At 68.0% G+C, this 226,922-nt stretch carries 205 protein-coding genes, 1 pseudogene and 1 riboswitch (2 of these 207 only partly in view); of the genes and pseudogenes, 84 read left to right on the top strand and 122 right to left on the bottom strand.

The window, feature by feature from the left end; genetic code table 11:
- The 4 genes from CY658_RS10195 to CY658_RS10180 all read left to right on the top strand — a co-directional run.
- Window positions 1-531, top strand: partial view of an alpha/beta hydrolase fold domain-containing protein gene (locus CY658_RS10195; protein WP_219589580.1) — the 3' portion only. The gene continues 459 nt to the left of window position 1, outside the view; the window shows 531 of its 990 coding nt (coding positions 460-990); its start codon lies off the left edge, out of view; its stop codon occupies window positions 529-531.
- 10 nt (window positions 532-541) lie between these two features.
- Window positions 542-1,180 (top strand): FMN-binding negative transcriptional regulator, encoded by a 639-nt coding sequence (locus tag CY658_RS10190; protein ID WP_101489985.1) that lies wholly within the window; start codon window positions 542-544, stop codon window positions 1,178-1,180.
- A 23-nt stretch (window positions 1,181-1,203) separates the two neighbouring features.
- On the top strand, window positions 1,204-2,925 hold the full coding sequence (locus tag CY658_RS10185) for a hypothetical protein (protein ID WP_257884810.1): 1,722 nt from the start codon (window positions 1,204-1,206) through the stop codon (window positions 2,923-2,925).
- 441 nt (window positions 2,926-3,366) lie between these two features.
- Complete coding sequence (locus tag CY658_RS10180) at window positions 3,367-4,572, top strand: NHL domain-containing protein (RefSeq protein ID WP_180838909.1); 1,206 nt, start codon at window positions 3,367-3,369, stop codon at window positions 4,570-4,572.
- Between the two features lie 208 nt (window positions 4,573-4,780).
- On the opposite strand, the gene ilvB is transcribed toward CY658_RS10180, so the two are convergent.
- On the bottom strand, window positions 4,781-6,574 hold the full coding sequence (ilvB, locus tag CY658_RS10175) for a biosynthetic-type acetolactate synthase large subunit (protein ID WP_101489982.1): 1,794 nt from the start codon (window positions 6,572-6,574) through the stop codon (window positions 4,781-4,783).
- A 65-nt stretch (window positions 6,575-6,639) separates the two neighbouring features.
- Between ilvB and CY658_RS10170 the strand changes: the two genes are divergently transcribed.
- From CY658_RS10170 to CY658_RS10125, 9 genes are all read left to right on the top strand, one after another.
- On the top strand, window positions 6,640-7,134 hold the full coding sequence (locus tag CY658_RS10170) for an Lrp/AsnC family transcriptional regulator (RefSeq protein ID WP_180838908.1): 495 nt from the start codon (window positions 6,640-6,642) through the stop codon (window positions 7,132-7,134).
- A 761-nt stretch (window positions 7,135-7,895) separates the two neighbouring features.
- Window positions 7,896-8,963, top strand: coding sequence for a PDDEXK nuclease domain-containing protein (locus tag CY658_RS10160; protein ID WP_101489980.1), 1,068 nt, complete (start codon window positions 7,896-7,898; stop codon window positions 8,961-8,963).
- The gene (locus CY658_RS10155; RefSeq protein WP_257884809.1) at window positions 8,960-9,487 is read left to right on the top strand and encodes an AAA family ATPase; all 528 of its coding nucleotides are present in this window, start codon (window positions 8,960-8,962) and stop codon (window positions 9,485-9,487) included. The genes CY658_RS10160 and CY658_RS10155 overlap by 4 nt, the downstream gene beginning before the upstream one ends.
- A gap of 4 nt (window positions 9,488-9,491) precedes the next feature.
- Window positions 9,492-9,815 (top strand): hypothetical protein, encoded by a 324-nt coding sequence (locus tag CY658_RS10150; protein WP_101489979.1) that lies wholly within the window; start codon window positions 9,492-9,494, stop codon window positions 9,813-9,815.
- A 22-nt stretch (window positions 9,816-9,837) separates the two neighbouring features.
- Window positions 9,838-10,371, top strand: a complete 534-nt coding sequence (locus CY658_RS10145) for a GNAT family N-acetyltransferase (protein WP_101489978.1) — start codon at window positions 9,838-9,840, stop codon at window positions 10,369-10,371.
- Window positions 10,372-10,437: 66 nt separating this feature from the next.
- Window positions 10,438-10,686: a DUF1272 domain-containing protein gene (locus CY658_RS10140; protein WP_101489977.1), complete on the top strand. Its 249-nt coding sequence runs from the start codon at window positions 10,438-10,440 to the stop codon at window positions 10,684-10,686.
- Window positions 10,687-10,817: 131 nt separating this feature from the next.
- Window positions 10,818-11,135, top strand: a complete 318-nt coding sequence (locus CY658_RS10135) for a hypothetical protein (RefSeq protein ID WP_101489976.1) — start codon at window positions 10,818-10,820, stop codon at window positions 11,133-11,135.
- 83 nt (window positions 11,136-11,218) lie between these two features.
- Complete coding sequence (locus CY658_RS10130) at window positions 11,219-11,812, top strand: hypothetical protein (RefSeq protein ID WP_257884808.1); 594 nt, start codon at window positions 11,219-11,221, stop codon at window positions 11,810-11,812.
- A gap of 265 nt (window positions 11,813-12,077) precedes the next feature.
- Window positions 12,078-12,830, top strand: a complete 753-nt coding sequence (locus tag CY658_RS10125) for a class I SAM-dependent methyltransferase (RefSeq protein ID WP_101489974.1) — start codon at window positions 12,078-12,080, stop codon at window positions 12,828-12,830.
- Between the two features lie 125 nt (window positions 12,831-12,955).
- Here CY658_RS10125 and CY658_RS10120 read toward each other — a convergent pair whose 3' ends face one another.
- Together CY658_RS10120 and CY658_RS10115 are read right to left on the bottom strand one after the other, a co-directional pair.
- Window positions 12,956-13,762 carry a hypothetical protein gene (locus CY658_RS10120; RefSeq protein ID WP_257884807.1) on the bottom strand — a complete coding sequence of 269 codons (807 nt, stop codon included), beginning with the start codon at window positions 13,760-13,762 and terminating at the stop codon, window positions 12,956-12,958.
- Between the two features lie 61 nt (window positions 13,763-13,823).
- Complete coding sequence (locus tag CY658_RS10115; protein WP_101489973.1) at window positions 13,824-14,345, bottom strand: DMT family transporter; 522 nt, start codon at window positions 14,343-14,345, stop codon at window positions 13,824-13,826.
- Between the two features lie 98 nt (window positions 14,346-14,443).
- Here CY658_RS10115 and CY658_RS10110 point away from each other — a divergent pair, with 98 nt between their 5' ends.
- The 9 genes from CY658_RS10110 (at window position 14,444) to CY658_RS10070 (ending at window position 23,872) form a co-directional block, all read left to right on the top strand.
- Entirely contained in the window at window positions 14,444-15,361 is a 918-nt protein-coding gene (locus CY658_RS10110; RefSeq protein ID WP_101489972.1) for a LysR family transcriptional regulator, read from the top strand.
- Window positions 15,362-15,531: 170 nt separating this feature from the next.
- Window positions 15,532-15,948, top strand: a complete 417-nt coding sequence (locus CY658_RS10105; RefSeq protein WP_101489971.1) for a VOC family protein — start codon at window positions 15,532-15,534, stop codon at window positions 15,946-15,948.
- A gap of 150 nt (window positions 15,949-16,098) precedes the next feature.
- On the top strand, window positions 16,099-16,308 hold the full coding sequence (locus tag CY658_RS10100) for a DUF4287 domain-containing protein (RefSeq protein WP_101489970.1): 210 nt from the start codon (window positions 16,099-16,101) through the stop codon (window positions 16,306-16,308).
- A 21-nt stretch (window positions 16,309-16,329) separates the two neighbouring features.
- Window positions 16,330-16,890 carry a hypothetical protein gene (locus CY658_RS10095; RefSeq protein ID WP_101489969.1) on the top strand — a complete coding sequence of 187 codons (561 nt, stop codon included), beginning with the start codon at window positions 16,330-16,332 and terminating at the stop codon, window positions 16,888-16,890.
- 44 nt (window positions 16,891-16,934) lie between these two features.
- Window positions 16,935-17,306 carry a VOC family protein gene (locus tag CY658_RS10090; RefSeq protein ID WP_101489968.1) on the top strand — a complete coding sequence of 124 codons (372 nt, stop codon included), beginning with the start codon at window positions 16,935-16,937 and terminating at the stop codon, window positions 17,304-17,306.
- Between the two features lie 73 nt (window positions 17,307-17,379).
- Window positions 17,380-17,904, top strand: coding sequence for a sigma-70 family RNA polymerase sigma factor (locus CY658_RS10085; RefSeq protein ID WP_101489967.1), 525 nt, complete (start codon window positions 17,380-17,382; stop codon window positions 17,902-17,904).
- 2 nt (window positions 17,905-17,906) lie between these two features.
- Complete coding sequence (locus CY658_RS10080; RefSeq protein ID WP_257884806.1) at window positions 17,907-18,896, top strand: FecR domain-containing protein; 990 nt, start codon at window positions 17,907-17,909, stop codon at window positions 18,894-18,896.
- Between the two features lie 160 nt (window positions 18,897-19,056).
- Window positions 19,057-21,564, top strand: a complete 2,508-nt coding sequence (locus CY658_RS10075) for a TonB-dependent siderophore receptor (RefSeq protein ID WP_219589578.1) — start codon at window positions 19,057-19,059, stop codon at window positions 21,562-21,564.
- A 112-nt stretch (window positions 21,565-21,676) separates the two neighbouring features.
- Complete coding sequence (locus CY658_RS10070) at window positions 21,677-23,872, top strand: hypothetical protein (protein ID WP_143713644.1); 2,196 nt, start codon at window positions 21,677-21,679, stop codon at window positions 23,870-23,872.
- A 72-nt stretch (window positions 23,873-23,944) separates the two neighbouring features.
- On the opposite strand, the gene CY658_RS10065 is transcribed toward CY658_RS10070, so the two are convergent.
- A complete protein-coding gene (locus tag CY658_RS10065; protein ID WP_101489965.1) occupies window positions 23,945-25,480 on the bottom strand; it encodes an ankyrin repeat domain-containing protein in 1,536 nt (511 codons plus the stop codon).
- A 263-nt stretch (window positions 25,481-25,743) separates the two neighbouring features.
- Between CY658_RS10065 and CY658_RS10060 the strand changes: the two genes are divergently transcribed.
- Together CY658_RS10060 and CY658_RS10055 are read left to right on the top strand one after the other, a co-directional pair.
- Window positions 25,744-26,445, top strand: a complete 702-nt coding sequence (locus CY658_RS10060) for a phytanoyl-CoA dioxygenase family protein (RefSeq protein ID WP_101489964.1) — start codon at window positions 25,744-25,746, stop codon at window positions 26,443-26,445.
- Between the two features lie 143 nt (window positions 26,446-26,588).
- Window positions 26,589-26,975: a VOC family protein gene (locus tag CY658_RS10055; protein WP_101489963.1), complete on the top strand. Its 387-nt coding sequence runs from the start codon at window positions 26,589-26,591 to the stop codon at window positions 26,973-26,975.
- 18 nt (window positions 26,976-26,993) lie between these two features.
- On the opposite strand, the gene CY658_RS10050 is transcribed toward CY658_RS10055, so the two are convergent.
- On the bottom strand, window positions 26,994-27,710 hold the full coding sequence (locus tag CY658_RS10050; protein WP_101489962.1) for a winged helix-turn-helix transcriptional regulator: 717 nt from the start codon (window positions 27,708-27,710) through the stop codon (window positions 26,994-26,996).
- Window positions 27,711-27,834: 124 nt separating this feature from the next.
- On the opposite strand from CY658_RS10050, the gene CY658_RS10045 reads away from it, so the two are divergent.
- Window positions 27,835-29,235, top strand: a complete 1,401-nt coding sequence (locus tag CY658_RS10045; RefSeq protein WP_257884805.1) for an FAD-binding oxidoreductase — start codon at window positions 27,835-27,837, stop codon at window positions 29,233-29,235.
- 63 nt (window positions 29,236-29,298) lie between these two features.
- On the opposite strand, the gene CY658_RS10040 is transcribed toward CY658_RS10045, so the two are convergent.
- Together CY658_RS10040 and CY658_RS10035 are read right to left on the bottom strand one after the other, a co-directional pair.
- The gene (locus CY658_RS10040; RefSeq protein ID WP_101489960.1) at window positions 29,299-29,610 is read right to left on the bottom strand and encodes a hypothetical protein; all 312 of its coding nucleotides are present in this window, start codon (window positions 29,608-29,610) and stop codon (window positions 29,299-29,301) included.
- Between the two features lie 123 nt (window positions 29,611-29,733).
- A complete protein-coding gene (locus CY658_RS10035; RefSeq protein ID WP_101489959.1) occupies window positions 29,734-30,627 on the bottom strand; it encodes a LysR family transcriptional regulator in 894 nt (297 codons plus the stop codon).
- An 88-nt stretch (window positions 30,628-30,715) separates the two neighbouring features.
- Here CY658_RS10035 and CY658_RS10030 point away from each other — a divergent pair, with 88 nt between their 5' ends.
- On the top strand, window positions 30,716-31,534 hold the full coding sequence (locus CY658_RS10030; RefSeq protein WP_101489958.1) for an NAD(P)H-dependent oxidoreductase: 819 nt from the start codon (window positions 30,716-30,718) through the stop codon (window positions 31,532-31,534).
- Between the two features lie 95 nt (window positions 31,535-31,629).
- Window positions 31,630-32,019 (top strand): DUF427 domain-containing protein, encoded by a 390-nt coding sequence (locus CY658_RS10025; protein ID WP_101489957.1) that lies wholly within the window; start codon window positions 31,630-31,632, stop codon window positions 32,017-32,019.
- Between the two features lie 119 nt (window positions 32,020-32,138).
- Here CY658_RS10025 and CY658_RS10020 read toward each other — a convergent pair whose 3' ends face one another.
- The 4 genes from CY658_RS10020 to CY658_RS10005 form a co-directional block, all read right to left on the bottom strand.
- Window positions 32,139-32,519, bottom strand: coding sequence for a helicase SNF2 (locus CY658_RS10020; protein ID WP_101490312.1), 381 nt, complete (start codon window positions 32,517-32,519; stop codon window positions 32,139-32,141).
- Window positions 32,520-32,772: 253 nt separating this feature from the next.
- Complete coding sequence (locus CY658_RS10015) at window positions 32,773-33,108, bottom strand: SMR family transporter (protein ID WP_101489956.1); 336 nt, start codon at window positions 33,106-33,108, stop codon at window positions 32,773-32,775.
- A gap of 62 nt (window positions 33,109-33,170) precedes the next feature.
- The gene (locus CY658_RS10010) at window positions 33,171-33,704 is read right to left on the bottom strand and encodes a cupin domain-containing protein (RefSeq protein ID WP_101489955.1); all 534 of its coding nucleotides are present in this window, start codon (window positions 33,702-33,704) and stop codon (window positions 33,171-33,173) included.
- Window positions 33,701-34,444, bottom strand: coding sequence for an NAD-dependent epimerase/dehydratase family protein (locus tag CY658_RS10005; RefSeq protein ID WP_101489954.1), 744 nt, complete (start codon window positions 34,442-34,444; stop codon window positions 33,701-33,703). Before CY658_RS10005 ends, CY658_RS10010 begins: the two co-directional genes overlap by 4 nt.
- A gap of 96 nt (window positions 34,445-34,540) precedes the next feature.
- Between CY658_RS10005 and pdxR the strand changes: the two genes are divergently transcribed.
- On the top strand, window positions 34,541-35,962 hold the full coding sequence (gene pdxR / locus CY658_RS10000; protein WP_101489953.1) for a MocR-like pyridoxine biosynthesis transcription factor PdxR: 1,422 nt from the start codon (window positions 34,541-34,543) through the stop codon (window positions 35,960-35,962).
- 3 nt (window positions 35,963-35,965) lie between these two features.
- On the opposite strand, the gene CY658_RS09995 is transcribed toward pdxR, so the two are convergent.
- Entirely contained in the window at window positions 35,966-36,778 is an 813-nt protein-coding gene (locus CY658_RS09995) for an ankyrin repeat domain-containing protein (protein WP_101489952.1), read from the bottom strand.
- A gap of 337 nt (window positions 36,779-37,115) precedes the next feature.
- On the opposite strand from CY658_RS09995, the gene CY658_RS09990 reads away from it, so the two are divergent.
- The 5 genes from CY658_RS09990 to CY658_RS09970 are packed head-to-tail and all read left to right on the top strand — an operon-like array spanning window position 37,116 to window position 41,444.
- Window positions 37,116-38,216 (top strand): N-acetyltransferase, encoded by a 1,101-nt coding sequence (locus tag CY658_RS09990; RefSeq protein ID WP_101489951.1) that lies wholly within the window; start codon window positions 37,116-37,118, stop codon window positions 38,214-38,216.
- Entirely contained in the window at window positions 38,213-39,064 is an 852-nt protein-coding gene (locus CY658_RS09985; RefSeq protein WP_101489950.1) for a PA4780 family RIO1-like protein kinase, read from the top strand. The genes CY658_RS09990 and CY658_RS09985 overlap by 4 nt, the downstream gene beginning before the upstream one ends.
- Window positions 39,065-39,086: 22 nt before the next feature.
- Window positions 39,087-40,016, top strand: a complete 930-nt coding sequence (locus tag CY658_RS09980; protein ID WP_101489949.1) for an ABC transporter substrate-binding protein — start codon at window positions 39,087-39,089, stop codon at window positions 40,014-40,016.
- A 10-nt stretch (window positions 40,017-40,026) separates the two neighbouring features.
- On the top strand, window positions 40,027-40,893 hold the full coding sequence (locus CY658_RS09975) for a GNAT family N-acetyltransferase (RefSeq protein ID WP_180838907.1): 867 nt from the start codon (window positions 40,027-40,029) through the stop codon (window positions 40,891-40,893).
- Entirely contained in the window at window positions 40,890-41,444 is a 555-nt protein-coding gene (locus CY658_RS09970) for an SET domain-containing protein (protein WP_101489947.1), read from the top strand. The genes CY658_RS09975 and CY658_RS09970 overlap by 4 nt, the downstream gene beginning before the upstream one ends.
- A 24-nt stretch (window positions 41,445-41,468) precedes the next feature.
- Here CY658_RS09970 and CY658_RS09965 read toward each other — a convergent pair whose 3' ends face one another.
- The 9 genes from CY658_RS09965 to CY658_RS09925 all read right to left on the bottom strand — a co-directional run bounded on the left by CY658_RS09965 (window position 41,469) and on the right by CY658_RS09925 (window position 53,768).
- Entirely contained in the window at window positions 41,469-41,777 is a 309-nt protein-coding gene (locus CY658_RS09965) for a DUF1090 family protein (RefSeq protein WP_257884804.1), read from the bottom strand.
- Window positions 41,778-41,899: 122 nt separating this feature from the next.
- Window positions 41,900-42,454, bottom strand: coding sequence for a vWA domain-containing protein (locus CY658_RS09960; protein WP_101489945.1), 555 nt, complete (start codon window positions 42,452-42,454; stop codon window positions 41,900-41,902).
- A gap of 83 nt (window positions 42,455-42,537) precedes the next feature.
- Window positions 42,538-43,596, bottom strand: a complete 1,059-nt coding sequence (locus CY658_RS09955) for an ATP-binding protein (RefSeq protein ID WP_101489944.1) — start codon at window positions 43,594-43,596, stop codon at window positions 42,538-42,540.
- Window positions 43,593-47,405, bottom strand: a complete 3,813-nt coding sequence (gene cobN, locus CY658_RS09950; RefSeq protein ID WP_101489943.1) for a cobaltochelatase subunit CobN — start codon at window positions 47,403-47,405, stop codon at window positions 43,593-43,595. Before cobN ends, CY658_RS09955 begins: the two co-directional genes overlap by 4 nt.
- 20 nt (window positions 47,406-47,425) lie before the next feature.
- Complete coding sequence (cobW, locus tag CY658_RS09945; protein ID WP_101489942.1) at window positions 47,426-48,490, bottom strand: cobalamin biosynthesis protein CobW; 1,065 nt, start codon at window positions 48,488-48,490, stop codon at window positions 47,426-47,428.
- A gap of 81 nt (window positions 48,491-48,571) precedes the next feature.
- Window positions 48,572-49,249 (bottom strand): energy-coupling factor ABC transporter permease, encoded by a 678-nt coding sequence (locus CY658_RS09940; protein ID WP_101489941.1) that lies wholly within the window; start codon window positions 49,247-49,249, stop codon window positions 48,572-48,574.
- Between the two features lie 73 nt (window positions 49,250-49,322).
- Window positions 49,323-50,861, bottom strand: coding sequence for a PepSY domain-containing protein (locus CY658_RS09935; protein ID WP_101489940.1), 1,539 nt, complete (start codon window positions 50,859-50,861; stop codon window positions 49,323-49,325).
- Between the two features lie 10 nt (window positions 50,862-50,871).
- Window positions 50,872-53,055, bottom strand: a complete 2,184-nt coding sequence (locus CY658_RS09930) for a TonB-dependent receptor (protein ID WP_101489939.1) — start codon at window positions 53,053-53,055, stop codon at window positions 50,872-50,874.
- Window positions 53,056-53,185: 130 nt separating this feature from the next.
- Window positions 53,186-53,465: riboswitch (cobalamin riboswitch) on the bottom strand.
- A gap of 81 nt (window positions 53,466-53,546) precedes the next feature.
- Complete coding sequence (locus CY658_RS09925) at window positions 53,547-53,768, bottom strand: hypothetical protein (protein ID WP_062480886.1); 222 nt, start codon at window positions 53,766-53,768, stop codon at window positions 53,547-53,549.
- A 158-nt stretch (window positions 53,769-53,926) separates the two neighbouring features.
- Between CY658_RS09925 and CY658_RS09920 the strand changes: the two genes are divergently transcribed.
- Entirely contained in the window at window positions 53,927-54,334 is a 408-nt protein-coding gene (locus CY658_RS09920) for a hypothetical protein (RefSeq protein WP_101489938.1), read from the top strand.
- A 16-nt stretch (window positions 54,335-54,350) separates the two neighbouring features.
- On the opposite strand, the gene ybaL is transcribed toward CY658_RS09920, so the two are convergent.
- Window positions 54,351-56,057: a YbaL family putative K(+) efflux transporter gene (gene ybaL / locus CY658_RS09915; protein WP_101489937.1), complete on the bottom strand. Its 1,707-nt coding sequence runs from the start codon at window positions 56,055-56,057 to the stop codon at window positions 54,351-54,353.
- A gap of 181 nt (window positions 56,058-56,238) precedes the next feature.
- Between ybaL and katG the strand changes: the two genes are divergently transcribed.
- The gene (gene katG, locus CY658_RS09910) at window positions 56,239-58,497 is read left to right on the top strand and encodes a catalase/peroxidase HPI (RefSeq protein ID WP_101489936.1); all 2,259 of its coding nucleotides are present in this window, start codon (window positions 56,239-56,241) and stop codon (window positions 58,495-58,497) included.
- A gap of 74 nt (window positions 58,498-58,571) precedes the next feature.
- Here the strand turns inward: katG and CY658_RS09905 are convergent, their stop codons facing one another.
- Both CY658_RS09905 and phbB read right to left on the bottom strand, forming a co-directional pair.
- Window positions 58,572-59,915, bottom strand: coding sequence for a dicarboxylate/amino acid:cation symporter (locus CY658_RS09905; protein WP_101489935.1), 1,344 nt, complete (start codon window positions 59,913-59,915; stop codon window positions 58,572-58,574).
- A 149-nt stretch (window positions 59,916-60,064) separates the two neighbouring features.
- A complete protein-coding gene (phbB, locus tag CY658_RS09900) occupies window positions 60,065-60,802 on the bottom strand; it encodes an acetoacetyl-CoA reductase (RefSeq protein WP_099790345.1) in 738 nt (245 codons plus the stop codon).
- Between the two features lie 217 nt (window positions 60,803-61,019).
- Between phbB and CY658_RS09895 the strand changes: the two genes are divergently transcribed.
- From CY658_RS09895 to CY658_RS09885, 3 genes are all read left to right on the top strand, one after another.
- A complete protein-coding gene (locus CY658_RS09895; protein WP_099790348.1) occupies window positions 61,020-61,667 on the top strand; it encodes a DJ-1/PfpI family protein in 648 nt (215 codons plus the stop codon).
- 68 nt (window positions 61,668-61,735) lie between these two features.
- Window positions 61,736-62,260: a CinA family protein gene (locus tag CY658_RS09890; protein ID WP_101489934.1), complete on the top strand. Its 525-nt coding sequence runs from the start codon at window positions 61,736-61,738 to the stop codon at window positions 62,258-62,260.
- Window positions 62,257-62,679 (top strand): GNAT family N-acetyltransferase, encoded by a 423-nt coding sequence (locus CY658_RS09885; RefSeq protein WP_101489933.1) that lies wholly within the window; start codon window positions 62,257-62,259, stop codon window positions 62,677-62,679. The genes CY658_RS09890 and CY658_RS09885 overlap by 4 nt, the downstream gene beginning before the upstream one ends.
- A 39-nt stretch (window positions 62,680-62,718) precedes the next feature.
- On the opposite strand, the gene CY658_RS09880 is transcribed toward CY658_RS09885, so the two are convergent.
- Genes CY658_RS09880 through CY658_RS09860 form a run of 5 tightly spaced genes read right to left on the bottom strand, consistent with a single transcriptional unit; the run spans window position 62,719 to window position 67,786 of the window.
- Window positions 62,719-63,729 (bottom strand): tripartite tricarboxylate transporter substrate binding protein BugD, encoded by a 1,011-nt coding sequence (locus CY658_RS09880; RefSeq protein WP_101489932.1) that lies wholly within the window; start codon window positions 63,727-63,729, stop codon window positions 62,719-62,721.
- 30 nt (window positions 63,730-63,759) lie between these two features.
- Window positions 63,760-64,650 (bottom strand): HpcH/HpaI aldolase/citrate lyase family protein, encoded by an 891-nt coding sequence (locus tag CY658_RS09875; RefSeq protein WP_101489931.1) that lies wholly within the window; start codon window positions 64,648-64,650, stop codon window positions 63,760-63,762.
- Window positions 64,647-65,828 carry a CaiB/BaiF CoA transferase family protein gene (locus CY658_RS09870; RefSeq protein ID WP_101489930.1) on the bottom strand — a complete coding sequence of 394 codons (1,182 nt, stop codon included), beginning with the start codon at window positions 65,826-65,828 and terminating at the stop codon, window positions 64,647-64,649. Before CY658_RS09870 ends, CY658_RS09875 begins: the two co-directional genes overlap by 4 nt.
- Before the next feature lie 21 nt (window positions 65,829-65,849).
- Complete coding sequence (locus CY658_RS09865; protein WP_101489929.1) at window positions 65,850-66,740, bottom strand: FAS1-like dehydratase domain-containing protein; 891 nt, start codon at window positions 66,738-66,740, stop codon at window positions 65,850-65,852.
- A gap of 35 nt (window positions 66,741-66,775) precedes the next feature.
- A complete protein-coding gene (locus tag CY658_RS09860; RefSeq protein ID WP_374221094.1) occupies window positions 66,776-67,786 on the bottom strand; it encodes a Bug family tripartite tricarboxylate transporter substrate binding protein in 1,011 nt (336 codons plus the stop codon).
- Window positions 67,787-67,878: 92 nt separating this feature from the next.
- Between CY658_RS09860 and CY658_RS09855 the strand changes: the two genes are divergently transcribed.
- Window positions 67,879-68,835, top strand: coding sequence for a LysR substrate-binding domain-containing protein (locus tag CY658_RS09855; protein WP_101489928.1), 957 nt, complete (start codon window positions 67,879-67,881; stop codon window positions 68,833-68,835).
- A gap of 485 nt (window positions 68,836-69,320) precedes the next feature.
- Window positions 69,321-69,506, top strand: a complete 186-nt coding sequence (locus CY658_RS09850; protein WP_101489927.1) for a hypothetical protein — start codon at window positions 69,321-69,323, stop codon at window positions 69,504-69,506.
- 107 nt (window positions 69,507-69,613) lie between these two features.
- On the opposite strand, the gene CY658_RS09845 is transcribed toward CY658_RS09850, so the two are convergent.
- Both CY658_RS09845 and phaC read right to left on the bottom strand, forming a co-directional pair.
- Entirely contained in the window at window positions 69,614-70,792 is a 1,179-nt protein-coding gene (locus tag CY658_RS09845) for an acetyl-CoA C-acetyltransferase (protein ID WP_099790359.1), read from the bottom strand.
- 61 nt (window positions 70,793-70,853) lie between these two features.
- Window positions 70,854-72,626 (bottom strand): class I poly(R)-hydroxyalkanoic acid synthase, encoded by a 1,773-nt coding sequence (gene phaC, locus CY658_RS09840; protein WP_101490310.1) that lies wholly within the window; start codon window positions 72,624-72,626, stop codon window positions 70,854-70,856.
- A 126-nt stretch (window positions 72,627-72,752) separates the two neighbouring features.
- Here phaC and CY658_RS09835 point away from each other — a divergent pair, with 126 nt between their 5' ends.
- Window positions 72,753-73,061 carry a hypothetical protein gene (locus CY658_RS09835; RefSeq protein ID WP_101489926.1) on the top strand — a complete coding sequence of 103 codons (309 nt, stop codon included), beginning with the start codon at window positions 72,753-72,755 and terminating at the stop codon, window positions 73,059-73,061.
- Here the strand turns inward: CY658_RS09835 and pgeF are convergent.
- The 3 genes from pgeF to CY658_RS09820 are packed head-to-tail and all read right to left on the bottom strand — an operon-like array spanning window position 72,993 to window position 75,350.
- Entirely contained in the window at window positions 72,993-73,748 is a 756-nt protein-coding gene (gene pgeF, locus CY658_RS09830) for a peptidoglycan editing factor PgeF (RefSeq protein WP_101489925.1), read from the bottom strand. The two genes, CY658_RS09835 and pgeF, sit on opposite strands and share 69 nt — an antisense overlap.
- 14 nt (window positions 73,749-73,762) lie before the next feature.
- Window positions 73,763-74,401 (bottom strand): maleylacetoacetate isomerase, encoded by a 639-nt coding sequence (gene maiA, locus CY658_RS09825; protein ID WP_101489924.1) that lies wholly within the window; start codon window positions 74,399-74,401, stop codon window positions 73,763-73,765.
- A gap of 34 nt (window positions 74,402-74,435) precedes the next feature.
- A complete protein-coding gene (locus tag CY658_RS09820) occupies window positions 74,436-75,350 on the bottom strand; it encodes a hypothetical protein (RefSeq protein WP_101489923.1) in 915 nt (304 codons plus the stop codon).
- Window positions 75,351-75,505: 155 nt separating this feature from the next.
- Here CY658_RS09820 and CY658_RS09815 point away from each other — a divergent pair, with 155 nt between their 5' ends.
- From CY658_RS09815 to CY658_RS09800, 4 genes are all read left to right on the top strand, one after another.
- Complete coding sequence (locus CY658_RS09815) at window positions 75,506-76,207, top strand: fumarylacetoacetate hydrolase family protein (protein ID WP_101489922.1); 702 nt, start codon at window positions 75,506-75,508, stop codon at window positions 76,205-76,207.
- Between the two features lie 20 nt (window positions 76,208-76,227).
- On the top strand, window positions 76,228-76,779 hold the full coding sequence (locus tag CY658_RS09810; protein WP_101489921.1) for an NUDIX hydrolase: 552 nt from the start codon (window positions 76,228-76,230) through the stop codon (window positions 76,777-76,779).
- An 11-nt stretch (window positions 76,780-76,790) separates the two neighbouring features.
- Entirely contained in the window at window positions 76,791-77,279 is a 489-nt protein-coding gene (locus CY658_RS09805) for a CreA family protein (protein WP_101490309.1), read from the top strand.
- Window positions 77,280-77,390: 111 nt separating this feature from the next.
- Window positions 77,391-77,900, top strand: a complete 510-nt coding sequence (locus CY658_RS09800) for a murein hydrolase activator EnvC family protein (RefSeq protein ID WP_101489920.1) — start codon at window positions 77,391-77,393, stop codon at window positions 77,898-77,900.
- Window positions 77,901-77,912: 12 nt separating this feature from the next.
- Here CY658_RS09800 and CY658_RS09795 read toward each other — a convergent pair whose 3' ends face one another.
- The 13 genes from CY658_RS09795 to CY658_RS09735 all read right to left on the bottom strand — a co-directional run bounded on the left by CY658_RS09795 (window position 77,913) and on the right by CY658_RS09735 (window position 112,537).
- On the bottom strand, window positions 77,913-79,538 hold the full coding sequence (locus CY658_RS09795; RefSeq protein ID WP_101489919.1) for a phospholipase D family protein: 1,626 nt from the start codon (window positions 79,536-79,538) through the stop codon (window positions 77,913-77,915).
- Window positions 79,539-79,685: 147 nt separating this feature from the next.
- Window positions 79,686-79,916, bottom strand: a complete 231-nt coding sequence (locus CY658_RS09790; RefSeq protein ID WP_101489918.1) for a hypothetical protein — start codon at window positions 79,914-79,916, stop codon at window positions 79,686-79,688.
- 64 nt (window positions 79,917-79,980) lie between these two features.
- On the bottom strand, window positions 79,981-80,538 hold the full coding sequence (locus tag CY658_RS09785) for a sigma-70 family RNA polymerase sigma factor (protein ID WP_101489917.1): 558 nt from the start codon (window positions 80,536-80,538) through the stop codon (window positions 79,981-79,983).
- Between the two features lie 13 nt (window positions 80,539-80,551).
- Complete coding sequence (locus CY658_RS09780) at window positions 80,552-93,187, bottom strand: filamentous haemagglutinin family protein (protein ID WP_101489916.1); 12,636 nt, start codon at window positions 93,185-93,187, stop codon at window positions 80,552-80,554.
- Between the two features lie 139 nt (window positions 93,188-93,326).
- Window positions 93,327-94,292 carry a FecR family protein gene (locus CY658_RS09775; RefSeq protein WP_101489915.1) on the bottom strand — a complete coding sequence of 322 codons (966 nt, stop codon included), beginning with the start codon at window positions 94,290-94,292 and terminating at the stop codon, window positions 93,327-93,329.
- A 73-nt stretch (window positions 94,293-94,365) separates the two neighbouring features.
- Entirely contained in the window at window positions 94,366-94,902 is a 537-nt protein-coding gene (locus CY658_RS09770) for an RNA polymerase sigma factor (RefSeq protein WP_101489914.1), read from the bottom strand.
- 9 nt (window positions 94,903-94,911) lie between these two features.
- On the bottom strand, window positions 94,912-95,571 hold the full coding sequence (locus CY658_RS09765; RefSeq protein ID WP_180838906.1) for a TonB C-terminal domain-containing protein: 660 nt from the start codon (window positions 95,569-95,571) through the stop codon (window positions 94,912-94,914).
- A 160-nt stretch (window positions 95,572-95,731) separates the two neighbouring features.
- The gene (locus tag CY658_RS09760; RefSeq protein ID WP_257884803.1) at window positions 95,732-97,066 is read right to left on the bottom strand and encodes a trypsin-like peptidase domain-containing protein; all 1,335 of its coding nucleotides are present in this window, start codon (window positions 97,064-97,066) and stop codon (window positions 95,732-95,734) included.
- 16 nt (window positions 97,067-97,082) lie between these two features.
- Window positions 97,083-97,547, bottom strand: coding sequence for a hypothetical protein (locus tag CY658_RS09755; protein WP_101489912.1), 465 nt, complete (start codon window positions 97,545-97,547; stop codon window positions 97,083-97,085).
- Between the two features lie 96 nt (window positions 97,548-97,643).
- Window positions 97,644-110,144, bottom strand: a complete 12,501-nt coding sequence (locus tag CY658_RS09750; protein ID WP_101489911.1) for a filamentous haemagglutinin family protein — start codon at window positions 110,142-110,144, stop codon at window positions 97,644-97,646.
- 140 nt (window positions 110,145-110,284) lie between these two features.
- Window positions 110,285-111,298, bottom strand: a complete 1,014-nt coding sequence (locus CY658_RS09745; protein WP_219589577.1) for a FecR family protein — start codon at window positions 111,296-111,298, stop codon at window positions 110,285-110,287.
- The gene (locus CY658_RS09740; RefSeq protein ID WP_099790409.1) at window positions 111,298-111,852 is read right to left on the bottom strand and encodes an RNA polymerase sigma factor; all 555 of its coding nucleotides are present in this window, start codon (window positions 111,850-111,852) and stop codon (window positions 111,298-111,300) included. Before CY658_RS09740 ends, CY658_RS09745 begins: the two co-directional genes overlap by 1 nt.
- Window positions 111,853-111,859: 7 nt before the next feature.
- Window positions 111,860-112,537 carry an STN domain-containing protein gene (locus CY658_RS09735; protein WP_101489909.1) on the bottom strand — a complete coding sequence of 226 codons (678 nt, stop codon included), beginning with the start codon at window positions 112,535-112,537 and terminating at the stop codon, window positions 111,860-111,862.
- Between the two features lie 192 nt (window positions 112,538-112,729).
- Here CY658_RS09735 and alkB point away from each other — a divergent pair, with 192 nt between their 5' ends.
- The 6 genes from alkB (at window position 112,730) to CY658_RS09705 (ending at window position 118,266) form a co-directional block, all read left to right on the top strand.
- A complete protein-coding gene (alkB, locus tag CY658_RS09730; RefSeq protein ID WP_101489908.1) occupies window positions 112,730-113,386 on the top strand; it encodes a DNA oxidative demethylase AlkB in 657 nt (218 codons plus the stop codon).
- 9 nt (window positions 113,387-113,395) lie between these two features.
- A complete protein-coding gene (locus CY658_RS09725) occupies window positions 113,396-115,219 on the top strand; it encodes an ABC transporter ATP-binding protein (RefSeq protein WP_101489907.1) in 1,824 nt (607 codons plus the stop codon).
- 165 nt (window positions 115,220-115,384) lie between these two features.
- On the top strand, window positions 115,385-117,079 hold the full coding sequence (locus tag CY658_RS09720; RefSeq protein WP_101489906.1) for an alpha/beta hydrolase: 1,695 nt from the start codon (window positions 115,385-115,387) through the stop codon (window positions 117,077-117,079).
- A 30-nt stretch (window positions 117,080-117,109) separates the two neighbouring features.
- A complete protein-coding gene (locus tag CY658_RS09715) occupies window positions 117,110-117,445 on the top strand; it encodes a YnfA family protein (RefSeq protein ID WP_180838905.1) in 336 nt (111 codons plus the stop codon).
- Between the two features lie 4 nt (window positions 117,446-117,449).
- Window positions 117,450-117,839 carry a YkvA family protein gene (locus CY658_RS09710; RefSeq protein ID WP_101489905.1) on the top strand — a complete coding sequence of 130 codons (390 nt, stop codon included), beginning with the start codon at window positions 117,450-117,452 and terminating at the stop codon, window positions 117,837-117,839.
- 31 nt (window positions 117,840-117,870) lie between these two features.
- The gene (locus CY658_RS09705) at window positions 117,871-118,266 is read left to right on the top strand and encodes a VOC family protein (protein WP_101489904.1); all 396 of its coding nucleotides are present in this window, start codon (window positions 117,871-117,873) and stop codon (window positions 118,264-118,266) included.
- Between the two features lie 3 nt (window positions 118,267-118,269).
- Here CY658_RS09705 and CY658_RS09700 read toward each other — a convergent pair whose 3' ends face one another.
- Genes CY658_RS09700 through CY658_RS09685 form a run of 4 tightly spaced genes read right to left on the bottom strand, consistent with a single transcriptional unit; the run spans window position 118,270 to window position 123,142 of the window.
- The gene (locus CY658_RS09700; RefSeq protein ID WP_257884802.1) at window positions 118,270-118,926 is read right to left on the bottom strand and encodes a DUF2894 domain-containing protein; all 657 of its coding nucleotides are present in this window, start codon (window positions 118,924-118,926) and stop codon (window positions 118,270-118,272) included.
- Window positions 118,919-119,581, bottom strand: a complete 663-nt coding sequence (locus tag CY658_RS09695; protein ID WP_180838904.1) for an OmpA family protein — start codon at window positions 119,579-119,581, stop codon at window positions 118,919-118,921. Before CY658_RS09695 ends, CY658_RS09700 begins: the two co-directional genes overlap by 8 nt.
- A gap of 1 nt (window position 119,582) precedes the next feature.
- Window positions 119,583-122,405: a DUF802 domain-containing protein gene (locus CY658_RS09690; RefSeq protein ID WP_101489903.1), complete on the bottom strand. Its 2,823-nt coding sequence runs from the start codon at window positions 122,403-122,405 to the stop codon at window positions 119,583-119,585.
- A gap of 32 nt (window positions 122,406-122,437) precedes the next feature.
- Entirely contained in the window at window positions 122,438-123,142 is a 705-nt protein-coding gene (locus CY658_RS09685; protein WP_101489902.1) for a DUF3348 domain-containing protein, read from the bottom strand.
- Window positions 123,143-123,771: 629 nt separating this feature from the next.
- On the opposite strand from CY658_RS09685, the gene CY658_RS09680 reads away from it, so the two are divergent.
- The 3 genes from CY658_RS09680 (at window position 123,772) to CY658_RS09670 (ending at window position 127,738) form a co-directional block, all read left to right on the top strand.
- A complete protein-coding gene (locus tag CY658_RS09680) occupies window positions 123,772-124,959 on the top strand; it encodes a calcium:proton antiporter (protein ID WP_101489901.1) in 1,188 nt (395 codons plus the stop codon).
- A gap of 368 nt (window positions 124,960-125,327) precedes the next feature.
- On the top strand, window positions 125,328-127,013 hold the full coding sequence (locus CY658_RS09675; protein WP_101489900.1) for a sensor histidine kinase: 1,686 nt from the start codon (window positions 125,328-125,330) through the stop codon (window positions 127,011-127,013).
- 29 nt (window positions 127,014-127,042) lie between these two features.
- A complete protein-coding gene (locus CY658_RS09670; protein ID WP_101489899.1) occupies window positions 127,043-127,738 on the top strand; it encodes a response regulator in 696 nt (231 codons plus the stop codon).
- Between the two features lie 42 nt (window positions 127,739-127,780).
- Here CY658_RS09670 and CY658_RS09665 read toward each other — a convergent pair whose 3' ends face one another.
- The 18 genes from CY658_RS09665 to CY658_RS09585 all read right to left on the bottom strand — a co-directional run bounded on the left by CY658_RS09665 (window position 127,781) and on the right by CY658_RS09585 (window position 143,333).
- The gene (locus tag CY658_RS09665) at window positions 127,781-128,698 is read right to left on the bottom strand and encodes a type II secretion system F family protein (protein WP_101489898.1); all 918 of its coding nucleotides are present in this window, start codon (window positions 128,696-128,698) and stop codon (window positions 127,781-127,783) included.
- 12 nt (window positions 128,699-128,710) lie between these two features.
- Window positions 128,711-129,700: a type II secretion system F family protein gene (locus CY658_RS09660; protein ID WP_101489897.1), complete on the bottom strand. Its 990-nt coding sequence runs from the start codon at window positions 129,698-129,700 to the stop codon at window positions 128,711-128,713.
- 9 nt (window positions 129,701-129,709) lie between these two features.
- A complete protein-coding gene (locus CY658_RS09655; protein WP_101489896.1) occupies window positions 129,710-131,080 on the bottom strand; it encodes a CpaF family protein in 1,371 nt (456 codons plus the stop codon).
- 43 nt (window positions 131,081-131,123) lie between these two features.
- Window positions 131,124-132,275 carry an AAA family ATPase gene (locus tag CY658_RS09650; protein ID WP_101489895.1) on the bottom strand — a complete coding sequence of 384 codons (1,152 nt, stop codon included), beginning with the start codon at window positions 132,273-132,275 and terminating at the stop codon, window positions 131,124-131,126.
- A 19-nt stretch (window positions 132,276-132,294) separates the two neighbouring features.
- Window positions 132,295-132,726, bottom strand: coding sequence for a TadE/TadG family type IV pilus assembly protein (locus tag CY658_RS09645; protein ID WP_101489894.1), 432 nt, complete (start codon window positions 132,724-132,726; stop codon window positions 132,295-132,297).
- Entirely contained in the window at window positions 132,723-133,181 is a 459-nt protein-coding gene (locus CY658_RS09640) for a TadE/TadG family type IV pilus assembly protein (RefSeq protein WP_101490304.1), read from the bottom strand. Before CY658_RS09640 ends, CY658_RS09645 begins: the two co-directional genes overlap by 4 nt.
- A gap of 5 nt (window positions 133,182-133,186) precedes the next feature.
- Window positions 133,187-134,416, bottom strand: a complete 1,230-nt coding sequence (locus CY658_RS09635; protein ID WP_257884801.1) for a Tad domain-containing protein — start codon at window positions 134,414-134,416, stop codon at window positions 133,187-133,189.
- A gap of 84 nt (window positions 134,417-134,500) precedes the next feature.
- On the bottom strand, window positions 134,501-134,824 hold the full coding sequence (locus CY658_RS33170; RefSeq protein ID WP_374221093.1) for a Flp family type IVb pilin: 324 nt from the start codon (window positions 134,822-134,824) through the stop codon (window positions 134,501-134,503).
- Entirely contained in the window at window positions 134,788-135,003 is a 216-nt protein-coding gene (locus CY658_RS09625) for a Flp family type IVb pilin (RefSeq protein ID WP_101489891.1), read from the bottom strand. The genes CY658_RS33170 and CY658_RS09625 overlap by 37 nt, the downstream gene beginning before the upstream one ends.
- Window positions 135,004-135,136: 133 nt before the next feature.
- The gene (locus tag CY658_RS09620; protein WP_101489890.1) at window positions 135,137-135,430 is read right to left on the bottom strand and encodes a hypothetical protein; all 294 of its coding nucleotides are present in this window, start codon (window positions 135,428-135,430) and stop codon (window positions 135,137-135,139) included.
- An 11-nt stretch (window positions 135,431-135,441) separates the two neighbouring features.
- Complete coding sequence (locus CY658_RS09615) at window positions 135,442-136,899, bottom strand: type II and III secretion system protein family protein (protein WP_101489889.1); 1,458 nt, start codon at window positions 136,897-136,899, stop codon at window positions 135,442-135,444.
- Between the two features lie 89 nt (window positions 136,900-136,988).
- Entirely contained in the window at window positions 136,989-137,828 is an 840-nt protein-coding gene (gene cpaB / locus CY658_RS09610) for a Flp pilus assembly protein CpaB (RefSeq protein ID WP_101489888.1), read from the bottom strand.
- Between the two features lie 33 nt (window positions 137,829-137,861).
- Window positions 137,862-138,446, bottom strand: coding sequence for an A24 family peptidase (locus CY658_RS09605; protein WP_101489887.1), 585 nt, complete (start codon window positions 138,444-138,446; stop codon window positions 137,862-137,864).
- A gap of 16 nt (window positions 138,447-138,462) precedes the next feature.
- Window positions 138,463-138,609 carry a hypothetical protein gene (locus CY658_RS32740; RefSeq protein ID WP_180838903.1) on the bottom strand — a complete coding sequence of 49 codons (147 nt, stop codon included), beginning with the start codon at window positions 138,607-138,609 and terminating at the stop codon, window positions 138,463-138,465.
- Window positions 138,610-138,819: 210 nt separating this feature from the next.
- Window positions 138,820-140,037, bottom strand: coding sequence for a CaiB/BaiF CoA transferase family protein (locus tag CY658_RS09600; protein ID WP_101489886.1), 1,218 nt, complete (start codon window positions 140,035-140,037; stop codon window positions 138,820-138,822).
- A complete protein-coding gene (locus CY658_RS09595) occupies window positions 140,037-140,996 on the bottom strand; it encodes a Bug family tripartite tricarboxylate transporter substrate binding protein (protein ID WP_257884800.1) in 960 nt (319 codons plus the stop codon). The genes CY658_RS09600 and CY658_RS09595 overlap by 1 nt, the downstream gene beginning before the upstream one ends.
- A 43-nt stretch (window positions 140,997-141,039) precedes the next feature.
- A complete protein-coding gene (locus CY658_RS09590; protein ID WP_101489884.1) occupies window positions 141,040-142,179 on the bottom strand; it encodes an acyl-CoA dehydrogenase family protein in 1,140 nt (379 codons plus the stop codon).
- Complete coding sequence (locus CY658_RS09585) at window positions 142,176-143,333, bottom strand: acyl-CoA dehydrogenase family protein (protein WP_101490303.1); 1,158 nt, start codon at window positions 143,331-143,333, stop codon at window positions 142,176-142,178. Before CY658_RS09585 ends, CY658_RS09590 begins: the two co-directional genes overlap by 4 nt.
- Before the next feature lie 76 nt (window positions 143,334-143,409).
- Here CY658_RS09585 and CY658_RS09580 point away from each other — a divergent pair, with 76 nt between their 5' ends.
- A complete protein-coding gene (locus CY658_RS09580; protein ID WP_101489883.1) occupies window positions 143,410-144,240 on the top strand; it encodes an IclR family transcriptional regulator in 831 nt (276 codons plus the stop codon).
- Window positions 144,241-144,591: 351 nt separating this feature from the next.
- Here the strand turns inward: CY658_RS09580 and CY658_RS09575 are convergent, their stop codons facing one another.
- From CY658_RS09575 to CY658_RS09555, 5 genes are all read right to left on the bottom strand, one after another.
- Window positions 144,592-145,806: a lipase family protein gene (locus tag CY658_RS09575; RefSeq protein ID WP_180838902.1), complete on the bottom strand. Its 1,215-nt coding sequence runs from the start codon at window positions 145,804-145,806 to the stop codon at window positions 144,592-144,594.
- A 113-nt stretch (window positions 145,807-145,919) separates the two neighbouring features.
- A complete protein-coding gene (locus tag CY658_RS09570; RefSeq protein WP_101489881.1) occupies window positions 145,920-147,071 on the bottom strand; it encodes an acyl-CoA dehydrogenase family protein in 1,152 nt (383 codons plus the stop codon).
- Window positions 147,072-147,082: 11 nt separating this feature from the next.
- Window positions 147,083-148,756 carry an AMP-binding protein gene (locus CY658_RS09565; RefSeq protein ID WP_101489880.1) on the bottom strand — a complete coding sequence of 558 codons (1,674 nt, stop codon included), beginning with the start codon at window positions 148,754-148,756 and terminating at the stop codon, window positions 147,083-147,085.
- A 144-nt stretch (window positions 148,757-148,900) separates the two neighbouring features.
- Complete coding sequence (locus CY658_RS09560; RefSeq protein ID WP_101489879.1) at window positions 148,901-149,923, bottom strand: AraC family transcriptional regulator; 1,023 nt, start codon at window positions 149,921-149,923, stop codon at window positions 148,901-148,903.
- A 16-nt stretch (window positions 149,924-149,939) separates the two neighbouring features.
- On the bottom strand, window positions 149,940-151,274 hold the full coding sequence (locus CY658_RS09555) for an ABC transporter substrate-binding protein (RefSeq protein ID WP_101489878.1): 1,335 nt from the start codon (window positions 151,272-151,274) through the stop codon (window positions 149,940-149,942).
- Window positions 151,275-151,439: 165 nt separating this feature from the next.
- Here CY658_RS09555 and CY658_RS09550 point away from each other — a divergent pair, with 165 nt between their 5' ends.
- The gene (locus CY658_RS09550) at window positions 151,440-152,144 is read left to right on the top strand and encodes a Crp/Fnr family transcriptional regulator (protein WP_101489877.1); all 705 of its coding nucleotides are present in this window, start codon (window positions 151,440-151,442) and stop codon (window positions 152,142-152,144) included.
- A gap of 181 nt (window positions 152,145-152,325) precedes the next feature.
- Here the strand turns inward: CY658_RS09550 and CY658_RS09545 are convergent, their stop codons facing one another.
- The 6 genes from CY658_RS09545 to CY658_RS09520 all read right to left on the bottom strand — a co-directional run bounded on the left by CY658_RS09545 (window position 152,326) and on the right by CY658_RS09520 (window position 158,352).
- The gene (locus CY658_RS09545; protein WP_101489876.1) at window positions 152,326-152,772 is read right to left on the bottom strand and encodes a MaoC family dehydratase; all 447 of its coding nucleotides are present in this window, start codon (window positions 152,770-152,772) and stop codon (window positions 152,326-152,328) included.
- On the bottom strand, window positions 152,765-154,417 hold the full coding sequence (locus CY658_RS09540; protein ID WP_101489875.1) for an AMP-binding protein: 1,653 nt from the start codon (window positions 154,415-154,417) through the stop codon (window positions 152,765-152,767). The genes CY658_RS09545 and CY658_RS09540 overlap by 8 nt, the downstream gene beginning before the upstream one ends.
- The gene (locus tag CY658_RS09535; protein ID WP_101489874.1) at window positions 154,414-155,154 is read right to left on the bottom strand and encodes a nitroreductase; all 741 of its coding nucleotides are present in this window, start codon (window positions 155,152-155,154) and stop codon (window positions 154,414-154,416) included. The genes CY658_RS09540 and CY658_RS09535 overlap by 4 nt, the downstream gene beginning before the upstream one ends.
- Before the next feature lie 13 nt (window positions 155,155-155,167).
- Entirely contained in the window at window positions 155,168-156,562 is a 1,395-nt protein-coding gene (locus tag CY658_RS09530; RefSeq protein ID WP_101489873.1) for an MFS transporter, read from the bottom strand.
- Window positions 156,563-156,720: 158 nt separating this feature from the next.
- Window positions 156,721-157,740 carry an AraC family transcriptional regulator gene (locus tag CY658_RS09525; protein ID WP_101489872.1) on the bottom strand — a complete coding sequence of 340 codons (1,020 nt, stop codon included), beginning with the start codon at window positions 157,738-157,740 and terminating at the stop codon, window positions 156,721-156,723.
- 6 nt (window positions 157,741-157,746) lie between these two features.
- Window positions 157,747-158,352, bottom strand: a complete 606-nt coding sequence (locus CY658_RS09520; protein WP_101489871.1) for a TetR/AcrR family transcriptional regulator — start codon at window positions 158,350-158,352, stop codon at window positions 157,747-157,749.
- A 131-nt stretch (window positions 158,353-158,483) separates the two neighbouring features.
- On the opposite strand from CY658_RS09520, the gene CY658_RS09515 reads away from it, so the two are divergent.
- From CY658_RS09515 to CY658_RS09500, 4 genes are all read left to right on the top strand, one after another.
- The gene (locus CY658_RS09515; protein WP_101489870.1) at window positions 158,484-159,272 is read left to right on the top strand and encodes an SDR family NAD(P)-dependent oxidoreductase; all 789 of its coding nucleotides are present in this window, start codon (window positions 158,484-158,486) and stop codon (window positions 159,270-159,272) included.
- Window positions 159,273-159,306: 34 nt separating this feature from the next.
- On the top strand, window positions 159,307-160,293 hold the full coding sequence (gene acuI, locus CY658_RS09510; RefSeq protein ID WP_101489869.1) for an acrylyl-CoA reductase (NADPH): 987 nt from the start codon (window positions 159,307-159,309) through the stop codon (window positions 160,291-160,293).
- Between the two features lie 11 nt (window positions 160,294-160,304).
- Window positions 160,305-161,135, top strand: coding sequence for an alpha/beta fold hydrolase (locus CY658_RS09505; RefSeq protein WP_101489868.1), 831 nt, complete (start codon window positions 160,305-160,307; stop codon window positions 161,133-161,135).
- A 108-nt stretch (window positions 161,136-161,243) separates the two neighbouring features.
- Window positions 161,244-162,245: an NADP-dependent oxidoreductase gene (locus tag CY658_RS09500; RefSeq protein WP_101489867.1), complete on the top strand. Its 1,002-nt coding sequence runs from the start codon at window positions 161,244-161,246 to the stop codon at window positions 162,243-162,245.
- Between the two features lie 46 nt (window positions 162,246-162,291).
- On the opposite strand, the gene CY658_RS09495 is transcribed toward CY658_RS09500, so the two are convergent.
- Window positions 162,292-163,191, bottom strand: a complete 900-nt coding sequence (locus CY658_RS09495; RefSeq protein WP_101489866.1) for a LysR family transcriptional regulator — start codon at window positions 163,189-163,191, stop codon at window positions 162,292-162,294.
- Between the two features lie 104 nt (window positions 163,192-163,295).
- Here CY658_RS09495 and CY658_RS09490 point away from each other — a divergent pair, with 104 nt between their 5' ends.
- The gene (locus CY658_RS09490; RefSeq protein ID WP_101489865.1) at window positions 163,296-164,462 is read left to right on the top strand and encodes a mandelate racemase/muconate lactonizing enzyme family protein; all 1,167 of its coding nucleotides are present in this window, start codon (window positions 163,296-163,298) and stop codon (window positions 164,460-164,462) included.
- A 27-nt stretch (window positions 164,463-164,489) separates the two neighbouring features.
- Window positions 164,490-165,479: a tripartite tricarboxylate transporter substrate-binding protein gene (locus CY658_RS09485; RefSeq protein ID WP_101489864.1), complete on the top strand. Its 990-nt coding sequence runs from the start codon at window positions 164,490-164,492 to the stop codon at window positions 165,477-165,479.
- 74 nt (window positions 165,480-165,553) lie between these two features.
- On the opposite strand, the gene CY658_RS09480 is transcribed toward CY658_RS09485, so the two are convergent.
- The gene (locus CY658_RS09480) at window positions 165,554-166,447 is read right to left on the bottom strand and encodes a LysR family transcriptional regulator (RefSeq protein WP_101489863.1); all 894 of its coding nucleotides are present in this window, start codon (window positions 166,445-166,447) and stop codon (window positions 165,554-165,556) included.
- 148 nt (window positions 166,448-166,595) lie between these two features.
- Here CY658_RS09480 and CY658_RS09475 point away from each other — a divergent pair, with 148 nt between their 5' ends.
- The 5 genes from CY658_RS09475 to CY658_RS09455 all read left to right on the top strand — a co-directional run bounded on the left by CY658_RS09475 (window position 166,596) and on the right by CY658_RS09455 (window position 172,913).
- The gene (locus CY658_RS09475) at window positions 166,596-167,666 is read left to right on the top strand and encodes an alkene reductase (RefSeq protein ID WP_101489862.1); all 1,071 of its coding nucleotides are present in this window, start codon (window positions 166,596-166,598) and stop codon (window positions 167,664-167,666) included.
- A gap of 45 nt (window positions 167,667-167,711) precedes the next feature.
- A complete protein-coding gene (locus CY658_RS09470) occupies window positions 167,712-168,647 on the top strand; it encodes an NADP-dependent oxidoreductase (protein WP_101489861.1) in 936 nt (311 codons plus the stop codon).
- A 166-nt stretch (window positions 168,648-168,813) separates the two neighbouring features.
- A complete protein-coding gene (locus CY658_RS09465) occupies window positions 168,814-169,314 on the top strand; it encodes a sigma-70 family RNA polymerase sigma factor (protein WP_101489860.1) in 501 nt (166 codons plus the stop codon).
- A complete protein-coding gene (locus tag CY658_RS09460) occupies window positions 169,311-170,294 on the top strand; it encodes a FecR domain-containing protein (RefSeq protein WP_101489859.1) in 984 nt (327 codons plus the stop codon). The genes CY658_RS09465 and CY658_RS09460 overlap by 4 nt, the downstream gene beginning before the upstream one ends.
- Before the next feature lie 99 nt (window positions 170,295-170,393).
- Window positions 170,394-172,913, top strand: coding sequence for a TonB-dependent siderophore receptor (locus CY658_RS09455; RefSeq protein ID WP_257884799.1), 2,520 nt, complete (start codon window positions 170,394-170,396; stop codon window positions 172,911-172,913).
- A 44-nt stretch (window positions 172,914-172,957) separates the two neighbouring features.
- Here CY658_RS09455 and CY658_RS09450 read toward each other — a convergent pair whose 3' ends face one another.
- The 8 genes from CY658_RS09450 to CY658_RS09415 all read right to left on the bottom strand — a co-directional run bounded on the left by CY658_RS09450 (window position 172,958) and on the right by CY658_RS09415 (window position 182,167).
- Window positions 172,958-173,833: a hypothetical protein gene (locus tag CY658_RS09450; RefSeq protein WP_143713640.1), complete on the bottom strand. Its 876-nt coding sequence runs from the start codon at window positions 173,831-173,833 to the stop codon at window positions 172,958-172,960.
- A gap of 706 nt (window positions 173,834-174,539) precedes the next feature.
- A complete protein-coding gene (locus CY658_RS09445; protein ID WP_101489856.1) occupies window positions 174,540-176,411 on the bottom strand; it encodes an ATP-binding response regulator in 1,872 nt (623 codons plus the stop codon).
- Window positions 176,412-176,466: 55 nt separating this feature from the next.
- Window positions 176,467-177,144: a response regulator transcription factor gene (locus tag CY658_RS09440; RefSeq protein ID WP_257884798.1), complete on the bottom strand. Its 678-nt coding sequence runs from the start codon at window positions 177,142-177,144 to the stop codon at window positions 176,467-176,469.
- Between the two features lie 65 nt (window positions 177,145-177,209).
- A complete protein-coding gene (locus tag CY658_RS09435) occupies window positions 177,210-178,196 on the bottom strand; it encodes a Bug family tripartite tricarboxylate transporter substrate binding protein (RefSeq protein ID WP_101489854.1) in 987 nt (328 codons plus the stop codon).
- Window positions 178,193-178,642 (bottom strand): GAF domain-containing protein, encoded by a 450-nt coding sequence (locus CY658_RS09430; RefSeq protein WP_101489853.1) that lies wholly within the window; start codon window positions 178,640-178,642, stop codon window positions 178,193-178,195. Before CY658_RS09430 ends, CY658_RS09435 begins: the two co-directional genes overlap by 4 nt.
- A gap of 5 nt (window positions 178,643-178,647) precedes the next feature.
- Entirely contained in the window at window positions 178,648-179,622 is a 975-nt protein-coding gene (locus CY658_RS09425) for a Bug family tripartite tricarboxylate transporter substrate binding protein (protein ID WP_101489852.1), read from the bottom strand.
- 43 nt (window positions 179,623-179,665) lie between these two features.
- On the bottom strand, window positions 179,666-180,856 hold the full coding sequence (locus tag CY658_RS09420; RefSeq protein WP_101489851.1) for a M24 family metallopeptidase: 1,191 nt from the start codon (window positions 180,854-180,856) through the stop codon (window positions 179,666-179,668).
- 66 nt (window positions 180,857-180,922) lie between these two features.
- Entirely contained in the window at window positions 180,923-182,167 is a 1,245-nt protein-coding gene (locus tag CY658_RS09415) for a metal-dependent hydrolase family protein (RefSeq protein ID WP_101489850.1), read from the bottom strand.
- Between the two features lie 132 nt (window positions 182,168-182,299).
- On the opposite strand from CY658_RS09415, the gene CY658_RS09410 reads away from it, so the two are divergent.
- Complete coding sequence (locus tag CY658_RS09410) at window positions 182,300-183,244, top strand: LysR family transcriptional regulator (protein WP_101489849.1); 945 nt, start codon at window positions 182,300-182,302, stop codon at window positions 183,242-183,244.
- 15 nt (window positions 183,245-183,259) lie between these two features.
- Here the strand turns inward: CY658_RS09410 and CY658_RS09405 are convergent, their stop codons facing one another.
- The 6 genes from CY658_RS09405 to CY658_RS09380 form a co-directional block, all read right to left on the bottom strand.
- A complete protein-coding gene (locus CY658_RS09405) occupies window positions 183,260-184,186 on the bottom strand; it encodes an NAD(P)-dependent oxidoreductase (protein WP_101489848.1) in 927 nt (308 codons plus the stop codon).
- Window positions 184,183-184,872, bottom strand: coding sequence for an RraA family protein (locus CY658_RS09400; RefSeq protein WP_101489847.1), 690 nt, complete (start codon window positions 184,870-184,872; stop codon window positions 184,183-184,185). Before CY658_RS09400 ends, CY658_RS09405 begins: the two co-directional genes overlap by 4 nt.
- Window positions 184,873-184,976: 104 nt before the next feature.
- A complete protein-coding gene (locus tag CY658_RS09395) occupies window positions 184,977-185,990 on the bottom strand; it encodes a Bug family tripartite tricarboxylate transporter substrate binding protein (RefSeq protein ID WP_101489846.1) in 1,014 nt (337 codons plus the stop codon).
- 131 nt (window positions 185,991-186,121) lie between these two features.
- Complete coding sequence (locus tag CY658_RS09390) at window positions 186,122-187,015, bottom strand: LysR family transcriptional regulator (protein ID WP_257884833.1); 894 nt, start codon at window positions 187,013-187,015, stop codon at window positions 186,122-186,124.
- Between the two features lie 61 nt (window positions 187,016-187,076).
- Window positions 187,077-187,433 (bottom strand): hypothetical protein, encoded by a 357-nt coding sequence (locus CY658_RS09385; protein WP_101489844.1) that lies wholly within the window; start codon window positions 187,431-187,433, stop codon window positions 187,077-187,079.
- A 91-nt stretch (window positions 187,434-187,524) separates the two neighbouring features.
- Window positions 187,525-191,133: an indolepyruvate ferredoxin oxidoreductase family protein gene (locus CY658_RS09380; protein ID WP_101489843.1), complete on the bottom strand. Its 3,609-nt coding sequence runs from the start codon at window positions 191,131-191,133 to the stop codon at window positions 187,525-187,527.
- 92 nt (window positions 191,134-191,225) lie between these two features.
- Here CY658_RS09380 and CY658_RS09375 point away from each other — a divergent pair, with 92 nt between their 5' ends.
- A complete protein-coding gene (locus CY658_RS09375) occupies window positions 191,226-191,747 on the top strand; it encodes an Lrp/AsnC family transcriptional regulator (RefSeq protein WP_101489842.1) in 522 nt (173 codons plus the stop codon).
- Window positions 191,748-191,767: 20 nt separating this feature from the next.
- Here the strand turns inward: CY658_RS09375 and CY658_RS09370 are convergent, their stop codons facing one another.
- Window positions 191,768-192,175 carry a GNAT family N-acetyltransferase gene (locus CY658_RS09370; protein WP_101489841.1) on the bottom strand — a complete coding sequence of 136 codons (408 nt, stop codon included), beginning with the start codon at window positions 192,173-192,175 and terminating at the stop codon, window positions 191,768-191,770.
- A 259-nt stretch (window positions 192,176-192,434) separates the two neighbouring features.
- Between CY658_RS09370 and CY658_RS09365 the strand changes: the two genes are divergently transcribed.
- Window positions 192,435-193,637, top strand: coding sequence for an MFS transporter (locus CY658_RS09365; protein WP_101489840.1), 1,203 nt, complete (start codon window positions 192,435-192,437; stop codon window positions 193,635-193,637).
- A gap of 49 nt (window positions 193,638-193,686) precedes the next feature.
- On the opposite strand, the gene CY658_RS09360 is transcribed toward CY658_RS09365, so the two are convergent.
- Both CY658_RS09360 and CY658_RS09355 read right to left on the bottom strand, forming a co-directional pair.
- Entirely contained in the window at window positions 193,687-194,223 is a 537-nt protein-coding gene (locus CY658_RS09360; protein WP_101489839.1) for a shikimate kinase, read from the bottom strand.
- A gap of 19 nt (window positions 194,224-194,242) precedes the next feature.
- Window positions 194,243-194,698, bottom strand: a complete 456-nt coding sequence (locus CY658_RS09355; RefSeq protein WP_101489838.1) for a GNAT family N-acetyltransferase — start codon at window positions 194,696-194,698, stop codon at window positions 194,243-194,245.
- Window positions 194,699-194,807: 109 nt separating this feature from the next.
- On the opposite strand from CY658_RS09355, the gene CY658_RS09350 reads away from it, so the two are divergent.
- The gene (locus CY658_RS09350) at window positions 194,808-195,497 is read left to right on the top strand and encodes a class I SAM-dependent methyltransferase (RefSeq protein ID WP_101489837.1); all 690 of its coding nucleotides are present in this window, start codon (window positions 194,808-194,810) and stop codon (window positions 195,495-195,497) included.
- Window positions 195,498-195,582: 85 nt separating this feature from the next.
- Here the strand turns inward: CY658_RS09350 and CY658_RS09345 are convergent, their stop codons facing one another.
- From CY658_RS09345 to CY658_RS09305, 9 genes are all read right to left on the bottom strand, one after another.
- Window positions 195,583-195,888, bottom strand: coding sequence for a hypothetical protein (locus CY658_RS09345; protein ID WP_101489836.1), 306 nt, complete (start codon window positions 195,886-195,888; stop codon window positions 195,583-195,585).
- The gene (locus CY658_RS09340) at window positions 195,888-196,430 is read right to left on the bottom strand and encodes a YbjN domain-containing protein (RefSeq protein ID WP_101489835.1); all 543 of its coding nucleotides are present in this window, start codon (window positions 196,428-196,430) and stop codon (window positions 195,888-195,890) included. Before CY658_RS09340 ends, CY658_RS09345 begins: the two co-directional genes overlap by 1 nt.
- 36 nt (window positions 196,431-196,466) lie before the next feature.
- Window positions 196,467-197,414 (bottom strand): peptidylprolyl isomerase, encoded by a 948-nt coding sequence (locus tag CY658_RS09335; RefSeq protein ID WP_101489834.1) that lies wholly within the window; start codon window positions 197,412-197,414, stop codon window positions 196,467-196,469.
- Window positions 197,411-198,136: a hypothetical protein gene (locus tag CY658_RS09330; RefSeq protein ID WP_101489833.1), complete on the bottom strand. Its 726-nt coding sequence runs from the start codon at window positions 198,134-198,136 to the stop codon at window positions 197,411-197,413. Before CY658_RS09330 ends, CY658_RS09335 begins: the two co-directional genes overlap by 4 nt.
- Before the next feature lie 19 nt (window positions 198,137-198,155).
- Complete coding sequence (locus tag CY658_RS09325) at window positions 198,156-199,952, bottom strand: putative porin (protein WP_101489832.1); 1,797 nt, start codon at window positions 199,950-199,952, stop codon at window positions 198,156-198,158.
- A 67-nt stretch (window positions 199,953-200,019) separates the two neighbouring features.
- Window positions 200,020-200,763, bottom strand: a complete 744-nt coding sequence (locus CY658_RS09320) for a hypothetical protein (protein WP_257884797.1) — start codon at window positions 200,761-200,763, stop codon at window positions 200,020-200,022.
- A 10-nt stretch (window positions 200,764-200,773) separates the two neighbouring features.
- Window positions 200,774-201,187, bottom strand: coding sequence for an ExbD/TolR family protein (locus CY658_RS09315; protein WP_062474100.1), 414 nt, complete (start codon window positions 201,185-201,187; stop codon window positions 200,774-200,776).
- 12 nt (window positions 201,188-201,199) lie between these two features.
- On the bottom strand, window positions 201,200-203,005 hold the full coding sequence (locus CY658_RS09310) for a DUF2341 domain-containing protein (protein ID WP_101489830.1): 1,806 nt from the start codon (window positions 203,003-203,005) through the stop codon (window positions 201,200-201,202).
- A gap of 63 nt (window positions 203,006-203,068) precedes the next feature.
- Window positions 203,069-204,721 (bottom strand): ShlB/FhaC/HecB family hemolysin secretion/activation protein, encoded by a 1,653-nt coding sequence (locus tag CY658_RS09305; protein ID WP_257884796.1) that lies wholly within the window; start codon window positions 204,719-204,721, stop codon window positions 203,069-203,071.
- A gap of 333 nt (window positions 204,722-205,054) precedes the next feature.
- On the opposite strand from CY658_RS09305, the gene CY658_RS09300 reads away from it, so the two are divergent.
- Entirely contained in the window at window positions 205,055-205,423 is a 369-nt protein-coding gene (locus CY658_RS09300; RefSeq protein WP_143713636.1) for a hypothetical protein, read from the top strand.
- Between the two features lie 242 nt (window positions 205,424-205,665).
- Here CY658_RS09300 and CY658_RS09295 read toward each other — a convergent pair whose 3' ends face one another.
- Window positions 205,666-205,923, bottom strand: coding sequence for a hypothetical protein (locus tag CY658_RS09295; protein ID WP_101489827.1), 258 nt, complete (start codon window positions 205,921-205,923; stop codon window positions 205,666-205,668).
- Between the two features lie 266 nt (window positions 205,924-206,189).
- Here CY658_RS09295 and CY658_RS09290 point away from each other — a divergent pair, with 266 nt between their 5' ends.
- On the top strand, window positions 206,190-206,510 hold the full coding sequence (locus CY658_RS09290; protein ID WP_101489826.1) for a hypothetical protein: 321 nt from the start codon (window positions 206,190-206,192) through the stop codon (window positions 206,508-206,510).
- Between the two features lie 20 nt (window positions 206,511-206,530).
- Here CY658_RS09290 and CY658_RS09285 read toward each other — a convergent pair whose 3' ends face one another.
- Complete coding sequence (locus tag CY658_RS09285; RefSeq protein ID WP_101489825.1) at window positions 206,531-207,028, bottom strand: arsenate-mycothiol transferase ArsC; 498 nt, start codon at window positions 207,026-207,028, stop codon at window positions 206,531-206,533.
- A 149-nt stretch (window positions 207,029-207,177) separates the two neighbouring features.
- Here CY658_RS09285 and CY658_RS32980 point away from each other — a divergent pair, with 149 nt between their 5' ends.
- Complete coding sequence (locus CY658_RS32980; RefSeq protein WP_257884795.1) at window positions 207,178-207,312, top strand: hypothetical protein; 135 nt, start codon at window positions 207,178-207,180, stop codon at window positions 207,310-207,312.
- A gap of 536 nt (window positions 207,313-207,848) precedes the next feature.
- Window positions 207,849-208,244, top strand: coding sequence for a hypothetical protein (locus CY658_RS09280; protein ID WP_101489824.1), 396 nt, complete (start codon window positions 207,849-207,851; stop codon window positions 208,242-208,244).
- 198 nt (window positions 208,245-208,442) lie between these two features.
- Here the strand turns inward: CY658_RS09280 and CY658_RS09275 are convergent, their stop codons facing one another.
- Entirely contained in the window at window positions 208,443-208,853 is a 411-nt protein-coding gene (locus CY658_RS09275) for an OsmC family protein (RefSeq protein ID WP_101489823.1), read from the bottom strand.
- 184 nt (window positions 208,854-209,037) lie between these two features.
- Here CY658_RS09275 and CY658_RS09270 point away from each other — a divergent pair, with 184 nt between their 5' ends.
- Together CY658_RS09270 and CY658_RS09265 are read left to right on the top strand one after the other, a co-directional pair.
- On the top strand, window positions 209,038-209,241 hold the full coding sequence (locus tag CY658_RS09270) for a hypothetical protein (RefSeq protein WP_101489822.1): 204 nt from the start codon (window positions 209,038-209,040) through the stop codon (window positions 209,239-209,241).
- 236 nt (window positions 209,242-209,477) lie between these two features.
- Entirely contained in the window at window positions 209,478-209,885 is a 408-nt protein-coding gene (locus CY658_RS09265; protein WP_101489821.1) for a hypothetical protein, read from the top strand.
- 25 nt (window positions 209,886-209,910) lie between these two features.
- Here the strand turns inward: CY658_RS09265 and CY658_RS09260 are convergent, their stop codons facing one another.
- From CY658_RS09260 to CY658_RS09230, 7 genes are all read right to left on the bottom strand, one after another.
- On the bottom strand, window positions 209,911-210,912 hold the full coding sequence (locus CY658_RS09260; protein WP_101489820.1) for a lysylphosphatidylglycerol synthase domain-containing protein: 1,002 nt from the start codon (window positions 210,910-210,912) through the stop codon (window positions 209,911-209,913).
- Entirely contained in the window at window positions 210,909-212,471 is a 1,563-nt protein-coding gene (locus CY658_RS09255; protein WP_257884794.1) for a hybrid sensor histidine kinase/response regulator, read from the bottom strand. The genes CY658_RS09260 and CY658_RS09255 overlap by 4 nt, the downstream gene beginning before the upstream one ends.
- Entirely contained in the window at window positions 212,468-214,012 is a 1,545-nt protein-coding gene (locus CY658_RS09250) for an ATPase domain-containing protein (RefSeq protein WP_101489819.1), read from the bottom strand. Before CY658_RS09250 ends, CY658_RS09255 begins: the two co-directional genes overlap by 4 nt.
- A gap of 136 nt (window positions 214,013-214,148) precedes the next feature.
- Window positions 214,149-214,340, bottom strand: a complete 192-nt coding sequence (locus CY658_RS09245; protein WP_101489818.1) for a hypothetical protein — start codon at window positions 214,338-214,340, stop codon at window positions 214,149-214,151.
- Between the two features lie 106 nt (window positions 214,341-214,446).
- Window positions 214,447-215,370: a cation diffusion facilitator family transporter gene (locus CY658_RS09240; RefSeq protein WP_180838901.1), complete on the bottom strand. Its 924-nt coding sequence runs from the start codon at window positions 215,368-215,370 to the stop codon at window positions 214,447-214,449.
- A 12-nt stretch (window positions 215,371-215,382) separates the two neighbouring features.
- Complete coding sequence (locus tag CY658_RS09235; protein ID WP_101489816.1) at window positions 215,383-215,565, bottom strand: DUF3606 domain-containing protein; 183 nt, start codon at window positions 215,563-215,565, stop codon at window positions 215,383-215,385.
- Window positions 215,566-215,694: 129 nt separating this feature from the next.
- Complete coding sequence (locus tag CY658_RS09230; protein WP_101489815.1) at window positions 215,695-217,104, bottom strand: DUF2130 domain-containing protein; 1,410 nt, start codon at window positions 217,102-217,104, stop codon at window positions 215,695-215,697.
- 134 nt (window positions 217,105-217,238) lie between these two features.
- Between CY658_RS09230 and CY658_RS09225 the strand changes: the two genes are divergently transcribed.
- Window positions 217,239-218,045 carry a transglutaminase-like domain-containing protein gene (locus CY658_RS09225; protein ID WP_101489814.1) on the top strand — a complete coding sequence of 269 codons (807 nt, stop codon included), beginning with the start codon at window positions 217,239-217,241 and terminating at the stop codon, window positions 218,043-218,045.
- A 5-nt stretch (window positions 218,046-218,050) separates the two neighbouring features.
- On the opposite strand, the gene CY658_RS09220 is transcribed toward CY658_RS09225, so the two are convergent.
- On the bottom strand, window positions 218,051-218,329 hold the full coding sequence (locus CY658_RS09220; RefSeq protein ID WP_101489813.1) for a GIY-YIG nuclease family protein: 279 nt from the start codon (window positions 218,327-218,329) through the stop codon (window positions 218,051-218,053).
- Window positions 218,330-218,507: 178 nt separating this feature from the next.
- On the opposite strand from CY658_RS09220, the gene CY658_RS09215 reads away from it, so the two are divergent.
- Both CY658_RS09215 and fusA read left to right on the top strand, forming a co-directional pair.
- Complete coding sequence (locus tag CY658_RS09215; protein WP_180838928.1) at window positions 218,508-218,807, top strand: HU family DNA-binding protein; 300 nt, start codon at window positions 218,508-218,510, stop codon at window positions 218,805-218,807.
- A 274-nt stretch (window positions 218,808-219,081) separates the two neighbouring features.
- Entirely contained in the window at window positions 219,082-221,142 is a 2,061-nt protein-coding gene (gene fusA, locus CY658_RS09210) for an elongation factor G (protein ID WP_101489811.1), read from the top strand.
- A gap of 59 nt (window positions 221,143-221,201) precedes the next feature.
- On the opposite strand, the pseudogene CY658_RS09205 reads toward fusA, so the two are convergent.
- Window positions 221,202-223,574: pseudogene (locus CY658_RS09205) on the bottom strand (DNA polymerase II).
- A 373-nt stretch (window positions 223,575-223,947) separates the two neighbouring features.
- Here CY658_RS09205 and CY658_RS32430 point away from each other — a divergent pair.
- On the top strand, window positions 223,948-224,181 hold the full coding sequence (locus CY658_RS32430) for a hypothetical protein (protein ID WP_143713634.1): 234 nt from the start codon (window positions 223,948-223,950) through the stop codon (window positions 224,179-224,181).
- Window positions 224,182-224,204: 23 nt separating this feature from the next.
- Here CY658_RS32430 and CY658_RS32735 read toward each other — a convergent pair whose 3' ends face one another.
- Entirely contained in the window at window positions 224,205-224,507 is a 303-nt protein-coding gene (locus CY658_RS32735; RefSeq protein ID WP_180838900.1) for a hypothetical protein, read from the bottom strand.
- 112 nt (window positions 224,508-224,619) lie between these two features.
- On the opposite strand from CY658_RS32735, the gene CY658_RS09195 reads away from it, so the two are divergent.
- Both CY658_RS09195 and CY658_RS09190 read left to right on the top strand, forming a co-directional pair.
- Window positions 224,620-224,880, top strand: coding sequence for a hypothetical protein (locus tag CY658_RS09195; RefSeq protein WP_101489809.1), 261 nt, complete (start codon window positions 224,620-224,622; stop codon window positions 224,878-224,880).
- 164 nt (window positions 224,881-225,044) lie between these two features.
- On the top strand, window positions 225,045-225,677 hold the full coding sequence (locus CY658_RS09190; protein WP_101490301.1) for a TetR family transcriptional regulator C-terminal domain-containing protein: 633 nt from the start codon (window positions 225,045-225,047) through the stop codon (window positions 225,675-225,677).
- 20 nt (window positions 225,678-225,697) lie between these two features.
- Here the strand turns inward: CY658_RS09190 and CY658_RS09185 are convergent, their stop codons facing one another.
- The gene (locus CY658_RS09185) at window positions 225,698-226,636 is read right to left on the bottom strand and encodes a LysR family transcriptional regulator (RefSeq protein ID WP_101489808.1); all 939 of its coding nucleotides are present in this window, start codon (window positions 226,634-226,636) and stop codon (window positions 225,698-225,700) included.
- Between the two features lie 111 nt (window positions 226,637-226,747).
- On the opposite strand from CY658_RS09185, the gene CY658_RS09180 reads away from it, so the two are divergent.
- A protein-coding gene (locus CY658_RS09180) for an MFS transporter (protein WP_101489807.1) crosses the window boundary here: on the top strand, window positions 226,748-226,922 show its 5' end (the start). 1,049 nt of this gene lie beyond the right edge of the window; only the first 175 of its 1,224 coding nucleotides appear in the window; its start codon is at window positions 226,748-226,750; its stop codon lies beyond the right edge, outside the window.

Raw genomic sequence — 226,922 nt, 5'->3', positions numbered from 1 at the left:
TGGCTCGCGGCGAATGCGGGCTCGCTCGACATCGACCCCGCGCAGCTCTTCATCGGCGGCGACTCGGCGGGCGCCAACCTGTCGGTGGGCGCCTGCCTCGTGCTGCGCGACGCGGGCGAAGCGCTGCCGCTGGGCATGCTGCTGAACTACGGCGCCTACAGCACCGAGCTGTACCGCGAATCGGTCGTGCGCTACGGCGCGGGCGAGTACGGCCTGTCGCTGCACATGATGGTGTGGTTCTACGGCCTGTACCTGCGCCGGCCCGAAGACGCTCGCGACCCGCGCCTGGCCAGCCTCACGGCGCGCCTCGAGGGCCTGCCGCCCGCCAGCCTCGCGATCACCGAGTGCGACCCGCTGCACGACGACAGCGTGCTCATGGCCGCGCGGCTGCGCGAAGCCGGCGTGGCCGTGACCGATGTGCTCTACCCCGGCACCATCCACGGCTTTCTCGAAGCCGTGTCGATCGCCGACGTGGCGGGTCGCGCCTTCGACGACGCCGCGCGCTGGATGCACACGCTGGCCGCGCGCTGAAGCCCTCGCCATGTACACGCCCACACCGTACATCGAAGACGACCTTGCGACGCTGCACGCCGGCATCCGCGCATGGAGCTTCGGCACGCTCATCACCGTGGGCCCATCGGGCGCCAGCGCCACGCACCTGCCCTTTCTGCTCGACGCGCAGGACGACGGCCCCGGCCTGCTCACCACGCACCTGTCGAAGAAGAACCCGCAGTTCGACGAGCTTTGCGCAGGCGCCGAAGTGCTGGCCATCTTCCAGGGGCCGCATGCCTTCGTCACGCCCAGCTGGTACGTGAAGCAGAGCACCTTCCCGACCTGGAACTACACCGCGATCCACGCGCGCGGCACGCCCCGCGTGATCGAAGAACGCATGGCCATTCACGCCGTGCTGCGCCGCACCGTCGCGCTGTACGACACGCCGCTGCGCGGCAACTGGGACTTCGACGCCATGCCCTTCGACTTCGTGGCGCCGCGCCTGGACATGATCGCGGCGGTCGAGATTCCCGTGCGCGTGCTCGAGGGCAAGTTCAAGCTCAACCAGGACCGCTCGGAAGACGACCGCAAGGGCGTGATTGACGCGCTGGAGCGGCTGGGCGATCCGCAGGGCGTGGCCGTGGCCGGGCTCATGCGACAGCAGATGGCGTTGACGGTGGCGGGCTGAATCGCGGCGGCACAATCGTCCGCGTGCCACGCCTACTTCACCTTCTGACCGCCGGCCTCGCGCTCGCGTCCTCCCTCGCCCATGCAGCCGACCCGGTGCTGCTCGTCACCTCGCCCGTCGCGCTGCAAGCCGCCGAGAAAGCCGGCGCCGGCTTCGGCCGCTGGTTCAACGTGCCCTCTGCTGCGAGCGGCATCGCCACCAATCAGGCGCTCGTGCGCTCGCCCGCCTGGCAGTCGATCGCCGATCCGCTGAAGGGCAGCCTCGCCGCCCTGCAACGCCGCGACCCGCAAGCCGGCGTCGGCATTGCGCGCTACCCGCACCGGATCTTCGACGCGCGCTGGCTTGCCAGCCCCGACGCCTTCTTCGAGCTGGTCGGCGTGGCCAACCGCATGGACCGCCGCCCCTTCCAGCCCGGCGCCTGCGGCGAGACGCGGCTCGTGTACCGGCTGGCGTATCGCTCGTCCGCGATGCAGTCGCGCCTGCCGATGACCGTCGCTGTCGAGTTGCGCGGCGATGCGCCCGATGCCGACGGCAGTTGCGCCAGCGCCGCGCGACGCTGGCAACCGCCGCAGGCAGCCATGAAAGACGAAGCCCTCGGCCGCTGGCTCGTGTCGGCCGACGGCCCGCTCGCGCCGCAGCAACTCGCGCAGGCCCGCATCGCGCAGGTGACGACCAACCTGCAGAGCGTGCGCTGGCCCTCGGCCGTGCGACCCGACCTCGGCGGCCATGCCGAATATTTGCTGCGCGCCTTCCGCTGGAACGCGGGCACGCAGCGCTTCGACGCAGGCCCGTTGGAGAACACGCCCGACATTGCGAAGCTCAAGGCCGACGCGCCGCTGCGCAAGGCGCTGCTGCAATGGCTGCAGCAGCCCGACACGCTGCGCGCGCTCGACACCGCCACCGTGCGCATCCCCGATCGTTTTCTGGCGACCGAGTCTGTCTCCGTCGCACCGCGCGGCCTCGAGCGTCTGGCGAACCGTCCCTTCGAACAGCTGTTCGCGCCCGGCGACTGGCAGCCCGTGCCCGGCAGCCGCACGCTGCAGTCACCGCAGGCCATGCTGCGCCGCCTCGACGACCTGAGTTGCGCCGGCTGCCACCAGAGCCGCGCGGTCGCGGGCTTTCACCTGCTGGGCCTGGACCGGCGCGGCGCCTCGCGCACCTTCACGACCGGCAACGCGCTCGCGTTGCCACACTCGCCGCATCTGCAAGATGAGTTGGCGCGACGCGAGCGCTATGTGAAGGCCGCGCTGACGACGCACGTGCCCGACCCGTTCCGTCCGCTGGCCGCGCCGGACGACTCGAACGCCGCGCCCGAGAAAACCACCGTGGGCGCGAGCTGCGAGCCCACGCGCATCACCGCCTCGGCCGACCCATGGCGCGACCGCGCGCAGAAACTGCCGCGCACCGCAGCCACGACCTGCGAAGGCGCGGACTCGGTGTGCGAGAAGACCTCGGTCGGCTTTCCTGGCGGCATGTGCTCGGGCGCCTGCGACCCGAAAGACCCGAACGGCACCTGCGGGGGCATCGCCATCCTCAGTGACTTCAACCAGTGCCTGGCGGCCAAACAACCGTTTGGCGATTGCCTGAGCAAGCACACGCGGCCGGGCAACCTGCGCAGCTGCTCGGCACAGAAGCCTTGTCGCGAGGACTACATCTGCGCGCAGGCGGAGGGGCAGCCCGAAGGACGTGGGGCGTGCATTCCGCCGTACTTTCTGTTCCAGATGCGGGTGGACGGGCATTCGTGAAGGGGGCTCCCGTACGGCTCCCGAATGAATGACTCCCTCTCCCGCTTGCGGGAGAGCGTTGGGGTGAAGGTGAGCGGCGATGAAGGCCGCGCGATGTTTTCAGGTCCCCCCTGGCTGGCGGACCAGGGAGCCATTGCTGGCGCCAGATGAGAGGGCCGACCGCGAAAAATACCAAGTTCTGGGGATATCGACAGACACTCTTTTTAACAATGATTGACATTTAGAAACCCCCTGCAGACCCGTCGGCAGGGGGCTTCTTTTTGTTGAGTCATACAACCATAAAGAGGAGTCAAGATGCGTTTCAGTCAAGCAAGTTCGGTCGCGCGAATCGGCGCCGTGGCCGGTGCGGTCATGTTGGTGGCATCGTGCGGCGGGGGTGGAGGTGGTGGTACTTTTCTGCCGATGGTCGCACCGCCCCCTCCGGCGACAGTGCCGCCCGTCGTGAACCATTCCATCGGCGGCACGGTCACCGGCCTTGAAGGCCGCCTGGTGCTGCAAAACAATGCCGGCGACGACCTCCAGCTGTCGGCCGATGGCAAGTTCACCTTTGCAACGACTCTGGTCGAGGGCTCGGACTACAAGGTCGGCATCCGTACGCAACCCCTGTGGCAGTTCTGCACCGTCACCAAGGACACCGGCAAAGCCTCGGCCGACGTGAGCGACGTGACGGTGGCCTGCTCGGCCGCCGCCGCCAAGGTCGAGACGCTCGCCGGTGGCACCCCGGGCGCAGCCGACGGCAAGGGTACGGCCGCATCGTTCTTGCTGCCTTACGGCATCGCCCTCACCAAGGATGGTGGTCTGCTCATCGGTGACTGGGGAAACAATTTCGTGCGCAAGATTTCGCCCGAGGCCGACGTCATTACGATTGCCGGCGACGGCCCCAACCCACCGTTCGTAGACCTCGCCAGCCTCACCGTGGATGCGACCGACACCGCCTTCGTCGCGGACGCCAAAGGCCATCGAATCTTCAGGGTCACGCCGACGGGCAATGTGAGCCTGGTGGCGGGCAATGGCACGAAGACCACGACCGATGGCAACGGAGCCGGCGCCACCTTCAACGCGCCCACGTCGGTGGCCGTGGATGCTGCCGGCAATCTGTACGTTCTGGAGTATGACGGCGGCGTCGTTCGCAAGATCAACCCAGCCGGCGATGTCATCACGCTGGCCGGCAGCAGCCCGCGGGGCTTTGCCAACGGTACGGGAACCGCCGCGAAATTCGGGCGCGGCTACAACATTGCCATCGATGCGTCAGGCAACCTCTACGTCGCCGACTCCGAGAACCATCGAATTCGCATGATCACCCCCGCCGGGGTGGTCACGACCCTTGCAGGGACGGGGACACCCGGCGCCGCCGATGGCCCCAGGGACTCCGCGACCTTCTCCGATCCCCGCGGCGTGGCTGTCGATGCGGACGGCAATGTCTACGTGGCCGATTTCGGGAACAGCCTGTTGCGCAGGATCACACCGGCAGGGGTGGTCTCCACGCTCGCCGGCAAAGAGGGTCGTACGGGTAGCCAAGACGGCATCGGCGATGCTGCTAGGTTCAATCAGCCGCAAGGGCTCACGATCAATGCAGCGGGCACGCTGTATGTCGCCGACACCTTCGGCCATTTGATCCGCAAGGTCACGCCGGTTCGGGCGCCCTGAAGCGTGCTGCGGCGCGCTGCGGCGACGTGCGCCGAGCGCGTCGCCGCGTGCAAGAAGCGCGTGCGCACCGATCAAAGCTCGGGCAAAAAAACTCGAGCGGCGGTGAGCGGCGATGGCGGCCGCGCCATGTTGTCAGGCCCCTGCCCTCACCCTGGCCCTCTCCCACAGGGAGAGGGGACAAGACCGCAGGCCTCGGGCCAACGCGACCTCACTCCCCCTCGTACCACCTGTCCTTCGCCAGCATCACCCGGTGATGCCCACACCCCGACGGCATCATCGGAAAGCAGTTCTCCTGCGCCGCCACCTGCACGTCGAGAAAAAACGGCCCCTTGCTCTCCAAGCATTCGGCCAGTGCCTCTTCCAGCTCGGCCGGGTCTGACACCCGCCGCGCCCCCCAACCAAAAGCCTTCGCCAGCGCCACGAAATCAGGCAGCGCCTCGTTCCAGCTGTGGCTCAGTCGGTTGCCGTGGTTCAGCTCCTGCCACTGGCGCACCATGCCCATGTAGCCGTTGTTGCTCAGCACCAGCTTCACGGCCGTGCCGTGCTGCATCGCCGTCGACAGCTCCTGGATGTTCATCAGCACCGACGCGTCGCCGCTCACGCACACCGTGAGCGCGTCGGGGTGGCCGATCTGCGCGCCGATGGCCGCGGGCAGCCCGTAGCCCATCGTGCCGGCACCGCCCGAGGTGAGCCAGTGGCGCGGGCTGTCGAAGCGCAGGTACTGCGCGGCCCACATCTGGTGCTGGCCCACGTCGGTCGAGACGATCGCATCACGCCCCGCGATGGCCCGCTGCAGCGACGACATGAGCTGCTGCGGCAGGATTTCTTCGGTCGACGGCGTGAAGGCCAGGCAGTCTTCGGCGCGCCAGCGCCCGATGCGCGCCCACCACGGCGCCAGCCGCTCGGGCGCAAAGTCTTCGGGCAGCAGCCCCAGCAGCGCTTCGACGACGGCGCCGCAGTCGCCCACCATCGGCACGTCGACGTGCACCACCTTGTTGATGCTGCCGGGGTCGATGTCGATGTGGATCTTGCGGGCGTGCGGACAGAACTCGTCGAGCTTGCCCGTCACGCGGTCGTCGAAACGCGCGCCCACGCACACCACCAGGTCGGCCTCGTGCATCGCGAGGTTGGCTTCGAGCATGCCGTGCATGCCCAGCATGCCGACGAACTTCGGGTCGGACGCGGGGAATGCGCCCAGCCCCATCAGCGTGAGCGTGCATGGCGCGTGCAGCCGGTGCACCAGCTGCGTGAACGCCTCGCAGGCCGCCGGCCCCGAGTTGATGAGCCCGCCGCCGCCGTAGAGCACCGGCCGGCGCGCGGTCGAGATCAGGTCGGCGGCGCGCTGCAGCATCGCCCGCGGCGGCAGCGGCGCGCGGCCCGTGCGCAGGGCGCGCAGCGGTGCCGGCGCGGTGCCGTGCGTGAGGCGCATGAGCTGGATGTCCTTCGGCACGTCGAGCAGCACCGGGCCGGGGCGGCCGGTGGTGGCGATGTCGAGCGCGCGGCGCACCAGCGCGGGCACGTCGTCGGCCGCGCGCACCTGCCGGTTCCACTTGGTCACCGGGCGCGACATGCCCAGCGCATCGCTTTCCTGAAACGCCTGCGTGCCGATCACCGCCGTCGACACCTGCCCGCTGATGCACAGCACCGGCACCGAATCGCTCATCGCGTCGAGCAGCCCCGTGATCGTGTTGCCCACGCCCGGCCCCGACGTGACCAGCACCACGCCCACGCGGCCCGTGCTGCGCGCGTAGCCCTCGGCCGCATGCACCGCCGCCTGTTCGTGGCGCACCAGCACATGGCGCAGCCGGGGTTCGCCGTGCAGCGCGTCGTACAGCGGCAGCGCCGCGCCGCCGGGGTAGCCGAAGATCGTGTCGACGCCGCACGCGACCAGCGTGTCGAGCAGCGCTTCGGCGCCGTTGCGCACGCGGAGTGGGGTCTCGGTCTCGGGCAGGGCCGGCGAGAGGGAGGGCGAGGATGTGGGGGGAAGGTCGAGCAGTCGCATGCCGTCAATTCTTCCGCTCTTGAGGCAGAATTTGCTTCTTTCTTTTGGCTGTTTAAGCTCGAAACATGAAAACCAATCGTCAAACCTCGTCAGACAACGAAGGATATTTCGATAAGACCGATCTGGCGATCCTGCGGGTGCTGCTGCTCGACTCGCGCAAGACCCTGCAGGAGATCGGCAACGAGGTCGGCCTGTCGCCCACCAGTTGCTGGACGCGCATCAAGAAACTCGAGGCCTCCGGCGTCATCAAGCGCTACACCGTCGACATCGACCCGGCCAAGCTGGGCTATCACGATTCGGTCATCGTGCAGGTCACCCTCGAAAGCCACACCGACGAAACCCTGTACGACTTCGGCCGCACCCTCGCGACCATTCCCGAGATCCAGGAGGCCTACCTAGTGTCGGGCGACTACGACTACTACATCCGCATCGCCGTTCGCGACACGCGCGACTACGAGCGGCTGCTGCGCGAAAAGCTCTACAAGATCCCCGGCATTCGCCACAGCAAATCGCACTTCGTGCTGCGCGTGCTGAAGGAAGCGACCGTGCCGCTGATCTGACGGCGCCCTGCTCTTCTCTTTCTGCCCGCCACGTCACTTATCCGCGCGATTCGAGACTTACTGGCGCATTCGGCCCACCAGCGGGTGCCGCGCTTCTCTACAGTGGATGCCCCTGTCATCCGACACCCTTCTATGTGGGGGCAAGGAAGGCAGGACCGCTTCGCCTCGCGGCGGGCCATCGATGCGGCAACAACGCGCATCGGTGCGAACGCGAGGCACAAAAGGCGACGGCCAGGGTGTGTCAGCACCCCAGCCGTCTAACCACACGACGTGCACAAACTTTGGAAAGCAAGCACACCAAATGGCTACTTCAACTATAGCCCGGCCTCGCACGCCGGCATCCCCCGACACCACCTGCGGGCCCACCCCGTCGGACCTCCTCGAGAACAAACTCGCGCAACTGAACTCGCTGCTGTGGTGCTGCCACGGTGACGGCAATCGATGGTTCGAAGACGCGGGGCCGGAACATCTGGACAACGTGCTGTGGATTGCGGCTGAGTTGGCGCGGGATGCGATGGGGTTGTTTCAGGCGTGTGAGGTGGGGCGAGCTGCGCGGGGGTGATGCGGGCGATGGCAAAAAGGGGACGGCGCACGTGCAGCCATGCGCCATTTCGCTTGGCCGTCCGCCACCTCTTGCCCCGAGAAGCGCTCCCCGGGCTGCGAGAGAATCTGGAGATGGATCAAGCCACCCACCACAAGATTGCCTCTTTCATCCTGGCAGCCGACGGCCCGCTCGATGGACTGCTGGTGGGCTCGAAGGCATGAGCAAGACGATCAAGCCAACACGCCGCGCGGTGACCGCGAGTTCAGAGGCCGCCTTCGGCGAGGTGGTCCAGTTGATCCAGGGGGCGCGGCAGCGCGTGGCCAAGGTGGTCAACGCCGAAGTGATCGAGCTCTATTGGCGCATTGGCCAGTATCTGCATCAACGCATCGAAGCCGATGGCTGGGCCAAGGGAACCGTGGAGCAACTGGCGGCCTACATCGCCCAGCGTGAGCCAGGCCGGCGCGGCTTTTCAGCCCAGAACCTGTGGCGCATGCGGCAGTTTTTTCAGGCGTATCCGCCGGGGTCAAAACTCTCAACACTGTTGAGAGAAATCCCGTGGTCTTCGCACTTGCACATTCTCAGCCGCACCAAGCGCGAGGAGGAACGCGAGTTCTACCTGCGCATGACGGCGCAGCAAGGCTGGCAGGTGCGCGAAGTGGCGCGGCAGATCGACAGCGACCTGTTCGAGCGCGCCGTGCTCCACCCGCCCAAAGTCTCAACAGCGTTGAGAGAAATACAGCCGCAGGCTGCGCAGCACTTCAAGGACGCCTACCTGCTGGACTTTCTGGCTCTGCCAGACCCGCACTCCGAGGCCGAGCTGCACCGCAGCCTCTTGATGAACCTGGGCCGGTTCCTGACTGAGCTGGGGCGGGACTTCTGCTACATCGGCAGCGAATATCCGGTGCAGGTGGGCGCACAAGACTTTGCGTTGGACCTGCTGTTCTTCCACCGCGGCCTGAACTGCCTGGTGGCCATCGAGTTGAAGGTCACCGCCTTCGAGCCCGAGCATCTGGGCAAGTTGAACTTCTACCTGGAAGCCCTGGACCGCGATGTGAAGAAGCCGCACGAGAACCCGGCCATCGGCCTGCTGCTGTGCGCCAGCAAGGACAGCGAGGTGGTGGAGTACGCGCTGAGCCGCACGCTCTCGCCTGCGTTGGTGGCGCAATACCAGACGCAGCTGCCAGACAAGCAGATGTTGGCGGCGAAGTTGCATGAGTTTTATGCGTTGAGTGCGCCGGATGCAGTGGATACAGTGCCGCGCAAGAAGAAGGATGGTCGGGCGTGATCGGAGAACCCAAGCATCGAACGCTGATTGTCCTGAGCGGACTGCCCGGCACAGGCAAGACCACCATCGCGCGTGAGCTCGTGGCGCGTGTTCCTTCCATCTACCTGCGCATCGATGCCATCGAGCATGCGCTGAAAACTGCGAGCGGAAGCGCTGAGGACGTGGGTCCGGCGGGCTACGTCGTCGCGTACGCGCTGGCTCGGTCCAACCTCGCACTCGGCATGTCCGTGATCGCTGATTGCGTCAACCCGCTGTCGGTCACACGCGAGGCGTGGCGGGTCGTGGCGACGGAGACGTCGTCACATCTGGTGGAGGTTGAAGTCGTGTGCTCCGACGTCGTTGAACATCGCAGGCGGGTGGAGAACCGGGAAGCCGACATTGCGGGCTTTGCGTTGCCGAGTTGGGAGGCTGTGCTTGGGCATGACTACGAGGCCTGGGGCACGAGCCGCCTGGTCATCGACTCGGCGCTGGTGAGTGCGAGCGAGGCGGCGGACCTGATCTGGCGGCGCATGCGTGAGCGGTAAATCGATGCGCTCCCGTTTCATCGACGCCTTCCTGGGCGCCATCGTGCTCGGGCCCTGGGCGGCGATGTTTGCCTATCTGGGCCTTGCACCGTTGGCCGCGTACTGGCTCGACGGCACCAAGCATCGCACGGGCGCCAGCCGCGGCTCTTCCTATTGGTGGAGCTTCCCGGACGCCGTGGCCGCGCAGTACCCGATGCTCACCTGGCTGCTCGAACTCAAGAGCCATGTCGTTGTGTGGAGCTGCTTGGCGGGCATGGTGATCGGGCCGGTGGTTGCGTGGATCATGAGCAGCCGCTTGGACCGCATGCGTCGCGGCATCCGCCAATGAATTTAGGAATGAACGATCGTCCATGAACCCGACCGCAGATATCTCGGTGCAACCAGCGAAACCCGATGAATGGAAGACCTATCGAGACCTGCGCCTGCAGGCGTTGCTCGATTCACCCGACGCCTTCGGAAGCACGTACGAGGCGGAGGCCACGAGAAGCGATGCGATGTGGGCCGCCCGCCTTGCCGCGGCGACTTCGTCCGGGAAAGACCGTGTGCTTTTCGCGTTCAACCGCAACGACGCCTGCGGCCTGATCTGGTGCAAGGTGTCCAACGATGAGCCGGCTGTCGCCGACCTTTTCCAGATGTGGGTTGATCCTGCATCACGAGGAATGGGAGTCGGTCGCGCTTTACTCGAAGCGGCGGTTTCCTGGGCTGCGCGCGCAGGGATGAAGCGCGTGGGCCTGGGTGTCACTGTCGCGGACACACCCGCGATGCGCCTGTACACGGCGTGCGGCTTCCGCCCCGACGGTGCGTTGGAGCCGCTACGGGAACACTCGAATCTGATGGTGCAGCCGATGAGCCTTGCACTCGGCCTTGTTGGATCGACGGACTGACTTCCACCATCGACCACCTTGCCCTCGTTTAAGCTCAACCGACAAGACTCTCTCTGAGGTTTCGCCATGCTCCAAATGCGCCCCGGGTGTGAATGCTGCAACCGAGACTTGCCGCCGGATGCAGCCGACGCCCGCATCTGTTCTTTCGAGTGCACGTTCTGCAGCGAGTGCGCAAGCGGACGCCTTGCAGGCACATGCCCGAACTGTGGTGGAGAGTTGGTCCTACGCCCATCGCGGCCGGCTGCCAAGCTTGAGAAGTTTCCGGGTTCGACGACGCGGGTGTTCAAGCCGGAAGGTTGCGCGGCGGCGTCGTGAAGTGCCTCGCCAGATTCGTCCCATCGACGACTGCCAGTGGCCAAGAAGAGCGGACGTTGATGTCTGCGTCGCGAGGCCCTGCGAAACTGTTCGGACAAAATCCTTCCGTCCAAGTTCGCTCGGGAGAAATCATGAAATGGTCGCCGATCTCGGCCAGTGAGCTTGAAGCCTTGGTAGAACTCCAACTCTCAGAGTGCACGCTGACGGAGCGGGAAATTTTTTCGCAGTACCGCATTCCATTTCGCCTCACGGCTATCGAGCGCTTCGGCAAATACGAGAGCGTTTTCATTGTTGCGATGCACCGCGCCGTCGCCATGTACTTCGAAGATGTAGAAGAAGGATTCAATCTTTCTCCCCTGCGCTCTGATGGTTCGATTGCGCAGCCTGGGTGGCAGCAGTGGAGTCTTCAAGAGGCGCTCAATAATCTTGTCCTTCCGCAGCCTGAATAGGGCGGGATGCGGCCCAAAGTTGACTCCCCAACAAGGCGAAACTTGGCCCTACAACACGTCACACCCACTCTTTAGTAGTCGAGTTGGACCTCAAGGAACTCAACATGCGTCTTCATCTACCTGTCATCGTCCTCGCAGTCGCTGCATCGTTGCCGGCAATTACGTGGGCCGCCTTCAAGCCCATCCGTGTGCTGGCGCCTCAACTCGTTGGCCTGACATGCACTGACAACAACGTCTGCATAGATGACATGGCGAAAATGCCTGAAGCACTTGCCCTGAGGGCTGAGGCATTGAGTTTTGTATCCAACCGCGTTGATCGAGTTGCGAGCGTTCCACGATTCGTGTTCTGTTCGCAATCGGCCTGTGCCGAGAGTTTCGGGTTCACTCACCAAGGGGCATACCACGTGGGCACCTCCGGGGTCGTTATTGGCCCAAGGGGATGGCAACCATTCTTCGTAAGACACGAACTCATCCATCACGTACAGATGGAAAACATTGGAAGCCTGCATGCACTGCTGTTCACTCCAACGTGGTTCATCGAAGGCATGGCTTACTCACTGAGCGAAGACCCTCGCAGGCCGTTGCCAGAACCGCTTGAAGGTTGGCGCAGCCAGTTTGAGGCTTGGTACCCGAACTTGAGCAAGCAAGAACTTTGGCCAGTTGCCCGCGCCCTCTGACACCCGGCCCTGCCGCCGAGAGGACGCTATCAGTGCACACCGTTGCGCTGCCCTGTCTCATCGCGACCCCACCGGCCGCTTCGGGCCCGTTCACGACGGCGTCTTGGAAGGCCCGCTCGATACTATCGATCAGCATCACCCCGGTGAGGTCGTCCGGATTGAAGCTGCGACCCCCACAAGGTGATAGCGCCAGGCCAAGACCAGGCCTTCGCCGGGCCGACCACTTGTAAACCAGCGATGCCCTTTCGCAGCCCGACGTCAACCCATGGACTTCTACGACGACCTCGCCCCGCTGTATCACCTGATGTTCCCCGACTGGAGCAACAGCATCCGCCGACAGGGCGAGCAGCTCGACAGCGTCATCCAATCGGAATGGCCTGGGCATCGCACGGTGCTCGACGTCTCCTGCGGCATCGGCACCCAGACGCTTGCACTTGCCGGGCGGGGCTACTCCGTCGTCGGGTCAGACCTGTCGACCAAGGAAATCGAACGTGCGCGGCGCAAAGCGGATCTTCGCGGTTTGGCGATCGACTTCAGCGTCGGAGACATGCGCACGGCCCACGAGGACCACGGGACTGGATACGACCTCGTCATTTCGTGCGACAACTCGGTCCCTCACCTGTTGACCGACGAGGACCTGCTGCTTGCGTTTCGCCAGTTCCTCGCGTGCTTGCGCCCCGGCGGCGGATGCGTCATCACGGTCAGGGACTACGAAAAAGAAGAGCGTGGGACGAACCTGGTCAAGCACTACGGCGCGCGGGTCGAGGACGGCAAGCGGTACGTGCTGTTCCAAGTCTGGGATTTCGACGGCGACCACTACGACTTTTCCTTTTTCGTCGTTGAAGACGAATTGGCCACCGGCCTGGTGAAGACCCATGTCATGCGATCCAGGTACTACGCAGTCTCGGTCGACCGTCTTTGCGAGCTGATGCGAGAGGCTGGCTTCGAGAATGTGAAGCGACTCGACGCCGCGTTCTATCAGCCTGTCTTGGTCGGCACCAAGCCTGCAACCGGGTAGCCTGCTTTCGCGGGCGGAATTCGGCCAGACGCAGGCATTGGCCCCTAACCTTTCTGCGCGCCTGTATGAGTAGAAACCTCAAACGCTTGGTAGACGTTTGAGGTCGATCTGAGTCCTGCTACTTGTTATTGGAGTTTCGGGAACAGCTTGGGTACTTCCCCGGAAAAGTCCACCCAGGGGTTGGTGTTGAGCAGTTGAGCATTGGGCGCTGTGGATTCGTCAAAGCGGATCACAAAGCGCTCGGGACCATGGGCATACGCCACGATCAAACCGTCCTTCGGGTCCATGTAGCCCGCATGAGTCCCCATGCCGGGATAGCTCAGGCGCACGGCGGGACCGTTCTCCGTGATTCGGTCAACGGTCAGACGGGCAACCGTCGCGTCGGGCAGAACGAACATCCAGGTGAAGGGTCCGCCGGACACAACCGTCATCACCTCGTCGATGCCGGGGCCTGCATCGGAAGAGTTCACGTGCAGCCGGCCGTAGCGGTTCAGCGCCCAGGTTTGCATGTCGGGGGTCAAGGCCTTCATGTCATAGACCTTGGGGTAAGGCGCGGAATCGCCTTCAACGGTGCCCAGCAGGCCGCCGCGGGCCACCTCAGGGGTACGTCCGGCCAGACGGATTTGCTCCAGCAGGCCTGCACGATTCAATTGGAAGCTGGACAGCAGGGTCTTTTGCTCTTCTTCGCTGGTTGCACGCGCCTGCGACGCCTTCAGGATCGGCTTGACCGCATCGGGAATCGCCACGGTGCTGGCACGAACGCCCACTGCACGCAGAACTGCATTGACGTTTTCCACACCGCGCACATCGGCACGGCCATCGCTGAATTGCAGCTTGACGAAGTCCGCGGCCTGGGCGGCAGGCGTCATGCTCATTGCGGCTGCCGCCACGACAGCAGCCAGGCCCAGCTTGTTTGCATTGCTTTCTTGCATTTTCATTTCCTTTCGAGGAGTGTTCGGCGCAGTCGCGCCAGGGGTAAATCAATGTGTGTGTTCAGGACAGGCTCACGCTGGTGGCGACGGGTATCGGTGCCGCGACTTGCTTCTTTGCTCCGCCGCCCTGGATCAGGAAAACGCCGCCCAGGATCAGGAGCACACCCAGCACGCGCATCGGGTTGATGGGCTTGGGGTCCAGCCCCATCAGGCCGAAGTGATCAACCAGTACCGCCATGACCATTTGCCCTGCGACCACCGCAACCAAGAAGCCACCCGCACCCAGCTTGGGCGTCAGCGCCGTAGCACTGGCCACGTAAACGGCACCAAGTACGCCGCCGATCCACAGCCACCAGGGGCCGTGAAGTGCATTCGCGAAATTCGGCATCGGCGCCTTCGCCAGGATCAGCAGGGGCACCATCACGGCGAGGCTGATCAGCAACGAGGTCGTTGCGCCCCAGAAGGGGTGGCCGAGGGCCCGGCCCACGTTGGCATTTGCGGCGGCCTGAAAGGGCAACACGGCGCCCGCCAACAACGCCATGCCCAATGAAGCGACCGTGATCAATGCCATCTTGCTGTTCATTTCTTCGACTCCTTCAAGCGTTCAGAACCAATGCCTGAATGGTCTACTATTCGAATTAATTATGGAAATCGTTTGCGTGCACACGTACTATTCGCCGCATGGATGAATTGCGACGCATCGACCTGAATCTTCTGCTGGCGCTTCACGCGCTGCTGACGGAGAAGCACGTGACTCGAGCCGCGTTGCGCTTGCACAAGAGTCAGCCCGCTGTGAGCCATTCGTTGGCACAACTGCGCGCGCATTTCAACGATCCGCTGCTGATGCGCAAGCAGGGAAAGCTGGAGCTGACAGCGCAGGGGAATGCGCTCCTGCAGCCACTTTCAGAGGCGTTGGGCAGTCTCAATACTTTGCTGGGGACACCTCAGTTCGACCCTCTGCATGCACAGCGGCGGTTCCGGCTTTCCCTGTCGGACTACGCTGCACGGTTGGTGCTGCCGCACCTCATGCAATATGTGCGAAAACACGCGCCTGGCTTTGACTTCGCCATCAGCCAGGCCAGCCGGGACGCGATGCTCGTTCAGCTCGCGGATGGTGAACTGGACCTGGCGCTCGGCATCTTTCCTGATCTTCCCAAGGACATCCGGGTCGAGACGTTGTTTGAAGAAGATTTCGTCTGCCTCGCGGACAAGGCAACCGTTCCTGGAAAAGGCGCGCTGTCGCTGGAAGAGTGGCTGTCCCGCCCGCACGTCATGCTCGCATTGAGGCCAGATGCGAACGATGAAATTGAACGGGCGCTTGCAGCCAAAGGGCTGAAGAGGCGGATCGCCGTTGCCTTGCCCCACTGGAGCGCTGCCGTTGAGCTGCTACCGGGAACAGATTTGGTGCTGACCATTGCCCGCCGCGCAGTTGGCCCGCTGCGCTCATTTCGGGAACTGCGGCAGTTTGCACCACCGCGACAACTGCAGTTGCCGAAGATGGCTTACCAACAGGCTTGGCACATCAGAAAAGACAGCGACCCCGCGCTGAATTGGATGCGCGATGTCGTCATGAATTGTTGCCGACCGGAAGAAAAGTGAGTCTGACAATTTACGGGGTCACCCATCTTGCGGCAACCAGTTGATGTGGAAATGGCAACTAGAGAATTACCCCCTGGGGGCCCTTTGGGCCGATACCGCTTGCAAGTGGACGAGGGCCCAGCATGAACGATTCATCGCCTTACCATCCCTGATTTTTTCGACTACTCCCCATGCACCAATCACTCGGCCTCATCTCCCTGGTGATCCTCGACTACGACAAGGCGCTCGACTTCTTCGTCGGCACACTGGGCTTCGAGCTCGTCGAAGACACGCCCGTGCCTGCGCAAGGAAAGCGATGGGTCGTGGTCAGGCCTCAGGGCGGAACAGGGGCATGCCTTCTCCTGGCGCAAGCATCAACGCCAGAACAACAACACGCCATCGGCGATCAGGCCGGAGGCCGCGTGTTCCTCTTTCTGTACACAGACGACTTCTGGCGCGACTATGAAAAGTACAAGGCGGCGGGCGTGGCGTTCGTTCGCCCTCCGGAGGAACAGCCACATGGCATCGTGGCCGTGTTCAAGGACCTGTACGGGAACATGTGGGACCTGATCCAGCCGAATGCCAGCAACAGGAGCTGGCAACAGTAAGGTGACATCGCCTGTCCTCGTGGCGCATGGCAATGCCTGGCGACATGGATAGGTAAGAATCCGGCCAGCACCGATCACGTCGATGCCGCTCCAGCAAATAGCCATCAGGCTTTGCACGAACCGCACTCTCAACCTAAGAAAGAGCCGCTCATGACCGAGACCGCCAAGGTAAAAGGACCCGCCTCGTACTTCCCCTCCATCGAGAAGAACTACGGCCAGCCGATTTCGCATTGGATGGACATTCTTCAGGCTGCAGGCCCACTGAAGCACATGGAGCTTGTGAGCCAGCTCAAGACCCAGCACAAGATGGGTCATGGGCATGCGAATGCGTTGGTTGCCGCATTTCTCGCGAAGAAGTAGCACTGGCCCTACCGCTCCTCAATGACACCCCAGAAGCAGCAGCTCGAACAGCATTTGGAGGATCGTGATCTCGTCTCGATCTACCGGACGGGCATCGACGATTCGCAAATCCAAGGCTTCGTGTTGGCCGTCTCGTCGGAACTGGTCCTGATTCAGTACGTCTACGACTTCCGGTTGGACGGCCTGATGGCACTCAGAACCGAGGACATCACGCAGGTGGAATTGACGGCCACCAACAGCCTTCAGAAGCAGCTGATCTTCGAGGAAGGCTTGGGGGAGCAGATTCCCTTTGGATTCGAGTTCGACGTGCGCAGTTGGCGCGCGTTGATTGCGCAGCTGACCTTGCGTCACGCGCTGATGATCGTGGAATGCGAGGCCGGCGAACTCAACGAGTTCTTGATCGGGCGGATTGTTCAGATCGAAGGCGATTCGCTGCAAATCGAGCATTTCACGGGGGCCGGCAACTGGGCAGACACACCCTCCGTGGTGAGCTACAGAGACATCACGAGCTGTCAGGTCGGCAACAACTACGCGAATGTCTATCAGCGCCACTTCGAGCGCCTTGCGGGCGCCCTTCACTGAAGGTCCCCGCCTGGCATGCGCCTCAACCTCAGCCAGGAGAGCCCATGCAGCTTCACACCGCCCGCATCTTCGTCCAGGACCTCGCCCTCGCCTCCCGCTTCTATGAAGAGATCCTCGGCCTGCCCCTGAAGGCCGACGGCCGCGAGCAGGGCTTTTGCGTGTTCGGCGCAGGTCCGATGAGTCTCGTGGTCGAACGTGTCGAAGAAGATGCCCCGCCAGAAGACCAAGCCCTGGTAGGCCGCTTCACAGGCCTGTCTTTCGACGTCGAAGACATCCAGTCGAAGTACATCGAACTCTCGTCGCTCGGCGTCGCCTTCAGCGGCCTCCCCGAGCCGCAGTTATGGGGCGGCATCCTCGCCACATTGCGCGACCCCGCCGGCAACGAGCTTCAACTGGTGCAGCAGCCCCGAACGTAGCCATAGGTGCACAGCCGTCATACAATGAGAATAATTCTTATTTGGATGGCCTGGCCACCGCACTACGTTCGTCATGGCCGCCGATCCCGCTCTGCACCCGCACATCCACACGCTCTATAGCGAGCACCACGGGTGGTTGCAGGGCTGGTTGCGCAGGAAGCTCGGCAATGCCTTTGACGCCGCAGACCTGGCACAAGACACCTTCCTGCGCATCCTCACCGCGCCAGACCACACGCCCGAGAAGCAGTGCGACTGGCAATTGCGCGAGCCGCGCGCCTACCTGACGGTGGTCGCCAAGCGGCTGCTGGCCAACCTGTACCGCCGGCGTTCGTTGGAGCAGGCCTACCTCGATGCGTTGAGCGCATTGCCCGAGCCGTTGGCGCCCTCGCCCGAGCAGCAGGCGATCATTCTCGAAACCCTGCAGGAGATCGACGCGATGCTCGACGGCCTGGCGCCGCCGGTGCGCCAAGCCTTCCTGATGGCGCAGCTCGAAGGGCTGGGCTATGCCGAGATCGCGACGAAGCTGGGCGTGAGCGAGCGCACCGTCAAGCGCCACATGGCCGAGGCCATGGCCCGCTGCATCCTGCTGGTCGCGTGACGGTGCAGCGCACGATGACGGTCGTGGTCGACAAGGCGGTCGCCCTGCAGGCGGCGCAGTGGTTCTTCCTGATGCAGTCGGGCGAGGCCACGGCAGCCGATCGCACGCGATGGACGCACTGGCGCGCGGCCGACCCCGCGCACGAAGCGGCCTGGCAGCGCGCCGAGCAGGTGAGCGGCAAGTTCGGCAGGCTGCCGGGCGCGCTGTCGATGCCGGTGCTGAGCCGCACGGTGCGAAGCGACCGCCGCGCGGCCGTCAAGGCACTCGCCGTGATGCTGACCGCGGCGCCCGCCGGCTGGCTGGCGTGGCGTGCGTCGCCGGCGCGCGAATGGCTGGCCGACCACCGCACCGCCACCGGCGAGCGCCGCGAGTTGCGACTGGCCGACGGCACGCGCATCCAGCTCAACACCGCGACCGCCGTCGACGTGGCCTACGGCGCGACGCAGCGCCTGGTGCGGCTGCATGCGGGCGAAATACTCATCGAGACGGCGCCCGATGCGGTGCCCTCTTCCGACCCCGCCTACCGCCCCTTCATGGTCGAGACCGCGCAGGGGCGGCTGCGTGCGTTGGGCACGCGCTTCGTGGTTCGGCAGCATGCAGACGATCGCAGCCACCTGACGGTGCTCGACGGCGCGGTCGAGATTCGTCCCGACGATGCGCGCAGCCTGACCGCGGTGGTGCGTGCCGGCGAGCAGGCCATGTTCTCCGCAAAAGCCGTTGGCGAGATCACGGCGGCAGAGATCGATGCCGACGACTGGTCGCGCGGCGTCTTGCGCGCCAGGAACATGCGGCTGCACGACTTTCTTGCCAAGCTGGGGCGCTACCGGCCCGGCGTGCTGCGCTGCGATCCGGCCGTGGCCGACCTGCGCGTGTCGGGCGTCTTCCAGCTGCGCGACACGGGCCCGGTGCTCGACAGTCTGCCGCAGGCCTTGCCGGTGGATGTGCTCTTTCGCACGCGCTACTGGGTCACGGTGGTCGCGCCGGGCGGTTGAGGCATCGGGTGGTGTCGGGTGGTGTCGGGTGGTGTCGGGTGGTGTCGGCAATTTCGGTCGTTGCGATTTTTTCTGTCGCGGCCTGTCCCCTTTTCTTTCCTCGCGTGTGAAGCCTTGAGGAACAGCAACTTCACACCCCTTGCAGGAGAGAGAGAAACCCATGGCCCGTCGCCGACCGTCCCCCCTTGATTCCGACGCCGTTTCGTTGCGTGCGCTGTCGCTCGCCGTGCATGGCGCGCTGTTCGCCATGGCGTGCGCCGCCACCGGGACGGTCGCCGCGCAGACGCCGGGCGCGCCCAACGCACCGGCCACGCAGGCCGAAGCACGCAAGGCCTACAACATCGCACCCGGTCCGCTCGACGAGGCGCTGTCGAGCTTCGCCGCCTCTGCGGGCGTGAGCATCACGATTCCACCGGCACTCGCGCAGGGCAAGCGCTCGCCCGGCCTGCAGGGCCAGCACGCCGTGGGCGAAGGCTTCGCGCGGCTGCTGGCCGGCTCGGGCCTCGAGGCGGCGGGTGGCGCGGGCGGCTCGTATGCGCTGCGTCGCTCGAGCATCGGCGGCCCTGCAGACACTGGCGCCGACGGCAGCACCACGCTCGCACCGGTCACCGTCACGGCCGAGGCCGAGCGCAGCGCCACCACCGAAGGCACGCGCTCGTACACGGCGCGCGCGTTGACCCTCGGCAAGGGCGAGCAGGCGCTCAAGGACATTCCGCAGTCGGTCAGCGTGATCACGCGCCAGCGCATGGACGACCAGGGCCTGGTTGACCTGCGCGACGCGGTCAACAACGTCACGGGCGTGGTGGGCGTCAAGGGCGTGGGGCCGGGCATGATCCTCACGTCGCGCGGCTTCCAGATCGACGCCTGGCAGTACGACGGCGTGCCCGTGCCGCGCAACATGTATTCGCTGGGCAACTGGGCCACCGAAGACACGGTGTTCTTCGACCGCGTGGAAGTGCTGCGCGGCGCCTCGGGCCTGCTGCAGGGCACGGGCAGCCCGGGCGGTGCGATCAACCTCGTGCGCAAACGCGGCCAGCCCGAGAAGACGCTCACGCTCACCGGCAAGGCGGGCTCGTGGGACCACTACGGCGCGCAGCTCGACGCCGGCGGCCCGCTCAATGCCGAAGGCACGCTGCGCGGCCGCGTGGTGGTCGACGAGAACCGCAGCCACTCGTTCACCGACTACGTGTGGGGCAAGACGCGCTCGCTCTATGGCGCCATCGACTACGACATTTCTCCTGACACCACCGTTGGCTTCGGCGTGAGCCACTCGCACGGCAAGGGGCGCCCGATGCTGCGCGGCTTTCCGCGCTACCCGGACGGTGTCGACATCGGCCTGCCGCGCTCCGTGTTCACCGGCGCCTTGTGGAACCACAGCGACGTCGAGCAGGCCGCGGTGTATGTCGACGCCGAGCACCGCTTCAACGACAAGTGGAAGCTGAAGTTCTCCGCGCTCGGCATGAACGAAAAGAACAGCTCGCAGCACCAGCGCATGCACGGCGACGTGGCGGCCGACGGCAGCGGCCTGAGCTTCGCCGACTGGGACACCCGCTTCGATTCGCGCAAGCAGGGCTTCGATGTCTACCTGCGCGGACGCTTTGACGCACTGTCGATGGAACACGACGTGACCATTGGCGCCAACTACTCGAAGTTCTTGTCGACCGACCGGTATGCGCGCCGGTTCAGCGGCGGCGGCAACATCTTCGCCATCGACCACAACCGCCCGGCGCAGAACTACGACACCATCCTGGCTGCCGGCGGCACGAAGAGCCACACGCACTACGACGTGCGGCAAAAGGGCATCTACGGCAGCTGGCGGGCCAAGCTGGCCGAGCCGCTCACGGCCATCGTCGGTGCGCGCCTGAGCTGGTACGACTACCTGTACTCGAGCCAGTCCGCAGACATCAGGAGCACCGTCAGCACGTCGGCCGAAGTGACGCCGTATGTCGGCCTCGTGTTTGCGCTCAACAAGCAATGGTCGGCCTACGCGAGCTACACCGACGTGTTCGAGCCGCAGACCGAGCGCACCGTCTCGGGCGAAGGGCTCAAGCCGATCATCGGCAGCAACTACGAGGTGGGCCTGAAGGGCGAGCTGATGGACGGCCGACTGAACACGTCACTGGCCGTGTTCCGCTACGACCACACCAACCGCGCCGTGACCGACCGCGACGGCGGCTTTGCGTGCGACGGCTGGTACTGCTCCAAGTCGTCGGGCAAGGTGCGCAGCCAGGGCTTCGAAGCCGAGGTCAGCGGCGAGGTCGCGCCGCGGCTGCAGCTCACTGCCGGCTACACCTACAACACCACCAAGTTCCTCGAAGACCCCGACAACAAGGGCCAGGTCTTCAGCCAGTGGACGCCCAAGCACATGCTTCGCGTGTGGAGCAACTACCAGCTACCCGGCGACTGGAGCCGGCTCAGCGTGGGCGGCGGCTTCAGCATCCAGAGCCACACGCTGGGCTACGACCGCACGTACAAGGTGCCCGGCTTCGCGGTGTGGAGCGCGCGCCTGGCCTACCAGCTGACGCCGGAGGTGGCGCTGGCTGTCAACATCAACAACATCTTCGACAAGCGCTACTACATCCCGGCCTACAACGAGACCAATGGCAACAACAACTACGGCGATCCGCGCAATGTGCTGTTCACGGTGAAGTACACGCCCAAGCTGTAAGCCGCGCGCCTTCTGGCGTCTACCAGTTTTCTGGTATTTCCAGCGCCCGCCTCGCTGCGTAGCATCTCGTAACCAAACGAGACGAGGTGGGCGTGTGATTCAACTGAAGGGGATGCAGCGCCTTGCTGCGAGGCATGCGGCGTGGATGGCCGCACTGGTGCTGGCGGCATGCGGTGGAGGGGGAAGCGACGGGGGCGGCGGCATTGCTTGGCCGCCTCTGCTGCCGGTACAGACTGCACAACCTGAACAGCCCGCGCAGCCTGCGCAGCCCACGCAGCCCGAGGTGCCGGCCGCGCGCTACACCATCGGCGGCAGCGTCACGGGCCTGAACGGCACGCTGGTGCTGCGCAACAACGGCAAGGGCGATCTCACGCTCCAGGCCGACGGCGCTTTCAGCTTTGCCGACCCGGTGACGGCCGGCAATCCCTACGCAGTGAGCATCGCCCAGCAACCGCAGGGCCAGACCTGTGCGGTGAGCGCGGGCCAGGGCACGGCCTCGGCCCCCATCACCGACGTGCGCGTGGCGTGCGCGGCCATTACGCACACGGTGGGCGGCTCGCTCTCGGGCCTGGCGGGCGGCACGCTGGTGCTGCACAACAACGGCGCGGATGCGTTGAGCCTCACGGCCGATGGCAGCTTCGCATTCGCGCAGGCCGTACCCGAAGGCGCGACGTACGACGTGACCGTGCACTCGCAACCGGCCGGTCTGCTGTGCGCGCTCTCCGGCGCCAGCGGCACGGTCAATGCAGCTGTCACCTCGGTGGTGGCCCTCTGCACCCCCGACCCGTCGCTGCAGCCGCCGCCGGTTCCGGCCGCGCCCGCCGTGGGCTATGCGCCCAAGTCGTTCCTTTTCAGCTGGCCGGCCATCGCCAACGCCACCTACTACCGACTGGGCGAAGACCCGAGCGCCACGGGCAGCTTCACGGTACTGGCCGGCAACCTCGGCAGCACCACCTATGCGCTGCAGGAGCTGGCACTGACCCAGCCGCCGGCCGCCTGGCGCTATGCCCTGCAGGCCTGCAATGCGAATGGCTGCAGCCCGTGGTCGCTGCCGGTCACGGCAGATGCCACCCAGGCCATCGGCTATTTCAAGCCGGCGGCCACCACCGGCATCCGCAACTTCGGCCAAGGCATTGCCCTGACGCCGGACGGCAGCGTCATGGCCGTGGGTGCTGCAGCCACCGTGGAGCTGTTCACGCGCACCGCGGGCCAATGGCAGTGGGTACAAACGTTGAGCTTTCAGGTCGCAAGCTATCCCAGGCCCGTCATCTCGAACGACGGCACGTTGCTGGTAGGCATGTTCGGCCACGACGGGGCGTTTGCCGACCAGGGGCTGGTGCAGGTGTTCTCGAGGAGCGGATCGGTCTGGACGCTGGCCGACACGTGGGATCCGCCTGTGCCTCGTGTCGTCGGCAACTTCGGCGCATTCCTTGGTATCTCTCGGGACGGCACGGTGGCAGTGGTCGGAGAATTCATGAGCGCGCGCGGTGGCGGAAGCTTTCACGTGTACCGCAAGACAGGCGGCGCCTGGGCGAGAGAAGTGACCATCGAACCCGACCATCCGCAGCAAGGTGGGCTGTTCGGCGTGCAGGCCAAGATCTCGGCCGATGGCAGCACGATCGTGGTGGGCGCGCAGTACGACAACAGCGGCTCGCTCACCGATGAAACCGACACCAGCAAATCCAACGCCGGTGCCGCATTCGTCTATGGCTACGACACGGGCTCGGGCACATGGACCAAACGTGCCTACTTGAAAGCACCGGTGCCCGCCGTCAACGATCTGTTCGGGGCCTCCACCGCCATCTCGGGCGACGGCGACACGGTGGTCATCGGCGTACGCAACGCGTCGGTCGGCGGTGTGATTCGCGCGGGCGTCGCCCACGTGTTCCGGCGCACGGCGGGCACCTACACCCTCGCCCAGACGATCCCGGCACCGCAGCCCACGCTGAACAGCACTTTCGGTGGCTTCGGCCTGGCGCTCACGCCGGACGGCACCTCTCTGGCGATTGCCGCGCGCGGCGACTCGAGCAGTGGAACGGGCGTCGATGCCGACACGACGCAGGGTGCGGCCCTGACGGCCGGCGCTGTTCACCTGTACCGACTGGCAGGCACGCAGTTCGCCCATGCGCGGTACCTGAAAGCACCCAATACCGGGAGCGGCGATTTGTTCGGCGACGTGCTCGACATCACGGCGGACGGCCGGACGATCGCGGTGGGAGCGACGGGAGAAGCCAGCGCTGCGAGTGGCATCGGTGGCGATCAGGCGGACAACAGCGCCGCCAACCGCGGGGCAGCCTACCTGTACTAGAGACTGCTTCGGGCCACAGTGCGGTAGGCCGTGTTCCTCAAGAAAGCGGCTTGCAGCTTGTGCAGGATCGGCTCAGCGCTTCAGCAATTTCTTCCACGCGACCAGCGACCCGCCATGTGACGGCGGGTGCGCCTTCAGCCATGCCTGCGCCGAGGTGTGCAGCGGGTAGTTGCTTCGCAGCGCCGGATCGGCACCGGCGGCAATCAGCAGCCGCGCGATCTCGAGGTTGTTGCGCTCCACCGCGCGCATCAAGGCGCTGCCCGTCCAGAACCCGGCCGCCGGCAGGAAGCTTCCGGTGACATGCGGCAACGTGCCAACGGGCGGTGTGCCCTGCGGCGCAGTCGCCGTCCCTGCCCTCGGAGCGGGTGCAGCGTCGCAAGGAGGCGGCAGCACATGAATCAGGCGAGGCAACCCCGACGATGTGTGCGGCTGCGGCACCAGTTCGCTGCGCGTTGGCGCCGGGGTCTGGTAATTCACGTCGACGCCCAAAGCCAGCAAGGCCCGCACCGCCTCTGCGTTGCCGGCATCCACCGCAGATGCCAACGGCGTCATGCGTCCGCACGCAACGGCCTCGAAGGCGCGATAGGCGGCCAATGCCTCCTGCGGCTTCCGCTGCAGGATCAGCAAGTAGACCCGCGACTCGGCCGATGCATTCGCTTCGAGCGATGGCCAATGCGGCTGGCCCATGGCCCGGTGCAGCAGACGCGCCGCCTGCAGATGCCCCTGCGCTGCAGCGCTACGCAAAGCGTTCTCGGTGGCCGGCAAGCCCTGCGCCAGCAGAAGTCGAACGATCCTCGCATCACCGCCCTTGGCCGCCGCATCAAGCGCGTTGTGCCCGTCTGCATCGGTGCCACGCACCGCGTCCGAAGACATGACGGCCAGCAGTTGCCTAACGCTTTCCAGGCTGCCCTTCCCTGCTGCCGCTGCCAGCGCCGACGCACCCTGCGCATCACGCACATCAGGACGGGCGCCGGCGGCCAGCAGCAGCCGCACGCGCGCCGGGTCGTGCGCATGCTCGATCAGCGGCGGGTTCGTGGTCGCAGCGTTGGGGTCGGCACCCGCGGCCAGCAGCGCCCGGATGACCCAGGTCGTGCGCGCGAAGAACAACGGAAGGCCACCGTTGCGATCGGGCGTGTCGGGATTCGCGCCCGCCTTCAACAGAAGCGCCAGAGTCTGGCGATGGTCGATGGTGTGCGTGTCGCTGGCACCGCCAGTGCCCGCGAACTTGGCCGCGCGAAACAACGCCGTCTCGCCGTCGTTCTCGTTGCGGTAGTTCACATCGGCATGACGACGCAGCAACAGCTTCACCATCTGCGCGTTGCCCTGCTGCGCGGCCTTCATCAACGGCGAGTCGCCAATGTTGAAACCGTAGCCCTGCACGTCGTTGGCACCGAAGCCTCGCGCAAGAAAGGAGTCGACCTCGCGGATGCGACCGCGTTCCACGGCATCGAAGAACGCGATCTGCGCTTGTGCAGACGTCGTGTCACGCGTGGGTTCGGCCTCGGCCGGGTGTGCGGGCATGTTGATCATGAGACCGGCCACAAGGGCGATGCGTTGGAGCGTTCCGCACAGCGTAGTGCGGAAGATCAGCCAGGAGGTCTTGTGCATGGAAACGCGGTGAATCAGTGAAGCACCGGGCCTCGTGCGCAACCGACCCGGCGCGCGGCATCGTGACGACTGCTTTCGGGCACGGGCGCGCCCAGCTCATATAGCGTCGCCACCCGCAAAGTCTCTGCAACCACCGTCATCCCGCGTCCTCCTTGATCTGCTTTCGGCCGATGTTAGCCATGCCCGCCATGTCCGGTCGCTCTTGTATTCTTGCTTTCACGCCGTGCGATGTTCATGGACGGACCGCGCAGCAGCTTCACGCAATGAAACCCTCTCACGCCGACTTCTTCATCGACAAAGGCTATGTGCGGCTGGAAGGCTTCCATCCGCATAAACGGATCGCGGGCATCCGACAGAAGCTGCTGGATGAGATCAAGCGCCTGAAAGCGTTGCCCGGCGGAAAGAGCCTGTCGAGCTCACTGCAAAAACTCCCGCTCTTCCAGCAGATCGGCAAGCTGTCGACGCTCGCCAAGGTGCCCGGCGTGCATGAAGCGCTGGTGACGCCGGAGCTGATCGACTGCGTCACCCAACTCGGCGGGCGCGCGCCCACAGCCATCCAGGACACGCAGCTGCTGCTGTCGCCACCCCTTCAAGGCGCTTCGACCTTCAACGGCTTGAACTGGCATGTCGACGTGACGACGAAACCGCAAGACCCGCTGCCGGGAATCCAGGCCTTCTTCCTGATCGACGATGTGGCACCCGGCGGCGGCGCGACCCTGGCATTGGCCGGATCGCATCGCGTCGGTACGCCGGGGTGGCCTGCGGCTTCGGCGCTGCGGCAAGTCCTGAAGACGACCGATGGCCTGGAGCGAAGTCTTCAACCACTGGGCATGAGCCTCATCGAGATGGCCGGCCGCGCAGGCGACGTCTTTCTGATGGATCTGCGCCTCTTGCACACGCCCTCGGTCAATTCGACGAAGAACGTGCGGATGATGGCGACGACGCGCTGCTTCATGAACACCTGACGAAACGGCCACACGTCACCGAACAGGGTACCCACCGCACTGGCATCGCCCCACTCGCAGGCGTAAGCTGATCACCGGTCGGCCAGCCAAGGCGATGCCGCCAAGCGGCACCCGCTGCGCCGAGTTCTGCGAAAGGACTGTCCATGTTGTCCGATTCGTCTGTCACGACCATGCTTCCGGTGAAGGACATGGACCGCGCGCGTGCTTTCTACGAGGGCTGCCTGGGCTTGAAGGCCGGTGGTTTGCGGCCCGACGGAAAGTTTGTCTACACGGTGGGCGGCAGCACGCTGGCGCTGTTCCCCAAACCCGAAGGGTCCAAGGCCGACCACACGGCGATCAGCTTCCAGGTGCCGGACATCGCCGCCAGCATCGACAAGCTGAAACGCGCTGGCGTGGTGTTCGAGGACTACGACTTTCCCGATCTGAAGACCGTCGACCATGTCTGCGTGCTCGGTTCAGAAAAGGCGGCGTGGTTCAAGGACACGGAAGGCAACTTCCTTTGCATCCACGAGGACCTTTCGCCCACGTAACCCGCTCGCCGTGAGCAGCTACGGCGTCACCGACTGGCCGTCCGGTGGCATCCGTCCCGTAGCGCGCCGCGTCGAGGCGAATGCGCTGGTGCCCAGCCACCGCCACAGGTCTTGCGCGTCGCACCTCGCCCCATCGACACGGATCTCGCGCGACTGCAAGGCCTGCTGAGGCGTGCGGTCGCCCACCCACACTTCGGTCAAGGCGCGCACGGAGGCATCCACCACGAGCGTCAGCTCGCGCCCCGGGTCGTCGCGGCACAGATCGGCCACGCCGTCTTCCACCACGAGCCACCACGCGCGCTCGCGCGTCCGTGCGTCGCGAAGCTGGAAATGGATGATCACAGGTCGGGACGGGAACTCCGGAATGCACGCGAACCGGCGCATATCCCACATGAGCAGGCCCGCATCCAGCTCATCGTCGCGCAGGCGGCTGCCGATCCACTGCGCGCCCCAATGGCCCAGCGCCATGACGATGGGTCGAAGCTGCTCACCGGCCTCGGTGAGGCTGTATTCCCACACCTTGCCGACGGTGTTGCGGCGCACGACACCGAACTCCTCGAGGCGATGAAGCCGCTGCGCGAGCAGGCTGGTGGACATTCGCGGTACCCCGCGATGCAGGTCGTTGAAGCGCTTGCTGCCGCACAGCAACTCGCGCACGACCAGCGGCGTCCATCGCTCGCACAACACCTCGGCCCCCCTGGCAACGGTGCAGAACTGACCGTAGGTGTTTTCCATCGCCTCGTCTCCAGAGCGGCAACGCTTCAGATTCTGGACTTGTTCGGGCACCTGGTCAGGCGCAAGCTGCCCCCGACTTCATCACTCTTTATGGAGACGACTCATGACGACCCAACTCACACGCATGGACGGCGGGACCGTGGACCTTTCGCCGGAGATCCTGCAGTCGTTCAAGGCCACGTTCAAAGGCCAGGTGCTGACGGCGGATGAACCGGCCTACGAGGAGTCGCGCAAGGTCTGGAACGCGATGATCGATCGCCGCCCCGGCCTGGTGGCGCGCTGCACCGGGACGGTCGATGTCGTGCAGGCCGTCCGGTTCGCGCGTCAGCACGGGCTTCTGAGTTCCGTGCGCGGCGGCGGCCACAACATCGCCGGGCTTGCGGTCTGCGAGGGCGGGCTCATGATCGACATGTCGCTGCTCAGAGGTGTCTGGGTCGACCCGGCGCGCCGCACGGCGCGCGCGCAAGCGGGCTGCACGCTGGGCGACGTCGATCGCGAGACACAGCTGCACGGGCTCGCGGCCGTGCTCGGTTTTGTGTCTGCCACCGGGATCGCAGGCCTCACCGTCGGCGGCGGATTCGGCTACCTCACGCGTCGCCACGGCTGGACCTGCGACAACGTGGTCTCGATGGAAGTCGTGACTGCCAGCGGTGAGGTCCTGCGTGCGTCTGCGGACGAGAACGAGGACCTGTTCTGGGCGCTGCGCGGTGGCAGCGGCAACTTCGGCATCGTCACTTCCTTCGAGTACCGGCTCTTTCCCGTCGGCCCCGAAATCCTGGGTGGCGCAATCGCATGGAGCGGCGACGACGCCAGCCAGGTTCTCGACGCCTACCGCGAGTTCAGCGCTGGGGCACCGCGCGAACTGACCAGCGTGGCTGTTCTGCGGATTGCGCCGCCGGCACCCTGGCTCCCGAAGGAGGTGCACGGCAAGCCGATCGTTGCCATCTTCGTCTGCTACTCCGGCAAGGTCGAAGACGGAGAAGCACTGATCGCGCCGCTGCGCGGGCTCGGTCAGCCCGTGGCCGACATCGTGACGCGCCGGCCCTACACACAGATGCAGAGCCTGCTCGATGCCACGCAGCCCAAGGGACGGCGCTACTACTGGAAGTCGCACTACCTGCCAGGCATCGATCAGCAGACCATCGACATCGCCGTGGCGCATGCAGGCCGGATTCAATCGCCCCATTCGGCCATCCTTCTGTTCCAGATACAGGGGGCGCTGGGCGAGTTGCCTGCCGGGCATTCGCCGGCGGGCAACCGGGACGCGGCCTATGTGCTGAACATCGCGGGCTCCTGGGAGAAGCCGGGCGACGACGACATCAACGTCAAGTGGGCGCGAGACTGCTTCGAAGCGACGCGCGCCTGCTCGACAGGCGGGGCCTACATCAACTTCCTGACGGAGGAAGAGGGCCAGGACCGCATCGAAGCCGCGTACGGCCGGCTCAACTTGGACAAACTCGCGGCGCTCAAGCGCAAGTACGACCCCGAGAACTTCTTCCGTCACACAAAGAGCGTCGCCGGTTGAACCGGCCGTTGGCGACTTGCCAGCGGCCCCTCAAAGGGACATTCAGTGCAAGCACCCGGTGATCTAGTCCCACGCAGGGAGGTGCTGCAAGGCGTCGTTGGGACGATCCGCAATGTCGACGCCAGTGAGCTCGGTTCCGCCCGGCAAGAGTCTGACGTCGCAAACGATTTCCCAGCCATGGCTTTCCGTGCGCCGGGCAAGGCATACCTCCTCGCCGGCAGCAACGAGCTTGGCGCATTCGCCGACGCTGATTCGCTGTGCCGTGCCAAGGGCAAACTCTGTCGAGCCGAACTCTTTCTCCACGACCGGGTGAATGGCGACGAGGTCCATCTTTCCGTCCTTGAAGTGAACAGCGGTAATTGCATGCTGGGCCATCTTCGACCTCCATTCGTGCAGAGCCCCGACAGGGCTGCGGTTCGACTGTACGCCCGCGGCAGCAAGTTCTCTTCATCATTCCGAAAAGCCGACGCACGCGAAGGGCGGCGTCTGCGAAGGCACCTACAAGCTCCCCGCAATCCACTCCCGCAGCCACCGATGCCCCGGGTCGCGGTGCCGCCGCTCGTGCCACAACATCGCCATCTCGTAGCCCGGCACCTCCAGCGGCGCCTCCACCACGCGCAGCCCCGGCGCGCCGCGCGCCAGGCGCTCGGGCAGCATCGCGACCATGTCGGTGCTGGCGAGCACGGACATCATGAACAGGAAGTGCGGCACCGACAACGCCACGCGCCGCGTGAGGCCCTGCGCCGCCAGCGCCTCGTCGGTGGGGCCGACAAAACCGCCGCCGCCCAGCGACACCACCACATGCTCCAGCGCGCAGAACTGCGCGAGCGTGGGCCGGCGCTTCAGGCGCGGGTGCCCTGCCCGCCCGGCCAGCACATAGCGCTCGTGGAACAGCACGCGCCGGTGCAGGCCGGGCGGCGCGCCCACGCTGGTGTGAAAGAACAGGTCGATCTCCGCCTGCTCGAGCTGGCGCACCATGCGCGTCGGCACGGCCTCGACCACGGCGAGCCGCGTGTTCGGCGCGGCCGCGCGCAGGCCGGCCAGTGCAGGCAGCAGGATGGCCGACTCGGCGTAGTCGGCCGCAGCCACGCGCCAAGTGGTGGTCGCCTGGGCCGGGTCGAAAGGCCGGCTGGGTGCCACCGCGCGGCCCAGCGACGCGAGGGCTTCACGCAGCGGCTCGCGCAGTTCGTCGGCACGCGCGGTCGGCCGCATGCCGCGCTGCGCGGGCACGAGCAGCGGATCGTTGAAGAGCTCACGCAGCTTGGCGAGCTGCACGCTCACCGAGGGCTGCGAGAGGTTCAGGCGCTCGGCTGCGCGGGTCACGTTGCGCTCGGCCAGCAAGGTGTCGAGCGTGACCAGCAGGTTGAGGTCGATGCGGCTGAAATTGTTCATGGCGATACCTGGCATTCAAACTATTCATTTCCAATATAGCGCGCCACTACCTAACCTGAGGACATCTTCACTCAACCTCCCTGACACCGTGAACATCCTGCTGGTCCTTGCCCATCCCGAAGCCGCCTCGCTGAACGGCTCGCTCCATCGCTTCATGGTCGAACGCCTCACGAGCGCTGGCCACTCCGTGCGCGTGTCCGACCTGTACGCGATGCGCTGGAAGCCCGCACTCGACGCCGACGACTTTCCGGCCCGCGACACCGCCGCGCCCTTCGACCCCGTGCGCGATTCGCTGCATGCCTTCGAGGGCGGCACGCAGACTGCGGACATCGCCGCAGAACAAGAGAAGCTGCTGTGGGCCGACACGGTGATCCTGCAGTTCCCGCTGTGGTGGTACTCGATGCCCGCCATCCTCAAGGGCTGGATCGAGCGCATCTACGCCTATGGTTTTGCCTACGGCGTGGGCGAACATTCCGACACACACTGGGGCGACCGCTTCGGCGAAGGCACACTGGCCGGCAAGCGCGCGATGCTCGTGGTAACGACCGGCGGCTGGGCCTCGCACTACACCCCCCGCGGCATCAACGGGCCGATGGACGAGCTGCTGTTCCCCATTCACCACGGCATCCTCTACTACCCGGGCTTCGACGTGCTGCCGCCCTTCGTGGTGCACCGCACGGACAAGGTCGATGCCGCAGCCTATGAGCGCATCACCGGCGAGCTGGGCGAGCGGCTCGATACGCTGTGGACCGCCGACCCGATTCCGTTCCGCCCACAGAACGGCGGCGACTACGAAATTCCCGCGCTCACGCTGCGCGAACACATCGCGCCGGGACGCGCGGGCTTCGGGGTACACCGCAAAAGCAGCGAATCTGAAACTTTGGTTTTCGAATCCAACAGCCTTTAACCACGCCGGGAACAGGTGGATTCGCGGGAGACTTCAAATCGTCGCGACAACGCAGCAAGATGCGCATCCGCCGATTCGTCCGAAGGAGCTTGTCCATGTTCGCCACGCCAGAACGCACCGTCAAGATTCCGGGCCCCGACCATGCGATCACCATCACGCCGAATCCGATGCGCGTGGTGGTGTCGGTGGGAGGCCATGTCATTGCCAGCTCGCGTGAAGCGCTGACATTGCGCGAGTCGCATTTCGGCACGGTGCACTACCTCCCGCGCAAGGACGTGCGCATGTCGCTGCTGGAGCGCACCGCGCACGCGACCTACTGCCCGTACAAGGGCGAGTGCGCCTACTACAGCATTCCGGCCGGCGGCGAACGCTCGGTGAATGCCGTGTGGACCTACGAGTCGCCCTACGACTCGGTCGCGCCGATCAAGGACTACGTGGCCTTCTATCCGGACCGCGTGGGCACGATCGAAGAACGCTGCTTCTGACGACGGCTTCACCCCGTTCGTGAAAAAACCGGCCCTTGCTTGCGCAAGGCCGGTTTTTCTTTCGCTGGTCTGCTGACACCTCGCCATGAGGCAAGGTGCGCGTGCCTGATACCAATCAATTACAGCGGCAGTGCGTCACCGCGTGCGGCGGCGCGGGCTTCGGCACGCACCGAGGCGCGGTCCAGGCCGCTGGCCAGCACCGGGGCCACGCGGGAGGTCACGGCTTCGCTGTAGGGGTTCTCGCTGCGAGCAGCCACCACGGCCTGGGCGCGGACGGCGTCGCGGCTCACGGTCGAGACGAACACCTGGGCGGGGCCTGCCTCTGCGCCGGTGGCGTAGGGGTTGGCGCTGCGTGCGGCCACCACGGCTTCTGCGGCGACATCGGCGCGGCTGGCGGCCGAGGTCAGGCGATGCACGCCTTCGTAGGTTTCAGCGTGGGCGGCGCCGGCAACGGCCATCAGGGCAACAGCAACGGCGGAGAGGAGCTTGGAGGTGGTCATGTCGGTTTCCTTCTTCAATTCAGTTCAGTGGTTCAAGTGTTTGACTTGGAGGGGTTGAACCGGTCTTGGGTGGGTCACCGTCCCTCTTCTCGAAGGGCGGCCAACTCGCTCGGGGCCTGTCCATCCGGATCAGCTGGGGGCCGGTCCGTGAGATGAATTGTGCAGCGGGATCTAGGTAAAAGCCCGCGACAAAAAGAACCGCGGCGTTCCCGAAACGGAAACAATGCGGCGCGCCGGGGGCGTCACCCCCAGGTCAGTGCCCCACCGACTTCGAGAACACGTTGACCACCACCACGCCCGCGATGATCAGCCCGAGCCCAACGATGGCCGGCGCGTCGAGCGTCTGGCCGAACCAGAGCCAGCTCACCACCGAGATCAGCACGATGCCCACGCCCGACCAGATCGCGTAGGCGATGCCGGTGGGCAGCACGCGCAGCGCGAGCGAGAGAAAGTAGAACGACACCGCGTAGCCCACCACCGTGGCCACGCTGGGCCAGAGCTTGGTGAAGCTGTCCGAGGCCTTGAGGAAGCTGGTCGCGAGCACTTCGACGACGATCGCGACAGCGAGGTATGCATAGGTCAGAGTCATCGCCGGACTCTAATCGCGCGCGGCGTGGCAGACGCCGGAGCCCTTGCGCGAGCGGGGGCCGATCAGGGCGGCAGCAGCAGCGGCCCGCAGTTGGTGTCGGTGACGAACACAGCCATGAGCTTCGCGGGCTTCACCGGGTCGGGGTTCTCCGCGAACACGTGCAGGGTGTTGGGCGGCTCGAAGAAGGTCTCACCACTCTTGAAGGTGCCTACGGGGCCGCCGCCCAGTTGCGAGCGGATGGTGCCTTCGAGAATGATCGCGGTCACCGAACCCGGGTGCCGGTGCGCGGGCGAATAGGCCAGCGGCGGAAAGTCGACGAGCACCGTCGTCACCGACTTGCCAGGTACATGCGGCAGCGCCTCGCACGACAGCACCTTGACCTGCGTCGCCGGCCGAGCCGTCGCTTCCGAGCCCGCGGGCACCGGGGCGGACGCGAACATCGGCCGACCCACCGAGCTGCACACATCGGCGAACCACTGCACGGCCTCCTGCTGGCCGGTGCGCGGCATCAGCGCCCAGCCGGCGGCAAGCACCAGCGACAGCCCCGCAAGGCCCGCGCCGATCGACGGCGTGCGATGCCAGCGTGCGGCCTTCATGACACGACCTCCTGCGACCGCCGCAGTGCCGCATGCCAGCCCAGCTCACGCTGTGCCTTCTCGCTGCTGACCTCGACGCTGTCTTCCGCGATGTTGAAGATGCCGCCACGCGCATGCCGCATCGCGAGCAATGCCGCCCAGGCCGCAGCTTCGACATGCACCGGGCTCGCGCCCTTGGGTGCCGCATTCGACGTGCCGGGCCCATACAGCTGCCCGTAACGCAGCACCGTGCCCGTGAGGCCGACAGCGCCGCGCACGCTGCGCTCCAGCGCCAGCACGCCGTCGATGCTGATGCGGCGACCGCCTTCGGCCCCGAGGTCGAGCGGATCGCCTTCGGTGTGCGGCGTCGGTCCGGGCGCATAGGCCCAGGCGATGCTCTGCGCAATCATCTGCTGGGCACCAGCCGCCAGCGCCGCCGCCACGAGGTGCCGCGTGCCCTCGATGCGCACACGCGCATTGCGCACCACCGCCTCGGCCATGAGCGCCGGGTTCAGGTCCTGCGGCAGATCGGTGAGCTGGTGAATGACCACCGTCGGCGCGATGCGCACCAGCGCGTCGCGCAAGGCCTGCGCGTCGAACACGTCGACGACGACCGGCGTGACGCCGCGTGCCTCCAGCGCCGCCGCACGATCGGCACGGCGGGTGCCGCCGTACACCGCGTGGCCGGCCTCGACCAACAGCGGGATCAGCGCGGTGCCCACGGCCCCGGTCGCGCCCGCCACGAATACCTTTTCGCCCATTGCGTGTCCTTCTTTCCTGCTGGCTGTTCGAAGCCACGAGCTTAGGATTTCGATGCCCCAGACGAAAGAACCAAGAATCGTCAAAATGACTGGTCCATGAGCAACCCGCCAAGCAACGCCCTCCCAGGCGTCGACCGCTCGACGTCGACCCCGCTGCACCGCCAGGTCTACGAGCGCTTTCGCACGGCGATCGAGCGCGGCGTGCTTCGCCCCGGCGACCGCGTGGCGTCGGCGCGCAGCCTGGCGGGCGAGCTGGGCGTGGCGCGCGGCACGGTCGAGGCGGCCTACAGCCAGCTCGCGGGCGAAGGCTATTTTTCTGCGCAGGGGCAGGCGGGCACGGTGGTGTCGCCGTCGCTGCCGGCGCAGCGGCCGGTGCGTGCCGGTACACGCCCCGTCGCAGAGGCGCCTGCGCTGGCCGGCCCCATCGCCCCGCCACCGCTGCAACTCGGCCTCCCGGCACTCGATGCCTTTCCGCGCAAGCTCTGGGCGCGCCTGGTCGCCCGCCGCGCACGCGCCATGGGTGCGGCCGACCTGTTCTATGGCGACCCCGCAGGTTACGCGCCGCTGCGCGAGGCCATCGCGGCCTACCTGCTGGTGTCGCGCGGCGTGGCCTGCCAGCCCGCGCAGGTCTTCGTCACCGGCGGCTACCGCGCATCGCTCGCGCTCATGGCGCGCACGCTGCTGGCGAAGGACGACCGCGTGTGGACCGAAGACCCGGGCTTCGCCCCCACGCACGACGTGCTGCGCAGCGCCGGCCACCGCGTGGTGCCATTGCCGGTGGACGACGAAGGCCTGGTCGTCGCGCGGGGCATTCGCCGCTCGCCGAAGGCGCGCATGGCGATCGTCACGCCTTCGCACCAAGCGCCGCTGGGCGTGTCGATGTCGCTGGCGCGCCGGCTGCAGCTGCTCGAATGGGCCTCGCGCGCCAAGGCCTGGATCGTCGAGGACGACTACGACGGCGAGTACCGCTACGCCGGCGCGCCGCTGCGCGCGCTCAAGAGCCTCGACGGGCACGACCGCGTGCTGTACGCGGGCAGCTTCTCGAAGGTGCTCTTTCCGGGGCTGGCGCTGGGCTACCTGGTGGTGCCCGAATCGCTGCGTGCGCGCTTCGAAGAGGCGGCGCGCATCGCGTCCAACGGCTGCCCGCAGATCACGCAGGCCACGGTGGCCGACTTCATGCGCGACGGCCATTTCTCGCGCCACCTGAAGAAGATGCGGCTGCTCTATGCACGCCGCCGCGCCCTGCTGGTCGAGGCGTTGCAGAACGCCTTCGGCGACGGCGTACGCATCGATCTGCAAGCTGGTGGCATGCATCTGATTGCGCGCTTCGACGCGCGCAGTGAGAGCGATCTGGTGCTCGCGCGCCGTGCGCAGGGGGCCGGGCTGAACTGCCAGGCTCTGTCGGCCCGAGGCACCGCCGCCTTCGAAGGCCAAGGACTGCTGATGGGCTTCACCAACGTCGCTTCGCCGACCCAGGCGCGGCAGCTCGCCACGCAGTTGCGCACGGCGTTGGGCTGAGGCTCAGGCGCGCAGATCGACTTCAGGCCGCATCGACGACACGCCGTTCCAGCGCACCTCGAAGCCCGCGCTGCGGAACTGACCGACGACGAGCTCACCGACGCGCTGCATGTCGGCATCGCCGCCCTCGGGCGCGCCCCAGAACGCGAGCGAGAGCTGGCTGGTGCGCTTGGCGCGGTTCTGGTCCTGCCGCGTGTAGAAGCAGAAGCCGTGCACGCCGGCCTTCTTACCGCCGCGTTCGCGGAACGCTTCCGAACAATCGGAGAAGCCATCGGACTGCGTGTCGCCCGCGTCCTGCAGCGCGACCAGGCCTGCCTGCGTCAGCGCAGCGAACACCTCGGCGATGCGCGCCTCGGCGGCACGCCATTGCGCGGTGCTCATCTTCACCGGGTCGGGCTCGGGTGGCGGTGGTTCGGGCAGCGCATGGCCGGTGATGCGCGACAGCAGCTCGGCCACCTCTTCCTCCATCGCGTTCTCCGTGATGTGGTTGCCGTGGCTGTCGCGCACATCGGGGTTGGCGCCCGCATCGATGAGCAGTTGCACCGGCTCCGTGGTCGGCGAGAACTCGGCCGTGAGGTACAGCGCGGTGCGGCCGTCGGTGCCGATGTACTCGAGCGGGCTGCCGGCGTCGAGCAGCAGTCGCAGCACGGCAAGGATCGGCTCGAGCTCGGCCTCGTTCGTGCCCATCGCGGCGCACTGCAGCGCGGTGAAGCCTTGCTTGTTCACGGCGGCCAGGTCGGCCCCGGCTTCGATGCAGGCGCGCACCGTGTCGACATCGGCCTCGCGCGCCGCGTCGAAGATCTTCTTCGGATTCATGGCATCCCCTGTTGGTTTTTGGATTCTGCCGCAGGCGCTTTGCACTTCACAGACCGCGCGAACCTCGCTACATTCGACGCCTCGATCAACAAACCGGACTGGAGGTGCGCGATGGAAGACACTGCTATTCACTCTCCCTCCCACGTACGGTTTGTCGGGTCGCATCCGAACTGCTGCTGACGCGCTCCCCGCGCACCCGGTGCCGCTGAAGGCACAACCAGCCAGCCCGTTCGACCCTCGCGGTGTTCTGCCGCGATACGCCGTCCGATTCAGACAACGCCACGCCGGCACCTATGTGCCGCGTGCGGTCCGTTCCCTTTTCGAATCAAGGCTCACCATGCTTGAAACCCGTGCCGCCGATGCGCGGCAGTTCGTGACTTCTCCTTTCGATCCGCAGCGGGCGTCCGCTGAAGAATGGTCGCAGGCGCTGGCCTACTGGCGCCAGCGCCACGACGAAGACTTTCCGGGCGAACCTCAGCCCGACGACGCCCACACCCAGCAGAACGTGCAACAGCACACGCCGCTGTATGTGGTGCACCGCGCCTTCGCGCGGGACGCGCAGGGCCGCATCGTCGGCAGCCTCAACATGGGCGTGCGCCGCGAAGGCTCGCCCGACTACGCGGCCTTCGCGCCTTTCATCGACGTGTGGGGCGGCGTGCTGCGATCGCACCAGCGCCAGGGCGTGGCCAGCACCTTGCTGCACCGGCTGCTGGCGCTGATGGAAGCCCGCGGCCCGACCACCGCGACCTTCAGGGCCCACCAGCCGGAAGGCCGGGCGTTTCTCGCGGCCATCGGCGCGACCGAGAAGCACCGCAGCATCGAGAACCGCATGGCCTTCGCCACCCTCGACGAAGCCGCACTCGCCCGCTGGCGCGCCGACGCCCTCGCGCCCGAACGTGGACTGCGCCTCGAGATCCACGCAGGCCGCGTGCCCTTCGATCGACTGCCCACGCTCATGGCGCCGCTCTCCGCGCTGCTCGAAGACGCACCCACCAGCGCGCTCGAACGCGCGCCCCTGCGCTTCGAGCTCGAGGGCTTCCATGCCTGGTACGCAGAACTCGATCGCTCCGGCGGAGAGCACTTTCTTGTGCTGCTGCGCGACGCCAACGACGAGGTGGCCGCGGTGTGCGATGCCAGCTGGAGCCAGCTGTACCCCGACCGCATGTTCCAGCGCCTCACGGGCGTGGCGCGCGCCTGGCGCGGCAAGGGACTGGCCAAGGGGGTGAAGGCCATCATGCTGCAGCTCGTGCGCGAGCGGCATCCCGAGGTGGTGATGGCCGTCACCCACAACGCCGAGGTCAATGCCCCCATGCTCGCCATCAACCGCCAGCTCGGCTTTGCCGCGCACAGGCATGATGGGGTCTACCAGATCGGCACGGAAAGCCTGAGGGCCTTCCTCTCGACCCACCCCCTGGCTGTGCCGGAGGCGCACGCATGAAGACACCCCCCAGACTGCAATCACTCGTTGACGAGGGCCTGATCGACAGCGTCGTGCGCCAGCTCATGAGCGGCAAGGAAGCCATGGTCTACGTCGTGCGCTGCGGCGAAGAAACGCGCTGCGCCAAGATCTACAAGGAAGCCGACAAGCGCAGCTTCCGCCAGGCTGTCGACTACACCGAGAACCGCCGCGTCAAGAACACGCGCGAGGCGCGCGCCATGGCCAAGGGCACGAAATTCGGCCGCCAGGTCACCGAGGCCATCTGGCAGAGCGCCGAGGTCGATGCGCTCTACCGCCTGGCCGCGGCCGGCGTGCGCGTGCCCACGCCGCACAACTTTCTCGAAGGCGTGCTGCTCATGGACCTGGTGACCGACGCCCACGGCGACGCCGCCCCGCGCCTGAACGACGTGGCCTTCTCCCCCGAAGACGCGCTGCTGCACCACGCCAGTCTGCTGAAGGAAGTGATGCGCATGCTCTGCGCGGGCATCGTGCACGGCGACCTGTCGGAGTTCAACGTGCTGCTGGCCGAAGACGGCCCGGTCATCATCGACCTGCCGCAAGCGGTCGACGCAGCTGGCAACAACCACGCCAAGCGCATGCTGCTGCGCGATGTGGAGAACCTGCGCAACTTCTTCGGGCAGTACGCGCCTGCGCTGCTGAAGACGCACTACGGCGACGAGATCTGGCAGCTCTACGAGCGCGGCCTGCTGCGCCCCGAAACCGAGCTCACGGGCACCTTCGTGCGCGAGACCGGCCCGGTCGACCTCAGCAACGTGCTGCGCGAAGTGGACGACGCGCGCTCGGAAGAAGCGGCGCGCCAGCTGCGGATGCAAGCGCCGCGACAATAGCGGGGACTAGCACCCCGCTCCGATGACTTCCAACGCCCTGCCCCTGCGCCCACCTTTTGCTTCCACCGCCGTCCGCCACATCGCCCGGGCCGCGGCCTTCGTGGCACTGGGCCTCGGCCCGGCGGCGCATGCGGGCACCATCCGCCTGGAAGACGACCGCGGCCGCGTGCTCGAGCTGCAGGCGCCCGCCAAACGCATCGTCTCGCTGATGCCCTCGCTCACCGAGACGGTCTGCGCGCTCGACGCCTGCGACCGGCTCGTGGGCATCGACCGCCACGCCAACTGGCCGGCGGCGGTGAAGGGCCTGCCGCAGGTGGGTGGCATGGATGACGCGAACATCGAGCGCATCGTCGCGCTCAAGCCCGACCTGGTGCTGCTGCGACCGCGCAGCCGCGCCGCCGAGACGCTGGAGCGCCTGGGCATCAAGGTGCTGGCGCTCGATGCCAAGACCCATGCCGACATGCGCCGCGTGATGGAAACCGTGGCCCGCGCCACCGGCAAGCCGGGCGCGGGCGAGGCCTTCTGGCGCACCCTCGATGCGCGGCTGAATGCAGCGCGTGCCCGCGTGCCGCTGAACTGGCAGGGGCGGCGCGTGTACTTCGAGGTGCACGGCGGCGTGGCGGCGGCGAGCGAAAGCTCCTTCATCGGCGAGACCCTGGCGCGCCTGGGCCTGGCCAACGCGGTGCCGGGCTCGCTCGGCCCCTTCCCCAAGATGAACCCCGAGTTCGTGGTGCGCGCCAACCCCGACGTGCTGATGGTCTCGGCCCTCGGCGAAATCTCGGCCATGGCTTCGCGGCCCGGCTGGTCGGCCATGTCGGCCATCCAGCGCGGGCGCGTCTGCAGCTTTGCCTCCGCGCGCTTCGACCTGATGATGCGGCCCGGCCCCCGGCTCGACGAGGCGGCCGACGCCATCGTGAATTGCCTTGCGTCGCTGGATGCGCCGCGCAACTGACTCTCTCCCCATGAACTTCGACATCGTTCCCGCTGCCAACTTCGGCACCGACGAACTCACTGCTCTCTGGAATCGCGCCTACGAGGACTACTTCGTGCCGATCGCGTTCGATCGCCCGATGTTCGAGCGCCATGTGCGCCGCGCCGAAGCCGACCTTGCGCTCTCGCGCGTGATCGTCGTCGATGGTGACGCCTGCGGCCTCTCGCTCGTCGGCCGGCGCGGGCCGCGTGCGTACCTCGCGGGCTTCGGCATCGCGAGCGCGCAACGCCGCCGGGGGCTGGCGAAACAGCTCATCGAGGCGCAGCTGCGCGACCTGTCGGCGGCCGGCATCGCGCAGGTGCAGCTCGAAGTGATCGAGCAGAACCCGGCGCGGCAGCTCTACCGGCAGGCGGGCTTCGTTGAAAGCCGCACGCTCGAAGTGCTCGAAGGCAGCTTCGAATCTCCCGCTGATGCTGCGCCCCCGACGACGCCCGACACCGACGCGCTCGCCGCCGTTCACGCCGCCTGCACCGCCCTCTCGCGCCCCACCTGGCGCCGCGAGTGGCCGACCGTTCAGGGTGCGCTCGCACACGACGGCGCTGTGGCCCTGGGCACATCGACGGGCGGCTACGCCATCCTCCTGCCTCCGGCCCTGCCCCTGCACGCACTGCTCGACGCCGCCGCACCCGACGAAGCCTCGGCCCACGCATTGCTCGACACGCTCGCGCAGGCACGCCCCGGCGCACGCTGGCGGCTGGTCGACGAGCCCGAAGGCAGCCCGATGCACCGCGCCCTGGTCGCACGCGGCGCCACCCTTGTCATCCGCCAGATCGAGATGACCGCGACACTGCAGCCCACATCTTCTTCTTCCGATTCTTCGCGCCCCGCCCGTTCATGAAGCCCAACAAGCGAACCTCGTCCACCCCGTTCATCCGCGTGGGCCCCAGCGGCGTGCACGGCCTGGGCGCCTTCGCCACGCGCGACCTGCCGGCCGAAGCCTTCCTCGGCCTGTACGAAGGCCGCCGCTACACCAAGCAGGAAGTCGCCGCCAAGGCCTGGGACGACCAGCTGACCTACCTGTTCACGCTGACGACCGGCGAGACCATCGACGGCGCCAAGGGCGGCAACGCCACGCGCCACCTCAACCATTCGTGCGAGCCGAACTGCGAGGCGGTCGAGGAGTTCGACGAGGCGGGCGAGATGGTGCTGCGCTTCCAGACGATGGAGGCGGTGGAGGCCGGCGACGAGCTGTTCATCGACTACTCGCTGACGGCGGATGACGGTTCACCGCCGTCGAAGTACCCCTGCCATTGCGGCTCGCCGGGCTGCCGCGGGACGATGCTGGCGCCGGTGGAAGCTGTGGCGGAGAAAGACGGGCCGGCCACCCCCGCCGATGTGGCGCCGGCTGTTTCAGACCCGCGCAGGCCGCTCAGCGAACTGCCCTGGTGAAGTAGCGGCGACAGCCCCCAAGGTTCAGGGCGACTCGCTCTTCACGCTGCGCAGTTGCGCCTCCGCGCGTTCGAGCTCGGTGCGCAGTGTGCGGATTTCGTGTTCCAGCTTTTCGATGCGCACTTCGCGGCTCACCGGCGCCAGCGCCTGGCAGCGCAGTTGCAGCGCGCTCAGGGTGTCGGCCAGCTCGCGCCGGCGCAGCATCTGGCCGCGCGAACGGGCCAGGGCCATGTCGCGCTCCAGCACCGCCTCCTGCGCCATGCAGTTTTCGGCATTCAACGGCTGTGCGGAGGGCTCGGCTTGTGCAAAGGCGGCGGGTATTGCCAGGGTCAACGCAAGGGCCAGGAGACGGGGTTTCGGACGCATGCCGTACGGTACCTGAACTCCCCAACGGAACAGGCCTTCACCCCTTCAGATCGCGGCCGTTCCGGTCGGCCAAGGTCGCACCTGTGATTTCAGGCGCTGAGGTAGCGCGCGTCCCACTGCGCCGCCAGTTGCCGGGCCCGGTGCAGCGGCGTGCGGGCACGCTCGAAGTCCATCACGCAGGCGACGTCCGCGGCGGCGGGGCGCGCAGGGCTTTCGTTGCTGCGGCCGTCCGTGAGCAGCCACAGCCAGCGCTGGCGGGTCTCGTGCTTCGTCAGCAGTTGCTGCGCGCGTTGCACGCCCAGCGCCAACGGCGTGCCACCGCCAGCCGCGATGGGCGCGACCCAGTCGTCGTTCCAGGCGCTCGCGCGGCGTGGCGGCAGGCGCAGTTCGACCACGTCGCCGGCAAAGCACAGCAGCGCCACGTGGTCGCGTCGCTGGTAGGCCTCCTGCATCAGCGCGAGCAGCTGGCCCTTGGCGCGCGCCAACTGGCCGTCGTGGCGCATCGAGGCCGAACAGTCGAGCAGGAAGCAATGCAGCGTGCCGCTGCGCGCCTCCTGCGGACGATGGCGCAGGTGCGCGGCCTGCAGCCGGTCCGCGCCACGGGCGATGAGCGTGCGCGGCCAGTCGAAGGCGGTGCCGGGCACGGCGGCGCCCTGCCACGCGTCCCGTTGCGTGCCCTGCCTCCGGTCACCCTGGCGTGCGCCAGCGGGTGCGGCGTCCCGGAGGCTCAGGCTTTTTTTGGGACGGCCTGCTGAGTGGAGATCAGCGGACGCAGCGGCTTCACCCGTTCGATGCCGACAGGCTCGGGCGGCATGGCGCCCCAGTCGCCGTCGCCGGCATTGCGCGCGGGCGCGTCACTGGGGTTATGACGAGGAGCGGGTGACGCCATCGGAGGCGCCACGGCCGCTTCGGCCGCTGGATGTCGCCGGTGCAACAGCACCGCCTCGGCCACGCGCTGCACGTGGTCGTCGGTGATTAATGCCGCGCCCTCCCACGCCGCAAGCGCGCGTGCGGAGCGCAGCATCACGAGGTCGGCACGCAGGCCGTCCACGCCGGCTGCGATGCAGAGCGCGCCGACGGCTTCGTGCACCGCATCGCCATACGGCAAGGCCGCAGCGTCTGACACGAGGCTTCGCGCACGCACCAGGGCGGCGGCAAGCGCGGCCTCTTCATCCGCGTGTGCGGCGCGAAAGCCCTGCGGATCTGCATCGAAAGCCAACCGTGCACGCACGATGGCCTGGCGCTCGGCCGCGTCCTGCAGGTTGCGCAGCCGCACGCACAGGCCGAAGCGGTCGAGCAGCTGCGGGCGCAAGGTGCCCTCTTCCGGGTTCATCGTGCCGACCAGCACAAAGCGCGCAGCATGCCGGTGCGAGATGCCATCGCGCTCCACCACGTTGACGCCGCTGGCCGCCGCGTCGAGCAGCGAGTCGATGAGCGCGTCGGGCAGCAGGTTGATTTCATCGACGTACAGCACGCCGCCGTGCGCGCGCGCCAGCAGGCCCGGCGCGAACCTGAGTTCGTGGCCGGCCAGCGCCTGCCCGAGGTCGAGCGTGCCCACGAGGCTTTCGAGGCTCGCGCCCAGCGGCAGCGTGACGAAGGGCGCGCCGGGCAACAGCTCGGCGAGCGCGCGCGCGGCCGTGGTCTTGGCGGTGCCGCGCGGGCCTTCGATGAGCACGCCGCCCAGCGCGGGATCGACCGCGGCCAGCAGCAGTGCCTGGCGCAGCTGCGGCTGGCCGGCGATCGCGGCAAAAGGGAACGGCACCGGCATCGGGGCGGCTGTAGTCATCGGGGGCTTCCTTCCATCTGCTGCTCGTGGCCGAGCAGCAGGTTTTCCAATTGGTTCTTGTAGTCGCCGGGCGACTGCCAGAGGCCGCGCTGCATGGCTTCGAGCAGGCGGTTGAGCATGTCCTGCAGCGCGCGCGGATTGTGCGCGTTCACGAAGTCGCGGGTGGCCTCGTCGAGCACATAAGCGTCGGCCACCATCGCGTACTGGTGGTCGCCCACCACGCGCGCGGTGGCGTCGAAGCCGAACAGGTAGTCGACCGTGGCGGCCATCTCGAAGGCGCCCTTGTAGCCGTGGCGCTTCACGCCGTCGATCCACTTGGGGTTGACCACGCGCGAACGGATCACGCGGCTGATTTCTTCCTTCAGCGTGCGCACGCGCGGCGCCTGCGGGTTGCCGTGGTCGCCGTGGTACATCGCGGGCTGCTGCCCGCTCAGGTGGCGCACGGCCGCGGCCATGCCGCCCTGGAACTGGTAGTAGTCGTTGGAGTCGAGCAGGTCGTGCTCGCGGCTGTCCTGGTTCTGCAGCACGACGTTCATCGTGCGCAGCCGGCGCACCAGCGCATCGCCCGCGGGCACGCCGTCGCTGCCCTGGCCGTAGGCGTGGGCGCTGCCGCCGACATAGGCCTTCGACAGATCGTCGTCGGTCTGCCAGTCGCCGTGGTCGAACAGCGGCTGCAGCCCCGAACCGTAGCTGCCGGGCGCGGAACCGAACACGCGCCAGCCGGCCTGCGTGCGCGCATCGCCGGGCGCCACGCCCTGCGCTTCGAGTGCCGCCGCCTCGCGCAGGATGCGTGCGCGGATCGGGTTGCGCTCGGCGTCCTCGTCTTCCTGCGCGGCCACGGCCTGCACGGCGGCGTCGAACATCTGCACGGCGTTGGGAAAGGCATCGCGGAAGAAGCCCGAGATGCGCAGCGTGACATCGATGCGCGGACGCCCGATGCCGACCGTGGGCAGCACCTCGAAATCGACCACGCGCTGGCTGCCCGGCGCCCACTTGGGCCGCACGCCAATGAGCGCGAAGGCCTGCGCCAGATCGTCGCCGCCGGTGCGCATGGTGGCCGTGCCCCAGACCGACAGGCCCAGCGCGACCGGGTAGTCGCCGTGCTCCTGCAAGTGGCGTTCGACCAGCTGCGCTGCGGACTTGAGCCCGAGCATCCAGGCCGTGGGCGTGGGGATGGCGCGCGTGTCGACCGCGTAGAAGTTGCGCCCGGTCGGCAGCACGTCGGGCCGGCCGCGCGAGGGCGAACCGCTCGGGCCCGGTGGCACGAAGCGGCCTTGCAATGCGCGCGAGAGCTGACGCAGTTCTTCTCCACCACACGCATCGAGCGCGGGCGCGAGGTGGCGTTCGATGCGGCCCATCACCGCAGCGGTGCGCGGCAGTCCGGGCGGGCAGGCGTCCGCTTCGAGCAGCTGCTGGGCCAGCAGCTCCAGCCGCTCGCGCGTGTCGCCCTGGTGGCGCCACGCCTCGTCGCTCACAGCCGCCAGCAATGCGGGCCGCGCGCCCTGCCAGGGCCGCGCCGCATCGATGTCGAGCGGGTCGAAGGCTTCGCCGGGCAACAGGTCGGCTGCGAGCGCGCCGAGCAGCCCGGCGTTCTCGCCTGCGCCGTCGCCGGCCGGGTAGCGCGCGAGCGCGAGCAGCGTGTCGCGCCGCAGCCGCGCGCGCGGCGAGTCGCCGAACACATGCAGGCCATCGCGGATCTGGGTCTCTTTCAGTTCGCACAAGTACGCATCGACGCGCGCCAGCACGGCATCGTCTTCCGCGCCCGGCATGCCCAGTTCTTCGACCAGATGCTGCGCGCGCACGGTCGCGAGGATCTGGGCGCGCAGCACCTTGGCGCGGCGCGCGTCGACCAGCAGCGCGTCGTAGTACTCGTCGACCTGGCGCTCCAGGTCCTGCAGCGGGCCGTGGTTCTCGGCGCGCGTGAGCGGCGGCATCAGGTGGTCGACGATCACGGCCTGCGTGCGGCGCTTGGCCTGCGCGCCCTCGCCGGGGTCGTTGACGATGAAGGGATAGACGTTGGGCAGCGGCCCGAGGATCGCGTCGGGCCAGCAGGTGGACGACAGCGCGAGGCTCTTGCCCGGCAGCCATTCGAGGTTGCCGTGCTTGCCGACGTGGACGACCGCGTCGATGGCGAACACATCGCGCAGCCAGAAATAGAACGCGAGGTAGCTGTGCGGCGGCACCAGCTCGGCGTCGTGGTAGCTCGCGTAGTCGGCCAGGCCGAGCGGCCCGAGGGCGCGCGCGGGCTGGATGCCGACGAACACGCGGCCCAGCCGCAGCCCGGCGATCATGAAGCGGCCCTGGCGCAGCATCGGGTCGTGCTCGGGCGGGCCCCATTGCGCATCGATGGCCGCGGCCATGCCGTCGGGCAGCATCGCGAGGCGGGCGCGGTAGTCGGCGAGCGCGTAGCTCTGCCACGCGGGCCGTGCGGCCCACTGGGCGGAGTCGTTGGCGATGCCTTCCTGCAGCGTGCGCATCAGCGCGTCGCCGTCGGCGGGCAGCGCGTCGAGCGTGTAGCCCTCGGCCTGCATCGTGCGCAGGATCGCCATGACCGAGGCCGGCGTGTCCAGCCCCACGCCGCTGCCGATGCGACCTTCGCTGCCGGGGTAGTTCGCCAGGATCAGCGCGACGCGCTTCTCGTCGGCGCGCAGACTGCGCAGCCGGCACCAGCGGCGCGCCAGCTCGGCCACGAAGGCGATGCGGTCGGGCTCGGGCCGATAGCCGACCACCTCGGTCTGCGTGAGTTCGCAGCGGTGCGACAGGCCCTTGAAGCTCACGGCGCGCGTGACGATGCGACCATCCATCTCGGGCAGCGCAATCTGCATCGCGATGTCGCGTGGGCGCAGGCCCTGGCTGTCAGCAAGCCAGTCTTCGCGGTTGCCGCCGCTCACGATCACCTGCAGCACGGGCGCGTCGCCGGCCAGCGCCATCGGTTCGCCGCTCTCGTCCGAAGCGCCCTGCCCCAACGCAGCGAAGGCGGTGGTGTTGAGCACCAGCTGCACGTCGTGCTCGACGCACAGCGCGCGCAGTGCAGACAGGCACAGCGGGTCTTTGAGCGAATCAAGCGCCACGGGCAGCGGGTTCAGTCCTTCGGCATGCAGCGCGGCGGCCAGCGCATCGAAGGCTTCGGTGTTGCCCGAGAGCAGGTGCGAGCGATAGAACACCAGCGCCACCACGGGCGCGTTGGCATGCCAGCCGGCACGCAGGTCGTCGATGCCCGCGACCGTGTGCGTCGCATCCATGCCGCCCGGCACATGCAGCGCCACCTGCGGCAGGCTGCGCGGCGGCAACGGCGCCTCGCCGTGGCTCAGTCCGTGGAAAGCTATCGCGCGCAGGAACTGCGCCGCGTTGCCCGCGCCGCCCGAGCGCAGGTACTGCCAGAGCTGCCGGCTCACGCCGCGCGGCACGGTGCCGCGCGCGAGCAAGTCTTCGTCTTCCTGCAAATCGCCCGAGAACATCGCGAGCTGTTGGCCCTGGCGCTTGGCAAGCTTCTCGAGCTGCTGCAGCCCATAGGCCCAGGCCGATTCAGCCCCCAGGTGATCGACCACCACCACGCGCGCATGCCGCAGCACCTCGTCGACGTACAGGTCGAGCGACGCGGGCTGGCGCAGGTGCATGAGGTTGGCTAGCCGCAGCGACGGGTAGCCGGGGTCGGTGGCCGCCAGCGCCGTGCGCGCGGCAGCGAGCAGCGCGAGCGTGGTGTCGGCCGAGCTGAGCACCACGATGTCGCCCGGCGTCTGGTCGAGCCGGGTGACGACGCTCGGATCGTCTTCGACGAAGCGTCCGGGCTGGGTGCTCAGCAGGTGCATGCGGTCAGACGGTCCACCACTCAGGCAGCGACCGTGCCCACCTCGTCGAGCGCCTTGCGCAGCACGGCCTCGTCGAGGTCTTCGCCGATGAACACGAGGCGCGTGCGTTGCGCCTCGCCGTCGCGCCAGCGGCGGTCGAAGTGGTGGTCGAAGCGGCGGCCCACGCCTTGCACCAGCAGGCGCATCGGCTTGTTCGGCACGGCGACGAAGCCCTTCACGCGGTAGATGGTGTGCTGCTCGACCAGTGCGGTCAGCACGGCGATGAGGCTGTCGCGGTCCACGGGCGGCAGCTCGATCACGAGCGAGTCGAACTCGTCGTGGTCGTGGTCTTCCTCGTGGTCGTGGTGGCTCTCGCGCAGGTGGATGGTGCTCTCGGCGGCGCGGCCCTGGCCCAGCAGCAGCGCGAGCGGCAGCCTGCCTTCGGTGGCGCCGACGATCTTCACTTCGGGCGGCAGCTCTTCGCGCACCAGCGCCTCGACCTGCGCGCGCGCGGCAGCGTCCATCAGGTCGATCTTGTTGAGCACCACGAGGTCGGCGGCCGAGAGCTGGTCTTCGAACAGCTCGTGCAGCGGCGACTCGTGGTCGAGATTGGGGTCGGCGCGGCGCTGCACGTCGACCTGCGCGGGGTTCGCGGCGAACTGGCCCGACGCGGCGGCGGGGCCGTCGACCACGGTGACCACCGAATCGACGGTGAAGATGTTTGCGATGTCGGGCCACTGGAAGGCCTGCACCAGCGGCTTGGGCAGTGCGAGGCCCGAAGTCTCGATGAGCACCGCGTCGATGTCGCCGCGGCGTTCGGCCAGCTGCAGCATCACGGGCAGAAATTCTTCCTGCACGGTGCAGCAGACGCAGCCGTTGGCCAGCTCGTACAGCGCGCCTTCGCGCTCGTTGCCTTCGTCGTCGCAGCCGATGCCGCATCCACGCAGGATGTCGCCGTCGATGCCGAGTTCGCCGAACTCGTTGACCACCACCGCGATGCGACGGCCCTCGGCATTGCCGAGGATGTGGCGCAGCAGCGTGGTCTTGCCGCTGCCGAGGAAGCCCGTGACGATGGTGACGGGGATCTTGGCGTTGTTGGATGTCATGGAGTGAGTGCTTTCAGGCGCCGAGGGCGCACAGGGAATCGGGCGCCGGCGAGCGGCGCCCCATCTTCAGATTGGCGCGAATCAGACGGCGCTGTACAGGCGGCGCTCGACGAGGGCCGTGCCCTGCAGGCGGCGCCAGGCCTTGGCCGCAGCCAGCACGCCCAGATCGACCAGCGGCTCGACCAGCACGACGGTCATGTAGGCCGCGCCGAAGCTGGCGATCTGGCTGATGTTCTCGAGGCCGGTGCCGCGGCCGTAGAGCGCCCAGAAGCCGACCCACACCACGATGCCGCCCTGGTAGGCCACCGACAGCTTGAAGGCCTGCTGGTAGCTGATGTCCACGTAGGCCATGTTCGCGGGAATGATGCGGCGGGCCAGCGCGGCGGTGGCGAACAGCGGCACGAGCAAGGTCGTGACGTTCATGCCGTACTGCGGCAGGTCAGGGGGTGCGAAGAACAGGCTCTGGATGAGCAACCCGCCCGCCAGGCCAATGGCCGCGGGCGCGAGCCCGAAGAGGAGCATCAGCGTGGTGCCCAGAATCAGGTGCACCTCGGACACGCCCACGGGATGGTGCGGGAACAGCTCGAAGAAGCAGAACACGAGCATCACGGTGAAGACCGAGCGCAGCGCCAAGCCGATGGGGCCGTCCTTCAGCAAGGTGTCGAAGGCGACTTTGCCTGTGTAGGCCAGCGCAGCCGCCCCTGTGGCGTAGCTGAGGAAGATCTTGGATCCGTCGACGAGTCCGGGTTCGATGTGCATCGCGCACCTCCTGAAATGCACCGAAGTGCGAAAGTTGATTGTTGGGGGATGGACCGGCTTGCGCAAGTCCCCGTCATGAAACCCGGGAGCCTTGCAGCCCCCGCTGAACAGGCGATGGCTGTGGCTTGCGCCGCAGCCGCCGCCAGCCGATCACCACGCCGCTCGCCGAAGCGACCACGCCGATGATCGACAGGAACCACACCACGACATCCCAGGCCGGCCGGTACTGGATGAGCCAGGGAAAGTCGAGGCTGTGCGCGGCGTTGAAGAGCCAGCGGCGCAACCGCGCGTTGCGGTCGTTGCTGCCGGCCACCTGGCCGCTCGTTGGGTCGATGTAGAGCCAGCTGCGCGCGGAGTCGTCGAACTCGAGCCGCCACACGGGCAGCACGCGTGTGCGGTGGTGGCCGTACCAGTGGAAATCTTCGTGCGTCTGCAAAGTGGCCTGCGTGATGGTGGCGCCGGGGCGCAGGCGTGCGGCGGCGCGTTCGATGTCGTCGCGGGCGATGGCGGCCGGTGCACCACTGGCTGCATCCAGCACGCGCACGCGGGCCTGCGCGTCGCGCAGTTGCAGCAGCGGCTTGCCGTCGAACCACATCAGCAGCGCCTCGCGCGGTGCGCCAGCGCCCTCGCCTGTCGGCAGCACCGCTGGCGGCCAAGGGAACGGCGATGCGCCGGCGCCCGTGTAGCGCGCCATCGCAGCCGCATCGGCGGGCCCGCGCTGGAACCAGCCGTTGGGGTTCATCGAGAGCCAACCGCTCACGATCCAGGTCAGCACGAAGAACCCGCCGATGAGCCCGGCGATGTGGTGCCAGGCCATCCAGCCGGTGTAGGGCGTGACCGCGCCATTGCGAAAGCGCCGACGCAGCCGGATGCGAAGAATGCCGATGACGATGCCCGTCACGGCCGAGACGATGCAGGCCGCCGACAGCCACACGACCACGTCGTGCCACAGCGGCGGGTCGGCGCGCAGCGGCGTGAAGTAGATCCAGTGCGGCACGGCGCCCAGCCAGTTCCAGAAGCGCTCGGCGCGCGTGGTGTCGCGCACCACCTCGCCGGTGCGCGAGGACACGTACAGCTCGGTGCCCGCCGTGTCGCCGATTGCGATGCGGTGCAGCGGGCGCAGCGGGTTCAGGCCCTGCGGCACGGTCCACTGGTCGCGCTCCAGCGTCTCGGCCCAGCGTGCGCCGGGCTGTGCGGCAAAGTCACGGGCGATGGCCTCCGCCTGCGCCGCATCGACCGGCCCGAGCACACGCCCATCGCGTGCCGACACGGCATGCCGCCCGCCGCGCGCATCGACGATGCGCCACACGGGCTGCGCGTCGGCGCCGGCCTGCATTTCGAGCGCCATGCGCATGGGCTGCTGCGCACGCACCGCGGGCGGCAAGGCATCAAGTGCGGCGGACGGCGTGACCACCGCCTGCGCGAAGCGCACCGGGCCGAGCCCCGCGAGCCGTTCTTCGTCCGTGAGGTTCGGGTACCCCACGTACATCATGACCACGCCCGAGACGAACCACATGACGAACAGCAGGCAGCCGCCGATGCCCAGCCATCGGTGCGTCCAGTACAGCGCCCGCCGCAGCGGGGGCCATGCGCGTTGCCATGCGGTGCTCATGATTCCGTGCTCAGAAGTTCACCAGCGCCGACAGCTCGAACGAGCGCGGCCGGCCCAGCAACCACTGGTTGCCGCCGTTCGAGAACGAGACCGGGTACTTGCGGTCGGCCAGGTTGAAGGCGCGCAGCGCGAGCTTGAGCGACGGGTTCGCCTGCCAGCTCACGCCCGCGTCGGCCACGGTGTACGAACCGATCTGGCGCGTGTTGGCCGCATCGACCTGCCGCGCGCCGACGTGGCGCACGCCGAACTCGGCCTCCCACTGCGGCATGAAGCGCCAGTGCAGCCACAGGTTGGCCGCCACCTCGGGCACGCCGGCCGGCGTGTTGCCTGCGCGCGAGACCAGCGATTTGCCGACCGCCTCGTTGAAGTCGTCGTAGCGCGCACGCAGCCGCGCGGCGTTGGCTTCGAGGCGCAGCGTGGAGGTCAGTGCGAGGTCGAGCGTGGCCTCGATGCCTTCGGACGACTGCTTGCCGATCTGCTGCACGACGGTCGGGTCGTTCGGGTCGCGCGACAGCAGCTTGTTCTTCTCGATGCGGTAGGCGGCCACGCTCCAGGCGCCGCGGCCCTCGGCCAGTTGGCGCTTGTAACCCACCTCGACCTGCTTGCCGGTGCTGAGCTCGAACGGCACCTGCGTGGCCGATGTGCTGATGAGCCCGGTGAGCGGATCGGCCGCGCGCGCCACCTGCGCATAGAACGACTGCGCGGCGTCGGGCGCGTAGACCACGCCGAGGCGGCCGGTGGCGTACTCGAAGGTCTTGTCCAGGCGCGGGGCGCGGTTCTGCGGGTCGGTGCGCACGATCTTCGCGTGGTCCCAGCGCAGGCTGCCGACCACCGACCATTGCTCGTTGAAGGCCAGCTTGTCTTCGGCGAAGAAGGCGTAGGTGCTCGTCTTCGTCTTGTAGCGCGGCAGGTAGGCCGTGGGCGAAACGTAATAGCCGGGGTTGAAGACAAAGGCGTCGACCACCGAGCGCCCGCCGTAGGGCGTGTCGCTCGAATTCAGGAAGTCGATGCGGTTCACATCGAAGCCCACCAGCACCTGGTTCTTCAGGCCGAACAGCGCGTGCTTGAAGGTGGCGTCGGTGCGGTTGCCGATCTGCTCCTGGTCGTGGCCGATCTCCAGGTAGTCGCCGCGCGTCACGCGGTTGGTGGTGGCACTGTAGGTGTAGGTTTCGCTGTCGCGCCAGTGGCGTTTGCTGTCCAGGCGGTAGAGCTGGTTGCGCACGGTGACGGCGTCGTTGGGCGTCCACTGCGCGTCGAGGCGGGTCCAGCGGTCGCGGTACTTGACCTCGGCGTCGTCGAGGTTGTAGTTCTGTTCGCGGTTCAGGCTGCTCACGCGGCCGTTGATGAGCGGCACGCCGAAATAGCGCTGCGGCGTCTGGCGGCCCTCGTCGTGCGAGAGCGTGAACTGCAGCTGCGGCGACACGTCGAGCCGCACCGCGCCGCCCACCGCCAGGCTCTCGGCCTCGCCGCGCAACATGAAGCCGTCGGTCCTGCGGTGGCTGATGTCGAAGCGGTACGAGAGCATGTCGTTGATCGCCCCGCCGCTGCCGAAGGCGACCTGGCGCGTGGCGTCGGAGCCCACGGTCACGAGCGCTTCGTTGCGAATCGGGCCGCGCGTGGGCTTCTTGGGCACCACGTTGATCGCGCCGCCGATGGCGCCCTCGCCGAACATCACCGAGGCCGCGCCGCGCAGCACCTCGATGCGGTCGGTCGACCAGGTGTCGAACGGGAAGGTGACGGTGCCCGCGCCCACGTACAGGCGCGTGCCGTCGTACAGCTGCATCACCGAGCCGTGGCCGTTGAAGCCGCGCGCCGACAGCGACGAGCCGCCGTTGCCCGGCGCGGGCGAGCCCGTGATGCCGGTGGCGCGGCTCGCGGCCTCGACCACCGACACATCGCCGCGCGCGCGGATGGTGTCGCCGGTGAGCACCTCGATGCTGGCCGGCGTTTCGAGCGGCGTGAGGCCCAGGCGGCTGCCGGTCTGCGTGGGCTCGTCCAGGGCCAGCGGCGTGTGGCGGCTGGCTTCGACCTGCACGGGCGCGAGGCTGGGCCGGCCTGCGGTGTCACCCGACTGCGCGAGGGCTGGGCCGCATGCGAGGCCGAGCCCCAATGAAATGCCTGAAAGACCCGAAAGGCGTGCCCGTTGCAGGGGCAGGCCCGGGCGATCGCGCAAGGGCAGCGATGCCTGATTCATCCGATTTCTCCTCCGGCCTGCGTCCCCGCAGGCTCCTGACCGATCGAGGACGAAGAGGGAGAAGAGACTGGGGGCGGTGCCGTTTCGCGCGAGGGGAAAGGGCAGGCCCGGACACGCACTCCCGCAGCGTCCGAAGGCGGTTGCGAAGGCCGGTATCCGGGCTCGCGGAGTGCGTCGAAAGGTGCATGCACCTCGACGCCGAAACCCTCGCCTTCCCACGCCGAAGCGCAGTGGCTGCCCATGCAAGAAAGCACATGAGCCTGAGGGTGTCGATATCCGCTGACCGTTGCGGGGGCAGCGCAGGAATGGAAGCGTCGATCAAAAAATCGTCGCTTCGCACCTGCTTCCCGTTTAACCCCGCCGCCAATCCTGTGACTGGTCGTGCAGGGCACCTTCGAACCGTGGGGTGTTGGACGACACCGGTGTGAACCAATGTTTCCAACCGCCGGGATTATAGGGAGCGCCCTGCGGCGGCGCCCTTCCGGGCCCCGTCAGACGGGCTTGCCGTCGGGCCCGAACAGCCGCCGCAGCACCGCCACGCCGGCCACCAGCGCGTTCGAATAGGTGGCGTAGGGCTCGTGGGCGGCTTCGAGCGGCACGTACACGTGGGTGGAGTCGCCGGGCGAGCCGTCCACGGCCTCCATCAGCACCCAGTAGAACTCCCCTTCTTCCAGTTCGTGGACGGTGAGTGCGATGTCTCTCGGCGAAGGCATGACGGTCAGGAATGAAAACAGAGGGAATGAACCTGCCTTTGAACGGGCAGGAGGCCGGCGCGGTTGTCAGCGTCAGTACTAGGGCTTCTCCTACAGTGCATGTACGCCGCGCGGCCTAATGTTAGGGGTGGGGAGTTGCATCAGAACAAGGAGTCAGCATGAAACATTTCACGCTTGAACCCAACATGCGCGCCAGTTTCGGCGGCGCGTTCTATCCGACCGGTTACTCGCTGGTGATGTTTCCGAGCGTCGAAGACGCCAGCCGCATCGGCCACGGGCTGATCGAGAAAGGCATCGTGAGCGGCGACGAGGTCTACCTGATACCGCCCGAAACCGTCCTGGCGGAAATCGCGCCGACCGTGCATGCCTCGCACAGTCCCCTGCCCTCCGCCGGCACCGACGGCGCCACGGTGCGCGCCTTCATCGAGCTGGCCCAGGAAGGCCACACGGGCCTGTTGATCCGCACCAAGGACGGCGCCACCGCCGAGCGCGTGATGGAACTGGTGCGTACCGTGCCCTACTCGATCGCCGAGCGCTATCGCACGCTGGTGATCGAAGACCTGTAGATCCGCCAGCCGGCCCTCAGGCCGGCACCGCCATCGCGGCGGCGCGCTGCACCACATCGCGGGCCATGGCCTGGGCGAGTTCCTGTTCGCCCAGGAACACCTTCGCATCGGTTTCGTCGGCCAGCAAACGCGCTTCCTGCTCGTTGTGGCTGCGCACCACGGTCTGGATGGTCGGGTTCAGCGTGCGGGCGGTTTCGATCATCTGGCGCACATTCATGGCGTCGGGCGTGGCCACCACGAGCACGCGGGCGCGCGCCACGTGGGCCTGGATCAGCACCGCCGGGTCGGCCGCATCGCCCCACACGGCGGGAATGCCGGCCTCGCGCAGCTTCTCGACCAGCTCGCGGTTCTGCTCGGCCACCACGTAAGGGATGTCGTGGGTCTCGAGTTCGGCGGCGATGCGCCGGCCCACGCGGCCGTAGCCGACCAGCACCACCTGGCGCGACAGGTACTTGGCCTCGGTGGTCATCGGCAGTTCGGCCAGCGGGTCGCTGCGCATGTCGAGCTCGCGCGCGAACTTCGAATGCGCGTGCAGCCATTTCTGCAGCGGCGCGATCAGGCTGAACCACAGCGGGTTGGTGGCGATGGAGATCAGCGCACCGGCCAGCACCAGGCTCTGCCCTTCCACCGGCAGCAGGCCGAGCATCACGCCCAGCCCGGCGAGGATGAAAGAGAACTCGCCGATCTGCGCCAGGCTCGCGCTCACCGTGAGCGCCGTGGCCAGCGGGTAGCGGAACACCAGCACCAGCGCGCAGGCTGCGAGCGACTTGCCCAGCACGATGACGAGCACCACAGCCAGCACCTGCAGCGGGCGGTCCACCAGCACCGACGGGTCGAACAGCATGCCGACCGACACGAAGAACAGCACGGCGAACGCGTCGCGCAGCGGCAGCGATTCTTGTGCCGCGCGGTGGCTGAACTGCGACTCGCGCATCACCATGCCGGCAAAGAACGCGCCCAGCGCGAACGACACGCCGAACAGCGCCGCCGAGGCGAAGGCGATGCTCACAGCCGCCGCCACCACGCACAGCGTGAACAGCTCGCGCGAACCGGTGCCCGCGACCTGCCAGAGGATCCACGGGAACACGCGCCGCCCGACCACGAGCATCAGCGCCACGAAGCCGCCGACCTGCAGCAGCGTGAGGCCCAGCGTCTGCCAGACCGGCGGCGCGCCGTTGCTGTCGGCGTTGGTGCCGCCCAGCGCGCCCGCCAGCGGCGGCAGCAGCACGAGCACCAGCACCATCGCGAGGTCTTCGACCACCAGCCAGCCGATGGCGATGCGGCCGGTGAAAGAATCGAGGATGCCCAGGCTCTCGAGCGCGCGCAGCAGCACGACCGTGCTCGCCACCGACAGCGCCAGCCCGAACACCAGCGCCGCGCCCCAGCTCCAGCCCCACCACACGGCCAGGCCGCCGCCAAGCAGCGTGGCGACGACGATCTGCGCGATGGCGCCGGGCAGCGCAATCTTGCGCACCGCGAGCAGGTCGGCCAAAGAGAAATGCAGGCCCACGCCGAACATCAGCAGCATCACGCCGATCTCGGCCAGCTGCGCGGCAATGCCCGCATCGGCCACGAAGCCGGGCGTGAACGGGCCGATGATCACGCCCGCCAAGAGGTACCCCACCAAGGCTGGCAATCGCAGCCGCGCCGCGAGAAAGCCGAACACCAGCGCCAACCCCAGGCCGGCGGCAATCGTATTGATGAGTGAGACGCTGTGGGGCATCGGTCCATTTTGCAGGAACGACCCCCAACCTTTGAAGCCCGCAGGCTTCTGCGGGCCCGCGTCTACACCCCTACGAAGGCGGTGCGAACTATCGTTGGCATAAAGCACTTCTATTCGCATAGACACCTTTCTCATTGAGAATTTGAGCGGTCCCCCGTCCCCCCACAACAGGAGCCTCCCCATGAGCAACGAGAAGACAGAAGCGAAGTGCCCGTTCAGCCAGACCACCGGCGCCGGCACCACGAACCGCGACTGGTGGCCCGAGCAGCTGCGCCTGGACCTGCTGCATCAGCACTCCTCCAAATCCGATCCCCTGGGCGCCGGTTTCGACTACGCCAAGGCCTTCCAGAGCCTGGACCTCGCCGCGGTGAAGAAAGACCTCGCCGCGCTGATGACCGACTCGCAAGACTGGTGGCCGGCCGACTTCGGCCACTACGGCCCGCTCTTCATTCGCATGGCCTGGCACAGCGCCGGCACCTACCGCATCGGTGACGGCCGTGGCGGCGCCGGCCGCGGCCAGCAGCGCTTTGCGCCGCTCAACAGCTGGCCCGACAACGTGAGCCTGGACAAGGCCCGCCGCCTGCTCTGGCCGATCAAGCAGAAGTACGGCCAGAAGATCTCCTGGGCCGACCTGTTGATCCTCACCGGCAACGTCGCGCTCGAAACCATGGGCTTCAAGACCTTCGGCTTCGGCGGTGGCCGCCCCGACGTGTGGGAACCCGACCAGGACGTGTACTGGGGCCGCGAGAAGACCTGGCTCGGCGGCGACGTGCGCTACGCACAGGGTTCGCCGGGCGTCGAGAAAGACCGCGGCGTGCTCGTGAAGGACGACGACAGCAAGGTGCCGCACACCCGCGACCTCGAGAACCCGCTGGCCGCCGTGCAGATGGGCCTGATCTACGTGAACCCCGAAGGCCCGGACGGCAACCCCGACCCGATCGCCGCGGCCCACGACATCCGCGACACCTTCGGCCGCATGGCCATGGACGACGAAGAAACCGTGGCGCTCATCGCCGGCGGCCACACCTTCGGCAAGACCCACGGCGCGGCACCGGCCTCGCACGTCGGCCCCGAGGCCGAAGCCGCCGGCCTCGAAGACCAGGGCTTCGGCTGGAAGAACAGCTTCGGCACCGGCAAGGGCGGCGACGCCATCACCAGCGGCCTCGAAGTGACGTGGACCACCACGCCCACGAAGTGGAGCAACAACTTCCTGGAGAACCTGTTCGGCTTCGAATGGGAGTTGACCAAGAGCCCCGCCGGCGCACACCAGTGGGTGGCCAAGGGCGGCGCCGGTGCCGGCACCATCCCCGACGCGCACGACGGTTCCAAGCGCCACGCGCCGACCATGCTCACGACCGACCTGTCGCTGCGCCTGGACCCGGCCTACGAAAAAATTTCGCGCCGCTTCCTGGCCAACCCCGACCAGCTCGCCGATGCCTTCGCGCGCGCCTGGTTCAAGCTCACGCACCGCGACATGGGCCCGCGCGCCCGCTACCTCGGGCCCGAGGTGCCGGCTGAAGAACTGGTCTGGCAAGACCCGATCCCGGCCGTCGACCACCCGCTGGTCGACGCGGCAGACGTCGCCGCGCTGACGAAGAAGGTGCTGGCCTCGGGCCTCACGCCTGCGCAACTGGTGTCGACGGCGTGGGCCTCGGCCTCTACCTTCCGCGGCTCCGACATGCGCGGCGGTGCCAACGGTGCCCGCGTGCGGCTGGCGCCCCAGAAGGACTGGGCCGTCAACCAGCCCGCGCAGCTGGCCCAGGTGCTGAAGGTGCTCGAAGGCATCCGCAACGAGTTCAACGCGGCGCAGTCCGGCGGCAAGCAGATCTCTCTGGCCGACCTGATCGTGCTGGCCGGCGGTGCGGGCGTGGAACAGGCCGCGCGCAACGGCGGCCGTGAAGTGAAGGTGCCCTTCTCTCCGGGCCGCGCCGACGCCTCGCAGGAACAGACCGACGTGCCCTCGTTCGAGCCGCTGGAGCCGTTCGCCGACGGCTTCCGCAACTACCTGAAGGGCCGCTACAGCGTGTCCGGCGAAGCGTTGCTGGTCGACAAGGCCCAGCTGCTCACGCTCACGGCCCCCGAGATGACCGTGCTGGTCGGTGGCCTGCGCGTGCTCGACACCAACGTCGGCCAGACCCGCCACGGCGTCTTCACGAAGACGCCCGGCACGCTGAGCAACGACTACTTCGTCAACCTGCTCGACATGGGCACGGAGTGGAAGGCAGTGTCGGACACCAAGGAGGAATATGAAGGTCGCGACCGCAAGACCGGCGCCCTCCAATGGACCGGCACGCGCGTCGACCTGGTGTTCGGTTCCAACGCGCAGCTGCGTGCCATCGCCGAGGTCTACGGCGGCTCGGACAGCCAGCAGAAGTTCGTCGACGACTTCGTGGCCGCCTGGACCAAGGTGATGAACCTGGACCGGTTCGACCTGGCCTGAGGCCATTAAGACGGGCGCCCTCGGGCGCTTTCACGGCGGTCGGGGGCTTTGGCCTCCGACCGCCGTTCTGCTTTCTACGGCGCCATCTTCGACTCGCGCGCATTCACCAGCTCTTCCGGCTCCTGCGACTCGACCCAGCTCTCGTTGTTGAGCCCGGCCTGCAGCCGCTCCTCATCGAGTTCATTCGTCCACTTGGCCACCACGATGGTGGCCACGCCGTTGCCGATCAGGTTGGTCAGCGCGCGCGCCTCCGACATGAAGCGGTCGATGCCCAGGATGAGCGCCAGCCCCGCCACCGGCACGTGGCCCACCGCCGACAGCGTGGCCGCCAGCACGATGAAGCCGCTGCCCGTGACGCCGGCCGCGCCTTTCGACGTGAGCAGCAGCACCGCGAGCAGCGTGATCTCCTGCGTGAGCGTCATGGGCGTGTTGGTGGCCTGCGCAATGAACACCGCCGCCATCGTCAGGTAGATCGAGGTGCCGTCGAGGTTGAACGAGTAGCCCGTGGGAATCACCAGCCCCACGCAGGTCTTGTGGGCGCCCAGGTTCTCCATCTTTTCCATCATGCGCGGCAGCACCGATTCGCTGGACGAGGTGCCCAGCACGATCAGCAGCTCTTCCTTGATGTACTTGATGAACTTCCAGATGCTGAAGCCGTGAAAGCGCGCAATGAGCCCCAGCACCACGAAGATGAACAGCAGGCAGGTCAGGTAGAAGGTGCCCATGAGCTTGCCCAGCGACAGCAGGCTGCCCAGCCCGTACTTGCCGATGGTGAAGGCCATCGCGCCGAAGGCGCCGATGGGCGCGAGCTTCATGATGTAGTTGACGATCACGAAGAGCACGTGCGAGCCCTTTTCGATCATGTCGAACACCAGCGTGCCGCGCCCGCCGAAGCGGTGCAGCGCAAAGCCGAACAGCACCGCGATCAGCAGCACCTGCAGGATCTCGCCCTTGGCGAAGGCATCGACGATCGTGCTGGGAATCACGTTGAGCAGAAAGTCGACCGTGCCGGTCATCTTGCCGGGGCCGGTGTAGGCCGCAATGGCCTTGGTGTCGAGCGTGGACGCGTCGATGTTCATGCCCGCGCCGGGCTTGAGCACGTTCACCAGCACGAGGCCGACCACCAGCGCGATGCTGCTCACGACCTCGAAGTACAAAAGCGCCAGCCCGCCGGTCTTGCCGACCTTCTTCATGTCTTCCATGCCGGCGATGCCGACCACCACCGTGCAGAAGATGATCGGCGCAATGATCATCTTGATGAGCTTGATGAACCCGTCGCCCAACGGTTTCATCGATTCCCCGAGCGAGGGGTAAAAGTAACCGAGGAGCACGCCGATGATCACCGCGGTGATCACCTGCACGTACAGGGAACGGTAAAGGGGGAGCTTCCTGGGTACTGTGCTTGTTGTATGTGCCATGACTGCCTCCTGAAAAAGATGAAGAAGGAAAACGCAGAAGAAAGGGTTCGTGTCGCGGTGGCTTTCGATGGTTGAAATGGTTTTGGCTTCGGCCCCAATGAAAAAACCCGCCGAAGCGGGTTTTGGTTTTCAGGGTGCGGTGCGCATGCTCAGTGCATGTGAAGGCCGCCGTTGACCGAGAAGTCGGCCCCGGTGCTGTAGCCGCCTTCGTCGGTGGCGAGCCACGCGATGATGGAAGCGATTTCGCTCGGCTCGCCCAGACGCTTGACCGGAATGGTCGCCACGATCTTGTCGAGCACTTCCTGGCGGATGGCCTTGACCATCTCGGTGCCGATGTAGCCCGGGCTCACGGTGTTGACCGTGACGCCCTTGTTGGCCAGCTCCTGCGCCAGCGCCATCGTGAAGCCGTGCATGCCGGCCTTGGCAGCCGAGTAGTTGGTCTGGCCGGCCTGGCCCTTGGCGCCATTCACCGAGCTGATGTTGATGATGCGGCCCCAGCCTTTTTCGACCATGTCGCCCACCACCTGCTTGGTGACGTTGAACATGCTGTTGAGGTTGGTTTCGATCACCGCGCTCCAGTCTTCCGGCGTCATCTTGAGGAACATGCGGTCCCGCGTGATGCCGGCGTTGTTGACGAGCACGTCAATCGCGCCGTGGGCCGCCTTGGCGGCGGAAAAAGCCTCGACGGTGGATTGCCAGTCGCCGACATTGCCGACCGACGCGTGAAACTCGAAGCCTTCGGCTTTCTGTTCGGCCAGCCATTTGGCATGGTCGCGTGTAGGACCGCAACCGGCGATCACAGTGAACCCGTCCTTGTGCAGACGCTGGCAGATGGCTGTTCCGATGCCACCCATGCCCCCGGTGACATATGCAACTTTCTTGCTCATGAGATTTCCTTGATTTGAAGCTAGCAAAAAGCCTGAACGGCCGCCTTCACTCTAGCCATTTTCAGGCCACACAACCCTGAGGGAGAACACTGAGCCAAGCTTGCAACCAGCTGTCACCGAGACCGCCTCGGCGGCACTCTATATGCTTGCGGCTGCGCGACCGTGACAGGGTCCCTGCCGGCCCCCCTCCCATCCAGCCACCCAGGAGTTCACACGCATGAATTTCGGAATCATCGTCTTCCCCGAGGTCGAGGAGCTCGATTTCATCGGTCCCTGGGAAATGCTCACCATGTGGAGCAAGCTGGCCGGCGGCCCCGCCAACTGCCTGGTGGTGGCGCAAACGCACGGCCCGGTCGTCTGCGCCAAGGGGCTGTCGATCAACCCGCACGTGTCGTTTGCCGACTGCCCGCCGCTCGACTTTCTGCTCGTGCCCGGCGGCATGGGCACGCGGCGCGAGGTCGACAACCCCGCGATGGTGCAGTTTGTGGCCGCGCAGGCGCCCGGCTGCAAGGCGCTGATGTCGGTGTGCACCGGCGCCTTCGTGCTGCATGCGGCCGGCCTGCTCTCGGGTCGCACCGCCACCACGCACTGGGGATCGCTCGACCGCCTGCGCGCGCTCGGCGACGTGAAGGTGGTCGAGCAGCGCTTCGTGCAGGACGGCCATGTCTGGACCTCGGCCGGCGTCTCGGCCGGCACCGACCTGATGCTCGCCTTCATCGCGCATGCCGCGGGTGAGGAAGCCGCGGCCAAGGTGCAGCTGCAGGCCGAGTACTACCCGGCCGACACGGTGTACGGCCACACCTCGAGCCATGAGCGCGCGCCATCGTATGTGCGGCGACCGGGGTCGCGCGCGGGCACGGCCTGATCGTTCTTTCGTTTGTTTGATCGATCGAACGGTCGGTCATTTCTTCTTTCTTACTTCTTTAGGCCTCCATGTCCACGCCCGACCTCACCGACCTCGAACCGCTTGCCGTGCTCGCCGCCCGCGTGGGGGCGACGCTGCGCGAGCGGCGCCAGACGGTGGCGGTCGCCGAATCGTCGGCTGGCGGCCTCGTCTCGGCCGCCCTGCTCGCCGTGCCGGGCGCCTCGGCCTACTTCCTGGGCGGCGCGGTCATCTACTCGCGGCGTGCCGGCAAGGCGCTGCTTGGCCTCACGGCCGAAGACATGGGCGACATGCGCGGCGAGACCGAGCCCTATGCGCGCTTCATGTCGGGCCGCATCCGTGATGCCCATCGATCGAAGTGGGGCATCTGCGAAAGCGGCGCGGCAGGACCGTCGGGCAGCCCGTATGGCGACGCGCCGGGGCACGTCTGCATCGCCGTGACCGGCGCAGACGGCCTCGTGGTCAGCCGCACGATCGAAACCGGCGCGACCGACCGGCCATGGAACATGGAGGTGTTCGCGCGGCTGTTGCTGAAGCTGTTTGACGAAACCTTGCAGACGGCCGGCGACGCATGACCGAGGTGGTGATCTCCACGGCCTCCGAAGAGGAGGTCCGCTCCGGCGTCCTGGGTCGCCGGTTGCGCGAGTTCAACTACGGCTTCGTCGGCGAGTACCCCGAGACGCAACCCGTGTGGCTGAGCGCGAAAGACACGCAGGGTCGCCTGCTGGGTGGCCTGCGCGGCTTCGTGTTCCTCGAATGGCTGCGCATCGACGTGCTGTTCGTCGAAGAGGAAGCCCGGGGCACCGGCCTGGGCCGCCGCCTGCTCGCCGAAGCGGAAGCGCGCGGCAAGGCGCTGGGTGCCGGGAATGCTGCGCTCGAAACCTTCGAGTGGCAGGCGCGAGGCTTCTACCTCAAGCAGGGCTACGAAGAGTTCGCCCGCATCGACAACTACGCCCGCGGCAACTACCTCGCGTACATGAAGAAAAAGCTGTGAGCCCGGGGCATCGCTGCCCCGCAACTCAAGCTATGACCTTCAATCCGCCTGCACCCCCGCAGCCCGGATCACCTTCCCCCACTTCTCGATCTCCGCCGCCAGATGGCTGCGCAGCGCCTCGGGTGTGACCTTCTCCATCGGCACGGCCTCGGTGCTCAGCTCGGCAAAGCGCTTCTTCACGTTGTCGTCCTGCAGCGCGGCGCGCAGGGCCACGTTGAGCTTGTCGATCACGGCCGGCGGCGTGCCCTTGGGCGCGTACACGCCGTGCCACACCTTCACGTCGAAGCCCTTGAGGCCCTGCTCGTCGAGCGTGGGAATGTCGGGCATGCTCGACAGGCGCTTGGGCGTGGTCACGCCGAACACCTTCACGCGCTGGCCGTCCTTGATGACGGGCGCGGTCTGCGTGGTCTGGTCGCACAGCAGGTCGACCTGCCCGCCCATGAGGTCGTTGAGCGCCGGGCCTGCGCCCTTGTAGGGCACGGTCGTGAGCTGCACGCCGATCTGGTGCGCGAAGAGCATGCCGCACAGCTGCGAGACGGCGCCGATGCCCGCGTTGGCGAGCGAGACCTTGTCCTTGTTGGTCTTCACGTAGGCCAGCAGCTCCTTGAAGTTGTTGGCCGGAAAGTCCTTGCGCGACAGCAGGGTCATCGGCACGTCCATGACCTGGCCGATGTACTCGAAGTCTTTCAGCGGGTCGTAGTTGAGCTTCTTGTACAGCGCGGGTGCGGTGGCCATGCCCATGTGGTGGATGAGGATGGTGTAGCCGTTGGGCGCCGCCTTGGCCACGCGGGTCGGCGCGATGGTGCCGCCCGCGCCCACGGTGTTCTCGACCACCACGGTCTGCCCGAGCGACTTGCCCATGGGCACGGCGAGCATGCGCGCCACCACGTCGGTGGGGCCGCCGGCCGAGTACGGCACGACCATCACCACGGGCTTGTCGGGCCACGCGGCCTGCGCGGCGGCAGGCGATGCGGCGGCGAGCAGGCAGGCGCCCGCCGAGGCCGCGATGAGGGCTTTCAGTTTCCAGGTCTTCGTTGCAGCTGCGTTCACTTCTTTGTCTCCTTTGGGTTTGTCTGTAGATCAGTGCGTCAGGGATGAATCACCCGGGCCGTGCGGCGCCGCCAGCGCGAGCCAGCGCTCGGCCAGCCGCACCACGGGCCCGTCGACCATGCGGCCGTCGAGGCTCACGACGCCGCCGCCGGCCGCGCGCACGGCCTCGGTCACGCGGTGCGCCCAGGCCACTTCGTCGGCCGAGGGACCGAGTGCGGCCTGCACGGGCGCGACCTGCTCGGGATGGATGCAGAGCTTGGCGCCGAAGCCGCCGCGCCGGGCGCGTGCGGTGTCGGCGGCGAGTCGCTGCGCATCGCGCCAGTCGGGCGTGACGCCGTCGATGGGCGCGGCCAGCCCGGCGCGGCGCGTGGCCAGCACGAGCGCGAGGCGCACGGCCGCCAGCTCGACCTCGTCGGCGTCGCAGGCCATGCCAAGGTCGGCCTGGAAATCGAGGTGGCCGAAGGCCAGCCGCAGCACCTGCGGCGCACCCGCGATGGCATCGACCGCGGCGAGCCCCGCGGCCGATTCGATGAGCGGCAGCAGCAGGGCCTTCGGCCCGACGGTGGCGGCGAGGCGATGCAGTTCGTCGGCGTGCTCGGCCTTGGGCAGCACGATGCCTGCGATGAGGCCGTCAGCGATCCATCCGGCTGCGCGCGCGCAGTCGTCGCCATGCCACGGCGTGCCGCTGGCGTTCACACGCACGAGCAGCCGCCCTCGCCCTTCCGCGGGCAGCGCCGCCAGCGAGGCGCCGAGCGCGTCGCGCGCCTCGGCCTTGCGCGCGGGCGCCACAGCATCTTCGAGGTCGATGATCACGCTGCCCGCACCTGTCGCCAATGCACGCGCATGGCGCTCGGGCCGGTCGGCCGGCACGAAGAGAAAGGCGCGCGCCAACGCCAGTGCTGGGTTCGCGGGCCCGCTCATACCGCCCCGGCCGTGCGCAGCGCCGCGATCGCGTCGTCGCCACGTCCCAGGCTGCGCAAGATGGCATCCGTGTGCTGACCGACCGCGGGCACCGGGTCCATGCGGTAGTCGAACGCACTCTGGCGACCGGCAGGCAGCAGCGCCGGAATGTCGCCGGCCGGCGAACCCACCTGGCGCCAGCGCTCGCGCGCCTGCAGCTGCGGGTGCGCCCACAGCCCGGCCATGTCGTTCATGCGCGCATTGGCGATCTGCGCGGTGTCGAGCCGTTCGAGCACCTGCGCCGCGCTCAGCGCGCCGAAGGTGTCGACGATGAGCGTGCGCAGTGCTTCGCGGTGTTCGTTGCGCCGTGCGTTGCTGTCGAAGCGCGGGTCGGTTGCGAGCTCGGGGCGCAGCAGCACCTTGTCGCAGAAGGCGCGCCACTCGCGCTCGTTCTGCAGGCCCAGCATCACGGTGCCGCCGTCGCCCGCGGGGAACGGGCCGTAGGGATAGATGGTCGCGTGCGAGGCGGCGCTGCGCGGCGGCGGCGGCGCGCCGTCGTAGGCGTAGTACATCGGGTAGCCCATCCACTCGGCGAGCGATTCGAGCATCGACACGTCGATGTGCGAGCCCTTGCCCGTCTTGCCGCGCTGCATCAGCGCCGCGAGGATGCCGGTGTAGGCGTACATGCCCGCCGCGATGTCGGCGATGGAGTTGCCCGACTTGCACGGATCGTCGGGCGTGCCCGTCACCGACAGGAAACCGGCCTCGCTCTGGATCAGCAGGTCGTAGGCCTTCTTGTCGCGGTACGGGCCGTCTTCGCCGTAGCCCGAGATGTCGCAGACGATGAGCGCGGGATGCTTCTCCTGCAGCACCTGCGCGCCCAGGCCCATGCGCGCGGCGGCGCCGGGCGCGAGGTTCTGCACCAGCACGTCGGCGCCGGCCACCAGCTCCTGCAGCACCGCGAGCGCGGCGGGCTGCTTGAGGTCGAGCGTGAGGCTTTCCTTCGAGCGGTTGACCCACACGAAGTGCGAGGCCTCGCCGTTCACGCGCTCGTCGTAGGCGCGCGCAAAGTCGCCGCCGCCGGGGCGCTCGACCTTGATGACGCGCGCGCCGAGGTCGGCGAGCTGGCGGGTGCAGAACGGCGCCGCGATGGCGTGCTCGAGCGAGATGACGGTGATGCCGTCCAGGGGTCTTGTCATGGGCGTCTTTCTTTTCTTGCGTCAGGCGAGCACGGCGGTCGCCTGCATCGTGAGCCAGCCGTCGGCGTCTTCGCCCCACAGGCTGAAGGTCTTGCCGTCGGTGCTGCCTTCGGCGGGCTTGCCGTGCACGCGGAACGGCGCGATGTCGAAGGTCGGGCGCACGGCGCGGAACTCGAAGCGCGCGAGCTGCGCATCGGCCGGTGCGTTGCGGCGCAGCAGGTCGACCAGCAGCGTCGCGATCAGCGGCCCGTGCACGATGAGGCCCGGGTAGCCCTCGACCTGCGTCACGTAGCGGCGGTCGTAGTGGATGCGGTGGCCGTTGAAGGTCAGCGCCGAATAGCGGAACAGCAGCACGTCGTCGGGCACGAGGTCGCGGCTGAAGGTGGCGTCCTTCGGTGCGGGCGTGGGCGGCGGCGTGGCTTCGCCCGGTGCGGCGGCGGCGCGGTAGACGATGTCGTGCTCTTCGGTGAGCGCGAGCCCGCGCGCGTTGCGCACCTCGTGGCGCACGAGCACGAACACCAGCTCGCCCGTGCGGCCCGCCTTGTGCGTGACCGAGGCGATGGTCGACGTGCGCTCGATCGCATCGCCCACCTGCAGCGGATTGCCCGGCTCCCACGTCAGCCGGCCGCCGGCCCACATGCGGCGCGGCAGCGGCACGGGCGGCAGGAAGCCGCCGCGTTTGGCATGACCGTCTTCGCCGATCTCCGACTGGCGGTGGTGCGGCAGGAAGTAAAGCCAGTGCCACAGCGCGGGCAGGCGCGTGCCCGCCTCGGGCAGCGGGTCGTCGCGGTCGAGCGTGGCGGACAGCGCGCGCACGGGCGCGGCGGTGAGGTCGTCGCGCAGCGTTTCGCTGCGGCCTTGCCAGGCCTGCAGCCGCGCGAGGGCTTCGGCGTCGATCAGTGGAGAAGTCATGGCGTGAGTGGCAAGAAGAGAAATGAGTCGATGGGTCAGTCGACCGCAGCGCCCGAGGCCTTGACGATGCGCGCCCATTTGGCGAGGTCGGTGCGCAGCAAAGCCGAGAACTGCTCGGGCGACGTGGGCGCCGCGATCTCGACGCCCTGCTGGTCGAGCTTGTCGCGCAGGTCCTTGGCCGCGAGCGCCTTGCGCGTCGCGTCCTGCAGGGTCGCGAGCACGTCGGCCGGCACGCCCGCGGGGGCGAACAGGCCGATCCACAGCGTGCCGTTGTAGCCCGGCACCTGCTCGGCGATGGCGGGCACGTCGGGCAGCACGGGCGAGCGTTTTTCGCCGCTCACGGCCAGCGCGCGCAGCTTGCCGGCCTTGATGTGCGTCAGCGCCGAAGGCAGGCTCGCGAACACGATGGGCAATTGCCCGCCGAGCACGTCGTTGATGGCAGGCGCCACGCCCTTGTACGGCACGTGCTGCATCGAGATGCCGCCCATGCTGTTGAGCATTTCGCCCAGCAGGTGGTTGAGCGTGCCGTTGCCGGCCGAGGCGTACTGGTAGTTGGCGCCCTTCTCGCGCGCCAGCTTCAAGAATTCGGCGAAGTTCTTCGCGGGGAACGACGGGTTCACCAGCAGCACGTTGGGCACCGCGCCGATCAGGCCGACGGGCTTGAAGTCTTTCTCGGGGTCGAAGCCCGGGTTCTTGTAGAGCGCGGGGTTGATCGCCTGGCTGCTGCTGATCGTCATGAGCAGCGTGTAGCCGTCCTTCGGGCCCTTGGCGACCAGCTGCGTGCCGATGTTGCCGCCCGCGCCGGGGCGGTTGTCGACCACCACGCTGGCGTTGTTCAGCACCTCGCCGAGCTTCTGGCCCACGAGACGGCCGACGATGTCGTTGGTGCCACCCGCGGCCTGCGGCACGACGAGCGTGATGGGGCGCGAGGGATAGGTTTGAGCAGTGGCCGGGCCTGCGGTCAGCAAGGCGGTGGCGGTGAGGCCGAAGGCGAGCAGCGCCTTGGCGCGAAGCCGCAAGGCGGGGGTGGTGTTGTGTGTCTCCATGGCCGCATGGTCTGCTGCCGGCCCTTGGCGCGCAATCTGCGATTTCGGAAGCCAGGCTTCTGAAATTCCGAAGGCTTGGCTACCATCGCCCCATGCTCTTCGACCTCACCGACCTGCGCCTGTTCGTGGCCACGGCCGAGCTCGGCAACCTCACGCGGGCGGCCGAGCGCCAGCACCTGTCGCTGGCCGCGGCCAGCGCGCGCATCAAGGCGCTCGAGACCCAGGCCGGCCTGCAGCTGCTGCAGCGCGAGGCCCGCGGCGTGCGCCTGCTGCCGCCGGGCGAGGCCTTCCTGCACCACGCGCGGCTGGTGCTGCACCAGGCCGACCAGTTGCGCGCCGACCTGCTCGAGTACGGCGGCGGCCTGCGCGGCCACCTGCGCGTGTTCGCCAACACCACGGCGGTGACCGATTTCCTGCCCGAAATCCTGCCCGGCTTCCTGGCCGCCAACCCGCGCATCAACGTCGACCTTCAGGAAAAACCGAATGCTCAGATCCCGCGCGGCGTGCGCGACGGGCGTGCCGACATCGGCATCGTCGCGGGCCAGATGGACACGCTGGGCCTGGACACCATCCACTTCAGCACCGACCGGCTGGTGCTCGTCACCTCGCGCCAGCACCGCTTTGCGCGGCGCCGCCGCATCTCCTTCGCCGAGACGCTCGACGAAGACGCCATCGGCATGCAGCAAGGCAGCACGCTGCAGGCCTTCCTGGGGCAGATCACCGACAACCTGGGCAAGCGCCAGAAGCTGCGCATCCAGCTCGGCAGCTTCGACGCCATGTGCCGGATGATCGGCAGCGGCGTGGGCATCGGCGTCGTGCCCGAGTCGGCCGCGCGGCGCAACCAGGAGAGCATGCGGCTCGCACTGGTCGAGCTCAGCGACCCGTGGTGCGTGCGCGAGCGCTACCTGCTCGTGCGCGACCGCGCCGCACTGCCCGTGTACGCGCAGGCGCTGGTCGAGACGCTGTGCCGGCACTACACAGATCCACAGGCCGAACCCGCTGACGGCCCGATTTCCGGCCAAAAACAGGCACTTGCGGGCGGCTTGTGAGAAACCTGATGTCTTCCCCATTTTCTGTGCACAACTTTGGGGGTAAGTCAGGGGTCGCGTTGTAAAGCCGTCGCAAGCTGTTGTTTTATAAGGAGAATAGTTAGTCTGCTTAAAAATTTTGCAGTGCACAACTATGGCGACCAGGAGGTCCAAAAATGGCTGCAAAACAAGAAAGTCAAGCGAAAAAACAGGGGTTGCCTGTGCTAGGCCGCCCTTTCAAACCAACGACTTGCCGCCGGTTGTGCAGAAGTCCGCTTCAATCCCCACTTTCTGTGGGCAACTTTGGGGGTAACTGGGTCGGAGCTTTGTAAAACGAATGCAAGTTGTTGTTTTACAAAGAGATTCGACACATTGCTCAATTTTTGAGCGGTGAACAAGACGGGCGGCCGCTCAGACGCCAGTCGCACGATTGAATCCAAAGGTTCTCAGTCCACCGAATCGGACCGGTGCGAGGCGCGAAAGAGGGCCGCTACAGTCGCCCTGACATGCTCGAAGCCCTCAGCTCTCCCTGGTCCTGCCTCGGCGCCATCGCCGGGTTGCTGATCGCCTTGCTGGTGCACTGGCTGGCGCCCGCCGACATCGACACGGTGCATGCCGGCGCATGGCTGGTGGGCATCGGCTGGCTCGCGGGGCTGGCCTGGGACCTCGTGGATTCGGACCGCTCGAAGTAATCCGCAGGTGAGTCCTGCGAACAGCGGACACAAAAAAGGGAGGGGAAGCAGCAGCCCTTGCGAGCCCCTGCCTCCCCTCCCCGTACCGGTTCAACCGGTGATCAGACTCAGCGCTCGATCGTCAGCGCCACGCCCATGCCGCCGCCGATGCACAGCGAGGCGATGCCCTTCTTGGCGTTCTGGCGTTGCATTTCGTGCAGCAGCGTCACCAGGATGCGGCAGCCCGACGCGCCGATGGGGTGGCCGATGGCAATGGCGCCGCCGTTCACGTTCACCTTGTTCACGTCCCAGCCCATTTCGCGGTTCACGGCGCAGGCCTGTGCGGCGAAGGCTTCGTTGATCTCGAGCAGGTCGAGGTCGGCGGCCTTCCAGCCGGCGCGCTGCAGCGCCTTGGTCGACGCGGGCACGGGGCCCATGCCCATGATGGTCGGGTCGAGGCCGGCGGTGGCGTAGCTGGCGATGCGGCCCAGCGGCTTCAGGCCCAGGGCGGCGGCCTTCTTGGCCGTCATGACCATCACGGCGGCGGCGCCGTCGTTCAGGCCCGAGGCATTGCCCGCGGTCACGCCGCCGGCCTTGTCGAAGGCGGGACGCAGGCCGGCCAGCACTTCGGCGTTGGTCTTGCGGTTGATGAACTCGTCCTGGTTGAAGACGAGCGGGTCGCCCTTCTTCTGCGGAATGCTCACGCCGACGATTTCGTCCTTGAACTTGCCGGCGTCTTGCGCGGCGGCGGCCTTGGTCTGGCTGGCCAGGGCCAGTTCGTCCTGCGAGGCGCGGTCGATGTTGTACTGCTTGGCCACGTTCTCGGCCGTGATGCCCATGTGGTACTGGTTGTACACGTCCCACAGGCCGTCGACGATCATGGTGTCGACCAGCTTCCAGTCGCCCATGCGCTGGCCGTTGCGCGAGTTGGGCAGCACGTGCGGCGCCATGCTCATGTTTTCCTGGCCGCCGGCGATCACGATCTCGGAGTCGCCCGTGGCCACGGCCTGCGCCGCCAGCATCACGGCCTTCAGGCCCGAGCCGCACACGGCGTTGATGGTGAGCGCCGGCGTTTCCTTCGTGCCGCCGCCCTTGATCCAGGCCTGGCGCGCGGGGTTCTGGCCGGCACCGGCCGCGAGCACCTGGCCCATGATGGCCTCGCCGACCTGGTCGGCCGTGAGGTTGGCGCGCGCAATCACTTCCTTGATCACGAGGGCGCCCAGCTCGGTGGCGGGGATGCCGGCGAGCGAGCCGCCGAATTTGCCGACCGCCGTACGCGCAGCCGAAACGATGACGATGTCTTCCATGAGGTTCTCTCCGTTGAGGTGATTTGAAATCGGTTGCGATCTTGCGGGAGCTGGCGCCCGTTCAGGCCTTGGCCTTCACGTAGCGTCCCGGCGCCGGTTCGATGGCCTTGTAGGCCTTGCCGTTGCCGTAGCCCTTGGGCGCGGGGATCTGCTTGCCCGCGTGGCCCTTGAGCCATTGTGCCCAGTCGGTCCACCAGCTGCCCGGCTGCTCCTGCGCGCCGGCCAGCCATTCGGGCTGGGTCTTGGGAAACTTGCCGTCTTCGCGCAGCCAGTGGCTGCGCTTGTTCTTGGCGGGCGGGTTGATCACGCCGGCGATGTGGCCCGAGGCACCCATCACGAAACGCTTCTTGCCTGTGAGCAATTGCGTGGTGGTGTAGGCGCCGCCAATGGGCACGATGTGGTCTTCGCGCGAGCCGTAGATGTAGGCCGGAATATCGATCTTGCCGAGGTCGACCTTCTCGCCGCACACGGTGAGCGCGCCAGGCTTGGCCAGCTTGTTCTCGTGGTACGTGTTGCGCAGGTACCAGGCGTAGAACGGGCCCGGCAGGTTGGTCGCGTCGCTGTTCCAGTACAGCAGGTCGAAGGCCGGCGGCGTCTCGCCCTTGAGGTAGTTGCCGACCACGTAGTTCCACACCAGGTCGTTCGGGCGCAGGAAGCTGAAGGTCGAGGCCAGGTCGCCGCCGGGCAGCAGGCCGCCCTTGCCCAGCTGCATCTCGCGGTACGCCACCATGGGCTCGTCCACGAAGATGTCGAGGATGCCGGTGTCGCTGAAATCGAGGAAGGTGGTCAGCAGCGTGACCGACGCGGCCGGCTTCTCGCCGCGTGCCGTAAGCACGGCCAGCGCGGTGCTCAGGATGGTGCCGCCCACGCAGAAGCCGAGCGTGTTGATCTGCTTGCTTCCGCTGATCTCCTGCACGGTATGGATGGCCTTGATGGCGGCGTTCTCGATGTAGTCGTCCCAGGTGGCCTGGGCCATCGACTCGTCGGGGTTGCGCCAGCTCACCACGAACACGCGGTGGCCCTGCGTGTTCGCATAGCGAATGAGCGAGTTGTCGGGCTGCAGGTCGAGGATGTAGAACTTGTTGATGCACGGCGGCACCAGCAGGAACGGCCGCTCGTACACCTTGGCGGTGAGCGGCTTGTATTCGAGCAGCTGGAAATACTCGTTTTCAAATACCACGGCGCCTTCGGTGGTGGCCACGTTGCGCCCCACTTCGAAGGCACTTTCGTCGGTCATGCTGACGTGGCCCTGCTTCACGTCGTGCAGCAAATTCTGGATGCCCTTGGCGATGCTCTCGCCCTGCGTGTCGATGGCTTTCTTCTGCGCCTCGGCATTGAAGGCAAGCGAGTTGCTGGGCGAGGCTGCCGCCATCCACTGCTCGACCGCGAAGCGCAGGCGCGCCTTGGTCTTGTCGTCGGCGTCGATGGCCTCGGCCATGCGCATCATGGTGCGGCCGTTGAGCAGGTACACGGCGGCCGAGAAAGCCGCCATCGGGTTGCTGCCCCAGGCCTCGGCGGCAAAGCGCTTGTCGCCCTCGGGGCGGGCACCGAAGCCGCGGCGCCAGAGGTCGGTGGCGTCGGTCAGGTACTGCTGCTGAATGGACTTCAGCTGCTCGGGATCGAGGGAAAACTTGGGCAGCTCGGGCATGCCGGCTGCACCCGGGAACTGTGGCATTTGTGGCAATTGCCATAGCGGCGTGCCGCCGATGTCGAAAGCGGCGGAACCTGCTGGCCCCCCAGCTTTCTGGAAAGCCTCCATGGCCTGGGTCCAGCCCTGCGTGAGGGCTTTTTGAAGGGGCGCGAACGCATCGGCCCCCGTGTCTTCTTGCTTCATCATGTCTCCTGGCCGTGGCCTGGGTCGATACGAACGGATGGCTTGCGTGTTTTGAGTATGCTGCATTCGCAAGGCACTCACAACGCCGCGCTTTCACTAATCCATTGAAACGAAACGTCTCTGCCTGTGTTCATCCATTTGATCGTGATCGGCTGGCTCTATGTGACCGTGATGATGGCGGTGGCCGAGGCCACCAACACCACGGGCACGGTGCTGGGCGCCATCTTCACATTTCTTCTTTACGGCCTGGCGCCGGTGGCGCTGGTGATCTACCTGATGGCCACACCGGCACGCCGGCGGGCGATCAAGGAACGCGAAGCACAGGCCCAGGAAGCCGCGCGCCGCGCTGCCGCGGAAGCCGCAGGTTCAGACCTTCCAGACCAGCGCAGCGAAACGCCCGCTGACGCCGTCGCGCCGGTGCGAAAAGAACCGTGACGGCTGCGCGACGGTGCACCACGCATCGCTGCTGTCGTTGCCGTAGAGCGACTCGACTCCCACCGCACGCAGCCGCTGCCGCGCGAGCGCGGGCAGGTCGGCCAACCACTTGCCTTCGGCCGCTGCGGGCGTGAAGCACGACGCCGCCTCGGGCGACTGCGCCTCGAAGGCGGCCTTGACCTCGGCCCCGACCTCGAAGGCCTTCGGCCCGATGCAGGGGCCGAGCCAGGCCATGAGGCGCGGCGCACCGCCTTCATCTTGTGCGAAGGTGCGCACGGTCTGCTCGAGCACGCCGCCGGCCAGCCCGCGCCAGCCCGCATGCGCGGCGGCCACGCGGTGGCCCCGTGCGTCGGTGAAGAGCACGGGCAGGCAGTCGGCGACCATGACCGTGCAGGCGCGCGCAGCGGTCGTGGCGGTGCAGGCATCGGCGATGGTGCCGTCTTGCACCGCATCGTCGAGCGACACGACACCCGTGCCATGCACCTGCTGCAGGAACACCGGCTGCGTGCCGATCGCCTGCTGCAGCCGGCGGCGGTTGTCGGCGACGTGCGCGGCATCGTCGGCCACGTGGTCGCCGAGGTTCAGGCTGTCATAGCGTCCGACCGACACCCCGCCGTCGCGCGTGGTGCACAGCGCGCGCACGTTCGACGGCGCCGGCCACTCGGGCACCAGCCATAGCGGATTCATGGCGACGTGCCGGCTCAGGCTTCCGCGTCGGGCGACTGCGAGGGCTGCGCGCGCTGGAAGGCGTCGAGCTTCATGCAGGCGTCGAAGGCGGCCATGGTGCGCGGCAGGCCGCTGAAGTCGCAGTCGAAGCGGCGGCCGTTGAAGATCTGCGGCACGAGGCAGCAGTCGGCCATGGTCGGCGTGTCGCCCCAGCAGTAGGTGCCGCCCGGGTGCTGCGCGAGCTGGCGCTCGAACGACAGCAGGCCTTCGCGCACCCAGTGGCGGTACCAGGTGTTCTTGGCTTCGTCGTCGACCTTCAGTTCCTTCACGAGGTACTTGAGCACGCGCAGGTTGTTCAGAGGATGGATCTCGCAGGCAATCGACTGCGCCAGCGCACGCACGTGGGCGCGGCCCACGGGGTCGGTCGGCAGCAGCGCCGGCTCGGGGTGCACTTCGTCGAGGTATTCGATGATGGACATCGACTGCGAGAAGCGCTCGCCTTCGTCTTCGAGCAGCGGCACGAGCATGTCGGGCGAGATCGCCGAGAACGGACCGGTGCGGTGGTCGCCGCGCGCGATGTGCACGGGCACGTAGTCGTAATCGAGGCCCTTCAGCTGAAGGGCGATGCGCACGCGGAACGAGGCGGAGGAGCGGAAATAGTTATGCAGCTTCATGATTTCTCGAGGATAGCGCCCTTGGATTTCACCTTCAGGAGCGGGGTGTGGCCGGGAGCACGCAGCGGAAATCGTGCAGCCGGGCTTCGGGGTTTTCTTGCTGCCAGGCATCGAGCAGATCGCGTGCGGCGGCTTCTTCTCGCGAGGCGATGCCCAGGCGCCACGGTCCGAGCGTGCCGGGCGCCTCGTCGGCGCCGTGGTTGTGCCGGCCCTCGCCGAAAGGACGTCCTTCGGAGCAGGCGCGGCAGAGCATCTCCATGCTGTCGGTCCAGTTCTCGGCGAAGCCATCGGCGGCCTTGAAGCGCTGCACCAGCGCCTCGATGTCCTCCGAGCTCACACCTTCCACCGAGACCTCGTAGGTCGCGTGCGCCGACGGCGCAATCAGTTCCAGCGCATCGAACACCGGCACCTCGCGTTCGCCGCGCAAGCGGTAGCCGTTGGGCGCGCCGTCGTGCAGCACCAGGTCGCCGTAGCGGTGACCGCAGGCGGGCGTGGGCACGTTGCGCAGGATGGCGCGCGCCGGGTCGATGCGGTCGGCCCACACCACCTCGGTGCCCTCGTCGCCGTGCACGCGGATCGGCGTAAGGCCGACGAAATAGTCGACGGGACCTTCGCCTTCAGGGATGCCGATGCCGTACTGCCGCCATGCACGCCGCGCCGTGGGCCAGTCGCCCAGCGCGGTGGCCGCGATGCCCAGGTTCCACAGCGCGCCTTCGTGGCGCGGCTCGCACTGCACGGCGCGGGCGTTGGCCTGCAGCGAGGCGGCCCAGTCGCCGCGGTACTTGTGGATGAGCCCAGCGTTGTACCAGGGCGCCGACCAGTACGGATGGATGGCGCTGGCCTGCGCGTAGGCGGCCAGGGCGCCGTCTTGATCGCCGGCATCGTCGCGTTCGCGACCGAGTTCGTTGAAGGCGGTGGCCTTGCCGGCTTTGCCGAGTCGGAGGGGCATGGTGAAACGAGGGGAGAAAAAGGGTCGGGGAAACGCGCAGAAGCGCCTATTGTGGGCCGCCGCAAAATCCCGAGTCCGGCGTGCCGGCAAGCCCGTGCCGCCTCTGGCACACTGCCGGTCTCCCCTCCCGTTTCGCTGAAAAAGGACACCTTTCCATGGCTTCCGAGTTTGTTTTTGCCCCGCCGGCCACCGTTTCCGTGCCGGTCGTCGGTCAGCCTGCCCGCTTTCCGGTGCACCGCATCTACTGCGTCGGCCGCAACTACGAAGATCACGCCAAGGAAATGGGTTTCACCGGCCGCGAGCCGCCCTTCTTCTTCATGAAGCCGGCCGATGCGCTGGTGACGGTCGATGCCGGCCAGACCGGCACCATGGCCTACCCCACGCTCACGAAGAACCTGCACCACGAGATCGAACTCGTGGTGGCCATCGGCACCGGCGGCAAGAACATCAAAGCCGCCGATGCCCACAAGCACATCTACGGCTACGCCGTCGGCCTGGACATGACGCGCCGCGACCTGCAGAACGACATGAAGAAGCAGGGCCGCCCCTGGGACATCGGCAAGAGCTTCGAGCAGAGCGCGCCCATCGGCCTGATCGTGCCCGTGGCGCAAGCCGGCAATGCCGAGCAGGCCGAAATCTCGCTGCAGGTGAACGGCGAAGACCGCCAGCGCAGCACCGTGAGCAAGCTGATCTGGAACGTGGCCGAAACCATCGAGCACCTGTCGGCCGCCTGGGAGCTGCAACCCGGCGACCTGATCTTCACGGGCACGCCCGAGGGCGTCGCGGCCGTGGTGGCCGGCGACACGCTGGTCGGCCAGGTGGCCGGCCTGCCCGCGCTGACCGTGAAGATCGCCTGACGCCCGCGCGGTCCCGCTTCATGCTCCTTCGCGTACCCATCAAGCATTGCAAGAACTGCGGCACGGCGGTGGTCTACCGCGTGCCGGACGACGGCGACACCAAGCAGCGCGCCGTGTGCCCGGCCTGCCACACGATCCACTACGAGAACCCGCTGAACGTGGTCGGCACCATCCCCGTGCTGGGCGACAAGGTGCTGCTGTGCAAGCGCAACATCGAGCCGCGCTGGGGCAAGTGGACGCTGCCCGCGGGCTTCATGGAGCTCGAGGAAACCACCGCCGAAGGCGCGGCCCGCGAGACCGACGAAGAGGCCGGCGCCAACTTCGAAATGGAAGGCCTGTTCGCCGTGATCAGCGTGGTGCGCGTGGGCCAGGTCCACATGTTCTACCGCGCCCGCCTGCTCAACGACACCTTCGACCCCGGCCATGAAACCATCGAGGCGCGCCTGTTCACCGAGGAAGAAATTCCCTGGGACGAGATCGCCTTTCGCACCGTGCGCCAGGCGCTCGAACACTTTTTCGAAGACCGCAAGCGCGGCAGCTTCGACCGCGTGCACGAACTCAGCATCGTTTGACCAATTTCTCCATGATCAAGACCCTCCGCGCCACCCTCCTCTGCGGCGCCAGCCTCGGCTTTGCACTCGCGGCCTCGGCGGCCAAGGCGGAGACGGTGGGCGAGGTCGACACCGCCTTCAAGCTCATCGGCCCCGACCACAAGATCGTGATCGAGGCCTACGACGACCCCAAGGTCAGCGGCGTCACCTGCTATGTCTCGCGCGCCAAGACCGGCGGCATCGCCGGTGCGTTCGGCGTGGCCGAGGACAAGGCCGAGGCCTCCATTGCCTGCCGCCAGGTCGGCCCGGTCAGCATCACGCAGCCGCTGCCCAAGCGCGAAGAGGTCTACACCGAGCGCCTGTCGGTGCTCTTCAAGCGCCTGCGCGTGGTGCGCATGGTCGACCCCAAGCGCAACACGCTGGTCTACCTGACCTACTCCGACCTGCTGATCGACGGCTCGCCCAAGAACAGCATCACGGCCGTGCCGGTCGATCGCGGGACGCCGATTCCGCTCAAGTGAAGGGCTGCTGAAGGGCACGGCGCGCGAGTTTGCTAGCATCGTCCGGCCGGTCCGCACAACGGATTCGGCCTTCGACGGAACCCTCCGCAACGAATCCGTTCCAACAGCGTCATGCACCTTCAGACTTTTGTTTTACGTACCGCCGCCACGCTCCTCGTGGCTGGAGGCATTGCCGCCTGCACCACGCCCGGCCCCACGCCGCCGCAGCAGCCTGTTCCAGGCGCCACGCCGCCGCCGCCGCCGCGCCAGGCGCTCTTCATCCGCCCTGCCGCCGGCACCACCGTGGGCCGCTTCGACGGCGTGCGCAACAAGGGCCTGGACATCGCGGGCAACCTCGGTGACCCCATCGTGTCCTCGGCCGACGGGCGCGTGGTGTACGTGGGAGGCGAACTTCGCTCCTACGGCAACATGGTCATCGTGAAGCACAACGAAACCTTTCTTACGGCCTATGCACACGCCAAGACCATCCTCGTGAAGGAAGGTGCCGTGGTGCGCCAGGGCCAGAAGATTGCCGAAATGGGCAACAGCGAATCCGACCGCGTGAAGCTGCATTTCGAGATCCGCAAGAACGGCACCGCCGTCGATCCCGAGCCGTATCTCAACGGCCGTTTGCAGCAGTAAACGTAAAAGCCGTTACAGCAGGCTTTCGGGCACCAGCGGCGCCAGCAGCTCCAGCCGCCAGCGGGCCCAGAAATGGGTTTCGGGCTCGGTGTGCAGGATGGTGTCCGCCCCGTCGCCCGACGCCGGGCTCACCCACTCGATGCCGCCGCGCGGCCCCAGCTGCAGCTGGTAGGCGCCGTCCAGCCGCATGAAGCCGATCAGGCTCGTGAGCTGCTGCGCGATCTGCGGGCTGAAGATGAAGAGGCCGATCTCGGTGTTGTGCAGCGCCGAGCGCGGGTCGAAGTTCATCGAGCCGACGAACACCACCTGCCCGTCGATCACGGCCGACTTGCCGTGCAGCCGCCCGCTGGCCGAGCCGTAGATGCCGAAACGCTTCGTCTGCTCCACGCGCTTGGGGCTCAGCTCGTACAGCTCCACGCCCAGGCGCAGCATCTGCGCGCGGTAGCGGCGGTAGCCGATGTGCACCAGCGACTCGTCGGTGGCCGCCAGCGAGTTGGTGACGATGGTGTAGCCCACGCCGTTGCCGCGCACGATCTGCATCGTCTCCATGCCGCCCCGCCCGGGGATCAGGTAGGGCGTGGTCAACAGCACCCCGTGCTGCGCGCCGCGCAGGTAGCGCTGCACGTTGTAGAGCACGCTGTCGGCGGCCTGGTCGGCCGGCAGCCCGCGCCCTTCTTCGGTGGGCGCCAGCGCCTTGGCGGGCGCGTCGGCATACGCCTCGGCGCGCGCCCAGCTCAGCGAGAGCTTGCCGGCATTCAGGTCTTTGGCCAGCGGGTTGTGGCCCAGCAGGTCGGTCGATTCGGGCTCTTCGGGGTGCAGCGTCTCGGGCCCCGTGGTGAGCCGGTCGAAGCGCTCGCGCAGCGCCTGCGCCGACTCGCTGCCGCGCGGCACCAGCGACTCGATGGGGTACACGTACAGGCTGTTCCAGTACATGTCGAACAGCGACGACAGCCGGGGCACCACGGCGCCGGCCACCAGCGTGTCGATGTCGATGAAGTTGGAGCCGCCGTCGCGCAGGAAGTACTCGTTGGCGATGTTGCGCCCGCCCATGACCGCCATCGTGTTGTCGACCACGAACAGCTTGTTGTGCATGCGGCGGTGCACGCGGTCGAAGTCCAGGATCGACCACGCCCAGCGCGTGCCGAAGCGCGAACGCCCGGCCGGGAACGGATTGAACAGCCGCACCTCGACGTTCGGGTGCGAGGCAAAGCTGGTGAACAGCGGGTCGGCGCCCGCCGTGTACAGGTCGTCCACCAAGAGCCGCACGCGCACGCCGCGGTCGGCCGCGTCGCGCAGCGTGCGCAGCAGGTAGCGGCCCGTCTCGTCGTTCTGCACGAGGTAGTACTGCACGTCGATGGAACGCTGCGCGCGGCGCGCCAGCTCGACGCGCGCGTGCAGCGAGAACTGCGGCATCGGCAGCAGGCGAAAGCCGCTGAGCGGTTCGCCCGGCGGCGCGGCGGCGCGCACGAGCCGGCCCAGCGCGGTGTCGGCGCCATCGGTGATGGCGCTCGAGGGCTTGCGCACCACCTCGGTCGGCAGGCCGGCGCAACCGGCGAGCACGAGCATCGCCAGGCTGCACAGCAGCCAGGCGAACCACCGGGCGCGCGGCACGTCAGCCCGGAGGTACGGGTTCTGCATGAACGACAGGAAATGGGGAGGGCAAGGGCACGGGAGCGAAGGTGAAAAAACGCCGCTGCCGCACGGCGCGATGCATGACCGCGCCCACGGGTGGCGGTTTCTACCATGCGCGGCGCGAGCGCGCTTTCAACGCCCCGTCGGTGCGTGTCAGTGCGCGCGCTCGGGCGACCACTGCCGCACGAAGTGCGCCGCGCGCACGTTCGCGCGCGCCACGGCCGAGTCCCACGACAGCTGCTGCGTGATGACCAGGGCGCAGCGCGTGATGCCGTCCAGGCTCAGCGCCGCGATGCCGGCGTAGGTGCCCTTCGGCGTGCGCGTGAGTTCGAACCATCCCGTCCAGCCGCCTGGCAGGTGGAGATCGAGTCGAACCATGCCCATGATGAATTCATCATAGGTCTTTTGTTTTCAATTGAAAACTTTGAGTGCAAAAGCGTCGCCTTGGTTAGACATGCATGCCCGACGCGCGCCCCACCGGCAGGCGTTGCAGCGCCTGGCGCAGCGTGGAATCCACCCGCCTCAGCGACAGCCCGTGCCGCACCGCCACCTCGTGCCGCGTCAGCTCGTGCACGCGCAAGGCCACGAAGATGTCCTGGTGGCGGTGCGGCAGCCCCTGCATCGCGCGTTCGACCGCCTTCAGGTCGGAGCGCGCTTCGGCGATCAGCTCGGGCCCCGGTGCGTGATCGGCCAGCTCGGCCAACGTGTCGTCCGCCTCGCCCGCGTACTGCCAGGGGCGCTCGGCGCGCAGGCGGTCCATCGCGGCATTGCAGGCCACGCGGAAGATGTAGGCCACCGGGTTCTGCAAGGTGTCCGTGAAGGCGGCGTCGGCCAGCCGCAGCCAGGCGTCGTGCAGGCTTTCGGTGGCGGCGTCGGCGCACCCCAGGTGCATCGACAGCCGCCGGTGCAGCTGCGCGTAGTGCACCACCAGCAGTTGCTGGACATCCGGCGGCGCAGGGGCGGCTCCCGCGGCATCGCCGCGGGGCAGCAGGCAGGCGTGCGACATGGTGTGTCGCCGCTCAACGGCCGCGCGGCAGGCCGCGTCGTTCGGGCTCGTTCAGCCGCGCCAGCTGTGCGTCGGTGAGCGCACCGTGCCCGACCATCTGCACGAAGCCCGACGGGTCGTAGCTCGCCTGCTCCGCCGGCCTGCGCCGCATCTCCGGGGCCTCGGGCGCGCCGGACGCCGGCTCGTTGCCGAAGCCCAGCACGCGCACCGAGAACACCGACGGCAGGCTCTGGCGCGCCGCCGCGCGTTCGCGCTGCATCACGTCCTGCGCCGCCGCCGTGGCCTGCGACGCTGCGGCGCTGGCGTTGGTCAGCGCGCCGACATTCACCGACGTCACCACCGGCAGCCCCGTGCTCTTGCCCTGCACCGCCACGTTGGCGGCGTTCACGACCTGCAGCGCCGCCAGGTTCACGTTGCCCGACACGCGAATGCCCGCCTCGCCCGCGTCGATGGTGCCCAGCGGCGCGATCAGGTCGATGTCGCCGGCCGGCACTTCGGGAATCGGGTTCAGCGTGGCAATGCCCGCGCCCGTGCTCGGCACGTCCGACGACAGCACCACGTTGCCCCAGCGGTCGTACACGCGCTTGGGCGGCGTGTAGACCACGGTGGTCTTCGAGCCGCGGCCCGCGTTGATGTCGCCCTCGGCCGACCAGCCCAGCACGCTGCCGCCGAAGGTGGTCATGATCCGGCTCTGGCCCAGCAGGATGCTGCCCAGTGCATAGAGCGAGATGTCGCCCGCGCCTTGCGTGATCACGCCCGGAATCAGCGTGCCCACGGCCTTGGGCGCCTCGCCCTCGATGCCGAACACCTGGCGCCCACCCGGCGTGAGCATCGCGATGTCGCCGCCGAACAGCGTGTTGACGCCGGCCGAGCCGGACATCGTGATGTCGCCCCTGTAGCTGGTGCCCGGGAACAGCGACGCGATGGCGTTGCGTCCGCGCAGGTAGCTGCCATAGCGCACGCCGCTTTCGTCGTTGTATTCGCGACCGCCCTCCTTCAGCTCCGCGAAGTACACGCCGCGCAGGTAGCTGCGCTGCTGCTCGGGCGGCAGCGCGTTGAAGAAGGCGAGCGCCTCCTGTGCACCACCCTTGCCGCTGTAGCCCTGCGAGGCTTCGAGCCAGTTCACCAGGTACAGCTGGCTCGCTTGGCGGTAGTCGTTGGCGAGCACGCGGCGCGGCGTGCCGGCTTCCGCATCGAGGCTGGCCTGGCGTTGCGCCATCCACGCCGCCGCGCCGTTCTCGTCGCCGCTGTAGCCAAGCTCGGCGCGCAGCCAATCACCCAGCGTGAGCGTGCCGTTGTAGTTCTTCACCACCTTGCCAGCCTGGTCGGCCAGCGGCTGGCCGCTTTGCATGAGGTTGGCCGGGTCGAGGTAGCGCTGCGCAAAGCCCCTGTAGTCGGGCCCACTTGAGCCCACGCCGGCCAGCATGGCAATGCCCGCACCGGGCCGGCTGTCGCCCGGCACCACCGCGCCGAGGCTGCTCACCGAGGCCTTGTTCTCCATGCGGATGTCGCGGCCCGCCGTGATCTCCAGCGTGCCGGGACCGGCCACATTGAAGTTGCTGAACAGGATGTCGCGGCCTGCCGAGACCACCGAAATGTCGCCCGGCTTCTGGTGCGCGAACAGGTTGCCGCTGCTCTCGAAGTAGGCCTGCGCCGTGCCGTTCGAGGGCTCGGTCTGCCCGACGGGCGTGCCGCTCGCGACGATGTCGCGCCCGGCCCGCATCCACACCGGCTGCGCGCCCTCGTACCAGGTCTGCCCGGCACGCGTCGCGTCGTCGGACCTGAAGCGCAGGATGCGCCCGCTGCTCACGCCGACCAGGTCGCCGTGCACCGCGTAGAACCGCGCCGGCTGCGTGCCCACCGCTTCACCCGACACCGTGTTGGGGCCGAAGGCGAACAGCGGACGCACGCCGCCGCCGTCCAGGTTATTGCCGCCCGACAGGTTGCCGAGCACCGTGCCGTCGCCGGTCGTGCCCTGGAAGGCCGGGCGCAGCGGCGTCGCCAGCGCCGAGGCGGCCGCGCCCGACTGGCTCACGGTGTTGCCCCCCGCATAGATCGAGTCGCGGGCCAGGAACTCCAGCGCGCCATGGGCCGCGGGCGCCAGCACCAGCGGCGTGCCCGTGCCGATCTCCTGGAAGGTCGCCGCATCGCCGTAGAACAAGCTGCCGCTGGCGGCCACCACACGCAGGGTCGAGGGATACACGAAGGCCGAGTCGGTCACGGGCACGCCCGCGCCGCCCGTCACCGGCACCAGGTCGCCGCCCGTGGCGAACAGGCCGATGGCGGTGTGCGGCGTCCACAGGGTGAACCAGCTCTGGCCTTGTCCCGCCAGGCCATTGGCGCTGAACGGCGTGGCATTGGCGAGGTCCACGCGCGTCGGGTCGATCACGCCCTTGACCACCAGGTCGCCCCGCGTGGCGAGCGTGTAGTTCGCATCGCCCGGCGCCAGCACGATGCCGCCTTGCGCCATGCCGCGGGTCGCGGTGTACAGGTCGTAGGCGCGGGTTTCGCGGGGCGACTGCGACCGGGCGTACAGGCCGTAGACCAGCGGCAGGCTGCCCAGGGTGCCGGCCTGCAGCTGCACGTCGCCCCGGAGGTTGACGATGAGGCCGTTGAGCCCGGCGTCCACGTCGCCGCCAGCGCCCTGGACGAAGGGGGTGTCCAACGGATTGAAGGCGCCGCCCACGCGCACCTGCACGTCGCCGCCGCCCGTGAGGCTCAGGCGGCCGTCGGCCAGCACGCGGCCGGTACCGCCCACCGCCAGCACGAGGCCCTGGCTGCGCCGGCTGTCGGTGGACGAATCGATCCTGGCGCCGCGCCGTGCCAGCAGGCCCGCGTTGCCGCCCACGTCCACGCGCAGGTCGCCGCCGCCCAGCGTGCCGAAGCCGGTGAAGCCGAGCAACTTGTCGGCCGCCCCGGGCGTGCCGACATAGGAGCCGAAGTTGATCCACCACGCCGTGGGCTGGTCCTGCCCGCCACCGAGGCTCTCGCCCGTGCCCTGGCGCCACAGCCAGTTGCCGATGGCGCCGCTGCTGAAGCCCTTGTCGGCGGGATTCGGTCGCCTCGAGCCCGAGCCCCCGGCGATCAGCGTCATGTCGCCGGTCAGGTCGCCGCCGGCCTGGAGCGTCAGGTTGCCCCCGGAGGCCGGGTACCAGGCGCGTGCCAGGTTCTGCGCGCCGCCGTCGACGAACTTCTCGTAGCCGCCGTTCGCGTCGTTGAGCACCGTGCCGTTGGCGCCTACCGCGCGCGACAGGTTGTAGGGGTCGCCGGCATGCGTGGCCTGCGACGAGGCGCCGGCGGTGTACACGCCGAACAGCGAATCCATGCGCAGGTTGCCAGCGGCCAGCAGGTCGAGATCGGCCGCGCCGGTGCGCACCACGCTGAAGCGTGTGCTGCCGGGGACCATCGCGTATTCAGGCTTGCTGTTGGACACGCAATAGTCCGGCACGTCCTTGCAGAAGGACTCCACGTCGCCCACGATGGCCGGATCGACAGGGTCGCCTACCTTGACGGTGATCCCGCTCCAGGACAGTTCCTCGACCGCTTGCGCAGACCAACCGAATCCGCCTTTCGGTGGCAACAGCTTGCCGAACATGCCGTAGTGGCTGTCCGCCAGCCGCAGGTCGCCCCGGCCCGCCGCCGGATGCACCTGCACGATGCCGTTGTCCGCCGCGTTCAGGTCCGCCCCCGCCACCAGCCGCAGCGACCACGACTGCGAGCCTTCGGGCAGCATCGCCGCCGCGGCCCACAGCCTGCCGGCGCCGTCCGGGCGCAGCTTCACCGAGGTCACGCCGGCGGGCAGCTTGATGTTGGTGGCGGCCGGCAGCAGCGCGCCCAACGGCAGCGTGAGGGCGCCGCTCAGCACGAACTTCTTGCCGTTGCCGGGCAGCGGCACGCCCTTGGGCCACACCACGCCCGACAGCGTCGCCGCCGACGGCAGGCGCATGCCGGCCCCCAGGCGCGTGCCCACCGGCAGCGTCACGTCGGCGCCGCTGACGATGCTGCCCGCCGCGAACAGCAGCGCGCCCGACGCGTTGCGCACATCGGCGCTCAGCACCGTGCCCACCTTCAGTTCGAGTGCCTGGGCCAGCACGCCGGCCACCGGCATCACTTGCCCGGCCACGAAGAGCGTCGACTTGAGCGGCAGGTCGTAGTTGAGCGTGCCGGCGCCGCCTTCGAAGGTCGTGCCGTCGGCCAGCACCACGCCGCCGCGCGGCAGCACGGTGTCGCCGCGCAGCAGGTTGACGCCCGGCAGCAGCAGCCAGCCGCCGTCGTCCTGCGTGGCGGGCGGCGGCGCAAAGCCGTCGTTGATGCTGCCGAAGATGTCGAGGTTGCCGCCCGCGCGGATGGCGAGCGCGCCCACCTCGCCCGAGCCGTACACGTTGGTCTTTGGCGTGTGCGGGTTGGCGCTCGCATAGCGATAGCCCGACAGGTCGAGGTCGCCCAGCACCACCAGGTCGCCGTCGGCTGTCTTGCTGACGATCTCCACGCCGGGGCGCAGGTGGAAGGCGTCGGCATAGCGCGCGTTGTTCAGGCCCGCGAGCTTGCCGTTCATCAGCGCGCCGTTGGCCAGCGCATGGTCGATGAAGGCCGTGCTCTGCAGGTGCTTGGCGTCGAGGTACGCCTGGTCGATGACCTGATAGGGCCGGCCGGTGGCCGCGGCGTCGGTGCCGAAGCGGGCATCGTCGTAGCGCCACATGCCGTTCACGGCGATGGAGCGCGCGCCCTCGATGGCGAGGGTGCCGCTGGCGTCGATGCGAATGTCGCCGACGGTCTCGCCGGTGCGGCCCGCGCTGAGTTCCAGCGTGCCGCGCGCCCGGCCGTCGTTCTGGCCCGGCTCGCCGCCCACCTTCGCGTCGGTGCCGTGGCGCAGGTCGATGCGCGAACCCGAGGCCAGCGTGAGCTGCCCGTCGTTCGACGTGAGTTCGACCATCGCGCGGTTCGGCGAATCGATGATCAGGCCGTGGCTGTCCACGCGCAGCGTGCGGCCGTGCGCGTCGAGCACCGCGCTGCCGGCCAGCGTGAGGTTGTGCTTTGCCGCGAGGCTGATGCGGCCCACGCGCTCGCCGCTCGCATCGATGGTGCCGGTGACGGTGAGGCTGCCGTTGTCGAGCGACACGTTCACCTCACCGGCCTTCAGCCCGTCGCCGATGGCGAGGTCGCCCTGGCGCAGCTGGAAGCTGCGCGCGCCGAACACGCCGCCGTCGTTCAGCCGCTGGTTGAGCGCCGCGAACTCGGCATCGCCGAGTTGCCGCGCGCGCACGTCCACGCTGCCCGCCTGGAACGGCACCCGCGTGCCGCCCGCGTCGTAGTGGCCGCTGCTCGCGCCGAGGATGCGGCCCTGCAGGTCGACTGTGCCGGCGGCATCGTCGAGTGCCAACGCCTTCAGCGTGCCCGCGCGGTTGTTCTGCGCCGATATATCGATCACCGAGCCCGCCGCCTGCCGCAGGTTGCCGTGCAGGCTTTCGAGCACCACATCGCCGCCGGCGCTGTACTTGCTCACGTCGTTGAACACCACCTGGCGGCCCGACAGGTCGAGCAGCGCGCGGTCGGTCAGCGTGAGGTCGCGTTCGGCGCTCAGCGTGAGCTTGCCGCTGGGCAGCGCCACGGCGGTGTCCAGCGTCAGGTCGCGTGCGTGCAGGCTCAGCTCGGCGCCCAGCGCCGCATCGCCGGTGGCAGCCGCCGGCGCGCCGGCGGGTGCGGCCACGCGCAGCGTTCCGCCCGCCGTGATGCGGTTCACCGAACCCGCCTCGCCCGTCAACAGCGGCGCCACGATGTTCAGGTTGCCGCCGCTGTACGCGTAGCCCTTGCCGGCTTCGTACGCGCCCTGCGACTGGTAGACCGAGAGGCTGCCCTTGTGGTTGGCGCTCACGCGCTTGGTGGCCTTGAGGTTCACGTCGGCAAAGCCCAGCACCAGGCGACCCGCGTCTTCCAGGCCACTCGGCTGGCTGTTGGAGCCGTAGCCGAACTCGATGTGCTCGGCCTCGATGTTCAGCGTGCCGCTGCCGGTGCCCGCGCCACCGCGCACCACGGCCGAAGGCGCCGTGGTCGCGCCCTGCCACACCAGGCGACCCGTGCGGATGGTGGCCACGTCGTCCGCGTCGCCCTGGCCGTAGATGGCGGGCGTGGCCAGCACCAGCTGCGCCATCGTCGCCTTGCCCGTGGCGGGGTCGATGGTGTCCAGCGCCGCGGTGCCGAAGAAGTTGACGCCGCCGCTGGCGCTGAGCTCCAGGGTCTCGAGCGCGGGCGCGCCGTACTGCCGGTCGCCGCGCAACAGGCGGTCGAGCAGGGCCTGGCTCATGGCCAGCCCCGGCGGCAGCGTGTTGTTTTGCGCGGCGGCAGCCAGCGCGGCGCTGTCGCCCACGTTGATGCCGCGCACCGCCAGCGTGAGGTGGCGTGTGCCGTAGCGCACCGCCTCGTTCATCTCGAAGCGGTCGGGCGTCAGCATGGCGATGGTGCCTTCGGAATACAGCTCGGTCTGCCCGCTGCACGACGCGCTGTCGCACACGCCGATCTGCAGGCTGCGGTTGTCCGATGTGAACAGGGTCTGCGGCACCGGCAGCGTGCTCACCCGGCCGTTGGAGACCATCAACATCTGGCCATTCGCGGCGTAGACGAAGCCGTCGTCGGCGTCATACGCGGCCTTGCCGCGGCCGAGCGTGTGGATGCGCGCGCCCTGCTCCACCACCACGCCGAGCGGCGAGCCCTCGGTCATCGCCACCGCGGCCAGGAACACTTCGGGCGCGGACAGCACCGCCCCCTGGCGCAGCACCACGCTCCACGTACCGTCGCCGGTCTGGATGACGTTGCCGCCCTGCCCGTAGTCGGCGCCCTGCAAACCGCCGATGACCAGGCGCGACGCGCCCATGCCGCTGAGCGCGCCGGCGTCGAGCGTGACCCCCTGGAAGCCCGCCGTCGCCGGCGCGCCGGCCGCGACGATCTCCAGGCCGAACTGCTCATCGCTGGTCGTGGCCGCCACGGACCCGCCCCGCCCGCCCGCGCCCACCCGGAAGCGCGCCGTGCCGTCGAAGCGGAAGGCGTCGGCGCCCGCACCGGGTGAGAGATTCAGGTGCAGGTTGCGTGCGTCCGCCGGCAGCATGGCGCGCGGCACGCCCACGCGCAGCGCATCGGCGCGCACGAAGTCGGCGTAGCCCATCTCGTTGTATTGCGAGTAGCTGCGCAGCACCTCGCCCGAGGTCACGATGGCCTGGCGGAACAGCGTGTCGCCGATGCCGGTGCGGCCCACGCCCAGTTGCGCGGCCGTGAGCCACGAACCATTGCGCATCGCCAGCGTGCCGGTGGGCGCGCCCATGCCCGCAGCGCCGTTCAGCTCCACGCGGAAGGCGCCCTTCTGCAGCGCGTAGGTCGAGGGCATCAGCGTGTAGGTGCCCGCGGGCAGGCCCGGCACGCCGGCGCCGATGGTGATGTGCTGGCCCACCAGCGGATCGACCGCGCCCTTCTCCGCGCCGGTGGGCGCCACCGCCGGCTGCACGCCGGGCACGATGGCGTACACCGGGTTGGTCGCGAGCCCCGGCAGCGTGAAGCCGCCGTGCGTGCCGACCTGCATCAGCGGGCTGAAGCGCGCGTCGGTCGAGCCGCCGCGTCCGCTCACGAAGCCCGCGCCCGTGAGGTTGCCGCCGCCCGACAGGTCGAGCGTGGCGCCTTCCTGGCCCTGCACGCTGGCCCCCATGAACGTGAGGCCGATCGTCTGGTTGCGTTTGTAGAGGTCCCCCGCGCCCACGCCGGTGAGCTTGACCTGCTTGCCGTCGTACAGGTAGTTGAGGCCGTCGACCGTGCCGCCATAGGGCATGTTCAGCCCCTCGCCGCTCACGGACGTGAGGCTGCCAGGCAGCAGCTTGACCTGCGTGGTGAGCGCATCGCCGAGCGTCAGCTGCCCGAGCGGCACCCGCACCACGCCGCCCTGCTCAATGACACCGGCGCGCAGTGACAGGTTGCCGAAGGCCGCGTACGGCACTTCCGGCGTCGCGCCCGTGCCCTCGATGCGCAGCGCCGTATCGGGCAGGTAGGTGCCGTCCGGCGCCAGGCCCGCGGACACCAGCGCCACCACGCCCGTGGCCGGATAGATCTGCGCGGCGCGCAGGGTCAGGCTGCCGGGCACGACGAGGCTCGTCGAAACGCCGACGTCCTGCCGGCCTTGCAGAAAGCGCAGGTCGCCGGTGCTGGCCAGCGTGACGTGGCCGAAGGCGGCCAGGTCGACCGTGGGCGATTCGCTCGCGCTGTCGAGCACCGGGACCTTGCCGTTGACGCCGAAGCCCATGCTGTCGCGGATGTCGATCAGGTCGCCCGCCACATCGAGGCGGGTGCCTGTCGGCACGCGCACCACACCGCCCTCGGCGCCGGGCGCCCTCAGGACTTCGCGCGTGAACGACGGCATCGCGCCGGCCAGCCGCACGTGCGCGGCCGACAGCGCCACGTGCGCGTCGTCGGGTGCGTCGGTGCCGAGCGCAAGGCCGCCGGCATAGATCTGCAGGCCCTGCCGCATGCGCAGGTCGACGCCGTCTTCGAAGGCGAGCGTGGAGCCGGCAAACAGCGAGAGGGTGTCGAAGCCGCCGCGCCGGACCGTGTCGGTGCCCAGCCGGCCCTGGCCGTATGCGAGGGCGCCGTCGTCGACGCCGGCCTGCAGGGTGTCGGGCGCGAGCGCTGCGCCTTGCGCCACGCCCAGCACCAGCACGCGGTGCCGGCGCACGCGGTCTTCCGCCTGTTCCAGCGGGTCCAGGTGCAGCCGCAGGCCCGGCGTGCCGAGCACCACGGCCAGCGTGCCGCCGGCCGCGCGCTCGCCGCCCGCGACGGCGCGCAAGCTGCCGTCCAGGTGCAGCCCGTTGTACGACGCGAGCGAGATGCTGCCGCCGTTGCTGGCCACGTCGGTCGCGCCCAGGCCATTCACATCGAGCACCGCATGCGTGCCCGAGGCATCGAGCAGCGCGCCCGGGCGCACGACGACGAAGTTCTGCGACGCGGTGGCCTTGCTTGTCCCCGCATCGATCTCGCCGCCGACCACGATGCTGCCGCCGTCGCGCACCAGGCCGTAGCGTTTGCCGGTGGTGTCGGTGGCGGTGGTCGCGTGCGCCGACGCATCGAGCACCGCCTGCCCGCCGACCCAGATCGAACGGGCATGGGCTTTTGCATTGGCAATGTCGGTTTCGAGATCGGTGATGTCCACCGTCTTCAGCACGATGCGCCCGCTGTTCGCACGCAGCGTGCCGTCCACCGTGAGCTGGCCGGCGCTGCGCACCTCGATGGCCTGGCCCGGATCGACGTGGATCGTTGCGCCCTTGCCCACCACGGCCTGCACCGTCGGCAGTTCCTGGGCCAGCGTGGTCGTCGTGCCGGCCTGCAGCGACAGGCTCGCGCCCTTGCGCTGCGTGAGCACCGCCTTGGTGGCGTCTTCCTGGTAGAGCGGCGGCGTCCACACCTCGAGCGCGTCGGCCGGACGGCTGCCGGTGGCCATGTCCTGCGCGTTGGCGCCGAAGCGGTACACCGGCATCGTCACATCGACCTGCGCGCCATCGGCCACGACAAGGCCGTGGTTGCCGATGAGCGCATAGCGGCTGAAGCCCTTGTCGAAGAAGCCGGCGTCGAGCATCAGCGTGTCGGCCTGCGCCGTGCCCGAGGTGTCGCCGATGGCGACGCGCATCGTCTGCACGGTCAGCGTGCCGCCGCCGTCCACGCCGTGGCCGCGCAGCACCGCGCCGTCGAGCGCGACATGGCCGCTGCCGGCGTTGAAGCCGTCCGCCTCGAGCGTGACGCTGCCGCCCTTGCCGCCTTGCTGCTTGGCCTTGGCCAACAGCGCCGCGCCGGACGACACATCGACGACGCTGCCGGTGCCCAGCACCACGTCGCCGGTGCTGCGCACCGACACGCTGCCGCCGTTGCGGTACGCCACGCCGCCCGCATCGGCGGGGTTCGTCAGCAGGTTGGTCCACAGGCCGCGGGTGTCGAGCGTCGCGCCGCCTGCGAGCACCACCGAGGTCGTGCCGCCGGCGGGCGCGGTGAGGGTGCTCGTGTCCTTCAAGTAGTTGAGGCTGACCTGTTCGAGCACGTTCCCCAGCTGGATGCTGCCGCCGCGCGCGACGAGGTCGGCGTTGACCTTCACGCCCGGGCTGTACAGCGTGAGATGGCCACCGTCGCCCGCCTGCAGCGCCGTGTCGACCACGATGCTGTCGGTGGCCGCGAGGCGCACCGCGCCCAGGCGGAAGCCGCTGAGCTGCGCCGCGTCGAGCACCAGCGTGTCGCGGCGTTCGGCCGGCAACGCGGTCGCGAGGTCGAGCCCCGCGGCAATGCCTTCGGCCCCATCGGTATTGCCGAGCACCACGTGCTTGATGCCCGCCGCATCGAGCCGTCGGTGGAGCGCTCCGGTCGCCTTGTCGTAGTAGGCCTCGTAGCGGCCCACGACGAACTGCCCGCGCTGCGCCACCGCGCCGGTCGATTGCTGGTAGCCGTCGAGCCCCGCCTGTCGCGCCTGCGTCTGCCGGTCGCCCTGGAAGGTCTCGCCGACGATCTCGCCTTCGAGCACCGCGGCCTGGGTGCCGACGATGAGCAGGCCGGCATCGCGGCCCACGGTGTAGCCGCTTTCCAGCCGCGTCTGCGGACCGATCAACGGGTTGTAGAAGAAGCCCGTGGTGTTCTTGCCCCAGCGCGCGTGTTCGTCCTCGAAGCCCTTGTAGACGCCCGTGTAGCGCAGGTCGCCCGGCGCCTTCGACACCTCGTACAGCCGCCCGTCGGCGCCCTTGAGCCAGCTCTGGTGGAGCTTGCCCGTGAGCACGTCGAGCGTGCCGCCCGAGAGGTTGATGCTGGCGCCGCGCTGCGTGACCAGCTCGCCGCCGCTGAAGCCCACCACGCCGCCCTGCGCCATCCACTCGCCCACGCCGTGCGCCTGCGTGCCGAGGTAGCCGCCCACCTCGAGCAGGCCGCCGCCGGTGTACCAGCGCTCGCCCTGGTAGCCGCCGGTGCCGCCGGGCACGAAGACCAGCGAGCGCCGGTCGATCCACAGGTCGTTGTTGTTGAGGTTCTTGCTGTCGCGGTTGAGCGGCGCATCGCGCTGCTCGTTGCCCTGCACGTTGATCTTGATGTTGTTGGATTCCATCGCGAGCTTCACGCCCACAGCACCCGACACATCGATGCGCGCACCTTCGCGCACCAGGCTGCGCTGCTTCGCGTCGACCACCACCTGGCCGCCGGTGGCCAACGTGAGCGAGTCGGCCTGGAACTCGACCGTGCCGCCGCTGGCGATGTCGACGCGCGACAGGTCGCGCCGGTCGTTGCCCGCGAGCACGATGTTGCCCGTGCCCACCTGGACCGCCGGCGCCATGAGGCCGGTGCGCTGGCTGTCGAGCGCGGTCGCACCGCTGGTGTCGAGCACGATGGCCGTGGTGCTGCCTTCGCCGAGCGTGACCTGGCCCGTCGCGCCGGTCGCGTTCAGGTGCACCGTGCCCCGTGCGTTGACCGAGGTGCTGGAAAGGATGACGCCGCCTTGCACCACCTCGCGGCCCGCCAGCGTGACGTCGCCGGTGGGCGCCTGGATCAAGCCCGAGTTGCGGACAAGGCCGGCCTTGCTGTCCGCGGCCAGCGTGACCGCGACTTCGTTGCCGCGCGTGGTCGAGGCCAGGTTGCCGTCGGTGCCCACGCCCTTGCGGATGGTGAAGCTGTCGCCCGCCGCGAGCATCGCCTGCCCGCCCGGCGTGGCGATCTCGCCGGCGTTGTGCACCTCGGCGCCCAGCAGCAGCACATAGCCGCCGCCCTGCGTGGCCGAGCCCGGCGCGGGCGTGGAAAGCCGTGCGCCGGCCTGCACCTCGACGCGGCCCTGCGCGTTCTTGAAGTTGGGCGTGTTGCCGTTGGCGTACACGCCGTGGGCCTGGAACTGCGCGTCGTCGATCTGCGCCGCCGCGGCCACGAGGTTGCGCGTGTCGACCTGGCTACTGCCGCTGAACACGATGCCGTTGCGATTGGCGACCATCACCGTGCCGTCGGCCTTGATCCGCCCCTGGATCTGCGAAGGCCGCGCCTGCGGGTCGTTCACCTTGTTGAGCACCGCCCAGTCTTTCTGCTGCGCGAAGGCCACGGTGGTGTTGCGCCCGACGTTGAAGGTCTCCCAGTTCAGGATGGCCTTGTCGGCCGTCTGCTCGACGGTGACGACCGTACGACCATCGACCTGCCGTTGCGAATCGCCGGTCAGTGCGCGCGCATTCGACCAGCCGGCGGTCAGCGAATTCGTGTCCACCTTCAGGCCGCCATCGGCCAGGCCATCGGGCACCGAGGGATCGTTCTGCGCGGCGCGCCGTGCGGCCTCCTGTGCGGCCTGCTGCGCCGCGATGCCGCGCGCCGCCAGGTTCAGGTTGCCGATCGATTGCCGCAGCTGCTCGCTGGCGCGCTGCTGCTGCGCGAGCGGGCTCGTGAACTGCGCTGCCGGCGACCCGTTGGGCATCAGGCCGGTGGCCGTGGCGGTGGCCTGCGCCGCGCCCTTGGCGTTGAACCAGGTCGGGCTGAAGGCGCGCTGCGCGTGGGCCGGCGCGGTGGCCGCACCGGCGGCCAGTGCCAGCGCCATGGCCTGTGCCAGCGGCGAAATCCGGAAGCTCCTCGCATGCACGGCAGCGCCCTGGCGGCGGCTGCGGTGTCCCTCGTGTGTGTTCATCTGACGACCCGTAAAGAATGAAATGCACAGGCACGGAATCCGTGCCCCTTACGGGACAGACCGGGGAACGCAAACAAAACCGCTAACTTTCTGGACCAATCCTGAGCGCACGCGAGGGCCAATCAGGCTGTCACATTCATCAGCTAAGGAGCAGCACGCCGCCCGGCAGCGCGCGCGCATCGAGGTCGTACGAGCGCTGGATCTGCACCAGCACCGTGTCGAGCGAGGCGATGGCGAAACGCCCGCTGACTTCACGCCCGGCCAGGCGCTGCGCCAGCAGCACCACGCGGCCCGGCCGGTAGCGGTTGATCTCGTCGATCACATGCGCCAGCGGCGTCTGGCGGAACACCAGCACGCCGCTGCGCCAGGCCGAAGGCTCCCGGGTGGCCACGCCCGCCACCGGCCCGAGCGAGCCTGCGTCGTACAGCACCTGCTCGCCGGCCTGCAGCTCGCGCGTGCCCCTCGCATGCGTGACGCGCACGCGCCCTTCGAGGCAGGTCACGCAGCCCCGGCCCGCGAGGTAGCGCACCTCAAAGCGACCGGCCTGTGCCTCGCTGCGGGCCGCGCCGGCCACGACACCGAAGGGCTGCGGCCCGGCCACGAGGTCGACCGCTGCCTCGCCTGCGATCAGGTCGATGCCGACGACGCGGCCCTCGACGCTGCGGCGCTGCACGCTGGTCTGCGTGTTGAGCGTCAGGTCGACGCCCTCGGCCACCTGCACCGCGCGCTGCTCGCCGGTGGCTGTGCGGTAGTCGGCGTTCCACTCGCCGAGCGACGGCCACAGGCCCAGCGGCGGAGAAACCACCGCCACGCCCGCGGCGCCGGCCGCGCCCACTGCCGCACCGAGGAACGCGCGGCGCGCAGCCACGGGTCGCGGCGACGACACGGAAGGCCGTTGAATTTCGGCCGGCATGCCTCCGATGGCCGGGTCGAGCGCCTGCCACAGGCGTCGGGCCTGCGCGAGCGCGGGCTGGTGCAGCGGGTCGCCGTCGCGCCAGCGGCGAAAGCCCTCGACGTCGTGCTGCGTGGCCGCGCCGGACGACAGCCGGCGCAGCCAGGCCTGCGCTTCGCGCAAGGCCTGGGCGTGTGCATCGGGCGGGGTCATCGGGGCGTCAACCCGTGCGCGTTGAAAGATGTCGCATACCCATGAGACGGCTCTCGAGGCGGTGAACCGCACTTTATTTGTCATGCGGCTCCTTCGCTTCGGGCGTTCGACCCATGCGGGCGGCGATGTGGTCATGCGCCTCCTTGAGTTCCTTCTCCACCGTGCGCAGCGAAATGCCGAGCCGCGCCGCCACCTCGCGCTGCGGCAGGTGCTGCCAGCGCACCATCACCAGCACCTGCCGTCGCCGTGGCGGCAGGCGCTCGATGAGTGCGCGCAGCGCGGCCAGCTCCGCGCGGTCTTGCGCGATCTGTGCGGGCCCCGGCGCGGGGTCGGGCGTTTCGTCGAGCAGCGCCTCGATCTCGTCGGACGTGGCCAGGCGCCCCTGCTTCGCGACCTGGTCGTAGGCCAGATTGACGGCCACGCGCAGCAGGTAAGCGGCGGGGTCGTGCACGCCGTCGATGTCGTCGCGGCTTTCCAGCCGCAGCCAGGTGTCCTGCAACGCGTCGCTCGCACGCTCGGCGTTGCCCAGCCGTCGCGCGAGCCGCTGCTTGAGTTCGTCGTAGCGCGCGACCAGAAAGTCGCGCAATGCGGGCAGCGCGTTCTCGGGCATGGCGATGCGTCAGTGCCGCACCGGGCATTCGAGCCCGAGCGTCTGCGAGCGCGGCAGGATCAGCATCGTGAGCGGCTGCGCCATGTCCGGCGGCGGCGCGCGATCGATGCGCAACTGCCGCAGCGCATCGAGGATCGCGTCGTCGCGCACACGGTCGCCGCTGGTGTGCAGCAGGAAGGCATGGGCGATGCGGCCGGTGCCATCGATCACGAAACGCATCGCGGCGCGGTAGCCGCCCGGCGCCGAGCGCGGGTGCGCGCACAAGGCTTCCCAGATGCGGGTCTGGACCAGCCCGTCGTAACCGCGGTCAACGTTGGCGGGCGCGGCCTGGACCGCATCGGCAGGCCGTGCCGGCGCGGGCGTTGTCGGTGCGAGCCGGAGCACGAAGGCGGTCGTGGCCCCCACGCCGGCGTCGTCGGCGACCAGGCCCGTGCCCGCGAGCAAGGCATCGAGTGCGGCCTGCGCATCGAACAGGCCGTGCACGGGCGCGGCATGGCGTCCGGCCACGCGTTCGGCATCGAAGAACACGGGCAGCCCGGTCGCGCGGCCGTACTGCTCCAGCGCCGCGGCCAGCGGCTGGGCTGCGATGTCGAAGGCGATGCGCGTTTCGTGCGGCCGGCGCGGCGCCGCGTCGGACTGCGCGCGAGCGATCGTCCACGGGCCGGTCATGCAGGCGACCAGCGCGAGGCAGGCGAAGGAGACAAGAGGAAAGGAAAGAGGTGCATGCCGCATGAGTTCGATACGCCCGGCGAAAGCCACGGCCCGGGGGCATGTCGAAGCGGATGCTAGGTTCGCAGCATGACGTTCGGATGACGCTGCACGTTGGCACTCAACACTTCGGCGACCCGGCCCGTGCGCAGATCGGCACGAAGATCCGCGCGCCCGCGCGCTGCACCAGCAACGCCGCCGTGCCGTCGGCCCCATCGAATGCCTGGGCCAAGGCTTCGGCGCTGTCGATCGGCTGGCCATTGAGCGCCAGGATCACGTCGCCCGGCTGCACGCCCGCGCGCGACGCCGCCACGTTCACGCGCTGCACCAGCAGCCCGCCCTCCACGCGCAAAAACTGCCGCTCGGCCGGTGCCAGCGGGCGCACCGCGAAGCCCAGACGTGAGGGCATCGAAGCAGCAACATCGCCCTGCAGGCGCGGTGTGTCGTAGCCCTCCACCTTCACCTCGACCACGTGCTCGGCGCGGTCGCGCCACACCATCAGGCGCGCGCGCTGCCCCGGCACCTGCTCGGCGATGAAGCCGAGCGCATCGGCCGCCTGCACCACCTCGCGGCCCTGCACCGACAGGATCACGTCGCCGGTCTTCAGCCCGCCCCGCGCCGCCGCGCCGCGCGGCTCCACGTCGGTGACCAGCGCGCCGGCCGGGCGCGGCAGGCGGAAGGTGTCGGCCAGCGCCTGCCCCACCTCCTGCACAGCCACGCCGATGCGCCCGCGCGTGACGGTGCCGGTGGCCAGCAGTTGGTCCTTGATGCGCATGGCGGCGTCGATGGGAATGGCGAACGACAGCCCCTGGTAGCCGCCGCTGCGGCTGTAGATGCGCGAGTTGATGCCGATCACCTCGCCGCGCAGATTGAACAGTGGCCCGCCCGAGTTGCCGGGGTTGATCGGCACGTCGGTCTGCAGGAACTGCATCGACTCCGCCCCCGGCAGCAGCCGCCCCTTGGCGCTGACGATGCCGGCCGTCACCGAGTTGCCGAAGCCGTAGGGCGAGCCGATGGCCGCCACGCCGTCGCCGGGCTCCGTGTCCGCCGGGTCGCCGATGCGCACCGTGGGCAAACCGGTCGCGTCGATCTTGAGCAGCGCCACGTCGGCCAGCGCATCGAGGCCGATCAGCCGCGCCTGGAACTCGCGCCGGTCGGGCAGCTTCACACGGATCTGCGTGCCGTGCGCCACCACATGCGCGTTGGTCAGGATGAGTCCGTCGGCGCTCACGAGGAAGCCGCTGCCCAGGCTGCTGTCGTCGGCCTCGGCCGGCGGTGCGCGCAACAGCCAGCGGTCGCTGAAGCGGCGCGCCGGCACCGACGGCCGCTCCACGCCGATGTGGACCACGGCCGGCCCGTAGGCCTTGACCAATGCCGCGAGCCCCGGCACGGGCCATGGCATGGCGGCGTGCAGCGGCGCGACGGCCGCAAGGCCCAGCAGCGCCGCGCAGATCAAGCGGCGGCGCGATCGGTCAGGTGCGCGCGACAAAGCTGAGCGTGAGTTGCAGCACCATCGGCTGGCGCATGTCGCGCGGCGGCGGCTCGGCCAGCGGCTGTGCGGTGAGCAGCGCGCGCAGGTCGGTGTCGGCCTGCGCATCGCCCAACGAATCGAAGGCCACGCGCTCGACCTTGCCGCTGCCCGCGACCCACACGCGCACCACCACCGGCGCGGGCGGCACGGGCTGGCCCTCTTTCAGCATGCGGTCCTGCATCCACGTGTGCAGCCGCACCACGGTCTCGCTGGCCGGGTCGCTGAGCGACGACTGCAGCTGGTTGCTCGCCAGGTTGGCGTAGCTGATCCAGTGCTGCGGCACCTGCGTTTGTGTTTGCGCCGATGCCGCAAGCGGCGCCGCGGCGGCCGACAGCCCGAGGCCGAACCAGCCGAGCGCCAGGCGCAGGCGGCGCCAGCCGCGGGTCGTGTCGGAAGAAGAGGTCATGGAGGTGCGATGTCGTGAGAGCTATCAATCCAAGACGAAACGGCGCGCCCGCGACTGCCGTTTGTCACAAAAATTTCATGCACGACCTCTGCCCGCTCACTGCCCCAACAAGCGCCGCTCCTGCGCCGTGAGCTTCGTTTTCTGCGCATCGCCCAGCGGCCCGCGGCCCAGCACCTGCACCGGGCTGGTCTCGTCGTAGCCCACCGGGCGTGCCGTGGCACGGCCCGCATCGGACGGCGCCGCGGCACCGTCGGCGGGCTCGTTGCCGAAGCCCAGCACGCGTACCGAGAACACCGAGGGCAGACTCTGGCGCGACGCCGCGCGTTCACGCTGCATCACGTCCTGCGCCGCCGCCGTGGCCTGCGAGGCCGCGGCGCTGGCATTGCTCAGCGCGCCCACGTTCACCGAGGCCACCACCGGCAGGCCGGCCGACTGGCCCTTGACCTGGATGTTGGCCGCGTTCACCACCTGCAGCGCCGCGAGGTTCACGCTGCCCGACACGCGGATGCCCGCCTCGCCGGCGTCGATGGTGCCCAGCGGCGCGATCAAGTCCATGTCGCCCGCCGGCACTTCGGCGATGGGCGCCAAGGTGGCCAGGCCGGCGCCCGAGCTGGGCACCTGCGACGACAGCTTCACGTTGCCGATGTTGTCGTACACGCGCTTGGGCGGCGTGTAGACCAGCGTGGTCTTGGAGCCCCGGCCGGCGTTGATGTCGCCCTGCTCCGACCAGGCCAGCACGTCGCCGCCGAAGGTGGTCATCACGCGCGACAGGCCCAAGAGCAGGCTGCCTTCGCTGAACAGCTGGATGTGGCCCATGCCCTGCGTGATGACGCCCGCGCTGCCCGGCGGCACCGCGCCCTGCACGCCCACCACGATCTGCCCGCCCGGCGCGAGCATCTGGATGTCGCCGCCGAAGTCGGTGTGCACGCCCGAGGGGCCGTACAGGATGATGTCGCCGGTGCGCACGATCTCCTGGCCCGCCGCGTCGAGGTCGGGGAACAGCGTGGCGATCATGCCGCGCCCGCGCAGGTAGCTGCCGTAGCGCGGACCGTCCACGTCGTTGTACTCACGGCCACCCGCACGCAGCTCGGCAAAGTACACACCGCGCAGGAACACGCGCTGCTGTTCGGGCGCCAGCGCCTTGAAGTACGCGAGCGCGCTGCCCGGGTCCTTCACGTCGGCGCTGGTGGCGACGAAGCCGTAGCGCTCCTTGAGCCATGCGGCCAGTTCGGTGTCGTAGGTTTTCACCACGCGGCCCGGCTGGCTCGCCAGCGACTGGCCGGGGCCCGACTCGGCGCGCTTCGCGGGGTCGAGGTAGCGGTCGGCGATGGCCGAAAAATCGGGACCTGCGGCACCCATGCCCGCCATCATCGCGATGCTCGCGCCGGGGCGCGTGTCGCCCTCGGCCAGCGCGCCGCGGCTCACCACGCTGGCACGGTCGTCCTGCGTGATGTGGCGGCCGGCCGAGATTTCCAGCGCGCCGGGGCCCGCGACCTGCACGTTCGCATACAGGATGTCGCGTCCGGCCTCGATCAGCGAGACGTCGCGCGGGTCGTTGTTCACGATCAGCGCCTCAGTGCCAACGATGTCGCGCCCGGCGCGGATGCGTGCCGGTGCGGCCGAGCGATACCAGGTCTCGGGCACGGGTTGGCCGCTGGAATCCACCTTGCGCGCCGTGCCGCTGGCCAGGCCCAGGATGTCGCCCTTGACCGCATAGAACAGCGAGGGCGGCGCATCGGCCGCGTGCAGCGCGCGGCTGCCCAGCGTGTCCGGCCCGAAGGCGAACAGCGGATAGCGGTCGACCTCTCCGTAGTTCGGCACGCCGAGCGACCCGGTCACCGAGCCCTCCGGGCTGGTGTTGTAGACCACCGGCCGCTGGGATCCGTCGTAGCCGACGAACGCGGGCGCCCACGGCGTGGGCAGCGGCGTGACCGCACCCGACATGCCTACGGGGTAGCCGCCGCCGAACAGCGAGTTGCCGGCCAGGAACTCGAGCGCGCCCGACGGCGACGGTGCGAGCACCATCGCGCGGCCCGGCGCCTGCGTGGCGGGCGTGGCCGAGAAGCCGTAGTACAGGCTGCCCGAGGCCGCTGTCGCCCGCAGGATCGACGGATAGACCGTGACGTTGTCGCTCATGTTGATGCTGCCGAGGTACCGGCCGCTGGGCTGAAGGTTCGCCAGGTCGGTGCCGGGCGTGAGGTTGCCGCCGGCGCTGAACAGGTTGATCGCGGTGCGGTCGGTCCACAGCGTGAACCAGCCCTGGCCGATGCCGTACTCGGTGCCGCCGAGCTTGAAGCCCGAGCTGTTCGGCACCCGCGCGCGGCCCGCGTCGGCCACGCTCGTGAGCACCAGGTCGCCCGGCGTGTCCAGGTACATCGCCGAATCGCCCGGCACGACCACGATGCCCGCGTTGCCGATGCCGATGGTCGGGACGAAGGGGTTGATCGGGCGCGTGTCCATCGCATCGCCTTCCTGGCCCGGAATCGACCGCTCGGCCTTGCGGTAGCGCAGCTCGATGCCGCCGATGGCGGAGGCCGACACGTGGGCCGCACCGCGCAGGTTGACCAGGGCACCGTTGAGGTCCTGGTACTGCGAGTTGACGCCGTAGCTCGCGTACTGCGCCGCGGCCAGGTTCGGATTGACGACGCCGCCGATGCGCAGCTGCAGGTCGCCGCCGCCCGTGAGCGTCAGCTGGCCGTTCGCATCGACACGGCCCGTGCTGCCGACCGCCGCCACGATGGCTTCGCTGCGCTGCCAGATCTGGCCTTCGCCCAGCCGTGTGGTGACGCCCGCGTCGCCGCCCGCGCGCAGCGTGAGGTTGCCGCCGCCCAGGGTGCCCATGCCGGTGAAGCCCACGAGGTAGGGCTCCGGGCTGCTGTCGGTGCTGAACTGCTGGCCGGCCGACAGCGCGTAGGTGCCGAAGTTGATCCACCAGGCCGTCGCGATGCGGTCGCTGCCGGCCAGGGCCGTGCCCGAGCCCTGGCGCCACAGCCAGCTGCCCACCGCGGCGCTCGGCGCCTGGGCGCGCTCGCCCGCGAAGTGGCCCCAGACGTCGCCGACGACGTTGCCGCCCACCGCGATGTCGAGGTTGCCGCCGTGCTCGGGGTACCAGGCCTGGTAGGCCGCGAGCGCGGCGTCGTAATTCGCCGTCTGCGGGCCGATCACCGAGCCGCCGACCGCCTTGCCGCGCGGCAGGTTGAACGGGTCGAGGCCGTTGGCATCGAGCAGCGGCGCGGAGCGCGTGCCGGCCGTGTAGACGCCGAACGGCGACTCCATGACGAAGTTGCCGGCCGCCGCCAGGCCCAGGTCGCCGGTGCCGGTGCGCAGCACGCTGAACATCGGCGACAGCGGCGTGTATTTGGTGACGTCCTTGACGGGGTTGATGACCGTCGTGCAGATGCCCGGCCCCCACTCGCAGAGGGTGACGTATTCCGGAGAGACCGGCGTTCCCTCGACGAAGCTCGGGTCCCAGTCGGCGCCGTTGGGCCCCCAGAAATAGGAGAGGCGCGCCGGATCGACCTTGCAGGTGCCCTCGCCGCCCCAGTCGCAGTAGCCCGCCTCGAAATCCAGCGGGTCCAGCGGCGTTCCCTCGTCGTGGCCCCACATGGGCCCGTTCGGACCCCACACGAAGCCGCTGCCGCCCGGCGTGAGCCTGACGTTGTACATCGCGTGGCTGTCGGCCAGGATGAGCGCGCCGTGCTTGGCGGGGTCGACCGCGCGACGGTCGGCCGAGTCCAGGTCGGCGCCGGCCGTGAGCTGCAGGCTCCAGCTCGTCGCGCCCTGCCCCAGCATCGGCGCCACGGCCCAGTTGCTGCCCTGCACACCGTCGACTTGGGGCCGCAGGTTGACGGGCGCGTCGTTCAGCAACTGCACGTCGGTCATCGACGGAATCAGCGCGCCGCGCGCCAGCGCGATGGTGCCGTCGGCCTTCATCGCGACCGGCAGGCGCACGCCCTTGGGCCACACCATCGCCTGCACGCTGGCTTCGCCGCGCAGCGCGGTGCCTGCGCCCAGCTGCATGCCGCTGTCGAGCACCACGGCCTCGCCCAGCACCGTGCCCGCCTTCAGGCGGATGCTGCCGTCGGCGTAGTAGACGTTGGCGCGCAGCACCGTGCCGGCGGGCAGCGTGTAGGCCGCGCCCAGCGTCACGGTCACCGGCAGCACCGTGCCGGCCGGCAGCACCGTGGCTTCGGCGGGCACGTCGTAGTTGAGCAGTGCGTTCTTCGGGAACACCGTGCCCTTGTCGAGCACCACGCCGTCGATCGGCACGACGATGTCGCCGCCGTCGGGCGTGAACGGCGTGCCGAACTTCGAACGCTGCTCGGTGAGGTACCAGCCCTTGTCGTCGGGCGTGGCCGGCGGCGGCGCAAAGCCGTCGTTGATGCTGCCGTACACGTTGAGGTTGCCGCCCGCGCGGATCACCAGCACGCCGGGCTCGCCGAAGCCGCGTCGCGCCGGGTCGTTGCGGTTCGCACCCGGGCCGTAGCGGTAGCCCGAGAGGTCGATGTCGCCGACCACGCTGAGGTCGCCGTCGGCCGTCTGGCTGACGATCTCCACGCCGGGGCGCAGGTGGTAGCTGCCCAGGCCCGCGAGGCGCGCAGAGAGCGAGGTGTTGGCCAGCGCCTTGTCGATGAAGGCGCTGCTGTGGCCGTCGATCTCGTCGAGGTACTTCTGCGTGATGAGCTGCGGCACGTGGCCCGTGACGTCGGGCGCGTCCGCCAGCGGTGCGTCGGTGTAGGTGCGGAAGGCGTTGACGGCGATGGTCTTCGCGCCCTGGATCGCGGGCGTTCCGTTGACGTTCACCGCCACGTCGTTGTCGCCGCGTCGCGGCGCGTTCAGTGCCAGCGTTCCTCGCGATGCACCGTCGTTGCCTTGCGCCGCGCTCACGGCCGTGCCGGCGCGCAGGTCGATGGCCGCGCCACCGCCCAGGGTCAGCGTGCCCTGCGTGCTGGTGAGGTCGACGATGGCCCGGTTCGGGCTGTCGATGATCTTGCCGTAGCTGTCCACGCGCAGGCCGGTGGCGTGCGCGTCGAGCGTGCCGTTCACCGTGAGGTCACCCTTGGCCGCAAGGCGGATCGCGCCGGGCTGGAAGCCGCTCGCGTCGATGCGGCCGTTCACCGTGAGGCTGCCGCCGTCGACCGTGACCTCGACCACGCGCGCCTTCACTTCGTCGCCGATGGCGAGGTCGCCCTGCTTGATCTGGAAGCGCCGCGCGCCGGTCACGCCGCCTTCGTTCAGGCGCGTGTTCAGGCCCGCGAAGTCGGCCACGGTCTGGCCGCGCACATTGATCTCGGCTGCGTCGTACGGCACCACCGTGCCGCCCGCGTCGTAGGCGCCGCTGGCCGTGCCGAGGATGCGTCCGCCCAGGTCGATGCGGCCCGCGCCGGCGCCCAGCGCCGTCGCCTGCATCGTGCCGCCGCGGTTGTGCGTGGCCGACAGGTCGATCACCGAGCCTGCCGCCTGCACGATGTTGCCCGCCGTGCTCGTCACTTCGAGATCCCCGCCGCGGCTGTAGCGCGTCTGCTCGAAGAACTTGACGGCGCGGCCTGCGAGGTCGATGCGCGAACCCGCGCCCAGCGTCACGTCGCCGTTGGCCGTGAGCTGCAGCTTGCCCGACGGCAGGCCGACCGTGCCGTCGATAGTGATGTTGCGGCCCGTGAGCGCCAGTTGCGCGCCCAGTGGCACGTCGCCGGTCGGCTGCGCGCCTGCCGGTGCGCTGACGACGATGTCGCCGCCTGCCGTGATGCGGTTGTTCGAGCCGGCCTCGCCGGTGAGCAGCGGCGCGCGCAGGTTCAGCTGGCCGCCGCTGTAGTCGTAGCCCTTGCCGGTCACGTACGCGCCCTGCTGCTCGTACACGCCCAGCGTGCCCTTCGCGTTCGCCGTGATGCGCTCGCTCGCGTTCAGGTTGACGGTGCCAAAGCCCAGCGCGAGCCGGTCTGCCGAGAAGCCCGCGTCGGGCTGCGTGTTGGGCGCGTGGCCCAGCACGATGCGCGCGGCCGACACGTCGAGCGTGCCGTGGCCCAGCAGGCTGCCGATGGCGCCGCCCGGTGCGTTCTCGCCGGGAAAGATTTCGCCGCTGCCGGGCGGACGCGGCGTGAGGCCGGTCCAGATGAATTCACCGGTCGTGATCTTCGCGGTGTCGCCCGCGCCGCCGTAGCCGTAGATGGCCGGCGTGCCCAGCACCAGCCGCTCGATGGACGACACGCCGGTGGTGGGGTCGAGCGTGTCCAGCGACACCGCGCCGTAGATGTTCACCGATTCGCGCGCGTTCAGCACCAGCGTCTCGACCGCGGGCACGCCCTCACCCTTGTTGCCGGCCAGCAGGTTCGCCAGGATGCCCTGGTTCATCGACAGGCCCGACGGCAGCTGGCCGTTGGCAGAGGCCTGCTGCAGCGCCGCGTCGCTGCCCAGGTTGACCGAGGACACGGCCAGCAGCAGGTTCTTCGCGCCGTAGCGCACGTTGTCGGCCATCGTGAACGAGCGGTTCGTGGCCACGGCCAGCGTGCCCTCGCCGTACAGCGTGGTCTGGCCGCTGCACGCACCGCTCGGGCACGCGCCGACCTGGATCGTGACGGGCGTGGCCTCGGCGACGGGCGGCATCAGGTTGATCCAGCCGTTCGACAGCCCCAGCACCGCGGTACGGTCCGGCGAGAACACCACGCCGTCGGTGGAGTCGTAGGCCGGCGCGCCGGCGCCCAGCGTGTTCAGCGATGCGCCCTGCTCCACCTGGATGCCGTCGCCGTAGCCGCCGGCCACGAGGAAGATTTCCGCGCCGCGCAAGGTCGCGCCGCTGCGCACCACGATGTGACCGGTGTTCGACTTGAAGGTCGCGTAGTTGTCGGCATAGGGCAGATCGATCCGGCCGCCCACGATCATCCGGGGCGCGCCGAAGGCATTGAGCTGGTCGGACTGCACCGACGCGCCCGTGAACCCGGCCGTGCGTCCGGCGCCCGGCGCCGTCACCTCGAGGGCGACGGCCGTCACCGACAGCGTGCCGCCGAAGCCTGCGCTGCCGGCCGCCGGGTTGAACAGCGCCGTGCCGTCGAACTGCAGCATCGACACGCCGTCCTTCGGCTTGGAATAGAAGTAGTCGAGCTGCAGGTTGCGCGCGTCGGCCGCGATCTCGCCGCGCACGCCGCCGCGGCGTGCCGCATCGGCCGCCACAAAGGCGTCGTAGCCCATCTCGTTGTAGGTGGCGTGCTGCTTCACCACGGCCGCCGGCGTGACGACCAGCGAACTCGCCAGCGACGACTTCACCGCCGTGTTCGCCACGCCGAGGTAGCCGCTCGCCACGTACGAGCCGTAACCGGCCGGCAGCGGCGTCGCGGGCAGCGCGCTTTGTGCACCCACTTCCACGCGGAACGCACCGGGCAACAGCGCGTAGGTCGACGGCAGCAGCGTGTAGGTGCCGGCCTTGAGCCCGCCCACGTCGTGGTCGAGCGTGACCTGCCGGCCGATGGCCGGCTCGCCCGCGCCCGCGTCCGGCGACACCGGCGCGTAGCCGCCCTGGAAGCCCGGCACGATGGCGTACACCCCGTTGCCCGCCTTGCTGAAGGTGTTGGCGGGGTTGGCATTGGCCAGCGGCGTGCGCAGCACGTCGACCGAGCCGCCGCGCCCGCTCACGAAGCCCGCGCCCGTGAGCTCGCCGCCGCCCGACAGGTCGAGCACCGCGCCGGCATGCCCGACCACGCTGTCGCCCGTGAGCAAGATGCCGCTGCTGCCGATGGCGCGCTTGTCGATGGCATTGCCCGCGACGCTGTAGCCGATGCCGTCGGTCGTGCCGCCGTAGGGCATGACCAGCCCCGCGCCGCTGACCGAGGTGATGCTGCCCGGCAGCAGATCGACCAGGCTGGCGCGCGCCTCGTAGGTGCTGCGCCCGTCCTGTCCCACGATGAGGTTGCCCAGCGGGGCGCGCACGATGCCGCCCTGGCGCACCGTGTCGCCGCCGAGCGCCAGGATGCCGAACGCCGACTGCGGCATGGCCACGTCGCCCTCGACCTGGCGCCGGATGTCGAGCACGCGGCCCGTGTCGTAGCCCGCGCGGATCTGCGCATTGGCGCCGGTCGCGGGGTAGATCTGCGCGGCGGTGAGCGTGAGGTCGCCCATCGTCGCCAGCTCGGTCGTGGTCGCGCCGAGCAGGCCGAGCGCGGGCGTGCCGCCGAGCAGGCGCAGGTCGCCGCGGCTCGTCATGTTCACCGTATCGAAGCCGCGGCGGTCCACCACCAGCGCGGGGCCGGCCGTCATGGCGATTTCGCCGTGCGCGCCGAAGCCCACGCGGTCGCGGATGTCGATGTGGTCGGCCTCGGCCGTGAACACCGCCTCGCTCACGCGCGTCGATGCGCCGTGGCGCCAGGTGGTGGTGTAGACCACCTCGCCGTCCTTCGTGGGCGCACCGGTCACGCCGGCCAGCCGCAGATAAGACGAAGCAAGCCGCACGTTCGAATCGGTCGCCGCGCTGTCGGCCAGCGCGAAGCTGCCCGCGTAGATGCGCAGGCTCTGCGCCGTGGTGAGGTCGACGTTGCCGTCGAAGCTCAGCAGGCCGTTGACCAGCAGCGACAGGTTGCCGAAGCCGCCGTCCCGCACCTGGTCCACACCGAGGCGTCCCTTGCCGTAGGCCAGTGCCGCGTCGGCGTGGCCCGGCTGGAGCGTCGAGGGCAATCCGCTGGGCTGCTGCGTCTGCGACAGCACCAGCTCGCGCGCCTGCCGCACGGCGTCGTCGGCGGCGAAGAACTTCGAGAACACCGGGGCTTCGAGCGCCACCGCGAGCGTGCCGCCCGCCGCATTCGCGCCGCCCGCATGGGCACGCAGCGTGCCGTCGAGGTACAAGCTGTGCGCCGACTTCAGCACGATGGTGCCGCCGTCGCTGGCCACGTCGAGTTCGCGCCACAGGGAGCCGACCGCCGGCACGTCGGTGCGCACGTGGCTGCCCGAGGCATCGAGCACCGCACCGGGGCGGATGACGATCGCGAGGTCGGGTGCGTTGGCCGCGCCCTTCGCTTCCCAGTCGAGCCCGCCGCCAATCGAGATGGTGCCGCCGTTGCGCACCGTGCCGTAGCGGCGGCCGTCGCCGTCGATGCCGGTCTGTGCGCGCGCTGCCACGTCGAGCACCGCGCCCTCGCCGATCCACACCGAGCGTTGATGCGGCTGCAATGACGGGCTCTCCGGCATCGTGAAGGCCGGGGCCTCGATGTCGATGCCGATGCGCCCGCCCCAGGCGTTGAGCCGGCCGTCGACCACGAAGCCGCTCTTGCCGCCGCCGAGCAGCTGGATCGAACGGCCCGCGTCGACCGTCACCACCGCGCCCGCGCCGATGGCGAGGTTGCCGCCTTCGGTGTTGCGGCGCTGCGAACGCAGCACGAGGTCGGCGCCCTGGCGCTGCACGACCTGGCGGTTCACCGTGTCCTGCTGCAGCAGCGGCGGGGTCCACAGTTGCAGTGCGATGCCGCCTTCATGGTCGGCACCGACGCCGGGCGCGATGCGGTAGACCGGCATGACCACGTCGAGCTGCGCGCCCGGCGCGACCGTGAGCCCCGCGTGGCCGTTGAGGTCATAGGTCGAGAAGCCCGATTGCAGGCGCGACGCGTCGAGCACGAGCTGCGTTGCATCCGAAGTTGCCGGGTCGGGTCCGATGAGCAGCGCGTTGCCCGTTTCGAGCTTCAGCGTGCCGCCGCCGTTCACGCCATGGCCGCGGATCTCGCCGCCCAGCGACAGGCGCCCCTTCGTTTCGGGGCCCGCGATGGCCGCGTCGGCCACCAGCGCCACGCTGCCGCCCTTGCCGCCCTTGGGCTTGCCCTTGGCCAGCAGCGCGGCACCCGACGACACGTCGATCAGGCTGCCCTGCCCGATCGTCACGCCGTGCGTCGATTCGAGTCGCACCGTGCCGCCGTCGATGACCGCGAGCGTTGCCGAGTCTTCGGGCGCCGTGCCGATGTCGACGCGGCGTCCGCGCAGGTCGAGCGTGACGCCGTCGCGCACGGTGAGCGACGAATCGACGTCCTTCACCAGCACGCGCGGCTGCGCACCTGCCACCGGCGACGTGAAGACATTGCCGGCCTCCAGCGTGCCGCCGCGCACCGTGACGTCGGCGCCGATGTCGATGAACGCGCCGAGCAGGTTCATGCGCCCGCCGTCGGCGAGCGTGAGCGCCTTCTCGGTGGTCACACTGCCGCGCGTGCCGATGTCGAGCACCGACAGGTGCTGCGCATTCAGGTGCGCCGCATCGAGCCACAGCGTGTTGATGCGCTCGGCAGCGAGCGCGTCGGCCGCGGCCATCTGCTGCGTGATCGGTGCCACGTCGCCGAAGCGCACGTCGGTGTCGAACAGGTCGATGCGGCCCTGCGCGCCGTAGCGCCCCACCGCCAGCACGCCGCCGCGCGCCACCGCCGTCTGCGACTGGCGGTAGCCGTCGTCCAGCGCGGCGTCGCGTGCGCGTGTCTGCTGCGCGCCGTTGAACACCTCGGCCACGATCTCGCCTTCGAGCACCGCCGTCGGTGCGCTCACCACCAGCCGGCCCGCATCGCGCCCGACGGTGTAGCCGTTTTCCAGCTTGCGCTGCGGCGCGATCAGCGGGTTGTAGAAATAGTCGGTGTTCGCCTTGCCCCAGCGCACGTGCGCGGCCTCGAAGCCCTTGTAGACACCGTCGAACAACAGGTCCGACGGGGCCTTGTCCAGGCTGTACAGGCGCCCGTCGCTGCCCTTGAGCCAGGTCTGGTAGATCACGCCGGTCTGCACGTTCAGCGAACCGCCAGACAGGTTGACCTTCGACCCCGCCTGCGTGACAACCTCGCTGCCGCCCAGCACCACCGTGCCGCCCTGCGCGGCCCATTCGCCGACGCCGTGGCCCTGGTTGCCCAGGTAGCCGCCGACCTCCAGCAGGCCACCCGCCGCGTACCAGCGCTCGCCCTCGTAGCCGCCCACGCCGGGCGCCACGCGCACGAGCTTGCGCCGGTCGATCCACACGTCGTTGTTGAAGAGCTTGCCGCTCTCGCGGTTGCGCGGCGCGTCGCGCATTTCATTGCCCTGCACGCTGACCTTGACGTTGTTCGACTCCATCGACACGTTCACGCCCACCGCGCCCGACACGTCGAGCCGCGCCTTGTCGGCCACGAAGCTGCGGCGCGTGGCACTGGCCGCAATCTGCCCGCCGGTGGCGAGCGTGAGCGACTCGCCCTCGAAGCGGATGTCGCCGCCCGAGACGATCTCGATGCGCGACTGGTCGCGGCGGTCCGACAGCCGCGAGAGGTTGTCGAAGAGGCCCGGCGGCACGAGCGCGCGCGCGGTGTCCTGCGCGGCCGATTCCTTGAGGAGCGCATCGCGCTGGCTGTCGAACGCGCTGGCCTTGCCGTCGTCTTCGATGAGCACGGCCGTGACAGCGCCGCTGCCCAGCGCCACGTTGCCGCGCGTGTCGGCGGCCGAGTTCAGCAGGTGCACCGTGCCGCGCGCGGACACGGTGGACGTGGCGAGCGCGACGCCGTCCTGCCGCACCTCGCGACCCGCGAGCGTGATGTCGCCTTCGCGCGCCACGAGCAGGCCGGTGTTGCTCACCTTGCCCGACGTGCTGTCGGCCACGAACTGCGGCGCGATCTCATTGCCGCGCGTGGTCGAGAACGCGTTGGCCTCGGTGCCCACGCCCTTGCGGATCACGAAGCTGTCGCCCGCCGCGAGCTGCACCTGGCCCTTGCGCGCGGCGATCTCGCCGGCGTTGGCCACTTCCTTGCCGAGCAGCAGCACGTAGCCGCCGCCCTGCGTGACGGAGCCGGGCTCCTTGGTGGTCAGCCGCGCGCCAGCCTTCACTTCGACCTTGCCCAGGTCGTCCTTCGCCGTGGTGAAGCTCGGCGTGGTGTCGTTCGAATAGATGCCGCGCGCCTTGAACTGGTCGTCGCCGATGTGGGCGGCTGCCGCCACGAGGTTGCGCGTGTCGGTCTGGCTGGTGCCGCTGAACACCACGCCGTTGCGGTTGGCGATGAGCACCGTGCCGTCGGCCTTGATCTGGCCCTGGATCTGCGACGGCCGCGCCTTCGGATCGTTCACTCGGTTGAGCACGGCCCAGTCGGCTTGCTGCCTGAAATCGACCGTGGTGTGGCGCCCGACGTTGAAGGTCTCCCAGTTGAGGATGGCCTTGTCGGCCGTCTGCTCCACGGTGACGACGGTGCGGCCGTTGACCTGCTGTTGCGAATCGCGATTGAGCGCGCGGGCATTGAGCCAGCCGGCGCTCAGCGAATTCGTGTCGACCTTCAGGCCGCCATCGGCCAGGCCGTCGGGCACCGAGGGATCGTTCTGCGCGGCGGCGCGTGCCGCGGCTTGTGCGGCCTGCTGCGCGGCAATCGCCTGCGCCGCAAGGCCCAGGTTGCCGAGCGACTGGCGCAGCTGCTCGCTGGCCTTCTGCTGCTGCGCCAGCGGGTTCGTCAGCGTCGAGGCCGGCGTGCCGTTCGGCAGGTAGCCCGTGACCGCGGCCGTGCCCTGCGCCACGTTCTTCTGCGCCATCCATGCGGCGCTGAAGGCGCGCTGCGCCTCTGCATTGCCCGCCAGGCCCGCCATGGCCAGCGCGAGGGCGGCGGCGTGCGCGACGGGCGCGCGGCGGAATGTCTTGTTGCTCATGTCATACCCCAGAGAAAAACCGTTCTGGAGAAGAGACCGGGCTCACGGGATGCGACCGACACGCGCGGCACGAAAGTTCGGGAGAATTTGCGAACGAAGACGAAGCGCTGCTTTTTTCACAGCCGCGTCACAGAGCGCGGCTATCCGAGCAGCACGATGCCGGCAGGCAGCGACGTGAGCTTCGCGCCGTAGCTTGCAGCGATCAGCGTTTCGACACGCGACAGCTCGTCCAGCCGCAGCCGCGCCTGCACCTTGCGCTGACCAAGCTCGGCACGCGTGACGATGAGGCGCCCCGGGCGGTAGCGGTTGATCTCGTCGACCACGGCCGCGAGCGGCGTGTCGTCGAACACCAGCACGCGCTCGCGCCACGCGCCCACGGCCGCGAGATCGGGCGCGCGCGCCACCTCGGCCTCGCGCCGGCCGCCGTAGCGAATCTGCTGCGCCTCGCCGGCCACCAGCACACGCTCGCCATCGCGCAGCTCGACCGAGCCCGCGAAGCAGGTCACGCACACCTCGCCGCCGGTGGCACGCACGTTGAAGCGGCTGGCGGCGGCGGCCACGAGGCGTGCACCGCCCACCGTCATGGTGAAGGGCGTGCGCCGCGCCGCGTCGAGCAGCACCTGCGCCTCGCCGCCGAGCATGTCGAGCACCGGCGGCTCGCCCTCGGCGCCGCGCGCGAGGTTGAGGCTGGTCTGCGTGTTCATCTCGACCACCGCGGCCGCATCGGCCAGCACCACGCGGCGCTGCTCGCCGGTGCCGGTGCGGTAATCGGCCGTCATGTCGGACAGCGCAGGCCACAGGCCGGCGGGCGGGCGCACAACCACGAAGGCGGCGGCACCGGCCGCGAGCGCGGCGCCGAGGAACTGACGGCGGCCGAACGCGGGCGGGCGCGACACGGCGATGGCTGCGCGCGGTGGTACTGCGTCCATGGCGGGCATGCGCCGCGCCACCGCTTCAGCAGCGGGTCGGGTCAGGTCCCACAGCCGCGTCGCGTCGGCCATGGCTTGCGCGTGCTGCGGGCTGCGGGCGCACCAGCGGCGGAAATCCTGCGCATCGCCCGTGGTCGCGCGGCCGGAGGTCAGGCGCACGAGCCAGTCGTGGGCCTGCGCTTCCAGCACGGTGCGTTCGCGGTCGGTCGGGGTGGGAACAGCCATCATGTTTTCTCAGACTGTTTTCCCGCACCGGGACCGAACCTCTGAATCACATCGCGCCCCAAACGACCGGCGCAATGCACCAGCGCGGCCTTCACTTCGCGCTCGACGATGCGCACCGACACGCCGTAGCGCCGCGCCAGATCGGCATGCGGTGTCTCGTCCACGCGCGAGGCGATGAAGATGTCGCGGCGGCGGCGCGGCAGCTCTTCGAGCGCACGCTCCAGCGCCTGCACCTCGCTGCGCGCCTCCGAGACGCGGGCCGGGTCGTGGCTGTCGTCGGAAAAGTGCAGCAGCTCCTCGACCTCGACGAAGTCGAGCAGGCGCCCGTGGGAGATGCGCCGGTCTTCGGCCACGTTCGACGCGATGCGCAGCAGGTAGGCCATCGGGCTTTGCACCGGGCCGGGGTCGCTCATGCGCTGCACGCGCAGCCAGGTCTCGTGCAGCACGTCGTCGGCCCGCTCATCCGAGCCCAGGCGGCGACGCAGCCGGTTGCGGAACTCGATGTAGCGGCTGGTCAGCAGGCTGCGCAGAAAGCCGGGGGTGTCCTGTTCCACGGCGTGCTCAGGGAAGCGCAGCGGGCGTGGCCGCGTCGCAGATGTCGGGGCGGTCGCCGGTGCGCGGCAGCAGCAGCACCGTCAGCGGCTGGTCGGCCTCGCCTTCGGGCGGGCGGTCGAGCACCAGCGTGTTCATCGCGGCCTCGAGTGCGGCGTCGCGCTGCGCGAGGCCGGTGGAACTGAGCAGCCGCGTGCGCCGCACATGGCCGCTGGGGCCGACCCACAGCTGCACCAGTGCGCGGTAGGTGCCGGGGCGCGCATGCGGCCAGCGGCACAGCGTGTGCTCCAGCGCCTGCTGCACCACGCGCGCGTCGCGCGGGGACATGGCGGGGGCGGCGGGCGCGGCCGGCGTCGTCGCAACCACGGGCGGCGCCGCCTCGGCCTCGACCAGCGTGAAGGTGCGCGCATCGGTGTGGCGCGCGGCCAGCCGTGTGCCGGCGAGCAGGCGCTGCAGCGCCTCGCGCGGCGTGAACACGCCGTGCAGCGGCGCGGATTCGAGGCCGGCGGTGAGCTGCCCGTCGAAGAACACGGACTGCCCCGTCGCCTGCGCATAGACCTGCACGGCGGTGGCCAGCGGCTGGGCCGGCAGGTCGAAGGCGATGCGCCCCGCCGCATCGGGCGAAGGCGCAGGTTCGCCGGCATGCGACACGGCCGCGAGGGACAGAATTCCGAGGATCAGGGTCAAGACACACACCCACCGTGACCGAGCAACGCGAGACATGCCGGGTCCTGTGACGAAGGAGGAATCGCAGGCGCCGGGCCGGTGCCAGGTACTGCTTTGGTGCTCGGAATGCTAGTGACGCTTTGTGACAGCTTGAATGCATTGCAAGCGCCGGCCACGGTCCGAACCGCCCCTGTCGCTGGCGACAATGCGCCCATGACGTTCGACCTTTTCGACGCCCCGCCGCGCGCCGCACGCGAGCCGATCGGTCCGGCCGCTTTCGTGCTGCCGGGCTTTGCACTGCCGCGCGTCGACGCGCTGCTCGCGGCCATCGCCGACGTGTCCGCGCGCGCGCCGTTCCGTCACCTGGTCACGCCGGGCGGCTTCACCATGTCGGTCGCGCTGACCAACTGCGGCGCGCTCGGCTGGACCAGCGACCGGCGCGGCTACCGCTACAGCGCGGTCGACCCCGACAGCGGCACGCCCTGGCCCGCGATGCCCGAGGCCTTCGCACTGCTGGCGCGCGACGCGGCGGCGCTGGCGGGCTTCGACGGCTTTGCGCCCGACGCCTGCCTGGTCAACCGCTACCAACCGGGCAGCCGGCTCTCGCTGCACCAGGACCGCGACGAGCGCGACCACGGCGCACCGATCGTGTCGGTGTCGCTGGGCATGCCGGCGGTGTTCCAGTTCGGCGGGCTCGCACGCGCCGACAAGACCGCGCGCATTCCGTTGACGCACGGCGACGTGGTGGTGTGGGGCGGCGTGGACCGGCTGCGCTTTCATGGCGTGCTGCCGCTGAAAGACATGCCGCATCCGCTGGAGGCGCAGCTCGGCGCGCAGCGCATCAACCTCACCTTCCGCAAGGCCGGCTGACGCGCACGCATGACAGACACGACGACCACCTCCACCGAATCCCCTGGCCGCGCGATCCGTGCGCTCTACGCCGCGCTGTGGCACTTCGCCGCGGGTGCGCGTGCGCAGCTGCTCGGCGCCACCGCGTTGCTCGCGAGTTCGCAGCTGATCCGCCTCTCGCTGCCCTACCTCGCGGGCCAGGCCATCAACGCATTGCAGCGCGGCGACCTGCCCACGGCGGGCCGCTGGATCGCGACGCTCGCGGCCGTGTACGTCGGCGCGTGGGCGCTGCACGGGCCGGGCCGCATCCTCGAGCGCAACGTGGGCCTGAAGGTGCGCGAGACGCTGGCCGACCAGCTCTATGCGCGCATCGCCGCCGCACCGCTCGCCTGGCACGACAGCCACCACTCGGGCGAGCTGCAGCACCGCGTGCACCAGGCCAGCCGCGCGCTCGCGGACTTCGCGCAGAACCAGTTCATCTGGCTCACCAACGCGGTCAACTTCGTCGGGCCGCTGGTGGCGCTGGCGCTGCTGTCGCGCACCAGCGGCGTGACGGCGCTCGCGGGCTATGTGCTGATCGGCGTGGTGATCGTGCGCATCGACCGCGCGCTCATGAAACTCGCGCGCGCCGAGAACGACGCCGACCGCCGCTATGTGGCCGCGCTGCTCGACTTTCTGGGCAACGCCTCGACCGTCATCGGCCTGCGGCTGCAGGGCGCGTCGCGCCTGTTGCTGCGCCGTCGCATGGCGGCCGTTTCGCTGCCGCTGAAACGCACCGTGGTGCTCAACGAAGGCAAGTGGTTCGCGGTCGACCTGATGGGTCTGGCGCTGACCTGGGGCCTGGTGGTGATCTATGTGTGGCAGGCGCGCGCGCCGGGCCAGGCCGTGATGCTGGGCGCGGTGTTCATGATCTACCAGTACGCGCAGCAGGCGGCGGGCGTCGTCACGTCGGTGGCGGCCAACTTCAGTTTCTTTGCGCGCATGCACACCGACTACAGCAGCGCCGAGCCGATCTGGCACGCGCCGACGAGCGCCACGCTCGAGGCCCCGCCCGAAGAAGTGCCGGCGCATGAACGCATCGACGCTGGAGCGCCGTGGATGCAGCTGCAGGTCGAACAGCTGCAATGGCGCCACGCCCCGCGCGGCGGCGGCACCATTGCCGACGACCCGGCGGAACCGACGCGCAGCGGCCTGCACGACGTGGCGCTCTCGCTGCACCGGGGCCAGCGCGTGGCACTGGTGGGCCCGAGCGGCGGCGGCAAGAGCACGCTGCTGCGCGTGCTGGCCGGCCTGTATGCGCCGCACGGCGGCACGCTGGCGCTCGACGGCGTGCCGACCGACTGGACGCGGCTGCGCCAGCTTGCCACGCTGATCCCGCAGGAGACCGAGCTGTTCGAGGCCAGCGTGCGCGAGAACCTGGCCTTCGGCCGCCCCTGCGACGACGAGCGCCTGCGCGCCGCGCTGCACACGAGCACCTTCGACGAGGTGCTGCAGGCCACGCGCGGCGACCTCGACAGCGCGATCTCGGAACGCGGCTTCAACCTGTCGGGCGGACAGCGCCAGCGGCTGTGCCTGGCGCGCGGCGTGCTCGCGGCCGAGGGCAGCTCGCTGCTGCTGCTCGACGAGCCGACCAGCGCGCTCGACGCCGCCACCGAAGCGCGCGTGCTGGGGCGCATCGCGGCGGCGTTTCCGCAGGCCTGCGTGATCGCCTCGGTGCACCGGCTGAGCCTGCTCGACCGCTTCGACACGGTGATCCTCATGGAGGCCGGCCACGTGCGCGACCACGGTCTGCGCGACGAGGTGCTGGCGCGCCAGCCGATGCTTCGGGAAGCTGCGGCCGGTAACAAGCAGTAGGACCCCTCCTGCGCCAGAAGGCGGCTTTCGCACCCGCCGCGCTGGCACGTCTTCTGCAACAGTATCGGCATCCATTTGTTCACGTCTGGCCCTGCGCGGACTTGTTTTGCGCGCCGGCTGCGTTCCAATCGCATGGTCCTTCTTTCCGCGAGCGTTCCCTGCCTCATGCGCCCTTCCCGTGCCACCCTTTCGCTTGCCCTGCTGGGCGCCCTGCTGGGCGCCCTGCTGGGTTTGTCGGCCTGCACCACCAGCAGCACAGCCGAGCAGCGGCAGGCCGCCGCCAGCAAGCCGCCGCAGACCGACTGCGTCGCCTGGGTCGGCGCCGACCGCAACGCGCGGGTGGGCGGCTACCTGCTGCCGCAGGCCGGCACCGCCGTGAACGCCGGCGGCCCGCGCGTGTGCGTGCCCGTGCTCATGAGCGCCTACCCCGTGCCCACCAATTACGCGGGCGGCGACTACCACGTGGGCCAGTTCACCGACGACCAGCTCAAGGCGCGCTGGCGCACCTGCAAGGCCGAGCCAGACTGCTTCGCGCGCGTGAACGCGCAGATGCAGCGCTGGCTGCCGCCCAACAAGGCGCGCGCCACGCGCGTGACCGGAGCGGTCGATCCGGCCGGACGCATCGATGCCGACAGCCCGAAGGTCGACCTGAAGCAGATCCGTCGCCCCGCCTTCTTCGCCAAGGCGCCCTACCGCGAAGGCATTGCCGAAGCCGACGCGCGCACCCACATCGTCGAGTTCACCGTGCCGCGCGACACCTTCGAGCGGCTCGACCTGAAGCTCACCGACCCGATCAAGCTGCGCGGCTGGTACCTCGAAGGCGCGGGCGTGGACGACGGCCACGGCCGCAAGGTGCGCGCCCTCGCGGTCATGGCGGCGGGCGGCGGTGGGCAACTCACGGCCCTCCAGCATCCGGACGAAGTGGCCTACCGCATCGACGCCGCCAGCGGCAAGGCCGTGCCGGTGTCTTTCCCCAACGGCACCACCGAGGCCATGGGCCAGCGCTGGTGGCGCGAGAACCTGCACGCGCTGAACAGTGCCGGCTTCGACGTGCTGGCCTACGACCGGCGCGGCGAAGGCCTGTCTGGCGGCGTGAGCGACACCAACACGCTGGAGCAAGGCGAAGACGTGTTCCGCGTGCTCGCGCAGCTCGAACACGGCCAGGGCCTGCGGCTGCTCACACCCTCGGGCCAACTGCTCGAAGGCAACGCCGCGCGCGGGCGCCTGCTCGCGGGCCAGAGGGCCAGCGAGATTCCGCTGGTGCTCGGCGGCTACTCGCGCGGCTCGATGTCGACCGCCTGGGCCCTCACGCGCAACTACGTGGCCGCCTGCAGCTTCGACATGCCCGTGCCCAACTGCACGCCGGCGCGCGGCTGGCGCAACATCCGCGGGGCCATCTTGCTGTCGTCGTTCGCCAGTGGCGCGGGCTACCTGCCCGATGCGCCCGACCTGGCCGACCGCAACCTGTTCCTCGGTGGCATGGCGGCGGACCATCACATCCTTTTCTATCCGAACTCCGCCACGCTCGCGGGCATGGACCGCTGGCCCGCCGCCTTCTTCGGCAAGGGCCTGTGGGACCGTGCCGAATCGCTCGAGGGCACCGTGGCCGCCTACAACCGCATCCGCGGCGTGAAGGAGATCGTGCTGTCGCGCGGGCCGCACGCCATCGAGACCTGGCCCGAGTCCGAACGCCGCTACCTGCGCGAGCGCATGGTGGCCTACGCGAAAGTGGTGATCGTCGGCGGGCGCACCGTGCCGGGTGCGCGGCCGTGGAAAGACTTCAAGTCGCTGGTCGCCACCACGCCCGATGTGTGGGAGCCGTCGTCGCGCCCGGGCACGGGGCCCGGACGACAGCCCTGAGATCGACAGGCCACCGCCACAATGGCGGCCATGGACCTGCTCAAGACCCTCGGACTCTTCGTCGCGACCGCGCTCGCGGAAATCGTTGGCTGCTACCTGCCCTACCTGTGGCTCAAGCAGGGCCAGTCGATCTGGCTGCTGGTGCCCGCGGCGCTGAGCCTGGCGCTCTTCGCGTGGCTGCTCTCGCTGCATCCGACCGCCGCCGGCCGCGTGTATGCGGCCTATGGCGGGGTCTACATCGGCGTGGCCATCCTGTGGCTCTGGGCGGTGGACAAGGTGACACCGTCCACCAGCGACTGGGTCGGCGTGGCCGTGTGCTTCGTCGGCATGGGCATCATCATGTTCGGGCCGCGCAGCGCGGGTTGATGGCTTGGCGCGCACGCTGAACCTCCGGGATTGGGCACGCCGCATCAAGCGCGACGCCGTCACCCTCTGGTTCGCCTGCCGTGACCCCGCCACGCCGTGGCTGCCGAAGGCGCTGTGCTGGTTCACCGTGGCCTATGCGCTGAGCCCCATCGACCTGATTCCCGACTTCATTCCCGTGCTCGGCTATCTCGACGACGTGCTGCTGCTGCCCGCGCTGATCTGGCTCGCGGTGCGGCTGCTGCCGCCCGAGGTCATCGCACGCAGCCGTGAACGTGCCGAAGAATGGATGGCGCGCACGGGTAGCCGGCCTACGAGCCGAGTCGGCATGGCCCTGGTCATCGGCGTCTGGGTGCTGGTCGCGGCTGGCTTGGCCTGGTGGCTCTGGCCACGCTGACATCAACTCATCCTCTTCACAAGGAGCCGACGTGTTCTCCCATGTCTTCTTCAGCGTCTCCGATTTCGACCGCGCCCTGGCCTTCTACGACGCGGTGATGGACGGCCTCGGCCTGGAGCGCCGCTTCTGCGACCCGGCCAAGCCGTGGGCGGGCTGGCACAGCGCGGGGCGCGCGCGGCCCTTCTTCGTGATCTGCCGACCCCACGACGGCCAGCCGCACGATGCGGGCAACGGACAGATGGCGGCGTTCACCGCCAGCACGCGGGCGATGGTCGATGCGGTGCACCGCACGGCGCTCGCGCATGGCGGCAGCTGCGAAGGCCCGCCGGGGTTCCGCACGCACTACCACCCGGACTATTACGGCGCGTACTTCCGCGACCCGGACGGCAACAAGCTGTGCGTCGTGTGCCACGACGCAGCGGGCTGAGTTTCAGCCGGCGCGGCTGCGCGAACTCTTGCGCGGGCTCTCGGTGCGCGCCACGCGCGCGGCCTCGGCGGCGGCGTTCACCTGCTCGATCCACAGCAGCGCATCGACGTGCGCCATGAAGCGCTGCAGGTACTGCGGCGACAGGTCGCGCATCAGCGTGAGTGCGCGCTGCACGAGGTGGTGCGTGTTGAGCGGGCCGGCGTTCTTCGGCACCTTGGCGAGCGATTGCGTCACGCGTTGGTCGGCGGCGAGCTTCGACCAGGTGCTGCGGAAATAGCTCAGCGTCTTGAGCTCGGGCGCGGTCGACAGGCTGGGCACGGCGTCGCCGTCAGTCGCCGCCGCATCGGTTGGAGGCGGCAGCGGCGCGAGCTGGGCGATGTGCATCATCAGCTCTGCGAGCGCGGTGTGCAGCGGTGCATCGGCCGGTGCGTCTGCCTCGGGCGCGACCTTGTCGAGATCGGCGCGGTAGGTCGCCATGAGGCTGGCCAGCCGCGCATCCAGCAGGCACCGCGCCTCGCCCTCGTGTGCCGCCGCGCGCTGCGCCATCGCCTCGATGAAGCGGAAGCGCACCGGGTCGAAACGGTCGTCGCCGCGCGCGCGCCAGGCGTCGAGCGCCGCGACGGCGTCGACCTGATCGTCGGGCGCCGTGTCGTTACTCACGGGGCTTCGCAGCGTCGGGTGTGTTCTTGGGCCGGGGCGTCGGCGCCATCTCCACGCGCCGGTTCTTCGCGCGGCCTTCAGCATCGCCATTCGAGGCCACGGCCTGCTCGGCGCCGAACGCGGCAGCGAACACCGACGACGAGGGCACGCCCTCTTCGATCAGCGCGCGCGTTACGGTGAGCGCGCGCTGGGCCGACAGCTCCCAGTTGTCGGCGAACATACGTGCGCCGTCGCGCATCTGCCTGTCGTCGGTGAAGCCGCTCACCATCAGGATCTCGTCGCGCGTCTTCAGGTAGGCGCCCAGCGGGCCCGCCAGGCTTTTCAGCAGTTGCCGGCCACCGGGTTGCAGGTCGGCGGAGTTGAAGGCGAACAGCACGCTGCCGCTGATGCCGATGCGGCCGTTGTTGAGCGTCACGCGGCCCGCGGCGAGCGGGCCGGCCAGCGCCTGTTCGAGTGCCTCGCGACGCTGCGATTCGGCGCGGCGTTGCTGCACCTCGGTTTCGAGGCGGCTCGCCAGATCCAGCTGCATGCCGAGCACGCACACCAGGATCAGCACGAACGCGCCCAGCATGCCCGCCATCAGGTCGCCGAACACCGCCCACACGGGGACGGTCGGCTCCAGGCCGGCGTCGAGGTCGATCTCGTCGCGCACCATCTCAGGCCTCGCTGCCCACAGCGGTCTGGCGGCTTGCGAACTGCTGCAGGTCTTCGACGATCTGCTTCTGCGACATGATGCTCAGGTCGATCACCTCGCGCGCCTGCGCCACGTAGTAGGCCAGCTGCTCGTCACTGCGTGCCAGCGACTTGCCGAGCGCGCCTTCGATGCGCTGCAGGTGCGCCACCAGCTTGTCGTTCGACTCGCCGAAGCGCTGCACGGCAAAGCCGAAGGCCTCGCCCAGGCTCGCCACCTCGACCGCGCCGCCGGTGATCTGCGCGGCGATGCCGGCCATCTTCTCGGTCTCGCTCTCGACCTTCTCGGTGAAGCTGCTGCCCACGCGCTCCATCATGTCGGCCGAGGCCGTGACGAGCGCATCGATGGCGCTGCGCTGTTCGGTCGAGGCGTGGTTCACCGCGCCCAGCAAGGTCTCGAGCGTGCCGAGGATGCGGCTGCGCTCTTCGAGCATGTCGTTGTCGCGCGCCATGCCGTCAGAGAGCTTCTGGCGCAGCTCGGCGATCACGTCGGCCGCGGCCTTCGGTGCTTCGGCGGCCACCTGCAGCAGCTGCGCGACTTCGGCGACGGTCTGCTTGGCATTGGCCTCGGCCTGCGCCGACATGTCGCGCACCGTTTGCGCGAGCGTCTCGCTCATCTGTTGCTGCTGGCTCAGGCTGTGTGCGCCGGCCTGCTGCCATTCCTTCTGCAGCGACGCGGCCATCGTCTCGAGCGAGCCGCTCCAGGCCGCGAGGCGTTGCGCGTCGCGCGTGGCGAGTTCGGTCTGCAGGTTGGCGTGCGCCTCGCGCACGGTGTCGAGCAGCGACGCGGCGGCGCGGGGCGCGTCTGATGCGGCCTGCAGCAGCTGCGCGACTTCGGCGACGGTCTGCTTGGCATGTGCTTCGGCCTGCGTCGACACATCGCGCGCGGCCTGCGCCAGCGTGTCGCTCAGTTGCTGCTGCTGGCTCAGCGTGTGCGCGCCGGCCTGCTGCCATTCCTTCTGCAGCGACGCGGCCATGGCTTCGAGCGACTGGCTCCAGGCCGACAGGCGCTGCGCATCGCGCGCGGCCAGTTCGGTCTGCAGGCTGGTGTGCGCTTCGCCCACGGTGCGCAGCAGCGACGCCGAATGCTGTTCGAAGGTGGCGGCCGCAGCGGCAAGTGCCTGGTGCGAATCGCCCGACAGTTTTTCGCTGACGCGCTGGTGCTGCGCAAGCGCGCTGCCCCAGGTATCGGACACGCTGCCCACGGTGCTTTCGAGGCGGGCGGACACGCCGTCGACCAGCGCGGCCGAGCGCTGCTCGAAGGTTTCGGCAAAGCGTTCGAGCGTGCCGCGCAGGTCGCTCGACAGCGCACCGCTCGCGCGCTCGTGTTCGGCCAGCGCGGCCTTCCAGGTGTCGGCGACGCCGGCGGTCGAGGCCTCGAAGCGGCCCGTGAGGCCTTCGAGCTGCCGTTCGACAGCCTGCGCCATGCCGCCCTGCAACGACGCGGCTTCGCGCGCGATGCCGAGCATGGCCGCCTCGACCACGGGCTGGATCGTTGCACCGGCGATGCGGGCAGTGTCGGTGAGGCTGTCCTTCAGCGAGCGATCGACCGATGCGGCCAGCCCGCTGTACGCGGCCTCGGCCTTCTCGTGGAAGCGGTCCTGACTGGCGACGAGGCGATCGTTCTGCGACTGGGTCTGACGTTCCAGCGCGGCCATCATCGTCTGCAGCTGGCCGACCAGCTCGGGCATCACCTTCGCCACGGGCTGGATGGTTTCACCGGCGATGCGGGCGCTGTCGGCCAGGCTGTCCTTCAGCGAGCGGTCGACCGATGCGGCCAGCCCGCTGTACGCGGCTTCGGCCTTCTGGTGGAAGCTGTCCTGGCTGGCGACGAGGCGGTCGCTCTGCGTCTGGGTCTGGCGCTCCATCGCGGCCATCATGGTCTGCAGCTGGCCGACCAGTTCGGGCATCACCTTCGCCACGGGCTGGATCGTTTCGCCGGCGATGCGGGCGCTGTCGGCCAGGCTGTCTTTGAGCGAACGATCGACCGATGCAGCGAGCCCCGTGTAGGCAGCTTCGGTCTTCTGGTGGAAGTTGTCCTGGCTGGCGACGAGGCGTTCGTTGAGCGACTGGCTCTGGCGGTCCATCGCGGCCACCATGGCCTGCAGCTGGTCGACCAGCGCGGGCATCGCGTGCGCCTGCTGCTGCATGAGCTTGAACGATTCTTCGCGGCGGTGCGCCAGCGAATGGCCGCGCAGCGAGGTCGCGATCTGCGTGTCGAGCGCCTGCCCGGCCAGCAGGCGTTCACGGCGGCACAGCGCCGAGGCCAAGCCCAGCATGGCCGATGCGGCCACGCCCGCCACCGAGGTGCCGAAGGCCAGGCCCAGGCCGCGCACGGGCGCCGACAGCGAGTTGCGGATGGCCTGCACGTCGGTCGCGCTTTCGAGCGCCAGCCCGGTGCCGTTGAGCGTGACCACCATGCCCAGGAAGGTGCCCAGCATGCCCAGCAGCACCAGCAGGCCCGCGAGGTACGGCGTGAGCGCCGGGCCTGGCAGGCCGACGCGCTCGCCTTCGATGCGCAGGCGCACCGCGTTGCGCAGCGAGGGGTGCAGGTTCGCGAGCCAATCGCCGAGGCTCGTCAGCGGCGCCGACAGGTCGTTCACCGCGCGCGACAGCGTGCCGGTGGCCTGGTGGAAGCGGTGCAGCTCCAGCGCGCCCATCAGATAGAACGCGCCGATCAGCGCCGTGATCACCAGGGCCAGCGGGTTGTGGCCGACGTAGCTGGCGCCGACCCAGCACACGACGGCCAGGCCCACGAGGAAGACGGCGTAATGGAAAAATCTGTTCATGGGAAGCTTGTTGTCTCTTGGGGGGCTGCAGGCTAGCGGGCGCGAAGGGCTTCGAGCAGGCCCTCGACCGGTTGCATGCGAATGTCCAGCTCGGCCCGCAGCACGCTTTGCATGTCGCGGCCGAACACGTTCAGCCAGCCGCCGGCGGCGGTCGGTGGCGGCTGGGGGGTGTCGGGGTTGGCGTCCTGCGTGGCCTGGGCGGCCTCACGCAAGCGCTTGAAGTGTTTCTCCAGCAGCGCCGGCACGCTCGCCAGCAGGCTGCGTTCGCGGGCGCCCACCACCTGTTCCAGGATGGCATCGACCGCGGCCAGCCGGGCCAGCTCGGGCGAACGGGTCGCCAGCCGGGCCCGCAGGCGCGCACGCAGCGGTTCGATGGCCGTTTCCATGGCCTGTTGCCGCGTGAAGTAGCGGCGGCGGTACGGCGGAAAGTCGTCGTTTGCGCCCGGCAGCACCGAGGCCACGCCGCCGTCGGCATTGGCCTTGGCCAGCGCGGCCTTCAGGCGCGCGCACTCCTGCGCCTCCTCGGCGCCCTCGGACGCCCGGACGCCGGACACGGCGACGCCCAGATCGGAATCCAAAGCTGCTGACAAGGAGATGGCATCGGTCCAACTGAACCACTGACTCAAACGATCCGCGAGGGCTTGCCTGGATTCGGGAACGTCGGTGTCGCTCAATTGAGCGAGCAAGCGAGTGAGCGCCGAGCCCGTGAAGCCTGTGCGCCGTGACACTTGCACCATACCGCGAGAGAGGGAGAAAACCGGGCAGTTTACACCGGTGAACTGGGCGGTCCTGCCCTGTGAACTGGTGCACAAAAGGCACTGCAGAAGTGAAACAGTCTGAGACAAAAACCGAGGAACAACGGGGCCTGCGACACCGCCCGTTTCCCTCTCAAAACCCACCGAATACCCAGAACAGGTGAGTGTGCTTGTTTACATTTGTCGTAAGAATGAATACTTTCATTCCCCAGGAAACCGAAGAGCCACAGAGCTCGGTCAGGGTGGGTTCTGGACTGCATGGTCGATTGGACAAATGTCGTCATCTCACTCGGTTTCCGCCTGCCCCTGCCACCCGCAAGACATGGATCGCCAGCCGCGCAGCGGGTGGATGCGCCTGTTGCCCTGGCTGCGCCTGTACCGCTGCTCGAGCTGCAACAGGATGCGGCTCCTGTCCAAGCAGAAGGTAGACAACGCCCGCCTCCTGCACGCAGCACAGGTGCGCGCACGCGGCGGCTGAGAAGGCTCGCCCGCAGTTTCCCTGCTATCATTTTTGCGTTCGTGCGCCCTGCGCGAGCCGGGCCGAGGACGACCTCGGCCTCGCACACCACCACCTTGCAAGGGACGGCCCTTCACTTCTCACGAAGTCCTTCATGGCCGACCTGCCCTCGCACCTTCCTCCTCCCGCGCCCCAAGGCGCCGGCGCCCCGCCACGCCTGGTGCCGCCCGCCACCTGGGCCCTGATCGCCGCCGCCTGGCTCGTGGTCGGGCTCTTCGTCGCTTTCGGCGACAAATGGCTGGCCGCGCCCATCAGTCCCGTGGTGGCCGGCTGCGTTTTTCTTGCGCTGTTCGTCACCATCCTGGCCGCGTCGTTCGGCGTGGTGCGCGAGGCCGACCACCTGGCGCACCAGCTGGGTGAGCCCTACGGCACGCTGATCCTGACGCTGTCGATCGTGTCGATCGAGGTGATCCTCATCGCGTCGGTGCTGCTCGGCCCGGGCGAGTTTCCGACCATCGGGCGCGACTCGATCTTCGCCGTGATGATGATCATCCTGAACCTCGTCATCGGCATCTGCCTCATCGCGGGTTCGGCCCGCCACGGCGACCAGGAATACAACGCGCAGGGCGCCACGGCCTACGTGTCGATGATCGTGCTGCTGACCGGCACGGCGCTGGTGCTGCCCAACCACACGACCGGCGCGGGCGAGTTCACGCCGGTGCAGGCGATCGGCATGTCGGTGCTCATGGCCGTGCTGTACGGCGCGTTCCTCTGGATGCAGATGCGCAGCCACCAGCGCTTCTTCATTCAGCCGGCGCCGGGGCAGATGTCGGTGCGGGAGACCGCGCCCTCACCTGCCACGCAGGCGGATCACACCCGCCTGGACAAGCGCGCCGTGGTCGTTCGTTCGCTGCTGTTGCTCGCGATGATCCTGCCGATCGTGCTGCTCGCGCACTACCTCGCGGTGGTCACCGACTACGGCATTGCCGCGGCCGGCGCGCCTGCTGCGGTGGGCGGCGTGCTCATCGCCATCATCGTGTTCACGCCCGAGTCGATCACCGCCGTGCGCGCCGCGATGAACAACGAGATGCAGCGCGCCATCAACCTGTGCCTGGGCGCCTTTGTCTCGACCGTCGGGCTCACGGTGCCGGCCGTGCTGATCATCGGGCTGGTCACGGGCAAGCAGGTGCTCATGGGCATCTCGGGCGCGGAAACGCTGCTGTTTGCGGTGACGGCGGTGTTGAGCCTGCTGAGCTTCAACGGGCAGCGCACGTCGCCGATCCAGGGGCTCATGCACCTGATGCTGTTTGCGGTCTACGGGATGCTGCTTTTCCTGCCCTGAGGCCGCGCGAAATTCGCAGCCTCAACGCGTGACCGGGTTACCCCACGGTCTGCGCCTTCGCACGACAGGCGGACGCCCCGGCGAGGTACCTCGCCCTCTCCACGGCCTCCCCCGCCTGCGCCATGCCCTCTCGCCGCCCCTGTGCAGACGCCGATTTATCTGCATGCAATCTAATGCAAATATAGTTACCAAACGTTAATGGAATGCGATTTCAATTGCTTCTGAACACAAAAGTAGTAATGTGAACTCGTCACACGTTGTGGTCTCAGGTAAGAAAAATGTATTCCAAGCTGTCACAGCCAGGCTTCGTCGTCTCCACTGCGATCTCTCGCGGTGCCTGACATGGTTCATGCACAGGATGCATCTCCATGCAAGTGCGCGGCCCCGCCCCCAGCATCGACGCCAGCCTGGCGGCGGACGCGCTCATGGTGGGACGCATGCGGCTCGTGCTGTCGATTTCGGCCCTGCTGGCGATCACGGTCGACGCCGCCGATAGCCGGAACCAGGTCCCCGCGGCCGTCTGGCTGGCCTTCCTCGGCTACATCCTTCACAGCCTGCTGATCCACATCTGCACGGCGGTGGGGCGGCCCTACTTCCAGGGCAAGGCGATCCACTGGTCCGACGTGCTGTGGTTCACGTTGATCCTCGCGGTGACCGACGGCACCCACAGCCTGTTCTTCCTTTTCTACTTCTTCGCGATCCTCACCTCCTCGTTCCGCTGGGGCTTCGAGGAAGGCGCCCGCGTGACGATCGCGTCGGTCGCCTCGTTCATCGCCTGCGGGCTGGCCACGGGCACCGACGACATGCCGCAGCTGCTGATGCGCACCGCCTTCCTGCTGGCGCTCGGGCACATGATCGTGTACTGGGGCGGCTCCAAGCTGGCGCTGCAACGGCGCCTCGCATTGCTGGGCGACGTGAGCCAGCTGTCGAACCCGCGCTTCGGCGCCGGGCGCACCATCGCCCGCACGATGGAACGCACGCTGGCCTTCTTCAGGGCCAGCCATTGCATCCTGCTGACGCGCGACCGCGCCACGGGCACGTGGCTGCTGCGCACGCTGCGCGAGGACGACGCCTGCGAACAGGTGCGCATCGAGACCATCGGCCGCCTCACGGCATCGCCGCTCATGGCCCTGGCGCCCGACAGCATCGTGCTGAGCCACCGCCGGCCCTGGCCGCTGAACCACCTGCGCGCGCAGAACCATGTCTTCGAGGCGGGCGCGACCGCCTGGCGCGCTGACGACGCAGAAGGCGCGCAGCGCTGCAGCACCATCGCCGCCCTGCTGGAGGCCCGCGCCTTCATCAGCGCGCCACTGCCGATGCGCCTGGGTGAAGGCCGGGTGTTCATCTCGTCGCGCGACGGGCGGCTCGGCAAGTCCGACGCGCTGTTCCTCGCGCACCTCATGGCGCAGATCTTCCCGGTCATCGAGACCATCGAGGTGCTCGACCGGATGGCCTCGGAAGCCGCGTCGACCGAGCGCCTGAAGATCGCGCTCGACCTGCACGACACGGCCATCCAGCCCTACATCGGCCTGCGCATGGGCCTGTGCGCGCTGCGCAAGCGCGCCACCGCCGACAACCCGCTGCGCGAAGACCTCGACAAGCTCGCGGACGTGGCCGACGGCGTGATCGCCGACCTGCGCCGCTACGCCGGCGAAGTCAGGCACGGCGCCGACGATCCCAGCGGGCTCGTACGGCCCCACCTGGAGCGCCAGGCCGCGCGGATCAAGGGCCTGTACGGCATCGACATCGACATCGTGATGGCCATCGACGCCCCGCTGCACCTGGACGACCGCGTGACCGCGGAGCTGCTGCAGATGGTGAGCGAAGGGCTGAACAACATCTGCAAGCACACCCATGCGCGCCACGGCAGCGTGCGCATCGACTGCAAGAACGGCCAGCTGGCGTTGTGCATCGAGAACGACGCCTGCCAGGAAAGCTTCACCGCTTTCCACCCCCGCTCCCTCACCGAGCGCGCCACGGCCCTGGGCGGCCAGGCGCATGTCGACCGATGCGCGAACGGCGGCACGGCGGTGCGGATCGAAATCCCGATCTGACCGCGCCGCAGACACAGGAGAAATCCGTCATGCAAACCCTCGACCACCTTGACCACCCTATTGCCGTCCTGCTCGTGGACGACCACAAGACCATGCTGTGGGGCCTGTCCAAGCTGATCGACGGCGAACAGCCGCGCATGAAGGTCGTCGGCACGGCCAGCTGTTGCGACGAAGCGGTGGCCACGGCGCAAAGCCTCGCACCCGATGTCATCGTGCTCGACCTCGACCTGGACGGCCACAGCGCACTGGACATCCTGCCCCGGCTGCTGGCCAACGAGGTGTCGCGCGTGATGGTGCTGACGGCGGAGAAAGAGCAGCGCACGCTTGACCTGGCGGTGCTGCGCGGCGCGCGCGGCGTGGTGGGCAAGGACGCCTCGGCGCAACAGCTGCTCGACGCCATCGAGCGCGTGTTCCGCGGCGAACTCTGCGTCGACGCGCAGACCATGGGGCGCGTCTTCTCCGAGCTCACGGCGGCGAAGAAGCCGTCAAAGGCCGACCCCGACGCGGCGCGGCAGGCCACGCTGACGCACAAGGAGCGCGAGATCATCCGCATCGTCGCGACGGGCTGCGGCGCCTCCAACAAGGCGCTCGCCGAGCGCGCCTTCGTTGCCGAGCACACGCTGCGCAACCACCTCTGCGCGATCTACCAGAAGCTGGGCGTCACGAACCGGCTCGAGCTGTACATCTACGCGATCAAGCACCAGCTCGACACGCTGGCGGCCTGATCCGCTGCAGCGGCGCACGCGGCGCGCCGCGTGCGCGCCCGCTCACAGCTGCCCGCCGCTCAGCATCGGCCCGATCATCCGGATCACGCGGATCGCCGCCGGCGTCAGGATCACCATCGAGATGCACGGAAAGATGCACAGCACCAGCGGCAGCAGCATCTTGGTCGGCACCTTCGCCGCCAGCTCCTCGGCGCGCACCTGGCGCTTGTGGCGCAGGTCGTCCGAGAACACGCGCAGCGACTCCCCGATGCTGGTGCCGAAGCGGTCCGCCTGGGACAGCATGGTCGCGAAGGTGCCTATTTCTTCCACGCCCGTGCGCAACGCGAGGTTGCGCAGCGACTTCTCGCGCGTGCCACCGGCGCGCATTTCCAGGTTGGTCCAGTGCAGCTCCTGTGCGAGCGCCTGGCTCTTGATCTTGATTTCCTCGGTGACCTTGACCAACCCCGCGTCCAGTCCGAGCCCCGCCTCCACGCACACCAGCATGAGGTCGGCGGCGTCGGGAAAGTTCTCGAAGATCTCGCGGCGCCGCGCACGGATGCGCAGGCGCAGCACCAGGTTGGGCAGGTAGCAGCCGACCAGCGCGGCCAGCGCGAGCCACAGCAGCATGTCAATGCCGCCCTCCGCCCCCGCCGCGCGCAACGCAACGAACGCGAGAGCCGCGAAGCCCAGCGGCAGCAGCGTCTTCAGGCCGAAGTAGACAAGGTACGCATCCGGATGGCGGATGCCGGCGTTCAGGAAGCGCACGCGCAGCGGCGACAGATCGGCGTCGCCGGTCGGGGACGACAGCTGCGCGAACGGGCCGACGAGCTTGACGGCCGTCTCGGTCCAGGCCGACTTGCCGGACGACGGCGCCACCGCCTGCAGTCGCTGCGCGGTGCGCGTCGGGGACAGCCACGCCGCCAGGCCGATGACGGTCAGCGACACGGACAGAAAAACCAGGATGGGGAACAGCAGGGCCATGGCGCTTCTCCTTCAGACGCGAATCTTCACGATCTTGCGCAGGAGCACGATGCCCACGAGCATCAGCACCAGCATGTAGCGCAGCACCGACTGGCCGATCGGATCGGTCCACAGCGGCGACATGAACTCGGGATTGAAGATGTTCATGAGTACCGCCAGGGCGAACGGCATGATGCCCAGGATCCAGGCCGACAGCCGCCCTTCGGACGACAGCACCCGCACCCGCGCGAGCAGCTTGAAGCGCGCGCGGATCAGCCGGCTCAGGTTGCCCAGCACCTCGGTGAGGTTGCCGCCCGAATCGCGCTGGATCAGCACCGACACCACGAAGTAGCGCAGGTCGGTGAGCGGCACGCGCTCGCTGAGGTTGGTCAGCGCCTGCTGCAGCGAGACGCCGAAATTCACCTCGTCGGCCACCAGGCGGAACTCGCTGGCGATCGGCTCGGGCATTTCCTCGCCGATCATCTGCACGCCACTGGCAAAGGAGTGGCCCGCACGCAGGGCGCGCGTCACAAGGTCCAGTGCATCCGGCAGCTGCTTTTCGAGACGCTCCAGCCGGTGGCTGCGCTTGTGCTGCAGGTACAAGACAGGAAGCGCTGCCGCCACGGCCCCGGCCACAAGCGCCAGCACCACCGGCTGGCGCGCCACCCACACGGCGCAGAACGCGAACACGCCGAGCACACCGCAGGCCAGCAGGAAGCTGGACACCGTCCAGTCCAGCCCCGCCTGCAGGATGAAACGGTCCAGCCGGTGCGCCCGCGGCAGTGCCAGCAACTGGCGCTGCATCCAGGGCACGTCGCTGAGCATGCGTTCCTTGGCGAGATGGGCCTGCGGCGTGCGGTCGATCGCGGCGGACATCGCCTGCAGCCGCTTCTCGATCTTGCGCGCGTCGGGCCCCTTGTAGGACCGCCACAGCAGGTAGAAGCCCTCGATCATGAGCAGCGCGGTCACGAAGACCAGCACCGTGACCGTGATCAGCGTGTCACCACCCAGGTTGTCGAACATGGCGAGCTCCTATTCGTAGTGCTTTTCGGGATCGAAGATGGTGTCGGGCAGCTCCACGCCAAACGCATGCAGCCGCTCCATGAACTTCGGCCGCACGCCGGTCGCATGGAAATGACCGCGCACCTGGCCGTCGGGGCCCATGCCCGTCTGGTGGTAAGTGAAGATCTCCTGCATGGTGACGATCTCGCCCTCCATGCCGGTGATCTCCTGAATGCTGGTGACCTTGCGCCGCCCGTCGACCAGCCGCAGCACCTGCACCACCACCGTGATCGCCGAGGCGATCTGCTGGCGCACCGTGCGATGCGGCAGGTTCAGGTTGGCCATGCCGATCATGTTTTCGAGCCGCGCCAGCGCATCGCGCGGCGTGTTGGCGTGGATGGTGGTGAGCGAGCCTTCGTGGCCGGTGTTCATGGCCTGCAGCATGTCGACCGCCTCGGCGCCGCGCACCTCGCCGATCACGATGCGGTCGGGCCGCATGCGCAGCGCGTTGCGCACCAGCGCACGCTGCGTGATCTCGCCCTTGCCTTCGATGTTCATCGGCCGCGTCTCCATGCGCGCGACGTGCGGCTGCTGCAGCTGGAGCTCGGCCGCATCCTCGATGGTGATGATGCGTTCGGTCTCCGGAATGAAGCCCGAGAGAATGTTCAGCAGCGTGGTCTTCCCTGCCCCGGTGCCGCCCGAAATCAGCATGTTGACCTTGGCCTGGGCCAGGCCTTCGAGCATCTGCGCCATCGGCGGCGTGAGCGACTTGAGGTCGCCCACCAGGTTGTTCATGCGCAGCGGAATCTTCGCGAAGCGACGGATCGACATCATCGGCCCGTCCAGCGCCACCGGCGCAATGACGGCGTTGACCCGCGAACCGTCGGGCAGCCGCGCATCGACCATGGGGCTGGACTCGTCGATGCGGCGCCCGACCAGCGAGACGATCTTGTCGATGATGCGCAGCAGGTGCTTCTCGTCGGTGAAGCTCACGTTGGTCAGCTCCAGCCGGCCCCTGCGCTCCACGTAGATCTGGTCCGGCGAGTTGACCAGGATGTCCGACACGGTCGGGTCGGCCATCAGCAGTTCGATGGGCCCGAAGCCCAGCATCTCGTGCTGGATGTCGCGAATCAGCGTGCGCCGCTCGATGTCGTTGAGTGCCTCGGGCTCTTCCTGCAGGAGCCGCCCGACCATGGTCGAGATTTCCTGCCGCAGCGCGTCGGGCTGCAGGGTTTCGAGCGCCGCCAGGTCGAAGCGCTCCAGCAGCTTCAGGTGCATGCGTTCCTTCAGCTGCTTGTAGGTGTCCGAGGCGAAGGGCGACGCGGTCAGCTCGAGGACCGGCCCCGCCGGCCGCGCCCCGGCATCGCCGTCGATCGCATTGAGTTGGTCCCTGAATGACATGGTTGGCACCTCCGCCTGGGTATTGATGGGAATCCGTTGCGTCTCAGGCACGGCGGAACAGCCGCCCCATGAAGCCGGGTGTCACCTCCGGCCGCGGGCTGAGCGTGTGGGCGATCTCGTCGAGGCGCTTGGCGAGCGCGCTGCCGCGCGACATCTCCGCCAGCGGCACGCCGCGGTTGATGGACGCGTCGACGTCCTTGCCGCCGTCCGGCACGGCCGTGAACGTCGCACCTGGCAGCGACCGGCGCATGTCGGACAGCCCGATCTCGCCGCCGCCGGTGCTGCGGTTCACCAGCAGTTCGACCTTGCCGGGACCGTAGCCGAGCGACTTGAACACCTGCATCAGGCGCGTCACGTTGCGGATGTGCGGCAGGCTGGTCTGCAGCACGGGGAAGATGCGTTCGGCGCGGTCGAGCACGCGCAGCGTGAGCGTGTCGATGCGCGTACCGAGGTCGAAGATCACGAAGTCGTACTGTGCGAGCGCCACCTGCAAAATCGCATCGATGTGCTCGGCCTTGACGTCCATCGCGCGCGCCAGGTCCTCGGGCGCGGGCAGGATGCTGTAGCTCGGCGACACGCGCACCACGCTCGCTGCGAGCAGCGAGGCATCGAGGCGCCCGATGTCGCGCGCCACGTCGGCCATCGTCGCGGTCGGGCGCAGGTCGCTCACATACGACAGCGCGTCGCCGAACTGCAGGTTCAGGTCAATCAGCAGCACCGAGCGCTCGCGCGACAGCTGGTGCGCGATGTTGGTCGCAAGAAAGGTCGCGCCGCTGCCGCCCTTGCAGGGCATGAACGCCACCACCCGCCCCGGGCTGCGCGTCTGCGAGCCGGCCATCTTGAGCGCGATGCGATCGACGGTGGCCTCGAGCGCGGCGGCGTCGGCGGGCGACGGCAGCACCTCGCGCACGCCCGCGCGCATCGAGTGGATCAGGAACTCGGGCGTCTGCATCGCGCACAGCAGCACCACCGCCACCGACGGATGCCGCAGCGTCAGCGCCTCCACCAGCGAGAGCTCCTGCGGGTCGCAGCACATGCCGTCGACCAGCAGCAGGTCGGGCGCGACCTTCTCGACGACCGCCTGCATCCGGCTCTTGCCGCCTTCGAAGAGCGACACGGCATGGCCGCGCGGCTCCAGCACCTTGCGCATGTCCTGCAGGTGGTTCGGATTGGGAGAAACGATGGCGATCTTCATGGTCGTGTCCGGTGTGCTGTCAGGAACAGATGGCCGCGCTGTTCGGGTCCTTGCGCATGACCTCGCGCGGCAGGTACGTGGAGAACTCGGGCATGGGGATCAGCGGCCCAGCGGCGCCCACGATGGGAGAAATCCACTGGTAGTTCAGGCCGGTGATGCCGACGGTGACACCCTGGCACGTGGCAGCCGTGCAGCCCGAAGGCTCCCACGTCACCGACACCGTGTTGATCTGTGGCAGCAGCGCCTGCATCCGAGCGAGCACCTGGGCCTGGTAGGCGGTGTCGTCGCACACCACCGCATACCGGGCTCCCGCGCGCGTGGCCTCCTGGGCCGCGCTCCACGTGAACAGCATGCGCGAGAAGTCGACGATGCCCAGAACGAGCATGAGGAAGATGAGCAGGCCCAGGGCGAATTCGACGGTGGTCGCGCCGTTGACGTGGTGGTGTCTCATGACGGAGCCCTCATGGTGGCGGTGATGTCGCTGAAGACGATGTCGCCGTTCGCATTGGCGAAGACCACGCCGATCACCGAAGGGAACAGCGAATGGAAGGTGAAGCTGCTGACGCGCACCGTGACCGTGGTGATGATCGGGCTCGCCCCGGCCGCCTGCCAGGTGCAGCAACTGCCGGACGGCACGTTCGAGAGGCTCAGCCCGCGCGCCAGCGGCGCTCCGGTGCCGGCGGTGTTGCCGTACACGATCAGGTTGCGCGCCTCGGCGACATGCGTGTTGGGTGTCTGCACCGACAGGTAGCGCACCGCGTCGCGGGTTGATTTGACGACCGTGTTGTACTCGTACACCGCACGGCCGAACTCGGTGGTGATGAAGGTCAGCAGCAGCAGCAGCGGCGTGATGAGCGCCAGCTCGATCAGTGCGGTGCCATGCTGGGTGCGACGGGAATTTTTCATGATGCTCACCTCACCAGGACCGGAACCAACGGGCCTGCCGATCCACCGGCCAGTCCACTGGTGGTGCAGGGGCTGCCTGCGGCTCCCGCGTTGCCGAGGAATTCCAGCTGCGTGTCGGTCATCGGAATGCTCAGCGGCTGCAGCATCAACATGCAGAGGTAGTCGATCACGTGGTTGCCGCCGTCGATGACCGGCACCGTGACGAAGCGGCGGTCCATGCCGTACTGCATGTGGCCTCCGGCCACGTTGCCGGGATTGGCCAGCTTCTGAAAACTGTTGAGCGACAGCCCGGTGATCGATTCGCAGCTGTTCGCGCCGTTCACTTTGGTGCCGGTGTCGGCGCACGAAGCGAAGGCCGCCCGCTTGGCCAGGAAGTTCTGGGCGCCCGCGGGCACCCCAGGGGGCGGGCCGCTATAGGCATTGAACTGCGCGGGCCAGTTGAGCGGGGTGTAGGCGTACCCGGTGTAGTCAGGCCGCACGATGCTCGGATCGCTGCTGTTCTTGTAGATGCCGAAGCGCTGGTTCCAGACGTCGGCCACCGAAGTCTGCACGCCGGGGGTGCCAATCGTGTCGCCCACCTTGGCGCCACAGCGGCCGCTGAGCTCGGCTTCGGTTTCCGAGGCGCTGTTGCTGCCGTCGAGGTTGGCCCAGCCGATCTGGCCGCCCACGGCCGCGTTCTGCGCCATGATGAGCGTCACCCATTCGCCGACGATGAAGCCGTAGTTCGGCGCCGTGCCGCCCGGCTTCGGCTTCGCCCCGACCGGAATGGGGCATGCGGTCTGTGCGCTCGCGCGGGTGGCGACCGCGCTCGCCGCCACGCTGCGTGTCGCAGGGTTGCCGACGGTATCGCCCGACAAGGCGCCGATGACCTGCATCAGCCACATCTTGATGTTGGGCTGGCTGTGTGCACACTGCGCGTAGACGGCCGCGGCGGGATCGATCGTGGGCGCATAGGAAGCGTCGCGGAACGTGACTTCAGTGGCCACGATCTGGCCCTGCCCGCCCCAGGTGGCCGACTGCATGTTCACCCGATTCGCGTTGCCAGCCGTCTGGCCGGCGCTCTTGCCCCGAGTGATAGCCGAATTCGCCTTGTCGAGCTCGCGCGCCGCGGCCAGCGCGCAACTGTCCACCGCCGTCTGCAGCTCGGTCCTGACGATGAACAAATGGCCGAAATCGAGCGCAATGCCCATGAAGCCGAGCAGGAACAACAGGAGCAGCGCAGCCGTGACGATCATTGCACCGCGCTGGCGGCGGGGGGAGCGACGGGCTTTCATGATCGGTCCTCGGTCTGGACGATGAAAAAGAGGATGCCGGGTGCGTCACGCGCAACCGTTGCCAGCCAGGCAATCGGCCACACGGGTGACCACGGTGTCGAAACTTGTCGCAATCGACGCCGGTTGCAGCGCGATCACAAGCACGATGGAAATGACGGCGATGATCAAGGCGTACTCGACCACCTGGGCGCCGTCTTCGTTTGTCAGCAAGGTCTTGAACATGGTGATGACCCCGTTTCGTTGTGGTGGAAAGTCGCGCAAAGACATCAGGAATTGCGGAAGAAAGCGAGCCTCGAGGAAAAGCCCACCGTCTTCCGCCCTCCCAACACGTTTCAGATGCAGGCGTTCGGCGCCGTCGAGGTCAGGCACGTATTGACGCGAGCGATGAAGCCCGAGAAGGTGGTCCCTGTGGTGAGGGCTCTCAAGGCAACAACCAGCGCGATCGAAACGACCGCAATGATCAGCGCGTACTCGACGACCTGGGCGCCTTCTTCGTCGCGCAGCAAACCGCTCACGGATTGACCAATGGTTTGGAAAAACTTGTTCATGGCTCTTTCCTTTCAAGGGATGGACTACAGAAAATCAGATTGAAAAAACAAGGAATCGAATGTCATGCGTGTCGTGGCGTTCTCCTTTCCATGAGGAAGCTGTTGCAAAACAGGTCCGCAAGATCGCGGTCTTTCATTTCCCCGAGCCGCCGCCCTGGCCGCCGATCTGCCCACCGATGTTGATGACGTTGACTGCCGGCGGCGGCGACTTGTAGGACTCGTGGTACTGATGCATCGACTCGCGCGACGCGCGGCCGTCCATGCCCGTGACCGGATCGCCGTTCTTGCCGGCGTTCGGGTTCAGCGTCATCTTCTTTCTGGCATCGCGCACGGCTTCTCCGAAGCGCGCGTCGTAGTGGGGCGTGACGCTCGAGCAGCCTGCTGCCAGGAGGCATGCGAGCACGAGGGGTGTCGATCGAATGAACATGGCGGGGCTCCTCACGGGGTTTCGCTGGCCGGGGCGGCCGGGGCCGGGGTGCTGCTTTCGAGGGCCCCGTTGAGATAGATCTCTGCGCGGCTGGGCAGCACGTGGTTGTCGGTCGGTACGCGCGGCGACTCGGCCAGCGGTCGCACCAGGCGCGGTGTGATCACGAACATCAGCTCGGTCTGTTCGTTCTGGAACTCGGTGCTGCGAAACAGCGCGCCCATCACCGGCACTTCGCCCAGGCCCGGATAGCGCTTGATGGCCTCCGTCGCGTTGCTCTTGATGAGCCCGGCAATGACGAAGCTTTGTCCGTCGTTGAGCTGCACCGTGGTATCGGCGCGCCGCACCGTGAGCGAAGGCACGACGGATGTCACGCCCCCGACCGTGGTAAAGGGCGAGCCGGTCTGCGACAGGTCCGACACCTCGGACACCATCTTGAGATTGATGCGGTCGCCGTTGAGCACCGTCGGCATGAACTTGACGCCGATGCCGAACTCTTTTTCTTCCAGCGTGATGGTGCTCCCGGTCGTGCCTCCGCCGTTCTGCGCCACCGGAATGAAGATCTTGCCGCCCGACAGGAAGCTGGCCTGCTGGCCGCTGATGGCCATGATGTTGGGCTCGGCCAGGATGCGCACCAGGCCGTCGTCCTTCTGGCCGTCGATGGTCACCACGCCGCGGCCGATGCGCAGCGCCTCGACCAGGCCGCCGCCTGCGCTCAGGAAGTTGGAGATCAGCGAGTAGTTGTGCAGCCCGCCGCCGCTCATGCGCGAGATGCCGATGCGCGCACCCAGCCGGTCGAGCAGGGTCTTGCTGACCTCGGCGATCTTCACCTCGAGCATCACCTGCTGAGGGGCCCCGACGCGCAGCAGGTTCACCACCTTCTTGCCTTCGGCGCCGTAGGCCGAGGCCAGGCTCATCACATCGTCGAGCTTCAGCGCGTCGCTGATCTCGCCGGTGAGCACGATGGAGCGCTCGGCGCTGCGCACGCGGATGCGGCGCTCTTCGGGCATCAGCTCGGCCAGCTTGGCCTGCAGCGCCCCGGGATCGACGGTGACGATCACGTCCTTGATGTAGCAGGTGCCGTCGGCACTTTGCAGCACCACGTTCATCGAGCCGGCCTGGCGACCGCGGAAGAACAGGTCGGTCGGGCTCAGCAGCGTGACCTCGATGTCGGCCACGCCGTCGCCCACGTTCGTCGTGGGCGCCGGCATCGCTGCTGCGGGCTGCGCCGGCGCCGCTGGCGCGGCCGACCGGCCCTGCGGCTGCCCGCCGACCACGATGCGCACGACGCGCGCCTTCAGCGGAATGACCACCGACTTGCCGAGCATGGCGTGCGTCGGCTGGTCGTCCGGAATGATGGCGGTGCAGCGCCGGCTGGCCGGGGCTGCGGGCGCTGCCGCAGCAGCAAGTGCGGCAGGCGCAGGCATGGCGGCGGCCGTGACCGGGGCGGTTGCCACGACATCCGCGGCCATGGCGGGTGTCGCCACTGTCGCGAAGGTCGCCAGCAGACGGGCGATGGTTGTTGTGAGTGGGCGCACTTGGTGTTCCTCCTGGCGTTCGATCAGAAACAGGTGAGCGAGCTGCCTGCGTGCTGGATCACTTCCACGCACTCGGAGGCTCGCGGCGTGGCGGGACCTGCCTGCCGTGCACGCGGACGGGCCGGTGCGGCTGCGACGGAGACCGGCACGAGATCTTTCTTCTCGCCGAACAGCTGTCCCTTGGTAATGCCCAGGGTGGCGACCGTGGTCTTGTCCATCTGGTTGCGCAGCACCAGCGACAGGGTGCCCACGCTGCGTGCCAGGTCGAGCTTTTCGGAGTCTTCGAGCGAGAGCTCGAGCGTCACGGCGCTCACGACCTTCGGCTTGGTGTCGTCGCGATTGGCCTCCTGGGCCACCGCCAGCACCAGCACCTTCTCGAGCACGGTCTTGCTGATCTGCAGCCCGTCTTCGCCGCGCCCCTTGTCCTGCTGGGCGTTGACCATCACGTCGACGTAGTTGCCCGGCAGCGCGAAGCCGGCGACGCCGACGACGTCATTGACGCGCACCGTCATGGCCCGTTTGCCGCTGGCGATCACCGCCGACAGCCCGCCCTGCGTGCCCACCGGCGCCAACTTGCCCTCCATGAGCGCTTCGCCGCGCAACACGCCGACCTTCACCACCCGGTCGTTGAGCGCCTTGATGTCGCTGAAAGCGCCGTTCGGTATCGAGCCGCTGGGCCAGTCGACCGTGGACAGCATTTGCGCGTTGACGCGGCTGCCCAGGTCGATGTCGACCGCCGCCACCACGACCTTGTTGGACGCGATGCCGCTTTGTCGCGAGACCCAGCCGGTCGCGTAGACCGCGGCCGCCAGCCCGAACAGCAGGGCCAGAAAGATCAGCCCGATCGCCTTGATGTTCTTCATACGAACCTCCGCCACAGATGAAACATGTAGGAGCTAGACAAAGCCCAGCTGGTGCGCCAGCACTTGGACCACCGTGCCCGCCGCAATGCACAGGCCATAGGGCAACTTGCCCACGGACTGGCCCTCCTGCAGGCGCCCGTCGGGCCGCACGCCCACGATGCTGGAAATGACCATGCCCTGCGCCGCGGCCTTGACGTTGCCAAGCATGTGGACCAGGCGGCGGCGATGGATCGCGAAGGCCAGCGCTGCGACGCCGCCCGCGATGAAAGTGAAGAGCACGGCCATCAGCGTCTGCTCGGGACCCAGGAAGGCCCCGGTCATCGCCATCAGCTTGACGTCGCCCGCGCCCATGATCCCGACCGCATAGAACGGCAGCATCGCGGCGAAGCCCACGCCCAGGCCACCGAAGGCGGCCAGTGCACCGGACGTGGGCGTGCGTGCCGCCAGCGTTCCGTAGATGAGGGCGAAGAACGCGCCGCCGAAGGTCAGCCAGTTGGGAATGCGATAGGAGCGCCAGTCGCTGACAGCCGCGACGCCGAGCAGCGCGAAGAGCGCCAGCATGCGGATGTCGGTCGCCAGCATCGCGAGCAGTTCCAGGACAGCGTTGAGTTCCTGCATGGCGGGCTCCCCGTGTTCAGGCACTGCGCCGCAAGGCGAGCAGCAGAAGAAGGGCTACGACCACCACCAGCGCACCAATCAGCGCGAACTCCATGAACGACATGCCGGCGTCTTCGCGCAGCAGGCTCAGGGCGGTTCTGGGCAGAACTTCGAGCGGTTCCATGCGGATTCCCCAGTGGTCGAGACCGGCCGAAACCGCTGGCCTTCCCGGCGTGGGAAGAAGCGTTCGGCATGGGGGTGACTGTAGGAATCGGGCCGCGTTCGCACATGAGCGGAGCGCCCTTTTCTGGGGGAGTCAGGCGCCCCGCGACGGCACGGGGGCGGGCATGACAAAACGCCTACCTGACAAGGCAGGCGAAAGCGCAGGCGCCCTTCAGATCACCTGCGCGTCGCGCAGCGCCGCAAGCTGCGCCTCGCCCAGGCCCAGCTCGCCGTACACCTCGGCGTTGTGCTGCCCGGTGCGCGGCCCCGTGCCGGCCGGGCGAACGCCTTCGCGGCCCACGAAGCGCGGCACCGCCGCCGGTGCCGGCACGGTGCCGAACTGCTCGTCGGGCACGTCGATGAAGGCGCCGCGTGCCTGCATGTGCGGGTCGGCCTGCAGGTCGGCAATCGAATAGACCTTGCTGTAGGGCACGTCTTCGCGGTCGAGCCGCACGGTCAGTTCCGCGAACGGGAGGCTGGCGCACCAGTCGGCAATGATGCGGTCGAGCGCCTCGAGGTGGCGGATGCGCGCGGCGTTGTCGGCAAAGCGAACATCGGTGAGCAGGTCTTCGCGACCAATCGCGCGGCAGATGCGCGCGAAGATCGGCCCGCCCGTGCCCACCAGCGTGAACCACACGCCGTCGAGTGCGCGGAACACGTTGGAAGGCGCGGTGTAGGTGGCGCGCGAGCCCGTGCGCTCGCGCACCACGCCGCCGATGCGGTACTCGGCCGCCAGCGGATCGAGCAGGCGCGACATCGCCTCCGTGGCCGACAGGTCGATCTCGGCGCCCTGCTGCTGTTCGCGCGGCAACGCGTTGCGCTCGGCCAATGCGGTGCTGATGGCAAAGGCACCGAACAGGCCCGCCACCACATCGCCCAGCGGGTAGTTCATGTGCTGCGGCGGACCGCCGGGTTCACCGGTCAGGTGCGTGAAGCCGCTCATCGCTTCAAAGATGCGGGCAAAGCCCGGCCGGCGCGCATACGGGCCGGTCTGGCCGAAACCCGTGAGGCGCAGCACGATGAGGCGCGGATTGGCCGCATGCAGCGTGGCGATGTCCAGACCCCAGCCGTCGAGCGTGCCGGTGCGGAAGTTTTCCACCAGCACGTCGAAGCCGGCGATGAGCTGCAGGAACAGCGCGCGGCCCTCGGGCTTGCGCACGTCCAGCGAGATGCCCTTCTTGCCGCGGTTCGCGGTCTTCCAGAACAGCGGATGGCCTTCGTGCACCGGCGTCAGCCCGCGCAGCGGATCGCCGCCGCCCGGCAGTTCGAGCTTGACGACGTCGGCGCCCATGTCGCCGCACAGCGTGGCCGAGAACGGCGCCGCGAGCACGGTCGCCATGTCGAGGATGCGCACCCCGTGCAGGGGTGCTCGGTCAGCAGGCTGGCCCATCAGTTGCCCTTCAGGTCCACGCGCTTGAGCACGGGGTCCCACAGCTTGCGGTCGGCGGCGATGCGTTGGCCGTAGGCGGGCAACGACGGATCGAGCGAGGCCGCGCCCAGCTTGGCCAGCTTGTCTTTCACCGCAGGCAAAGCCTTGGCCAGTGCCGCGCGCAGCGGACGCATCACCGCATCGGGCGTGCCCTTGGGCGCGACGATGCCGACCCACAGGCCGCTGTCGAAGCCCTGCAGGCCCAGCTCGGCGAAGGTCGGCACGTCGGGCGCCGAGGGCGAGCGCGTGCGGCCGGTCTGCGCCAGGATGCGGATCTGCCCGCTGCTCATGTAGGGCAGCGTGCCGCCGAGGTTGTTGCACATCACCGGGATGTGGCCGGCGATCAGGTCGTTCACCGCGGGCGCGTTCCCCTTGTAGGGCACGTGCTGCATCTTGATGCCGGCCTGGTGGTTGATCATTTCGCACACCAGGTGCGACGGCGTGCTCGGGCCCGCGGAGCCGAAAGCGAGTTGGCCCGGCTTGGCCTTGTCGGCAGCGATGAGCTCGGGCAGCTTCTGGTACGGCGTCTTGGCGTTGACCGCGATGACGTTGGGCAGATCGGCCACCAGGCCCACGGGCACGAAGTCGTCCACCGGGTTCCAGCTGAGCCCCTTGTGCACATACGGCAGAAAGATGTTGGTCAGGCCCGCCATGAGCAGCGTGTAGCCGTCGGGCGTGGACTTGGCGACGAGCTCGGAGCCGATCAGGCTGCCGGCGCCGGGCTTGTTCTCCACGATGACCGGCTGACCCAGGGCCTGGCCCAGCGCCAGCGCCACCTCGCGCGCCACGAGGTCGGTGCTGCCGCCGGCGGGGAATGGCACCACCAGCTTCACGGGGCGGTCGGGGAAAGCAGCCATCGCCAGCGAGCCGGCCAGGCCGAGTGCAAGGCCTGCGGCCACGTGCGAAAGTTTTTTACTCAAGGACGTCATCATCAGTCTCCAGTTTCTCTGTGTGTTCAGCGTTTCAATGCGTGAGGAAGCGACGGCCGAGCGTGGCGCGGTGCAGCTCGGAGGCGCCGTCGTAGATGCGGAACGGCCGCAGCTCGCGCACGATGAGGGCGACGGGCGCGTCTTCCGACATGCCCAGCGCACCGCACATCTGTGCCGCGCGGTCGGCCACGCGGTTCAGGGCTTCGGACACGAACACCTTCGTCATCGCCGACTCGGTCTTCACCGACAAGCCCTCATCCATGCGGCGCGCGCAGTCCAGGCTCACGAGCCGGCTGGCATGCAGGTCGATGTGGCAGTCGGCCACCATCGCCTGGATCTGCTGCAGGTCGGCCAGCCGATCGCCGAACGAGGTGCGCTCGCACACGTAGGCCTGAGCAATCTCCAGCGCGCGCCGTGCGCGGCCCATGAGCCGCAGGCAATGCGACAGGCGCGCGGGCTCCAGCCGCTGCTGCGCCTCCACGAAGCCCGAGCCCACCTCGCCAAGCACCGCGTCACCGCTCACGCGGCAGGCCGTGAAGCGCAGCTCGCCGTGCCCGCCGACTGCGAACGGGTCGATGGCCTTGATGGCGCGCACCAGCGCCAGGCCCGGGTTGTCCATGTCCACGATGAACTGCGTGGGGCCCTCTTCCGTCTGCGCGAGCACGATGCAGAAGGCCGCGCCCACTGCGCCGGTGATGAACCACTTGTGACCGTCGATGACCCAGGCATCGCCCTCGCGCCGCGCGGTGGTGCGCAACATCGACGGATCGGAGCCCGCACCGGGGGCCGGCTCGGTCATCGCAAAGCACGAGCGGATGCGGCCCTCGGCCAGCGGCCGCAGGTAGCGCTGCTGCTGCGCGGGCGTGCCCCGGTGCAGCAGGCTGATCATGTTGGGCTGGTCGGGCGCCGCGCAGTTGAGCGCAGCCGGGCCGAGGTAGCTGCGGCCCGCCTCTTCAAACACCGCGGCGCGCTCGACCCACGACAGGCCCAGCCCGCCCTCCTCCGTCGGCATCTGCGGCAGGTACAGGCCCAGCTCGCGTGCGACGGGGCGCAGCTGCGAGAGCACGGCGTCCAGTGCCAACGGATCGTGCACATGCACATTCGATTCGAGCGGAATGCAATGCCGCTCGACGAAGTCGCGCACCCGCGCCGGGAGGTCCGCGCGCAGGCTCATCGCGTGCCCGCCTCGCGCAGCGCCAGCTTGGCGATGTTGAGTTGGTGGATCTGGCTCGTGCCCTCGTACAGGCGGAACAGGCGCACGTCGCGGTAGTAGCGCTCGATGGGGCTGAAGTCGGCCACGTAGCCGGAGCCGCCGAACATCTGCACCGCGCGGTCGGCCACGCGACCGCACATTTCGGACGCGAAGTACTTGCACATCGAGGCCGACATGGCCACGTCTTCGCCGCGATCGCGCGCGCGCGCTGCGTCGAGAATCATCGAGCGCGCCGCGTAGATGTCGGTGCGGCTGTCGGCGATCATGGCTTGCACCAGCTGGAAGTCGGCCACCGCCTGGCCGAACTGGTTGCGGCTGCTGGTGTGCGCCATGGCCAGGTCCAGCATGCGGATCGCCGGGCCCGTGCACAGCGCCGCCAGATGCAGGCGCTGCTTGTTGAGCACCTTCATCACCGTCTGGAAGCCTGCGCCCTCGCGCCCGCCGATGAGCTGGTCGGCATGCACGCGGCACTCGTTGAAATGCACGTCCGACACGAACGAACCGGCCTGGCCCATCATGCGGTAGGGCTCGCCCGTCGTGAGACCCGGGCCGCGCTCGACCAGGAACGCCGACACGCCCTTGCTGCCCTTCGAGCCCTCTTCGGTGCGGGCGATGACGGTGAACACATCGGCCACAGGCGCGTTGGTGATGAAGCGCTTGCTGCCGTTGAGCACGTAGTGGTCGCCCTCGCGGCGCGCGGTGGTCTGCACATTGCTCGCCTCCGAGCCCGCCTCGGGCTCCGTCAGCGCCAGGCAGCCGGTGAGTTCACCTGTGGCCATGCGCGGCAGCCAGCGCTGCTTCTGCGCCTCGGTGCCGTCGGCCACCAGCGCTTCGGAGCCGATGCCCGTGTTGGTGCCCACGCGGGCACGCAGCGCCACCGACGACTGCGACAGCTCCATCGCGCACAGCACCAGCTCTTCGGTCGTGAGGCCCAGGCCGCCGTAGGCCTCGGGAATGCTCCAGCCGAAGTAGCCCTTGCGCCGCAACTCGTCGACCACGTCGGACGGAATGTCGTTGTCGCGGCTGACCTGTTCTTCTAGCGGATGCCAGCGTTCGCGAACGAAGGCGCGGATGTCGGCCCGCAGGGCCTCGAAGTGGGGGGTGTCTCGGATCATGGTGAGCGCGACTGTAGGAAGCAGGTCCACAATCCCCGGCACTGAATTTCAATTATTGAAACTGCGATTCACACCCATGCCCCGCCCCACCCAGAATCGCCGCCAGCCCATGAAGGACTCCGACGACCTGCGCCGGGTACGGGACGAAGACCCGTACTTTGCCGGCACCCTGGCCAAAGGCCTGCTCATCCTGCAGACCTTTGTGAGCGACCCGCGCGCGCACGCCAACAGCGAGTTCGCCACCAAGCTGGGCCTGCCGCGCCCCACCGTCTCGCGCCTGTGCCGCACCCTGCTGGCCATGGGTTTCCTGGACCACGACGAACGGCTCGACCGCTACTTCATCGGCCCCGCCGCCGTGGCGCTGTGCTACCCCTACGTCATCAACACGCCCCTGCTGGCCATGCTGCGCCCGGCCATGCAGCAGCTGGCCGACCGCATCGAAGGCGCGGTCTCGGTCGGCGTGACCAACGACCTCGACGTGGTCTACCTGGAAACCTGTGCCCACGAAGGCGGCACCCTCAAGCGTCCCGGCGTGGGCGCCGTGCGCGGCATTGTCGAAACCGCCATGGGACGTGCGTGGCTGGCGCAGCTGCCCGCGGGTGAACGTCAGGAGTTCCTTGCCCGCGTGAAGCGCGAACGGCCCGAGGAGCACGCGCGTTGCATGGAAGGCGTGCGCGAGAGCGTGGCGAACTACGGCAAGCGCGGCTTCGCGATCAACCTGGGGGACTCAGGTTTTGGCGTGCTTGCTGCGGGCGGGGCGGCGCGGGTTCGCTACGGGCCGCGGCGGTTGCTGTTCAACTGCGCGGTGCCGGGGTTTCACTGGAAGAAATCGCAGCTGCTGGACACGATCGGGCCGGGGCTGGTGCAGCTGGTGGGGGCGGCGGATCGGCAGTCGGGGTTGCGGTAAACCGACGCAGGTCCCGCGTTTCTCAGCGCCTCGGCCTGCGGGTTGTCGATGGCCCACGAGGCATCGATTTCAACGGCCTGGTGTCTCGAGTCGCTGCCGACGGCGACGTAGCCCAGCCGGAGGGCGCCCAGGCTGATGAAGTTCAGCGCGGGTATCGACCCGTTGAACCCGCCGCCGCCACGCCCCGGGGGAATACAGAAGAGACCCCGTCCACCGCCTCCTCCGCCGCAGGACGCAACGAGTGTGGCGATCGCGGTGGTCGCCAGGAAATGAGCACCGGTCTTGCGTGCAAACACGCATCCTGTGAATGAACGGATCCGTGCTCTGAAATGAATGACGGCAGCCACCGTGTCAGGGGCAATCGGACACCACCTTGTCGCCCGCAAAGCGATGTCCCATCCAGTCGAGCACGAGCGGCATGCCGAGCACACCGCCTGTGGCGTGTTCGGTGATGCCGAGGGTGCGGAAGTTGACTTTGGCGCCGAGGGCGCACCAGTCGGCAAACAGTTGCTTGACGTCCTGATGCGGCACGACTTCGTCCAGCAGGCCGCCATACACCAGGGCCGGGACCGCGGGGGCCAGCGTGCCGGTCCGGTTCTCGGCCAGGCGTGCCTTCCAGTTCGGCCGCGCCAGAAGGCCGGGCGGATCGACCAGCACCGCGTCGCTCAACCCCGGGTAGGTGGCGGCGGCTTCGATGGTGCATTTCTTATCGCGCAGATCGGCCACCACATGCTGCCCGTACGGGGTGAGGATCGACTGCAGGTCGAGTTCCGGGTAGGCGGCATTCATGCCGATGGCCATGTACGCAACGAGGCCGCCGAAGAGGCCGCCGTTGAATTGCGTGTACAGCAGACCATCGAGGCGCGCGGGCGCCGCGCCCGCCGACACGCCTTTGAGCTTGAGCGCAGGCGCATAGCCGGGCTGCAGTTGCGCGGCCCAGGCCGCGGCATGCCCGCCCTGCGAGTAACCGATGATGCCGACAGATGCGTCGGCCGAGAGCCTTGCAGCGCCCAGTTGCTGAGCGGCCAGCGCCGCATCGAGCACGGCATGGCCTTCGGACTTTCCGACCACCCAGGGATGATCGCCCGGCGTGCCCAAGCCCTGGTAGTCGGTCATGGCGATGGCCCAGCCCTGCGCCAGTGTCAGGGGTGTGGCGCCCGCGATCGCCTCGTACTCGGTGCCGATCGCATACTGGTGCGAAGGGGCGCAGTTGTCGGCGACGCCCTGGGTACCTGGCGCCCAGGCAATGATCGGGCGATGGCCCGCGAACCACGGCGTCCACGGCACGAGCACCGTGCCCGTCACGGCAATGGCCTTGCCGTCGACGTCGGTGGACTTGTACATGATCTGCCAGCCCGAGACGAGCGGCAATCCGATCGGAACGAACGAACGCGAGCGGATCAAGGTCCCATGCGGCCCGTCGGGAAGCATTTGGGGCGGTGTATAGAAGGCATCGTCGCGCGGGTCCTGCAGCGGTCCGGCCGTGGCGGATGTCGCCCCGCCAAGCACAGCGGCCAGCGCCGCGATAACCAGGCCCAGGCGTCCGATGCCACGCCGGATGGCCATGGCGAAACTTGCAATGCGTGTCGGCATACGGCTCATCGATATTCCTTCGTGGCGGTGAGGGGGAATCCAGTTGGCTTCGGGCCACGCGCCGTCCGGGGCGCGCGCCTGCAACGTCACGCGCCCAGCTTCCGCGCGATCAGGTCTTTCATGATTTCCGTCGTGCCCCCGTAGATGCGCTGGATGCGCGCATCGGCGTACAGGCGGGCAATCGGGTACTCGGCCATGTAGCCGTAGCCGCCGAACAGCTGCAGGCATTCGTCGACGACCTTGCCCTGCTGCTCGGTGCACCACCACTTGGCCATGTAGGCGGCCTCGTTGTCGAGCGTGCCGTCGAGCAGGCGCTGCGTGCAGTCGTTGACGAAGCTGCGCACCACGTGCGCAATCGTGGCGCACTCCGCGAGCTTGAACCGCGTGTTCTGGAAGTCGAACACCGTCTGGCCGAAGGCCTTGCGCTGCCGCGTGTATTCCACCGTCAGTTCCAGCGCGCGCTCGATCACGGCCGCGGCGGGCACGCACAACAGCAGGCGCTCGAAGGGCAATTGGCTCATCAGTTGTACGAAGCCGTCGCCTTCCTTCTCGCCCAGCAGCTGGTCGGCCGGCACGCGCATGCCGCCGAAGAACAGCTCGGCCGTGTCAGACGCGTGCTGCCCCAGCTTCTCGAGACGTCGGCCGACGCGAAAGCCCGGCAGGTCTTCGGTCTCCAGCACCACCAGCGACACACCGCGGCTGCCGGCATCGCCGGTGCGCACCGCCACCACCAAGAGGTTGGCGGTGAAGCCGTTGGTGATGAAGGTCTTGGCGCCGTCGATCACGTAGTCGTCGCCATCGCGCCGGGCACGTGTGCGCAGCGCCTTCAGGTCCGAGCCGCAGCCCGGTTCGGTGAGCGCGATACCGGCCAGCAGCTCGCCGCTGGCAAGCCGGGGCAGCCAGCGCTGCTTCTGCGCTTCGGTGCCGTAGTCGAGGATGTAGTGCGCAGCAATCGAGTGCACGGCAACGTTGGCCGGAAACTCCGCCCGGGCCAGCTCGTCCTGCACGACCAGCTGATGGGCCAGCGTGGCACCGGCGCCTTCGTAGGCTTCGTCGAGTTCCGGTAGCAGGAAACCCATCTGCCCGAACGGCCGCCAGACCTCGCGCGGAATGAAGCCCTGGCGGCGCCAGCCGTCGAGATGCGGCGACAGCTCGCCGGCGATGTAGCGGCGCACCTGGTCGCGGAACGCGTCGATTTCTTCGTCCATCCAGCGATGGCGATGCAGTCGGGGCAGCATGTTCCGCGCTCCTAAGCCGATGCCCGATCGGCTTCCTGCTTTCGCAGGATGAACCGCTGGATCTTGCCGCTCGGCGTCTTCGGCAGCTCGGCAATGAACTCGATCTCGCGCGGATACGCATGCGCGGCCAGCCGGCGCTTCACCAGTTGCTGCAGCTCGCCCGCAAGCGCCTCGCTCGCCTGCACCTTGGCGCGCAGCACGACGAAGGCCTTGACGATCTCCGTGCGTTCGGGGTCGGGCTTGCCGATGACGGCCACTTCCGCGACAGCCGCGTGCTCCATGAGCGCGCTCTCGACATCGAAGGGGCCGATGCGGTAGCCGGCGGACGTGATGATGTCGTCGCCGCGCCCGACGAAGCTGATGCTGCCGTCCTCGTTCAGCTCGACGGTGTCGCCGGTCAGGTAGTAGACGCCGGTGAACGATTGCGTCGTCTGCTTCCAGTAGCCCGGAAAGTAATACAGCGGCGAGCGGCTGCGGTCGATGGCCAGCGTGCCCGGCACGCCCGGTGCGAGCTCATTGCCCTCGTCGTCGAGCACCGCGACGCGCACGCCGGGCAACGGAAAGCCTGCGCTGCCAGGATGCACCGCGTGCTTCAGGCCATGGAAGTTGCACACCACCATGCCGATCTCGGTCTGGCCGTAGTGGTCGCCGATCGGGCAATCGAGTGCGTCGCGGAACCAGCGCATCACCTCGGGGTTGAGCGGCTCGCCCGCGCTGCTGACCACGCGCAGCTTGCCGCGGAGGTGCGCAGCCAGTTGCGGGTCGGCGGCCATCATGAGGCGGAAGGCGGTCGGTGCGCCGGCGAGGTTGGTGATCTCGTACTTCTCGATCAACCGGTAGGCGGTCTCGGCGGAGAACGGACCATCGTAGAAGAGCGTGGTGTTGCCGCTCAGCAGCGGCCCGATGGCGCCGAAGTAGAGCCCGTAGGCCCACCCCGGATCGGCGATGTTCCAGTAGGACTCGCCGTCGCGCAGGTCCACGGCCAGCCGCATGTACATGCCGATGGCCATCAGCGCGCGATGCGGCACGGCCACGCCCTTGGCGAGGCCCGTCGTGCCCGAGGTGAACAGCATCATGCAGGCGTCGTCGCCGCCGCGCATGACGGGCTCGAACGATGGCGGTTGCTGCGCCATTTCGCTCAGGTAATCGACATCGCCCGGCGGCAGGTGTTCGTCCGCGCCGCGCGCGATCGTGACGATGTCCGGCCATGTCGCGCTGTCGTCGAGCTTGTGGCGGTTGGCCGTGTCGGTGACGATCAGCACCGCTTCGGAAGCGGTGACGCGGTGCTCGATGGCCTTCGGGCCGAAGGCCGTGAACAGCGGCTGGTACACCGCGCCCGCACGCCATGTGCCGAGGATCACTGCAAGCAGTTCGGAAATCCGCGGCAGCAGGCCCGCGACCCTGTCGCCGGGCTGGACGCCCCGGCTTGCGAGCAGGTTGGCGAAGCGCGCCGATTGGGCCTGCAGTTCTTCGTAGCTGAGCTCGCAAGTGTTGCCGTCCTTGTCCTCCCAACGCAGGGCGATGCGGCCCGGCGCAACGTGCCGGTCGCAGGCCTCGACGCAGGCGTTGATGCCGTGCTCGAAACTGCCTGCGAACGATGTCTTGAAGTCTTCGAGGTCGAAGGCCTCGACGAAGGACGCGTAGTCCGGGGCGGCAACTGGCGAAGAAGGATGGGGCGATGGCACGGTGCTTTCCTTTGTCTCTCGTGGTGTTCATGCGGCACTTGGGAGGCCGATTCGGCCGCACTTTATGCCGCGGGTTTCGATTGCGCATTGCGCGTTCCCGCCAATGTGATTGGCGGGATTTGCCATGTCCGCGCGCGCAGCGGACTATTCGGGCAGCGTGGCTCTGTAGGCCCCGGGGCTGGCACCGGTCCACTTGCGGAAGGCGCGATGGAACGCACTGGGCTCGGCGAAGCCGACCCTGGCGGCGATCTCGCTGACGCTGAGGCCCGAGTCGCTCAGCAGGCTGATCGAAAGATCGCGCCGCAGCGTGTCCTTGATGGCCTGGAAGGGCTCGCCTTCCATCGCGAGGCGCCGTATCAGCGTTCTCTCGGCGAGCCGGAGTTTTCGCGCCATGTCTGGCAGATCCGGCCACGCCGACGCGTCGGTGCCTCGCAGGACTTTGCGCACCCGCGCGGCGGCGCTGTCCTGGTCGCGGTACTTGACGAGAAAGTTCGTGGGCGCGCCGCGCAGGAAGCGCTGCAGTGTCTCTTCGTTCTGCACCACCGGCAGGTCGAGAAATCGTTCCTCGAACACCAGCGCCGTGCTGTCGGCGCCGAAGCGGATCGCCTGGCCGAACAGCAGGCGGTACTCCTCGGGGCTGTCGGGCGCCTCGGTTGAGAACTCGGCGCGCAGGATGGGGATGCGCCTGCCGACCAGCCAGCAGGCCACGCCGAAGAAGATCACCAGGATCGTGCCGTGCGCGAACAGGCGCTGCGCGCCGGGCCGTTCGTTCAACCGGAATGCGGCCTCGTGCGGCCGCCGTTCGATGGCAGGCTGCATGTCGTCCATCACGCCGCCGTAGAACCGCATGATCCGGCGCAGCGCCTGTTCCAGGTTCTTCGCGCCCAGTGCGCAGCGGCATGCGAGCGCGAAGCTTCCGTAGCGCACCAGATGTGAGTCCATGCCGAAGAACTCGTCGCCCGTCTGCTCGGCCACCCCGTGCCACATGCGGCCATAGCTTTCCGGCGACACCCGCGCCTGGTCCTGGTGCAACAGCCCCGCCGGAATTCCGGCCGCGCCGAGGATGGCGCCGATGTCGACACCGCGCTGCGTGGCTTCGTGCAACGCTTCGCGCACGAAGCACATCGCGATGGTGTCGCCACCCCTCGTGTGCTCGGGCGTTTTCATGGTGCAGCGGCTCGGATCACGACTGGCAATCGGCCGCTTCGCGGCGCGTCATCTTCTTGTCCGACAGGTACTTGTCGGCATTCGACTTGACCAGCGGCTTGATGATCTGTTCGTCCGCCTGGACGAACTCCGAGCTGGCGTTCCACTTGCTGCCGTCCCAGGTCTGCACACGCGCCCAGGCCGAACCCATGTGATCGGCGCAACTGGTGGCGAGAGGACGCATGACGTCGGCCAGCCCCAGGGCCTCCAGGCGCTTCGCATCCAGCGCCAGGTTTTCCAGGCCCCAGCGCACCTGCTCGCCGGTCATGACCTTGCCCTTGCCGAAGCGTTCCTGCGCGCGGCGCACACCTTCGACGGCGAGCATCTGCATCAGCATGCCGCGCACGTAGAGCACGGAGCCGACCTCGTCCCGCGGCCCGCTGCCGTTGCCCTTGTCGTGCACCTTCTGGAGGATGTCCTGCATGACCTTCAGTTGCTGGCCCGAGGCATGCAGCGTGAGGGCGTTGTAGCCCTTCGCGCCCTGCCCCACGTCCTTGACGTCGGGCTCGGCGCCCGACCACCACACGCCGTACATCTTCTCGCGCGGGTAGCCCGTGGCCACGGCCTCCTTGAGCGCGGCCGAATTCATCACGCCCCAGCCCCACAGGATCACGTAGTCGGGCCGCTGCTGACGCACCTGCAGCCATGCCGACTTTTGCTCGATGCCCGGCGCGGTGACCGGAATGAGCGGCAGCTCGAAGCCGTGCATCTTCGCGCGCTCCTGCAGCAGCGGAATCGGCTCCTTGCCGAACGGCGAGTCGTGATAGACGAGCGCGATCTTCTTGCCCTTGAGTTTGTCCATGCCGCCTTCCTTCTTGCCCAGGCCCTGGACGATGATGTCGGCCGCAGTCCAGTAGCTGCCCATCAGCGGAAAGTTCCATTTGAAGGACTGACCATCCTGCGAGATCGAGAGGCCGTAGCCGGGCGTGATGAGCGGCATCTTGTCGGCGGGCACCTTGTCGGTCAAGGCGAAGGTGACGCCCGTTGTCTGCGGCTCGAAGAGTGCCACGCCGGGGCGGCCCTTGAGCCGCTCATAGCACTCCACGCCCTTGTCGGTCGCGTAGCCGGTTTCGCATTCCTCGTAGGTCAGCTTGACGCCGTTCACGCCGCCGTCGCGGGCATTGACGAGCCTGATGTAGTCCTGCTTCCCGTTGGCCAGGGGCGTGCCATTGGGGGCATAGGGGCCGGTGCGGTACACCAGCAGCGGAAAGAACTGCTCCTTGGCTTGTGCATGTGCGGGCGTCGTTGCGAGCACGCTGCCGAAGGCGCCGGCGAGCAAGGCGGTGGTCAGTGCGAGCGATTTCAGTGTCATGGCTGTCTCCTTGTGAGGTACCTGGGTACCGGATCTTCGAGATCTCGATGGCGCGAAGTGCCTGCACATCGAAATTCGGGCCGATGGTAGAAACCGCTTTGACTGGGACTTGTCTTGCCGATAACAATCCAAGGGAAGTTCCCTATCCGTACGTCCCCATCTCTCATGAGCACCAGCAAAAGTCTCCCCGCAAGACGGCGTCCCGCCACCACCGCGGAACTGCAAGGCATCCCGTGGTTGCCTTCGCTGTCGGCGGCAGAGCGCGAGCGCGCGGTGGCCGAACTGGTGGTCGGCGAGGTGCTTCCCGGCGAGCACGTGTGCCGCCTCGGCCGTCCGGCGACCTATTGGTTCGGCGTGCTGCACGGCCTGCTCAAGATGAGCAGCAACAACAAGGCCGGCCAGACCATGACCTTCCTGGGCGTTCCGCCGGGCGGATGGTTCGGCGAAGGCACGATGATCAAGAGGGAACCCTATCGCTACGATTCCCTGGCGTTGCGATTGAGCCTGGTCGGAGCGCTTCCTGTCGAGACCTTCCATTGGCTGCTGGATCACTCGATCGGCTTCAACCGCTTCGCGATGGGACAGCTCAACGAGCGGCTCGGGCAGTTCATCGGCGCATTGGAGATCGACCGCATGACCGACATCGACGCCCGGGTCGCGCGAAGCCTCAGCGCTCTGTTCAATCCGGTGCTGTATCCCGGCGTGGGCGACATGCTTCGCATCACGCAACAGGAACTCGCATCCATCGCGGGCCTGTCGCGCCCACGGGTCAACACGGCGCTCGCCGCGTTGCAGAAGAAGGGACTGATCCGCGTGGAGTACGGCGGGTTGAAAGTGCTTTCGCTCGACGGTCTGCGCGCATCGGACTAGCTTTCGTCGGCGCCCCTGTGCCGGCACTGCTGCGTCGCAGCGTGACGGCGCCTAGCCAGGCGACGTGCAGGTGAAGCTGGACGCCACATGTCGCGTCGGCATGTGAGAAGAGCCATCTTCATTTTTTGTCTCCTTGTTGGGGCAATGCCCCCGTGAACGCGCACGCTGACGCGGAAAGCGCTCATGCGGCGGGCGTGAAAAGCACCGTGCCTTGTGCGAGCACGCTGGTCCGGTCGTCCGCGCTCTTGATCGCACCTTGCAATTCGAGAACGCAACCGCCCTTCGCATGCGCGGCCATCGATGTCACGCGCCACTCGATGAGCACGGTCTCGCTCGCCCGCACGGGACGCAGCAGGTCGACCGAGAAGTTCATGCCCAGCACCTTCCCTTTCGTGGCGAAGTGGCTGGCGGTCAGCCCCATCAACAGCGAGGTGGTGTGGGTCGCGCTGGCGATCAACCCACCGAAGCGCGTGCCCTGTGCAAAGGCCGCATCGTGGTGCAGCGGGTTCTCGTCTCCCGCGGCCAACGCGAAGGCACGCACCTGCGCTTCGTCGAAGGTGTGGGGCCGCGAGAAGCGATAGCCGGGCCCGACCGGCCCCAGGACCGCGGCCGCTTCGCACTCAGCCATGGCTCGCGAGCCGGGTGATGGCGTCCTGGCTTCCGGCCTGCTGGCGCAAGCGGAACTTCTGGATCTTTCCCGTGGCCGTCTTCGGCAAGGGCGTGAAGATCACCCGGCGCGGACACTTGAAGTGAGCCAGCCGCTCGCGGCAGAACGAAATGATCTCTTGTTCGGTGGGCGCGGCGACACCGGTCTTGAGCTCGATGAACACGCACGGCACCTCGCCCCACTTGGGGTCGGGTTGGGCCACTACGGCGGCGTGCAGCACCGCCGGGTGTCCATGGACGACATCTTCGATTTCGACCGACGAGATGTTCTCGCCGCCCGAGATGATCACGTCCTTCGACCGGTCGGTGATCTGCGCATACCCGTTGGCATGCAGGACCGCGACGTCGCCGGTGCGAAACCAGCCATCGGCGAGCGCCTTGCGCGTTGCGGCCTCGTTCTTGAAGTAGCCCATCATCACGGTGTTGCCGCGCAGCATGAGCTCCCCTGCCGACTTGCCGTCGGGCACGACGGCCTCAAGGGTGTCGGCGTCGCCGACCATGAGGCCTTCGAACATGGCGGCGCGCACGCCCTGGCGCACGCGCAGCGCGCCCTGCTCGGCGGGCGCCAGATCGTCCCAGCCGTCCTGCCACACACAACTCACGGGCGTGCCCGAAACCTCCGTGATGCCGAAGACGTGCTCCACGTCAAAGCCCATCGCCAGCACCGCGTTGAGCACGGCGAGCGGCGGCGGAGAGCCGGCCGTGAGCACGCGCACGGGGCGCATCAGCCGGATGTCTTTTGCTGTGTCCGCGAGCATCGCCATCACGACAGGCGCTGCGCAGAGGTGATCGATCTGGTGGCGCTCGATGGCCTCCAGCACGGCTTCGGCGGACACCCGGCGCAGGCAGACATGGGTGCCCGCGGCCGCGGTCACGGCCCAGGTGAAGCACCATCCGTTCGCGTGGAACATGGGCAGGGTCCACAGGTACTTCGGCGCCCGTGGCATCGCCCAGTTCGTGATCTGCAGCAGGCTCATGAGGTAGGTGCCACGGTGGCTGGCGACCACGCCCTTGGGGTCTCCGGTCGTGCCGGAGGTGTAGTTCAGGGCGATGGGTTGCCACTCGTCGCTGGGCCACCGGCCGGCAAAGTCCGGGTCTCCGCTCGCCAGCAGCGATTCATAGTCGGTCTCGCCGATGGGTTCGCCGGGTGGTGCGAGGTGGTCGTTGATGTCGATGACTGCAGGCGCATGGTCGAGCAGCTTCAGCGCAGCAGCCACCGTGGCGGCGAACTCGCGGTCGACCAGCAGCAACTTGCATTCGCCGTGGCGCAGGATGAACGCGATGCCTTCGGCATCCAGGCGATGGTTGATCGCGTTGAGCACCGCACCGGCCAGCGGAATGCCGAAGTGGGCCTCCAGCATGGCCGGCGTGTTGGGCGCGAGCACCGAGACGGTGTCGCCCGGCGCGACGCCGCGCATCGCCAGTGCCGACGCCAGGCGATGGCAGCGCTCGCGCGTCTGCGCCCAGGTTCGCGTGAGGTTGCCGTGCACCACCGCCACGCGGTTCGGATGCGCGAGCGCCGCGCGGTCGAGAAAGCCCAGCGGCGTGAGCGGCACATGATTTGCCGCGCAGCGTTCGAGGCCCTGTGCATAGGATGGCGCGCTCATGCGGTGGTCTCCTTGGAGGTGTCGTGGAATGTCGTGAAGGCGGACACGGGCTCGCGCTCGGTGACGAGCGAGTTCTCGACCGACGAGGTGTCGGCGTAGCCCAGGCTCATGCCGCAGACCAGCATCTGGCCGGCGGGAATGCCCAGCAGGTCCGCGATCTGGCGATGAAACTTCAGGAATGCGGCCTGCGGGCAGGTGTGGAGGTTGCGGCCGCGCGCGGCCACCATCACGCTCTGCAGGAACATGCCGTAGTCCAACAGGCTGCCTTCCTCGAGTTCGCGGTCCACCGTGAAGAACAGGCCCACGGGTGCATCGAAGAAGCGGTAGTTGCGACCGTGCTGCAGGTGCATGCGCCGCTTGTCGCCCTTGGCGATGCCGAGCAATCCGTAGAGGTCCCAGCCGACCTTGCGGCGCCGCTCCAGGTACGGCGAAAACCATTCGCGCGGGTAGTAGTCGTAGGGCTCGAGCAGCTCGCCCGACCGGCCGGGATCGTCGTCGAGCACGGCAATCGCAGCCGACAGGCGGGCCTTGGCGGACCCGGTCAGCACATGCACATGCCAGGGCTGCATATTCATGCCGGAGGCGCTGTAGCGCGCGGTCGAGAGGATCGCCTCGACCTCTTCCCGCGGCACCGGCCCGGGCAGGAACGCCCGGACGCTGCGCCGCGTGGCAATGGCCCAGTCGACCGCTCCTTGCAACGCGTGTGCCTCCAGCGGTGGCGCCATCATTCGGTTCATTGAGGTTTCCTTGCTATTTCGAAGCCGGGCGAATCGCCCCGTCCACACGGCCTGCTTCGCCGGTGGCGGCGCGCGCGGCCTTGGCCTGGGTCGACGCGGCGCGCGATTGGTTCACGAACGACACCGCCGCCGCGCCGATGACGCCGGCCAGTGCGATCGCCATGAAGTTCTGCTCGATGGGCAGGCTCAGCGACACGAGCCAGCCGATCAGGATCGGCGCGGCAATGGCGCCGATGCGGCCGACACCCGAGGCGAAGCCGACGCCCGTCGAACGCACGGCCGGTGGATAGAAATCGCCGGCATACGCGTAGGCCAGCAATTGCGTTCCGAGCGTGGACGCGCCCACCACGAACACGGCGACGAACAGCAACTCGGTCGACTTCGTGTACGCGAGCGCGGCCAGCGACGCAGCCCCGACCACGTAGAACGCCACCAGCACATGCTTGATGTTGAACTTGTCGCTCAGCAGGCCGCCGCCGATCGCGCCCACGATCGCGCCGACGTTGAAGACGATCACGAAGTTCAGGGCCGAGCCCAGGCTGTATCCCGCCATGGCCATGAGCTTGGTCAGCCAGGAGTTCAGCGCGTAGACCATGAACAGCCCCGTCATGAAGGCCACCCAGATCATCACGGTGCTGAACGCGCGTCCGGCATCGAACAGGGTGCGCACCGGCGCGTCGTGCAGGCGGTCGGTGGACGCGCCGACATACACGGTGCCGGCTGCGTTCGGCCGCTCCGGTGCGAGCTTGGCCGCGATTTCGCGAAGCTGCCGCTGGTCACCCTTCTTGAGAAGGAAGGACAGCGATTCGGGCATCGTTTTCAGGATGAGTGGAATCAGCAGCACGGGCAAGCCGGCCACATAGAACACCCATTGCCATCCGTGGCTCTCGATGAGCTGCTTGGCGGTGAGCGCGACCAGAATGCCGCCCACGGAGTAGCCCGCAAAAACCATCGTCACCAGACGCGTGCGCAACTTCGCCGGTGCGAACTCGCCCATCTGCGCAGTCACGATGGGCAACACCCCGCCGATGCCGAGACCCGCGATGAAGCGCGCGACGCTGAAGCCGATGGGTTCGGTGGCCAGCCCGGTCAGCGCCGTGAAGACACTGAAGAGCGCGACGCACACCGCGATCATGCGCGGGCGGCCGATGCGGTCTGCCAGGGTGCCCAGGAAGATCGCGCCCAGCATGGTCCCGAACAACGCCGAGCCGGCCATGACGCCGGCGCTCGTGGCATCGACGCCCATGTCTTTCATGATCGATGGCAGCGCGGCCCCCACGACCGCCAGGTCGTAGCCGTCGATGACCAGGATCAGCACGCACCACCAGAGCACGAGCCCGTGGAAACGGTTGAACCGCGAGTGCCCCGCCAACGCGTGGATGTCGACCTGATTGCCGGTCTGCTGCATGTTTTGTCTCCTGTCGTTTTTTCTATCGCGAGTTGCGATGTCGACGGGAGGTTAGTTCTGCAGGCGGTGCGCTTCCATGCCCGCGCGTCTCGATCTGGATGGGGCGTTCGGACATGCCGGCATCACCAGCCAGCGTCGGCGAGCGCCGCAGCTTCGGCTTATTCCGGCGCGGGCGCGGAGGAGCGATAGGCGCCCGGGCTGACGCCTGTCCATTTCTTGAAGGCGCGATGGAAGGCGCTGGTTTCCTGGAAGCCGGTGCGCGCGGCGACTTCGGCCACCGTCAGCGACGCGCTCGACAAGAGGTCGATGGCGATGTCGCGCCGCAAGTCGTCTTTCACGCGCTGGTAGCTCACGCCCTCCTGCTGCAAGCGGCGTTGCAGCGTGGTGCCGGAAACGCAGAGTTCCTGTGCGAGCTTTTCGAGTTCGGGCCACGCCTCGGGCATCTGGCTTCGCAACCTGTTGCGCACCTGGGCGCTGGTGCTTGCATCGTTGCGGTACTTGACCAGCAGGTTGGCCGGCGCTTCCCGCAGGAAGTTGTCGACCGTGGCGGGCGACTCTGCGATCTTCAGGTCCAGCAGATCGCTGGCGAAGCTGATGTGCGTGGTCTCGCCGTTGAACTTCACGTTCTCGCAGAAGCGCGTGCGGTAGTGGCTGTCGTCGCCGGGCGGCGGGCACCGGAACTGCATCTCGCGCAGGGGAATGCGCCGGTGCACGAGCCAGCACGCCAGGCCGTGGACCAGGATGAACCAGGTCCCGTAGCCGAACAGCCGGCGCAGCACGCCGCCGTCATGCAGCACGACGCGCGCCTCGTCGCCATCGCAGACCAGCTCGCCGCGGAAGTCGTCCAACGTGGCGTGGAGGAACCTCAGGATGCGGCGCAGCGCATGCGCCAGGTTGTCGGCGTTGACGGCCGCGCGCGTCATGAGCGCATAGCTGCCGCGGCGAAGCCCGTGGCTGTCGAGGCCGAAGAACTCGTCGTCCATCAGGTCGGCCAGCGCCACCCACATCTGCGAGTACGCCGCCGCCGAGATGCGTGCACGCGGTGCGTTCAACAGCTCGCGATCGATCTTGGCGCTCTCGAGGACGCGGCTGATGTCCATGTTCCTCAGCGCCGCGGCATGGATCGCCTCGTGCACCAGTTCGATGGACACGGTTCCCTTCTGGCCTGCGGACTTCATACGGACTCAGCTGATCGGGGAATCCGACGCGCCCGGGGCCGCCGGGGAAAGCCCCGACAGGACGGCGCTGCGGCAGGCGTCGAGGATTTCATCGGCGAGCGGCGAGTCGTCAGGACAGGCCCGCGACAGCACGATGGCGCCGACGACCTGCGCAATGAGGGCGATCCGCCGGGCGCGTGCCTTGGCGCGCTGCTTGCCTCGTTCGGGCGCGTCGAACGGGGCGCCCAGCGTGCCGAGCACGCTTTCGATGCCGGTCGCGAACGCCGTCTTGACCGCCTCCGGCTGGCGGCCGGCGTCGGCGCACAGCGCGGCCATCGTGCAGCCGTCGCCGGGCGCGTCGCGGTGCTCGCGGGACAGGTACTGCTTGACGAACGCGACCGCATCGGCGCCGTCGGCTTTGGCGGCCGTCTGCGCGAAACCGCAGCTCGCGGCTTGCGCCATCAGGTCGGCCTTGGACTCGAAGTGCTTGTAGAACCCGCCGTGGGTGAAGCCTGCGAACGCCATCAGGTCGGCGATGCCCACGCCGTCGTAGCCACGCTCGCGAAACAGCGTGGAAGCCGTCTCGACGATGTGCGCCCGGTTCGCCTGGGCCTGCGCTTTGGTGACCTTCATGTCCAGGATCTCTCTCGGTATGCCATCAGTGAAGCCATGAATATACATTGATGTTATTCATCATCAAAGCCCTTGACATCAAAGATGACGATCGACATCATTGAGACAACTTCCCATCAAGAGCACAACACATGACCTCCTCTTCCACTGTTCTCATCACGGGCGCCTCGACCGGCATTGGCGCCATCTATGCCGACCGCTTCGCACGCCGCGGCCACGACCTCGTGCTGGTGGCACGCGACAAGGCCCGGCTGGAAACGCTCGCGGCGCGCCTGCGTGAAGAAACCGGCGCTGCCGTCGACATCCTTGCGGCCGATCTGACCCAGCCCGGCGACCTGGCCGCCGTCGAGGCGCGCCTGCGTGAGGACGCCAGGATCGACACCCTCATCAACAACGCCGGGGCCGCGCTGTCCGGCCCGTTCATCGACCAATCGACAGACGACGTCGCCCGCCTGGTCACCCTCAACACCACTGCGCTGGTCAGGCTGGCCAGTGCCGTCGCCCCGCGCCTGGTGCAAGCCGGCAAAGGCACGATCGTCAACATCGGCTCGGTGGTCGGCCTGGCGCCCGAGTTCGGCATGTCGGTCTACGGCGCGACCAAGGCCTTCGTGTTGTTCCTCTCCCAGGGGTTGAGCCTGGAGCTCGCGCCCAAGGGCGTCTACGTGCAGGCGGTGCTGCCGGCCGGCACCCGCACCGAGATCTGGGAGCGCGCGGGCATCGATGTCAGTGCGATGCCGGACCTGATGGGCGTGGAAGAGCTGGTGGATGCCGCGCTGGCCGGATTCGACCGCCGTGAACTCGTGACCATCCCGCCGCTGCACGATGCCGCGCGCTGGGAAACGCTGAACGCGGCACGTCAGGCCCTGGTCGCGGACATCCGGCAGGCGCATGTGGCGCAGCGCTATCGAACCGCCGCCTGAAACGGTAAGAACGCCAGAAAGGAAGGAACAGCGCATGACATTCAAGGCACTGCTCGCCAGCAAGACCGGCGACACCATCTCAACCAACCTGATCGACTTCAACGACGAGGACCTGATGCCGGGCGACGTCACCGTCGCGGTCGAGTACTCGACGGTGAACTACAAGGACGCGATGGCGCTCAGCGGCCGGTCACCGGTCATCCGCCAGTTTCCGCTGATTCCGGGCATCGACTTTGCCGGCGTCGTCGAGTCGTCGACCTATCCCGGCCTCGTCGCGGGCGACCGTGTGCTGGCAACCGGCTGGGGACTGAGCCAGACGCACCACGGTGGCTTCGCTCAGAAGGCGCGGGTGAGCGGTGATTGGCTGGTCAAGGTGCCGGCGGTCTTTTCGACCCGGGACGCCATGGCCATCGGCACCGCCGGATTCACCGCCATGCTGTCCGTGCTCGCGCTGGAGCATGGCGGCCTGACGCCCGAGCGTGGCGACATCCTGGTGACCGGCGCCAATGGCGGCGCCGGCTCCGTGGCGATCGCACTGCTGTCGAGCCTGGGCTATCGCGTGATCGCATCGACCGGGCGTCTCGAGGAATCCGATTACCTGCGTGCACTGGGCGCGGCGGACATCATCGACCGCCACACCCTGTCCGAAGCGGGCGCACCCATTTCAAAAGAGCGATGGGCCGGGGCCATCGATTCGGTCGGCAGCCATACCTTGGCGAACGTCCTGGCGCAGACCCGGTATCGCGGCGTGGTCGCGGCCTTCGGCCTCGCACAGGGAGCGGACCTGCCGGCATCCGTCCTGCCCTTCATTCTTCGCAACGTCACCCTCGCCGGTATCGACTCGGTCAATGCGCCGCAGCCTGCGCGGCTGCAGGCGTGGTCGCGTCTGGCCAGCGACCTGGACCTGGACAAGCTGGCACGGACCACCCAGGTGATTGGCCTGGCGGAGGTTCCTGAAATCGCCAGCCAGGTACTCGCAGGGAAGGTCCAGGGGCGCACCATCGTGGATGTGAACGCCTGACCGGATCGCGCATGCCCTACATCGACGCCCCCAACCTCTCGATCGATGTCGACGGGACTGCCTTCGCGTACCGCGACCTGGGGCCGCGCAGTGGCGTGCCGCTGGTCCTGCTCAACCACTGGGGCGCAGTCCTCGACAACTTCGACCCGCGGATCGTCGATGGACTTGCCCGCCGGCATCGCATCATCGCCATCGACTACCGGGGGATCGGCGCTTCAGGCGGCACGGCACCCGTGACCATCGATGCGATGGCGCGGGATGCGATCGCACTGATCCACGCACTGGGTTTCGAGAAGATCGATCTGCTCGGCTTCTCCCTCGGAGGCTTCGTGGCGCAGGACATCGTGCTGAAAGCCCCCGGCCTGGTGCGCCGACTCATCCTGACCGGCACGGGGCCGGCAGGCGGCACAGGCATCGACCAGGTCGGAGCGGTTTCCTGGCCGCTGATGGCCAAAGGCTTGTTGACGCTGCGCGATCCGAAGACCTACCTGTTCTTCACCTCCACGGCCAACGGTCGTCAAGCCGCGAAAGCCTTCCTGGAGCGACTGAAGGAGCGCAAGGCGGATCGGGACAAGGGCCCGACGCCCCCTGCCTTCCTGCGGCAGCTGAAGGCCATCAAGGCCTGGGGCCGACAGGCACCCCAGGATCTGGGCGGCATCCGCATCCCTGTGTTGATCGCCAATGGCGACAACGACATCATGGTGCCTACCGTGAACAGCCATGACATGGCGCGTCGCATTCCTGGCTCACAACTGGTCATCTACAAAGACGCCGGGCATGGCGGGATTTTCCAGTACCACGGCGAGTTCGTGCCCAAGGCGCTGGCCTTTCTCAATGACTAAGCGACGGCATCTTTTGCGACCGGCTTCAGGCCGACTTTCCCGACCGCACGCTGCGGTGCGGGACGACCTCGAACCCATTCAATCAAACACTCTGGAAAAAAGTCGCCCATGAAAGCGTTCATCATCGATCGTTACGGAAAGAAAGAAGTCGGCCGCATTGCTGAAATGCCCGAGCCCGAGCTGCGCGACGATGACGTCCTGATCCAGATCCACGCGGCGAGCATCAATGCCCTGGACTCGAAGATCAAGAGCGGCGAATTCAAACTGATTCTTCCCTACCGCTTCCCCTTGATCCTGGGCAACGACCTGGCCGGCACGGTCGTGCGAGTCGGCGCTCGCGTTCGCAGCTTCAAACCGGGCGACGAGGTCTATGCGCGCCCCGACGACGATCGCATCGGCACCTTCGCCGAGTTCATCGCCGTCAAGGAATCATCGCTGGCGCTGAAGCCCACGAACCTCAGCATGGTCGAAGCCGCATCCCTTCCTCTGGTGGCCCTGACCGCCTGGCAGGTGCTGGTCGAAACCGCCCAGCTGAAAAAGGGGCAGAAGGTTTTGATCCATGCCGGCTCCGGCGGCGTCGGCACCATCGCCATCCAGCTTGCCAAGCATCTCGGTGCGTTCGTGGCCACGACCACCAGCACGGCCAACGTCGCCTGGGTGAAGGCCTTGGGCGCGGACGTCGTCATCGATTACAAGCAGCAGGACTTCGCCACGGTGCTTCGTGACTACGACGTGGTGCTGAACAGCCTCGGCAGTGGCGAGCTGAACAAATCCCTCCAGATTCTCAAGTCGGGCGGGCACCTCATCTCCATCTCGGGGCCGCCCACCCCGGCGTTCGCCATCGCGCGAGGACTGGCCTGGCCGCTCCGGCAAGTGCTGCGCCTGTTGAGTTTCGGCATCAGGCACAAGGCAAAGAAGAACGGGGGCCACTACAGCTTCGTCTTCATGCGGGCCGACGGGGCGCAGTTGCGAGAGATCACCGCCCTCATCGAATCCGGCGCCATTCGCCCGGTCGTCGACAAGGTGTTCCCGTTTCAGGACACCCACAAAGCCTTGGCTTACGTCGACAGTGGGCGCGCCAAGGGCAAGGTCGTGGTGCAAGTGGTGTAGCTGCCGCACGTCTGGCCCAGCGTCTTCGATCAGGCCCTTGCCCCGCTCACACGCCAATGGCGGCGTTCCAGAACGCGTTCGCGGCCTTCCCTAAAAGCTCGCTGTCGCGATAGAGCCTGATCTCCAGGGGAACTTCCCACTCGTTGCTCGCCGCTGCGACAAGCCGCCCCTGGTCGATGTCGTCCTCCACCAGCGTCTGCGGCAACCACGCGATCCCCCTGCCATCCAGCACCATCGTTCGAAGGACAGAGGCGAGATGCGCCGTGAAGACGGCCTGCGCGGGAACCGACTCCAGCCTGCGGCCGATCACGGCGCGCATGATGCGCCCCAGCCCTGATTCCTCGGTGTACTGGAGCATGGGGACGGCAGATTCACCTCGACGCGCGAGCTGATAACGCGCCTGCCCCTTCTCGTCCGGCGCCGACACCGGGATCAGCAGATCCTCGCCGATGCGGGTCGATCTGTACGGCTCCGCATCCAGCGCCCCTTGCGCCTTGCTGTGCGCGTGGCTCAACACAAACTGGACCTTGCTTTGCAGCATCAGTGCTTCGCAACGCTGAAGCACATCGGACATCAGTTGCACCGGCCCGAGCGTCGTGTTTGATTCGAGGCTTCGCAACCATCGCGGCAGAAAAGTGAACGAGAGCGCATGCGTGGACGCGATGCGCAAGGTGACCGAACTGGCCTCGGCGACCTTCTTGGCGTCACCCGGCACCCGCGCGACCCTGGCGATCAATTCCTGTGCCACGCCGGTGAACCATTCACCGACCTCGGTCAGCTGGGCGGGTTGCGAGCTCCTGTCGAAAAGCTCGGCGCCGATCCACTCCTCCAGGGCACGAATGCGCCGGCTGAATGCGGGTTGGGAGCTGTGGCGGTCCTCCGCGGCGCGCGAAAAATTTCCGGTGGCAGCCAGGGCCACGAAGTCTTCAAGCCAGATCAGATTCATGTGCGGTTCGTCCAGTGCATGGAAGCAGCGAAAAGGAGCATTGGCCCAAACATCCCGTGCGGCGGACCATCAAGGCTCTCAATCAAAGACCCCTGGAGCCCGCCATGAAGATCGTCGAAATCCGCGAGAAAACCATTCCCATCAGCTCGCCCATCCGCAACGCCTACATCGACTTTAGCAAGATGACGCTGAGCCTTGTCGCGGTGATCACCGATGTGATCCGCGACGGCAAGCCGGTGGTCGGCTACGGTTTCAATTCGAACGGCCGCTACGGCCAGGGCAAGCTGATGCGCGAGCGGTTCATTCCGCGCATCCTCGAAGCGGCCCCGTCGTCGCTCGTCGACGACACGGGCGATAACCTCGACCCGCACAAGATCTGGAACACGATGTTCACCAACGAGAAGCCGGGCGGCCATGGTGAACGCTCCGTGGCCATCGGCACGATCGACATGGCGGTGTGGGACGCCGTGGCCAAGATCGAAGGCAAGCCCCTCTTCCAGTTGCTGGCGGACCGCTACGGCGACGGCAAGCCGAACCGCAAGATTTTTGTCTATGCGGCGGGCGGCTACTACTACCCCGGGCAGGACCACCGGAAGCTCCAGGACGAGATGCGCAGCTACATCGACCGCGGCTACACGGTCGTCAAGAAAAAGATTGGCGGCGCCTCGCTCGACGAAGACCTTCGCCGCATCGACTCGATCATGGAAGTGCTGCAGGACGGCCAGAAGCTCTGCGTCGACGCGAACGGGCGCTTCGACCTTGAAACCGCCATCGCCTACGCCAAGGCGCTGTCGCAATACGACCTGTTCTGGTACGAGGAGCCGGGCGACCCGCTGGACTTCGAACTCCAGGCGGCGCTGCGCAACTTCTACAAAAACCCGATGGCCACGGGCGAAGACCTCTTCTCGATGCAGGATGCGCGCAACCTGATCCGCTACGGCGGCATGCGCCCCGACCGCGACTGGCTGCAGTTCGACTGCGCGCTGAGCTACGGCCTGGTGGAGTACCTGCGCACGCTCGACATGCTCAAGGAGCACGGCTGGTCGGCCAGCCGCTGCATCCCGCACGGCGGACACCAGATGTCGCTGAACATCGCCGCCGGGCTCGGACTGGGCGGCAACGAGTCCTACCCCGACCTGTTCCAGCCGTTCGGCGGATTCCCCGATGGCGTGAAGGTCGAGAACAGCCATGTGACGCTGCCCGACTTGCCCGGCATCGGCTTCGAAGGCAAGGCCGATCTGTACCGCGAGATGCAGGCACTGTCGGCCTGACACAAACAAACCCAAGGAGACAAGACCATGACGCGATACAGATCCCCCCTTTGGCGCTGCGGCGCCGGCCTCGCCGTGCTCGGATTCGCTTCGCTGGCGTGTGCCGAGTTTCCCGACAAGCCCGTCACGCTGGTCGTGCCTTTCTCCGCCGGCGGCCCCAGCGACAAGATCGCCCGGGACCTGGCCGAGGCGCTTCGCAAGCCGCTGGGCCAGACCGTCATCATCGAAAACGCCGCCGGCGCGGGCGGCACGGTCGGCTCGGCCAAGGTGGCGCGTGCCGCACCGGACGGCTACACGCTGCTGGTGCACCACATCGGCATGGCCACCGCACCGGCCCTGTACCGCAAGCTCAGCTACAAGGTGCCGGACGATTTCGAAACCCTGGGTGTAATCAACGAAGCGCCCTCGGTGCTGATTGGCAAGCCAAGCCTCGCTGCCGGCAACTTCGCCGAGTTGCGCCAGTGGATCGCGTCGAACGGCGGCAAGGTGAACCTCGCCAACGCGGGGCTCGGTTCCGCATCGCACCTGTGCGGCCTGATGCTTCAGGGCGCGCTGAAGACGAGCATGACGCCCGTGCCCTACAAAGGGACCGCGCCGGCCATGACGGACCTCATCGGCGGACAGGTCGATGTGATGTGCGAACAGGCGACCAACGCGGTACCGCAGATCGAAGGAAAGAAGGTCAAGGTCTACGGCATCACCAGCTTGCAGCGGCTGCCGCTCGCGGCGCTGAAGGACACGCCGACCCTGTCCGAAGCCGGACTGAAAGACTTCAACGTCCAGGTCTGGCACGGCTTGTACGCACCGCGCGGCACGCCTGCCGCAGTGCTCGCCAAGCTCAACGCCGCACTGCGCACCGCGTTGAAAGATCCTGACCTGATCAAGCGGGAGGAGGCCCTCGGCCTCACCGTCGTCAATGACGACCGGCTCGACCCCGCCGGCCACAGGAAATACCTTCAAGCCGAAATGGCGCGGTGGTCGAAGGTGATCAAGGACGCGGGCGAATACGCCGACTGATGCCGGTGAGGACCGCGGGCTGACAGCGCCTGCGCTTTCGGTTTGACGGCATGGCAGGCCGTCGGCACAGCGGTTCATTCATCGGCGCGTGGCTGCGCCAACCGCTCCTGCAGGAGCTCGATGAACCGCAGCGTCTTGGCCGGTAGCAGCCGGGTTTCAGTCAGCGCGTACACCGGCACCGGCTCTCCATGCCAGTCCGGCAGGATGCGACGCAAACGCCCGTGGGCCAGGTCGTCGGCCACCACGCCTTCGGCCAGCAGCGCGATGCCCTGGTCGTGCACCGCGAGGCTGCGGTACATGCCGACGCTGGTGACCGTGAAGCGCTGGCCGATACGCACCTCGGCCGTTGCCTCGTCGTTATGCAGCACCCAGGGGCCGGACTTCGGGAAGCCAAGGCACTCGTGCTGCTGCAGCTCGGCGGGATCGCGCGGTTCGCCGGCCATCTTCAGGTAGCCCGGCGACGCATAGAGGTGGGGCGTCAGCCGCGCCAGCAGACGCGCAATCAGCGTCGAACTGGGTTGCTCGCCCATGCGAATGGCGACGTCGAAGGGCTCGGCCACGAGGTCCACCCGGCGGGGGCTGAGGTCCAGGTCGAACGAGATGCCCGGATAGCGGCGCGCGAACTCCGCAATCAGCGGTGCCAGGTAGATGGTGGCGAAGTCCACCGGCAATGACGCACGCAGCACGCCGGTGGGCTGCGCCAGCATCTCGCCCAGCTGCTCATGCGCGATGCGCGCCTCCTCGACGATGCGCCGGCAACGCTCGTAATAGACCTGCCCCGCCTCGGTCAGCTCGATCCTGCGCGTCGTGCGATGCAGCAGGCGCAAGCCGATCACCTTTTCCAGCGCCCCGATGCGGCGCGACAAGGTCGAGTTGGGCACCCCCGTCACGTCGGCCGCCCCTCGAAAGCTCTTGGCTTTCACGACCTCCACGAAGAGGGCCATGTCGTTCAGGTATTCCGTGCTCATTGCGCCAATTTTGGATCAATCAATCTCACAAAACCATCTTTATCTCATGTATGGATTAATTGAAGATAACCCTCTTCTTCAGCGCGACGCACGCGTTCAAGCCAGCTCAGACGGTCTGAGCACTTTCTCAACCTCATCCGAAATAGCCATGAAACAACTCTTCAACCCCGTCAAAGTCGGCCGCTACACCCTCTCGAACCGCCTCGTGATGGCACCGATGACCCGCTCGCGCGCCGAATTCGATGGCACGCCCAAGGCGCTGGCCGTCACCTACTACGCGCAGCGCGCCACCGTCGGCCTGATCGTCTCCGAGGGCACACAACCTTCCGACGACGGGCAGGGCTATCTCTGCACCCCCGGCATCTACACCGATGCCCAGGTCGCCGGCTGGAAGACCATCACGCAGGCCGTGCACGACAAGGGCTCGCGTCTCTTCATCCAGCTCATGCACGCGGGGCGTATGTCCCATCCCGACAACACGCCCCACCACCGTCAGCCGGTCGCCCCCTCGGCCATCGCCCCCGGCGCGCCGATGTTCACCATGACCGGCATGCAGCCCATTCCCGAGCCCCGTGCGCTCACCACCGACGAGATTCGCCAGACGGTGGCGGACTTCCGCCTGGCCGCTCGCCGGGCCATCGAAGCAGGTGCCGACGGGGTCGAGATCCACGGCGCGAATGGCTATCTCATCCAGCAGTTCTTCGCCCCGAGCGCCAACACCCGCACCGATCTGTACGGTGGCTCCGTCGAGAACCGCGCCCGCTTCGCGATCGAGGTGGCCGCAGCGATCGCAGAAGAAATCGGCGCCGACCGGACCGCCATTCGTTTGTCTCCCGGCGCCAAGCTGGGGGGCATCGACGAGGGCTCCGAAGCGCCGGCCCTGTACCGCCATCTGATCACCGAACTCTCGAAGCTGGGCCTGGCCTACGTGCATGTAATGCACGCAGGCGACGAGGCCCTGGTGGCAGACATCCGCAAGCTCTGGCGCGGCACGCTCATCGTGAACCGCCCGTCGCGCGCACGCGAACAGATCGGCACCGACCTGGCGTCGGGCCTGGCCGAGCTGGAAGCCTACGGACAGATGGTGCTGGCCAACCCCGACTTCGTCGAACGCCTCCAGACCCACGCACCGATGAACACGCCGGACCACACCTCCTACTACGGCGGTGACGCGAAGGGCTACACGGACTACCCGAGCCTGGCGCTGGCAGCGAACTGAAACGACGCGGGCATCGCTCATCGACTTGAACAGTAGAAACCGCACATGACTACCACCCAACGCGCTGTGTTGATCCGCGCCTATGGCGGCGCTTCTGCCGCCGAGATCGCCGAAGTCTCGAGACCCTCCGCAGGGGACGGCCAGGTTCTGGTCCGGGTCCGCGCGGCCGGCATCAACGGCATCGACTGGAAAGTCCGTGAAGGCCTTGTCCAGAAGGCGTTTCCGCTTCAACTGCCCGCGGTGCTGGGCATCGAGCTGGCGGGCGTCATCGAGGCGGTCGGCCCCGGCGCCTCGCGCTTTCGCGTCGGCGATCGCGTCATGGGGCCGCTCGGCAGGCTGGGTGCCTATGCAGATTTTGTGGCAGTCGACGAGGCGAACCTGGTGCGCACGCCGCAGGGCCTGGACGATGCGCATGCGGCCGCCATTCCCGTGGCGGCCGTGGCCGCCTGGCAGAGCCTGCACCTTGCAGGCCCCATCGCCGCAGGCCAGCGCATCCTGATTCACGGCGCAGCGGGCGGGCTGGGCGGCTACGCCGTGCAGTACGCCAAGCGGGCAGGCGCCGAAGTCTTCGCCACGGCGTCGGCCGCGCACCTTACGTACGTTGGCAGCCTGGGCGCGGACCACGTCATCGACTACCGCAGTCAACGCTTCGAGTCGGTCGCGCAGCACATCGATCTGGTGCTCGACTACGCCGGCGGCGAGGTGCTCGATCGTTCGTGGGACGTGCTGAACAAGAACGGCGCCATCGTCAGCGCAGCGGCGCCCGACATCCTTGCGCGCACACCTCCCGGTCGTCGCGGCCTGTGGTTCCAGAACAAGGCCGACGCCGGGCTCCTGGAGCGCCTTGCTGCGGAGATCGCCCAGGGCTCACTGATCTCGAAGCTCAGCGAAGTCGTGGGTTTTGGCGACATCCCCGCAGCCATCGAACGCAATCGCACCGGCCCTCGCATCGGCAAGGTCGTGGCCGACTTCTCACGCTGAGCACGTCCTTTGTGCAGGGATGCACTCATGGAGCGTTGCGTCCCAAGGGCTGCTCATGGCCAGACCGTGGCACACGCCTGGCTGGCCACGGATCGCCCGCGCAGCACGCCCCACCGCGATGCTCTTAAAATGCGAGTAATTCTCAATTGCATCGCCTTCCCTCTTCATGCCTTCCGCCGACACCCGCACCGTGCATGCGCTCTACACGGAGCACCACGGCTGGCTCAGCACGTGGCTGCGCCGGCGCCTGGGCTGTGCGCACAGCGCCGCCGACCTGGCGCAGGACACCTTCGTTCGCGTCCTGCTGCGACCGCAGGTGCTGCCCACGCTGCGTGAGCCGCGCGCCTACCTGACGACGCTGGCCAAGGGCGTGGTCAGCGAACACTGGCGCCGGCAGGCCTTGGAGCGCGCGTACATCGAAGCGCTCGCGCTGGCGCCCGAGGCGCTGGCGCTGTCGCCTGAAGAGCGCCTGCAATTGCTGCAGACGCTGGACGCCATCGACGCGATGCTGGACGGCCTGCCGCACAAGGCGCGCGAAGCCTTCGTGCTGTCGCAGCTCGAAGGCCTGACCTACGCGCAGATCGCCGAGCGCCTGGCGATCAGCGAACGCACCGTCAAGCGCCACATGGCCCTGGGCTTCGAGCACTGCCTGGCGTTGGTGGAATGAGCGCACTGCCACCCGCCCCCACACCCGACACCGCCGTGCTGCGCGAAGCCGCGCAATGGCTGGTGCGGCTGCACTCCGGCCGCGCAGGCGAAGCGGACCGCGCGGCCTGCGAAGCCTGGCGCCATGCGGACCCGGCGCACGAACGCGCCTGGCAGCGCGCCGAACGCCTGTCGCAGAAGTTCGGCGCCGTGCCCGCGAGCGTCGGCGTGCCGGTGCTGGCCCGGCAGGCACGCGGCAACCGACGGGCCGCGTTGCGCACGCTGGCCGTGCTGACGACGGCCGCACCGGCCGCCTGGCTCGGCTGGCGCCTGGCGCCGTGGGACAGCTGGACCTCCGACCACGCCACCGCCACCGGCGAACGGCGCGACGTGCAGCTGGCAGACGGCAGCCGCGTGCTGCTCGACACCGGCAGCGCGATCGATGTGCGCATCGACGGCGTGCAACGCACGGTACGGCTGCGCGCGGGCGCCATCCGTGTCACGACCGCGGCCGATGCGCGGCCCTTCATCGTGGAGACGGTGCAGGGCCGGCTGCGCGCGCTCGGCACGCGCTTCACCGTGCGGCAGGACCACGACGCGCACGAGACCGCATCGTCGCCCGATGTGCGACTGGCCGTGACCGAGGGCGCGGTCGAGGTCACCTTGCGCGGCGCGTCGGCGCCTGCGGGGATCGTGCCGGCCGGCCAGCAGACCCTGTTGAGCGCCCAGGGCGCCTCGGCCCTGGCCGCCGTCTCGCCCGAGAGCCAGGCGTGGACGCAAGGCGTGCTGTATGCCGAGAACATGCGCCTGGCCGACTTCTGCGCCGAGCTGTCGCGCTACCGGCCCGGCCTGCTGCATTGCAGCCCGGAGGTGGCGAACCTGCGCATCTCTGGTGCGTTCCAGTTGCGCGATACCGACTACGTGCTGTCGATGGTGGCCACCACGCTGCCCGTGCAGGTGCTCACGCGCACGCGGTGGTGGGTGACAGTGGTGCCGGCCTGACCGCTGATTTTTTTCACCGATCCCTGTCCCTTTTTGAATCTTCGTCGGGCAAGCCATGGAGCCGTGCTGTGAGTACGGCAAGAACAGGACCACCGAACCATGGCATTGCCCTCCTCCCGCACCGCGCCCCTGCGCCCACTTTCTCTTTGCATGCCCCCGCGCCCGAGCGCCGTGAGCCACGGCGTGCGCTCCCTCTGCCTGGCCTTCGCCCTCGCCGCTTCGGGCGCCGCGACCGCACAGGCGAACCCGCCGGCAGCCACCACCGCGGCCTACGACATCCCCGCCGGCGCACTGGGCCCCGCGCTGTCGCGCTTCGCCGCACAGGCCGGCGTCACGCTGTCCTTCGAACCCTCGCTGACAGAAGGCCGCCGCACCGGCGGACTGCGCGGCACGCATGCGGTTGGCGACGGCTTCTCGCGGTTGCTCGCGGGCACCGGCCTCGAAGCGGTCGCACGCGCGGGCGGTGGCTACACGCTGCGTCAGCCGGCGCCCAACGCGGCCACCTCCGCCGCACCGGCAGACGCGCAGAGCAACCTGCTCAGCGAAGTGCGCGTCACGGCGCAGGCCGAGCGCAGCGCGATCACCGAGGGCTCTAGGTCGTATGCGAGCCGCATCGTCACCGTCGGCAAGGGCGAGCAGACGCTCAAGGAGATCCCCCAGTCGGTCACGGTGGTCACGCGCCAGAAGATGGACGACCAGAACCTCTACACCGTCGACGACGTGCTGGCCCAGACCACCGGCATCACGATGTACGACAGCCCGATGGGCGGGCGCTATGTCTACTCCCGCGGCTTCCGCGTGGACACCTACCAGTTCGACGGCGTGAACCGCGCCTTCTACTACCCCCAGGCCAACAGCTTCACGAGCAATGCCGCCACGCTGGACCGCGTGGAGGTGGTGCGCGGCGCCACCGGCCTGCTGCAAGGGGCCGGCTCGCCCAGCGCCACCATCAACATGGTGCGCAAGCGCCCGACGGCCGACAAGCAATTGCAGTTCTCCGCCAGCGCGGGTTCATGGAACAACTACCGCACCGAGATCGACGCCAGCGGCCCGCTGAACGAAGCCGGCACGCTGCGCGGCCGCGTTGTCGCCAGCGGCAATGACCGCGACTATTTCTACGACACCGCGAAGAGCCGCACCGGCGTGCTGTACGGCGTGCTCGCCGCCGACCTCGGGCCGAAGACCGTGCTCACCATCGGGGCCAGCCACGAAACGCTGCGCGCCACCCCGTTCTTCCAGGGCTTGCCGAGCTACAGCAACGGCGCCGACCTGCACCTGCGCCGATCGACCTACCTGGCAGCCGACTGGAACCGCTGGAAAAGCGCGCAGACCTCGGCGTTCGCCGAACTCGCGCACCGCTTCGATGCCGACTGGTCGCTCAAGCTCACCGCGGGCTACATGCGCGAGGCGCAGGACATCAAGTACGCCTTTCCGCTGGGTGCCGTGAATCCGGTGACCCTGGCCGGCAACGTCATGTACGGCGGCCTGTTCGACTTCAAGACCGACAACAAGACCCTCGACCTTGCCGTCGACGGCAAGTTCGACGCCTTCGGCAGAAAGCACTCGGTGAGCTTCGGTGCCAACACCGGGCGCATGTTCAACCACAGCGACTTCTCGCTGATGCAGTTGCCGGGCGTTGCCAACAACGTGTTCCATCCGGTCTCGGCGATTCCCGAGCCGAGCGACGCGACCTTTGTCGCCAGGCGCTACCGCGGCGGCGACACCGAAACAAGCATCACGCAATCGGGCGCCTACGGCGTTGCACGCCTGAGCCTCACCGACCCGTTGACGCTGGTTGCCGGTGCGCGTGTCACGCGCTACCGGGCCAGCGACCGCGACCGCACCACCGGCGCCCCGGCGACCGAGCCGTACCGCGAGAACGGTGTGCTCACGCCCTACGGCGGACTGATCTATGCGCTCAACCCGCAATGGTCGGCGTACGTGAGCTATGCCGACATCTTCCAGCCGCAGAACGCGATGACCGCCGCCGGCGACATGCTGCCGCCCGTCAAGGGCCGCAACTTCGAAGCGGGCCTGAAGGGCGAGCTGCTCGACGGCAAGGTCAACGCCTCGGTGGCGCTGTTCCGCCTCGACCAGAACAACCGGGCGCAAGAAGACCTGGTCAACGTCTGCACGCGAAGCACCTACTGCTACATGTCCACCGGCAAGGTGCGCAGCGAAGGACTCGACGCAGAGATCAGCGGCGAGGTGGCGCGCGGCTGGCAGGTGTTCGCGGGCTACACGTTCAACCACTTCAAGTACATGAACGACACGGCCAATGCCGGCATCGACTTCGCCAGCACGTACTCGCCCAAGCACATGCTGCGCGTGTGGACCGAGTACCGCCTGCCCGGCGCGCTGAACGCCTGGACGCTGGGCGGCGGCGTGAACTTCCAGACCGCGAGCTCACGCACCACGGGTTCCATCAAGCTCGAGCAGGCCTCGTACGCCGTCTGGAGCGCACGTGTCTCCTACCAGATCAACCGCAACTGGTCGGCCGCGCTGAACGTGAACAACCTGTTCGACAAGACCTACTACCAGACCGTCGGCGCGCCGGCCTGGGGCAATGTCTACGGCGAACCGCGCAGCGCCATGGTGACCTTGCGCGGCACCTTCTAGACGGGACGGCCGCCTGCCCAGGCAGGCGGCCCCCTGTCAGATGCCTAGGGGAACAGAACGGCGCCTCCGCGATTGAGGTCCGCCAGCAATGCGCCCTGAACATAGACCGCATAGTCCGCGAAGAACATCGCGGCGCCCCCGCTCGCGCCGGTAGGAACACTCAGGCCGGAGTAGAAAAATCCCTGGCTCGCCTGGTCATTGAGTCGCGCGAGTCCTTCGGTCGTATTGATATCGACGGGGCCCCCAGGCATTTCATCCGAGAAGCGATAGGCCACTGCCGCGGGCTTGCTGCTGTCGAGCTCGTAGGTATTGAAAACGCCTCGGACGGGCTGTCCACTGCGGTTCGCAAAATACTCGAAGTAGCCCTTGTAGCGGAACCCGCTTTGACCGCGACTGGTGAGTTGCGGCTTGGGATCGGAGACGATGGGTTCGAACGCGTAGCTGTAGGTCGCCCCTGCCGCTGCAGAGCTTTTGACGACGATCGCATTCACGCTCGGGCTGAGACCCAGCTCCGTATTCAGGAAGCGATAGCCCTCCTGTCCCCACGCGTTCAACTGGGCAATGAAGTCTTCCGGCAGCATCAGATCGAAGCTGAATTTTCGATAGGTGTAGGTGACGGGCTGGCTTTCGTTCTTGACCAGGATGAAGCTGGCCTTGCGGATCGCGTTGAGGGAATCATCCAGGGTGTGCGTCTCCCCCACCAGGTGGTGCAGCACATAGCCTTTGGCGCCCTCGTCTTCCAACCGCTGCAGCAGCGCGTTGCTGGCCCCGTCCCAGCCATCGCGACCGGAGAAGGTGAGCGTGAATTCCTTGTAGCTGTATTTGTCGTTGGCGGCTTGCGGGTTGACATACAGCGAATTGCTTCCCACGGGGCGCATGCGGACGCTGCCCTTGGCGCCCTGGTCGTTCAGTTGCTGCAAGACGGCCGGCACCGATGCGATGTAGGCATCCTTGTCGCCGTTCCAGGCAGACGGGAGCGTCTCGTATTGCGTGGGGGCAGGTGTTCCGGGTTCCTGGGTTCCAGGCTCCTGCGTTCCAGGGCCTTGGGTTCCAGGCCCCTGCGCCCCGGGCCCTTGCGTTCCAGGCCCTTGTGTTCCGGGGTCGCCCGTTCCAGGCCCGATAAGCCCCACGGGGAAGCCACCTCCACCTCCGCCCCCGCTGCCACCCCCACATGCCGCAAGCATCAAGGCGACAGCCGTTGCTGCAGCCACTGCAGATTTTTTGAATTTCATTCCCTTGCCTTTCAATGTGTCGAAGCCAATGCTGCCGAGATGGCAACGTTGTCCATGGCGATCGGGCCTCCCAGCGTGGCCCGTCAGATCGCCGTCGACGTTTGTATGGCCGGCGGGAGAAATTTCCCCATGCCAAAAGTCACAACGACCTGGAAGCTATGGGGAAGTTGATATTTGGTTATGAGGCAGTTATGCCTAATTCGAACCATGAGATCGGAAGAAAGACGGCGTCTTCCATTTCCAATATCGAGAGGATGCGCGTGACGATTCGGTCTTTTCCTCCCCGATCTATTCTTCTCACCTGACTTTGAATATGAACGCCTTGGCAAGCCGTCTTTGAAACCGGCATCGGCTCAGTACGCGACCATCGCTCTGGCAATGGCGCACAAGACAATCAGGTAACCGGCGATGGGTCTCTGAAGTGACGGGTCGCCGGAGAAAAAATCCGCGTCTGCCGCGTGACGGATGTCAGTTCCGCCATCGCCTGCAGGAGCGCAGCGGCGCTCACCGGCTTGAACAACATCGGCACCCCCGATGACTGTGCACGCCGCAGTTGCTGCGGGGCCGTCTCGCCCGTGATCAGGAGCAAGGGAATGTCGAGCTGAAAGCGCTCGAGCAGGCGCAGGCCGACCTCGAGTCCGTCTCCCCCGTCGGCCAGCCGGTAGTCGCACAAGAGCATCGAGAACGGACGGCTTTTCGCATCCGGGTGCGTCAATGCTTCGACCGCATGCGATTCGTCCGTCACAGCCACCACATCGACGGCGTGCGCACGCAGCAGTGCCGCCATGGCCAGGCGAATCTCCGCTTCGTCGTCGATCAGCAGCACGGGCCCGTGCAGGTTCGGTGCAGCAAGGCTGCGATGCGTGGGAATCTCCAGTTCATCGAGCAGCAGTTCGGCCGGCGCGGTGATCGCTGCCTCGGCTTGCGGCAGGACCACGCGGAAATGCGTGCCACGTCCCGGTCGCGAGTGCACCTCGATCGGGTGAGACATCAGGTGCGACAAGCGCTGGACGATCGACAGCCCGATTCCGAGTCCGCGCGCCCGGTCGCGGCCCGGGTTGTCGACCTGATAGAACTCCTCGAAGATGCGGCTCAACTGTTCAGGGGCAATGCCGACGCCGGTGTCGCGAACCTCCAGCCACACCTTGTCTCCTCGTCGCCGCGCGACCACGCTCACACCGCCCTCGTGGGTGTACTTCAAGGCGTTGTCGACCAGATTCGAAAGCAGGCGGAACAGCAGCTGGATGTCGCTGCGCACCCACATGCCACTGGCACGGATGCGCAATTGCAGACCCTTCTGTTCAGCGTAAGGGGTGAAGGTCTGATTGAGGACAAGAAGCAGCGCATCGAGCTCGAGTGCCTGCGGTTCGGACACGACAACGCCTGCATCCAGATGCGACACGTCGAGCATGGTGTCCAGCGACGCGCCGAGCGCGTCGACGGCGCGCATCAGGCGTTTGGCATTCGTTCTTTCAGGATGGTCATGCAGTGCGGTTTCCATGGCTGCGCCGAACAGTGCAATGGCATGCATCGGCTGGCGCAAGTCGTGGCTGGCCGCGGCAAGAAAGCGGGTCTTTTCCGCACTGGCGCGCTCCACGGCAGCGATGCGTTCGCGCAACTGTGCGGCGAGCATCTCGTTCTCGAACTGCAACATCAAGGAGGCTGTCAGCCGCTTGTTCTGCTTCACCCCTTCGTGCAGTGTCAGTACCAGATTGGCGAAACTGAAAAGCGCCAGAAACCAGTGCAGCGTGCCACCGTGCCAGATCAACGCAAGGATCAGCCCGCCCATCACGGGAATGCCGCAGCCGAACATGGCCCCCTTGATCGGCCAACGGGCCTGAATGGCCCGGGTCCAGCTGACCATGATCACGACGATCACAACGGTCGTCATCGCCGGGCTCTGGATGAGTACGAGAAACAAGGCGCAGGGCAGCGCCGTGGTCACGCTGACCTGCGTGACGATCCACGTGTACCGGCGCGCCCAATGGCGGCTTTCGGACAAGGGGATATCCGGCGTCCACCGCGGCGCAAGCAAGGCATACAGGTTCGTCGACACGACGGCGGCGACCATGCCGATCACCAGCAGGTGGTGGGTCGAATCGATGTTCAAGTAGCCGAAGATGCCAATGGCAATGGCGAAGCCGATGTGCGCACAGGTGGCCGTCGTGTGTGCGGCATACACCGAGGCCACGTGTTCGCGGAGCACCCGATGGTCCAGATCGGCGGCCGCCGGGGCCTGATGCATCGATCGGGCAGCGTCATTCATGAATTGGGCTTCCTTCTTTTTACTTCGACGAGCGCGTTGCACCTCCTGTGGTGAATCAACGCAGGCTGCTGATCAGTTCCGCCCGCGATTGCACACCGAACAGCAAGAGGATCGTCGAAACATAGTTCTTCACCGTGCCTTCGCGCAACTCGGCCAACAGTGCGATCTCCTTGTTGGACTTGCCTTCGAGAATCATCTGAAGCACACGCGCCTGGCTTCCCGTCAGCGAGCTCAGGGCGCCACCGGCGGAACGGAGGGGCGCCCGCGCGACCCACCTGGACGCACCCGGAAGGCCATCGACCACGTCCCGCCCGAGCAGACCGCAGGCACGGATGAAGCTCACCACCTCCTTGAGGTTGGCCGACTTCGGCAAGAATGCGCTGGCACCCTGGGCCAACGCACTTTGCGCAATGGCGTTCTGGGCCAGCGCGGTGGCGCCGGCGCCCGACAACGCAACCACGCGAGCCTGCGGATAACGCTGGAGAAAAACGGACACGCCGCTCAGACCTCGTGTGTCAGGAAGCGCCAGATCGAGCAACACCAACCCGATGCTCGCCTGAGAGCGCTCATACACAGCCAGTGCCTGCGCCATGCTGCTGGCTTCGAAGACCTCGACTGCAGGCCCGTGGGGCGAGGCCTGCGCCTGGAGCAAGGCACGCACGCCCAGGCGCACCAGGTCATGGTCGTCCACGATCAGGATGGCTGATGCTCGGGTCGACACAGGAAGGCTCATGGCGCGCATGTTAGGGTCATGCGCCGCCGGCTGATAGTGACGAAAGTCAACTCGTCAGCAGACCTTTACTCCTTTTTCAGCCCGATCTGCTGCGCAGTCTGCCCAAACCGCGCAAGGTCTGACCGGGCCCGCGCCGCTGCCTCAGCAGGTGAGCTCCCCATCGGCATCCACCCCGCCTCAATCAACCTTTTCCGCGTCTCGGGCCGCGCCATGCCCTCAACGATCACCGCATTGAGCCTGTCGATGATGGCCTGCGACGTGCCCTTCGGCGCCGCCAGCCCAAACCACCCCGAGGTCACGAAACCAGGCAGCCCGGCCTCCTGCGCCGTCGGCACGCCGGGCAGCGATTCGCTGCGCTCGCGCGTCGTGACGAACAGCGCGCGCACCTTGCCGGCCTGCACGTTCGCGACCTGCGCGGCGGCGTTGTCGATCATGGCGTCGATGTGGCCGCCGAGCAGGTCGGCGATGGCGCCGGTGCCGCCCTTGTAGGGAACGACGTTGGCCGAGATGCCGGCCTCCTTCATGAACATCATCTGCGTCAGGTGGGCCTGCGTGCCCACACCCGCATTCGCGAACGAAACCTTGCCCGGGTTCGCCTTGGCATGTGCGATGAATTCCTTGAGGGTGCGCGCAGGAAAGTCCGGCCTCGTCACGACCACGAAGGGAATGTCGACCAGGATCGTGATGGGCACCAGGTCTTCCACCGGCTTGTACTTCAGGTCGTACAGGTAGGGGTTGACGGCCATCGTCCCGCTGGCCGTGAGCACCAGTGTGTGCCCGTCCGGGTTGGCGCGCACCACCTGCTGCAGCGCCATCGATCCACCGGCGCCCGGCTTCGCGTCGACGATGACCGGCTGGCCGAGCGCCTTGGCCATGAGGTCGGCGATCTGGCGCGTCATGGCGTCGGTGGCGCCGCCGGCCGCGTAGGGAAACACGATGGTGATCGGCTTGCTGGGGTAGCCCGCACCGGCCGCGCGCGCCGCGGTGGCAAGCGATGCCGCGCACAAAGACGCAGCGGCATTCAGCACGAAGGTGCGGCGAGGGATCGTCATGCGGGCATCTCAACGTATCGGCGCGAAAGAAGCAAGGGCGCGGCCTGTTCGGCGAAGCGCATCAGCGCGGGCACCATGTCGGGCTGGTACCAGTGTTCCTCGTGCAGCAGGTTCAGCGAACCGATGGTGCAGCCGCCGTGCCGCACCGGCACGTTGATGGCAGACCGGCAGCCGAGCGTGTCGATCAACGCATGGTCGGGGAACGCGCGGCGGCAGGCGTCCTGATCAACGCAAACGCGCGCCCGACCGCCCTGCACCACCTCGCGAAAGAAGTCGTTGTCGGCGTGCAGCGGCTTGGTGCCGCCACACGGATAGGCCACCGCATCGCTCGTGTACAGGCGCTGCGACACCGCAAGGCCGGGGTCGATCGCCAGCACGGTGAAAAGCCGGTGTCCCGGAGATCGCCGCAGCGCGTGGTCCAGCGCCTCGAAGGAAAGCTGCGCCATGTCACTCACTGCGCAATGCCCAGCTTGTCGATGATGGGGCCCCAGGCGGCCGACTCACGCTGCGTGAACTTCAGGACATCGGCCGGCGTCGACTTGACCGCGATCAGCATCTGGCCGGCCAGACGTTCCTTCATCTCGGGCGTGTCCAGGGCCTTGTTGATCTCGGTATTGAGCCGCGCGACCGCGTCGCCGGGTGCGCCTGCGCGCGCCACCAGGGAGTACCAGCCGGGCACTTCCATTTCGATGCCCAGTTCCTTGAACGTGGGCACGTCGGGCAGTTGCTCCAACCGCCGCTCGCCGGTCACGGCCAGTGGCACGAGCTTGCCGCTCTTGACCAGCGGCACGACACCGACGGGGACGGTCGTCATCACCGGCGTGTCGCCCGCCATCACGCTGGTCAGGGCATTGGGGCCACCCGCGCCGCTGATGGGCACGTGCTGCATCTGGATGCCAGTGCGCGACTTCAACAGCTCGCTCGCCAGGTGCGTGGAGTTGCCGATGCCGGCGGATGCAAAGCTGAGCCGCTGCGGCTCGGCCTTGGCCATCTTGATGAGGGCGGGCAGCGTCTTCACGCCCAGGCTGGGCGCCACGACGGTGACGAACGGCGTGTTGGCAATGACGGCGACGCCGGTGAAGTCGCGCGCAGGCTGATGCCCCAGCGACTTGTACAGGTGCGGGTTCCACGACATGTTCGAGACGCCGGCCAAAAACAGCGTGTAGCCGTCCGCGGGCTGCGACAGCACATAGGCCGCAGCCAGCGTGCCGTTGGCGCCCGGGCGGTTCTCCACCACGACGCTCTGCCCCAGGCTCTTGCCGAGCACGTCGGCCAGCGTGCGCGCCAAGGTGTCCGGCCCCGAGCCGGCCGGCTGCGGAACCACGACCTTGATCGGCTTGGAAGGAAAGCCCTGCGCGAAGGCGGGTGCGGCAAGCAGCGAAGCTGCAACGGCCAGCGCGGAAAGCATGGTGCGGCGGGTGGTCATGGGGAGGTCAGTTCGGTGGTTGCGAAAGCGGGTGTGGGCGGTCTCAACCCACGGTGGCGTAGTCGAGCGACTTGGGCGTGGCGGTGAGCACGCGCGGCGTCGCGCCCACCACGACCGTGTCGTCGATGCGAAAGCCGCCCACGCCGTAGACGTACAGGCCGGGCTCGGCGGAATAGACCTCGCTGTCCAACAGCGGGCGTTGGCTGAAGGCCATGTCCTCCGGGTACTCGTGGTGCACGATGCCGATGGCGTGGCCCGTGCGGTGGCGAATGCAGTCGGCAAAGCCGGCGCGCTCGATCACGGCCTGCGCCGCGGCGTCGATCCCGCACACGGGCCGGCCTGTCACCGCCGCGCCGATGGCCGCATCGGTCGCGTCGCGCGCAGCGGTCCACAGCGCCTTCTTCTGTTCGTCGGGGCGCCCGCAGAACCAGGTGCGCTCGTTCTCGATCGTCAGGCCGTTGAGCCGTGGAATGATGATGTTGACGAGCACATCGCCTTCCTTGATGCGCGCACCGCACGAGGCACCGTCGCCGTGCGGCGAGGCCGACGCCGGGCCGCTGAGCGTCCAGCAGCGCACGACCTCGAACTGCTCGCCGGGAAAGCGCTCGGCGGCCTCCTGCACGAACAGGCTGGCCATGGCGCAGTCCATCTCCTGCACCAGCCGGCCGGGCTTGATGGCTTCGCGGTAGCGGTCCTGCAGCCAGTCGGTCAATCCGGCCATGGCCTGCATCACGGCCAGCTCTTCAGCGTGCTTCTGCCAGCGCAAGCTGCGCACCTCCGCGGTGGCGACGCGTACGTTCAGATCGGGCAACAGGCGCTGCACGCCGGCCATCACGCCGCTGCCCGCATCCAGTGCGATGCGCGAGCGGCGCAGCCCGGCGCGGCTCAGGCGCTCGGCAAGGATCTCGGGGAGCTGCGACACGAGCGGCAGGCGGTTGCTCACCATCGGATGCTCGGCATAGAACGTCACGTCGGTGATCCGCACCTTGTGCGCTTCCACCGAGAAGCGCATGTGGTTCGTCGACAGCTCGTTCATGACCAGGAAGCCCTCGCCCTGGCGCGGCACGACCGCGAAGATCGGCCGCTCCCAGGGCTGCACGTCGGTGTGGAAGTTGGTCGCGAACTGAAAGAAATCCGCGGTCGTGAACACCAGCGCATCGACGGCGAGTTCGTCCATCAATCGAACCATCTGGTCGTGGCGGTACCGCCAGACGGCTTGCGTCAGCTTGGGCATGTGTCGTTTCCTTGAAGGGACCGGAGGCGTCCGGCGGGTTGTGTTCTGAACAGCTCGGAGTGCGGGCTACAGCGCGTCGAACTCGACCACGCCGGCCTTCATCACCAGGGGAATGCGCTCGCCCTGCCCCCCCAGGCAATCGAGGTTGCGCATCGGGTCGCCATCGACCAGCAGCAGGTCGGCCAGCGCGCCCGGGATCAGCCGGCCGAGCCGGTCGCTCATGCCCAGCACCTCGGCGCCGATGAGCGTGGCGCTGGCGATGATCTCGGCCGGCGACAGCACCTGCGCGCGCAGGCGGAACTCGTCGCTCTGCAGGCGGTGCGACTCGCCCAGCAGGTCGGTGCCGAAGCCCATCTTCACGCCTGCCGACTTGTAGATCTCGAGCGAGCGCAGCCCGGCGCCGCGCACGTCTTCCACCTTGGCCACGCTGGCGGGCGGCAGCCCCAGGGCCGCGCCTTCGTTGGCGAGCGCGTCGTAGGTCACCAGCGTGGGCACCACATAGGCGCCGTGTTCGGCCATGAGCGCGGCGGTGGGCGCGTCGACCAAGTTGCCGTGCTCGATCGTGCGCACGCCGCAGCGCACCACGCGCTGGATCGCGGCCGGGGTGTAGGCATGGGCCAGCACGTAGGTGTTGCGGGCCGCCGCTTCGCCGACGATGGCGCGGATCTCGTCCTCGCTGTAGCCCAGCGCGTCGACCGGGTCGGTGGGCGATGCCACGCCGCCGCCGGCCATGATCTTGATCTGGTCCGCGCCCATCTGCAGTTCTTCGCGCGCAGCCTTGCGCACCGCGTCCACACCGTCGGCCACGCGAGCGAGCATGCCCACGCGGGCGCAGCTGGGGCACACGCCGTTGGCGATCAGATAGTCGGAGCGCGCGCGGCCGTCGCCATGGCCGCCGGTCTGGCTCAGTGCGCGGCCGGAGACGAACAGGCGCGGCCCCTGCGCCAGCCCCGACTGCACCGCCTGCTTGAACGCATCGCCGGCGCCGGCGGCGTCGCGCACCGTCGTGAAGCCGCGGCGCAGCATGCCGCGCAGGATCGGCAGGCTGCGCAGCGTCACCAGCACGTTGGGCATCTGCGCCTGGCGCTGCAGGTTCAGGTCGATGGCCACCACGTGCACGTGCAGGTCGATCAGGCCAGGCATCACCGTCTTGCCGGCGGCGTCGATGACGCGCGCATCGCGCGCCACGATCGGCCGGTCGGACACCTCGCGGATGGTGTCACCCTCGATCAGGATGTCGTGGCGGTCCTGCAGCTCGGGCTTCAGCGGATCGAGCAGGCGGGCGTTCTTGACGAGGATGGTCTGGGTCATGGGGTCTGTCTGCCGGGTTCCGGGGCATGGGCGGTGAGGAATGACGGGATCGTAGGATCGCGTCACAATTCCGAAAAATTTATATGCTGAATCCACTCCATTGACCGTGTGAATGGTTTCAGTCGCCTGCCCATGAACTACCGCAACGCCGATCTGAACCTGCTGAAGGTCTTCGAAGCCCTCATGAACGAAGGCAACGTGACGCGCGCCGCATCGAAGCTGTCGCTCACGCAGCCCACGGTCAGCAATGCGCTGCGCCGGCTGCGCGAAACCTACGGCGACCCCTTGTTCGTGCGCAACGGCGCCGGCATCCGCCCGACGCGGCGCGCGACGGAGTTGTGGGCGCCGCTGGCGCGCTCGCTGCGCACCATCCGGGGCACGCTCGAGGGCGAGAGCTTCGATGCCTCGCAAAGCGACGCCCGCCTGACGGTCTCGATGACCGACTATGTGGCCTGCATCGTCGCCCCGCGGCTGCTCGAGCGGTTCGGCGAACTTGCGCCGGGCATGCACTTGCACACCCACCCCGGCACGGTGGTGGACTTCGCACAATCACTGGACGACAACCGCGCCGACTTCGCGATCGGCGCCTACAACGACGACGTGCAGCGCCCCGGCTTCATGCGCTCACGCCGGCTGTGGTCGGTCGACTTCGCCTGCTTCATGCGCAACGACCACCCGCTGGCGAAGCTGGACAAGATTCCGCTGAAGAAATTTTTGACCGCGCGCCACCTCGACGTGAGCCTGGCCGGCCGTGTCGGCGGCATCTACGACCGCGTGCTGCAAAGCCGTGGCCTGCAGCGCAACCTGGTCAGCACGGTGAGCCACTATTCGGCGGCCTACGAAGCCGTGCGCCGCTCCGACCTGATCGCCGTGCTGCCCTGGTCCGAGGGCCTGGAGACGGTGCGCATGACGGGCCTGAAGCGCGTGGCGCCACCGCTGGCGGCGCCGGCGCGTACCGTCGAACTGGTCTGGCACGAACGGCACGAGACCTCGGCGCTGCACCAGTGGTTCATCGCCTTGGTGGTCGAGATGTTGGCGCGGGAGCCGCTGCCTCGCGCGGCCAGCGCTCGACGTTAGGCATCTGAAGGCGATTCAGGCCGTCGCCGCCCGGCGCGACAGCACCTGCAGCAGGTTCTTCGCAGCACCGACGCCCATGTTCACGTAGGCATCGCTGGTCACGCCGCCGATGTGCGGACTCAGCACGATGTGCTTGTCACCCTGGAACGGGTGGCCGGGCGCCATGGGTTCGACGGCGAAGCTGTCGAGACCGGCCATCGAGACCTGGCCCGCGTGCAGCGCTGCGAGCAGGGCCTCCTCGTCGATCAGGCCGCCGCGCGCGGTGTTGACGACGATCAAGCCGCGCTTGCATTGCGCCAGGGTCTGCGCGTTGAGCAGCCCGCGGTTGTCTTCCGTCAGCGGGCAGTGCAGCGAGATGGCGTCCGACTCGCGCCAGAGGGTGGCAAGGTCCACGGCCTGCACATGCGCCGGCAGGTCCTTGGCGAAGGGATCGAATCCGAGCACGCGCATGCCGAGCGCATCCGCCATGCGCGCGAAGCGCAGGCCGATGGCCCCCAGCCCGACGAGGCCGATGTTGCGCCCGCCGAGCTCGAGGCTCTTGTGCGTGGCCTTGTCCCAGTGGCCGGCGTGCATGCGCGCGTCGAGTGCCACCACCGATTTCGCACAGGCCAGCAGCAAGGCGAGCGCCTGCTCGGCCACGGCCGCGGCATTGGCGCCCACGGCTGCGACAACCTCGATGCCGCGCGCGCTCGCGGCCGCCTTGTCGATCGTGTCGGTGCCGCTGCCGTGCTTCGAGATCACCTGGAGCGAAGGCGCCGCGTCCATGACGGCCGCGCCCACCTTGCCGTAGCGCACGATGATGGCCACCGGATCGTGCGTGCGGCACAAGGCGACCAGGTCTTCTTCGGTCGGCGTCTTGCCTGCGTAGACCACCTCATGCCCCGCGAGCAGCGCGAGCGCTTGGGGCGCGAGGTCCGCACCGGTCACCAGGATGGCCGTCACAGCGTTTCGCCTTCCTTCAGCACGCCGGCCGTGCGCAAGGCCGACACAAGCCATTTGGCTGCCGTGTCGCCCTGCTTGATGGCCGCGATGCGCGCGGCCTCGTCCTTCACCTTCTTCGCAGCCAGCGGCAGCAGCGATTCGATCTTCTCGCGCTCCACCACGACCACGCCGTCGCCGTCGCCGATGACGAAGTCGCCTGCGTTCACGGTGACGCCGCCGACCGACACCGGATGGCCGATGCGGCCGCCGATGTGCTTGGTCGGCCCGTTCGGGTTGGTGCCCACCGAGAAGACCGGGAAGTCCATCTCGTCGATCTCCAAGCTGTCGCGGCACGCGCCGTCCATCACGACGCCGGCGATGCCGAGCTGCTTGCAGGCCGTCATCATGATGGTGCCCATGAGCGCCGAGGTCTGGTCGCCCTTGCCGTCGATCACCAGCACATCGCCCGGCCTGGCCATCGCGATGGCGGCGTGGATCATGAGGTTGTCGCCGGGGCGCACTTCGACCGTGAGCGCCGTGCCCGCCAGCTTCATGCGCGGCCGCAGCGCCTTGATGCGGCCGTCGAGCGCGCCGCGCCGGCCGGCCACGTCGGCCAGGATCGCGGGCTGCAGTTCAGCGGCCTGCGCCACGAGATGGGGAGGCACGCGTTCGAAGTCGCGAATGATGTCGGGAAGTTGGGAGGACATGGGCTTCTTTCTGCGGTGAAGAGGTGTCCCGACGCGGGCATGGCTGCGCCCGGGCAACGCACGGTGCGTGCCCCTTGGCGTGCGGCCGCGTCGGTGGGGTGGGGTCAGTCGACCTTGGCGCCGGATTCCTTGACGATCGGCGCCCAGCGCACGATGTCGTCACGGATCAGCTTGGCGAATTGCTCGGGGGTTCCACCCAGCGCATCGGCGCCCTGGCTGGCGAGCTTCTTCCTGACTTCGGGGTCTTGCAGCGCCTTGTTGAACGCGCCGTTCACCTTGGCCACCACGTCCTTGGGCACGCCGTCGGGCCCTGCAATGCCGAACCAGGTCACGGCCTCGAAGCCCTTGAAGCCCGACTCGGCGACGGTGGGCACCGCCGGCAGGTCGGCGGTGCGCTTGGCCGAGGTGACCGCCAGCACGCGCATCTTTCCGTTCTTGACGTAGCCGATCAGCGTCGGCACGGAAGACATGTACATCTGAATCTGCCCACCGATGAGGTCGGTCGAGCCTTGCGCGGCGCCCTTGTACGGCACGTGCGTGAACTTCACGCCGGCGGTCTTCTGGAGCAGCTCCGTGGCCAGGTGCGCGACCGTTCCGCTGCCCGAGCTGGCGTAGTTCAGCGCCTCGGGTTTGGCCTTGGCTGCGGCCACCACGTCGGCAAGCGTCTTGTAGGGCGAGTCGGCCGCCACCACGAGGGCCAGGGGCGCGCTGGCCACCGTGACGATCGGGGTCAGGTCCTTCTCGGGGTTGTAGGGCAGCTTGGGGTACAGCGTGGGGTTGATCGCCAGGTTGCTCGTCTGGCCCAGCACGAGCGTGTAGCCGTCGGCCGGCGCCTTCGCCGCCGCGTCCACGCCGAGGTTGCCGCCGGAGCCCGGCTTGTTGTCGATGATGATCGACCAGCCGTTGGCCACGGCCACCTTGTTGGCGACTTCACGCGCAATGAGGTCGGTGCCGCCGCCCGCAGGGAACGGCACGATGAGCTTGATGGCCCGCGAGGGATACGGCGCTTGCGCCGACGCCGGTGAAGGGGCCAGCAGCATCGCTGCGGCAACGGCAGCTGTGGCGGCCACGAAGCCGGTGAAGCGGCCCGGGGCCGTGGCGGGGGAAGCGCGATGCATGTCTTGTCTCCAGTTTTTTCGTCCGCTTCGCAGGATCGCGGGCGGCGTGTTCGATGGAGGCAAGTATTCGCAGCGCCGCCCATTCAGTCCAATCGATACTTTTTGAAGATCGATAGATTTGACTTGGGGTATCAGCCGGCCGGCGTGTCTGCGTACTTCGCCAGCAGGTTGATCAGGCGTTGCGCGGCGGGAGAGAGGTAACCGCTGTCCCGGTAGGTCACGACCATGCGCCGCCGCCTGGTGGTGGCAGGCACTTTCACTTCACGCAGCGCGGCGCCCGACTGCCCCGCCTGCAGGTGCAGCCGCGAGATGAAGCTCAGCAGCCCCGTCTCGCCGATCAGGCCGGGGAGCATCAGCAGCATCGTGCTTTCGACCTGCACCAGCGGCCGGGGCAGGCGGTGCCGGTCGAAGGTCTGGTCGAGCCAATCGCGAGTCGGGGCGCCGGGAGGCTGCAGCACCCACCGATGAGCCGTCAGGTCTTTCAGGCTGGGCTTGGGCTTGCCGAAGATCGGGTGCGACTCGGCGGCGGCCACCACGATCACGTCTTCGGCCAGGTAGTGCGACGCAAACCCGGTTTCCGCCGGGACTTCGGTGCCGACCATGAGGTCGATGTCGCCGGCGCGCAAGAGCGGCTTCAGCACGTCGACCAACGCCACGGTGGTGCGCAACGTGACGCCGGGTGCTTCGCGCATCAGGTCGCGCGCGGCCGGCGGCAACAAAAACTGCGCGGCCGTCGGGACGATGCCCACCTTGATGTTGCCGGTCAGGCCACGGCCGATGTCACCGATCTCGCGGCGCGCGCTCTCCACGTCGAAGCGCGTGCGCTGCGCCCACTTGAGCAGTGCACTGCCGGCCGCGGTGAGCCGGATGCCGCGGCCCGTCTTCTCGAACAGCGCCGCGCCGCATGCCTCTTCGAGCCGCCGCACGCAACTCGTGAGCGCGGGCTGCGTGCGATGCAGCCGCTCCGCCGCGCGCCCCATGTGCTCGAGCTCGGCGATGACTTCGAAATACTGGAGGTCGCGCAGGTCCAGGGGGTTGCTCCGTGGGATGGGGAAAGAACGGTGCCGAAGACAGTCGTGCAGGCGGCTACGCCCGGAACCAGATCTTGAGCGTCACGTACATCGCGTAGCCCAGGCCCAGGACCAACCACGCAACGAAAAACAGGTTGGCCCAGTAGTCGCCCGCATGCGCCGCCAACGTGTAGACCTGCCCCGCGCAGCCCTTGCCGACACAGGGCATTTCGCCCCGAACCAGGCCGCGCAGCATGGCGAAGAAGAGGTAGCAGGTCACGCCAGCGACCATCAGGAATCCGACGGGCCCTACGACCCCCTGGGTGAGTTCGCCCTTCTCGTCGCGGTACCCCTTGCGGAGCAGGTTCTGGCCGGCCCTGTACCAGGCGTATCCGAGCAGGAGCATCAGAGCGTAGTAGAAGAAGGTGCGCATGTCGGGGGTCGTCGGGGTGTGGCGGGAGTGGGTGCTTCGGCAAGGATCGTAGCCGAGCGAAGCCCCTTCTCCACCCGACCGCGCGCGCCCGCTACTGCGCGCTTGCCACGATGGCGATGCCGCGGATCTGCCCGGCGCTGGGCGCGTCCACCGGCTTCGCGTAGCGCGATGGCGCAAAGCGGTGCAACAGCTCGACCTCGCGCAGGCGCGCCGCGTCCAGGTTCGCCAGCTTCACATGGCCGAAGCCACGCACCGACAGCGGTAGGGCCGCGAGGCGTGCGGCGGTCGACTGGTTGTCGGGCGTCAGCTCGGTGGCCATCTCCTGCAGCAATCGGTCGAAGTGATCGATCAGCCCGCGCTCGGTGCGGCGCTCCGTCGTGTGGCCGAACAGGTCGAAGGGCGTGCCGCGCAGGCGCTTGCCGTGGGCCAGCCATTTCATCGCTGGCAGCATCCACGCACCGAGGCGAATCTTGGGGGGCGCCTGACCGTGCGCAGGGCGTGAGAGCAGCGGCGGGGCCATGTGGAACTCGAGCTTCAGGTCGCCTTCGAACTGGTCTTTCAGCTTCTGCAGGAACGCGCCGTCGGTGTACAGGCGCGCGACCTCGTACTCGTCCTTGTAGCTCATCAGCTTCAAGAGGCTGCGCGCCGCGTTGCGCGTGAAGGGCAGGCTTGCGTCACCGCCCGGCAGTGTGGACTCGACCGCCTGCAGTGCGCGAATGCGCTGGTCGAAGCGCTGCGCCCATGCGGCGTTCTGGTAGCCGGTGAGATGGCGGCGCGCATCGGCGAGCAGGGTTTCCAACGGACGGTCGTCGACCTGGTGCGCTGCAGCCTCGGCCGGTGCCGCGCGCAGTTGATCGAGCGCCGCAGCGTCGCCGGCCGCGAGCCGCCCCAGCGAGAACGCCGACTGGTTGGCCGCCACGGCCACGCCGTTGAGTTCGATCGCATGCATGAGCGCCTCGAGGCTCAGCGGCACCAGGCCGCGCTGCCACGCATAGCCGGTCGCGACGATGTTCGCGGCCAGCGTGTCGCCCAGGAATTCTTCCGCCAGGCTCTGCGCATCGAAGGTCTCGACCTGTTCCTCGCCCGCGACGAAGCGCATCTTCTCCAGCAGCAGATCGACATGCAGGTCGGCGTCGGGGTTGCGCAGCGACTCGGCCACCGGAATCTCGTGGACGTTCGCGAGCACGCGCGTGCGCCCGTGCCGCACGGTCTGCAACGCGTCGGCCGAGGCGCCCACCACCACGTCGCACGCGAGGATGGCGTCGGCCTGCTGCGTGTCGATGCGCACCTGGTTCAGCCGCTCGGGCGTGTCGGCCAAGCGCACGAAGCTCAGCACCGAGCCGCCCTTCTGCGCGAAGCCCATGAAGTCGAGCACGCTGGCCGACTTGCCTTCGAGGTGCGCGGCCATCGCGATGACCGCGCCCACCGTCACCACGCCGGTGCCGCCCACGCCGGTCACCAGCAGGTCGTACGGACCGGTCCAAGCGTGCGGCGCGGGATGCGCGAGCGCGCCCACGCGGTGCAAGAAGGCATCGCGCCCGGCCGCCAGCGCCCCGCTCTTGCGGCGCAGCTTGCCGCCGGTGACGCCCACGAAGCTGGGGCAGAAGCCCTTGGCGCAGGAATAGTCCTTGTTGCAGCTGGTCTGGTCGATCTTGCGCTTGCGGCCCATCGACGTCTCGTGCGGGAGCACGGCCACGCAGTTGCTCTGCACGGTGCAGTCGCCGCAGCCTTCGCACACGGCCTCGTTGATGAAGAGGCGCTTGGGCGGATCGGCCAGTTCGCCCTTCTTGCGGCGGCGCCGCTTCTCGGCGGCGCAGGTCTGCTCGTAGATGAGCACGGTCACGCCGGGCATCTCGCGCAGGCGGCGCTGCACCTCGTCGAGCGCGGCGCGGTCGTGGAATTCGGTGCCGGCCGGAAACTTGTTCCTGATGGCGTCGTAGTGATGGATGGCATCGCTCACGACCACCACCTTGGTCACGCCTTCCGACTCGACCTGCCGCGCGATCGCATCGACGCTGATGACGCCGTCGACCGGTTGGCCACCGGTCATCGCGACCGCGTCGTTGAACAAGATTTTGTAGGTGAGCGTGGCCTTGGCGGCGACGGCCTGGCGGATCGCGAGGTAGCCCGAGTGGTAGTAGGTGCCGTCGCCCAGGTTCTGGAACACATGCGGCGTCTTGGTGAACATCGCGTGCGAGATCCAGTCGACGCCCTCGCCGCCCATCTGGATCAGGCCTGCCGTGCTGCGGTCCATCCAGTTGGCCATGAAGTGGCAGCCGATGCCCGCGCGCGCGGTCGAGCCTTCGGGCACCTTGGTGCTGGTGTTGTGCGGGCAGCCGGCGCAGAAGTACGGCACGCGCTTGACCGCATCGCTCGCGTTGCCCAGCAGCTCGGGCGGCGTGAAGTCGCGCACATGCTGCAGGTGGTCGCCCAGGTCGTGGTTCTCGGGGAAGTGCACGGCCAGCCAGTGCGCGACCAGTTCGATGAGACGCGACGGCCGCAGTTCGCCGAGCGCCGACACCAGCGGCTGGCCCGCGTGGTCGCGCTTGCCTACGAGCGCGGGGCGCGCCTCGGGCGGCGCGTTGTAGAAGATGTCGCGCAGCTGCGTCTCGACCACCGCGCCCTTCTCTTCCACGATGAGGATCTCGCCGAGCCCGCGCGCGAATTCCTTGAGGCGCGTCTGCTCGAGCGGGAAGCTCAACCCGATCTTGTACAGCCGCACACCCGCGCGCGCGAGTTGCTCGGGCGAGAGTTCGAGCCGGCGCAGCACCTCCATCAAATCGTGGTGCGCCTTGCCGCAGGTGACGATGCCCACCTTGGCGTGCGGGCTCACGATGACGTGGCGGTCGATGCTGTTGCGCTGCGTGAACGCGGCCACGGCCGCGAGCTTGTCTTCGAGCCGAGACTCGATGCGCAGCGACGGCAGGTCGGGCCAGCGGTAGTGCAGGCCGTCGGGCGGCGCGGCGTGGCCGGTGGCGGCGCGCACCGCATCGGCGTCTTCCCAGGCGGCGACGCGCGCGTTCACCGCATCGAGGTCCACCGTGCCCGCGCTCTCGACGATTTCAGACAACGCCGCCATGCCGACCCACGCGCCCGAATAGCGCGACAGCTCGTAGCCGTACAGGCCGAACTCCAGGTACTCGGCCACGCTCGCGGGCTGCATCACCGGCATGCGCCAGGCCATGAAGGCGTGGTCGCTCTGGTGCGGCATCGACGACGACACGCAGCCGTGGTCGTCGCCCGCCACCACCAGCACGCCGCCGCGCGGCGACGAGCCGTAGGCGTTGCCGTGCTTGAGCGCATCGCCCGCGCGGTCCACGCCCGGGCCCTTGCCGTACCACATGGCGTACACGCCATCGACGGTGCGCTCGGGGTCAGATTCGACGCGCTGCGTGCCCAGCACCTGGGTTGCGGCCAGCTCCTCGTTCACGGCGGGCACGAAGCGGATGCCGGTCTTCTTGAAGCGATCGCCGGCCTTCCAGATGGCCTGGTCGACCATGCCGAGCGGCGAGCCGCGGTAGCCGCTCACGAAGCCCTGCGTGTGCAGGCCGCGTGCCGCATCGCGCTGTTTCTGCATCACCAGGATGCGGATCAACGCCTGCGTGCCGGTGATGAAGACCGAGCCGGCATCGGCCCAGAGGTTGTCGGAAAGTTGGTAGTCGGGCCGCCTGAGTGCGGTCGCTTCGTGTGGGGCGTTCATGCCCGGAATTGTTCTGCCGCACCCCAAGTAAGTGTTTCTTCAATACACTGGCGCAGACCCTTGTTTGAAGAAGAATCCACTCGAAAATCACGATGAACGTCGGTTCTGTTTCTCTTGACGAGCATTGCCTCAAGATTCTTTCTGCACTGCAGCATGACGGGCGGCAGACCGTGCAGCAGATTTCCGAGGCCGTGGGCCTGTCGCCCACGCCCTGCTGGAAGCGCATCAAGGACATGGAAGCGGCCGGCGTCATCCGCGGCTACACCGCACTCGTCGACCCAGAATTGGTGGGCCTGCACGTGTCGGCCGTGGCCGAGGTCAACCTCGACCGGCACAGCGAAGCGATGGTGCAACGCTTCGAAGAAGCCGTGGCTGCAAGCCCGCAGATCATTCGCTGCGTGTCGGCGACCGGGCCCGCCGACTACATCCTCAACGTCACCGTGCCGGACATGAAGCACTACGAGCGCTTCCTGCATGAGGTGCTGTTCAGCCTGCCCGGCGTGACGCACGTGCGTTCGAGCATCGTGCTGCGCGAGATCAAGTCGGAGGCGGCGCTGCCGCTGGGGCACCTGCTGAACGCGAAGGCCGGCTTGGTGGGCTCACGACGGACATAGTGAGCCGCTGAACAGTGGCCCTACTTCTTCCGCCGGATGACGTACGCGTTCTGCGCCAGCTCGAAACCGAGCGTCGGGTAGTAGGACATCGCGTCGGGGGCCGAGAGCAGGATCAACGACACCTCGTCGCCGATGATGGCCTGCGTGCGCTTCACGAGTTCTGTGCCGATGCCATGTCCTTGGTACTTCTTGTCGACCGCCAGGTCCGACAGATAGCAGCAGTACGCATGGTCAGTCAGCGAGCGGGACAGCCCCACCAGTTCGTCGCCGACCCATGCCGACAGCAAGAGGCTGGGCGCGGCGAACATGCGCGCGATGCGGGCGAGATCGGTGGTGGGACGCTTGATGCCGGACTGATCGAAGACGCGGGCGACGTCGACGGGATCAAGAGGAACGTTGTGACGGTAGTCGATGGTGATGTGGTTCATGAGATCAAACACGTGGAGTCCATCCGACTTTAGCCGGACAGGAAGCGCGATCTCGATCTCGCGTGGCTAGAATCGGCGCTGCAAAAATCGACTCTGATCTCTTCAGAGCTCCATCCAGCCGTAAGCGTTTACGTCAACCAACGCATCACCAGTGGCACCCGCGGCCGACTGGCGGTGTGCGTTGGTCGCTTCGGTGCTCCTCGTCCCCGCTCATTCGACCGGCCGGTGCCGCCTTTGAAAATTCAAGGAGCGGCGCTCAATGACGAACGTCCAAAAAACAAACTCTTCTTCCCTGCGCACGTTGGTCTGGATGACCCTCGCGCTTTTTCTCGCTTACCTGTCTGTCGCCATGTCGATGCCGGCGGTGACGCTCCACGTGTCGCAGACGCTGGGCATGGGCAATGTCGCGTCCGGCCTGGGCGTCGGCATTGCGTTCTTGTCCACCATCCTGAGTCGCGGCTGGGCGGGCCGGCTGGCCGATGAACGCGGCGGCAAGTTCGCCATGTTCCGGGGCCTTGTCCTCTATGCGGCTGCATCGCTGCTGTGCTGGGCATCCTCTCTGCCTGTGCTGGGCCATGGCACCGGCGCGTACCTGGTTCTGCTGGTGGGGCGCCTCGTGCTGGGCCTCGGCGAAAGCTTCGCGCTCGTCGGCATGCTCGGCTGGGCGATGGCGGCCATGGGCCCCGCGCGTTCGGGGCAGGTCATGGCGCTCGTCGGCACCGGCATGTATGGCGCCTTTGCGGTCGGCGGTCCTCTGGGCCTCTGGCTGCTGGAAAAGCTCGGCTTCGCCGGCCTGATGGCGGGCAGCATCGCCTTGCCACTGGTCAGCGGCGCTATGCTGTGGTCCATTGCGCCCGCCATGTCTGCACAAGGGCGCCGCGCACCGTTCTCCGATGTGCTGGGGCTCATCTGGAAGCAAGGCGCGGTCGTGGGTTTGCAAGGCGTCGGCTTTGCGGCCTTGGGCGCGTTCTTTCCCTTGTACTTCCTGGCCCATGGCTGGCAGGGTGCCGGTTATGGACTGACTTGCTTCGGCGTTGGCTTCGTCCTGGTGCGACTGCTGGCGGGTCGCTTGCCCGACCGCATCGGCGGCACCCAGGTGGCGCTGGTCTCGTTGGCAATCGAGGCTGTGGGTCAGGCCCTGCTGTGGCTGGCGCCCCATCCGGTCGTGGCCATGGTGGGCGCATTGCTGACCGGCATGGGCTGCTCGATGGTGTTCCCCGCCATGGGACTGGAGGCCGTCAAGCGCGTGCCCGCCCATCTGCGCGGCACCGCCATCGGCGGCTTCGCGGCGTTCCAGGATCTGGCGTACGGCGTCACCGGCCCGATGGCGGGGCTGATTGCCGACCACTACGGTCACTCGAGTGTGTTTCTGGTGGGGCTGATCGCGACGGTTGTGGGGATCGGGATGACGTGGCGGCTTGCGAGGGTGTCTCGCGCTGAGCGTGTATCGACGTTGGCTTGAGGCGGCAAGAGAGAGAGCCACTTGGCTCTCTCTTCGGTCGCGGTGTCCGTCACCTGCGAACGAACCGTTCGATCTGCGACGCGACGTCGTCCGGCGCGGCGTCGCTGCGGAAACGGGCGCACCGCATCGCCATGAATTTGGGGAATCGCTCGCGTATCCGTCGCTCCTCGCTCGCCCTGTCACCGCGCAAATACGGCCTCGAAAGCTGGCGTTGCACGATGGCTTCAACGCATGCTTCGAGTTCGAAGGCTGGCAACAACAACGAGGTCAACGCGTCGGTCTCGATGGCGCAACGCAACGCGGGATACCCTACATCGACGTCCTCGGGATACGTGAGAAATCCGGACGAAAGAGCGAGAACGCTGGGAGTGGTCAACGCGGATCGAACCGCCCGATAGACGGCCACGTTCCGCCTTGCATAGCCCAGGTAGCCGGACGCCTCGATGACGGCGTTGATGCTCCCTTCGCTGGACATGAAGCGCTCGTCGAGATCGATGAACTGCCAACCCAATCGCCGCGCCAGATGCGGGCCGACGGTGGTTTTTCCCGTCCCGCCGGGCCCGATGAGATGAAGGACCGTTGTCATGCGTCCCTGAGGCTGCACCTCAAGCAAAGGACCGCCGATATTTGACAAGGCCGCGCTTGATCGAGGCATCGAAGCCGCAGCGCGCGAAGAAGCGATGGGCATCCGTGCGCTCCACCGAACTCAGCAACATGATCTTCGAGCAATCGCTCGCCGCGCAGAAGGCCTCGACCTCTCTCATCAGCGCGGCCCCGACCCCTCGATTGCGAGCGGCCACATCGACAACGACGTTCTCCACGACGGCGAACGGCTGTCGCTTGAACATCACGTCCTCGCACAGCGACACCAGCACCGTTGCGCACACCTGGCCGTCGATCTCCGCGACAAGAAGCGCCGTCCTCGGGTCTTCGGACAATTCCTGCAGGCGCTCAGGCAGCACACAGCGCGCCGTGTCGCCGACCAGTTGGGCGTAGAGCGCATCGATGCGCGCGGCGTCATCGGACACCGCACGACGGACGCTGAGAAATGGGATGGACATGCAGGCGGTCTCCGTGAATGACGGCTGGTTCGGGCGAGGCCCGCTTCTGGCCGGATTCTCCAGCAGCCCTACGCCTGCGAAGCGCGCGATGCCCACATAGACTGGCGAAATGTCCCAGCCCGCACCCACTTTCAACGCCCCGTCCGCCACCAACAACTACGCCGAGAAGACCGCCCGCCTCGTGCCGGGCCTGCACGACCTGCAAACGATGTCGGCCCTGCTCGTCGCCGAGCGCGCGCCGGATGAAACGAACGTGCTGGTCATCGGCGCCGGCGGCGGCATGGAGTTGAAGGTGCTCGCGCAGGCCCATCCCCGATGGCAATTCGTCGGCGTCGATCCGTCGCGGCCCATGCTCGACCTCGCCGCAGAAACGCTCGGTCCGCTTGCCGAGCGAGTCGCACTGCACCACGGCTACACCGATACGGCGCCCGAAGGCCCGTTCGATGCAGCGACCTGTCTGCTGACGATGCACTTCCTGACGCTCGATGAACGCAGGGCGACGTTGAAGGAAATTCGCCGCCGCCTGAAGCCCGGCGCGCCGTTCGTCATGGCGCATCTCAGCTTTCCCCAGGCGGATGGCGAGCGGGAGTTGTGGCTCTCGCGTTACGTCGCTTTCGCCACGGCTTCCGGAGTCGATCCGGACAACGCGCGCAAGGCTGCGACGGCCATCGGCTCGACGCTGCCGCTGCTCAGTCCGGCACAGGAGGAGGCATTGCTGGAGGAAACTGGCTTCACCACCGTCCGCTTGTTCTATGCGGGCATGGCGTTCAGAGGCTGGGTGGCCCAAGCTGCGGCCTGACAGGCTTCGTCCTACTTGGCGTCATTCTTGTACTTAACCAAGATGCACGCCGCCGGCCTTCCGGCTCTTGAACGCCCGTCACCCATCAACGTGCCAAGTCCCGATCCTCCCGCGAAGCAGAAGCCCCCTCCTCCCCCACATGCCGCCAAGCAGGCATTAACGCCTTGCGCGCCGCATTGAGCTCGGCCATCGAAATGTGCAGCTCCGCCATGGTCTGCACCAGCAGTTCGAGCAGCGCGGCGCGTTGGCGCAGCCGCACGGTCTCGGCGCGACGCGCGCGTTGGGCCTGGCGGGCCGCGGCCTGGATGGCGCGGCCCGTGGGCGAGTCGTGCGTGGAATGGCTGTGGTGGTCGTCCATCGACAGGCCGGATGCGGCGCGCATGGGCAGCATCACGCGGCGGCGGGCACACCCTGGAGGGCGGCAGCAGCAGCTTCGCCGTTGGCCGCATCGCCGCGCGTTTCAGCAGCGGGGCCGTAGTTGCGCAGGTGCAGGAAGAACTCGCCCATCATCTGCATCCACAGGCGCACGGCGAAAGCCAGGTAGGCGGGGCTGACGCCACCGGCCACGACGACGTCCATCTCCAGCACGACGAAGTCGCCGTGCTGCGCCACGCGCGCGAAGCGCTTGCTGCGGTGCCATGCGGCGAGCACGGCCTCGGGCAGCGTGCCGCCCTGCACGCGCAGCGGGCAGCTCAGGGTGAAGTCGGTGTACTGGGTGGTGGTGACGGCGTTGCCCCACAGCACCTGGAAGCCGATGCCGTGGCTGGCGCTGTGCAGGCGTACCACGCCGTCTTGTTCGATTGCGGTGACGGCGCCGCCGGCGGCCTTGATGGCGTCCGACACCTGGTCGGGCGTGACGGCGTCGAGCATCTCAAATGCGGCCGGCGCGGCGGCAATGTCGTCTGCTTCCGGGGTCGTGACGGTGGTGTTCATGGTCTGGTTCTTCTTTCGGAAAAAGGGGAAATGGGTTCAGTTGGTTTTCTTGAGCGCGGCGTCGAGCGCGGCGCTGTCGATGCTCAGTTGCGCTGGCGGCGCCAGCTGGGCCATGTAGGCCTGCACGAGCTGCTGTTGCCGCTGCTGGCGCAGCGCGGCCTGCAGCTGCGGCTTCATCTCCTCGAGCGTGGCGGTGCGCGCGGGCTGGATGTCGATCAGCTTGACGATGTGAAAGCCGGCCTCGGCCTGCACCGGTTCGCTGACCTGGCCTTGCTTGAGCTTGGCCACGGTGTCGCGCAGTTCGGGCAGGATGCGCGCGAGCGGCAGCGTGTCGACCTCGCCGCCGCGCTCGGCGCTGCGGCGGTCCTGCGAGCTCGCGCGCGCCACGGCGGCGAAGTCGCCAGTGCGGGCCTGTTTCGCCAGGCGGTTCGCTTCGTCGCGCACCTTGGCGGTGGCGGCCGGGTCGCGCTCGGGCGTGGCCAGGTAGATCTGCGCCACGCGGTAGGCGGCCGGCAGGTTGAAGCCGGTCTTGCCCTGGTCGTAGGCGGCCTTCACCTCGGCGTCCGACGGAAAGCCTGCGGGCACCTGGCTCACGGATTCGAGATAACTGGTGGCGACGATGCGCGCAGTGATCTCGCGCGTGGCGGCGTCGATCCTCGCCTTCACTTCGGGCCGGTCGGCCCAGCCCTTGGCGCGGGCGTCGCGCAGCAGCGCTTCGCTCACGAGGCGCTGGCGCAGCCAGCCGTCGAGGCTCGCGCGGTCGGCCCTGACAGCAGCGCGCTCGGCCTCGGGCAGGGTCTGCAGCAGCTTCTCGATCTCTTCCTGGCCGATGGTCACTTCGCCGATGCGCGCGACGACCGCGGGGCCGGGCGCAACGGGTTGCTGCGCGGCGGCCACGCCGACCGAGGAGACCAGCAGCACGCCGGCCGCAGCGCGCAGGCGTCGGCCGATCCCGGCTGCGGGAGTTGCTTGTACGTTCGTCATTGCGGTTTTCCTTCCGTAGCGGACGCAGCGGCTGCGGGTGCCGGTGCGCTCACAGCGCGCACGTCGAAGCGGCTCTCGTAGAGCTTGTCGCCGTACTGCTGCGCGATCTGTTCGTACTTGACGCGGCTTTGCGCCGCGAAGGGCTGGCGCGAGGCGAGCACGCTGCCCACGTCCATGGTTTCGTAGGCGCGCAGCACCTCTTGGCCGACGGCATAGAGCTGCGTGTTCTTGGCCTCGCACTGCGTGAGCGCGGTGCGTTGCAGTGCAGCCTCGCCAGCCAGGCGCTGGCGCTCGGCTTCGGAAGCGCGCGCCATCTTCAGCAGATCGTCGTACGCGCCGCGGTACTGCGCGATCTGCGCACCCGCTTTCTCGCTCGCTGCCTGGGCCTGCTCGCGCAGCTGCGTGTTGCCGGCGCTGGCTTGCCCGCGCGCGTGGCGCTCGGACGCGAGCTGGGCCTGACTGGCGGCCAGTTCCTTCTTCAGCGTCTCGAGCTCGGACGCGGCCGGTGCCGCGCCAGGTGCCGCGGGCGCCTTGCCCGCGGGCTGGCCGGCCTTGATCGCGGCCAGCTCGTTCTGCGCCTGTTGCAACTGCGTGGTGGTGGTGCGCAGCTGCGCGCGCAGCCGCTCCTCCATGCTCGCGCCTTGCGCCTGCTGGGCCTGCGCCACGCCGGCCGTGGCGGCCAGTGCGGCGAGGGCCAGCGCCGGGAAGATCGTTCGGGACACGGCGAACTCCTTCTTTTGCTTAGAAACGCGCATTGAATTCAAGCTGCAAGGTGTCGATCGACAGCGGCGGGCCGTAGACCTCCTTGGTCGAGATCCAGCGGCCGGTGAACCACATGTTCTTGTCGATCGCGTACGAGCCGCCCAGGAAGTAGCCGCGCGCGTTGGTGCCGCCGCCATGGAAGCTCGAATCGTTGTAGCCGTCGGGCATGGCATCGGGCTCGATGCGCTTGTAGCCCGCGAGCACGTTCCAGTCGCCGCGCGCGGCCGGTGCCGGCTTGCCGTAGGTGGCCTGCACCATGTAGGCGTTGCCGCCGCTCTTGAAGTCCGATTGGGTGGTGCCGCCGGTGGGGCCGAAGTTGTTCACGATGGCGCCGCGAATGCCGCCGCGGGCCCAGATGCCGTTGGCGTCGTAGGCGTTGTTGCGCACGAAGTTGGCGTCCAGGCGCAGGTTGTTGCCGGCCACCTGGGTGTCCCAGCGCAGGTTCAGGTCGATCAGGCGGAACTTCGAGGCCAGGCCGACGTACTGCGGCTGCGGGGTGCCGGCCGGGTTGAGCGGGTCCAGCGAGATGTCGCGCAGCAGCATGAGCGTGTTGCCCTTCTGCATGAAGGCCGGGCGCGACCAGTCGGTGCTGCAGCCGTCGGCGCCCGCGTACAGCGCGCAAGGCTCGGAGACCTGGCCGCTGATGTTGCGGAAGTTGTAGTACGCCAACGCGCCGCGCACGCGGTTGTCTTCGTTGATCTTCCAGTCGGCGCCCACCTGCGCGCCGAGCAGCCACTTGTTCTCGCTCTTCATCTTGCGCTGGCTGCGCGTGGGCGAGCCGTCCGCCGAGTACTCGAGCGGAATCAGGCCCAGCGTGCCGAACAGCGACAGGTCGCGGTTCGCCGAGAGCTTCTTGTCGAACTGCGCGGCAATGCCGTCGAAGTTCAGGTCGCTGGAATACAGCAGGTCGGTCGACATGAAGGGGTTGCCGAAGCGGCCGCCGGTCACGGTGAGCCAGTCGGTCGGCTTGTGCGAGATCCACATCTGGTCGAGCCACACGCTCTTCTTGCCCAGGCCGCCGCCCAGCGTGGTGGTGGTCGAGACGGGGCTTTCGTCGCTGCCCGAGGCCAGGCGCACGCCGGCCTTGGTGTTCTCCGACAGGTCGGCCAGCAGGCCCACGCGGGCGCGGGCGCGGAACAGGTTGCGGCGGTCCTGGCGGGTGTTCAGGATCGACGGCAGCGACAGGTTGGTGTTCGGGTTGACGTCGTAGCCGCTGCCCTGGTTGAGCGAGGGCCAGTTGATCTCGATGTCGCTGTTGTTGCCGGCGTAGCTGCGCGATTCGTTGCGCACGCGCACGTCGCCTTCGAAGCGGATGCGCTTGCTCCACTCGGGCGTCTCGTTGGGCGCGGCCCAGCCTTCGTCCTTGGCCTGGGCCATGACCTGTGCCTTGACCTCGTCGCGGATCTGGTCGCGCACGGTCTGCGAGATGTAGGGCACGCGCACGTCGCCCGCTTCAAGGCGCATGCCGCCTGCGACCGTGGCCGATGCCGCGGTGGCCGACACGGCCGCCTGGCGCTGCGCCTGCTGCGCGGCAATGGCTTCGGTCTGGGCTTGCGCCAGCAGCGCTTCGCCGACGTCCTTGGCGAGCGTGCCGCTTTGAATGAGGCCGCGGATCAGCTTGACCATCGCGGATTCGGCGGCGGGCGCGGCAGCGGTCTGGGCCATGGCGGTGCCGGCCGACAGCACGAACGCGGAGGCCACGGCCGCCGCGAGCGCGCACTGGCGCAGGGCCGGCATCGCGCCCCGGCGCGGGAGGGTGTTGTGGAGGGTGTTCATCGCTTCGTTCACTGAATGGAAGAGGTCGGCCGGGCGTCGGCCGCGGAGAAATGGAAAGGCATGCGGATCACGGCCGGCGTCCCTTCATGGACACGCGCATCGGAAAGCGCATCGAGGCCGGCGGACGTTCTTCGATGCGGTCGAGCCCGCGCAGCAGCGCCAGCACGGCTTCGTCGATGTCCTCGGTGCCGGTGCCGCGCACCAGCTGCGCACGCGTGGTCTTGCCGTCGGCGCCGAGCCACAGGTCGATCTGGATGTCGTCGAACACCAGCTGGCGCGTGCGCGGGTCGCGCGACAGCGCCTGCTGCAACATGCTCGACACGTAGCGCGCATACGAGCCGCTGCCCAGGCCGCCGCCGGCGCCGGTGCCGCTCATGCCGCCGCCGCTGCCGGCCTGGATGCCGAAGGCGTCGTTGCCGGCCTGGCCGGCGCTGTCCATGGTCACCGGGTCGCCCAGGTCTTTCGACGGGCTGGGCGGTGCGTCGTCCTTCGGGGCTTCGAGCGGCTCGACCGGCTTGGGCTCGGGCTCGACCACTTCGGGCTTGATCTTTTCCGGCTCGGGCTCGGGCAGCTTCTCGGGTTCGGGCGGCGGTGGCGGGGGCGGCGGCAGCATCAGCGTGGGCGCATCGGCCACCACGCGCTTCTGGCTCGCGGTGTCGGACAAGAGCCGCCACACGAGCAGCGCCAGCGCCACGACGACCACCAAGCCGATGACCACCCCACCCCAGCGGCGCCAGAGCGCGGCCGTTCCGCCTGCACCACGGGAGCGCGGCGCAGGCGAGGCAGAAGAAATCGGGTCGCGAGGGTTCACGCTCCGGTCCTCACTTCTGCTTGCCGGTCACGAGGCCGATCTGGTTCAGCTCGATGCGGCGCAGCAGGTCGAGCACGTCGACCACCTTCGCGTACTGCACGCTGGCATCGCCGCGCACGATCACGGGAAAGTCGGGCGACAGCGCCTTCTCGGTGCGCAGGCGCTCTTCGAGCTCGGGCAGCGTGACCGGATACGCGTCGAGGAACACGTTGCCCGCGTTGTCGATCGTGATGGCCTTGGTCTTGGGCTTCTCGAGCGCCACCGAGGCGCTGGCCTTCGGCAGGTCGACCTTGATGCCCGGGATGCTGGCGTTGCTGGTGAGGATGAAGATCACCAGCACCACCAGCAGCACGTCGACAAAGGGCGTGATGTTGATGCCGCCCGTGCGCTTGCGCACGGCGAACTTCGCGGCTGTGTTTGCCATGGTGCGCGGTCCTCAGGCGCGGCGCGCCTGCACGGCCACCGGCAGCGAGCGGCCCTCGCCCTGCTCTTCGGCCAGGCGCGTGACGAACTCGTCGACGAACACGGCCATGTCGGCGCCGATGGCGTCCGAGCGCGAGGCCAGCCAGTTGTAGCCGAACAGCGCGGGAATCGCGACGCCCAGGCCCGCAGCGGTACACAGCAGCGCGGCGGCCATGCCGGGCGCCACCGAGTTGATGTCCACGGCGCCGGCCATGGCCGCCACCACGAACACCAGCATGATGCCGATCACGGTGCCGAACAGGCCCACGTACGGCGCGCCTTCGATGGTGGTCGAGAGCCAGTTCATGCGCTTGGACATGCGCTCGGTCTCACGCACCATCACGCCGTCCATCGCGGCGCGAATGGCGCCAATGGTGGAGGCCGACACGGCGTTCAGGTCGTAGCCGCGGTCGTGGCGGCGGCGCATCTCTTCGATGGCCACTTCGTACAGGCGCCACAGCGACGAGTCGGCACGCACCTCTTGCGGCACGGTGTTGTTCGTGGCCATGCGGTCCAGCGGCGCACCGGCGCCTTCGCGGAAGTGCTCGATGAAGGTGGCGTTGGCGCGCGAGGTGGCGCCGAAGCTGCGGCCCTTGCCGATCATGATGGCCCACGACAGCACCATCATCAGGCCCAGCAGGCCGACCACGATCCACGCGTCCAGCGGCATCGCGGCCAGGATGAAGCCGAAGTGGCTCTTGCCCGCCTGCTGCTCGTCGACACCGAAAGCGGCCAGGCGCGACTCGGCGCCTTGCGACACGGCATCGGCCAGCAGCAGCGCGTCGGGGCGCGCGACCTTCGACAGGCGCACTTCGTCGATCGCGCCGGTGAACGGGGCGAAGCCATCGGCGGGTGCAGCGCCCGGCGCAGCGGGTGCGGCCGGTGCATCGGCACCAATCGCGGCGGCGGTGTTCAGCGCGGGCAGCTTGGCCGCCAGCGACACGGCCGGACGGCCGCCCACATACAGCGCCACGCTGTCGCCTTCGGCCTTCACCGCGAGGTGCGACCACTGGCCGGCCTGCATCGGCTGGCCCGGCGTGCTGCGCTGACCGTTCACCTGCACGAAGGGCACGCCCTGGTCGATGCCGACGACGAGCTCACCGGCGCCGTCGCGGCGCGCATAGATCGCCTGACGCGCGCCGAGCGAATCGGGCTTGACCCAGGCGGAGAAGGTCAGCGTGCCGCCGGCCGTCACGGCCAGCGACGGCGTGGCGGGCAGCATCAGTGCGCCGTTGCCGAGCTGCGCGCCCTTGCCGATGACCGTGCCTTCAACGGGCACCGCGGCGGTCTGGCCGTTGTTGCCGTAGGCCGTGGTGTCGCGCGGCGGCACCGCGCCTTCGGCGAAGTGGTAGACCAGCGTGTAGTCGGGGTCGAAGCTGCGCTGGCCGTTGCCCGAGGCCGGGGCCTTGGGGTTGCCGTAGTACATCCAGAGCTTTTGCGGCGTGCCGGCCGAGACGTTGGGCACGTCGACCCAGATCAGCGCCATGCCCAGCAGCGGATCGAACTGTTCGATCTGGTGGTTGAGCACGGTCTTGTCGTCACCCGCGACAAAGCGCAGGTCGGCGCCGGTCTCGCTCACGCCTTCGAACTTGAAGTTGCCCGTGTGCAGGCGCACCAGCACCGGTACGCGGCCGGCATCGCTGCCGATGGCGCCGGCCTGCGGGCCGCCGTCGATGGTGACGGGTTTGCGGTAGGCCCATTCGGCCTGCCACCAGGCATGGGCCAGGCCCGGCAGGAGCGTGCTCAACAGCGTGAGCGCGATGAAAAGAAGTCGTCGCATGACAGGGGTTCTCCGGAAAGCTCGTGGAATGAGAAGAAAAATCGAAAGAAAGAGGAAAGGCCGTCAGTAGCTCGCGGTGATGCTGAAATTCACCTGCGGGTCGTGCTTCTTGGTGCGCGGCCCGTCGATCAGCGGATAGCCGATGTCGACGCGGCCCGAGAAATAGGTGCCGACCTTGAAGGTCGTGCCCACGCCCACCGAATACAGAGCGAAGCGCTCGGCCTGCTCGGGCAGCGGGCTCTTCAGGCGCAGCCGCGCCGCATCGGCGAAGGCGTACACGCGCCAGTTCTCGACGGTGCTGCCCAGGAAGGTGAGCGGCTTGCTGCGCAGCTCGACCGAGCCGACCACGCCGTAGTCGCCGGTGGCTTCGGCCGAGAGATAGCCGCGCACCGAGTTCATGCCGCCCGCAGCGATCTGCTCGCTGGACACGAGCGGCGAATCGGTCATCTGTGCGTTGACGCGGAACGCCACCTGCGTGCCGCCCTCGAAACTGTGCGCGCCGTTGAGGTCGGTCTTCAGCACCATGAAGCTGGGCGAGGCCTTGTAGCGCTTGTAGTCGAAGGCCTCCCAGTCGCTGCCGTACTTGAACGAGCTGCTGGTGCCCGCCACCAGCGACACGCCCACGCCGTACTGGCTCTTGTCGGTCTGGCGGAAGCCCGAGTACGACAGCGTGATCGGCGCGTACTTGAGCGGCACGGTGTCGCCGCTGCCCTTGAGCGTCAGCGCTTCCTTGTTGTTCTTGAAGTCGACGCCCACGCTGAAGGCGTGCCACCAGTTGCCGCTGTTCGGCACCGTGTAAGTCGCCTTCAGGCCGATCGAGTGACCCTTGCCCAGCACGGTGGTGCCGCCGACGGTGGCCACGTTGCTGTCGGACACGAAGGCGTTGGCTTCGAGGCTCCAGTTCGTGCCCTTGAGCGGCGCGTTGTACGAGGCCGAGAACACCTGCGTCTGGTTCAGGTCCTGCGGCGCGCCGAAGAAACTGATGGAGGCGCTGTGGCCCATCTGCCAGAGGTTGTCGTGGCCCAGCGAAGCGCTGGCGCGCAGCTTGCGCGTGTCGGCGCTGTAGTCGTTGTTGAGGCCGACGCTGCCGCGCCACGGGCTCTGGTCTTCGACCTTGAGGTCGACGTCCATCGTGCCCGGCAGTGCGCCGGGTCGCACCAGCGGCATCACCTGGCGCTTGGGGCCGCGGTTGAGCGCGGTGAGCTCGGCCTGCGCGGTGTTGAAGTTGGGCACGCCGCCCTCCTTCAGCGCCGGCACCTGGTCGCGCACATCGAGCGGCGAGTTGTACTCGGCGCCCACCACGCGCACGCGGCCCACGCGGGTCTCGTTGACCTGCAGGAACACCACGCCCTGCGTGACCTGCTGCTCGGGCAGATCGACGTACACCGACTGGTAGCCCGCCGCCTGGTAGGCCGCGAGCAGCGCGTCGCGTGCGCCCTCCACGTCCTTCAGCGAGCGCTCGGGGCCGAGGAAGGGCGTGACCGCTTGTTCGATGGCGCGGGCGTCGAGCACGGTGTTGCCGCGCACGATGTATTCGGCGATGTCGACCTTGCGGGCAGTCTCGGTGGACGCGGCCAGCGCGGGTGTGGGCGCCGAGGTCGGCGCGGGCGTGGAGACAGCGGCAGGTGCTTGTGCGAAGGCGCCCGCCGGGGCGCCGATCGCCATCACTGCCAGCCACACCGCCCTCCAGCAGGCCGGTGGGGCGTTCTTCTTCATGTCATGCATTTACAGCTCGGTTCTCAAGGATGAAGCTCGCGCGGCAGCGGCTCAGGGTGGAGAGCCTTCATGTCGCTGCTGCGTACCGATACCTAGACGCACGGCGCGCGCGGCGACTGCCGTTTGTCACGAAAACTTCATCAAGAAATCGGCAGGAGGTCCGGCGCGGCAGGTTTCGCGCGAATAAGAAGAAGGGCCTCCGCATGGGAGGCCCTTGTGTTTTCTGGTGGTCGCGCAAACGCCGTCTTCTTCCTGTCTTGCAAGCAGCCCAGACTGCGGGGTGGATCGCCGCATCCGCTCGGCGAACCTTCATCTTTTCTTCAAGGGGCGACGATGCGCGTCGGTGTATGGCTGTGGGGTGTGGCGCTCGGCGCGGTCTGCGGCATGGCGGGCGCGCAGACGCCACCCGCTGCCGCTGCCGACGACGGCAGCTGCGTCGAAGTGGTGGTGAACGGCGAGCGCACGCCCGCCTACGACTGCCTGACCCGCAAGCTCGCGCCCACGATGCCCGCACGCGGGCCGGACGACGCGGCGCCCGGGCTCGCCTCGGAAGCGATCACGCAGCGGCCGGGCAATCAGCTGGGGTTGTTCAATCGCGCGGCGACCGGGCATCGCATGGGCAACACCTTCGGCACCTCGGTGTATCCGCAGCGCCCGCCGCCGGTGGTGCCGACGTCGCCGCTGCTGTCGCCCCGCCGCTGAGCGACGTCATGCGGGAAGCGGGTCCGGGCGTTCAGAGTTGCTGGGTGACCAGCACGACGACACCGGCCAGCGAAATGGCGACGCCTACGGCTTTCCTGAAGTTCTTCAACATGTCGTGCGCTCCATCGGTGAGATCCGTGAGACTCGATGGTGCTCCGCTTGCGGGCGCAGCGGGTTTGGCAATCTCGATGGCCGGGATAGAAAAACTCCAACCGCCGGGTGATGCGCGGTGATGCGCCCGGTCAGCTCGCCTGCACGCCCGCCCGGGCTTCGGCGAGCGACAGGCGCTCGCGGGCGAACTGGCTGGCCCGCAGGCGAACGCGCGCGACCGCGGCATCGAGCGAAGGTTGCTGCATGAAGACGAGCACGCCGCGCTTGAGCCCGCGCAGGCTGAGTTCGGCAACGCCGGCGTAGCGGCCGCCGGTGGTCTGGCGGATGTCGATCTGGCTGGACCAACCGTCGGGAAGTTCGACGAAAAGATGTTGCTGTGTGGCGCTCATGTCAGTGAGGAGCTTAGGGCTACTGCCGGCGCCGCCCTAGGACATAGTTCCTAGGTATTAGCATTTAATTTCGTTTAATAACAATTTCACGCGCACTGCGCAAAGGGACACCATGTGTGAACACCCGCATGACTTTCGGCACTCGCGCCGGAACAGCGTGCCATCTAGGATGGAGCGGCCGTGATCCGTCTCCCTCTTTCCGTGCGTCCTCCCGACCGGCCTGCCCCTCAGGTCGATACCGTCCGCCCTGCTTTCTGCGCCGCCGCATGAAGGACGAGACGCACACAGCCGAACACCTCTACACCGTCGAAGTCGAGGGGCGCAACGTCACGGTACGGGACGTGATGGTGGCGGCATTCACCTACCGCATCAAACTCGAGGAACTGCTGGGCTCCCCCCGGCAAGTCGTGCATTGCTACCGGCTCTGGCGCCGGCTCGAGCAGCTCGACGAACCGCCCATGACGCGCCTGGACATCAAGTACGCCGCCGCATGGCGCGACGCACACGAGCAGGCCTGGCAGGTCGCGCAGGTGTTTCTGACCGACCCGCACACCAAGACCTTCGTGCTCCGGCTCGCCATTCCCTGATGGATGGGTTGATGGATTGATCAGCGCATGTGCGCCATGTCGCGGATGTCGGAACGCAGCGCGCTGCGATCGGCGCCCAGGAGCGGCAGGTTGATCAGCAATTCGAGCCGTCGCCGCAGCGAATACAGCACCTGGATCGCGCCATGCGCCGCGTCGTCCGGGCCGGTGCCGGCGCCCGCCACGTCCGGGTAAGGCCACAGCGCCGCATCGGGCTGGCCGGGCCAGCGCGGTTGCAGCGGTTCGAGCGAGGGGTCGAGCGTGATGACGACGTCGGCCCGCAGCGATCCCGCGCGCGCCAACAGGTCCCAACTGCGCGGCGGCGACGTCGGCAAGGCCATGCCGGCGCTGCCCAGCGCCTCGACCGCCGCGGGATGCACATCGGCCGCCAGCCGCCCGGGCTGCCCGCACGAGCGCGCCGCGAAACGCTTCGAATCGAGGTGGGCGAGGCAGGCCTCGGCCAGCACGCTGCGCAGCGAATTGCGCCGCGAGACAAAGACGACTTCGATCCGTTGCTGCATGGTCGAACGACTATAGCCACGCCATGTGGCACCTGTGTAGCGGGGTGCGGCGACCCTCTTGCAAACACCTGTTTACCCCTGTCATGCAAACATGACCAATTAGTGTAAACACTGGTAAACCTTGTGGGATTGATCAGCGTTAGAACCCCATGTGGACATCCGACCCCTCCCTTGTTGCCCTCGCCTTCCTGGTCGGTCTTGCTGCGGGCGTGACGCTCATGAGCATGCTGGCGGTCCTGCGTTCCGACCAGGACCACCCGCCCGCCGAGCGCACCCGGCTGTAAGGCCCCGGCCTCAGGCCATGCACCCGCCGGTATTTCGCCGGCCGGTGTGACCGAGCGCTGCCCCGCCCCACATAAGCGGGCGCGCTTGTTCAGAACCCCGATTGCCCATTCATCGCCGCGCCGTGTCCCGTTCACTGTCTTGCAAAACCAAGTAAGCCTGCTCGAACGCAAGTTTGTCTGCCTACGCCGTCCATCGGCTCGCCCTCGCAACAACCGCGACGGCGACGTAACACCAAATAACTAGCAGCTTCGCGCGACCGGTGCGCCACTTGCCAGGGCCCCGGTTCGCACAGTCCCGGGCGCCTCGCGCAGACACTCGCCGCAGGGCCACCGACACCCGGCAATATTTAACGCAAAGCAACGATTGTTACGATTTTTGTGTCGTTCCCGACGCGCAGCTGTGACGTTCGCCCGGTCCGTGACATGGGGCACGACGATACTGTTTCGGCCTCGATCCTTGCGTTCCTTGCGTGCAGACTGCGCGTGGCGGGACACGAGTCGAGGCACATCATCCAACTCGCTCATGTAAGACAAAAATGAACAAACTGCTCGCACTCATCATCGTGGCTGCTGCCATCACCGCCTGCTCCAAGCAAGAGTCCACGCCCGCAGCGCCGGCCGCACCCGCAGCACCTGCTGCAGCACCGGCCACGCCGGCACCCGCTCCGGCCGCCAGCGCACCGGCCGCCGCAGCACCCGCTGCCACCACCACGGCATCGGCCGACGTGCCCAAGGAATGCCAGGAATACCTGGACAAGGTGAGCGCCTGCGTGGGCAAGCAAAGCGGCGCCGCCGCCGACGCACTCAAGAGCAGCCTCGAGCAGACCAAGGCCACCTGGGCCAGCTACGGCGCCAACGCCGCACAACTCGGCACCGCCTGCAAGGCCGCTTCCGACGCCTTCGCCGCACAAGCCACGGCAATGAAGTGCTGATGCGCTGAGTCGCTCGCGCCGGCGAGGCCACCCTCGCCGCGCAACGCGACACACACCTCCTCGTCTGCGACGAGGAGGCGCCGGCCCCACTCAGCGGACGGCGCCATCAAGGTCCCGCAGGACCGCAAGTTTCCGGCGTCCACCAGCGACCTTCCGACCGGACCCGCCTCCCCGCACAAGAACCGTCGCGAGCCCGACTCAGGCCGCAGCCGCCCCACGCTCGCTCGTGATCTCCGCGCCTTCACGCATGGTCTTCGTGACCGGCGTGTTAGCCACCACTTCGAGCAGCCGGCTCCACTGCGCATCGGTCAGCGGCCCGCTGGCGTGCAGCACGCGGTGGATGTGCGCCTTGCCGTCCGCGTCCTTCGCGAAGCTCAGCTCGGCCTTGAACTCGCCGAGCTCCCAACCCTTGCGCTGCGCATACATCCGCAGCGTGATCGCGGTACAGGCGGAGAGCGCGGCCAGGTAGTAGTCGTAGGGCGCCGGCCCCGCGCCCTGCCCGCCCAATGACGCCGGCTCGTCCGCCACGAGCTGGAACTTGCCGACCTGGATGCGGTGATTGAAATCGACGTCGGTGGAAACGATCGATGCGGTGACTCCGTGGCCCATGGGTGTGTGCTCCTTGTTGGCAAGCAAGCATTCTGGCGCGGCCGGAATGCCCGAAAACATCTGCGCCACCGGGGTTGATCCAGAGGCACATAATCTTCGCCGGGCGGCCATGCCAGGGGTCGCCAGCCACCCCGGCACAAGCGGGGCGCGCCGCCTTCCTGCCTGGCATCGACGGAACGACACCATGAGCGCACTGCACATGTTCATCCCGGTCTCCGAGCCCGCACGCAGCGAAGCGCTGGCGCAGTTCATCAAGACACACCACGTTCCCCGCCATCTGGTGCGAGGCACCTCGCGCAAGATGCCGACCGACTGCGGACCGCCCGCGCCGGTGCGCACATCGCAGGAGTTGCCGCAAGCGACTCAGACACCCGCCGCGTCGGCCTGAACTACCGCGCTTCGGCGCCCGGAGGCCTGCGGTCGGGGCCCGGGCACCAGACATTCACCTGGTGTCTGATTCGCGACAAATTGGAAATGGCGCTCCATTTTCTGAGACATACTTCACGAATGCGGCGAAAAATAACCGAGAAAAGCCCCCCCGACGATGCCCCCGCTCCACCCCCGGCCACGACAGAGCTGAGGGTCAGTTGGGAACACTCCTTTCCCGACGACGGGTCGAAACTGGTGCTGCATTCGAACTGGATTTCCAACACGCCCGCCACGCAGGCCTACCTCGAGGCGCTGGTCGCCCGTGTCGCGGAGATGGACCCCGCGCCCCGCTGCGTTTTCGAGAAGCGCAAGGCTGTCGTGCCGCGCTCGTTGCCGCCGGACCTCGGCACTTTCACGTCGGCCGAGTTCTGGCAGGTGGCGGAGCTCCTGCACCTGCAAGCCACGCCCTCTCTCGCCGCCGCGCGCCTCGTGCTGGTCGAAGGCATGCGCCCGGCCAAGGCGGCGCGCCAGCTCAACACGAGCCCGCAGGCGCTGACCAACTCGCTGCGAAAGATCCGCACCGAGCGCGCGACCTCGTCGCGCCTGGGGCGGTTGCCGCCCGAGCGGCCACCCGCCAAAGACACCCCGCCGCCCGAGGCCTGAGCGTTCGGCGTCCGGACCGCGGCCGTCAACCGCCGTGTCCGCCCTCGCCCGCCACCGGATGGCGGGCCGCATAGCGCTCCAGCCACAGGTACAGCACGATGCCGCCGGCCAGCGGCAGCAGGTAGTAAAGCGCGCGGTACGCCAGCACGGCGCCCATGAGCGTGCCCTGACGCACGGTGCCCGAGAGTAGCGCCAGGTAGACGGCTTCGATCACGCCGAGGCCGGCCGGAATCGGCGTCACCACGCCGACGATCGACGCCGCCAGCAGCACGCCCAGCACCGTCGCGTACGGCACCTTCTGGCCGAGCAGCAGGTACATGGCGCAGCCCATCACGGCCCAATTGGTGGCCGAGAGCCCAAGCTGCACCAGCGCCAGCTGCGCCGACGGCAGCTCGAGCCGCCGCCCCTTCACCTGCCAGTGCCGGCCGTGCAGGAAGAAGCAGGCCACCACGTAGGCAACGGCGAGCAGCACCATCCCGATACCGAGCGCGCGAAAGGCGTCCACGCCCATGTGCGCCTCGCGCGGCGGCGTGATGGCGCCGGCCGCGAACAGGCTGCCGGCCAGCAGCCCGTAGCCGAGCCAGTTGGTGGCCAGGCTGATGCCGACGATCTGCGCCACCGTGGCTTCGTCCAGCCCGGCGCGCGCATAGAGCCGCGCACGCAGCGCGATGCCGCCGACCAGCGAACCGAGGTTGAGATTGAAGGCATAGCTCACGACCGCGATGGCCCAGCTGCGCCAGCGCGGCAGCCGATGCCGTGTGTGCCGCCGCCCGATCAGGTCGAAGCATCCGTAGAGCGCGTGGCTCAACGTGGCGACCCCGAGCACGCCAAGCAGCAGCATCGCGGGATAGCGCTGCAGCGCCTCCCATGCGCCGGCCCAGTCGACCTTGTGCGCGTGCGACAGCAACAGGCCCAGCACCACGAGCCCAAGCACCGGCAATGCCCAGCGACGGCAGCGGTGCCACAGCGACGGCTTGTCCGAAGACACAGCGGCGGTCGAATCGAGCGTGGTGGCGTGGCGGTTCATGACGGGCTGCCCGTGCCGCGCAATGCCGCAATGAGCGCCGCGAGGTCGAGCGGCTTGAGCAGGTGATGGTCGAACCCGGCGGCGGCGATGCGCTCCCGGTCGCCCTGCTGGCCCCAGCCCGTGAGCGCGACGAGCACGAGCCCGCGCAGCGCCGAGTTGGCGCGCAGCCGGGCCGCGAGTTCGAAGCCGTCCATGCCCGGCATGCCGATGTCCAGGATCGCGAGCCCCGGCGCCGGGCCGTCGGCCACCAGCGCGAGCGCGGCTTCACCGCTGTAGGCCACGCGCGGCGACGCCCCCATCGCGCGCAGCAGGTCGCCCAACGCATCGGCCGCGTCGCGGTTGTCGTCGACGACCAGCACCGCGGCCGGCAGCGCGGCGGGCCAGCCCGCAATGGCGGGCGGCGGCGAGGGCCGCACGCTGCTTGCGGCGCCGATGAGCGGCAGCCGCACGCAGAACGTCGCGCCCTGGCCGAGCCCCGCGCTCATGGCCTCGACGCTGCCGCCGTGCAGTTCGACCAGGCTCTTGACCAGCGTCAGGCCGATGCCCAGCCCGCCCTGCGCGGCCTTCGAGGTGCTGCTGACCTGCACGAACATCTCGAAGATCGAGCGCAGCATGTCGGGCGCAAGGCCGGCGCCGTTGTCGCGCACCTCGACCACGGCGACACGCTCCTGCGCGCGCAGCACGACGTTGATCGTTCCGCCGGGCGCCGTGTACTTGGCGGCGTTGTTGAGCAGGTTCGAGAACACCTGCGTGAGCCGCACCGCATCGCCGCGCACCACGAGCGGCTCGCGGCCCAGGTCCATGTGCAACGTGTGCCGGGCGCCCTCGAGCACCGGCCGGCTCAGTTCGAGGGCGTCCTTGATCACCGCATCGAGCGCCACGGGTTCCATGCGCAGTTCGATCTTGCCGCGCGTGATGCGCGAGACTTCCATGAGGTCGTTCACGAGCCGCACCATGTGGTCGATCTGGCGGCCCATGAGCTCGTAGTAGCGCAGCGCCTCGGCGGGCTCATACGCCTTGCGCTTCAGCAGCGTCAGCGCGGTGCTCATCGGCGCCAACGGGTTGCGCAGCTCGTGCGCCAGCGTGGCAAGAAACTCGGTCTTGCGCTGGTCGGCCTCGCGCAGCCCGCTCAGCAGGTCGCGCATCTGGTACTGGCGGTTGCGTGCGCGCAGCGCCGCGCGCACCGTGCTCACCAGCGACGCCACGCGCACCGGCCGCTCGATGACGGTGACGTTGGCCAGCCGGCGCATCGCGTTGGCAATGACCACCGAATCCGCGCCCTGGCGCGCCAGGATGAGCACCGGCAGGTCGGACCACGGCGGCTGCGAGGCCAGCGCCTCGGTCAGCGCGGCAGCCGCCGGATCGGACAGCGCTTCTTCGGCCAGCAGGACCGCGCCGGCGCCCTCTTGCAGCCCGCGCACGAGCGCGCAGAAGTCGGTGCAGGTGTGCGAGGCGACCTGCGCGCGTTCAAGCACGGCCTTGGCCATGACGGCGTCCCTTGAAGTCATGGTGCGCAGCAGGATGCGCTGTTCGATGGCAACGGGCGTCTTGGCACTCACGATGTGCGCTGCACGCCGTCGATCGGCACGGGGACGCCCGTCAGGATGCCCCGGAAGTTGCGCAGCGGCTCGCCCACCCGCAGCCCGGTGGCGGTCATCGAGAAATCGCGGATGGTGCGCTCGTGCGCGCCGCCGCGCTTCTTCAGCACCGAGATGGCCTGGCGCACCTCGCCGTCGAGTTCGAAGTAGCGCAGCAGCACCACCGCGTCCGCGAGGTAGCTCGCGTCCACCGGCGTCTGCATCTGCATGCCGATGAGGCCGTGCTGCGCCCCCACCAGCAGCGTGGCCACGCCGGCCTGCCCCAGGTACGACAGCAGCTCGTGCAGCTGCGCGATGAGAAAGCGCTCGTCGGGCATGGCATTGAGGTAGCCGTTGAGGCTGTCGATCACCACCACCGCGGCCTTCGACTCCGTCACCGCCAGCCGGATCAGGTGCACGAACTCGCCCGGCGACAGCTCGGCCGGATCGACCTGCCGCACCAGAACGTGGCCCGAGTCGATGTACTGCGACAGCGGCATGCCCATGCTCTCGCAGCGCGTGCGCAAGGTCTGAATGCCCTCGTCGAAGATGAAGAGCGCCGCGCACTCGCCGCGCTGGGCCGCGGCCAGCGCGAACTGCACGGCCACCGTCGATTTGCCGGTGCCCGGCGCGCCGACGAACAGCGTGCTCGTGCCGCGCTCGATGCCGCCGCCCAGCAAGATGTCGAGTGCTTCCAGGCCGCTGGGAATGCGCGGCTGGTTCAGTGCCGCGGCATGCTCGGACGCCACCAGGCGCGGAAACACGCGCAACCCGCCGCGCTCGATGCGGTAGTCGTGGTAGCCGCCGCGAAAGCGCTGCCCACGGTACTTGCTCACCAGCAGCCGGCGCCGCGCCGTGCCGTAGTCGGAGTGGTTCTGCTCCAACCGCACCACCGCATGCGCGATGCTCTGCACCTGCAGGTCGTGCTTCATGGCGGTCATGTCGTCCAGCAGCATCACGGTGCACTGGCGGCCCGAAAAGAACTGCTTGAGCGCCAGGATCTGGCGCCGGTAGCGCAGCGAACTGCCGGCCAGCAGGCGCAGCTCGGACAGCGAATCGAACACCACGCGCGTGGGCTTGATGACATCCACATCCGACAGGATGCGCAGCGTCGTCTCGCTGAGCTCGACCTCGGACGGATGGAACATCGTGTACTGCTCGTCGGGCTCGAGCGCGGCTTCCGAGGGGAGCATCTCGCGCACATCGATGCCGCTGAGGTCCCAGCCGTGGGACCTCGCCACGCCCTGCAGCTCCTCGGCGGTTTCCGACAAGGTGACATAGAGCACCGGCTCGCCGCGCCGCGCGCCTTCAAGAAGAAACTGCAGCGCAATGGTCGTCTTGCCGGCGCCCGGCGTGCCTTCGATGAGGTACAGCCGGTTGGCGGTGAGGCCACCGCCGAGCACGTCGTCCAGGCCGGGCACGCCGACCATCATCAGGCCTTCGGCGTTCTGCTGCGCCCGGGCTTGTTCCTGTGCCTGCTTGTCCTCGTCCGTGGCCGGGCCGGCCGCGCCATCGAATTTCATTGCGTCCTCCATCGTTGTGGCTCACGAGGAAGGATTTGACGGGGAGACCGGCGCCGCGGCTGTAGGGCATCGCCGTTCCCGCGCAGAAGACAAAACCAACGCGCCGCGCGGGCCGGCGCCGAGCGCAGCGCCGGCGTCAGGATTTCTCGGGCGTCTTGTGCTCGGCGTCGCCGGGCTCCTTGAGTTTGTCGTTGCCGACCTTCTTCATCAGGCCTTCGCCCTCGGTGTCCTTGCCGTCGGTGGGCACGGATTCTTCCTGCGTGATCTCCGGCTCGTCGGAGGCGGGCTTGCGGGGTTTCTGCGTCTGCGATGCGGGCTTCGAGGTCATGAGGCGTTCTCCTGGATGAACATCGACCGTGCAGTGCGCGGGGCCACCACACGCTCAGGCAATGGCGGCACCGCCCGTCAGCCAAGGCCGACGACAACGGCGCGCTTCAGGCGGGTGCGAGCGGCTCGACCGGCGCCTCGCTCGCCTCGATGAAGAGCCGCCGGATCATCGGGAAGCGCGCGCGCACCTGCTGCTCGATGGCGGCGATGGCGTCGGCCGCCTCGCCGGTGGCGGTGCCGTCCTTGAAGTTCACGTCGACGATGGCCAGCACCTCGTTGGCGCCGATGTACATCGAGAGCACGTGGCCCACGTCCTGCACGCTGGGCTGCTGCATCGCCAGGCTGCGTATCGCGCGCGCCGTCTCGGGCCGGATGCCCTCGCCGATGAGCAGCCCGCGCGCCTGGCTGATGAGCAGCACCGCCACGCCGGCCAGCAGCAGCCCGATGACCACCGACGCGGCACCGTCGAGCGCCGGCATGTCGAACCGGTGGCTCGCCCAGATGCCGAGCGCCGCCACGCCCAGGCCGGCCAGCGCGGCCGAGTCTTCAGCGAGCACCGTGTAGGTGGTGGGGTCCTTGCTCTGCCCGAGCGCCTGCCAGAACGGCCGGCCCCGCGCCTCGCGCCGGAACTCACGCAGCGCAATGAAGAAACTCGTGCCCTCGAACAGCGCCGCCAGGCCCAGCACCACGTAGTTCCAAGTCGGGTCGCGCATCGGCTCGGGGTGGCGCATGTGCTGAATGCCTTCGTAGAACGACACGCCGCCGCCCAGCCCGAAGATGAGCACCGCGACGATCAGGCTCCAGAAGTACAGCTCCTTGCCGTGGCCGAAGGGATGCTCGGCGGTCGCCGGACGCTGGCTCAGGCGGATGCCCACGAGCAGCAGCACGCCGTTGAAGGTGTCGACCGCCGAATGGATGCCCTCCGACAGCATGGCCGAGCTGCCGGTGATGCCGGCCACCACGAACTTGGTGGCCGCGATGGCGACATTGGCCGCGATCGCGCCGTAGATCGCGATCTTCGAGCCGGCCATCAGCGGCCGGGCTCAGGGAAGGCCAAGGTAGATCCGCAGATCGTCCTTCACCGTGCCCGCGGACGCGACCGCGATGCGCAGCCGCTCTTCGGTCACACCGAACCACTGGGTCCAGTAGTCGACCGCCTGGGGGTCGGTGATGTCGATGCGCTCGTCATCGTCTGGGGGAACGCGGATCTCCAGGGTGTCCAGCATCGCAGGCCTCCGGGCAGATTGAGGGGAGACGGCAGTGTGGCCGCCGGAGGACACGATGGTGCCGGTCGGATGCCACGGTTGATGCAGGACATTTGCTACAGGCGGGCCTCGGCCCCGCCCGCGCCCGCGTCATTCCGCCTCGGAAGACCCCAGCGTCTTGAGGTCGGCGAACTTGGCCGCCATCGTCGGGTTGCCGCGCGTCAGCTTCTTGATCGTCACGTCCTGTGCCTTGTCGTTCGCCAGGCGCAGGTTCCGGTCGGTGCCGAGCAGGGCTTCTTTCGTCTTCTGCAGGTGGTCGATCGACTTGTCGATCTCTGCAATCGCCTTCTGGAAGTGGCCGGAAGCGAGGTCGTAGTTCCGTGCGAAGGCGGTCTTGAAGGTCTCGAGCTCGGACTCGAACTTCGTGATGTCGATGTTCTGCGCCCTCACGAGTGCGAGCTCCGACTTGTACTTGAGCGAGTTCATCGCCGCATTGCGCAGCAGCGTGATGATCGGAAGAAAGAACTGCGGGCGCACGACGTACATCTTCGGATAGCGATGGAACACGTCGACGATGCCGGTGTTGTAGAGCTCGTTGTCGGGCTCCAGCAGCGAGACCAGCACCGCGTACTCGCACCCCTTTTCGGCACGGTCCTTGTCGAGTTCCTTCAGGAAGTCTTCGTTCTTGTTCTTCGTCGCGGTGCGATCGCTCTCGTTCTTCATCTCGAACATGATCGAGACGATCTCGGTGCCCGCCTCGTCCGCGTCGCGAAAGATGTAGTCGCCCTTGCTGCCGGTGCGCGCGTCGTTGTCCTTCTCGAAATAGGCCCGGGGAAACGCCATCGACCGGATGCGGTTGAACTCGGTCTCGCAGTGCTGCTCCAGGGTCTCGCCCACCATCTTGGTCGACAGACGCGCCTTCATGTCGCGCAGGCGCTCGATGGCGTCGTCGCGGTCCTTGATCTGCGTCTCGTACTTGTCCTTGAGCGACTTTTCGGCGAGCTGCTTTTCGAGCTGCGTGCGCTCGAGGCCGCTCTTCAGCTGGTCGCGCTCTTTTTCGACCAAGCTGACGGCCTCGGTGATCGCGAGCTTCTGCGCCACCTCGATCGCATCGAGCTTGGCCTTCAGGTTCTGGATCTCCACGTCTTTTGCCGCGGCGCCCTTCTGCAGTTCGCCCAGGTGCCGTGCCTCGGCAAGTGCGGTGGCGGCCAGCTTGTCCTGCCGGGCCTTTTCGAGTTCGTTGGCAAGCGCATCGCGTTCTTTTTCGACGGTGCCCAGGGCTTCGCTCACGGCGAGCTTGCGCGCAACCTCGCCGGCCTCGAGCCTCGCCTTGAGTTCCTGGATCTCGCCGTCCTTGGCTGCCGCGGCCTTCTGCAATTCGCCGGCGGCCCTGGCTTGCGCGAGTTCGATGGCGTTGCGCTTGTCCTGCTCGGCCAGCTCCAGCCGCTCGTGCAACTGCTTCTCGAAGTCGCCGTCGCGCACCTGCTTCAGGATGTCCGCGTACCCGGCCTCGTCGATCTTGAATGCTTTCCCGCAGTGCGGGCAGATGATTTCATGCATGGCTACTTACCTTCGGCCTCAACTCTCATGTGCAACTTCCAATGTGTGTCTGCGTGGGGGGATGTTAGAGCGTGCGACCCGGCCCCGACGGGGCATTCCCCCTGCGCGGGCGGTTCAAGGCGCATCATGGGCCGATGAACATCCACCTCGGCTTTGAGATCGCGTACCAGTTTCCCCGGCCGACGCCGATGATCCTGACCCTCAGCATCCACTATTCGCGCGCCTCGGACCTCGTGCGGCCCGACCATCTGCTCACGAATCCGGCCGTTCCCACCAGCGCCTACCGCGACATGTTCGGGAACTGGTGCACCCGCCTGGTCGCCCCCGCGGGCCGCTTCGTGTTGAGCACGGACACCGTGGTCCGCGACAGCGGCGCACCCGACATCGTCGCGCCCTCGGCGCCGCAGGTGCCGGTGGAGTACCTGCCCGAATCGACGCTGGTTTACCTGCTGGGCAGCCGTTACTGCGAAACCGACCTGCTGTCCGACTTTGCGTGGCAGCGCTTCGGCAACGGCCCGACCGGCTGGGGCCGCGTGCAAGCGGTGTGCGATTTCGTGCATCACCACATCGAGTTCGGCTATCAGCACGCCCGGCGCACGCGTTCGGCGTTCGAGGCCTTCAACGAAGGACAAGGCGTGTGCCGCGACTACGCGCACCTGGCGCTCACCCTGTGCCGCTGCCTGAACATTCCGGCCCGCTATTGCACCGGCTACCTCGGCGATGTCGGCACCCTGCCGCCCTACGGCACGATGGATTTCGCAGGCTGGTTCGAGGCCTTCCTGGGCGACCGCTGGTACACCTTCGATGCGCGCAACAACGTGCCCCGCATCGGCCGCGTGCTGATTGCACAAGGGCGCGACGCCAGCGACGTCGCGTTGTCCAGCACCTTCGGGCCCAACGAGCTGGACGGGTTCAAGGTGTGGTGCGACGAGGTTCAGTGAGCTGATCAGTCCACTGTGTCGAAGAACGACAGCTTGCGCGCACGCGGCAATGCCTTCACCTTGAGTTCCGCCCGCAGTGCCGCGCCCCTGTCCGCATAGCAGCGGGCGGCCAGCACGCGCAGCGGAGGACGCGCGCGCGTGAATTTGGCGCCGAGACCGAAAAGGTGCTGGAAGAAGCGCTGCTCCACATCGATGGCGATGCCGGCGTAGTACACGCCGCCCTCGCATTCGAGGAGGTAGAGCCAATAGGGAGTGGGCGGCGGGGCAGGCAAGGTTCGGGGCACGCGGAATTGTGCCGCGACATTCCCGCATGCCGTGCCTCTCCACGTTGAAGTGCGCGCGCATGACGCAGGTCAAGAAGTTTTCCGTTTCGAAACGCTTCCCCCGGGGAACCCGGCCGCGTCGTGCTTAGACTCCCCCCTGCGCGCATTCGCGTCGCTGAATTCTTTTTTCCACCCTTCCATTGAAAGAGTCCCCGCCTTGAACAAGACCGACCTCGTTGCAGCCATTGCCGCAGACACCGACCTCAGCAAGATCGATGCTGCCCGCGCACTTGATTCCGTCATCGACAACCTCTCCCGTGCACTGGCACGCGGCGACACCGTGCAGCTGATCGGCTTCGGCACCTTCACGGTGTCGGACCGCCCCGAGCGCTCCGGCCGCAACCCGTCGACCGGCGAGCCCATGACCATCAAGGCCAGCAAGGCGCCGAAGTTCTCCGCAGGCAAGGCCCTGAAGGACGCAGTCAACGTCGCCAGCTGAGCGCGAAGGTCGGTTTGGGCGTGCTGTGCACGTCGAGCCGACCTTGGCCAGAAGAGCCCGCGTCGTGACGTCGTCAAGGCCATGACGCTGTCTCCCATGGGCTGAAGAATCGCATTGGCGATCGGCCGGGGCCCGCCCGCGGATGGAAGACCGGCGGCGCAATCGACTTGCATCCGCACGGTCAATCCCGTACGCTGGCCCGGCGTCCACGCGCACCGTCCGAGCCCCTGCGGGCCGCCGGGTCGGCCTTGCGGGCGCGCAAAGGAGACCCGCCATGCCAAGCCGATCGAACGGCCTCGCGGCCGAAGTGCAAGCCGTGCGAACCCTGGCGCTCGTGGGCGCCGCGGCTTCCGGCAAAACCTCCCTCGCCGAGGCCTTGCTGTTCAAGGCGGGCGCCATCGGGGCGTGCGGCAGCATCGAGCGCGGCAGCACCGTCAGCGACCACGACCCGCTCGAACGCCGCATGCTGCATTCGCTCAACGCGTCGGTGCTGCACCTCACGCATGCCGCCACGCGCATCCACCTCATCGACACGCCCGGCGGCCCCGACTTTCTCGGCCAGAGCCTGCCGGCACTGGAGGCAGTCGAAACGGTGGCGGTGGTCATCAATGCCGCCAACGGCATCGAGCCGATGGCCGTGCGCATGATGGAGTACGCCGCCTCGCGCCACCTCGCCCGCATGATCGTCGTCACCAAGATCGATTCGCAGGGCGTCTCGCTGGCGGGCCTGCTGGCCGACATCCAGGCCACCTTCGGCCGCGAATGCCTGCCGTTGAACGTGCCCGACGGCGTCAACAGGCAGGTGATCGATTGCTTCTTCAACCGCTTCGGCCGCTCCGACTTCGGCTCCGTCGAGGCGGCGCACCGCGCGCTGGTCGAGCAGGTGGTCGAGGTCGATGCGGCTTTTGTCGAGCGCTACCTCGAGGAAGGCGACGTGGACCCGGCCGAGCTGCATGCGCCGCTCGAGCAGGCGCTGCGCGAAGGCCACCTGATTCCCGTGTGTTTTGTCTCGTCGCGCAGCGGCGCCGGCGTGGCCGAGCTGCTGGACGTGATCGTCAAGCTCCTGCCCGACCCGACCGAGGGAAATCCGCCGGAGTTCATCGTCGGCGAGGGCGCGCAGGCTCAACCCATGAAGGCCCTGCCCGACCCGTCGCTGCATGTGCTGGCGCATGTGTTCAAGGTCACCATCGATCCGTATGTCGGCAAGATGGGCATCTTTCGCGTGCACCAGGGCACGCTCACGCGCGACAGCCAGCTCTACATCGGCGACGGCCGCAAGCCCTTCAAGGTGGGGCACCTGTTCATGCTCCAGGGCAAGGACCATGTCGAGGTGTCGCGCGCGCTGCCCGGCGACATCGTGGCGGTGGCCAAGGTCGACGAGATCCATTTCGATGCCGTGCTCCACGATGCCGCCGAAGACAGCCACGTGCATCTCGCGCCGCTGCCGTTCCCGGTGCCGGTGTACGGCCTGGCCATCGAGCCCAAGCGCCACGGCGACGAGCAGCGCGCCTGGGAAATTCTCGGCAAGCTCGCGGCCGAAGACCCGTGCCTGCGCATCGAGCACGTGGCCGCGACCAACGAGACGGTGCTCTACGGGCTCGGCGAGCTGCACCTGCGCATCGCGCTCGAACGCCTGCGCGAGGTGTACCACTTCGAGGTGCTGACGCGGCCGCCGCGCATCGCCTACCGCGAGACCGTGACTGCCCCGGCCGAGGGCCACCACCGCCACAAGAAGCAGTCCGGCGGCGCCGGCCAGTTCGCCGAAGTCTTCCTGCGCATCGAGCCGCTCGCGCGCGGCGCGGGTTTCGAGTTCGCCGACGAAGTCAGGGGCGGCGCGATCCCGGGGCAGTTCATCCCTGCGGTCGAAAAAGGCGTGCGCGAAGTGCTGACCTACGGCGCGATCGCCGGCTACCCCGTGGTCGACGTGCGCGTCGTGGTGTACGACGGCAAGCACCACAGCGTCGACAGCAAGGACATCGCTTTCGCGACCGCCGGCCGCAAGGCTTTCATGGCCGCGATCCGCGAGGCCCGCCCGGCCGTGCTCGAACCGATCGTGCAGATCGAGATCGCCGTGCCCGAGCATTCCGTCGGCGACGTCACGAGCGACCTGTCATCGCGGCGCGGCCTCGTCACCGGCACCACGGGCCAGGGCGGCGGCACGGTGGCCATCGGCGGGCAGGTGCCCGAGGTCGAGTTGGCCAACTACCAGTCGCGGCTGCATGCGATGACCGCCGGCCAGGGCCGCTACACCATCGCGTTGTCGCACTACGAGGCGGTGCCGCCGGCTGTGCAGAAGACGTTGATGGGTGAGTACCGGGTGCGCGACGACGACTAGCAGAAGCTCGGGGCAATTCAGCAGGACTTGAACGTGAAGCGGGGCAAGGCCTTCGAACGCTAGAAGAGCCCGCGCTGTGAAGTCGTCAAGGCCACGAAGCTGTCCCCCATCGGCTGAAGGATGGCGTCGGCGATCGGCTGCAGCTGCCGCGTCAGTTAGTGCTCGTAGTCGATGCGCGAATGGCGGGTTTCCAGCGGCTCCGGTCCGTTCTGCGTCATGACGTACTGAATCCAGCCGCCTTTTTGATATTGCTTGGGTCGGCCGACCCGGCCGTTGTGGTCGTCGGCAATGCGCGCGGCCCGCACCTGCGGCGGCACGTTGACCAGGTAGGCATCGAGCTGATGGCGCAGGCGCTTGCGGTAGATGAGCAGGTCGTCCTTGGCGCCCGCCAGCGTCGACCTTGCGTAATCGGTCACGAACGCCTTGTAGGGCTCGCCCTGGAAGATGCGTGACAGCAGACCCTCCTGGAACTGGCGCGCCAGCGGGGTCCAGTCGCTGCGTGCCATCTCGAGGCCGCGGTACACCATCTCCTCCTTGCCCGCGGCGTCCACGCTGAGACCCGCGTAGCGCTTCTTGCTGCCCACCTCCGAGCCGCGGATGGTGGGCATGAAGAACTTCTTGTAGTGGGTGTCGACCTCGATCTCGAGAAAGCTCTCCAGGCCCTGTTCTTCGCGCAGCGTGCGCGCCCACCAGTCGTTGATGTCGGCCGCCAGGCGGGTCGCGACGGCGTGCGCCTCGTCGTTGGTGTGGGCGCGCCTGAGCCAGATAAAGATGGAGTCGGTGTCGCCATAGATGGCCTCGTAGCCGCGCTGCTCCACGAACTCGCGCGTGAGCTTCATCATCTCGTGCCCGCGCAGGGTCACGGCGGACACCAGCTTCGGGTTGAAGAACCGGCACTCGGACGCGCCCAGCACGCCGGCAAACGAGTTCATGAGCAGCTTCAGCGCCTGCGACAGCGGCTCGTTCTTCGTGCGCTTGGCCTCGTCCCGCGCGCGCCACAGCGTGGTCACGATTTCCGGCAGGCAGTGCCTGTCGCGCGAGAAGACGGTGCCTTGCGGACCCTGGATGAGCACGCTCGGATCGGCGGCGTTCGAGCCCTCGACGAGCCCCACCGGATCGACCAGAAAGGTGCGGATGATCGAGGGGTAGAGGCTCTTGTAGTCCAGCACCACGACGGAGTCGTAGAACCCCGGCTTCGAGTCCATCACGTACCCGCCGGGATAGGCCTTGCTCGCAATCTCGCCCACGCTCGGCGCGACGTAGCCCAGGCGGTGCATGCGCGGCAGGTAGTGGTGGCTGAACGCGGCAATGGAGCCGCCGAAATGGTCGGCCTGCAGGCCGGTGACCTGGGCGCGCTCCATCATGAACTGCAGCAGCTTGGCCTTGTCGAAGATGCGCAGCACCAGCTCGCAGTCGCGGATGTTGTAGAGCGCGAGCGCGGGCTTGTCTTCCTGATACCGCCGCTCGATCTCCGCCATCTTGTCGTACTCGTCGCCGATGGCCTTGCCTTCACCGAGCAGCGTTTGCGAGACGTTCTCTAAGCTGAAGGACGGGAAGCTCCACACCGCGGCCTTGAGCGCGTCGATGCCGTCGAGGATGACCCGGCCCGGCGTCGGCGCGAACAGGTAGCCCTGCTTGCCCGGATGGGTTCGCCATTCGATGGGTCGGCGCTCGCGCCCCAGGAGGAACGGCACGCCGCAGTCGTTGGCGGTCTTCTGGAGCACGCGCAGATCGAACTGGATGACGTTCCATCCGATGACGACATCGGGGTCGTTGCGCTCGAACCAATCGTTGAGCTGCTCGATCATGGCCTTGCGGGTCGGGCAGTAGACGAGCGAGAAATCCATGGGCTCGCCCGGCTCGGACGGCGGCTCGCCCAGCATGAAGACGACACGCTCCGGTGTGCCGTCCAGCGCGATGGAATAGAGCCCTTCATGCTGACTCGTCTCGATGTCCAGCGACACGACCTTCGGCACCGGCCGGAATTCGGGCGCGGGCTTGAGCTTGCAGTCGACGAGGGCGGCGCCCTCAACCCGCCCTCCTTCCACCCGCACGCCGGCGGTGATGAAGCGCTCCATCAGGTAGCGGTCGTGCGGGCGCACGTCGGCTTCGAGCAGCGGGATGCCTTGTGCCTGGAGCGCGCGGGCCAACCGGCCGAGCTGACGGAAGTGCGTCGCGTAGACACCGAGGACGGGTTCCTGCTGGAAGCTCTGAAGCTCGAGCTCACGCAGCTGCACACCCGGCATGGCCGCGAGGTGGGCTTCCACCGCAGCCCTGTGCCGGGCGGCGACGAACGCGACGCTGCTGTGGGAAGTCAGGACCACTTTCCGTGGCCCCGCCTCGGTGGCCAGCCAGTACTCGATCTCGGTGCCGGTGGGCGCATCACGCCAGTGGCGCGTGAGGATGAAGCCGTTGAGGTCGGTGGAGGTCACGGGCGCGGGGAGATCGGGTCGAGGGGAAAGGCGGACTTGGTGTTGGGAGATTTTCACCCGGTCGTTTGCGACTCTGACCCGTTGATCCATCCACTGATTGGGTCGTGTGAAAAGAGTCGAATCTTCGCCCCTTGCACCCCGCGCTACCGGTTCCCGTGGACTCCCACAAATACGGTATTTGGTTTGCAAACAACTCCACTAGATTCGCCCCATCACGGACCAAGAAGATGCAGGGCCCGAGCGAACGATGCCCCGCTTCACTTGCTATCGGCGGGCCTCACGAGTTGCGCGTCGGCCCTCCCGCAAAGCGTTCGGACCAAAGCGATTTCGAGTGGGGACAGATGAAAAAGAGACTGGCAAACAAGGAGTTGAAATGAACGTAAAAAAAGTTGCATGTGCAGCCGTGCTTGGCGCGGTCTGGTCGTCGCTGGTATTCGCTCAATGCGAGCCGGAGCAGCGAGCGTATGACATTGCAGGAGCAAGCTGCCACAAGAAATGGAGAACACCAAACGACATTTCCGAATGCAGAAACGAAGAACTGGCGGCTGCGGCGGCGAAGCTGCAGCAATGCTTCAGAGACATCAACGCCGGAAAGCGCAAGCGTTGATCGGATGCCGAGCACAGGAAAACTCATCGCAATTCATCATTGATCAACGAGGCAAAAAAAAAGGAGTTCCTATGATTCGATTTTCTCTCGCCATCTTGCTGGCCTTCGTGTCTTCTCATGCGCTCGCCAGCAACTGGACGACCGCCATGGACAACAAGAGAAGATGTGAAACCGCCGCCCATGAGGCTGAAAAAGATCGCCGGCACATGGCAGCCAATCACTACAAGCAGTGCGCCAAGGAGTTTCAGGCTGCCGCCCAATACTTTCGGGAAAATGATCAGGCGTACAACGGAAAAACGGCTTTTCAGCGTGGGCTTGACCAACACAACAAGGGGAACATGCAATAGCCAGCATGCCTTGCGCTGTGACGATGGACTCGAGCGCGGTGGAAGACCGGCGAGCCCATCCACAGCGACATCGAGCTGATCGCGATTCGCAATGACCGACAGGCCCCTGCACCTCTACATGACGATGTCCGAGATGTTCTCGGACCACCTGAGTGCAACGGGGGCCTACCCGGACAAGTTCATCTTGAGCACCGTGCTGCACAGGCAGTACTTGCGAGACTGGGTGCTCATGCGTCAGATGGTCACGACGCGCATCGACCCGACCCACCACATGGGTGTGCCCATCGAGATTTCCGACACCACTGTCAGCATCATGGTGGCCTCTGACGGCACAGAGGTCGCGCTCCCGTGATGCGCCTGCGCCCTCTGCGTTTCGTCGCCCCGCTCTGGCAGACGCGGGCCGGCGCAACCCGAATCGCGCGGCATCCCAAGGATTACCATCGACCGGGCCACGCCGCCCCTCTCATGCCCATGAACGTCGACACCGCCTCCGTGCCCCCTGCCATCGCCCAGGAAATGCCCGCCCCCGACGGCCCGCTGTCGCGCGCGCGTCCGGGGCGCGAACGCATCATGGCGGCCATCCGCACGGCGGCGGTGACCGAGTTCAGCCTGCACGGCCTGAAGGGCACCTCCACGCAGGCCATCGCCGCGCGCGCCGGCCTCACCAAGCCCCAGCTGCACTACTACATCGCCGGCAAGGAAGAGCTCTACGAAGAGCTGCTGATGCAGGTGCTGCATGCCTGGAAGGTGGTGTTCTCGTTCGAGGACGCCAGCGGCCCGGCCACGGTGCTGGGCGACTACATCCGCAAGAAGCTCGACCACGCGTTCGACAACCCCGAGATCTCGCGCATCTTCACGCGTGAAGTGCTCGACGGCGGTCGCAACCTCGACCGCTACTGGCCCAACGCGCAGGCCTGGACGCAGAAGAAGGTCGACATCATCAACGGCTGGATCGCGCGCGGCCAGATGCGCCCGCTCGATGCGCGACTGCTGCTGATGCACATCTGGGCCATGACCCAGAGCTACGCCGACTACGCGATCCAGACGCGCGTGATGCTCGGCCTGCCGCCCGAGGCACCGATCGACCGCGAACCGATCGCGCGGGAACTGGTGGCGTTCGTGCTGGGCGGCTGCGGCATCAAGGCCTGAGTTCCACAGCGCGCCGCCGTTCAGGCCACGTCCGCTTCCCAGGCACGGCCCGTCGGGTCGGCCAGTGCAAGCCGCATCGTCTCGATGAAACGGCGCAGGCGCGCGGGCTGGAAGCGCGCATGCGGATAGACCAGGTACACGGGCAGCGGCGCCACTTGCCATTGCGGCACGAGCTGCACCAGCCGTCCCGCGGCGATGTCGGCTTTCAATAGCCAGGTCGAACCCAGGCAGGCGCCCAGGCCCATGCGGGCCGCGCTTTGCAGCGCGTAAAGGCTGTCGGTGCTCATGCGCGGCTGGATCGGCACGCGCGCGATTTCCCCGCTCGGCCAGTGCGTGAACTGCACCTCGTTGCGATAGAAGGTGCGCAGCGCCAGCCACGGCAGCGCGGCCAGTTCGGCCGCGTGCGTGGGCGGCGTGCGCCCTTCCAGCACCGAACGCGCGGCCACCACCACGCGCGGCACCTCCGAGAGCTTGACCGCCACGGCCATGGCGTCGGTCACCTCGCCCACCTGGATCGCGCAGTCGACGCCTTCGGCGATGAAGTCGGGCCGGCGGTCGTTCAGCAGCCATTCGACGGACACGCGCGGATAGGCGCGCAGGTAGTCGGCCAGCGGACCGACCAGCAGCATCTGGCCCAGCGCATGCGGCGCCACCACGCGCAGCGTGCCCTCGGGCTCGTCGCCCACGCCGCGCAGGTCGGCCTCGAAGGCATGCCAGTCGGCAATCAGCTCCCTGGCGCGCTCGTAGCAGCGCTCGCCGTCCTCCGTGAGCTTCATGGCGTGCGTGGAGCGGCGCAGGAGCCGCACGCCCAGCGAGCGCTCCAGCGCCTGCAGGCGACGGCTCACGGTGGGCTGGGTCGCGCCCATCTGGAGCGCGGCCGCCGACAGGCTGCCGGCCTCGACGATGTGGACAAAGGTCTGCATCAGCTCGATGCGATCGACAGCGGGTGAAGTTGACATGGCCTTGCTTTATACGTCTGGCGTATTGGCATTGTGCGGCTCGCGGGACTACCAAGCCAAGCACCCAGCGAGCACATTTCAGGCATTGCTTCAAACTCAAGGGTTAACACCATGTCTTCCATTCAAAGCACGCATGCACCGGCCACGGCGCAGGGGCACGACCTGCCAGCTTCGCTCGTCCTGCTGCTGGCCGCCGGCGCGGGGCTGTCGGTGGCGTCGCTCTACTACGTGCAGCCGATGCTCGGGGTGCTGGGCGCCGACATCGGCGCCTCCACCCGCGCGGTGG

This window comes from Variovorax sp. RO1, assembly GCF_002849325.1.
GTDB lineage: Bacteria > Pseudomonadota > Gammaproteobacteria > Burkholderiales > Burkholderiaceae_C > Variovorax.
The sequence above is the reverse complement of the archived record's forward strand: the minus strand, read 5'-3'. Positions and strand labels throughout refer to the sequence as shown.

What these genes read in the sequence shown, in the direction of transcription:
- CY658_RS10190 (WP_101489985.1), top strand. Translation starts at nt 542, where the DNA reads ATGTACACGCCCACACCGTACATCGAAGACGACCTTGCGACGCTGCAC.
- ilvB (WP_101489982.1), bottom strand. Translation starts at nt 6,574, where the DNA reads ATGCGACTGCTCGACCTTCCCCCCACATCCTCGCCCTCCCTCTCGCCG.
- CY658_RS10170 (WP_180838908.1), top strand. Translation starts at nt 6,640, where the DNA reads ATGAAAACCAATCGTCAAACCTCGTCAGACAACGAAGGATATTTCGAT.
- CY658_RS10160 (WP_101489980.1), top strand. Translation starts at nt 7,896, where the DNA reads ATGAGCAAGACGATCAAGCCAACACGCCGCGCGGTGACCGCGAGTTCA.
- CY658_RS10150 (WP_101489979.1), top strand. Translation starts at nt 9,492, where the DNA reads ATGCGCTCCCGTTTCATCGACGCCTTCCTGGGCGCCATCGTGCTCGGG.
- CY658_RS10145 (WP_101489978.1), top strand. Translation starts at nt 9,838, where the DNA reads ATGAACCCGACCGCAGATATCTCGGTGCAACCAGCGAAACCCGATGAA.
- CY658_RS10140 (WP_101489977.1), top strand. Translation starts at nt 10,438, where the DNA reads ATGCTCCAAATGCGCCCCGGGTGTGAATGCTGCAACCGAGACTTGCCG.
- CY658_RS10135 (WP_101489976.1), top strand. Translation starts at nt 10,818, where the DNA reads ATGAAATGGTCGCCGATCTCGGCCAGTGAGCTTGAAGCCTTGGTAGAA.
- CY658_RS10125 (WP_101489974.1), top strand. Translation starts at nt 12,078, where the DNA reads ATGGACTTCTACGACGACCTCGCCCCGCTGTATCACCTGATGTTCCCC.
- CY658_RS10120 (WP_257884807.1), bottom strand. Translation starts at nt 13,762, where the DNA reads ATGCAAGAAAGCAATGCAAACAAGCTGGGCCTGGCTGCTGTCGTGGCG.
- CY658_RS10115 (WP_101489973.1), bottom strand. Translation starts at nt 14,345, where the DNA reads ATGAACAGCAAGATGGCATTGATCACGGTCGCTTCATTGGGCATGGCG.
- CY658_RS10110 (WP_101489972.1), top strand. Translation starts at nt 14,444, where the DNA reads ATGGATGAATTGCGACGCATCGACCTGAATCTTCTGCTGGCGCTTCAC.
- CY658_RS10105 (WP_101489971.1), top strand. Translation starts at nt 15,532, where the DNA reads ATGCACCAATCACTCGGCCTCATCTCCCTGGTGATCCTCGACTACGAC.
- CY658_RS10100 (WP_101489970.1), top strand. Translation starts at nt 16,099, where the DNA reads ATGACCGAGACCGCCAAGGTAAAAGGACCCGCCTCGTACTTCCCCTCC.
- CY658_RS10095 (WP_101489969.1), top strand. Translation starts at nt 16,330, where the DNA reads ATGACACCCCAGAAGCAGCAGCTCGAACAGCATTTGGAGGATCGTGAT.
- CY658_RS10090 (WP_101489968.1), top strand. Translation starts at nt 16,935, where the DNA reads ATGCAGCTTCACACCGCCCGCATCTTCGTCCAGGACCTCGCCCTCGCC.
- CY658_RS10085 (WP_101489967.1), top strand. Translation starts at nt 17,380, where the DNA reads ATGGCCGCCGATCCCGCTCTGCACCCGCACATCCACACGCTCTATAGC.
- CY658_RS10075 (WP_219589578.1), top strand. Translation starts at nt 19,057, where the DNA reads ATGGCCCGTCGCCGACCGTCCCCCCTTGATTCCGACGCCGTTTCGTTG.
- CY658_RS10070 (WP_143713644.1), top strand. Translation starts at nt 21,677, where the DNA reads ATGCAGCGCCTTGCTGCGAGGCATGCGGCGTGGATGGCCGCACTGGTG.
- CY658_RS10065 (WP_101489965.1), bottom strand. Translation starts at nt 25,480, where the DNA reads ATGCACAAGACCTCCTGGCTGATCTTCCGCACTACGCTGTGCGGAACG.
- CY658_RS10060 (WP_101489964.1), top strand. Translation starts at nt 25,744, where the DNA reads ATGAAACCCTCTCACGCCGACTTCTTCATCGACAAAGGCTATGTGCGG.
- CY658_RS10055 (WP_101489963.1), top strand. Translation starts at nt 26,589, where the DNA reads ATGTTGTCCGATTCGTCTGTCACGACCATGCTTCCGGTGAAGGACATG.
- CY658_RS10050 (WP_101489962.1), bottom strand. Translation starts at nt 27,710, where the DNA reads ATGGAAAACACCTACGGTCAGTTCTGCACCGTTGCCAGGGGGGCCGAG.
- CY658_RS10045 (WP_257884805.1), top strand. Translation starts at nt 27,835, where the DNA reads ATGGACGGCGGGACCGTGGACCTTTCGCCGGAGATCCTGCAGTCGTTC.
- CY658_RS10040 (WP_101489960.1), bottom strand. Translation starts at nt 29,610, where the DNA reads ATGGCCCAGCATGCAATTACCGCTGTTCACTTCAAGGACGGAAAGATG.
- CY658_RS10035 (WP_101489959.1), bottom strand. Translation starts at nt 30,627, where the DNA reads ATGAACAATTTCAGCCGCATCGACCTCAACCTGCTGGTCACGCTCGAC.
- CY658_RS10025 (WP_101489957.1), top strand. Translation starts at nt 31,630, where the DNA reads ATGTTCGCCACGCCAGAACGCACCGTCAAGATTCCGGGCCCCGACCAT.
- CY658_RS10020 (WP_101490312.1), bottom strand. Translation starts at nt 32,519, where the DNA reads ATGACCACCTCCAAGCTCCTCTCCGCCGTTGCTGTTGCCCTGATGGCC.
- CY658_RS10015 (WP_101489956.1), bottom strand. Translation starts at nt 33,108, where the DNA reads ATGACTCTGACCTATGCATACCTCGCTGTCGCGATCGTCGTCGAAGTG.
- CY658_RS10010 (WP_101489955.1), bottom strand. Translation starts at nt 33,704, where the DNA reads ATGAAGGCCGCACGCTGGCATCGCACGCCGTCGATCGGCGCGGGCCTT.
- CY658_RS10005 (WP_101489954.1), bottom strand. Translation starts at nt 34,444, where the DNA reads ATGGGCGAAAAGGTATTCGTGGCGGGCGCGACCGGGGCCGTGGGCACC.
- pdxR (WP_101489953.1), top strand. Translation starts at nt 34,541, where the DNA reads ATGAGCAACCCGCCAAGCAACGCCCTCCCAGGCGTCGACCGCTCGACG.
- CY658_RS09995 (WP_101489952.1), bottom strand. Translation starts at nt 36,778, where the DNA reads ATGAATCCGAAGAAGATCTTCGACGCGGCGCGCGAGGCCGATGTCGAC.
- CY658_RS09990 (WP_101489951.1), top strand. Translation starts at nt 37,116, where the DNA reads ATGCTTGAAACCCGTGCCGCCGATGCGCGGCAGTTCGTGACTTCTCCT.
- CY658_RS09985 (WP_101489950.1), top strand. Translation starts at nt 38,213, where the DNA reads ATGAAGACACCCCCCAGACTGCAATCACTCGTTGACGAGGGCCTGATC.
- CY658_RS09980 (WP_101489949.1), top strand. Translation starts at nt 39,087, where the DNA reads ATGACTTCCAACGCCCTGCCCCTGCGCCCACCTTTTGCTTCCACCGCC.
- CY658_RS09975 (WP_180838907.1), top strand. Translation starts at nt 40,027, where the DNA reads ATGAACTTCGACATCGTTCCCGCTGCCAACTTCGGCACCGACGAACTC.
- CY658_RS09970 (WP_101489947.1), top strand. Translation starts at nt 40,890, where the DNA reads ATGAAGCCCAACAAGCGAACCTCGTCCACCCCGTTCATCCGCGTGGGC.
- CY658_RS09955 (WP_101489944.1), bottom strand. Translation starts at nt 43,596, where the DNA reads ATGACTACAGCCGCCCCGATGCCGGTGCCGTTCCCTTTTGCCGCGATC.
- cobN (WP_101489943.1), bottom strand. Translation starts at nt 47,405, where the DNA reads ATGCACCTGCTGAGCACCCAGCCCGGACGCTTCGTCGAAGACGATCCG.
- cobW (WP_101489942.1), bottom strand. Translation starts at nt 48,490, where the DNA reads ATGACATCCAACAACGCCAAGATCCCCGTCACCATCGTCACGGGCTTC.
- CY658_RS09940 (WP_101489941.1), bottom strand. Translation starts at nt 49,249, where the DNA reads ATGCACATCGAACCCGGACTCGTCGACGGATCCAAGATCTTCCTCAGC.
- CY658_RS09935 (WP_101489940.1), bottom strand. Translation starts at nt 50,861, where the DNA reads ATGAGCACCGCATGGCAACGCGCATGGCCCCCGCTGCGGCGGGCGCTG.
- CY658_RS09930 (WP_101489939.1), bottom strand. Translation starts at nt 53,055, where the DNA reads ATGAATCAGGCATCGCTGCCCTTGCGCGATCGCCCGGGCCTGCCCCTG.
- CY658_RS09925 (WP_062480886.1), bottom strand. Translation starts at nt 53,768, where the DNA reads ATGCCTTCGCCGAGAGACATCGCACTCACCGTCCACGAACTGGAAGAA.
- CY658_RS09920 (WP_101489938.1), top strand. Translation starts at nt 53,927, where the DNA reads ATGAAACATTTCACGCTTGAACCCAACATGCGCGCCAGTTTCGGCGGC.
- ybaL (WP_101489937.1), bottom strand. Translation starts at nt 56,057, where the DNA reads ATGCCCCACAGCGTCTCACTCATCAATACGATTGCCGCCGGCCTGGGG.
- katG (WP_101489936.1), top strand. Translation starts at nt 56,239, where the DNA reads ATGAGCAACGAGAAGACAGAAGCGAAGTGCCCGTTCAGCCAGACCACC.
- CY658_RS09905 (WP_101489935.1), bottom strand. Translation starts at nt 59,915, where the DNA reads ATGGCACATACAACAAGCACAGTACCCAGGAAGCTCCCCCTTTACCGT.
- phbB (WP_099790345.1), bottom strand. Translation starts at nt 60,802, where the DNA reads ATGAGCAAGAAAGTTGCATATGTCACCGGGGGCATGGGTGGCATCGGA.
- CY658_RS09895 (WP_099790348.1), top strand. Translation starts at nt 61,020, where the DNA reads ATGAATTTCGGAATCATCGTCTTCCCCGAGGTCGAGGAGCTCGATTTC.
- CY658_RS09890 (WP_101489934.1), top strand. Translation starts at nt 61,736, where the DNA reads ATGTCCACGCCCGACCTCACCGACCTCGAACCGCTTGCCGTGCTCGCC.
- CY658_RS09885 (WP_101489933.1), top strand. Translation starts at nt 62,257, where the DNA reads ATGACCGAGGTGGTGATCTCCACGGCCTCCGAAGAGGAGGTCCGCTCC.
- CY658_RS09875 (WP_101489931.1), bottom strand. Translation starts at nt 64,650, where the DNA reads ATGAGCGGGCCCGCGAACCCAGCACTGGCGTTGGCGCGCGCCTTTCTC.
- CY658_RS09870 (WP_101489930.1), bottom strand. Translation starts at nt 65,828, where the DNA reads ATGACAAGACCCCTGGACGGCATCACCGTCATCTCGCTCGAGCACGCC.
- CY658_RS09865 (WP_101489929.1), bottom strand. Translation starts at nt 66,740, where the DNA reads ATGACTTCTCCACTGATCGACGCCGAAGCCCTCGCGCGGCTGCAGGCC.
- CY658_RS09860 (WP_374221094.1), bottom strand. Translation starts at nt 67,786, where the DNA reads ATGGAGACACACAACACCACCCCCGCCTTGCGGCTTCGCGCCAAGGCG.
- CY658_RS09855 (WP_101489928.1), top strand. Translation starts at nt 67,879, where the DNA reads ATGCTCTTCGACCTCACCGACCTGCGCCTGTTCGTGGCCACGGCCGAG.
- CY658_RS09850 (WP_101489927.1), top strand. Translation starts at nt 69,321, where the DNA reads ATGCTCGAAGCCCTCAGCTCTCCCTGGTCCTGCCTCGGCGCCATCGCC.
- CY658_RS09845 (WP_099790359.1), bottom strand. Translation starts at nt 70,792, where the DNA reads ATGGAAGACATCGTCATCGTTTCGGCTGCGCGTACGGCGGTCGGCAAA.
- phaC (WP_101490310.1), bottom strand. Translation starts at nt 72,626, where the DNA reads ATGAAGCAAGAAGACACGGGGGCCGATGCGTTCGCGCCCCTTCAAAAA.
- pgeF (WP_101489925.1), bottom strand. Translation starts at nt 73,748, where the DNA reads ATGAATCCGCTATGGCTGGTGCCCGAGTGGCCGGCGCCGTCGAACGTG.
- maiA (WP_101489924.1), bottom strand. Translation starts at nt 74,401, where the DNA reads ATGAAGCTGCATAACTATTTCCGCTCCTCCGCCTCGTTCCGCGTGCGC.
- CY658_RS09820 (WP_101489923.1), bottom strand. Translation starts at nt 75,350, where the DNA reads ATGCCCCTCCGACTCGGCAAAGCCGGCAAGGCCACCGCCTTCAACGAA.
- CY658_RS09815 (WP_101489922.1), top strand. Translation starts at nt 75,506, where the DNA reads ATGGCTTCCGAGTTTGTTTTTGCCCCGCCGGCCACCGTTTCCGTGCCG.
- CY658_RS09810 (WP_101489921.1), top strand. Translation starts at nt 76,228, where the DNA reads ATGCTCCTTCGCGTACCCATCAAGCATTGCAAGAACTGCGGCACGGCG.
- CY658_RS09805 (WP_101490309.1), top strand. Translation starts at nt 76,791, where the DNA reads ATGATCAAGACCCTCCGCGCCACCCTCCTCTGCGGCGCCAGCCTCGGC.
- CY658_RS09800 (WP_101489920.1), top strand. Translation starts at nt 77,391, where the DNA reads ATGCACCTTCAGACTTTTGTTTTACGTACCGCCGCCACGCTCCTCGTG.
- CY658_RS09795 (WP_101489919.1), bottom strand. Translation starts at nt 79,538, where the DNA reads ATGCAGAACCCGTACCTCCGGGCTGACGTGCCGCGCGCCCGGTGGTTC.
- CY658_RS09790 (WP_101489918.1), bottom strand. Translation starts at nt 79,916, where the DNA reads ATGGGCATGGTTCGACTCGATCTCCACCTGCCAGGCGGCTGGACGGGA.
- CY658_RS09785 (WP_101489917.1), bottom strand. Translation starts at nt 80,538, where the DNA reads ATGTCGCACGCCTGCCTGCTGCCCCGCGGCGATGCCGCGGGAGCCGCC.
- CY658_RS09780 (WP_101489916.1), bottom strand. Translation starts at nt 93,187, where the DNA reads ATGAACACACACGAGGGACACCGCAGCCGCCGCCAGGGCGCTGCCGTG.
- CY658_RS09775 (WP_101489915.1), bottom strand. Translation starts at nt 94,292, where the DNA reads ATGACCCCGCCCGATGCACACGCCCAGGCCTTGCGCGAAGCGCAGGCC.
- CY658_RS09770 (WP_101489914.1), bottom strand. Translation starts at nt 94,902, where the DNA reads ATGCCCGAGAACGCGCTGCCCGCATTGCGCGACTTTCTGGTCGCGCGC.
- CY658_RS09765 (WP_180838906.1), bottom strand. Translation starts at nt 95,571, where the DNA reads ATGACCGGCCCGTGGACGATCGCTCGCGCGCAGTCCGACGCGGCGCCG.
- CY658_RS09755 (WP_101489912.1), bottom strand. Translation starts at nt 97,547, where the DNA reads ATGACCTCTTCTTCCGACACGACCCGCGGCTGGCGCCGCCTGCGCCTG.
- CY658_RS09750 (WP_101489911.1), bottom strand. Translation starts at nt 110,144, where the DNA reads ATGAGCAACAAGACATTCCGCCGCGCGCCCGTCGCGCACGCCGCCGCC.
- CY658_RS09745 (WP_219589577.1), bottom strand. Translation starts at nt 111,298, where the DNA reads ATGGCTGTTCCCACCCCGACCGACCGCGAACGCACCGTGCTGGAAGCG.
- alkB (WP_101489908.1), top strand. Translation starts at nt 112,730, where the DNA reads ATGACGTTCGACCTTTTCGACGCCCCGCCGCGCGCCGCACGCGAGCCG.
- CY658_RS09725 (WP_101489907.1), top strand. Translation starts at nt 113,396, where the DNA reads ATGACAGACACGACGACCACCTCCACCGAATCCCCTGGCCGCGCGATC.
- CY658_RS09720 (WP_101489906.1), top strand. Translation starts at nt 115,385, where the DNA reads ATGCGCCCTTCCCGTGCCACCCTTTCGCTTGCCCTGCTGGGCGCCCTG.
- CY658_RS09715 (WP_180838905.1), top strand. Translation starts at nt 117,110, where the DNA reads ATGGACCTGCTCAAGACCCTCGGACTCTTCGTCGCGACCGCGCTCGCG.
- CY658_RS09695 (WP_180838904.1), bottom strand. Translation starts at nt 119,581, where the DNA reads ATGGTGCGCGACGAGATCGACCTCGACGCCGGCCTGGAGCCGACCGTC.
- CY658_RS09690 (WP_101489903.1), bottom strand. Translation starts at nt 122,405, where the DNA reads ATGAACAGATTTTTCCATTACGCCGTCTTCCTCGTGGGCCTGGCCGTC.
- CY658_RS09685 (WP_101489902.1), bottom strand. Translation starts at nt 123,142, where the DNA reads ATGGTGCAAGTGTCACGGCGCACAGGCTTCACGGGCTCGGCGCTCACT.
- CY658_RS09680 (WP_101489901.1), top strand. Translation starts at nt 123,772, where the DNA reads ATGGCCGACCTGCCCTCGCACCTTCCTCCTCCCGCGCCCCAAGGCGCC.
- CY658_RS09675 (WP_101489900.1), top strand. Translation starts at nt 125,328, where the DNA reads ATGCAAGTGCGCGGCCCCGCCCCCAGCATCGACGCCAGCCTGGCGGCG.
- CY658_RS09670 (WP_101489899.1), top strand. Translation starts at nt 127,043, where the DNA reads ATGCAAACCCTCGACCACCTTGACCACCCTATTGCCGTCCTGCTCGTG.
- CY658_RS09665 (WP_101489898.1), bottom strand. Translation starts at nt 128,698, where the DNA reads ATGGCCCTGCTGTTCCCCATCCTGGTTTTTCTGTCCGTGTCGCTGACC.
- CY658_RS09660 (WP_101489897.1), bottom strand. Translation starts at nt 129,700, where the DNA reads ATGTTCGACAACCTGGGTGGTGACACGCTGATCACGGTCACGGTGCTG.
- CY658_RS09655 (WP_101489896.1), bottom strand. Translation starts at nt 131,080, where the DNA reads ATGTCATTCAGGGACCAACTCAATGCGATCGACGGCGATGCCGGGGCG.
- CY658_RS09650 (WP_101489895.1), bottom strand. Translation starts at nt 132,275, where the DNA reads ATGAAGATCGCCATCGTTTCTCCCAATCCGAACCACCTGCAGGACATG.
- CY658_RS09645 (WP_101489894.1), bottom strand. Translation starts at nt 132,726, where the DNA reads ATGAGACACCACCACGTCAACGGCGCGACCACCGTCGAATTCGCCCTG.
- CY658_RS09640 (WP_101490304.1), bottom strand. Translation starts at nt 133,181, where the DNA reads ATGAAAAATTCCCGTCGCACCCAGCATGGCACCGCACTGATCGAGCTG.
- CY658_RS09635 (WP_257884801.1), bottom strand. Translation starts at nt 134,416, where the DNA reads ATGATCGTCACGGCTGCGCTGCTCCTGTTGTTCCTGCTCGGCTTCATG.
- CY658_RS09625 (WP_101489891.1), bottom strand. Translation starts at nt 135,003, where the DNA reads ATGAACAAGTTTTTCCAAACCATTGGTCAATCCGTGAGCGGTTTGCTG.
- CY658_RS09620 (WP_101489890.1), bottom strand. Translation starts at nt 135,430, where the DNA reads ATGTTCATTCGATCGACACCCCTCGTGCTCGCATGCCTCCTGGCAGCA.
- CY658_RS09615 (WP_101489889.1), bottom strand. Translation starts at nt 136,899, where the DNA reads ATGGCCGCGGATGTCGTGGCAACCGCCCCGGTCACGGCCGCCGCCATG.
- cpaB (WP_101489888.1), bottom strand. Translation starts at nt 137,828, where the DNA reads ATGAAGAACATCAAGGCGATCGGGCTGATCTTTCTGGCCCTGCTGTTC.
- CY658_RS09605 (WP_101489887.1), bottom strand. Translation starts at nt 138,446, where the DNA reads ATGCAGGAACTCAACGCTGTCCTGGAACTGCTCGCGATGCTGGCGACC.
- CY658_RS32740 (WP_180838903.1), bottom strand. Translation starts at nt 138,609, where the DNA reads ATGGAACCGCTCGAAGTTCTGCCCAGAACCGCCCTGAGCCTGCTGCGC.
- CY658_RS09600 (WP_101489886.1), bottom strand. Translation starts at nt 140,037, where the DNA reads ATGGGCCAGCCTGCTGACCGAGCACCCCTGCACGGGGTGCGCATCCTC.
- CY658_RS09590 (WP_101489884.1), bottom strand. Translation starts at nt 142,179, where the DNA reads ATGAGCCTGCGCGCGGACCTCCCGGCGCGGGTGCGCGACTTCGTCGAG.
- CY658_RS09585 (WP_101490303.1), bottom strand. Translation starts at nt 143,333, where the DNA reads ATGATCCGAGACACCCCCCACTTCGAGGCCCTGCGGGCCGACATCCGC.
- CY658_RS09580 (WP_101489883.1), top strand. Translation starts at nt 143,410, where the DNA reads ATGCCCCGCCCCACCCAGAATCGCCGCCAGCCCATGAAGGACTCCGAC.
- CY658_RS09575 (WP_180838902.1), bottom strand. Translation starts at nt 145,806, where the DNA reads ATGGCCATCCGGCGTGGCATCGGACGCCTGGGCCTGGTTATCGCGGCG.
- CY658_RS09570 (WP_101489881.1), bottom strand. Translation starts at nt 147,071, where the DNA reads ATGCTGCCCCGACTGCATCGCCATCGCTGGATGGACGAAGAAATCGAC.
- CY658_RS09560 (WP_101489879.1), bottom strand. Translation starts at nt 149,923, where the DNA reads ATGAAAACGCCCGAGCACACGAGGGGTGGCGACACCATCGCGATGTGC.
- CY658_RS09555 (WP_101489878.1), bottom strand. Translation starts at nt 151,274, where the DNA reads ATGACACTGAAATCGCTCGCACTGACCACCGCCTTGCTCGCCGGCGCC.
- CY658_RS09550 (WP_101489877.1), top strand. Translation starts at nt 151,440, where the DNA reads ATGAGCACCAGCAAAAGTCTCCCCGCAAGACGGCGTCCCGCCACCACC.
- CY658_RS09545 (WP_101489876.1), bottom strand. Translation starts at nt 152,772, where the DNA reads ATGGCTGAGTGCGAAGCGGCCGCGGTCCTGGGGCCGGTCGGGCCCGGC.
- CY658_RS09540 (WP_101489875.1), bottom strand. Translation starts at nt 154,417, where the DNA reads ATGAGCGCGCCATCCTATGCACAGGGCCTCGAACGCTGCGCGGCAAAT.
- CY658_RS09535 (WP_101489874.1), bottom strand. Translation starts at nt 155,154, where the DNA reads ATGAACCGAATGATGGCGCCACCGCTGGAGGCACACGCGTTGCAAGGA.
- CY658_RS09530 (WP_101489873.1), bottom strand. Translation starts at nt 156,562, where the DNA reads ATGCAGCAGACCGGCAATCAGGTCGACATCCACGCGTTGGCGGGGCAC.
- CY658_RS09525 (WP_101489872.1), bottom strand. Translation starts at nt 157,740, where the DNA reads ATGAAGTCCGCAGGCCAGAAGGGAACCGTGTCCATCGAACTGGTGCAC.
- CY658_RS09520 (WP_101489871.1), bottom strand. Translation starts at nt 158,352, where the DNA reads ATGAAGGTCACCAAAGCGCAGGCCCAGGCGAACCGGGCGCACATCGTC.
- CY658_RS09515 (WP_101489870.1), top strand. Translation starts at nt 158,484, where the DNA reads ATGACCTCCTCTTCCACTGTTCTCATCACGGGCGCCTCGACCGGCATT.
- acuI (WP_101489869.1), top strand. Translation starts at nt 159,307, where the DNA reads ATGACATTCAAGGCACTGCTCGCCAGCAAGACCGGCGACACCATCTCA.
- CY658_RS09505 (WP_101489868.1), top strand. Translation starts at nt 160,305, where the DNA reads ATGCCCTACATCGACGCCCCCAACCTCTCGATCGATGTCGACGGGACT.
- CY658_RS09500 (WP_101489867.1), top strand. Translation starts at nt 161,244, where the DNA reads ATGAAAGCGTTCATCATCGATCGTTACGGAAAGAAAGAAGTCGGCCGC.
- CY658_RS09495 (WP_101489866.1), bottom strand. Translation starts at nt 163,191, where the DNA reads ATGAATCTGATCTGGCTTGAAGACTTCGTGGCCCTGGCTGCCACCGGA.
- CY658_RS09490 (WP_101489865.1), top strand. Translation starts at nt 163,296, where the DNA reads ATGAAGATCGTCGAAATCCGCGAGAAAACCATTCCCATCAGCTCGCCC.
- CY658_RS09485 (WP_101489864.1), top strand. Translation starts at nt 164,490, where the DNA reads ATGACGCGATACAGATCCCCCCTTTGGCGCTGCGGCGCCGGCCTCGCC.
- CY658_RS09480 (WP_101489863.1), bottom strand. Translation starts at nt 166,447, where the DNA reads ATGAGCACGGAATACCTGAACGACATGGCCCTCTTCGTGGAGGTCGTG.
- CY658_RS09475 (WP_101489862.1), top strand. Translation starts at nt 166,596, where the DNA reads ATGAAACAACTCTTCAACCCCGTCAAAGTCGGCCGCTACACCCTCTCG.
- CY658_RS09470 (WP_101489861.1), top strand. Translation starts at nt 167,712, where the DNA reads ATGACTACCACCCAACGCGCTGTGTTGATCCGCGCCTATGGCGGCGCT.
- CY658_RS09465 (WP_101489860.1), top strand. Translation starts at nt 168,814, where the DNA reads ATGCCTTCCGCCGACACCCGCACCGTGCATGCGCTCTACACGGAGCAC.
- CY658_RS09460 (WP_101489859.1), top strand. Translation starts at nt 169,311, where the DNA reads ATGAGCGCACTGCCACCCGCCCCCACACCCGACACCGCCGTGCTGCGC.
- CY658_RS09455 (WP_257884799.1), top strand. Translation starts at nt 170,394, where the DNA reads ATGGCATTGCCCTCCTCCCGCACCGCGCCCCTGCGCCCACTTTCTCTT.
- CY658_RS09445 (WP_101489856.1), bottom strand. Translation starts at nt 176,411, where the DNA reads ATGAATGACGCTGCCCGATCGATGCATCAGGCCCCGGCGGCCGCCGAT.
- CY658_RS09440 (WP_257884798.1), bottom strand. Translation starts at nt 177,144, where the DNA reads ATGAGCCTTCCTGTGTCGACCCGAGCATCAGCCATCCTGATCGTGGAC.
- CY658_RS09435 (WP_101489854.1), bottom strand. Translation starts at nt 178,196, where the DNA reads ATGACGATCCCTCGCCGCACCTTCGTGCTGAATGCCGCTGCGTCTTTG.
- CY658_RS09430 (WP_101489853.1), bottom strand. Translation starts at nt 178,642, where the DNA reads ATGGCGCAGCTTTCCTTCGAGGCGCTGGACCACGCGCTGCGGCGATCT.
- CY658_RS09425 (WP_101489852.1), bottom strand. Translation starts at nt 179,622, where the DNA reads ATGACCACCCGCCGCACCATGCTTTCCGCGCTGGCCGTTGCAGCTTCG.
- CY658_RS09420 (WP_101489851.1), bottom strand. Translation starts at nt 180,856, where the DNA reads ATGCCCAAGCTGACGCAAGCCGTCTGGCGGTACCGCCACGACCAGATG.
- CY658_RS09415 (WP_101489850.1), bottom strand. Translation starts at nt 182,167, where the DNA reads ATGACCCAGACCATCCTCGTCAAGAACGCCCGCCTGCTCGATCCGCTG.
- CY658_RS09410 (WP_101489849.1), top strand. Translation starts at nt 182,300, where the DNA reads ATGAACTACCGCAACGCCGATCTGAACCTGCTGAAGGTCTTCGAAGCC.
- CY658_RS09400 (WP_101489847.1), bottom strand. Translation starts at nt 184,872, where the DNA reads ATGTCCTCCCAACTTCCCGACATCATTCGCGACTTCGAACGCGTGCCT.
- CY658_RS09395 (WP_101489846.1), bottom strand. Translation starts at nt 185,990, where the DNA reads ATGCATCGCGCTTCCCCCGCCACGGCCCCGGGCCGCTTCACCGGCTTC.
- CY658_RS09385 (WP_101489844.1), bottom strand. Translation starts at nt 187,433, where the DNA reads ATGCGCACCTTCTTCTACTACGCTCTGATGCTCCTGCTCGGATACGCC.
- CY658_RS09380 (WP_101489843.1), bottom strand. Translation starts at nt 191,133, where the DNA reads ATGAACGCCCCACACGAAGCGACCGCACTCAGGCGGCCCGACTACCAA.
- CY658_RS09375 (WP_101489842.1), top strand. Translation starts at nt 191,226, where the DNA reads ATGAACGTCGGTTCTGTTTCTCTTGACGAGCATTGCCTCAAGATTCTT.
- CY658_RS09370 (WP_101489841.1), bottom strand. Translation starts at nt 192,175, where the DNA reads ATGAACCACATCACCATCGACTACCGTCACAACGTTCCTCTTGATCCC.
- CY658_RS09365 (WP_101489840.1), top strand. Translation starts at nt 192,435, where the DNA reads ATGACGAACGTCCAAAAAACAAACTCTTCTTCCCTGCGCACGTTGGTC.
- CY658_RS09360 (WP_101489839.1), bottom strand. Translation starts at nt 194,223, where the DNA reads ATGACAACGGTCCTTCATCTCATCGGGCCCGGCGGGACGGGAAAAACC.
- CY658_RS09355 (WP_101489838.1), bottom strand. Translation starts at nt 194,698, where the DNA reads ATGTCCATCCCATTTCTCAGCGTCCGTCGTGCGGTGTCCGATGACGCC.
- CY658_RS09350 (WP_101489837.1), top strand. Translation starts at nt 194,808, where the DNA reads ATGTCCCAGCCCGCACCCACTTTCAACGCCCCGTCCGCCACCAACAAC.
- CY658_RS09345 (WP_101489836.1), bottom strand. Translation starts at nt 195,888, where the DNA reads ATGCTGCCCATGCGCGCCGCATCCGGCCTGTCGATGGACGACCACCAC.
- CY658_RS09340 (WP_101489835.1), bottom strand. Translation starts at nt 196,430, where the DNA reads ATGAACACCACCGTCACGACCCCGGAAGCAGACGACATTGCCGCCGCG.
- CY658_RS09335 (WP_101489834.1), bottom strand. Translation starts at nt 197,414, where the DNA reads ATGACGAACGTACAAGCAACTCCCGCAGCCGGGATCGGCCGACGCCTG.
- CY658_RS09325 (WP_101489832.1), bottom strand. Translation starts at nt 199,952, where the DNA reads ATGAACACCCTCCACAACACCCTCCCGCGCCGGGGCGCGATGCCGGCC.
- CY658_RS09315 (WP_062474100.1), bottom strand. Translation starts at nt 201,187, where the DNA reads ATGGCAAACACAGCCGCGAAGTTCGCCGTGCGCAAGCGCACGGGCGGC.
- CY658_RS09310 (WP_101489830.1), bottom strand. Translation starts at nt 203,005, where the DNA reads ATGCGACGACTTCTTTTCATCGCGCTCACGCTGTTGAGCACGCTCCTG.
- CY658_RS09305 (WP_257884796.1), bottom strand. Translation starts at nt 204,721, where the DNA reads ATGAAGAAGAACGCCCCACCGGCCTGCTGGAGGGCGGTGTGGCTGGCA.
- CY658_RS09300 (WP_143713636.1), top strand. Translation starts at nt 205,055, where the DNA reads ATGCGCGTCGGTGTATGGCTGTGGGGTGTGGCGCTCGGCGCGGTCTGC.
- CY658_RS09295 (WP_101489827.1), bottom strand. Translation starts at nt 205,923, where the DNA reads ATGAGCGCCACACAGCAACATCTTTTCGTCGAACTTCCCGACGGTTGG.
- CY658_RS09290 (WP_101489826.1), top strand. Translation starts at nt 206,190, where the DNA reads ATGAAGGACGAGACGCACACAGCCGAACACCTCTACACCGTCGAAGTC.
- CY658_RS09285 (WP_101489825.1), bottom strand. Translation starts at nt 207,028, where the DNA reads ATGCAGCAACGGATCGAAGTCGTCTTTGTCTCGCGGCGCAATTCGCTG.
- CY658_RS32980 (WP_257884795.1), top strand. Translation starts at nt 207,178, where the DNA reads ATGTGGACATCCGACCCCTCCCTTGTTGCCCTCGCCTTCCTGGTCGGT.
- CY658_RS09280 (WP_101489824.1), top strand. Translation starts at nt 207,849, where the DNA reads ATGAACAAACTGCTCGCACTCATCATCGTGGCTGCTGCCATCACCGCC.
- CY658_RS09275 (WP_101489823.1), bottom strand. Translation starts at nt 208,853, where the DNA reads ATGGGCCACGGAGTCACCGCATCGATCGTTTCCACCGACGTCGATTTC.
- CY658_RS09270 (WP_101489822.1), top strand. Translation starts at nt 209,038, where the DNA reads ATGAGCGCACTGCACATGTTCATCCCGGTCTCCGAGCCCGCACGCAGC.
- CY658_RS09260 (WP_101489820.1), bottom strand. Translation starts at nt 210,912, where the DNA reads ATGAACCGCCACGCCACCACGCTCGATTCGACCGCCGCTGTGTCTTCG.
- CY658_RS09250 (WP_101489819.1), bottom strand. Translation starts at nt 214,012, where the DNA reads ATGAAATTCGATGGCGCGGCCGGCCCGGCCACGGACGAGGACAAGCAG.
- CY658_RS09245 (WP_101489818.1), bottom strand. Translation starts at nt 214,340, where the DNA reads ATGACCTCGAAGCCCGCATCGCAGACGCAGAAACCCCGCAAGCCCGCC.
- CY658_RS09240 (WP_180838901.1), bottom strand. Translation starts at nt 215,370, where the DNA reads ATGGCCGGCTCGAAGATCGCGATCTACGGCGCGATCGCGGCCAATGTC.
- CY658_RS09235 (WP_101489816.1), bottom strand. Translation starts at nt 215,565, where the DNA reads ATGCTGGACACCCTGGAGATCCGCGTTCCCCCAGACGATGACGAGCGC.
- CY658_RS09230 (WP_101489815.1), bottom strand. Translation starts at nt 217,104, where the DNA reads ATGCATGAAATCATCTGCCCGCACTGCGGGAAAGCATTCAAGATCGAC.
- CY658_RS09225 (WP_101489814.1), top strand. Translation starts at nt 217,239, where the DNA reads ATGAACATCCACCTCGGCTTTGAGATCGCGTACCAGTTTCCCCGGCCG.
- fusA (WP_101489811.1), top strand. Translation starts at nt 219,082, where the DNA reads ATGCCAAGCCGATCGAACGGCCTCGCGGCCGAAGTGCAAGCCGTGCGA.
- CY658_RS32430 (WP_143713634.1), top strand. Translation starts at nt 223,948, where the DNA reads ATGAACGTAAAAAAAGTTGCATGTGCAGCCGTGCTTGGCGCGGTCTGG.
- CY658_RS09195 (WP_101489809.1), top strand. Translation starts at nt 224,620, where the DNA reads ATGACCGACAGGCCCCTGCACCTCTACATGACGATGTCCGAGATGTTC.
- CY658_RS09190 (WP_101490301.1), top strand. Translation starts at nt 225,045, where the DNA reads ATGCCCGCCCCCGACGGCCCGCTGTCGCGCGCGCGTCCGGGGCGCGAA.
- CY658_RS09185 (WP_101489808.1), bottom strand. Translation starts at nt 226,636, where the DNA reads ATGTCAACTTCACCCGCTGTCGATCGCATCGAGCTGATGCAGACCTTT.